180 protein-coding genes (1 of these 180 running past the window's edge) are annotated in these 230,686 nt (G+C 38.4%); 84 read left to right on the top strand and 96 right to left on the bottom strand.

All coding sequences use genetic code 11. From position 1 onward, the window contains the following. The first annotated feature begins 87 nt into the window (after window positions 1-87). The 3 genes from GJU39_RS01140 (at window position 88) to ettA (ending at window position 4,023) form a co-directional block, all read left to right on the top strand. The gene (locus GJU39_RS01140; protein WP_154278842.1) at window positions 88-408 is read left to right on the top strand and encodes a hypothetical protein; all 321 of its coding nucleotides are present in this window, start codon (window positions 88-90) and stop codon (window positions 406-408) included. A 54-nt stretch (window positions 409-462) separates the two neighbouring features. After that, the gene (locus GJU39_RS01135; protein ID WP_154278841.1) at window positions 463-1,986 is read left to right on the top strand and encodes a DUF4394 domain-containing protein; all 1,524 of its coding nucleotides are present in this window, start codon (window positions 463-465) and stop codon (window positions 1,984-1,986) included. A gap of 357 nt (window positions 1,987-2,343) precedes the next feature. Then, entirely contained in the window at window positions 2,344-4,023 is a 1,680-nt protein-coding gene (gene ettA, locus GJU39_RS01130; protein WP_154278840.1) for an energy-dependent translational throttle protein EttA, read from the top strand. 147 nt (window positions 4,024-4,170) lie between these two features. Here the strand turns inward: ettA and GJU39_RS01125 are convergent, their stop codons facing one another. The 6 genes from GJU39_RS01125 to GJU39_RS01100 all read right to left on the bottom strand — a co-directional run bounded on the left by GJU39_RS01125 (window position 4,171) and on the right by GJU39_RS01100 (window position 7,814). Continuing rightward, window positions 4,171-4,566, bottom strand: coding sequence for a hypothetical protein (locus tag GJU39_RS01125; RefSeq protein ID WP_154278839.1), 396 nt, complete (start codon window positions 4,564-4,566; stop codon window positions 4,171-4,173). 18 nt (window positions 4,567-4,584) lie between these two features. Next, the gene (locus tag GJU39_RS01120; RefSeq protein WP_154278838.1) at window positions 4,585-4,932 is read right to left on the bottom strand and encodes a hypothetical protein; all 348 of its coding nucleotides are present in this window, start codon (window positions 4,930-4,932) and stop codon (window positions 4,585-4,587) included. A gap of 203 nt (window positions 4,933-5,135) precedes the next feature. Then, window positions 5,136-5,870 carry a GDSL-type esterase/lipase family protein gene (locus GJU39_RS01115; protein ID WP_245227642.1) on the bottom strand — a complete coding sequence of 245 codons (735 nt, stop codon included), beginning with the start codon at window positions 5,868-5,870 and terminating at the stop codon, window positions 5,136-5,138. A gap of 9 nt (window positions 5,871-5,879) precedes the next feature. Beyond that, window positions 5,880-6,110, bottom strand: coding sequence for a DUF1456 family protein (locus tag GJU39_RS01110; RefSeq protein ID WP_121948305.1), 231 nt, complete (start codon window positions 6,108-6,110; stop codon window positions 5,880-5,882). 136 nt (window positions 6,111-6,246) lie between these two features. Then, complete coding sequence (locus tag GJU39_RS01105) at window positions 6,247-7,551, bottom strand: DEAD/DEAH box helicase (protein WP_154278837.1); 1,305 nt, start codon at window positions 7,549-7,551, stop codon at window positions 6,247-6,249. Between the two features lie 47 nt (window positions 7,552-7,598). Beyond that, complete coding sequence (locus tag GJU39_RS01100; RefSeq protein ID WP_154278836.1) at window positions 7,599-7,814, bottom strand: hypothetical protein; 216 nt, start codon at window positions 7,812-7,814, stop codon at window positions 7,599-7,601. Between the two features lie 213 nt (window positions 7,815-8,027). Here GJU39_RS01100 and GJU39_RS01095 point away from each other — a divergent pair, with 213 nt between their 5' ends. Together GJU39_RS01095 and GJU39_RS01090 are read left to right on the top strand one after the other, a co-directional pair. After that, window positions 8,028-8,501 (top strand): ribonuclease H-like YkuK family protein, encoded by a 474-nt coding sequence (locus GJU39_RS01095; RefSeq protein WP_154278835.1) that lies wholly within the window; start codon window positions 8,028-8,030, stop codon window positions 8,499-8,501. A gap of 239 nt (window positions 8,502-8,740) precedes the next feature. Next, window positions 8,741-9,208 (top strand): SRPBCC family protein, encoded by a 468-nt coding sequence (locus GJU39_RS01090; protein WP_154278834.1) that lies wholly within the window; start codon window positions 8,741-8,743, stop codon window positions 9,206-9,208. Between the two features lie 8 nt (window positions 9,209-9,216). On the opposite strand, the gene GJU39_RS01085 is transcribed toward GJU39_RS01090, so the two are convergent. The 5 genes from GJU39_RS01085 to GJU39_RS01065 all read right to left on the bottom strand — a co-directional run bounded on the left by GJU39_RS01085 (window position 9,217) and on the right by GJU39_RS01065 (window position 15,617). Next, window positions 9,217-9,795: a DUF4468 domain-containing protein gene (locus GJU39_RS01085; protein ID WP_154278833.1), complete on the bottom strand. Its 579-nt coding sequence runs from the start codon at window positions 9,793-9,795 to the stop codon at window positions 9,217-9,219. Window positions 9,796-9,882: 87 nt separating this feature from the next. Continuing rightward, on the bottom strand, window positions 9,883-10,899 hold the full coding sequence (locus GJU39_RS01080; RefSeq protein ID WP_154278832.1) for a porin: 1,017 nt from the start codon (window positions 10,897-10,899) through the stop codon (window positions 9,883-9,885). A 37-nt stretch (window positions 10,900-10,936) separates the two neighbouring features. Continuing rightward, window positions 10,937-12,343, bottom strand: a complete 1,407-nt coding sequence (locus GJU39_RS01075; RefSeq protein ID WP_154278867.1) for an ammonium transporter — start codon at window positions 12,341-12,343, stop codon at window positions 10,937-10,939. A gap of 341 nt (window positions 12,344-12,684) precedes the next feature. Then, window positions 12,685-13,635 (bottom strand): TIGR01212 family radical SAM protein, encoded by a 951-nt coding sequence (locus GJU39_RS01070; protein WP_154278831.1) that lies wholly within the window; start codon window positions 13,633-13,635, stop codon window positions 12,685-12,687. A gap of 530 nt (window positions 13,636-14,165) precedes the next feature. Beyond that, on the bottom strand, window positions 14,166-15,617 hold the full coding sequence (locus GJU39_RS01065; RefSeq protein ID WP_154278830.1) for an APC family permease: 1,452 nt from the start codon (window positions 15,615-15,617) through the stop codon (window positions 14,166-14,168). A gap of 251 nt (window positions 15,618-15,868) precedes the next feature. On the opposite strand from GJU39_RS01065, the gene GJU39_RS01060 reads away from it, so the two are divergent. The 4 genes from GJU39_RS01060 (at window position 15,869) to GJU39_RS01045 (ending at window position 21,781) form a co-directional block, all read left to right on the top strand. Continuing rightward, a complete protein-coding gene (locus GJU39_RS01060) occupies window positions 15,869-18,115 on the top strand; it encodes a sodium-translocating pyrophosphatase (RefSeq protein WP_154278829.1) in 2,247 nt (748 codons plus the stop codon). 113 nt (window positions 18,116-18,228) lie between these two features. Next, a complete protein-coding gene (locus tag GJU39_RS01055) occupies window positions 18,229-19,701 on the top strand; it encodes an amino acid permease (RefSeq protein WP_154278828.1) in 1,473 nt (490 codons plus the stop codon). Between the two features lie 109 nt (window positions 19,702-19,810). Further along, window positions 19,811-21,136 (top strand): porin, encoded by a 1,326-nt coding sequence (locus tag GJU39_RS01050; protein ID WP_154278827.1) that lies wholly within the window; start codon window positions 19,811-19,813, stop codon window positions 21,134-21,136. A gap of 78 nt (window positions 21,137-21,214) precedes the next feature. After that, window positions 21,215-21,781 (top strand): MarC family protein, encoded by a 567-nt coding sequence (locus tag GJU39_RS01045; RefSeq protein WP_154278866.1) that lies wholly within the window; start codon window positions 21,215-21,217, stop codon window positions 21,779-21,781. A gap of 285 nt (window positions 21,782-22,066) precedes the next feature. On the opposite strand, the gene GJU39_RS01040 is transcribed toward GJU39_RS01045, so the two are convergent. From GJU39_RS01040 to GJU39_RS01010, 7 genes are all read right to left on the bottom strand, one after another. Further along, the gene (locus tag GJU39_RS01040; RefSeq protein ID WP_154278826.1) at window positions 22,067-23,230 is read right to left on the bottom strand and encodes an RsmB/NOP family class I SAM-dependent RNA methyltransferase; all 1,164 of its coding nucleotides are present in this window, start codon (window positions 23,228-23,230) and stop codon (window positions 22,067-22,069) included. Window positions 23,231-23,245: 15 nt separating this feature from the next. After that, window positions 23,246-24,457, bottom strand: coding sequence for an ABC transporter substrate-binding protein (locus GJU39_RS01035; protein WP_154278825.1), 1,212 nt, complete (start codon window positions 24,455-24,457; stop codon window positions 23,246-23,248). A gap of 107 nt (window positions 24,458-24,564) precedes the next feature. Continuing rightward, window positions 24,565-26,094 (bottom strand): glutamine-hydrolyzing GMP synthase, encoded by a 1,530-nt coding sequence (gene guaA / locus GJU39_RS01030; RefSeq protein ID WP_154278824.1) that lies wholly within the window; start codon window positions 26,092-26,094, stop codon window positions 24,565-24,567. Between the two features lie 304 nt (window positions 26,095-26,398). Then, window positions 26,399-26,701: a helix-turn-helix transcriptional regulator gene (locus GJU39_RS01025; RefSeq protein WP_154278823.1), complete on the bottom strand. Its 303-nt coding sequence runs from the start codon at window positions 26,699-26,701 to the stop codon at window positions 26,399-26,401. 1 nt (window position 26,702) lies between these two features. Continuing rightward, window positions 26,703-27,047 (bottom strand): type II toxin-antitoxin system RelE/ParE family toxin, encoded by a 345-nt coding sequence (locus tag GJU39_RS01020; protein ID WP_342448160.1) that lies wholly within the window; start codon window positions 27,045-27,047, stop codon window positions 26,703-26,705. A gap of 138 nt (window positions 27,048-27,185) precedes the next feature. Next, entirely contained in the window at window positions 27,186-27,644 is a 459-nt protein-coding gene (locus tag GJU39_RS01015) for a deoxycytidylate deaminase (protein WP_154278822.1), read from the bottom strand. Window positions 27,645-27,707: 63 nt separating this feature from the next. Continuing rightward, entirely contained in the window at window positions 27,708-29,144 is a 1,437-nt protein-coding gene (locus GJU39_RS01010) for an MFS transporter (protein WP_154278821.1), read from the bottom strand. A gap of 143 nt (window positions 29,145-29,287) precedes the next feature. Between GJU39_RS01010 and GJU39_RS01005 the strand changes: the two genes are divergently transcribed. Next, entirely contained in the window at window positions 29,288-29,914 is a 627-nt protein-coding gene (locus tag GJU39_RS01005) for a LysE family translocator (protein WP_154278820.1), read from the top strand. Between the two features lie 178 nt (window positions 29,915-30,092). On the opposite strand, the gene GJU39_RS01000 is transcribed toward GJU39_RS01005, so the two are convergent. The 14 genes from GJU39_RS01000 to ubiE form a co-directional block, all read right to left on the bottom strand. After that, window positions 30,093-31,994 (bottom strand): amidophosphoribosyltransferase, encoded by a 1,902-nt coding sequence (locus tag GJU39_RS01000; RefSeq protein ID WP_154278819.1) that lies wholly within the window; start codon window positions 31,992-31,994, stop codon window positions 30,093-30,095. Between the two features lie 186 nt (window positions 31,995-32,180). Next, complete coding sequence (murI, locus tag GJU39_RS00995) at window positions 32,181-32,999, bottom strand: glutamate racemase (RefSeq protein WP_154278865.1); 819 nt, start codon at window positions 32,997-32,999, stop codon at window positions 32,181-32,183. Window positions 33,000-33,230: 231 nt separating this feature from the next. Beyond that, entirely contained in the window at window positions 33,231-33,809 is a 579-nt protein-coding gene (locus GJU39_RS00990; protein WP_154278818.1) for an OmpH family outer membrane protein, read from the bottom strand. Window positions 33,810-33,870: 61 nt separating this feature from the next. Next, complete coding sequence (locus tag GJU39_RS00985; RefSeq protein ID WP_154278817.1) at window positions 33,871-34,401, bottom strand: OmpH family outer membrane protein; 531 nt, start codon at window positions 34,399-34,401, stop codon at window positions 33,871-33,873. 305 nt (window positions 34,402-34,706) lie between these two features. Further along, window positions 34,707-37,250 carry an outer membrane protein assembly factor BamA gene (gene bamA / locus GJU39_RS00980; protein WP_154278816.1) on the bottom strand — a complete coding sequence of 848 codons (2,544 nt, stop codon included), beginning with the start codon at window positions 37,248-37,250 and terminating at the stop codon, window positions 34,707-34,709. 149 nt (window positions 37,251-37,399) lie between these two features. Further along, the gene (locus GJU39_RS00975; RefSeq protein WP_154278815.1) at window positions 37,400-38,140 is read right to left on the bottom strand and encodes an isoprenyl transferase; all 741 of its coding nucleotides are present in this window, start codon (window positions 38,138-38,140) and stop codon (window positions 37,400-37,402) included. A gap of 19 nt (window positions 38,141-38,159) precedes the next feature. Then, complete coding sequence (gene porG / locus GJU39_RS00970) at window positions 38,160-38,966, bottom strand: type IX secretion system protein PorG (RefSeq protein WP_154278814.1); 807 nt, start codon at window positions 38,964-38,966, stop codon at window positions 38,160-38,162. A gap of 2 nt (window positions 38,967-38,968) precedes the next feature. Then, window positions 38,969-39,850, bottom strand: coding sequence for an NAD kinase (locus tag GJU39_RS00965; protein WP_154278813.1), 882 nt, complete (start codon window positions 39,848-39,850; stop codon window positions 38,969-38,971). A gap of 8 nt (window positions 39,851-39,858) precedes the next feature. Beyond that, the gene (locus GJU39_RS00960) at window positions 39,859-40,524 is read right to left on the bottom strand and encodes a CBS domain-containing protein (protein ID WP_154278812.1); all 666 of its coding nucleotides are present in this window, start codon (window positions 40,522-40,524) and stop codon (window positions 39,859-39,861) included. Beyond that, complete coding sequence (locus tag GJU39_RS00955) at window positions 40,524-41,288, bottom strand: alpha/beta fold hydrolase (protein WP_154278811.1); 765 nt, start codon at window positions 41,286-41,288, stop codon at window positions 40,524-40,526. The genes GJU39_RS00960 and GJU39_RS00955 overlap by 1 nt, the downstream gene beginning before the upstream one ends. A gap of 279 nt (window positions 41,289-41,567) precedes the next feature. After that, window positions 41,568-42,014 (bottom strand): GatB/YqeY domain-containing protein, encoded by a 447-nt coding sequence (locus tag GJU39_RS00950; RefSeq protein WP_154278810.1) that lies wholly within the window; start codon window positions 42,012-42,014, stop codon window positions 41,568-41,570. 71 nt (window positions 42,015-42,085) lie between these two features. Next, window positions 42,086-42,847 carry an SDR family oxidoreductase gene (locus tag GJU39_RS00945; protein ID WP_154278809.1) on the bottom strand — a complete coding sequence of 254 codons (762 nt, stop codon included), beginning with the start codon at window positions 42,845-42,847 and terminating at the stop codon, window positions 42,086-42,088. Between the two features lie 97 nt (window positions 42,848-42,944). Next, a complete protein-coding gene (porT, locus tag GJU39_RS00940; RefSeq protein WP_154278808.1) occupies window positions 42,945-43,742 on the bottom strand; it encodes a type IX secretion/gliding motility protein PorT/SprT in 798 nt (265 codons plus the stop codon). Continuing rightward, on the bottom strand, window positions 43,739-44,470 hold the full coding sequence (gene ubiE / locus GJU39_RS00935) for a bifunctional demethylmenaquinone methyltransferase/2-methoxy-6-polyprenyl-1,4-benzoquinol methylase UbiE (RefSeq protein WP_154278807.1): 732 nt from the start codon (window positions 44,468-44,470) through the stop codon (window positions 43,739-43,741). Before ubiE ends, porT begins: the two co-directional genes overlap by 4 nt. 188 nt (window positions 44,471-44,658) lie before the next feature. On the opposite strand from ubiE, the gene yihA reads away from it, so the two are divergent. From yihA to GJU39_RS00910, 5 genes are all read left to right on the top strand, one after another. Beyond that, entirely contained in the window at window positions 44,659-45,282 is a 624-nt protein-coding gene (yihA, locus tag GJU39_RS00930; protein ID WP_154278806.1) for a ribosome biogenesis GTP-binding protein YihA/YsxC, read from the top strand. A 63-nt stretch (window positions 45,283-45,345) separates the two neighbouring features. After that, window positions 45,346-46,206 carry a UbiA-like polyprenyltransferase gene (locus tag GJU39_RS00925; protein WP_154278805.1) on the top strand — a complete coding sequence of 287 codons (861 nt, stop codon included), beginning with the start codon at window positions 45,346-45,348 and terminating at the stop codon, window positions 46,204-46,206. Window positions 46,207-46,271: 65 nt separating this feature from the next. Continuing rightward, on the top strand, window positions 46,272-47,978 hold the full coding sequence (locus GJU39_RS00920; protein ID WP_154278804.1) for a M3 family oligoendopeptidase: 1,707 nt from the start codon (window positions 46,272-46,274) through the stop codon (window positions 47,976-47,978). Window positions 47,979-48,140: 162 nt separating this feature from the next. Then, a complete protein-coding gene (locus GJU39_RS00915) occupies window positions 48,141-48,878 on the top strand; it encodes a hypothetical protein (RefSeq protein ID WP_154278803.1) in 738 nt (245 codons plus the stop codon). A 177-nt stretch (window positions 48,879-49,055) separates the two neighbouring features. Continuing rightward, entirely contained in the window at window positions 49,056-51,482 is a 2,427-nt protein-coding gene (locus tag GJU39_RS00910) for a TonB-dependent receptor (RefSeq protein ID WP_154278802.1), read from the top strand. 153 nt (window positions 51,483-51,635) lie between these two features. Here GJU39_RS00910 and GJU39_RS00905 read toward each other — a convergent pair whose 3' ends face one another. Continuing rightward, window positions 51,636-52,856, bottom strand: a complete 1,221-nt coding sequence (locus GJU39_RS00905; RefSeq protein WP_154278801.1) for an MFS transporter — start codon at window positions 52,854-52,856, stop codon at window positions 51,636-51,638. A 263-nt stretch (window positions 52,857-53,119) separates the two neighbouring features. Here GJU39_RS00905 and GJU39_RS00900 point away from each other — a divergent pair, with 263 nt between their 5' ends. After that, a complete protein-coding gene (locus tag GJU39_RS00900; protein ID WP_154278800.1) occupies window positions 53,120-55,069 on the top strand; it encodes an amino acid permease in 1,950 nt (649 codons plus the stop codon). Between the two features lie 327 nt (window positions 55,070-55,396). Here the strand turns inward: GJU39_RS00900 and GJU39_RS00895 are convergent, their stop codons facing one another. Next, the gene (locus GJU39_RS00895; RefSeq protein ID WP_342448159.1) at window positions 55,397-57,376 is read right to left on the bottom strand and encodes a KUP/HAK/KT family potassium transporter; all 1,980 of its coding nucleotides are present in this window, start codon (window positions 57,374-57,376) and stop codon (window positions 55,397-55,399) included. A 199-nt stretch (window positions 57,377-57,575) separates the two neighbouring features. Here GJU39_RS00895 and GJU39_RS00890 point away from each other — a divergent pair, with 199 nt between their 5' ends. The 9 genes from GJU39_RS00890 (at window position 57,576) to GJU39_RS00850 (ending at window position 64,937) form a co-directional block, all read left to right on the top strand. Beyond that, window positions 57,576-58,088, top strand: coding sequence for a T9SS type A sorting domain-containing protein (locus GJU39_RS00890; RefSeq protein ID WP_154278799.1), 513 nt, complete (start codon window positions 57,576-57,578; stop codon window positions 58,086-58,088). Between the two features lie 72 nt (window positions 58,089-58,160). Then, window positions 58,161-58,772, top strand: a complete 612-nt coding sequence (locus GJU39_RS00885) for a fumarylacetoacetate hydrolase family protein (protein WP_154278798.1) — start codon at window positions 58,161-58,163, stop codon at window positions 58,770-58,772. Window positions 58,773-58,775: 3 nt separating this feature from the next. Then, a complete protein-coding gene (locus GJU39_RS00880) occupies window positions 58,776-60,509 on the top strand; it encodes a M23 family metallopeptidase (protein WP_154278797.1) in 1,734 nt (577 codons plus the stop codon). A gap of 127 nt (window positions 60,510-60,636) precedes the next feature. Beyond that, window positions 60,637-61,101 carry a thioredoxin-dependent thiol peroxidase gene (gene bcp / locus GJU39_RS00875; protein ID WP_154278796.1) on the top strand — a complete coding sequence of 155 codons (465 nt, stop codon included), beginning with the start codon at window positions 60,637-60,639 and terminating at the stop codon, window positions 61,099-61,101. Between the two features lie 56 nt (window positions 61,102-61,157). Further along, on the top strand, window positions 61,158-62,003 hold the full coding sequence (locus tag GJU39_RS00870; RefSeq protein WP_154278795.1) for a transketolase: 846 nt from the start codon (window positions 61,158-61,160) through the stop codon (window positions 62,001-62,003). A gap of 124 nt (window positions 62,004-62,127) precedes the next feature. Then, entirely contained in the window at window positions 62,128-63,087 is a 960-nt protein-coding gene (locus GJU39_RS00865) for a transketolase family protein (RefSeq protein ID WP_342448158.1), read from the top strand. 96 nt (window positions 63,088-63,183) lie between these two features. Beyond that, window positions 63,184-63,735, top strand: coding sequence for an RNA polymerase sigma factor (locus tag GJU39_RS00860; RefSeq protein WP_449305166.1), 552 nt, complete (start codon window positions 63,184-63,186; stop codon window positions 63,733-63,735). A gap of 33 nt (window positions 63,736-63,768) precedes the next feature. Further along, window positions 63,769-64,425 carry a hypothetical protein gene (locus GJU39_RS00855; RefSeq protein ID WP_154278793.1) on the top strand — a complete coding sequence of 219 codons (657 nt, stop codon included), beginning with the start codon at window positions 63,769-63,771 and terminating at the stop codon, window positions 64,423-64,425. 71 nt (window positions 64,426-64,496) lie between these two features. Beyond that, window positions 64,497-64,937: a hypothetical protein gene (locus GJU39_RS00850; protein ID WP_154278792.1), complete on the top strand. Its 441-nt coding sequence runs from the start codon at window positions 64,497-64,499 to the stop codon at window positions 64,935-64,937. A gap of 47 nt (window positions 64,938-64,984) precedes the next feature. Here GJU39_RS00850 and GJU39_RS00845 read toward each other — a convergent pair whose 3' ends face one another. From GJU39_RS00845 to GJU39_RS00835, 3 genes are all read right to left on the bottom strand, one after another. Beyond that, window positions 64,985-67,618 (bottom strand): carboxypeptidase-like regulatory domain-containing protein, encoded by a 2,634-nt coding sequence (locus GJU39_RS00845; protein ID WP_154278791.1) that lies wholly within the window; start codon window positions 67,616-67,618, stop codon window positions 64,985-64,987. Between the two features lie 10 nt (window positions 67,619-67,628). Further along, the gene (locus tag GJU39_RS00840; RefSeq protein WP_154278790.1) at window positions 67,629-68,351 is read right to left on the bottom strand and encodes a GLPGLI family protein; all 723 of its coding nucleotides are present in this window, start codon (window positions 68,349-68,351) and stop codon (window positions 67,629-67,631) included. 65 nt (window positions 68,352-68,416) lie between these two features. Next, on the bottom strand, window positions 68,417-68,650 hold the full coding sequence (locus GJU39_RS00835) for a hypothetical protein (RefSeq protein WP_154278789.1): 234 nt from the start codon (window positions 68,648-68,650) through the stop codon (window positions 68,417-68,419). A gap of 239 nt (window positions 68,651-68,889) precedes the next feature. On the opposite strand from GJU39_RS00835, the gene GJU39_RS00830 reads away from it, so the two are divergent. The 9 genes from GJU39_RS00830 to GJU39_RS00790 all read left to right on the top strand — a co-directional run bounded on the left by GJU39_RS00830 (window position 68,890) and on the right by GJU39_RS00790 (window position 82,030). After that, window positions 68,890-69,597: a LytR/AlgR family response regulator transcription factor gene (locus GJU39_RS00830; RefSeq protein WP_154278788.1), complete on the top strand. Its 708-nt coding sequence runs from the start codon at window positions 68,890-68,892 to the stop codon at window positions 69,595-69,597. A gap of 30 nt (window positions 69,598-69,627) precedes the next feature. Continuing rightward, window positions 69,628-70,827: an aspartate aminotransferase family protein gene (locus GJU39_RS00825; RefSeq protein WP_167515626.1), complete on the top strand. Its 1,200-nt coding sequence runs from the start codon at window positions 69,628-69,630 to the stop codon at window positions 70,825-70,827. A 99-nt stretch (window positions 70,828-70,926) separates the two neighbouring features. Further along, window positions 70,927-71,604 carry a response regulator transcription factor gene (locus GJU39_RS00820; protein WP_154278787.1) on the top strand — a complete coding sequence of 226 codons (678 nt, stop codon included), beginning with the start codon at window positions 70,927-70,929 and terminating at the stop codon, window positions 71,602-71,604. A 282-nt stretch (window positions 71,605-71,886) separates the two neighbouring features. Further along, complete coding sequence (locus tag GJU39_RS00815; protein ID WP_154278786.1) at window positions 71,887-73,191, top strand: sensor histidine kinase; 1,305 nt, start codon at window positions 71,887-71,889, stop codon at window positions 73,189-73,191. A 67-nt stretch (window positions 73,192-73,258) separates the two neighbouring features. Further along, complete coding sequence (locus GJU39_RS00810; protein ID WP_154278785.1) at window positions 73,259-75,157, top strand: 7TM diverse intracellular signaling domain-containing protein; 1,899 nt, start codon at window positions 73,259-73,261, stop codon at window positions 75,155-75,157. A 289-nt stretch (window positions 75,158-75,446) separates the two neighbouring features. Continuing rightward, the gene (locus GJU39_RS00805) at window positions 75,447-78,359 is read left to right on the top strand and encodes a SusC/RagA family TonB-linked outer membrane protein (RefSeq protein ID WP_154278784.1); all 2,913 of its coding nucleotides are present in this window, start codon (window positions 75,447-75,449) and stop codon (window positions 78,357-78,359) included. Window positions 78,360-78,370: 11 nt separating this feature from the next. Beyond that, window positions 78,371-79,795 (top strand): RagB/SusD family nutrient uptake outer membrane protein, encoded by a 1,425-nt coding sequence (locus GJU39_RS00800; protein ID WP_154278783.1) that lies wholly within the window; start codon window positions 78,371-78,373, stop codon window positions 79,793-79,795. Window positions 79,796-79,983: 188 nt separating this feature from the next. After that, window positions 79,984-81,426 (top strand): glycoside hydrolase family 30 protein, encoded by a 1,443-nt coding sequence (locus GJU39_RS00795; protein WP_154278782.1) that lies wholly within the window; start codon window positions 79,984-79,986, stop codon window positions 81,424-81,426. A gap of 145 nt (window positions 81,427-81,571) precedes the next feature. Then, window positions 81,572-82,030 (top strand): hypothetical protein, encoded by a 459-nt coding sequence (locus GJU39_RS00790; RefSeq protein ID WP_154278781.1) that lies wholly within the window; start codon window positions 81,572-81,574, stop codon window positions 82,028-82,030. A 29-nt stretch (window positions 82,031-82,059) separates the two neighbouring features. On the opposite strand, the gene GJU39_RS00785 is transcribed toward GJU39_RS00790, so the two are convergent. Then, window positions 82,060-82,746, bottom strand: coding sequence for an RluA family pseudouridine synthase (locus GJU39_RS00785; RefSeq protein ID WP_154278780.1), 687 nt, complete (start codon window positions 82,744-82,746; stop codon window positions 82,060-82,062). Window positions 82,747-82,862: 116 nt separating this feature from the next. Further along, window positions 82,863-83,678, bottom strand: coding sequence for a 3-methyl-2-oxobutanoate hydroxymethyltransferase (gene panB / locus GJU39_RS00780; protein WP_154278779.1), 816 nt, complete (start codon window positions 83,676-83,678; stop codon window positions 82,863-82,865). Between the two features lie 312 nt (window positions 83,679-83,990). On the opposite strand from panB, the gene carA reads away from it, so the two are divergent. The 4 genes from carA to GJU39_RS00760 all read left to right on the top strand — a co-directional run bounded on the left by carA (window position 83,991) and on the right by GJU39_RS00760 (window position 88,240). Next, on the top strand, window positions 83,991-85,103 hold the full coding sequence (carA, locus tag GJU39_RS00775) for a glutamine-hydrolyzing carbamoyl-phosphate synthase small subunit (protein ID WP_154278778.1): 1,113 nt from the start codon (window positions 83,991-83,993) through the stop codon (window positions 85,101-85,103). Between the two features lie 258 nt (window positions 85,104-85,361). Further along, window positions 85,362-86,126, top strand: a complete 765-nt coding sequence (locus GJU39_RS00770) for an ABC transporter ATP-binding protein (protein WP_154278777.1) — start codon at window positions 85,362-85,364, stop codon at window positions 86,124-86,126. A gap of 194 nt (window positions 86,127-86,320) precedes the next feature. Then, complete coding sequence (locus tag GJU39_RS00765; RefSeq protein WP_154278776.1) at window positions 86,321-87,457, top strand: ABC transporter permease; 1,137 nt, start codon at window positions 86,321-86,323, stop codon at window positions 87,455-87,457. A 96-nt stretch (window positions 87,458-87,553) separates the two neighbouring features. Then, window positions 87,554-88,240: an XAC2610-related protein gene (locus GJU39_RS00760; RefSeq protein ID WP_154278775.1), complete on the top strand. Its 687-nt coding sequence runs from the start codon at window positions 87,554-87,556 to the stop codon at window positions 88,238-88,240. A 3-nt stretch (window positions 88,241-88,243) separates the two neighbouring features. Here the strand turns inward: GJU39_RS00760 and GJU39_RS00755 are convergent, their stop codons facing one another. The 5 genes from GJU39_RS00755 to kbl all read right to left on the bottom strand — a co-directional run bounded on the left by GJU39_RS00755 (window position 88,244) and on the right by kbl (window position 93,547). Next, complete coding sequence (locus GJU39_RS00755; RefSeq protein WP_154278774.1) at window positions 88,244-88,819, bottom strand: TetR/AcrR family transcriptional regulator; 576 nt, start codon at window positions 88,817-88,819, stop codon at window positions 88,244-88,246. Next, a complete protein-coding gene (locus GJU39_RS00750) occupies window positions 88,819-89,229 on the bottom strand; it encodes a Rieske (2Fe-2S) protein (RefSeq protein WP_154278773.1) in 411 nt (136 codons plus the stop codon). Before GJU39_RS00750 ends, GJU39_RS00755 begins: the two co-directional genes overlap by 1 nt. Further along, window positions 89,229-90,269 (bottom strand): phenylalanine--tRNA ligase subunit alpha, encoded by a 1,041-nt coding sequence (gene pheS / locus GJU39_RS00745; RefSeq protein ID WP_154278772.1) that lies wholly within the window; start codon window positions 90,267-90,269, stop codon window positions 89,229-89,231. Before pheS ends, GJU39_RS00750 begins: the two co-directional genes overlap by 1 nt. 204 nt (window positions 90,270-90,473) lie before the next feature. Beyond that, the gene (locus GJU39_RS00740; RefSeq protein WP_154278771.1) at window positions 90,474-92,279 is read right to left on the bottom strand and encodes a WG repeat-containing protein; all 1,806 of its coding nucleotides are present in this window, start codon (window positions 92,277-92,279) and stop codon (window positions 90,474-90,476) included. An 80-nt stretch (window positions 92,280-92,359) separates the two neighbouring features. After that, window positions 92,360-93,547 carry a glycine C-acetyltransferase gene (kbl, locus tag GJU39_RS00735; protein WP_154278770.1) on the bottom strand — a complete coding sequence of 396 codons (1,188 nt, stop codon included), beginning with the start codon at window positions 93,545-93,547 and terminating at the stop codon, window positions 92,360-92,362. Between the two features lie 504 nt (window positions 93,548-94,051). Here kbl and GJU39_RS00730 point away from each other — a divergent pair. The 12 genes from GJU39_RS00730 (at window position 94,052) to GJU39_RS00675 (ending at window position 115,602) form a co-directional block, all read left to right on the top strand. After that, window positions 94,052-96,499 (top strand): DUF5686 and carboxypeptidase regulatory-like domain-containing protein, encoded by a 2,448-nt coding sequence (locus GJU39_RS00730; RefSeq protein ID WP_154278769.1) that lies wholly within the window; start codon window positions 94,052-94,054, stop codon window positions 96,497-96,499. Window positions 96,500-96,636: 137 nt separating this feature from the next. After that, entirely contained in the window at window positions 96,637-99,096 is a 2,460-nt protein-coding gene (locus tag GJU39_RS00725; RefSeq protein WP_154278768.1) for a DUF5686 and carboxypeptidase regulatory-like domain-containing protein, read from the top strand. A 158-nt stretch (window positions 99,097-99,254) separates the two neighbouring features. Beyond that, window positions 99,255-100,202, top strand: a complete 948-nt coding sequence (gene trhO / locus GJU39_RS00720; RefSeq protein WP_154278767.1) for an oxygen-dependent tRNA uridine(34) hydroxylase TrhO — start codon at window positions 99,255-99,257, stop codon at window positions 100,200-100,202. 169 nt (window positions 100,203-100,371) lie between these two features. Continuing rightward, window positions 100,372-103,239 carry a ligand-binding sensor domain-containing protein gene (locus GJU39_RS00715; RefSeq protein WP_154278766.1) on the top strand — a complete coding sequence of 956 codons (2,868 nt, stop codon included), beginning with the start codon at window positions 100,372-100,374 and terminating at the stop codon, window positions 103,237-103,239. A 335-nt stretch (window positions 103,240-103,574) separates the two neighbouring features. Next, window positions 103,575-106,586, top strand: a complete 3,012-nt coding sequence (locus GJU39_RS00710; protein WP_154278765.1) for a SusC/RagA family TonB-linked outer membrane protein — start codon at window positions 103,575-103,577, stop codon at window positions 106,584-106,586. An 11-nt stretch (window positions 106,587-106,597) separates the two neighbouring features. Further along, complete coding sequence (locus GJU39_RS00705) at window positions 106,598-108,070, top strand: RagB/SusD family nutrient uptake outer membrane protein (RefSeq protein ID WP_154278764.1); 1,473 nt, start codon at window positions 106,598-106,600, stop codon at window positions 108,068-108,070. Between the two features lie 60 nt (window positions 108,071-108,130). Next, on the top strand, window positions 108,131-109,489 hold the full coding sequence (locus tag GJU39_RS00700) for a glucoamylase family protein (protein ID WP_154278763.1): 1,359 nt from the start codon (window positions 108,131-108,133) through the stop codon (window positions 109,487-109,489). A gap of 67 nt (window positions 109,490-109,556) precedes the next feature. After that, window positions 109,557-109,955, top strand: coding sequence for a hypothetical protein (locus tag GJU39_RS00695; protein WP_154278762.1), 399 nt, complete (start codon window positions 109,557-109,559; stop codon window positions 109,953-109,955). 16 nt (window positions 109,956-109,971) lie between these two features. Continuing rightward, window positions 109,972-111,726, top strand: coding sequence for a family 43 glycosylhydrolase (locus tag GJU39_RS00690; RefSeq protein WP_245227640.1), 1,755 nt, complete (start codon window positions 109,972-109,974; stop codon window positions 111,724-111,726). A 26-nt stretch (window positions 111,727-111,752) separates the two neighbouring features. Then, the gene (bglX, locus tag GJU39_RS00685) at window positions 111,753-114,050 is read left to right on the top strand and encodes a beta-glucosidase BglX (RefSeq protein ID WP_154278761.1); all 2,298 of its coding nucleotides are present in this window, start codon (window positions 111,753-111,755) and stop codon (window positions 114,048-114,050) included. 68 nt (window positions 114,051-114,118) lie between these two features. Continuing rightward, a complete protein-coding gene (locus GJU39_RS00680) occupies window positions 114,119-114,901 on the top strand; it encodes a carboxylesterase family protein (protein WP_154278760.1) in 783 nt (260 codons plus the stop codon). Window positions 114,902-115,014: 113 nt separating this feature from the next. Beyond that, complete coding sequence (locus tag GJU39_RS00675) at window positions 115,015-115,602, top strand: transposase (RefSeq protein ID WP_154278759.1); 588 nt, start codon at window positions 115,015-115,017, stop codon at window positions 115,600-115,602. 78 nt (window positions 115,603-115,680) lie between these two features. Here GJU39_RS00675 and GJU39_RS00670 read toward each other — a convergent pair whose 3' ends face one another. Continuing rightward, on the bottom strand, window positions 115,681-116,409 hold the full coding sequence (locus GJU39_RS00670; RefSeq protein ID WP_154278758.1) for a YebC/PmpR family DNA-binding transcriptional regulator: 729 nt from the start codon (window positions 116,407-116,409) through the stop codon (window positions 115,681-115,683). A 78-nt stretch (window positions 116,410-116,487) separates the two neighbouring features. After that, on the bottom strand, window positions 116,488-117,432 hold the full coding sequence (locus tag GJU39_RS00665; RefSeq protein WP_154278757.1) for an NAD-dependent epimerase/dehydratase family protein: 945 nt from the start codon (window positions 117,430-117,432) through the stop codon (window positions 116,488-116,490). Window positions 117,433-117,967: 535 nt separating this feature from the next. Here GJU39_RS00665 and GJU39_RS00660 point away from each other — a divergent pair. The 10 genes from GJU39_RS00660 to GJU39_RS00615 all read left to right on the top strand — a co-directional run bounded on the left by GJU39_RS00660 (window position 117,968) and on the right by GJU39_RS00615 (window position 128,422). Next, entirely contained in the window at window positions 117,968-118,552 is a 585-nt protein-coding gene (locus tag GJU39_RS00660) for a gluconate 2-dehydrogenase subunit 3 family protein (protein ID WP_154278756.1), read from the top strand. 26 nt (window positions 118,553-118,578) lie between these two features. After that, window positions 118,579-120,279, top strand: a complete 1,701-nt coding sequence (locus GJU39_RS00655) for a GMC oxidoreductase (protein WP_154278755.1) — start codon at window positions 118,579-118,581, stop codon at window positions 120,277-120,279. Between the two features lie 81 nt (window positions 120,280-120,360). Then, the gene (locus GJU39_RS00650) at window positions 120,361-121,518 is read left to right on the top strand and encodes a Gfo/Idh/MocA family protein (RefSeq protein ID WP_154278754.1); all 1,158 of its coding nucleotides are present in this window, start codon (window positions 120,361-120,363) and stop codon (window positions 121,516-121,518) included. A gap of 7 nt (window positions 121,519-121,525) precedes the next feature. Continuing rightward, the gene (locus tag GJU39_RS00645; RefSeq protein WP_154278753.1) at window positions 121,526-122,578 is read left to right on the top strand and encodes a sugar phosphate isomerase/epimerase family protein; all 1,053 of its coding nucleotides are present in this window, start codon (window positions 121,526-121,528) and stop codon (window positions 122,576-122,578) included. Between the two features lie 77 nt (window positions 122,579-122,655). Continuing rightward, complete coding sequence (locus GJU39_RS00640) at window positions 122,656-123,039, top strand: c-type cytochrome (RefSeq protein WP_154278752.1); 384 nt, start codon at window positions 122,656-122,658, stop codon at window positions 123,037-123,039. A 31-nt stretch (window positions 123,040-123,070) separates the two neighbouring features. Then, window positions 123,071-124,528, top strand: coding sequence for a Gfo/Idh/MocA family protein (locus GJU39_RS00635; RefSeq protein ID WP_154278751.1), 1,458 nt, complete (start codon window positions 123,071-123,073; stop codon window positions 124,526-124,528). Between the two features lie 54 nt (window positions 124,529-124,582). Further along, complete coding sequence (locus GJU39_RS00630) at window positions 124,583-125,263, top strand: 3-keto-disaccharide hydrolase (RefSeq protein WP_154278750.1); 681 nt, start codon at window positions 124,583-124,585, stop codon at window positions 125,261-125,263. A gap of 143 nt (window positions 125,264-125,406) precedes the next feature. After that, window positions 125,407-126,648, top strand: a complete 1,242-nt coding sequence (locus tag GJU39_RS00625; protein ID WP_154278749.1) for a nucleoside permease — start codon at window positions 125,407-125,409, stop codon at window positions 126,646-126,648. Window positions 126,649-126,651: 3 nt separating this feature from the next. After that, window positions 126,652-127,536: a hydroxypyruvate isomerase family protein gene (locus tag GJU39_RS00620; protein WP_154278748.1), complete on the top strand. Its 885-nt coding sequence runs from the start codon at window positions 126,652-126,654 to the stop codon at window positions 127,534-127,536. 10 nt (window positions 127,537-127,546) lie between these two features. Beyond that, window positions 127,547-128,422 carry a sugar phosphate isomerase/epimerase family protein gene (locus GJU39_RS00615; RefSeq protein ID WP_154278747.1) on the top strand — a complete coding sequence of 292 codons (876 nt, stop codon included), beginning with the start codon at window positions 127,547-127,549 and terminating at the stop codon, window positions 128,420-128,422. Between the two features lie 59 nt (window positions 128,423-128,481). On the opposite strand, the gene GJU39_RS00610 is transcribed toward GJU39_RS00615, so the two are convergent. Then, window positions 128,482-129,417, bottom strand: coding sequence for a lamin tail domain-containing protein (locus GJU39_RS00610; RefSeq protein WP_167515625.1), 936 nt, complete (start codon window positions 129,415-129,417; stop codon window positions 128,482-128,484). Window positions 129,418-129,550: 133 nt separating this feature from the next. Here GJU39_RS00610 and GJU39_RS00605 point away from each other — a divergent pair, with 133 nt between their 5' ends. From GJU39_RS00605 to GJU39_RS00575, 7 genes are all read left to right on the top strand, one after another. Continuing rightward, window positions 129,551-130,543 carry an aspartate-semialdehyde dehydrogenase gene (locus GJU39_RS00605; RefSeq protein WP_154278745.1) on the top strand — a complete coding sequence of 331 codons (993 nt, stop codon included), beginning with the start codon at window positions 129,551-129,553 and terminating at the stop codon, window positions 130,541-130,543. Window positions 130,544-130,934: 391 nt separating this feature from the next. Next, on the top strand, window positions 130,935-132,341 hold the full coding sequence (gene dacB / locus GJU39_RS00600) for a D-alanyl-D-alanine carboxypeptidase/D-alanyl-D-alanine endopeptidase (protein ID WP_154278744.1): 1,407 nt from the start codon (window positions 130,935-130,937) through the stop codon (window positions 132,339-132,341). Window positions 132,342-132,364: 23 nt separating this feature from the next. Continuing rightward, window positions 132,365-132,724: a hypothetical protein gene (locus GJU39_RS00595; RefSeq protein WP_154278742.1), complete on the top strand. Its 360-nt coding sequence runs from the start codon at window positions 132,365-132,367 to the stop codon at window positions 132,722-132,724. A 189-nt stretch (window positions 132,725-132,913) separates the two neighbouring features. After that, on the top strand, window positions 132,914-133,720 hold the full coding sequence (locus tag GJU39_RS00590; protein WP_154278740.1) for an alpha/beta hydrolase: 807 nt from the start codon (window positions 132,914-132,916) through the stop codon (window positions 133,718-133,720). A gap of 413 nt (window positions 133,721-134,133) precedes the next feature. Beyond that, window positions 134,134-135,429, top strand: coding sequence for a phosphopyruvate hydratase (gene eno, locus GJU39_RS00585; RefSeq protein WP_154278738.1), 1,296 nt, complete (start codon window positions 134,134-134,136; stop codon window positions 135,427-135,429). Window positions 135,430-135,645: 216 nt separating this feature from the next. After that, window positions 135,646-135,945 carry an FtsB family cell division protein gene (locus GJU39_RS00580; RefSeq protein ID WP_154278736.1) on the top strand — a complete coding sequence of 100 codons (300 nt, stop codon included), beginning with the start codon at window positions 135,646-135,648 and terminating at the stop codon, window positions 135,943-135,945. Window positions 135,946-136,033: 88 nt separating this feature from the next. After that, window positions 136,034-136,648, top strand: a complete 615-nt coding sequence (locus GJU39_RS00575) for a trimeric intracellular cation channel family protein (RefSeq protein ID WP_154278734.1) — start codon at window positions 136,034-136,036, stop codon at window positions 136,646-136,648. 237 nt (window positions 136,649-136,885) lie between these two features. Here the strand turns inward: GJU39_RS00575 and GJU39_RS00570 are convergent, their stop codons facing one another. Continuing rightward, a complete protein-coding gene (locus GJU39_RS00570; protein ID WP_154278733.1) occupies window positions 136,886-138,970 on the bottom strand; it encodes a hypothetical protein in 2,085 nt (694 codons plus the stop codon). 215 nt (window positions 138,971-139,185) lie between these two features. On the opposite strand from GJU39_RS00570, the gene GJU39_RS00565 reads away from it, so the two are divergent. Beyond that, window positions 139,186-139,920, top strand: coding sequence for a L,D-transpeptidase family protein (locus GJU39_RS00565; protein ID WP_154278861.1), 735 nt, complete (start codon window positions 139,186-139,188; stop codon window positions 139,918-139,920). A 457-nt stretch (window positions 139,921-140,377) separates the two neighbouring features. On the opposite strand, the gene fabG is transcribed toward GJU39_RS00565, so the two are convergent. The 5 genes from fabG to GJU39_RS00540 all read right to left on the bottom strand — a co-directional run bounded on the left by fabG (window position 140,378) and on the right by GJU39_RS00540 (window position 146,188). Next, window positions 140,378-141,121 (bottom strand): 3-oxoacyl-[acyl-carrier-protein] reductase, encoded by a 744-nt coding sequence (gene fabG / locus GJU39_RS00560; RefSeq protein ID WP_154278732.1) that lies wholly within the window; start codon window positions 141,119-141,121, stop codon window positions 140,378-140,380. Window positions 141,122-141,213: 92 nt separating this feature from the next. Continuing rightward, window positions 141,214-142,290, bottom strand: coding sequence for an agmatine deiminase family protein (locus GJU39_RS00555; protein WP_154278730.1), 1,077 nt, complete (start codon window positions 142,288-142,290; stop codon window positions 141,214-141,216). 278 nt (window positions 142,291-142,568) lie between these two features. Beyond that, entirely contained in the window at window positions 142,569-142,769 is a 201-nt protein-coding gene (locus GJU39_RS24420; RefSeq protein WP_449305080.1) for a four helix bundle protein, read from the bottom strand. A 104-nt stretch (window positions 142,770-142,873) separates the two neighbouring features. Then, the gene (locus tag GJU39_RS00545; RefSeq protein WP_154278729.1) at window positions 142,874-143,749 is read right to left on the bottom strand and encodes a carbon-nitrogen hydrolase; all 876 of its coding nucleotides are present in this window, start codon (window positions 143,747-143,749) and stop codon (window positions 142,874-142,876) included. Between the two features lie 492 nt (window positions 143,750-144,241). After that, complete coding sequence (locus GJU39_RS00540; RefSeq protein ID WP_154278728.1) at window positions 144,242-146,188, bottom strand: SPFH domain-containing protein; 1,947 nt, start codon at window positions 146,186-146,188, stop codon at window positions 144,242-144,244. 595 nt (window positions 146,189-146,783) lie between these two features. On the opposite strand from GJU39_RS00540, the gene GJU39_RS00535 reads away from it, so the two are divergent. Further along, a complete protein-coding gene (locus tag GJU39_RS00535) occupies window positions 146,784-147,530 on the top strand; it encodes a hypothetical protein (protein ID WP_154278727.1) in 747 nt (248 codons plus the stop codon). Window positions 147,531-148,175: 645 nt separating this feature from the next. On the opposite strand, the gene GJU39_RS00530 is transcribed toward GJU39_RS00535, so the two are convergent. The 7 genes from GJU39_RS00530 to sucD all read right to left on the bottom strand — a co-directional run bounded on the left by GJU39_RS00530 (window position 148,176) and on the right by sucD (window position 155,367). Continuing rightward, window positions 148,176-148,397, bottom strand: a complete 222-nt coding sequence (locus GJU39_RS00530) for a cysteine-rich CWC family protein (RefSeq protein WP_154278726.1) — start codon at window positions 148,395-148,397, stop codon at window positions 148,176-148,178. 158 nt (window positions 148,398-148,555) lie between these two features. Continuing rightward, window positions 148,556-150,940 (bottom strand): ribonucleoside-diphosphate reductase subunit alpha, encoded by a 2,385-nt coding sequence (locus GJU39_RS00525; RefSeq protein ID WP_154278725.1) that lies wholly within the window; start codon window positions 150,938-150,940, stop codon window positions 148,556-148,558. 152 nt (window positions 150,941-151,092) lie between these two features. Further along, window positions 151,093-152,064, bottom strand: coding sequence for a ribonucleoside-diphosphate reductase small subunit (locus GJU39_RS00520; RefSeq protein WP_154278724.1), 972 nt, complete (start codon window positions 152,062-152,064; stop codon window positions 151,093-151,095). A gap of 444 nt (window positions 152,065-152,508) precedes the next feature. After that, window positions 152,509-152,889 (bottom strand): septal ring lytic transglycosylase RlpA family protein, encoded by a 381-nt coding sequence (locus tag GJU39_RS00515; protein ID WP_154278723.1) that lies wholly within the window; start codon window positions 152,887-152,889, stop codon window positions 152,509-152,511. Window positions 152,890-153,123: 234 nt separating this feature from the next. Beyond that, window positions 153,124-153,627 carry a methionine-R-sulfoxide reductase gene (locus GJU39_RS00510; RefSeq protein ID WP_154278722.1) on the bottom strand — a complete coding sequence of 168 codons (504 nt, stop codon included), beginning with the start codon at window positions 153,625-153,627 and terminating at the stop codon, window positions 153,124-153,126. A 317-nt stretch (window positions 153,628-153,944) separates the two neighbouring features. Then, entirely contained in the window at window positions 153,945-154,337 is a 393-nt protein-coding gene (locus GJU39_RS00505; protein WP_154278721.1) for a GxxExxY protein, read from the bottom strand. 157 nt (window positions 154,338-154,494) lie between these two features. Next, on the bottom strand, window positions 154,495-155,367 hold the full coding sequence (gene sucD, locus GJU39_RS00500) for a succinate--CoA ligase subunit alpha (protein ID WP_154278720.1): 873 nt from the start codon (window positions 155,365-155,367) through the stop codon (window positions 154,495-154,497). 298 nt (window positions 155,368-155,665) lie between these two features. Here sucD and GJU39_RS00495 point away from each other — a divergent pair, with 298 nt between their 5' ends. Further along, a complete protein-coding gene (locus GJU39_RS00495) occupies window positions 155,666-156,088 on the top strand; it encodes a cupin domain-containing protein (protein WP_154278719.1) in 423 nt (140 codons plus the stop codon). Between the two features lie 51 nt (window positions 156,089-156,139). Here the strand turns inward: GJU39_RS00495 and rlmF are convergent, their stop codons facing one another. The 6 genes from rlmF to truA form a co-directional block, all read right to left on the bottom strand. Beyond that, window positions 156,140-157,153, bottom strand: coding sequence for a 23S rRNA (adenine(1618)-N(6))-methyltransferase RlmF (rlmF, locus tag GJU39_RS00490; protein WP_154278718.1), 1,014 nt, complete (start codon window positions 157,151-157,153; stop codon window positions 156,140-156,142). A gap of 189 nt (window positions 157,154-157,342) precedes the next feature. Then, window positions 157,343-157,579 (bottom strand): cation:dicarboxylate symporter family transporter, encoded by a 237-nt coding sequence (locus GJU39_RS00485; protein ID WP_280790401.1) that lies wholly within the window; start codon window positions 157,577-157,579, stop codon window positions 157,343-157,345. Between the two features lie 64 nt (window positions 157,580-157,643). Beyond that, complete coding sequence (locus GJU39_RS00480; RefSeq protein ID WP_154278717.1) at window positions 157,644-158,477, bottom strand: cyanophycinase; 834 nt, start codon at window positions 158,475-158,477, stop codon at window positions 157,644-157,646. Beyond that, window positions 158,477-159,502, bottom strand: a complete 1,026-nt coding sequence (locus GJU39_RS00475) for an isoaspartyl peptidase/L-asparaginase family protein (protein WP_154278716.1) — start codon at window positions 159,500-159,502, stop codon at window positions 158,477-158,479. Before GJU39_RS00475 ends, GJU39_RS00480 begins: the two co-directional genes overlap by 1 nt. A gap of 52 nt (window positions 159,503-159,554) precedes the next feature. After that, complete coding sequence (locus GJU39_RS00470; protein ID WP_154278715.1) at window positions 159,555-161,324, bottom strand: ABC transporter ATP-binding protein; 1,770 nt, start codon at window positions 161,322-161,324, stop codon at window positions 159,555-159,557. A 119-nt stretch (window positions 161,325-161,443) separates the two neighbouring features. After that, window positions 161,444-162,196, bottom strand: coding sequence for a tRNA pseudouridine(38-40) synthase TruA (gene truA / locus GJU39_RS00465; protein WP_154278714.1), 753 nt, complete (start codon window positions 162,194-162,196; stop codon window positions 161,444-161,446). Between the two features lie 183 nt (window positions 162,197-162,379). Between truA and GJU39_RS00460 the strand changes: the two genes are divergently transcribed. From GJU39_RS00460 to GJU39_RS00410, 11 genes are all read left to right on the top strand, one after another. Beyond that, window positions 162,380-162,850 carry a hypothetical protein gene (locus tag GJU39_RS00460; RefSeq protein WP_154278713.1) on the top strand — a complete coding sequence of 157 codons (471 nt, stop codon included), beginning with the start codon at window positions 162,380-162,382 and terminating at the stop codon, window positions 162,848-162,850. Between the two features lie 84 nt (window positions 162,851-162,934). Next, window positions 162,935-163,402: a DUF4293 domain-containing protein gene (locus GJU39_RS00455; RefSeq protein ID WP_154278712.1), complete on the top strand. Its 468-nt coding sequence runs from the start codon at window positions 162,935-162,937 to the stop codon at window positions 163,400-163,402. 21 nt (window positions 163,403-163,423) lie between these two features. Further along, complete coding sequence (locus GJU39_RS00450) at window positions 163,424-164,293, top strand: carboxylesterase family protein (protein ID WP_154278711.1); 870 nt, start codon at window positions 163,424-163,426, stop codon at window positions 164,291-164,293. Between the two features lie 12 nt (window positions 164,294-164,305). Beyond that, a complete protein-coding gene (locus tag GJU39_RS00445) occupies window positions 164,306-165,094 on the top strand; it encodes a pseudouridylate synthase (RefSeq protein WP_154278710.1) in 789 nt (262 codons plus the stop codon). 146 nt (window positions 165,095-165,240) lie between these two features. After that, window positions 165,241-167,166, top strand: a complete 1,926-nt coding sequence (locus tag GJU39_RS00440) for a DEAD/DEAH box helicase (RefSeq protein WP_154278709.1) — start codon at window positions 165,241-165,243, stop codon at window positions 167,164-167,166. Window positions 167,167-167,382: 216 nt separating this feature from the next. Further along, a complete protein-coding gene (locus tag GJU39_RS00435; RefSeq protein WP_154278708.1) occupies window positions 167,383-168,522 on the top strand; it encodes a hypothetical protein in 1,140 nt (379 codons plus the stop codon). A 477-nt stretch (window positions 168,523-168,999) separates the two neighbouring features. Further along, a complete protein-coding gene (locus GJU39_RS00430) occupies window positions 169,000-169,533 on the top strand; it encodes a hypothetical protein (protein ID WP_154278707.1) in 534 nt (177 codons plus the stop codon). Window positions 169,534-169,547: 14 nt separating this feature from the next. Then, on the top strand, window positions 169,548-169,703 hold the full coding sequence (locus tag GJU39_RS00425; protein WP_154278706.1) for a hypothetical protein: 156 nt from the start codon (window positions 169,548-169,550) through the stop codon (window positions 169,701-169,703). A gap of 160 nt (window positions 169,704-169,863) precedes the next feature. Further along, entirely contained in the window at window positions 169,864-170,577 is a 714-nt protein-coding gene (locus GJU39_RS00420) for a restriction endonuclease (protein WP_154278705.1), read from the top strand. Window positions 170,578-171,011: 434 nt separating this feature from the next. Beyond that, entirely contained in the window at window positions 171,012-172,598 is a 1,587-nt protein-coding gene (bshC, locus tag GJU39_RS00415; protein WP_154278704.1) for a bacillithiol biosynthesis cysteine-adding enzyme BshC, read from the top strand. A gap of 165 nt (window positions 172,599-172,763) precedes the next feature. After that, the gene (locus GJU39_RS00410) at window positions 172,764-173,849 is read left to right on the top strand and encodes an Ldh family oxidoreductase (protein WP_154278703.1); all 1,086 of its coding nucleotides are present in this window, start codon (window positions 172,764-172,766) and stop codon (window positions 173,847-173,849) included. An 87-nt stretch (window positions 173,850-173,936) separates the two neighbouring features. On the opposite strand, the gene GJU39_RS00405 is transcribed toward GJU39_RS00410, so the two are convergent. From GJU39_RS00405 to GJU39_RS00355, 11 genes are all read right to left on the bottom strand, one after another. Beyond that, the gene (locus GJU39_RS00405) at window positions 173,937-176,642 is read right to left on the bottom strand and encodes a glycoside hydrolase family 3 N-terminal domain-containing protein (RefSeq protein ID WP_154278702.1); all 2,706 of its coding nucleotides are present in this window, start codon (window positions 176,640-176,642) and stop codon (window positions 173,937-173,939) included. Between the two features lie 11 nt (window positions 176,643-176,653). Then, window positions 176,654-178,081, bottom strand: a complete 1,428-nt coding sequence (locus GJU39_RS00400; protein ID WP_154278701.1) for an alpha-L-fucosidase — start codon at window positions 178,079-178,081, stop codon at window positions 176,654-176,656. 57 nt (window positions 178,082-178,138) lie between these two features. Continuing rightward, window positions 178,139-179,734 carry a SusD/RagB family nutrient-binding outer membrane lipoprotein gene (locus GJU39_RS00395; protein ID WP_154278700.1) on the bottom strand — a complete coding sequence of 532 codons (1,596 nt, stop codon included), beginning with the start codon at window positions 179,732-179,734 and terminating at the stop codon, window positions 178,139-178,141. A gap of 20 nt (window positions 179,735-179,754) precedes the next feature. Beyond that, on the bottom strand, window positions 179,755-183,021 hold the full coding sequence (locus tag GJU39_RS00390; protein WP_154278699.1) for a SusC/RagA family TonB-linked outer membrane protein: 3,267 nt from the start codon (window positions 183,019-183,021) through the stop codon (window positions 179,755-179,757). Between the two features lie 76 nt (window positions 183,022-183,097). After that, window positions 183,098-184,288, bottom strand: a complete 1,191-nt coding sequence (locus GJU39_RS00385; protein ID WP_154278698.1) for an ROK family protein — start codon at window positions 184,286-184,288, stop codon at window positions 183,098-183,100. A 140-nt stretch (window positions 184,289-184,428) separates the two neighbouring features. After that, window positions 184,429-185,616 (bottom strand): signal peptidase I, encoded by a 1,188-nt coding sequence (lepB, locus tag GJU39_RS00380; RefSeq protein WP_154278697.1) that lies wholly within the window; start codon window positions 185,614-185,616, stop codon window positions 184,429-184,431. Between the two features lie 580 nt (window positions 185,617-186,196). Then, window positions 186,197-187,390, bottom strand: a complete 1,194-nt coding sequence (gene lepB, locus GJU39_RS00375) for a signal peptidase I (RefSeq protein ID WP_154278696.1) — start codon at window positions 187,388-187,390, stop codon at window positions 186,197-186,199. 268 nt (window positions 187,391-187,658) lie between these two features. Then, the gene (gene dapB, locus GJU39_RS00370) at window positions 187,659-188,393 is read right to left on the bottom strand and encodes a 4-hydroxy-tetrahydrodipicolinate reductase (RefSeq protein WP_154278695.1); all 735 of its coding nucleotides are present in this window, start codon (window positions 188,391-188,393) and stop codon (window positions 187,659-187,661) included. A 92-nt stretch (window positions 188,394-188,485) separates the two neighbouring features. Continuing rightward, window positions 188,486-189,220, bottom strand: coding sequence for a DUF5683 domain-containing protein (locus GJU39_RS00365; RefSeq protein ID WP_154278694.1), 735 nt, complete (start codon window positions 189,218-189,220; stop codon window positions 188,486-188,488). Further along, the gene (locus GJU39_RS00360) at window positions 189,220-190,128 is read right to left on the bottom strand and encodes a ParB/RepB/Spo0J family partition protein (RefSeq protein WP_154278693.1); all 909 of its coding nucleotides are present in this window, start codon (window positions 190,126-190,128) and stop codon (window positions 189,220-189,222) included. Before GJU39_RS00360 ends, GJU39_RS00365 begins: the two co-directional genes overlap by 1 nt. Before the next feature lie 7 nt (window positions 190,129-190,135). Beyond that, entirely contained in the window at window positions 190,136-190,939 is an 804-nt protein-coding gene (locus GJU39_RS00355; protein ID WP_154278692.1) for a ParA family protein, read from the bottom strand. Window positions 190,940-191,123: 184 nt separating this feature from the next. Between GJU39_RS00355 and GJU39_RS00350 the strand changes: the two genes are divergently transcribed. After that, window positions 191,124-191,645, top strand: coding sequence for an NADPH-dependent FMN reductase (locus GJU39_RS00350; protein ID WP_154278691.1), 522 nt, complete (start codon window positions 191,124-191,126; stop codon window positions 191,643-191,645). A 261-nt stretch (window positions 191,646-191,906) separates the two neighbouring features. Continuing rightward, window positions 191,907-192,494 carry a hypothetical protein gene (locus GJU39_RS00345; protein ID WP_154278690.1) on the top strand — a complete coding sequence of 196 codons (588 nt, stop codon included), beginning with the start codon at window positions 191,907-191,909 and terminating at the stop codon, window positions 192,492-192,494. Between the two features lie 96 nt (window positions 192,495-192,590). On the opposite strand, the gene GJU39_RS00340 is transcribed toward GJU39_RS00345, so the two are convergent. Both GJU39_RS00340 and GJU39_RS00335 read right to left on the bottom strand, forming a co-directional pair. After that, complete coding sequence (locus GJU39_RS00340) at window positions 192,591-193,664, bottom strand: DUF2891 domain-containing protein (protein WP_154278689.1); 1,074 nt, start codon at window positions 193,662-193,664, stop codon at window positions 192,591-192,593. A 116-nt stretch (window positions 193,665-193,780) separates the two neighbouring features. Beyond that, on the bottom strand, window positions 193,781-194,233 hold the full coding sequence (locus GJU39_RS00335; RefSeq protein WP_154278688.1) for a substrate-binding domain-containing protein: 453 nt from the start codon (window positions 194,231-194,233) through the stop codon (window positions 193,781-193,783). A 46-nt stretch (window positions 194,234-194,279) separates the two neighbouring features. On the opposite strand from GJU39_RS00335, the gene GJU39_RS00330 reads away from it, so the two are divergent. Beyond that, window positions 194,280-195,914: an ABC transporter substrate-binding protein gene (locus GJU39_RS00330; protein WP_154278687.1), complete on the top strand. Its 1,635-nt coding sequence runs from the start codon at window positions 194,280-194,282 to the stop codon at window positions 195,912-195,914. Here GJU39_RS00330 and GJU39_RS00325 read toward each other — a convergent pair. The 17 genes from GJU39_RS00325 to GJU39_RS00245 form a co-directional block, all read right to left on the bottom strand. After that, window positions 195,911-197,989, bottom strand: a complete 2,079-nt coding sequence (locus GJU39_RS00325) for a S9 family peptidase (RefSeq protein WP_154278686.1) — start codon at window positions 197,987-197,989, stop codon at window positions 195,911-195,913. The two genes, GJU39_RS00330 and GJU39_RS00325, sit on opposite strands and share 4 nt — an antisense overlap. Before the next feature lie 283 nt (window positions 197,990-198,272). Then, the gene (locus tag GJU39_RS00320; RefSeq protein WP_154278685.1) at window positions 198,273-199,709 is read right to left on the bottom strand and encodes a SusD/RagB family nutrient-binding outer membrane lipoprotein; all 1,437 of its coding nucleotides are present in this window, start codon (window positions 199,707-199,709) and stop codon (window positions 198,273-198,275) included. A gap of 12 nt (window positions 199,710-199,721) precedes the next feature. Next, complete coding sequence (locus GJU39_RS00315; RefSeq protein ID WP_154278684.1) at window positions 199,722-202,853, bottom strand: SusC/RagA family TonB-linked outer membrane protein; 3,132 nt, start codon at window positions 202,851-202,853, stop codon at window positions 199,722-199,724. 266 nt (window positions 202,854-203,119) lie between these two features. Continuing rightward, complete coding sequence (locus GJU39_RS00310; protein ID WP_154278683.1) at window positions 203,120-205,561, bottom strand: outer membrane beta-barrel family protein; 2,442 nt, start codon at window positions 205,559-205,561, stop codon at window positions 203,120-203,122. Window positions 205,562-205,965: 404 nt separating this feature from the next. Then, window positions 205,966-206,694, bottom strand: coding sequence for an acyl-CoA desaturase (locus GJU39_RS00305; RefSeq protein ID WP_154278682.1), 729 nt, complete (start codon window positions 206,692-206,694; stop codon window positions 205,966-205,968). Between the two features lie 160 nt (window positions 206,695-206,854). Beyond that, entirely contained in the window at window positions 206,855-207,352 is a 498-nt protein-coding gene (locus GJU39_RS00300) for a cupin domain-containing protein (protein WP_154278681.1), read from the bottom strand. Window positions 207,353-207,617: 265 nt separating this feature from the next. Beyond that, the gene (locus GJU39_RS00295) at window positions 207,618-209,963 is read right to left on the bottom strand and encodes a glycoside hydrolase family 127 protein (RefSeq protein ID WP_154278680.1); all 2,346 of its coding nucleotides are present in this window, start codon (window positions 209,961-209,963) and stop codon (window positions 207,618-207,620) included. Between the two features lie 136 nt (window positions 209,964-210,099). After that, on the bottom strand, window positions 210,100-210,960 hold the full coding sequence (locus GJU39_RS00290; RefSeq protein ID WP_245227639.1) for a glycoside hydrolase family 16 protein: 861 nt from the start codon (window positions 210,958-210,960) through the stop codon (window positions 210,100-210,102). Next, the gene (locus GJU39_RS00285; RefSeq protein ID WP_154278679.1) at window positions 210,950-214,096 is read right to left on the bottom strand and encodes a glycoside hydrolase family 2 TIM barrel-domain containing protein; all 3,147 of its coding nucleotides are present in this window, start codon (window positions 214,094-214,096) and stop codon (window positions 210,950-210,952) included. The genes GJU39_RS00290 and GJU39_RS00285 overlap by 11 nt, the downstream gene beginning before the upstream one ends. Window positions 214,097-214,160: 64 nt before the next feature. Continuing rightward, window positions 214,161-216,155 (bottom strand): RagB/SusD family nutrient uptake outer membrane protein, encoded by a 1,995-nt coding sequence (locus tag GJU39_RS00280; RefSeq protein ID WP_154278678.1) that lies wholly within the window; start codon window positions 216,153-216,155, stop codon window positions 214,161-214,163. A 10-nt stretch (window positions 216,156-216,165) separates the two neighbouring features. Then, window positions 216,166-219,369, bottom strand: a complete 3,204-nt coding sequence (locus GJU39_RS00275; RefSeq protein WP_209437569.1) for a SusC/RagA family TonB-linked outer membrane protein — start codon at window positions 219,367-219,369, stop codon at window positions 216,166-216,168. 2,198 nt (window positions 219,370-221,567) lie between these two features. Beyond that, window positions 221,568-222,686 carry a glycoside hydrolase family 43 protein gene (locus GJU39_RS00270; protein ID WP_154278677.1) on the bottom strand — a complete coding sequence of 373 codons (1,119 nt, stop codon included), beginning with the start codon at window positions 222,684-222,686 and terminating at the stop codon, window positions 221,568-221,570. Window positions 222,687-222,734: 48 nt separating this feature from the next. After that, entirely contained in the window at window positions 222,735-223,979 is a 1,245-nt protein-coding gene (locus GJU39_RS00265; protein WP_209437568.1) for a DUF2264 domain-containing protein, read from the bottom strand. Window positions 223,980-223,989: 10 nt separating this feature from the next. After that, on the bottom strand, window positions 223,990-225,123 hold the full coding sequence (locus tag GJU39_RS00260) for a glycoside hydrolase family 88/105 protein (RefSeq protein ID WP_154278676.1): 1,134 nt from the start codon (window positions 225,121-225,123) through the stop codon (window positions 223,990-223,992). Further along, complete coding sequence (locus GJU39_RS00255) at window positions 225,123-227,288, bottom strand: family 43 glycosylhydrolase (RefSeq protein ID WP_154278675.1); 2,166 nt, start codon at window positions 227,286-227,288, stop codon at window positions 225,123-225,125. Before GJU39_RS00255 ends, GJU39_RS00260 begins: the two co-directional genes overlap by 1 nt. 14 nt (window positions 227,289-227,302) lie before the next feature. After that, window positions 227,303-228,652: a BNR repeat-containing protein gene (locus GJU39_RS00250; RefSeq protein ID WP_245227638.1), complete on the bottom strand. Its 1,350-nt coding sequence runs from the start codon at window positions 228,650-228,652 to the stop codon at window positions 227,303-227,305. 87 nt (window positions 228,653-228,739) lie between these two features. Further along, window positions 228,740-230,686: the 3' end of a hybrid sensor histidine kinase/response regulator transcription factor gene (locus tag GJU39_RS00245; RefSeq protein WP_167515623.1), read on the bottom strand. 2,100 nt of this gene lie beyond the right edge of the window; only the last 1,947 of its 4,047 coding nucleotides appear in the window; its start codon lies off the right edge, out of view; the stop codon is at window positions 228,740-228,742.

Raw genomic sequence — 230,686 nt, 5'->3', positions numbered from 1 at the left:
ATTTGTTCGCCAACCAAAGAAAGCAAAGAATCTATTCGGATTTTTTTTACGTATGTGTTTTCGAATCGAAAGAATTTAACTTTTAATATGCCAGCACTTTACCAAAGGTTTTTCATTGTATTAATTCTGCTTACTGTTTTTACAGGCAGGATTTTTATTTATGCAATGCCTTTGCCAAAAGCGACTAAGGAAGTTCTTAAAACACAAAACAGCGATTTATCAGAAAAATCTGAATCCAACGAAAAACAAAATCAACTGGAAGAGAAAGACAAACCGTCAGACTTGCTGTTCACTCCAATGAGCGATCTTGATTTTGATGGTTTTTATTATTCCGGAAACAGCCGGTTCCCAGGCACATTCAACCTGACACACTGTTATTTACAAATACCAGAACAACCCCCAAAATAGAAGTTTCACACTTCTATGTTAAAAATCCTTACCCATTAATTAAACAATAAAAACATGATTAAAATTAAACATTTAATCATAGTAGCCTTATGCGCTATTATGACCCCTATCTTATTTTCTGCGTGCAAAAAAGACAGAAACATCGACCAGGAAGTACTTACTCCCGGTCCGGATCTTAATTTCTATGCATTAACGTCTGACAGTAAATTGCATCTAATTAATGCTAAAAACCCAACTACGGTGACTTCTACAGTAACCATTAGCGGATTACAAACCGGCGAAACCATTTTAGGAATCGATTTTCGTCCTGCTACAGGCCAGCTTTATGGTCTGGGAAGCTCTAGCCGATTATATGTTATCGACCAGAAAACCGGTGTAGCAAGATCAATTTCTTCTGCTCCCTTTACTCCGGCTTTGAGTGGTACGGCTGCAGGTTTCGATTTTAATCCGACAGTGGATCGCATTCGTGTGGTAACCAATACGGGCCAGAATTTACGTCTGAATCCAGAAACCGGAACTGTTGCAGCTACGGATGGTGCGATTAACGGCGTAACCAATGCAAAAGTTTCTTCAGTAGCTTATACTCAAAACAAAGCTGGTGCTACGGCAACAGTGCTGTTTGATATTGATGCAGCAACAGATAAATTATATAAGCAAGACCCACCTAATGATGGGAAATTGGTAGAAGTTGGAAACCTTGGTTTTGATGTAGAAGAGATGGGAGGTTTTGATATTAATCCGGATGGTAGCGCTGCAATTGCAGCATTAACCGTTGGTGGCGTTTCTGGTTTGTATACGGTTAATACAAGCAGTGGTCAGGCAACAAAAGTTGGGAATCTACCACTTAACATTACGGGCTTAGCTATTCCGACAGAAACAGTAGCGTATGCTATATCTAATAACAATGAATTATTAATTTTCAATCCGTTAGCAACAACACCAACTGTTAGCGTGAAAACAATTACGGGCATTCAGGCAGGCGAAAGCATTCTGGGCATAGACCTTCGTCCCTTAAATGGACAGCTTTATGCGTTGGGTAGTTCAAGTCGTATTTATACCATTAATATGTCTTCTGGTGCTTCTGTAGCAGTTGGCAGTGCACCTTTCAGCACTTTATTAAATGGTACGCAATTCGGTTTCGACTTCAACCCTACTGTAGATAGAATTCGTATTGTGAGCAATTTGGGCCAGAATTTACGTTTCAATCCATTGGATGGAACCATAACACCTGATGGAAATATTTCACTTGCAACTGCAGCAATTTCCGGAGCAGCATATACTAATAATTTTCAAGGAGCCACCACAACTGTATTATTTGATATCGACGCGACAGGCGACAGATTATATAAACAAGATCCACCTAACATAGGAACTTTAGTAGATGTGGGTGCACTAGGCATTAATGTAGAATCAAATAATGGTTTTGATATCGGCGGAACGAGTGGCATGGCTTATGGCCTATTTACTGTTGCCGGTACACAAAAAATTTACAGTGTAAATCTATCAACCGGTGTTGCAACCGCTGGTGCAACTATTGCAAATGCTTCCAGAGGTTTTGCATTAGGTTTAGGTTTTTAATAAGAATTCTTTGGAGTGAAAATGGCTACAGCTTAATTGTTGTAGCCTTTTTTTTGATTTCATATTACCTATTTAATAACTTTTCCCGCATTTTGTTGATTCTATTGAGATCAATGTAGTTATAACAATCGCTATTCTCCTTTCGGGAAGTTTGGACGCTAACATCAAAAGTTATGAGATACTTTACAATCCACTTTTTTATCGCCATGTTGTTTCTATCTTTGCATTCGGATTTGTACATCTGTCTATTTACATTATTATGCATATGGCTTGCAGGTCCGGCTGTAACTTTCGAAGTAAAATTCTTCAAAATCTTAGGGCAATAACTATTACCATTAAATAACATAACCGATTAATATGTCTGACGAAAAAATAATCTTTTCAATGGCTGGTGTAAATAAAATTTACCCACCACAAAAACAGGTTTTAAAAAATATTTACCTTTCTTTCTTTTACGGTGCTAAAATTGGCGTAATTGGTTTAAACGGCTCTGGTAAATCATCACTATTAAAAATTATTGCAGGTTTAGATAAAACCTATCAGGGAGAAGTGGTTTTTTCACCAGGTTATTCTGTAGGTTATTTAGCCCAGGAGCCAATTCTTGATCCCGAAAAAACAGTTCGTGAGATTGTAGAAGAAGGAGTTGCTGATGTAATTGCAACTTTAAAAGAATACGAAGAAGTGAATGAAGCCTTCGGACTGGAAGAAAATTATTCAGATCCTGATGCCATGGATAAATTAATGGCCAGACAAGGTGAGTTACAAGATAAAATTGATGCCCTGGGTGCCTGGGAACTCGACTCCAAATTGGAGAGAGCGATGGACGCCTTGCGTTGTCCTGATCCTGAAACTAAAATCGGTGTACTTTCCGGAGGTGAACGTCGCCGTGTAGCCATGTGCCGCTTACTATTGCAAAAACCAGATGTATTATTGCTGGATGAGCCTACCAACCACCTGGATGCAGAAAGTATCGATTGGTTAGAACAATTCTTACAAAACTACGAAGGAACAGTAATTGCCGTTACTCACGATAGGTATTTCCTGGATAACGTAGCCGGATGGATTTTAGAATTAGATCGTGGTGAGGGAATTCCCTGGAAAGGAAATTACAGCAGTTGGTTAGAGCAAAAAGCTAAACGTTTATCTCAGGAGGAAAAAACAGAAAGCAAACGCCAGAAAACACTTGAGCGCGAATTGGAATGGGTACGTATGGCTCCAAAAGCGCGTCATGCCAAATCCAAAGCCCGCTTAGCCAACTATGATAAGTTAGCTTCAGAAGATGGAAGAGAAAGAGAAGACAAACTGGAGCTTTTCATTCCTGCAGGCCCTCGTTTAGGTAATGTGGTGATTGAAGCAACAAATGTGACCAAGGCTTATGGTGATAAAATTTTGTTTGATAACTTAAACTTCTCGCTTCCACCAGCAGGGATTGTAGGGATTATTGGCCCAAATGGTGCGGGTAAAACCACGCTATTCCGTTTAATTACCGGACAGGAAGAACCTGATAATGGTACTTTCCGTGTTGGAGATACTGTAGAATTGGGTTATGTAGATCAAATGCACAATGATTTAGACGCAGACAAAACTGTTTATGAAAACATTACAGATGGGCTAGATAATATTCAGTTAGGAACGAAGGCCGTAAACGGACGTGCTTATGTTTCCAAATTCAACTTTAATGGCGGCGATCAACAGAAAAAAGTAGGCATCTTATCTGGCGGTGAACGGAACCGGGTTCACCTGGCCATTACCTTAAAAAAAGGTGCTAACGTACTTCTACTCGATGAGCCAACCAATGATATTGATGTAAATACACTGCGTGCTTTGGAAGAGGCATTGGAAAACTTTGGAGGCTGCGCCGTAGTGATTAGTCACGATAGGTGGTTCTTAGATAGGATTTGTACTCACATCCTGGCATTTGAAGGAAACTCAGAAGTTTATTTCTTCGAAGGAAATTATTCTGATTACGAAGAAAACCGCAAGAAACGTTTAGGTGATGTAACACCGAAGAGAATCAGATATAAAAAATTAGATTAATCCTGATCAATTTTCGGGAATTGAAATTTAGCTTTGACAACTTTAATATGCGCTTTGCCCAAAAGTTGTCAAAGCTTTTCCATTTCTGAAGATTTAGCTTTGACAACTTTAATATGCGCTTTGCCTAAAGGATGTCTAAGTTTTCACTTACTGACCAACAAATGTTGGAGGGAAAGAGGTAGGTTTTGGAACTTCATTTGCTTTTCTTTTACCTCTAAAAAAGAAAAAAAGATTGATAAATAACATGAGGCCGAGGTAGATCGCAAAACCACCTATTTTTGAACCTAGGGCCTCCACCAAACTTTGGTAGCTGTTTGAAGAAATATTAATCTTCATAATTAATAATGCAAAGCCAATATTTAATAAATAGAAGCCTGTTTCGAAAAGTTTATTTGTAGCATTTGCAATTTCTTCCCTGCCTTTAAAAATATCAAGCATATAAATCTTACTATTTTTAAATAATGTTCTTGAAACATAAAGTGTCAAAATTAGGGCTATTGGTAAATAGATAGCATAACCGATTAAAATTTTGGTAGTTTCCATGACTAAATTTTTAGATTGTTATTTTATTAATTTATGAATGGTGTTGGTAAGCAAGAAAATATTCAAATAATGCAGAACAGATAAAATGCAGATAATCACAGCCAATTTTATTGCCAGTATCTCTACCAATTGCAAGGGCGAACTAACGGCATCCCAACTCACCAGTGTCATGGTACAATACCCGATGTTAACAAGGTAATAACAAACGAGAAGCGTTTTATTAATCTGCTGACATAAATCTAAATGATCAGGAATAAGCGCAACGACAAAAATATTGCCATTCCGATAGCAAATTCTGCCAACGATAACGATGATCAAAACAATAATGGCGATGAAAATGCTATATCCTATTAAATTGTAATTCATCTTGATTCATTTTACAATAGCTGAATATTATCGAAGGAATAACTCCGCTTAAGTCAATTTTAAAATTTAATTTTTATCCTCTTCCCTAATAACCTTAATTTCTTTGACGATATAAAGATAAACACAAGTTTCTGTATTTTCAAATATTATTGAAAGTTTTAAATAAAAAATAACCTGCAAGTAGTTTGTGGGTTATTTTTTATTTATTTTCTTTTTTCCAATGCCTGGTCGATGGCCTTCTCAGTTACTTCCTGCATTATCTTATATCCTGCCAGATTAGGATGTACACCATCTATTGTGAGTTCTTTTTTCTGGCCTTTCCGCTGATTAACTAAAGGCGTCCAGTAATCAAGTACAGTGAAATTATTTTCTTTTGCGTAAGTCGCGATCATATTGTTGAGGTCAACAATTTTTTCGGCAGGTTTAATGCTTTTATTCCATGGATATTCATAAACAGGTAAGTATTTACACAGAATAACTTTAATATTATGAAGCCTGGCTAATTCTGACATCGATTTGATGTGATCCATAATGCCTTCATTGGTTACATGCCCTTTATCGTTTGAAATATCATTACTGCCAGCTAAGATGATCACCGCTGCAGGTTTTAAATCAATTACGTCTTGTCTGAATCGGATGAGCAATTGTGGAGAGATTTGTCCACTTATTCCCCTATCTATATAAGGATGACTGCTGAAGTATTTCGGATCTTTTTGTTTCCAAAATTCAAATATGGAACTTCCTAAAAATACAACCCTTTTTTCGCCGACTGCAGGAGCTGGCAAAGCAGCATTCTCGTTTTTATACTTAGATAAAGCAGCCCAGTCATCAGAGAAATCTTCTTTTTGAGCATGCGCTGGTTGTTGTGCAAAGTTATTGTCTGAGCATAAAGCCAATAATGCGATGATGAGGCAATATTTCATGGAAAACGTTCTCATTAAATAATATTATTTTTTCTCTTCTCTCGGACCTCTTTTATAAATCACTAAGCCATTCAAAAAGTTCCGCAGAATCTGATCGCCACAAGGTTTAAAATTCTCGTGATCTTCATTTCTGAAAATATCTCCCAGTTCAGCTTTGGTTACCTTGAACCCAACCAGATCGCAGATCGTAATAATATCATCTGTTTTAAGTGACAGTGCCACCCTTAATTTTTTAAGTATATCGTTATTGCTCATCTTTTAATATGTGAATTTTGAATTAGAGAGTAAGTGAATTTTGAATTAGCGAGTGAGTGAATGTTAATTTAAATGCTAATTATTTTAACCAATCGAACGAAAAACGACCGACGATTAGCCGAAAACAGCCCCAAATCTAACTTGCTATTTCCAGTTTAAGTTTCTTGCCTTTAATCTTTTCATCACGTAAAACCTTTAAAAGTTTTTCAACTTTGCTTCGCTTCACCGCAACGTAACTTGCAGAATCTTTTACCTCAATTAATCCCAGGTCATCTTTTTCAAGTTCACCTTTTTTAAGGAAAACACCTACAATGTCTACTTTGTTGATTTTATCTTTTTTGCCGTTTGGAATATATAATGTTACCCAGTCGCTTGCCTCAGGCAATTTATAGTTTTTAGATAAATCTTCTTCCTGAATATCTTCCGGCAGGTATTTATAATGTTCTTCTGGCGTAAGCACAACGTAAGCAGTACCTTTTGCATTCATCCTCGCGGTTCTGCCATTTCTATGAATGTAAGAATCTTCTGTATAAGGCAATTGGTAATGTACAATGTATTCAACTTCGGGAATGTCTAGTCCTCTGGCTGCTAAATCTGTCGTGATTAAGATTTTATGGCTCCCGTTCCGGAATTTAAGCAGTGCTTTTTCCCGGTCAAACTGCTCCATTCCGCCATGAAAAACATCATGTGCCAAACCATGTTCGAAAAGTAAATCGCTGATTCGATCAACCGTTTCCCGGTGATTACAAAATACCAACGTATTTTTCGAACCGATTTTACTTAACAATTTAAAGACTGCATCCAGCTTATCGGCAGCGGGTACCGTAATTTTCTTGAGTTTTAAATCAGGTTTTACCTGCACATTTTTAGAAAAATCTATAGCTACGGGTGTATTCAGTTTAACAAAAGCCGGAATCTCTTCCATTTTAGTGGCAGAAGTTAAGATTCGCTGTCTTAATGAGTAGAGTGAGCCAATGATGTACGACATGTCTTTTTCAAAACCAAACTCCAGCGATTTATCAAACTCATCCAAAACAAGTGTTTCAATAAATGATTCATCAAAGTTCCGATGATCCAGGTGATAGGCAATACGCCCCGGCGTTCCAATCAGTACAGCTGGTGGATGCGCCAGATTATTTTTCTCCACGCGTACAGCATGACCACCATAACAGCAATTTACTTTGAAAGGCGTACCCATTTGTTTAAAAACCTGCTCAATTTGTAAGGCAAGCTCTCTCGAGGGCACTAAAATCAATGCCTGCACCCCTTTAACATCTGCCTTTAAGCTAGTCAGTAAGGGAAGTAAAAATGCCAGCGTTTTGCCTGAACCTGTTGGCGCAATCAGCAAGATATCGTGGCCCAGTTTTCCTTGCTCAACAGCGGTTTCCTGCATTTCATTAAGCGCAGTAATGTTTAATCTTTTTAAGGCATTTTCTATCATTATGCCAAAGATAAACATTTAAATAGCCTGTAGGAAGTTACGTTAGCTTAGATCTTAAAAAAGTTGTTTTTGAATTTTTTGAGCAAAGAGAAATTTAGCCTTTTTTCCAGAAGCATCAGCATCTTTCCCCTATGCGAAATCGAAGACTGTACCTGCTCTGTCATCTGGTCTACAGACGACCTGAACCGATCGGTTAAATCATCAAATTTGTTAGCTCTACTATTTTGTAACAACTGAAGTTCTTGAATTAGTTCTGCGCTCATAATATTTTATGTATTAGGTTAACAATATAATAGTAACGACAGGTAGAAAAATTTGTTTCATAAACCTGCAATCAAATCACCATAATTAATTAACTTGTTGATAACTAAATATTTGTTAGCAAATAAACAACTTAACATTAACATACATTTAATTTATAGCGCTTATTTTTATAAAAACCTGATTACCATTTATTAACCCCAATAAAATTGTGTATGACCTGGAAAAAATTTAGTGGTGAAATTATTCAATCTTCTATCCACGAGGAAATCGAAAAATCTATTATCAGAGAGACCCAAAACGGCTTCAAACTTAAAGTCTGCATCGGAACGGACTCGCAGGTAAAAGGTGCCATCACCGACTTCGCTACCGTAATTGTGCTTTTAAGAGAACATCATGGTGGTTTCATGTACATCCATCAGGAGAAAAGCACACAGCAGGTAAGTATCAAAGAAAGAATGCTGGTAGAAGTTCAAAAATCTATCGAAGCTGCGTACTCCATCTGCGATCTGCTGGATGTTTATGATGTAGCGCTTGAAGTGCATGCCGATATCAATACCAATCCGCTATTTAAATCGAACAAAGCACTTAATGATGCCATGGGATACATCATGAGCATGGGTTTTATTTTCAAAGCCAAGCCAGAAGCCTTTGCCAGCTCTACTTGTGCTGATAAAATGGTGCATTAAAAATATTAATACAATTAGCTTTGACAACTTTGATAAACCATTAATTAAAAGTTGTCAAAGCTGAAAAAGTAAATTCTCAGACCGCTTTAGACTTCACAATGTAAGAACATTAGTGATATGGAGATATGCCAATTTGTGGTCTTTACGCTTCCCTTTAAGGCCTTTGTAGTTAAACCTCAGAATTAATCTTAAGATCACCAACAAATTACCTGATTAGCTGTTAGACATAAAAGCAGAAATTGAAAACATACCGAATAGAGTTTACTCAAGAAATACCAGTTGATTTAAATACTGCCTGGGACTTTTTTTCATCGCCATTAAATTTAACAGAAATTACCCCGAAAGACATGACTTTCGACGTCACCACGCCTGATATGGCTAACATCAAAATGTATCCCGGCCTGATCATTACCTATAAAGTTTCGCCTCTCCTTGGCATTAAGCTAAATTGGATGACAGAAATTACCCATGTAAAAGACAGGGAATATTTCATCGATGAGCAACGATTTGGTCCGTTTTCGTTCTGGCACCATCAGCATCACTTTCAAGAAACTGAAAAAGGTATATTAATGAAAGATTTGCTTCATTATGGCATTGGCTGGGGCCCGATTGGACTGTTAGCTAATGGTTTAATCGTAGAAAAGAAAATTAAAGGGATTTTTGATTTCAGAAATAAAAAAGTTGAGGAAATCTTTGGCAAAATTTAGTCTATTTCTTACCAGTTCTTAGTAGAAATGGTTCCGGCTGGTTTAACTGGCAATTTTACAGCCGCATCGCTAGCAAGAAATACTTTTAAACTTTCCCCTAACTTTTCCACTTTAGCGTAAGCAGTTGCCTGAATATCTTTCCATTGACCGGCAGTAAGCTTATCTACTTTCGTTTCTAATGGGGTGCCGATGTTAGTTGTGGCTACAAAATTGCCATATCGATTTCTTTGATAAGGAATAAATTCGAAATCAGTCAGCCAGAATCTGTATTTTCCGTTTCTGGCTTCAACCACCAGATTATAGTTTAACTCACCACTTGGATGACCTACCACTAACACCGTTTTATCAATAACCAATGTTCCTTTTGCAGAAACTGAAGAATCCGTATCACTTACAATTTTAATGCTTTTTTTCTGAGCAGTTACAAAATCTTTAGTACGCTGAACAATTATATCTCTGCTTACCTTCTGCGAATCAACAACTTTATAATAAATAAACTTACCATTATCACCGGTAGCAAATTGTTTCTCCTGCGCAAACAGGATGGTTGAAAGTAACGTGATAATTAGAAGGAAGAAGTATCTCATGGATTGATTAGTGAGGGATTGTAATATTTAAAGTTAACAAAAAGCCGCCAGTTTGATGCTGGCGGCCTGATATTAAAAACAACTAAATTAAAAAGCGTAAACTGCAGCTAATGAGAACTGGCCAGCGTTTGGTACTGCCAATCCGTTATCTTTTACAAATGGTTTATTGCCATTGTGATCCAACCTTACCTCCGGAATAAATGTTAATCCTCCGGATTTAATATTTGCAGTGAAAGTAACGGCTGTATATTTATCACCTGCTACTCCAGCCACTTCTTTATATTTAAAGTATTCACCTCTTAAACCCAGGGTTACTGCATCAGCAACGGCAAACTGAGGATAAAGTGCCACCCCTGCATAGCCACCGCCATCATTATCGATATCATAATTAGCTGCATTTAAGCCTAACTTAAATGTTTTGGAAATTTGATACGAGGTTGTTAAGTCTTCAATGGTTCCATAACCGCCAGCTCCCGCGCCAGATAGTACGTTCAGGTAAGCTGTCCATCCTTCAACCGGAGATACCATTAACTGACCACCAATGCTTGATACTCCACGGGTCGCCGTATAAACATTCCAGTCATTGAATAAACCGGCCATTAAGCTCACTTTATCTGAGAATTTATAGGTTGCTTTAATCCCTGCATTTTGGAAAGGACCATTTGTAAATAAATATGAAGTTGAGTAGTTAAAATTACCTACCGGAGAAATTACTTCATATCCAATAAATGTTCCCATGTAACCTGCAGTCATTGAAAACTTATCTGTAAAATCATAATTTACATACAGATTTTGAATATGGAAAGAAGATACATCTTCAGCTGCATTGGGCAGTGATTGTGCCTGACCACGAGGACCGAAAGATAGCTCTCCAACGAATGAAGCTTTACCTGTTCTCTTTTTAAGCACCAAATCTATCATTCCTAACGATACAGAGTTGTGATCTGAAGCGAAAGAGGTTTTAATATTTGGCTGCTTTGCAAAATCATACTTAAAATAAGTATCTACTGATCCTGAAATTTCAAGTGGTGACGTTGGTGCCTCTTGAGCGAGGGCACACGTAGTGCTGGCCATAGTAAATACAGCAGTTAAAAATTTCTTCATGTTTGAGCTATGAGGGTTTAGATATAAGTTTTTGGGGTTAAGAAATAGATTCTGTTAACGGGCTATTTTTTTCAATATAGATAGCCCTCTCTTCAACCAATAAGGTTCCCTGAGAATATTTCTCATTGTGTTGCGACTCATCAAGTCCAATTTCTTCTTCTTCTTCAGATACGCGAATTGGCTGAATCAGGTTGATAAATTTGAAGATGATAAATGATACCACAAAGCTAAACACAATCACAATTCCGGCACCCTTAACCTGCGTAAAGAAAAACTCCGCATTACCATAGAATAAACCATCGGCACCCAGGCTGTTTACAGTTTTAGTGGCAAACACTCCGGTTAAAATCATCCCTACTATACCACCAACACCGTGACATGGAAACACATCTAAAGTATCATCTAAACTTGTTTTTTGTTTCCATGAAACCACAAGGTTTGAAATTACAGCTGCAATTACCCCAATAAATATACTGGATGGAATACTGACGAAACCTGCACCTGGCGTAATGGCAACTAAACCTACAACCGCACCGATACAGAAACCTAAAACAGAAGGTTTTTTACCTCTGGCAACATCAAAGAACATCCATGATAAACCTGCAGCACCAGCAGCCGTATTGGTAGTTAAGAAAGCAGAAACGGCTAAGCTATTTGCACCTAATGCAGAACCTGCGTTAAAACCAAACCAACCGAACCATAATAAACCTGTACCAATTAATACATAAGGAATATTTGCAGGTGGAACTTCTTTATGTTCTAAGTGAGATTTTCTACGTTTTAAAACTAAAGCACCAGCCAATGCAGCCATACCAGCAGAGATATGCACTACGGTACCACCAGCAAAATCTAACACGCCCATTTTCAATAGGAAACCTTCCGGGTGCCATGTCCAGTGTGCCAGTGGCGAATAAACAAACACCGCGAATAAAACAATAAATAAAATATAAGATGTAAAACGAATCCGTTCGGCCACCGCTCCAACGACTAAGCCTGGTGTAATGATGGCAAACATCAATTGAAATACGGCAAATAGTGAAAGTGGAATGGTTAAATCTGATCCACCTTGTAAATGCGGCGCACCTGAATTAACATTTTTGAAAAACAAGAAGGTTGATGGGTTTCCAATAAAACCACCAATAGTATCTCCAAATGCCAGGCTAAAGCCTACCACAACCCATAGCACAGTAATCACACCCGCAGCCACCACGCTTTTAATCATAGTGGAAAGGATGTTCTTTCTGTGAACCATACCCCCATAGAAAAATGCCAGGCCTGGCGTCATTAAAAACACTAATGCCGCAGCAATTAAAATAAACGCCATATCTGGTCCACTATATTTTCCTTCGTCGAAATTTGGAAGGAGCGGAATAAATAAGGCGAAAATCGCGACCAGCATTAAAATTGCGAATGGCGCGTACTGTTTTAAGGAAAGTTTAATCATCATTTTTAGTTTAATTTGTTTGTCCGATACAAATAGCTGAATTATTTTCAATTATTTTCATAAAAATACAACATATTGTAATTTTCACACCATAAAATGGAAATTTTATAAACAAAACACTAAATTTTTATAAAACACAGCAAATTATACGCTAATAAATAAAAATTCTAGAAAAATGAAGCAATTTTGATATGTGTTTTTGATAAAAATAAAATCAAGATATTACTATAGCCGGTTCAGATACGGTTACTTTTTAAGGAAATTTGCAATATAAATCCACTAAAAACAGAAAAACCTATGATAAATCACAGGTTCTTATAAAATTTTTATGTAAAATTAAATTATTTGAGCAAATACTGTGATCCCTGCACTACTCCTCTTTTTTCTATTTCTTTATCCATATAAGTTTGAATTGCAGATTTGTTAAGCCCCCAATTTGGTGCTATTAATAAATCCCAATCAGAAATGCCAAAAAGTCGTTGAATCACGATATCCGGACGCAACATTGGAATTAGCTCACATAACAAATCAGTGTATTCCTCTAAAGTAAATAGCTTAAAGGGTTCTTTCTTATATTTAGCACCCATAATAGATCCTTCTACCACATGAAGATGGTGGAATTTTACAAACTTAATCTGTGGAAACCGGTTGATCTCATGGATATAGCCATGCATTTGTTCTTTAGTTTCCCAGGGGAAACCAAAAATAGTATGTACACAAAGGTCTAGTTTACTGTTTTCTAACAGTTTTACCGCCGCAACAAATTCTCCATGACTGCAGCCTCTGTTAATCTGATCTAGTGTTTCATCGTAAATAGATTCCATCCCCATTTCTAAATCAACATCGAACCGATCAGCATAGCTTTCTAACAGCGCAACCTTTTCAGCATCTATACAATCTGGTCGGGTACCTACAGAGAAACCTACAATATCTTCGGTATTTACCGATAAAGCCTCATCATACATCATTTTCAAATAATGTACCGGGGCGTAAGTATTGGTATTGGGCTGAAAGTAGACGATATATTTATCTGCACGGTAAGAGGTTTTTGCCCTCGACATTCCTTCTAACAACTGATCTTTGATATTTGGATTCTGACGAGATGGTTCTGGCGTAAAAGAATCTACATTACAATAAGTACAGCCGCCAAAGCCTTTGCTCCCATCGCGATTAGGACAGGTAAAACCACCATCTACAATTACTTTAAACACCCGCTGCCCTTTATATTTTTCGCGCAAATGTGTGCCGTAATTTTTATATCCCTTTATGCCTAAATCTACCAGTGTTCCCATTGCTGCAAAAATACTGTTTTTGTTTGAGATAACCTGATTCTACAGGCTCTCTTGAAGGGGAGCGTAAAATTGCGGTGTTTGCAAGCTTTGCGAAGCAATCTCATTTCAGATTCCATTTGCCAAGCTACAAACTATAAAATTTAGTTTTTTTCATTCAATTCAGGTTTACACATAACAGCTTGCAACTGGTAAGTGAAAAGGGGACGTTATTACGTGATGATTCGGCAAACAGTGACGAACTACTGATTTTGCAAGGAAATGCAAAAGTTTAAATGCATTATCCTTATAAATCCTCATAGCCGGTTATTAAACTGCGGGAGATTGCTTCGTTTCCCGCAATAACGAAATTTAACCAAACCCAAATGGCGCGAAAATACTTTTACCTGACATCCTTTAGGGGAAAATTGTAGCGAAGGTGGGCTGTAACAACGGGCTAGTATATTTATTATCCTCCTTTTCTAAAGAACTATAAAAAACAAAAGGAGCAAATAAATCTGCTCCCTTAATAAATTGTAATCTTATAATTCAAGCTAATCCTTAAATCCTGGCTCCTTTTCTCTGTTAATGAAAAAGTAAACAGGAACACCCAATAAAACGATGACAAGCCCTGGCCAGGTATATTGTTGTTTATATACGAGCAATAAGATGCAAAATGTAGCACCAATTAACAGGTAAATAATTGGTGTAACCGGATATAGCAATGTTTTATAAGGCCTTTCCAAATCAGGTTTTTTAAACCTTAAATAAATCACACCAAATACAGTAATCATATAAAAGAGTACAATAACGAAAGAGATCATATCTAAAAGATTACCATATTGACCGCTTAAGCATAAGACTGAAGCCCAAACTCCCTGCATCCAAAGAGATTTTTCCGGAACGCCGTTTTTATTGTTTTGAAGGGCAGCTTTAAAAAACATACCATCTTTTGCCATGGTTTGAAAAACCCTTGCACCTGCCATTACCAATCCGTTTACGCAGCCAAAAGTAGAAATCATCACCAGCACGGCCATTATAATGGTACCTATTCCACTACCAAAAATTTGCGCTGACGCTACAACAGCAACCCGGTCATTGGTGGCAAATGCAATGCTATCCCTGTTTAAGGTATTGAGGTAAATAAAATTGACCAACAAATACAAGATCATCACTGCTGAAGTGCCTAAAACCATAGAACGCACTACATTTTTTTTAGGGTTTTCGATTTCTCCGGAAACAAAAGTTACGTTTTCCCAGGCCACGCTCGAAAATACCGAACCCACCATTGCGGCTGCAATTCCACCCATAATGGTCATCCCAGAAATGGATTCCCAGCCAGATTTCAGGAAATTTCCACTTAAATCAGTTTTGAGGTTATTGAAAGCGCTCCATCCAAACTTCATATTCTCAACCCAGAAACTATTCTTTACTAAAAAGAACCCTAAAATGATTAGGCCAATTAAAGCAATAATTTTAGATCCTGTAAAAACATTCTGCAATACCTTACCACTTTCAACACCTTTGGTATTAATATAAGTAAGAAGCAGAATAACAGCAATGGCCATTAGCTGTATCCAGGTAATTTTATAACCTCCACTTTGAAAAATTGGGGCGGCATCATTTAAAGCCGGTATTAAATAGGCCGTAAATTTACCAAAGGCAACTGCAACAGCCGCAATTGTACCCGTTTGAATAACGGTAAACAGCCCCCAGCCATAAAGAAACCCCATCATTTTACCGAAAATCTCTTTCAGGTACGTGTATTGTCCACCTGCTTTAGGAAACATCGCAGAAAGTTCTCCATAAGAAATTGCGGCGGCAACTGTCATTACCCCGGTAATTAGCCAAACTACAATTAACCAATAACCAGAACCTAAATTCCTCATAATATCGGCACTTACAATAAAAATACCGCTACCGATCATTGAACCCATAACCAGCATCGCAGCATCGAAAAGGCCTAATTTTCTTTTAAGAGATCCTTGTTCCTGTAGTTTTTCCATTTTTTAGTTTAGTTTGGTTTCCAGCTTTAGTTGCGGCTAATTTATCCAAAAAAAAGAAAAACCTTCTGGTTAAGTTGTATTATTTTAATCGCATATAAAATATGTTTGACGACTGCATTAAATTTTTAACCACTAGGAAATAAAATTATTATATTGCTAATGATAACCAAATTTCTTAAATCAGTGTTCTGTTTCGGATGAGCGTAACGATAAACAGCTGATAGCTATGAACCAATAACCAAATATTAACTATGAATTTTTTACAAGACAATTTAATTTACAGTATTCCACTGCTTGGCCTGATTGGAATTATTGTTATGATGATCAAAAGTGCCTGGGTAAATAAACAGGATGCAGGTGATCAAAACATGCAGGAACTTGCCGGCTACATTGCCGATGGTGCGATGGCATTTCTAAAAGCAGAGTGGCGGGTGTTAAGTATTTTCGCTGTTTTCACCGCAGCACTTTTAGCTTATTCAGGAACAATTACAGAAATTAATGGAGTCCCGATGCATTCCAGCTGGATTATTTCCATCTCCTTTATTATTGGCGCTGTGCTTTCGGCAACTGCCGGATACATTGGAATGAAATCGGCAACGAAGGCTAATGTGCGAACCACTCAAGCAGCCAGAACCAGTTTAAAACAAGCACTTAAAGTTTCATTTACCGGCGGAACAGTAATGGGTTTAGGCGTAGCCGGATTAGCCGTTTTGGGGCTTGGCGGTTTATTTATTGTTTTTCTACAACTTTTTCATGTGACCAGTGCAAACAGTGTAGAAATGAGAACAGCTATTGAAGTGTTAACAGGTTTCTCATTAGGTGCTGAATCTATTGCTTTATTTGCCCGTGTTGGCGGAGGTATTTATACTAAAGCAGCAGATGTAGGCGCAGATTTAGTGGGCAAAGTAGAGGCAGGAATTCCGGAAGATGATGTAAGAAACCCTGCTACCATTGCTGATAACGTAGGCGATAATGTTGGCGATGTAGCAGGTATGGGTGCCGATTTATTCGGATCTTATGTGGCCACTATTCTGGCAACAATGGTTTTAGGACAGGAAATTACAGTAGAAGATAAATTCGGCGGCATGTCTCCAATTTTGTTACCGATGGTGATCTGTGGTTTAGGAATTATATTCTCTATCATCGGAACCTGGTTTGTAACCATTAAAGATGATAAATCGAATGTACAAACGGCATTGAATCTCGGAAACTGGTCGTCTATTATCATCACCGCTGTTGCTTCTTTCTTCATTGTGAAATGGATGTTACCAGAAAACTTGAGCCTTCGTGGCTATGCGTTTACCAGCATAAATGTTTTTTACGCCATTATTGTTGGACTGGTTGTAGGTACCATCATGAGTGTGGTAACAGAATATTTCACGGCCATGGGTAAAGGACCGGTAAACTCCATTATTCAACAATCATCCACCGGGCATGCCACAAACATTATCGCCGGTTTATCTGTCGGAATGAAATCAACTGTTATTCCGATTTTAGTTTTAGCCGGAGGGATTATGGCATCTTACCATTTCGCAGGTTTATATGGCGTTGCCATTGCAGCTGCAGGTATGATGGCTACAACCGCCATGCAGCTGGCTATTGATGCTTTTGGTCCTATTGCAGATAATGCAGGGGGAATTGCGGAAATGAGTCAGTTACCACCAGAAGTGAGGGAACGCACCGATAACCTCGATGCCGTAGGAAATACCACCGCAGCTACGGGAAAAGGCTTTGCCATTGCCTCTGCTGCCTTAACATCATTGGCCTTATTTGCTGCGTTTGTCGGCATTGCCGGAATTACAGCAATTGATATTTACAAAGCACCGGTTTTAGCTGGTTTATTTGTCGGCGGAATGATTCCGTTTATTTTCTCGGCACTTTGCATTCAGGCAGTAGGTAAGGCGGCTATGGATATGGTACAGGAAGTTCGCCGCCAGTTTCGTGAAATTCCGGGCATTATGGAATACAAAGCAAAACCTGAATACGATAAATGTGTTGCCATTTCTACCAAGGCATCTATCCGCGAAATGATGATGCCTGGCGCAATCGCATTGATTTCGCCAATTATAGTTGGATTTACTTTTGGTCCTGAGGTTTTAGGCGGACTACTGGCCGGGGTTACTGTAACGGGTGTGCTGATGGGGATTTTTCAGAGCAATGCAGGAGGTGCATGGGATAATGCAAAAAAATCTTTCGAACAGGGCGTGATGATTAACGGTGAGATGTTCTATAAAAAATCAGAACCACATAAGGCATCTGTTACTGGCGATACCGTTGGAGATCCTTTTAAAGACACTTCAGGTCCATCCATGAACATTTTAATCAAACTAATGTCGATCGTATCCCTGGTTATTGCGCCATATATCGCTGTAAAGGCGGCAACAGGTAAACATCAGGTAGAAGTTCGCAAAGAAATCAGCATTCAACAGAAAACGGACGGCCTTGGCAATAGAATTACAGACACTTTAATCAATACCACTGACACTTTGGGCAATTAACTGTAAAAACATAGATATAATTCACTCAAAGGGGATTTTTCGTTTAATCTCTTTTAAAATTCCGTAATTTTTAACTAGGTTTGGAACTGAATTAATCTAAACAAAACTATAATATGGGTTTATTTACTAAAAAGCCAATGCATTTATTGCTTGAAGAAGCAGGCGATTCAGGCAAAGGCCTAAAGCGAACGCTTAGTGCAGGTGCATTAGTAGCACTAGGTGTTGGAGCTATTATCGGTGCCGGTCTTTTTGTTCGTACAGCTGCTGCTGCTGCACAGAATGCTGGTCCTTCTGTTACCATTGGATTTATTGTAGCTGCAATCGGCTGTGCATTGGCCGGTTTGTGCTATGCTGAATTATCTTCTTCTATTCCGATTTCGGGAAGTGCCTACACTTATACTTACGCCACAATGGGCGAGTTAATGGCCTGGGTAATTGGATGGGATTTAGTCTTAGAATATGCTGTAGGAGCAGCAACAGTAGGAATAGCATGGAGTGAATACCTAAATAAGCTTTTGGTTGAGGTTTTACATATTTCCCCTATCCCGTATGAATGGTGCCATTCTCCGTTTCAATCGCACCCTGATGGTACGGTAAATGGAATTATGAATCTTCCAGCCTTATTTATTGTGGGTGTATTAAGTTTACTTTTAATTAAAGGTACTTCAGAATCAGCTTTTGTTAACGGTGTTATTGTGATCACCAAAGTTGCAATTGTAATTTTAATTATTGTATTAGGCTGGAACTTTATTCACGAAGCTAACCATCACCCCTACATTCCTGTTGCAACTACATATGTTGATCATGCAGGTATCAGCCATAATTTCGGTGGATTCTGGGGCGTAATTGGGGCTGCCGGAACTGTTTTCTTTGCGTTTATCGGCTTTGATGCGGTAAGTACAGCAGCTCAGGAAACTAAAAATCCTAAAACGGCTATGCCAATAGGTATATTAGGTTCATTAGCAGTTTGTACTATTCTTTATATCTTATTTGCTCACGTTTTGACAGGTATAGCGCCTGTTGAGTTTTTTAGAACTAAAGGTGGTGAAGCATCTGTTGTAGCCGCGATTAGCGAATATATGACTGGATACGATTGGTTAGCAAAATTAGTAACGGTTGCCATTTTAGCCGGTTTCTCTTCGGTAATTCTAGTGATGCTTTTAGGACAAAGCAGAGTTTTTTATTCCATGAGTAAAGATGGTTTATTACCTAAAATGTTCAGTGATTTACACCCTAAATTCAAAACTCCTTATAAAGCGAACTTAGTAATCCTGGTAATTGTGGGTTTATTCGCAGCATTCATCCCTGGTGATGTTGTAGGTGACATGACCAGTATCGGAACTTTATTCGCATTTATGCTAGTTTGTATCGCTGTAATTATTTTAAGAAAAACTGATCCGGATCTACCTCGTCAGTTTAAAACGCCTTGGGTACCTTTGATTCCTATTTTAGGCGTTGCAGCCTGCGGATTAATGATCCTTGGATTAGGCTGGACCAATTGGTTAAGATTATTTGGTTGGTTAGCTCTAGGGTTTATCATCTATTTTGGCTACAGCAAAAAACATTCCCACTTAAAGGATAAATAATCTTTATTAAATAAATTTTCAAGCCCCGACCTAAATCGGGGCTTTTTTTGTGTTAAATAATTGTTAATAAATTTAACTTTGCAGAAAAATCAAATCAGATACATTACTAATGGTGCCACCTATAAACAAGCATATTGCGATTGTTGCGCTCTTGTTATTCTTATCCTTCCAAACTTACGCTCAACGTACCATTAATGATATAATGGATTCTACCACCGTAAACCATTTATTAATCATTTCAAAAAAGTATGGCTCACTGTCTTTCAGTGGCTATTTACAACCACAATATCAGGTTGCACAATCGAATGGTACATTGGCAGAATATCAAGGTGGCAATTTCGGTGAATACACTAACAATAGATTTCGCTTAAGACGTGGACGATTGCGTGCTGATTATATGTTATTAGATGATAACGGTAATCCCTCCACCTACTTTGTGCTTCAGTTTGACGGGACTGAACAAGGTGTAAACGTAAGGGATTTCTGGGGCCGTTATTATGAAAATAAGTGGAAATTAATTCATGTTACCCTAGGCTTATCCGGTCGCCCTTTTGGAAACGAATTACAACTTTCTTCAGCTGGCAGAGAAGCCCCGGAACGGGGACGGATGTCGCAAATTTTAATGAGGACAGAGCGTGATTTAGGTGCAACTTTTACCTTTAATCCCCGCTGGAAAAATGCAAAGCTTAAAAATTTCGTTTTAGATGCCGGGGTTTATAACGGGCAAGGTTTAGCAGGCCCCGCAGAATTTGATAACAGTAAAGACTTCATCTTCAGACTAAGCCATAAGCCATACGTAATTAAAAGCATCCCTTTATCAATAGCCGGTGGAATCAGCACACTACAGGGTGGTTTAAACCATCGCCTGCCAGTGAGCTATAAGATGGAACAAAGTAATCAAACCTGGAGAATGGCGAAGGATTCTTCTGCAAATACCATCAACACAGTAGCACCAAGAAGGTATTACGGTGCAGATGTTCAGTTTGCCACCACCTCTAAAAGCTGGAAAACGGAATTACGGGCGGAAGTGATCTCCGGACTTCAAACTTCAACGGCAACCACTTCTGCTACGCCAGGCTCCTACCCTATAGACAGTAAATCAGTGCCTCTACCTTATTATACCAGAAATTTTAGTGGTGCATATGTAACGTTTGTGCAAACCTTAAACAGCACGGATAATCAGCTCATTTTTAAGTACGATTGCTATGATCCAAATACCAAGGTAAGAGGCATGGCTATAAATTCGAATCAGGGATTAACAGCTGCTGATGTTCGTTTCGATACTTTTGGCTTTGGTTTTCTTCATCATTTCAATCCACATTTTAAAGCCGTAATTTATTACGACATGATTAAAAATGAATCGACCGAAATTTCCGGATACGAGACCGATAGAAAAGATAATGTGTTTACACTACGTACCCAATTTTACTTTTAATAATAATTTCCAAAATGAGGTTTTAGCACAAATTGCGCTACCTTTGCGTAAAATGGTGCTGCTATGAAACTTGATTTTATGAAATTCGATTTAAATCAGATCCTGACGACAACGATGGTTATTTTTGCCATTATCGATATCCTGGGATCTATTCCAGTTGTTATTCAGTTGAGGAGAAAAGCAGGCCACATTGAGTCAGAAAAAGCCTCAATTGTAGCAACGGGCTTAATGATTTTATTCCTTTTCCTCGGCGAGTCTTTATTAAAGGTAATCGGACTGGATGTAGAATCTTTCGCAATTGCAGGTTCAATTGTAATTTTTTGCATTGCGATGGAAATGGTTTTAGGCTTAACTATTTTTAAAGAAGAAGCACCGGAAACGGTTTCAATTGTTCCTTTAGCCTTCCCATTAATAGCAGGCGCAGGTACAATGACCACACTTCTTTCGCTTAAAACAGAATATCAAACTCAAAATATTTTAGTCGGAATCGTACTGAATATGCTCTTTGTTTATTTCGTATTGAAGAACACGGAAAGGTTGGAAAGACTGTTCGGTAAAACTGGCTTGAATATTCTTCGTAAAGCATTTGGCGTAATCTTATTGGCCATTGCGATTAAACTTTTCAGAAATAACACAGGTTTATAGCGGCACCTGGGAGTGAAGGACGCTAAATAACAACAGAATAAATTTCAGCACTCCGAAGTCACTTGTAACAAAAAAGAAGTAAATTAGTCATAAGAATAAATCTAACCAAAGATGAACAGCTTTGAAGAATATACATTGGTAATAGGCATAATTGCTGTTTTGATCGAGGCGGTAAAGTATGTTAGAAAAAATCTGAAGTCGCGGTTTGAACACCCTTAGCCTATTTGCAAAATATCACAAAGCTTAAACAGCTTTGAACATTTGCATAAAACCCTTATTTTTCCCTTAAGCTTTCTTAATTAACCGCGCCACAAACATGCTGTCTGCCTGATTTTTATAGCCTTTAATCAGCTCCATTTTCTCCAGTTCTAAAGGCAGATTGGTGGTTAAATGATTTACCACTTCTTCATTTTCTTCAGCAAAAGCAGAACAGGTAATATAGATTAACGGCTTGCCTGGCTTAAGGTATTTAATAACGTTCTGCGCTATATATTTTTGCATATTGGAAAAGAAACTGATCTTTTGTTCACTAAAAAAAGTAAGCATTTCCGGCGTTCTACCCCAGGTTCCGGACCCGGTACAAGGTGCATCTAAAATAATTCCGTCAAACTGGTAGTGATGAAGTACCTGATCATTATTCTTTAAAAGATCCAGTTCTTTTTTATGGTATTTTTTTATCCCTGCTAAGCGGAAGCGTTCATCAAGATTAAGCAAAATGCTTTCCCTCAAATCACTCACTAATAATTCTATTACTGGCTCCAAACTATGCAGAAGCAGCGTTTTTCCGCCAGATGCGGCGCAGCAATCCCACCATTTATCCCATTTATTTGGTCCGAAATAGGTACCCGTGTATTGCGATGAAAGATCCTGAACCTGATAAGTTCCTTCCTTTAAAACCGCTTCCAATTTAGTTCCATTCGCCAGCGCTAAGGCTGTTTCATTCACCACTTCTACAGAAATTTCTAATTTTCTGAGTTGGCTAAGAATTTCCGGCTGATCTTGAGCCGCAACCCTGATAAATAAATCTGGTTGTTTAAAAAATGATGTAAAAAACTCCGCCTGGTTAATATCTTCGGATAGATGGGCATGAAACGGGTAAACATCTTCCAGATTAAATTCCGGATACGCGGCTTTTACCAAGTCTAACTTTTCTATTAATGGAGCAGTAATCTGAGCGCTCCAATCTGGAAATCGCTGTTCCATAACAGGGCTCAACGTTTCATGACAAAGAAAATCAGCTATGCTTAACCGTTCTTCATTATTTAGTTTGTTTAGCGCTTTGCCCAGCCTAAAAAAACTATAAATGTGGCGAGTTGCCCATCTCCTGTCTGAAGAACCCATTTGCTTATTTTGCTTAAAGTATGCAGGCAAAAAACGGTGCAAAGGCAAAGTTCCATCATAACTATTTAAAATCTGCTCAAAGGCTCTTAGCTGGTGAATGGCTTTCATAAAAGAGGGAATAATTTAGTTTACAATTTCCAATGCAAAGTTTTTGTATTTCAATAGCATTAAACTGGTGTTAATGTACCCTAATTTTTCATCATGAATGAAAGAAAATGTATTGTGCAGGCCTTTATATTTTTCCTTAGTGAGGTATTCGCGGTATTCTTCGCCATGATTGCTCAATAACTTTCCAAAATAATAGCCAACATCGAAGCCTTTAAAAGCATATTCTCCAGGCTCAAAACCATATTTATAACGATATTTTTTAATGAAACTGATTACCGCAGCATTTTTATAATCGATTTTGTAAGACGAAGTGATGATGGTATTTAAGGCTTGAATTTTATCCGTTGGATAATTTTGTTTTACCCAATTCGGATGACCAAACAAGTCGATATTATAACCGCCGGATGGCAAGTTTTTAAGTTTATATAACTTTTCTATGGTTGGCAAAACAAAAGCACGATCTGCAGATGCAACCACAATAGCATATCGTTTACCTTTTTGCATTTTGGTTTCAAAGGTAAAAGCAGATGCATATTCCTGAACCAGAAACTTACCATTATTCTTCAAATATTCCCGAACAGGCGCTGCAAAGGCTTCATCTTCGGTTTTTTTAGGATTAATAATAACCACAATGGTACTCGCCGGATTGAAGTTCTTAGAAATGTATTCCCCGATACGCTCGCCATGTATTTCAATATTATTTACAATAGATACGAGATTCGGGTTATTAAATTCTGCGGGATTAGATGCCGCAAGTGGGGATACAATTGTACTGTTATTTTCTTTTGAATAATTAGAAATATACTTCAAACCAGCTGGAAATACAGGGCCTATAATTAAATTGCTTTGCCTGAAGCGTTCATTTTTATATAGCATGGAGATATGGGCATTATCATCCTGTGTATCGAAAACGTTTAATTTAAAATTAAGCCCCCCTGCTGCTGCTGAATCCAATCCTAACCTGAATCCCTGATAAAAATCGATCGGCATAGCAAACTTTTCGATCTGGGATTTAGTGGCCGTTTTCAGGTTTAACTCATCCAATTTAAAAGGAACTAAAAGAGAAACGTTTGCCTGTGAGAACTTTTTAGCCGACTTTTTCTCTTCCGGTTTTTCTTTCTCATTCGGTTCAGCAGTTTCTTTTTTTGTTGTTCTGACTTTTGGTGAACAGGCAGCTAAAATCAATACCGACAGCATCAAAACCCAATAATTCCTTTTTAAATTCATATGTGTTCTTTTAACAAAATATGCCGGCAAATGTTTAATCTGCCAGCATAATCATATTATTCTTTAAAATGACTCCCGACTTAGGACTCAAGACTCTGAACTAATTTTTATTCCCACTCGATTGTTGCAGGTGGTTTAGAGCTGATATCGTATACAACCCTGTTAATACCTTTAACTTTATTGATAATTTCGTTAGAGATTTTAGCCAATACCGGATAAGGTAAATGGCACCAGTCTGCAGTCATACCATCAAGTGATTCTACTGCTCTTAAGGCAATAACATTTTCATAGGTGCGCTCATCGCCCATTACCCCTACAGATCGCACAGGCAGAAAGATTGCACCGGCTTGCCAAACCTGATCGTAAAGACCAGCTTCCTTTAAATTATCAATGTAGATCTTATCAGCATCTTGGAGTATCGCTACTTTTTCTGGCGTAACCTCTCCAATAATACGAATGCCTAAACCTGGTCCCGGGAACGGGTGTCTGCCTAAAATAAAAGTTTCCAAACCCAAAGCTTTACCCACTCTTCTCACTTCGTCTTTAAACAAAGTTTTAAGCGGCTCTACCACTTTAAGTTTCATGAAGTCAGGTAATCCACCCACATTATGATGCGATTTGATGGTAGCTGATGGTCCATTTACAGATACAGACTCGATAATATCAGGATAAATTGTTCCCTGAGCTAACCATTTCACATCTTGAATTAAATGCGATTCTTCATCAAAAACTTCGATAAATACACGTCCGATAATTTTACGTTTCTGCTCCGGATCTTCTACTCCTGCCAATTGGCCCAGGAATTTATCTTTAGCATTTACACCTTTAATATTAAGGCCAAAGTCTTTGTATTGTTCCAGAACACTTTCATATTCGTTTTTGCGCAGTAAACCATTATCTACAAATATACAATGCAAGTTTGTGCCGATGGCTTTATGCAATAAAACTGCAGCAACACTGCTATCTACACCACCAGAAAGGGCTAAAACAACTTTATCATTCCCTACCGTAGCCTTGATATCAGCAATTGTGGTATCAACAAAAGCTGCTGAAGTCCAATCCTGACTACATCCGCAAATGTCAACCAGGAAATTTTCTAAAAGAACCTTTCCATCAATACTGTGGGTTACTTCAGGGTGAAACTGAATGGCGTAAGTATTTGAATCCTTAATGTGATAAGCTGCAACTTTGACGCTGTCGGTACTGGCAATTAATTCAAAATTATCTGGAATACTGGTAATGGTATCGCCGTGGCTCATCCAAACCTGAGAATCGATATTGATTCCTTTAAATAATTTATTTTCCTGGTTAACGAAACTTAAGTTTGCACGGCCATACTCACGAGAGGATGATGGCTGTACATCTCCGCCAGAAAGCTGGGCAATATATTGGGCACCGTAACAAACGGCTAATAAAGGATATTTTGTATGGTATTTTGATAAGTCTATTTGAGGTGCATCATCCTGACGAACAGAGTACGGGCTACCTGAAAAGATAACGCCTTTTACATCTTCGGTAATCTCGGGAAGATTGTTGAATGGATATATTTCACAGTAAATATTTAGTTCGCGAACTCTACGGGCGATGAGTTGTGTAAATTGCGAACCAAAATCGACGATAATGATTTTTTCTAGCATCCGCAAAGTTACCAATTAGATACGAGATTTGGGAGATAGATTTTAGATTTTAAAGAAATTCTACCAAACGATTTTTAATCCACTTGATTGGTATTGCAGATATTTTTTTTACCACCAGCAAATGATTTGAATCACTTGCTGATTATTTAAATTTTTATATAAACTTAAATGCTGTAGCCGGGTAACAATACCAAGTACCTCTAATTAAGAAACTTAAAAGTGAATTGCCAGAGCTTATAAAAGCCAGGTAGATTTTATAAGAGAATACGGATAGAGTCATCGTTGTTATAATAGATTATCATTCTTATCCAAACAATAAACTTACGCGCTTGCCAAGTCCAAATTCAAAAATTCTATAAAGCGTTGAAAGTTGGATATCACATTTCCCATTTTCAAGTCGAGAAATATAACTTTTCTTCGTTCCTACTTTTTCAGCAAGCTGCTCCTGGGTCATATTCGCCTCTTTACGTGCTTCCTTTAACATTTCACTGATCACAAAATACTGTGCCTTTTCTTCAAACTGATCTCTTTTCTCAGCGCCGATTTTTCCGTATTTTAGATCCAATAACTCGTCAAAGTTTTTAGCGTTTGTTATTTCTTTATTCATTTCATTTGTTTTTAGATTTAAAATAACTGTCTTTTAATTTCAATGCCAATTCAATCTCCATTCTGGGTGTTTTTTGAGATTTCTTTTGAAAGCAGTTAAACAGCACTACCAAATTTCCTTTATCAAAACAACAAAATATCCGGTAGATATTACTTTCAACCTCAATTCTTATTTCATAAAGCCCATCGGTTCCTGTCATGTGCTGAAGAAATTTTTTCGGAACATTTTGAACGGTTTTTAGAAGCTTGAAAACATATTCAATTTTTTCTTGCACCTTTCCACTTTGCTCTGTAAAGAACTTTATAAAATAATGTTCATGAAAAATAATTTGTCGTTGGCTATCCACCCATCAAAGTTAACTTAAAAGTTATCAATATACAAGTTTTTTCAGTGGTCTCTTAAAAACCTATTAATATCTAAAAACTAAAGAACCTAGGATAAGTCATATATCATGAAGAAAAAGAACAGTCAACAAATAATCTGGTTAAGAACCAAACAACTTCACTTCAACGCCAAATTTTCTCAAAAAATCCACTCCTTCATCACTGGGTAAGCCTTTATAAGCCGCATAAGATTTTGAATAATAAACCAGCTTAATGCCAGAAGACAAAATTAACCTTGCGCAGGCAATACAAGGAGATAAGGTGGTATATAATGTACAGCCTTCAATTCTAGATCCATTCTTTGATGCATAGAGAATGGCATTTTCTTCTGCATGTAATGCAAGTGAGCAACTTCCTTTACTATCTCTCGCGCAACCCTGCCCCGGCCATTCTTCGTCACAATTATGTGTTCCTGCCGGAGGACCATTGTAACCAATAGAAATAATCCGTGTGTCTTTAGTGAGCACGGCGCCAACGTGAGCACGAACACAATGAGAACGGGCAGCCAGATCAGTAGCCAGATTCATAAAAATGGTATCGAAACTTAATTTATCCGTCATTTCCTATCAATAAAAAAGCCACAGCGAATGATCACTGTGGCTGCAAAATTACTTTAATTAATATTAATGTCCGCCAGAAAGTTTTTTATCAAAACTAATTCCTTGAGATCTTAATATGCCGCTCACTCTCCAGGCATAAAATGCAAGGTAAGCGAAGCAAATAATACCAACTACATAACTGTATTGAATACCCGTAAATTCAGATACGGCTCCTTGAAGCCAACTAATGATACCACCACCCATGATCATCATAATTAAGAAACTACTACCCTGACTAGTGTGCTTACCTAGCCCGCTGACAGCCAAAGTAAAAATACAAGGCCATAATGTGCTACAGAACAAACCAACACTTGTAATGGCATAAACACTCACCATACCTTTTGTAAACATCCCTATTAATAATGCTAGGATACCAATGACAGAAAAAATTAATAACATCCTGGCAGGATTACCTTTACTCGCCATATCAGCAGCAATCAAAACCAAAATAATTAATCCATACACATAAAACGGAGCTAAGTCATGATCAGCAATTGCATTAACGGCTAAGAAAATACCAAATGCTAAATATGGCGCTACAAATCTTAAAATCTTTTGAATACCTACGTTATCGGTAAAAGCTTCTACAGCACCAGTCCAGCGGCCAATCATCATACTTGCCCAATAAAGGGAGATGTAAGGGGCAATATCGTGAAGTGCAAAACCTAAATCTTTCTCCATATAGGCAGGCAAATTACTCGCTGTCGAAACTTCAACCCCTACATAAACAAATATTGCAATCATTCCCAAAACCAATTGTGGATATTTTAAAGCAGATCCCTTAATCGATTTACTATCATCTAACGAAGCTTCAACCAAAGCTGGTCTATCAGGCAAGGAAGATAATTTCAGGAAAATAGCCACTGCAATAAATGCAACACCTAGAATTAAATAAGGAATTTTAACACTTTCAATACTAATATCTGACGTTGCATTAGCTGCTGAACCAAAAATTGCGAAACTAACCACCAAAGGTCCAATTGTAGTACCAAAGTTGTTGATACCACCTGCCAGGGTTAAACGTTGAGAACCCGTCCTTATCGGCCCCAAAGCAATTGCTAATGGATTTGCAACGGTTTGTTGCAATGAAAAACCTAACGCCACAATAAATAAACCTGAAAGCATTAATGGGAATGAGTGAAGATTTGCTGCTGGATAAAACAATAAAGTACCTACTGCAGAAATAACCAAACCAAGCGCTAAAGAATTTTTATAGCCCAACTTATTTACAATATCTTGTTTCATTAAAACAGATATACCATTATAAATTAAAGCACCAACAGTGTATGCAATGTAAAATGCTAAGGAAACCAGCTGACTTTCAGCCTGCGAAAGATCAAAAGCTTTTTTAAATACCGGAATTAAGATATCATTACTTGCAGCAACAAAGCCCCAAAAAAAGAATACCGTGACTAGAGGAATAAACTGGCCCCATTTGGTCTGTGTTTGTTCTGAACTCATTTTTAAAATTAGTTTTAGTGGGGCTAAACATAATTAAAAAAAAACAATAAACGGATAACTTTTATGCAACTTATGCAACAAAAATAAATGTTACATGTTTAGGTATAAAGTTGCATATTCGCATATTATAAACAATACAATACATGTTTGAAGCCATATTATTAGGTATTGGGGCAGGGATTATTTCGTCGTTTTTAACAGGTCCGGTATTCTTTGCAATGATAAAAACCAGTATAGAAAGAGGCTTTATGGCAGGGTTTTCTTTGGCTATTGGGGTTATAATTAGCGATATAATATTAATTGCACTGGTTGTTTTTGGAAGCCAGTTCGTCGATTACAAAGCAAGTTTTGATAAATATGTTGGTGCTATTGGCGGCGTTTTTTTGCTGGCAGTCGGAATCTATTATCTGGTTTCAAAAATAAAGGTTCATTATGATAGTTCAACACTTCAAAAAGTTAGCAAACGAAGTTACGTATTGAAAGGATTTTTGATGTGTATCCTTACTCCTTCCACATTGATGTTCTGGATTATCGTAAGTGGAATCATATCCGTAAAACTTAATAACATGCTGAATGAGAAACTTGTATGCTTTTTCATCGCCATGGTGACTCAATTAAGCATCGATGCAACGAAGAGTTTTTATTCAAGCAAACTTCGGTACAAGATTAAAGAGGATGCGCTTAAAACATTGAATAAGATTGCAGGAGTTATCATTATATTTTTCGCCTTCTGGCTGATCTACAAAACTTATATTCAGTTTTACGCTTAAGATTTTTCAATGGTCGCCTTCCTGAACTTGTTTCAGGATCTTAACACAGAAAGGTGCTGAACTAAATTCAGCATGACGATTCGTTGGATAATGACTATGCAAGCCTGCCATCAACAAAAATGGCCCATATCTTCATATGAGCCATTTGATATTTTATTCTCCTAAAGAGATTTGGTGTTTAATAAGCCCTTTGATTATTTCCCTCTTTCCAGTTTACAAAAGCTTTGTTTACTACTTTGTTACCGCCGGGAGTTGGATAGTTACCAGAGAAATACCAATCTCCTTTGTTCTTCGGACAAGCTTCATGAAGATTTTCTAAACTTTGGTAAATCACTTCAACCTCAGCTACAGTGCCTTTAGGCGTAATAATCTGTGCAATTTTCGCCGAAATTTCTTCAGGTGTAAACGGTTTATAGATCTCTTTTACGTGATTTACAATTTGCTCTTTCGGAAGCAATAATGAAGCTTTACATTTCGTGTAAACATCTTCAATTACTTGCCACATCCCTCTTTCGGTAAGCAATTGTATTGCAGCATCGAACGCCACAAACTGGCCCATTCTACTCATATCAATCCCATAACAATCCGGATAACGGATCTGAGGTGCAGAAGAAACAATAATGATCTTCTTGGGATGTAAACGATCTACGATCTTAATAATACTTTGCTTCAACGTCGTTCCGCGCACAATCGAATCATCAAGCGCTACTAATGTATCTTTGTGGTTATTGATAATTCCGTAAGTAGTATCGTAAACGTGCGCAACCATTTCACTCCGGTCTGCATCCTGGGTGATGAAGGTTCTCAGCTTCACATCCTTAACTGCTAATTTCTCAACCCTTGGCGCCATTGAAAGCAAATCATCCAGTTGTTCATCTGTTAACTGCTCCTTACGGTGTAAAAGCGTATCCTTTTGATGTTTCCGTACATACTGCTGAACGCCTTCTACCATTCCGAAAAAGGCAACCTCAGCGGTATTTGGAATGAAAGAGAATACTGTATTTTTCAAATCGTAATTAACAGACTGAAGAATTTTTTCGCTTAATAAACGACCTAACTGTTTACGTTCGCGATAAATTTCTACATCACTTCCTTTAGAGAAATAAATGCGTTCGAAAGAACAGGATAATCGCTCGGTAGGTTCGCGGAATTGCTCCATGCTCACCTCCCCGTTTTTCTTAATGATCAAGGCATGCCCCGGATCAATCTCTTTCACATCTTTAAACTGGATATTAAATGCAGTTTGCAATGCCGGTCTTTCTGATGCCGCTACAACTATTTCATCATCATAATAGTAGTAAGCCGGGCGAATACCTGCCGGATCACGCATAATGAACGAATCACCGTTACCAACCATTCCACATATAGAGTAACCACCATCCCAGGTTTTAGCCGAGCGGCGAAGAATATTCGCAATGTCGAGGTGGTCAGAAATTTTGTGCGTAATGGCTACGTTATCATGTCCTTCTTTTTTGTACTGATCAAAAAGTTCCTGATTTTCATCGTCTAAGAAGTGACCGATTTTTTCCAGAACGGTTACCGTATCTGCTTTTTCTTTCGGATGCTGACCCAACTCATATAACTGTTCCAATAACTCATCAACATTGGTCATGTTGAAGTTACCGGCAATTACCAGGTTACGCGTCATCCAGTTGTTTTGCCTTAAAAAAGGATGGCAATTTTCGATGCTGTTTTTACCATGCGTACCATAACGCAAATGACCCATTAACACTTCGCCGATAAAGCTTACGTTGTCTTTGAGCCATTCTGTATCCTGCATTAATTCAGGTGTGTTTTCTTGAATATCTACGAACTTATTCTGAACGTATTCGAAGATATCTGCTACCGCATTCGAAGCCATGCTCCGGTACCGGCTGATGTACCTACTGCCTGGTTTCATATCCAGTTTAATGGTTGCAATACCTGCGCCATCCTGGCCCCGGTTATGCTGTTTTTCCATTAAAAGATATAATTTGTTAAGGCCGTAAAGTGCTGTACCGTACTTTTGCTGGTAGTAAGAAAGTGGTTTTAACAGGCGAATAAAAGCGATTCCGCATTCGTGTTTTATCTGATCACTCATTGTGTGGGTTATGAAGGCGCAAATTTATCCTTTTATATACTCACAACCTAAACAAAAGTATTTTCTTTTGTCACGAAGAGGTTAATTTGATTTTAGCTTTGCCGTAGATTACAAGCCCGGTAAATCGCAATGCGTTTCTGTTTAGTAAATCGTTTAATTAGAGCACCTTAATCGCGACAAGCCCAGCTACATTTGTTTAGATACCAACTCTTCGCCAAAAAAAATAGATGCATGTGAATCAAAAGTTGCCGTGTCACCACTCGTATAAAACAATTTTTTGCCCTGTTTACCCAATTTTTCTTCCATTTCAGGATGCCTCCTGAGGTAATCAACCAGGCTATTGGCTACAATTTCACCTTGTGTCAAAATGTTAATATAATCTGGAAATACAGTTTTTAATCTAGGTAACAATAAAGGATAATGTGTACAGGCCAGCAACACACAATCGATATCTGCACATTGCTCCATTAAACTGTTGCAATACTCATTAATGAAGAAATCAGCCCCAGGTTGCAAATGTTCATTGTTTTCAATTAATGGCACCCACATTGGGCAACTTTGCTGGTGAACTTTAATATCAGGGGAAAACTTATTAATTTCTATAAGATAGGATTCAGAATTGATGGTGCCTCTCGTCCCCATTACCCCAACTTGTTTAGATAGGGTAAAATCACCTATTACCTCGGCAGTGGGCCTGATTACACCGAGTACCCTCCGATCAGGATACTTCACTGGCAAGTCTTTTTGCTGGATGCTTCTGAGTGCTTTCGCAGAAGCTGTGTTACAAGCGAGGATTACCAACCGGCACCCTTGTTCAAATAACCATTCTACACATTCCAGCGTATACTTATAAATGGTTTCGAAAGAATGATCACCATACGGAGAACGGGCATTGTCGCCAAGATAAATATAATTGTAGTCAGGCAATTGATCCGCAATAGACCTAAAAACTGTTAATCCACCATAACCTGAATCAAAAATACCTATGGGCGAAGAGTTTTGCATGCGTGCCATTGAAAATTGTAAAGTGATAAAGTTAAGTTTTAATGTTCATTGTAAAGTTGAATTGTTGTAAAGTTGGAATATTTTAACACACCATAATCAAACTTTTAAACCTTAAAAACCCTTAACTTTTAAATGCTGCTGCAAAAAAAAGCGGAACTAAGTTTAACTTAATTCCGCAATATCTTTTGAATTTATCAAGAGTCTTTCGACCCCGAACTGATTGACTCAAGACTATTTTTTAGGTGCCGCTGGTTTTGCAGCAGTAGCTGAAATACCTAACTTCGTTTTAACTGAAGCAGTAATATCATCGCCACCTTCCCAGAAAACAAGGTTATTACCGCCCTGGCCGTTCGCGATATCGAAAACGTAAGCTAAACCTTTTTCTTTCGCTACTGCTGAAATTGCAGTTGCAACTTTAGCCTGAATTGGCTGAAACAATTCACCTTGTTTAGCACCGATATCTTGCGAAGCTTTTGTACGGGCATCAGTGATTCGTTTTTCTAAATCCTGCAATTCCTGACCAACAGTTTGTAATTGTTTACCTACTGCTTCTTTGTTTGCCTCACTAAGGGTTTTTTCCAAAGCTTGAGCACTTGTCATTTTTGTCTGATATTCTTTGATCATAGCATCAATATCAGCTTGTTTTTGTTTACCTAATGTTTCTAGAGTACTTTGAGCCGTCTTAGCTTCAGGAAGGTTTGCGAAAACTTCTTCAGAATTAATGTGACCCAATTTTTGTTGCGCACTTGCCATATTCACTGTAAACACTAATCCTGCTGCTACAAAGAATACGTTAATTAACTTTCTCATCTTTCTATTTTACTTTTTTATTTTTCTAATTGTTTTCTCGAATTTTCAACGGGCGAATATACTAATTATTTGCAGTTCCTGGTTTGTAACCTAACTTTACAACAACATCATTACTAAGATCGTAACTACTGCTTGCATAAATCATCATGGTTGCTTCACTACTTTTGTCAAAAATGAAGTCAAGATACTTTACTTTTGCAATTTGTTTAATTGCATCAGAAACTTTCTCCTGAATGGGTTTAATTAATTTCGTTCTGCTTTGAAAAAGATCGCCATCCGGACCAAACTTCTGACGTTGAAATTCTTTTGCTTGTTTTTCTTTTTCAATAATTTCATTTTCCCTGCGCTTACGCATATCATCTGTTAGCAAAACCTGGTCTGCCTGGTAAGCTTTGTACATCCTGTCTATCTCAGAAAAATTCTGATCAACCTGCTGCTGCCATTGTTTCGAAGCAACCTCTAATTGACTCAATGCCGATTTATATTCTGGCATTTGTTTTAAAATGTACTCTGTATCTACATAAGCAAACTTTTGCGCAAATGCGCCAAAAGACGTACAAATTAGAAATGCGATTAAAAGATACTTTTTCATTTGTGTGTATTAATGACTTGTTTTAATAACCTAACGCTGTTTAAATTCTGCCAGCCTACTTTACCTACTGAACATAATTTACACAAAGATACTATCAAATAACTAAAGCCCAAGGAAACTTAATCATTTAACTTTTTTTAACAATTGAGATAATGCTACTTAATTAATTCGAACAGTTGATCTTAGTTCGCTACAACTTTATGCGCTTTTACCTCAAAAAGACAGCATGTTACTTAAAAATTCAGCTCATAAAAAAAGGGATGTTCAAACCGAACATCCCTTTTTTTTAATAATTAGCTTATATTTTAGAATCCGCCAAGTTGTTGGGCAATACTGAAGGTAAAGTTTTGTTTACCGCCTTCGCTCACACCCGGTATGGTATCAAATCCATGTCCGTAATCGATACCAAGTAAACCAAATATCGGTAAGAAAATTCTGGCACCGATACCGGCAGACCTTCTTACGTTAAAGGGATTAAAGTCACCAAATTTGTTCCAGGTGTTACCGCCCTCTGCAAAAGCCAGTACGAATGCCGTTGCCTGCTGACTTGAAATAACCGGATAGCGAAGCTCTAAAACATATTTAGTATAGATTGGGCTACCTGACTGTTGCGCAATCCGAGGATCGGCTCCGTTTGGTATAACCGCATTATTTGCATAACCACGCATTGCGATCAATTCAGAACCTTGTAAGAAGTCAAATCCCTGCATACCGTCACCACCTAATTTAAAACGCTCAAACGCCGATTGTCCTACTGCTTTATTGTACTGACCTAAGAAACCGAATTGTGCTTGTGCTTTAACCACCAAGTTCCCGGCAATCCGCTGATACCATTGTGAATCAAACTTCCATTTGTGGTATTCTGTAAAGCGATATTTCTCCCTATCAGATGCGGTAGCATAATTAGTTTTGTTAAGCAACGAATATGGAGGTGTTGCCTGAATGGTAAAACGGATAAATGAACCAGATTTCGGGAAGATCGGTGAATCTCTCGAGTCACGGCTAATCTCCTGAGATAAATTGATATTATAAGATGTTCCGTTTCTGAACAAGTATCCATCGTAATTATTTAGGATATATTGCTGGATACTCACTGCATGGCTTAACTGGAAATAGTTATCCGGCCAGTTTAATCTTCTGCCCAAACTAACAGTAACCCCATTTAAACGAATTTTTTGAAGTCTTCCATCATCCGAGTTTAAACCATTAGACTGTAATGAGGTAAATGCACTCACACCAAAACTTACTGGTTTCTCGCCACCAAACCAAGGCTGAGAGAAAGAGAAACTATATGATTGATAGTATTTACCATTTGTCTGTCCACGCAAGCTTAATTTCTGACCATCTCCTTTTGGAAGTGGTTTATAAGCTTTAAGGTTAAATAAATTACGTAAAGAGAAGTTATTGAAGGTTAAGCCTAAAGTACCAATGATACGGCCACCACCAAAACCACCTGATAGTTCAATCTGATCTGAAGGTTTTTCTTCAACAGCATATTCAATATCTACTGTACCATCGGCCGGATTAGGGCGAGGTGTAGGCACCGTTTTAGATTCATCAAAATTACCTAACTGACCGATCTCGCGAATGGTCCGAATCAAATCACTTTTATTAAATTTCTGACCTGGCTTAGTACGAATTTCCCTTAAAACCACTTTATCATTGGTAATGGTATTACCTTTTAAAGTGATTCTGTTATTTACATATTGAGGACCTTCATACATGCGCATTTCTACGTCAACCGTATCGCCATAAATTTTAGTTTGAACAGGATCGATATTAAAAGTTAAGTAACCGTTATCAGTATACATACTGTTGATATCGCCACCGTTCTCGCCACCGCCATTTAATTTTTTATTCAGTCTTTCTTCACTGAAAACGTCGCCTTTTTCAATTGTTAATACTTTTTTTAATATACTGTCAGGATAAATTGCGTTACCTGCCCAGCTAATATTTCCGAAGTAATATTTCTTTCCTTCGTAAATATCCATATTGATATTAACCTTCTTTTTATTGTATTGATAAATGCTGTCTTTTAAAAGCGTTGCATCACGATAACCTTTTTCCTGTAGCTTGGCCATCATTTTCACTTTGTTCTCTTCATATTTCTCTTTTGAGAATTTTCCAGAACCCCAAAAACGCCACCACGCAAATTGCTTAGGGCTTTTCAAAAACTTTCTAAGTTTTGCTGCCTTAAAATCTTTATTTCCGGTAATGTTAATGCGTTGTACCTTAACACGGCTTCCTTTATCGATGTTGGCTTCTAAAACCACACTGTTTTCGGCATTTGGATCTTTACGGGTACTGTAAGCTATTTTAGTGAAAAAATAACCTTTATCTAACATATACTTCTTTACAATTGCGGAAGTGGTATTGTATAAGTTATCGTTGACAATTTTACCTGTTTTATCGTTTAATTTCTCCTGAATAGCTGTTCTCTGAGATTTACTGATTCCTTTTAAGTCGATCGAACTTAAGCGGGGGCGCTCCACTACCTCAATTTCAAAATAAACTGAGTCCTGAACAAATTTTTCGATATTAATTTGAACATCGTCAAACAATCCCTGTGCCCAAAGGGTTTTAATAGCATCGGAAGTTGCTTCACCTGGAAGAACAATCTTATCTCCTTTTGTTAATTTGGATAAGGTAATGAGTACATCTTTATCCAGATATTGCGTGCCGGTTACCGTAGTACCACCGATAATGTATTCTTTCGGACTGAAATAATCCAGGTCTAAGCCCCCAACCTTTAAGGATGGAGTTACCGGTGCCTGACCTTGTGGACGTATTTGAGCAAAGGCCGGAGTGGCTAAAACTAATAGGATTAAAACTTGAAATATTCTTTTCATTAAAATAATTTGTTCAGTAATGGCCACGAAGGTACGTGTTTTATAGAGCAAAAAATGCTTTATTAATATTCCCTTCTGATGGTTACATTTATCGTATAAAGTGGCGCTAAGTTAGTTTAAACGCTTGTTAAAAAGTGTTAAAAGAAAAATTAGTTTAATTGTTCACTAATTTTTCCGAAACGGCGTTCGCGTTTTTGATAGTCAACTATCGCCTCAAAAAGATCTTCACGTCTGAAATCAGGCCAAAGAACATCGGTAAAATAAAACTCCGTGTAAGCCATTTGCCAAAGCAAATAATTGCTAATCCGGTGTTCTCCGCTAGTCCTGATCATTAGTTCCGGATCTGGCATATTTACCGTTGTTAATTTAGAGGAGAATAAATGTTCATCAATCTCCTCAATTGAGATGGTGTTGTCTTTCACAGCCGCAGCAATTTGTTTAGCTGCATCTAAAATCTCCCATTTGGCACTATAACTTAATGCCAGGGTAAGGGTGCATTTTTCGTTATGTGCTGTTTTCGCCATCGCTTCATGCAAATCATTAATACATTGCTGAGGCAAAGACGAAATATTACCGATCGCATTTAGCTTAATATTGTTTTTATTAAGCGTTTCAGTTTCGTTGTTGATGGTAGAAATGAGGATTTGCATCAATGCATCCACCTCTTCTTTCGGCCTGTTCCAGTTTTCAGTAGAAAATGCATAGAGTGTTAAGTATTCAATACCTACATCTACACAACCTTCTACAATGTCTTTTACAGAAAATACGCCTTGTTCGTGACCGAAAACGCGTACTTTACCCTGGCCTTTGGCCCATCTGCCATTACCATCCATGATTACGGCAATGTGCTTTGGCAGGCGGCTATAGTCTATTTGTTCTTTAAATCCCATTAATTATGTCAAAATCAACTTAAAACGAGTAGCATTTTGAGGATACAAAGGTAAAAGATATGCCAACACTAACAAATAGATAAGTGTCCCTTTTTCTAAAATCTCCTCTTTGGGTTCCGGGAACTCCAATCTGCCCTATAGATGGATCAGATAAATTTAAGCCCGGGTTGCCCACTATGGTATTACTTTGAAGGGTTAAACTTGGATATTTTCCACTCACATCATCAATATAATCTGTAAGAGGGGTTCGATAGCCAATTTCTGAAAAAACGCTCCAGGTATCTTTATAATTATACTTTAAACCTAAACCGTATGGAACGGTTAAGGCCACATTATTATAGGCATTATCCTGCCCCTCGGTTGCTTTTCTGTCTAAACGAAACGTTTCACCATTGTATTTAAATGTTGGCTTAAATACTACGCCACCTACCCCGGTAAAAAGATAAGGGGTAAACTGCCTCGTGCCCCCACCCAGTTTAAAATTAAATAAATTAAAATCAACTATTGCAGTGAACTCGCTTAAGCTGGTTTTAAAACTCAAATTTCTATCTCTGAACTGTTGATTGCCTGATTCTGAATCTTTAGCCTCAATTTGTCCGTAATTATAGTTGAGCCGAATGCCTAAATATTGATTGAAATTTTTCTTCCCGAAGATACCGGCAGAGAAACCACTGATTTTTAAGGGGTTATTCTGATTTAAATCGCCCATATATCCAGCGCCGCCGGCCATAATCCCTAATTCCCAATTCCCACCTTCCTGAGCCCGCGATACTTCGGCACTGCAGGCAAATAAAAGGAAAAGAAAAAGGAATTTGTTTGGCGCCATACTTAGTAGTTACGGGTATCTATTCCCCATAATAATTTATTTCTTAACGTACTTAAATAAGTTTCATTATTTAAACGGATAAGATTTAAGCAAAAGTCGGCTTTTTTTATGCTAATTTTTACGGATCTTTCTACAGTTACTGTTCTGCTGTCGCAAGAGACCAAAAATTTAGATTCTCTTGCCTCTACTTCAAAAGATAATTTACGGTCATCTGGCAACACTACCGGCCTTACGTTGAGGTTATGTGGTGCAATTGGCGTAACTACAAAATTTCTGGAATCAGGGTAAATAATCGGTCCACCGCAACTTAAGGAATAAGCGGTAGAACCAGTAGGAGTTGCAATGATTAGTCCGTCAGCCCAATAAGAATTGATATATTCGTCGTTCATCTTCGCATGGATAATCATCATGGCAGAGTTATCTCTCCGGTGCATGGTGATATCATTAAGCGCAAAGTTCTCTGCGCCAAACAGGCCATTATCAGATTCTAAAACCAAAAGCGAACGGCAATCTAAACTGTATTCGCCATTAATTACGGCTTTTAGTGCTGATTCCATTACATTTTTATTGATGCTGGCTAAAAATCCTAAGCGACCGAAATTTATGCCGATCACCGGAATACCCGAATTTCTGATGAGCGATACCGTATCTAAAAGTGTACCATCGCCTCCTAAACTGATTAGAACATCAGCACGTTCTTTAAGCTCAACATGGTTATGAAAGATGATGGTATTTTTTGGTAAACTGATCTTACCATGAAGTGATGTTTTGAACTTAGAGTATAAAACCGGCTGTACGTTGTGGCTGGCTAAGTGGTTAAAAACTTCCTGAACATATGGTAAAACTGTATCATTGAAGTCTCTCCCGTAAATTGCTATCCTCATAATCGGCTTTAAACATTTAAATAGTTCATGAAAGAATCGTATCGTTCCTGCGATCCATCATCAACCTGCGTATTGTTATATACTTCTTTTACCTGATAATCATAGCGTTCGAATGATGCTATCAATGAGGTAATTTCCGTTTTATTCACTTTTAAGGTGACTTCCAAACGGGTAGAATCCTTGAAAGAATTCACGTAAGAAGATAAAATCTGGGTATTGTCTGCTTCCACAATCTGTGCAATATGTGCCAGCGAATTGTCTCGGTTACCAATTTCAAGTACAATTATCCCTCCGGGTTCCTGTACGGCATATTGTTCTGCCACCGCATCAACCATCTCATTAATAGAAATTAACCCCAGGTAATTTTTCTGCTGATCAACAACCGGTATTGCGGTAAGGTGCAATTGACTTAGCAACCTGATCACATCATAAGTATGTGCATCATTGGGAACGAAAACGCTGAGCAAATGAACGGATGTATTGTCACTCAAAAGCGTATCATGGTCATGCACGTTTAGTAAATCATCTTCTGAAACCAAGCCAACAAGCACCCCTTCATTAACGATCGGTAAATGCTTCAGTTTAAAATCGCTGAGGCGATCCAAAGCCTTCTGAACTGAATCGTCAGCTTTGAGTGTTGGAATTTCGTTCGATATGATTTCTTCTGCAAACATTATTTAAGTAATATTCTATCTAGAAATTTTTCCAAATAATTGTTAAATATTTCCGGTTGTTCCATCATTGGCGCATGTCCGCACTGATCAACCCAATTCAGTTCAGAGTTCGGCAGTAATTCATGGAATTCCTGTGCTACTTCCGGCGGCGTAACTTTATCATTTTTACCCCAGATTAAAGAAATAGGGATGGTGATTTTCGATAATTCTTTACTCATATTATGGCGGATTGCAGATTTAGCCATCGTTAAAATCCTGATCACACGAGACCTGTCATTAACGGTTTTAAAAACATCATCAACCAGCTCTTTAGTTGCTGTTGCCGGATCATAAAATGTAAATTCTACCTTTTCCTTAATGTAATCATAACTTTCGCGACGTGGAAAAGACCCGCCGAAAGCATTTTCGTAAAGGCCTGAACTCCCGGTGAGCACCAAAGCTTTAACAAATTCCTGGTGCGCTACGGTAAACACTAAGCCAACATGCCCACCCAATGAATTACCAATTAATACCACCTGATTAAGTGATTTAAATTTTAAAAAGCGGTGTAAATATCTGGATAAAGCTTTAACACCTAATGTTAAAATGGGTAAATCGTAAATTGGAAGAATTGGAATAACTACGTGATAACGGTCTTTGAAACGCTCAATAACCTGCTCCCAGTTGCTCAATTCGCCCATCAGACCGTGTAGCAATACCAGTGTTTCGCCTTTTCCGGCCTCAATGTATTTAAATCCGTCTTCTTCTATTACCTGGTATGTCATATGTATTCTTGTGGTATTGTGCACTAAGTTAGTAGAGTAAAATTAAATTTTCGCATTTCTATGCCATTTTTCTGAAATAAAACATAAAACGGTACAAAAACTTGGTTCAGAGTATCTGGATGCATATTTTGTAACAGTAGTGATAGTAAGAACGAAGGTTTGGATATTAAATATCCAGACTTGAGTATCAAGATGCATAATCCTCAAACCAAACTTAACAATTTTGTACTCAAAACTAATCCCTTAAGACTAAGGCTCAAAACTGCAAACCCAAAACCCCTACCCTAACTTTTCTTTAACGATTTCAGCAATTAATTTTCCATCGGCCTTGCCAGCAAGTGCTTTGTTTGCCAAACCCATTATCTTACCCATATCTTTAACCGATGTTGCGCCAGATTGTTTGATTACATCTTCAATAATGGTTGCCACTTCGGCCCGATCTAACTGTTGTGGCAAAAACTTGTTGATCACATTAATCTCTTCTTCCTCAACCTGGTATAAATCTGCACGATTTTGTGATTTATAAATATCGGCCGATTCACGACGTTGTTTAATTAACTTCTGAAGAATCTTTAATTCTGTTTCCTCTGTAACTTCTTCTGTTGACCCTTTTTCTGTTTTAGCCAAAAGAAGGGCCGCTTTGATGGCTCTTAAACCGCGTAACTGTGCGCTGTCTTTTGCCAGCATGGCTTTCTTAATTTCCTGATCTATTGTATTTGATATCATATCGTTGTGGGTTGTGAGTTATGGGCTATAGGTACTGACATTCAACTTTTAACCTTCAACTCGTAATTTAATTACTTATCTCTTTTTATAATCGTTGCCGTTGCCTGAACCGTTGGCATAATTAACATATCATTGATATTTACATGTTTTGGCCGACTTACTACATACGAAATGGCATCTGCAATGTCATCAGCAATAAGTGGTTCCAGGTTTTCATAAACTTTCTTAGCGCGATCTTCGTCGCCCTTAAAACGAACCACAGAAAACTCAGTTTCTACCATACCAGGATTGATTTCTGTTACTTTAATGCCATGAGGCAACAGGTCTATTCTCATGGCCTTGCTCAAAGCATCAACCGCATGTTTAGTGGCGCAATATACATTTCCGTTGGGATAAACTTCTTTTCCGGCGATGGAACCAATATTTACAATGTGGCCGGATTGCTGTGGAATCATCCAGTTCGAAACGACTTTCGTAACATATAATAACCCTTTAACGTTAGTATCAATCATGGTATCCCAATCATCTGTACTGCCCTGATCAATAGGATCTAAGCCCTGGCTTAAACCTGCATTATTAACCAGGATATCCACTTTTTTCCAATCAGCAGGTAATTCTTCCAGCGCAGCTGATAAACTTTCTTTATTCCGGACATCTGCCAAAACCTGCTTAATTTCTACACCATATTGATTGTTAAGTTCTTGTGCAATTTTTAATAAACGATCTTCCCGGCGGGCGAGCAGAATTAACTGATAACCTTGTTGAGCAAAAGTACGTGCACAAGCCTCGCCAATGCCAGATGTTGCGCCTGTAATTAAAACAATTTTAGACATGTATGTGATTTTTTAAGTCTTGATAAACCCTGGAACTTAAAACTAAGGCCGATGATTTACCTCCGCAGGCAAAGGTAAGTTTTTTTGAATGGTGCGGCTATTGAAAAATTAAACTGAACGTTAATTGACGTAATTTCAACTTATCTATTGGATTTGCAAATGCGGTGTTATCGTGTTGAAGAATATCGTTTGTAGAATACGACAACTTAATTTCTGGCGACATTTTAAAATATTCGAAATACAAATCAAATCCAATCCCTGTTTCATAAGAAAGATAATTCTGCTGATTTTTTAATAGTTTGTTTACCGCGGTTTCACCTTCATCGGAGGTTTTCTTCTTCGATGCAATATCAATAGAGTATTTTGCGCCACCTAGCCAGTAAGCACGGAAGTTATTTAAGCGATTTGATTTTATTTTCAGTCCGAGTGGAAATTCAAACATGGTTGCCTGCACTTTCTTATCAACCAGGGTTTGGAAATTTTTAACTTGTCCGTTGCCTACATTGATCGGCTCCATTGGCTCATATTCATAACTTACGATCCGATCACTAAAAATCAAAGACGGCGTTGCACGAAGGTCAAAGTTTTCAGAAATCCGTCTGTTCATGACAAAGCCCAAACCAAAGCCTTGAGATGGTTTACTTGAAATGGAATTGAGTCGGGCTGTTACCGGCGCACCAGAGTTCGGATCATAAGAAACGCCAAAAGAATTTAACTCCTCAAAAAATGGACTCTGCCAGTTTTGCTTTTTCAGAATTTTATATTCTGCAGAAATATATTGAAAGTTAAACCCAAAACTCCAGTCTTCATCGTCTATGCCTCCACCCCAATTTTGGGCAAATGCCGAACTCGATATCATAAACAAGGAGATAATGAGGCTTAATTTTCTTATCATTTAGTTCCGACGTAAATTGAACTAATTCCAAACGTTAAAGTTCTCTGTTTGGTACTTTTAAAACCAACTTTCTCCATCAGGTGAGTAAATTCTTTTCCATCCGGAAAGGCGGCAACTGATTCTGGTAAATAAGTATAAGCCCTTGCGTCTTTAGAAAACAGTTTCCCAAAAAATGGCGTAACCTTTGAGAAATAAAAATTATAGAGCTGTTTAACCGGAAACACCCTTGGTTTTGAAAACTCAAGAATCACCATTTTTCCATTAGGTTTCAATACCCGGTACATATCTCTTAATCCTTGTTCGAGGTTTTCAAAGTTACGAACACCATATGCACAGGTAATGGCATCAAAAGTATGTTCTTCAAAATGCAAGCCTTCAGAATCACCCAGTTGAACAGTGAAAGTCTCATTTAAGCTTCTTTCATTGATTTTCTTTTTAGCTACATCCAACATCCCTTCAGAAATATCTACACCTATTACTTTCTCGGGATGAAGTTTTTTAATGGCTTCGAAGGCAAAGTCTCCAGTTCCGGTAGCCACATCGAGCATATTCCTTGGCTGAATAGAGACTAACTCCTTAATGGCCATTTTGCGCCAAATCACATCAATCCCCAAGGAAAGAAAATGATTTAAAAAATCGTAAGTGCCCGAAATGTTATTAAACATGGTTGCAACCTGCTCTTTTTTAGTTGCATCTTCTACTTGATATGGAGTAATATTCTGATTCATGATGTAGGGCAAAGATAGGGAAAAAGTCCAAAGTCTTTAGTCGATAGTCCGGAGTCTTGAAGATCAAGAGTTCGTAAAAGGACAAAGGCATGTATTTTATTTTAAACTTTACATTTCTTGTAGATTTGTGGTTTCGACTAATGACTTGAGGCTTCGGACTTCCGACTCAAAAGCCTACCTTTGCAGCTATGGTTATCAAAACGGCAACATTTGTTTGCAGCAACACCCAGATTTCGGCTTTACCGGCACCATTAATGCCCGAATATGCATTTATTGGCCGCTCCAATGTGGGGAAATCCTCTCTAATTAATATGTTGGTTAATCAGCACGGATTAGCGAAGACTTCACAACGCCCGGGCAAAACGCAGTTAATTAATCACTTTCTCATTAACGAAAAGTGGTATATTGTAGATTTACCGGGTTATGGCTACGCCAAGGTTTCTAAAACCAGCAGAGAGAAATGGGAAAAGTTCATTCGTGCGTACATCACTAAGAGAGAAAGTTTACAGTGTATTTTTGTGCTCATAGACAGCCGTTTAGAGCCTCAGCAAATCGATATCGAATTCTGCTATTGGTTAGGTGAAAAACAAATTCCTTTTTCATTACTTTTTACCAAGGCTGATAAACAAGGCATGACCACTACGCAAAAAAACGTAGCAGCATTTAAGAAAAAGCTGGGCGAGTTTTTTGAAGAAATTCCGGCTACTTTTATCACTTCAGCAGAAAAAGGAAATGGCAAAGATGATGTACTTCAATTTATTGGAGAGGTCAATCAGGATTTTGTTGTTCCAACAGAATATAAAAAGTTTTAGACAGTTAGCCATTTTCATTTTACTATAGAAAATCTAATCCATAAAATATTCGTATATCAATCAATGAAAAAATACTTTTCACTCGTATTATTCGCCCACTCGGTTTTTGCATTACCATTTGCCATGATTGGCTTTTTTCTGGGTGTAACCACTACCGAAAATCCGTTCTCCTGGTATAAACTTATCTTAGTATTGCTTTGCATGGTATTTGCCAGAAATTCTGCCATGGCATTTAACCGGTATCTTGACCGAAACATCGATGCAAAAAATCCAAGAACCAAAATGCGGGATATCCCTGCCGGGAAAGTTTCAGCCAATGAAGCACTGATTTTTGTCATTGCCAATTGCGTGCTGTTTGCGGTTACCACCTATTTCATTAATCCGCTCTGCTTCTACTTATCTCCGGTTGCCTTGTTCGTAGTTTTGTTTTATAGCTACACCAAAAGGTTTACAGCACTTTGCCACCTGGTACTGGGTCTTGGCCTCGCCCTCGCCCCTATTGGCGCCTACATTGCAGTAACTGGCCACTTTGCGTTGGTACCTGTTTTATATTCATTTACCGTATTATTTTGGGTAAGCGGCTTCGACATTATTTACGCTTTACAGGATGAAGATTTCGATCGCGAAGAAAAATTGCACTCCATTCCATCGGCTCTTGGCATTAAAAATGCTTTGAACGTATCGGTTTTACTGCATGTGCTTTCTGCAACCTGCGTTATTTTACCCGTGTTCTTTACCGAATTTAGCTGGGTCTATTATGTGGGAGTTGTATTTTTCTGCTCCATGCTTGTTTATCAACATATGCTGGTAAAACCAAACGATATTAGTAAAGTAAACAGGGCATTTCAAACCTTAAATGGATATGCATCTGTTGTGTTTGCCATTTGCTTTTTAATTGACGCGTACATTAGATATAAAGGATAGCATTTTGAATGTACATTTTGCATTCACTCCCTCAAGATTCTGTCATTCAATAATTATAAAATATTATGATAATTAATAAGAAACCTAGAACATATATTCCCCGGGATTTAACCATTACCTGGGAAAGCCTTGAACCACTTTTTACAGAATTGCAAAACAGAGAAATTAATAGTGTGGAAGAATTGGAGCAATGGTTAAAAGACCGTTCTGAACTAGAAGCTGCGCTTGAAGAAGATTTTGCATGGCGCTACATTAAAATGAGTTGCGATACAGCTAACGAAGAATTGGTTAAAAACTTCCAGTATTTTGCTGAAGAAATTGAACCAAAAATCTCTCCCCTATCCAATGCGCTAAACAAAAAATTTGTAGAAAGTCCTTTTATGGACGACCTGGATAAAGAGAAATTCTTTGTTTACAGCAGGGCAATAAAAAAAGCTTTAGAAATTTACCGCGAAGAAAACATTGAATTGTTTACCCAGTTACAAGTAAAGCAACAAAAATATCAGGGCATTACCGGCGCCATGAGTGTGGAAATTAACGGCCAGGAATACACACTTGAACAGGCTTCTGTTTTTATTAAAGATTTAAACCGTGAGGTTCGCGAAAATGCCTGGAAAACCATTCAGCAACGTCGCCTAATTGATAAAGATGATTTGAATATCCTGTTCGATGAACTCATTCAATTGCGCAATCATGTTGCCTTAAATGCAGGTTTTGAGAACTACCGTGATTACATGTTCCAGGCACTTGGTCGTTTTGATTATACACCTCAGGATTGTTATGATTTTGCCAATGCAATTGAAAAAGAGATCGTTCCTATCTTAAAAGAACAGGCAGAAAAGCGCCGGGAAGCTTTAGGTCTGGAGGTTTTAAAACCCTGGGATCTGGAAGTAAGTGTAAGCGGAAAAGCGGCTTTAAAGCCATTCAATAACGGAGAGGAGTTAATTGACAAAAGCATTGCGTGTTTTAATGCCATTGATGAGAAACTAGGTGTTAAATTGGCGAGTATGAAAGCCAATAACCTTTTCGATGTGGAAAGTAGAAAAGGTAAAGCACCAGGCGGGTATAACTATCCCTTAGCAGAAACAGGTGCGCCTTTCATCTTTATGAATTCTGCAAACTCGCTTCGCGATTTAACGACCATGGTGCACGAAGGCGGACATGCCATTCATACCTTTTTAACAGCAAACCTGGAATTAAACGATTTTAAACACTGCCCGTCAGAAGTTGCTGAATTAGCTTCTATGAGTATGGAATTAATTTCTATGGATAAATGGGATGTTTATTTTGACAATGAGGAAGATCTTATCCGTGCAAAGAGAGAACAACTTGCTGATGTTTTAAAAACTTTGCCCTGGGTTGCCGTAATTGATCAGTTTCAACATTGGATTTATACCAATCCAGACCACACTGCAGCTGATCGCGAAGAAACTTTTAAACAAATTTTTAATCGTTTTGGTGCAGGTTTCGCTAACTGGGATGATTTACAGCAACAATTTGGTAACGGCTGGCAAAAACAACTGCATTTATTCGAAGTTCCTTTTTATTATATCGAATATGCCATTGCGCAGTTAGGCGCTATTGCCGTTTGGAAAAATTACAAAGAAAATCCAGGCCAGGCTTTAGATCAATACCTTGCGGCACTATCTTTAGGTTATACCAAACCAATTAATGAAATTTACGAAACGGCAGGAATTAAATTCGATTTCAGTGCAGATTACGTGAAAGAACTGGCGCAATTTGTGAAAGAAGAGTTAGAAAAGTTAGGCTAATTCTTAAGTAACCATTTAAAAAGATTTATAGATTTTAGATAAAGTTCGTGTCTCCACGTTCCATAAAATTATCTGAATTAAAACTTAAAAAGTTCCTAAATTTATATTGATAAAGTCACGGCAATTAACCGTGACTTTTCTATTTTTAAAAAAAAAATATCGATGCGTATTCTAAAAACCATAATTATTGTTCTTGGCCTCTGTATTGGCGTTTGCCATGCCCGGCAAAGTAATCGCATACCTAATTATACTTTAACCGGATTTATTAATAAAAAAATTCCTGTCGAATTAAATATTTCCATTTCAAACAACATCATTTTAGGTCACATCAGGTATTTAAATACCAAGGCAAAAACACCAATAAAAATTATTGGTGAGGTGAGTGATCAAAATCAATATTCGCTGCACGAATTTGAGAAAAACGGAAATGTAAGCGGAAGCATTTATGCTACACTCAAAGGCAATCAGTTGAAAGGGAACTGGTCGGCTACCAAATCTGACACCAGTTATTCTGCTACGTTAACCATTAAAAACAATCAAGCTCTTAAACCCGAATTTTTTTCACCAGCCCAACCCAATCAGCTGGCAGGAAAATATCATTATCAGTATGGAGAAAAAGGTTATCAGGGGAGCATTACCATCCGCAAATTAACAGGCAGTTCCTATGCTTATGATATTGGCTCGGTTACCCATGATCCAGGGAGAAATATTGCAGATGCCTCCGGAACGGCTATTTTAAAAAACAATCAATTCGTTATTGAAGTTAACAAATCCTGTAAATTTGAGGTCCGCTTTTATAATGGTTTTCTGATCATTAGTGATGGCAACCCGAATCAGTTGAGCGAATGTGAATTCGGATTCAATGCAACCTTAGCGGGCACCTATCTTAAAATAAAATAATGCCCACCCAGCCTGTATTTACATTTCTATTTGGGCTATTGATGTAATCTATTGGTAACTGTGAAAATTTGTTAATTACCGTTAAACAGTGTTAAAAAGAAATTAGCGGAGATCTATTCCATTAGTTTTGCCAGGGTAACCTACTGGTCAATAGCTAATCATCTCTCAAATTTCACTATGAAATCTATTTTAACGCTTTTCGTTTACATCTCTTTATTTCATATTTCTACTGCCTGGGCGCAAAACAAAGCAGGCATCATTTCGGGTACGATTCTAAATGATTTGCAGAATCCGGTTGCTGCTTCCGTGAAACTATCTACAATAAACGATTCTTCTTTTTTAAAAATTACCCTAACTGATGAGTATGGGAAATTTCATTTTGATGAGCTCAAATCGGGTCAGTACACTTTACAGATCACTTCATTAGGTTATCGCCCCGCGGAAGCAAAGTTTCAAATCAGCGATAGCATACAACACGTGGTAAGGAACATTATTATTCAAACGATTCACAACGATTTAGGTAGTGTAACTATTGCCAGAAAAAAACCGGTGATTGAAAGATTTAACGATCGAACGGTGATGAACGTAGAGAATAGCCTGGTTTCCACAGGTAGCAATGCACTCGAGATTTTAGCAAAAATGCCCGGGGTTTCGGTAAACCAGGAAGGAACAATCAGTGTGCGTGGTAAATCTGGTGTCAACGTTCTGATAAATGGAAAATCTACCTTTCTTTCCAGCGAACAATTGGCAACGTTGTTGAAATCATTAAATGGGAATGAAATAAAAGCCATTTCTTTAATTACCAACCCATCATCCAAATACGATGCAGCAGGCAGCGCCGGAATAATTGATATCCGTTTAAAGAAAAACGCCAGCTTCGGCACCAATGGAAACCTGGATGGAGGTTTTGGTTATGGAAAACAGGCAAAAAGTAATATTGGAATTTCGCTAAACCACAGGAATAAAAACGTAAACATTTTTGGCAGCCTGAATAATAACAATAATAAAGCACCTGAAAATTTAGAGATCGAAAGAATTGTAAATGACGGTATATCAAATACGTTCTTTCAACAGTTTAGTACACAAAACCAATCAACCCACAACAACAGTTATAAAGCTGGAATTGACTATTTTTTGAATGATAAAAATACCATAGGCATGCTTACCAGTGGTTATTTTAATAATGGCCATGATCATTCAGATGGTTTAACTAATATCGGTTCAAGCTTTACAAAGGCTGATTCGAGCATCATCGCTGAAAGTCCCTCCGCTAATAAATATAGAAACCAGGCTTATAACCTGAATTATAAATCTGTAATTGATACACTCGGACAGGAACTCTCCGCTGATGTTGATTATGCGCACTATCGAAGTGAAGAAAATACGGTATACAACAATTATTTTTCCACCGGAAACGGAAGTTCCTACAGAGCGCCCTTAACCTTTCGGAATTCGACCCCGTCATCAGTTAAAATTAAAGCTGCAAAACTCGACTATTCACTCCCCTTAACACCTAAAACTAAACTTGATTTAGGTTTAAAAACCAGTTGGGTAAGTACAGATAATGATTTTAAATTTGAAAACTTTGCAGACTCGCGATGGCAAAATGACCCAACCAGAAGTAATCGTTTTATTTATAAAGAGAATATCAATGCGGCCTATGCTAATTTTAAACAGGAGTTCAAGTCTACCGGTATTGAAATTGGCTTAAGGGCTGAGCAAACCAACTCGGAAGGCAATTCCATCAGCGAGCAAAAAATAGTTAAACGGAGCTACCTGAATTTTTTTCCGAACCTTATTGTGAGTCAAAAATTATCAGCGCTTCATACCATCGGCTTTTCTTATAGCAGAAGGATAGACCGGCCAGATTACAAATCACTTAATCCATTCGTTTACTTCGTAGACCTTTATACCTTTGCGCAAGGAAATCCCTTTTTAAATCCACAATACACTCACGCGTTCGAGCTCTCTTACAACCACAATAAAACGCTGAATATTACACTGGGCTATAGCCATACTGATAATCTAATCCTTGATGTATTTCTTCCAGACAACGAGGAGAAAACATTGTATCAAACTGTTCAAAACCTGGATGAACGCTCCTCTTACAATCTAACCATTGGCTATCCCACTACAATTTCCAAATTCTGGACCATGGATAACACCGTTACCAGCAATTACAATCTAACGCGATCTGCAAGTTTAGCGGGCCTGGCTTATGATCGGAAAAAGGTAACCTTTTCCATAAATAGCAACCAGAACTTTATCATCACTCCAACATTGTCGGCAGAAATTTCTGCCGATTTTATCTCTGCTCAGATCTACGGAACATATGCCATCAAACCTTATTATGGAATCGATTTTGGAATAAAAAAGACCTTCCCTGATACAAGGCTGAATTTAAAATTTGCATTGAACGATGTGTTAAACAGTCGAAAGGCCAACATCAGCAGCGCATTATCGAACTTAAATTATAACCTAATCCAGAAACAGGAAACCAGAATTTTCAGAATAAGCCTGGGTTACGCTTTCGGTAGCAGTGCGATTAAAGCCACTCGTAACCGAAATACAAGTGTAACTGATGAAGAGAATAGAATCAAGTAATTTCAGGGATTGAAAATCCTTAGTTAAATCAAACGGGATTAAAAATACCGACTAACCGTTAAAACTAAAAGTTGGTCGAGATTTTTGATCTCATACCCTGATTGCTGCGGATTTTTAATCCGCCTAAAAACATCCAATGTGCTTCCTCAGCAGTTAAGCCAGCTTTTCGTCAGTCTTTTTCGTTTTCATAATCAAAAACATAATCAGGCCGGAAAGTAAAATCATCACCAGGTAGCTGTAACTCAAATTGCGTTCATCCTTTGCGGGGAAAAAATTCACAATTCCATAACTTAAAAAAGAAACAATAACATAAGTAATTCCACCAGTTAAACCGCCCGCTATGCCAGCATTTTTTGGAAATTGACTCAAACAGAAGGTAAAGTAATTATTGAAAGTATATCCGGCTCCGATATGAATGATAAAAGCAAAGAAAATTAGGGAATATAAATTGCTGATAAAATTCAGACTCAAAATCATTAAGATTACAAAAACGAGTTGCAAGGCTGAATTAATAGCCAGGCGGTTAAAGAACGGACGATTAATAGTCGCTTTGCCAATAAAGCCACCCACCATCCAGGCGAAACCCAAAACAAGGGAACTATAACCCGCTATTACCGGAGAGAATTTCAATTCGTGCTCAATAATAAAAGGCCCGGTCATGTTATAAACCATCACCATACAGTAAGCCAGCCCCAGCATTACGATTCCTAACGTAAAACTGGTTGTTTTAATCATCGTGAGGTAGATATTAGTAATTTTTTTCACTTGGAAATCTGTAAAATGTTTTAATGTTTCCCCGCTAAAAAGGAATTCGAGCAAGGCAAAAACAAGAGCGAAACCTGCTAAAAAATAGAAGTTGGATTCCCAGCCGAAGGCCGCTTGCAAATACCCGCCGACGAAAGGTGCAATGATGGGTCCGGTTGACCAGATTATAGAAAACAAACTCAAATAATGCTTCAGCTGATCGCCTTCAAACAAGTCGACGAAATAAGCACGTTTCGCAACCACAATTCCACCAACTGTTAAACCATGAATTACACGCATTAAATAAATCAGGTATATATTATGGGTAGTTGCGATAACAAGGCTTGCCGCAGCAAAAATCAACAGTGCATAAACTCCGATTTTATACCTTCCGAAACTATCTAAAATACTTCCTATAAATAGTTGAGATACGCCGTAACTGATGAGAAAAATGCTAAGGGTGAGCTGAACCTGAATACTGCTCACATGCATTTCTCCAGCCATTGTAGGTAGTGACGGGATATAAATATCTGTTGCAAAGCCCGATAATGGAATTAAAGCGAAGGCTAAGATCGTCGCAATTTTTTGATTCTTTTCTTTGATGTAGGTGACTTGACCAGCGTTATTCATTACAAAATTTTAAAAAATAGAAACAGGCTGTATAGGGTAGCCTGATGATAAGGACGGCAAAAATAAACTTTTTAGAAGAGCTAATAAAACCTGACAATGAAACAAACACTTTCCCTTGACATTTTTTGTTTTTTGTGACAATCCAGCTATTATTTAGTATGAGATGGAAGGCCAAGTTTATGCTGTATCGAAATTTATATGTTGCTTTAAACGTTTTTAACTGATATTTTTTTAAGTTTGAGGAATACTACAAGCAAACTAAGATGTTCGAAAAGCTATTCAGGAAGAAATCTATTTCAAAGATATTAAAAGATGCGGCAGGCGGCTATGGAGATCATGAAAATACACTTCACAAAACACTTGGCGTACGCGATTTAACTGCTTTCGGTATTGCGGCCATTATCGGCGCCGGAATTTTTAGCACAATTGGTAAAGCCAGTGCAGACGGCGGACCAGCCGTAATTTTCCTTTTTATATTTACAGCAGTGGCTTGTAGTTTTGCCGCTTTTGCCTACGCAGAGTTCGCCTCTATGGTTCCGGTTTCGGGAAGCGCATATACTTACTCTTATGTTGCTTTTGGCGAATTGGTGGCCTGGATTATTGGCTGGTCGCTAATTATGGAGTATTCTATCGGGAACATTACGGTGGCCATTTCCTGGTCTGATTATTTTACGGGGCTAATGTCTTCCATAAAAATTCCTTTTCTCGGCATCAATGGAATTCATATTCCGGATTGGGCCACTATGGATTACCTAAGTGCTTATAATGGCAACAAACATGCAGAAGCTTTACTTGCAGCCGGTAAAAACCTTAACGACCTCGATTCTGCCACTGCTTTAGCAAATAATGCCTGGCTAACTGCTCCAAAAATTGGTAGTTTCCATATTGTAGCAGATATTCCTGCACTCGGCATTATTACCTTAATTACCTGGTTAATTTACCGTGGAATGAAAGAAAGTAGAAATGCCAGCAATGCCATGGTAGTTGTTAAGCTTGCGGTTATTATGCTGGTTTTAGCGGTTGGAATATTTTATGTGGATACCAGAAACTGGAATCCATTTGCGCCGAATGGTGTATCTGGCATTTTAAAAGGGGTTTCAGCGGTATTCTTCGCTTACATTGGCTTCGATGCAATTTCTACTACCGCAGAAGAATGTAAAAATCCTCAGCGTGATTTACCTCGCGGGATGATGTGGGCAATTATTATTTGTACTGTTTTATATGTTGCAATTGCCCTGGTTTTAACCGGAATTGTAAAATCTGATACTCTAGCCGTTGGCGATCCTTTAGCCTTTGTTTTTGATCAGATTGATTTAAAGTTAATGAGCGGAATTATCGCAGTTAGTGCGGTTTTCGCCATGGCCAGTGTATTGTTGGTTTTCCAAATGGGCCAGCCCCGTATCTGGATGAGCATGAGCCGGGATGGCTTACTGCCAAAATCATTTTCAAAGATTCATCCGAAATACAAAACTCCTTCATTTGCAACCATTGTAGTTGGTTTCGTGGTGGCGATTCCTTCGCTTTTCATGAACCTTACCATTGTAACCGACCTTTGCTCCATCGGTACTTTGTTCGCTTTTGTTTTGGTTTGCGCAGGTGTATTGGTATTACAGAACCGTCCGGATGTACAACGTGGAAAATTCAAAATCCCTTACGCAAACAGCAAATTCATCGTACCAATCGCATTTATCGCTGCCCTGGCTTTTGCTTTTACACAATATGAAAAAGAAACAAAAGCATTCTTTTTTAATTCACCGAGAATAGTGACGACCGTAAATTTTGTTACGTCATTAAATGGTGAAGAGCTAAAAATAGTTAAAGAGGAAATTGTTAAAAATGCTACGCCACAGATTATGCTTGCAGAGAAAGTAGATGCAGAATCTTACTTAAGTGCTTTGCCAGGCGATCGTTATGAACAATTTATTTCAGCGTCAAAAGTTTCTTTTGAAAAGAAATATGAAAGTGGCTGGAGCCTGTTTAAACACAAAATACCCATGTGGATTTTTCTGATTATCTGTGTGATGATCTCCTATTACTGCGTAACTAAAAACCTATCCCTAATTCCTGTTTTAGGCTTAATCAGTTGTTTATACATGATGTGTGAGCTCGGGATTTCCAATTGGATTGGTTTCGGAATCTGGCTGGTAATTGGTTTGGTGGTGTATTTCGCCTATGGCTACAGACACAGTAAACTGGCCCACCCAGAAGGTTAAATGACTAGCGGCCGGGTGTGGGCTCAAACAATAGTATTATGTTCCCGTTATCGCCTGATCAACACATCCACTAATAAATAAGATAAGTGCTGGCATAAAGTAAAATCCACTATATAAAAAAACCTCAGTTCTATTAAACATGAACTGAGGTTTTTTTTATGTATTTGCTGTATTCTTATCGCTTCTTAAATGCGAAGACAGTCAGGATAACCAATCCGATTCCGGAAAGGATAAGATAGTATTCACTATGTGCCAAACCGTTTATCTTTGCCGCCGGCCCGGCAATGAACAATAAGATAGCAAATACAATTAATAGGTTTCTAAGCATTACACCGCTAATCTATTCAGTTCAATATCATCTGGTGTTACGAAAATTAATGGCACCTTTTCTACATCTACATAACTGCTATCCAGGCCAAAACTTCTTTCTTCAGATAAACTCAATTTTTTCAAAATGAAGTAGTAATCCATAATCTGACGCTCGTAGAAACTCAGTTTGGTAAATTTAGACAAGTGTTTTTCTAACAACACAAACCTGAAGTCGCCTGCAATTTTATGTTTATTTAGCGAGGTGTATTGACTGGTAATATCTATTTCTCCATTTTTTACCAATTCTTCAACTACTTTACGGTAAAGCAAATTAACGCGTTGTTCAATTCTGAAACCTAACCTGAAATCAATTCTAATCAACTTACCAGGAATTAAGAATTCTACTTTATAATCCAGTGTGTAAGGTTCATCCATTACATCAACATGAACCAACCAATACACATCAGCGCGCTTCGGTTCTTTTTGTATAATGGAATAAATTATTTTAGATTCTATCTCCGTTTTGAAGTTGGCACTGGTTAAATAAACCAGCTGTGAAGAGTACTTTGGAACGGATTCATCACTACTTAACTCACTTAAAATTTGATAGTAGTCTTCGATCTCTACGTATTTAACGAAGCGATTTTTAATCTTCCTGGCCACAAACCAGCTCCACATAATGGTAAATAACAGCGAACCAATTAATACCGTAACCCAACCGCCATGAACAAATTTGGTTAAATTACTCACCAGGAATGTTCCTTCAATAATAATATAGGTAACAAAGAAAATTAAAATCGAATATTTCGGGAACCTTCTGCTGCGCAGATAAAAACTCACTAAAATTGTGGTCATTAACATCGCTATGGTAATTGATAACCCATAGGCAGCATCCATTCTCTCTGACTCTTTAAACAAGAGCACAATACCGCAGCAGCCTATCCACAACATCCAGTTGATAGATGGCACGTATAACTGGCCTTTAGAAACTGTTGGATAAACAATTCTGATTTTCGGCCAAAGGTTTAGCCTTACAGCCTCTGAAATTAATGTAAATGAACCACTGATCAATGCCTGTGAAGCGATAATAGCTGCCATTGTTGCCAGGATAACCATTCCAATCTGGAATTGATCTGGTACAATCATAAAAAACGGATTCATTTTCGCACCTGGCAAAAAGTGACCAGAGTTTTGAAGAATCCATACCCCCTGACCTAAATAATTCAGGATTAGAGTCAGTTTTACAAAGATCCAGCTGATCCGGATGTTGTTCCTTCCACAGTGCCCTAAATCTGAATACAAAGCTTCGGCACCCGTGGTACAAAGAAAAACACCACCAAGAATGTAAAATGCATTGTGATTGGTAACCAACAAGTGAATGGCATAATATGGATTTAATGCCCTTAAAATACTTAAATCCTTTACGATAAACAGGATTCCGAGAATCCCCAGAATACCAAACCAAACGAACATTACAGGCCCAAAAAGTTTCCCTACCAGGTTGGTTCCAAATTGCTGTATGATAAACAGCATGGTTAAAATGGTTAATACGATAGGGATAACAGGAACATCAAACTTACTTGTTAACCCTTCAATTGCCGAAGTAACGGTAATGCTGGGGGTAATAATTCCATCGGCAAGGAGGGCACAGCCGCCAATAATAGCAGGTACAACCAGCCATTTGGCTTTTTTTCTAACTAAAGAGAACAGTGAAAAAATTCCACCCTCCCCTTTATTATCGGCCCTTAAAGTGATAATAACGTATTTAATGGTGGTTTGGAGCGTCAGTGTCCATATAATACAGGAAAGTACGCCTAAAACAACATCGGGTGTTATTGCGCCTGGATTGGTGATTATGCCTTTTTTTACACCTAAAATAATTTTGAAGATCGCGTTCAGTGTATAGAGTGGTGATGTACCAATATCTCCAAACACGATTCCTAAACTAATCAGTACCCCACCGGCGGTTAATGCATTAACATTTTTATGATTTGACACTTTATATTTTTTTAGTGCGGCAAAAGTAAACTATGTATAACAAATTAACAACCAAATTATTGTGTATTTTTAACACGATGAAAAACAATTATTATTGTTAAATTGTGTTAAATTATGGCTTTTAAACAAAATCTTTAATTTCTTTGTTTAAAATTAATACATTTGCTTTACCAATTTGATGAAACTCTACACTAGGATAATGCTACTCACAAAATTTCTATGCGCATTGTGCATAGTGTTATTGTGTGGTCTAAATTCCTGGTCGCAAGAAGCTGATAGTGTTCACATTAGCTTAAAGAATAGAACTAAAAAAACAACTAAAATTCCGGAGATTAAGGCAAATATCGAACCCTACAAACCCATGTTTGGTACACTCGGATATTCTGGAACGTTTAATACTTATTCTACTGTTACCAAATCGCCAAACATTGCGGCAAGTAAAGATAAATTGCTTACCATTTTAAAAATTTATCCTAATCCGGTCGAAGATCAGTTGAACATTATCTTGTCGATTGCTAAAGATGGCACTCAAACCACAATCAAAATTATCGATTTACTCGGAAACGAGGTGGTAACACTTTCAAACGAACGCCTCAATGCAGGTGAGCAAACCAAAAGCTTCACTATTCCAAGCCGCTTAAATGCCGGCATCTATTTTTTACGCGTAATGGCTGGTTCAGAAAGCCAGGTAAAGCGAATCTCAGTTTTATAAAATCATTTTCTTTTCTATTTTTGGAGAGGTTTGAGCGATCTTCATCCCTTCTTTTACTTAGATATTTAAAAAATGAAAATTATAGCAATAGGCAGAAATTATGCCGAACACGCAAAAGAACTAAACAATCCGGTGCCAACCACACCAGTGATCTTCATGAAACCTGATACAGCGTTGTTGAAGGACAACAAACCTTTCTACCTTCCAGATTTTTCTGATGATGTACATTACGAACTTGAAGTTGTTTTAAAGGTTTGCAAAGAAGGAAAACACATTGCTGAAAAATTTGCCGCAAATTATTACGATGAGATCGGACTTGGAATCGACTTTACCGCCCGCGATATTCAAACTAAACACAAAGAAAAAGGTTTACCCTGGGAACTTGCAAAAGGATTTGACAGTTCTGCGCCAGTAAGTTTATTTTCACCTAAAAGCGACTTCGAAGATTTATACAAGTTAAATTTCGAGCTTAAAATCAATAACGAATTGCGCCAAAAAGGAAACACCAATGATTTGCTGTTCTCCTTTGAAAAGATTATCAGTTTCGTTTCTCAATATATTACCTTAAAAAAAGGCGACTTAATTTTCACCGGTACGCCTGCCGGCGTTGGTAAGGTGAATCAGGGAGACAAATTAGAAGCCTGGTTAGAAGGCAAACAACTTTTAAATTTTGATGTTAAATAACGAATGATTAAAAAACCGATCCTGTACCTATTTAAAGTTTCTCTCGTCGTTTGTTTTTCCATTACCGCTCATTTCGTTCAGGCGCAACAGATTTTTAGCACAAACAAATATCCCATTACAGATTTCAGGCAGCCGCTGGATATTACTCCTCCTGCCCTGGCGGGATCATTTGGAGAAATTCGGGGCAACCACTTTCACTCCGGAATAGATTTTAGGACCAACCAGCGCGAAGGCTATCCTGTTTACGCGGTTGCAGATGGGTATATATCCAGGCTAAGGGTTCAGAACAGTGGCTTCGGGCAAGCGCTTTACATTAACCATCCCAACGGATTTACCACTGTTTACGGTCACTTACAACGCTTTTCGCCGAAAATAGCAACAATCGTAAAGAATTTAGAATATGAAAAGAAAACTTTTGAAATTGACGAGTTCCCTGATGCAACTTTAATTCCTGTTCGCAAAGGCGAGGTAATTGCCTGGTCGGGTAACCGCGGTAGTTCGGGCGGACCGCATTTACACTTTGAAATCAGGGATACAAAAACCGAAGAAACAATCAACCCACAATTTTTCGGCATTAATATCCCGGATAACATTCCTCCAATTATTCATGGTTTATATGTTTATCGCTTAAATGGGAAAACCTTTAATGAGTCTACGTCAAAACAGGCAATAGGCATTTCAGGAGCAAGTGGAAATTATAAAGCAACGGCACCTGTAAGTTTAACCGGTGAAGTTGGTTTCGGAATTGTAGTTACCGATCGCCATAATGGTTTATCAGGAACAAATGGTGTCTATTCTATTCAGCTGGAGCTAGATGGTAAAATAATTTACACCTCTGCTTTAGAACGTTTCGCCTTTGAAAACAGCAAAGCGATCAATTCTCATATTGATTATCCAACCTACGTAAATACAAAAAGAAGCATTCAGAAAAGCTTTGTAGACCCTGGCAATCCGTTAAAAATCTACAGTGGGTTAGTGAATAACGGCAAAATCAACTTTAATGATGGTGCATCTCATCAGCTTCGCTACATCATTACCGATTCTAAGGGAAATTCATCGACATTACCATTCACCGTTAACGCCGGAACAGCACCTGTTTTGTTAACAACAATTCCATCGGGAAGCATTTACCCTTATGGGAAGGTGAATGAATTCAATAACGAAGACCTCAAAGTTATCTTCCCGCAAGGCACCTTATATAACGATTTGAATTTCGTTTATAAAAAACTACCTCAACCTGCAGGCAATGCCTATTCTGCTATGCACCAGATCCATAACCGGTATACCCCGCTGCATATTGGGTTTAATTTATGGATCAAGGCGGATGAACTTCCGGAGCACCTAAGAAATAAGGCTTTAATTGTGAGCCTCGGAGGATCTTCTCAAGGTGGTATTTATGAAAATGGCTACGTTAAAGCCACGCCAAAAAACTTCGGCACTTTTTATATTGCTACCGATACCGTTGCGCCAAGAATTACACCCGTAAATATTACAAACGGTAAAAGTATGGCAGGCTTATCGAAAATGACCTTTAGAATTAGCGATAACCTATCGGGAATAAAAAGCTTTAACGGCTATATGGATGGTAAATGGATTTTAATGGAATTCGATGCTAAAACAGCTACGCTTTGGCACAGTTTCGATGAGCGGACATCAGCAGGAAAGCACAATTTTGAATTGGTCGTAACAGACCTAAAAGAAAATACCAGGCATTATAACATTTCATTTTCAAGATAAATGTGATATTTTGTCATAAAATATTGCTAAAACAAATCAAAGTCATATTTAATAAGAGATAAACACGATAATAACATAAACTGTTTAACTTGCAAAAACAAAGAATTGAATCAATCATTTTTAATATATGGCAACATTAACAGAAGGTGATCAGGCACCTGCAATTATAGCTAAAGATCAAAGCGGAAACGAAGTATCCTTAAACGATTTTAAGGGCAAAACAGTGGTTCTCTATTTTTATCCGAAAGATGATACCCCGGGTTGCACGGCAGAAGCTTGTGATTTCAGAGACAATTATCAGGGTTTACAGGCGAAGGATATAGTGGTTTTAGGTGTAAGTGTTGATGACGAAAAATCTCACCAGAAATTTGTAACCAAGCACAGTCTGCCTTTTACCTTGCTGGCAGATACTGATCAGAAAATTGTAAATGATTATGGTGTTTGGGCCGAAAAAAATATGTACGGAAAGAAATATATGGGTACTGTCCGTACTACTTTTATCATTGATGGAGAAGGAAAAATCGCTCACATCATTAATAAAGTTGATACCAAAAATGCAACACAACAAGTACTCGATTTAATCAATAACTAATTATGATATGGCAAGTAAAATATTAACTTTGCTATATAACAACAACCTCGTATTTAATGAAACATACAATTAAAGAGCTAGAAGATATTGCCTCGCAAGTCAGACGAGATATCGTAAGAATGGTTCACGGATGTCAATCTGGCCACCCAGGCGCTTCGCTTGGATGTACAGATTTTTTTACGGCCTTATATTTTGAAGTATTGAACCACAAAACAGATTTCACAATGGAAGGTGCCGGAGAAGATTTATTTTTCTTATCGAACGGACACATTTCTCCTGTGTGGTATAGCACATTGGCACACGCCGGCTATTTCGACAAAAGTGAATTGGCAACCTTCCGTAAGTTGGGTTCCAGGTTACAAGGTCACCCAACCACACATGAGCATTTACCAGGAATAAGAATTGCATCTGGCTCATTAGGACAAGGACTATCCGTTGCCATTGGTGCAGCTTTAGCGAAAAAACTAAATGGTGATCATTCTCATATTTTTGCTTTATTAGGTGATGGGGAATTACAGGAAGGCCAAAACTGGGAAGCAGCAATGTTTGCTCCGTTTAACAAAGTGGATCATTTAATTGCTTCTGTTGATTATAACGGACAACAAATTGATGGCCCTACCAATAAAGTATTGGCCTTGGATGATTTACAGGCAAAATTCGAAGCTTTCGGATGGCATGTAATTAATACTGATGGTAATGATATGCAAGCCATTGTTGAAGGCTTACATTATGCTAAAACTTTAACTGGAAAAGGCAAACCGATCTTAAACTTAATGAGCACGCAAATGGGTGCCGGTGTAGATTATATGGTGGGCAGTCACAAATGGCACGGTACAGCACCGAACGATGAGCAGTTAGCTTTAGCATTGGCACAATTACCAGAAACTCTGGGAGATTACTAAACTAGATTGGAGACATGAGATTGGAGACAAATTCGCGCTCAGTCTCACATCTGAAATCTCATATCTAAAAACAATGAACACCTGCGAAGCAAGCATGAACGCAGTTAATTAAAAATATAAAAACGTGAAAAAATACACATATACAGAGAAAAAAGATACACGATCGGGATTTGGAGCTGGCTTACATGAGGCAGGAAAGAAAAACGAAAATGTGGTTGCCTTATGTGCCGATTTAGTTGGATCGCTTAAGATGGATGCTTTTATTAAAGATTTTCCTGAGCGTTTTACACAGGTAGGTATTGCAGAGGCCAACATGATTGGTATTGCCGCAGGTATGACAATCGGTGGTAAAATTCCTTTCACCGGAACTTTTGCTAACTTTTCTACAGGTCGCGTTTACGATCAAATCCGCCAGTCGGTAGCCTACTCTAATAAAAACGTTAAAATCTGTGCTTCACACGCGGGTTTAACTTTAGGTGAAGATGGTGCAACGCACCAGATTCTGGAAGATTTAGGCTTAATGAAAATGTTGCCAGGTATGGTGGTAATTAATCCATGTGATTATAACCAAACTAAAGCTGCAACCATGGCCATTGCAGAGTATGAAGGCCCGGTTTACCTGCGTTTTGGTCGCCCGGTAATTCCAGTATTTACAGATCCTGATCAAAAATTTGAAATTGGTAAAGCATGGATGGTGAATGAAGGAACTGATGTAACCATTATTGCAACAGGCCACATGGTTTGGAAAGCAATTGAGGCTGGAGAAAAATTGGCTGAATTGGGTATTGATGCTGAAATTATCAACATCCACACCATTAAACCATTAGACGATGAAGCAATTTTAACATCTGTAAAGAAAACAGGTTGCGTGGTTACTTGCGAAGAGCATAATAAATTCGGCGGTTTAGGTGAAAGTGTTGCACGGTTACTAACTACTGAATTACCAACACCACAAGAATTTGTAGCCACCAATGATACTTTTGGCGAAAGCGGAACACCAGATCAATTAATGTCTAAATACGGCTTAGATGCAGTAAACATTGTTGAAGCCGTTCAAAAAGTTATTGGCAGAAAAAAAGCTTAAAATTTAACAAAAATAAAAGGCACAGAGCACACGAAGTATACCTTGGTGATCTCCGTGCCTTTGTTGTAAATAGACAAATCCCCTTTAATGAAACCAATTGAAGATTCGCACATTCTGGAAATGTTTGCCGTTGAAAAAACCCGCAATGAAGCCTTCAATTTGCTTTTAAAAAAATATCAGCAGAAAATTTACTGGCACATCAGGCGCATGGTGCTTAACCACGATGATTGTGATGACCTCTTGCAGGAAGTTTTTGTAAAGGTTTGGAAAAATCTGGATAAATTTAGAAACGATTCTCAGCTCTACACCTGGATTTACCGTATTGCGACAAATGAATCCATCACCTTCCTGAATAAGCAGAAACTGAAAAATAATACCTCTTTAGACGATGTATCGTCTGAATTGGCCGAAAACCTTGTGGCTTCTTCTTATTTTAATGGGGATAAACTGGAGTTAAAACTGCAGAAAGCAATTCTCACGCTTCCCGAAAAGCAACGATTGATCTTCAATATGAAATATTTTGACGACCTGAAATATGAAGAGATTTCTCAGATCCTGGGAACTTCTGTGGGCGCCTTAAAAGCGTCATTTCATATAGCCGCAAAAAAAATTGAAGCTTTTATTACAAATGATGAAATTGATTATTAAACCTTTTCACACTAATTGTATCATATAACTGTGATGAATGAGAATATAGAAAATAACGATTGGAAAAAGGATGCTCCTGCCCTGGCAGCAAGGCAAAAGCGCAATCCTTTTACAGTTCCAAATGGATATTTCGATAGTGTTGAAGCGCATGTGGCGGCGGCTATTTTTATAGACAGCCTAAACAAAAAAATGAATGACAATGTTTTTGAAGTTCCGCAGGATTATTTTGAAAACCTAACGGAACGCATTGAAACCAATATTAAGTTAGCCGCACGGCCAAAAGCTGAAGATGCTTTCGCCGTTCCAGCAGGTTATTTTGAGACACTAGAGAATAAGATTAATCATAAAATTGCATTTGAAGAACCGAAGAAAGAGGCTAAAATTATCCCGCTTTGGAGCAGAAACGTCGTTAAGTACGCCAGCGCAGCTTGTTTCGTTTTGATGGCATCATATGGTGCGTATTTTTATCAGAATAATTCAACTCCTATTCCTGTAACGCAACTACAAACTGCAGAATTGGCTAATGAACAACTTCTATACGATATTGATGAAAGCACAATTATTGAGCATTTAGAGGCTCAGAATAACACAACAGTAACCAATACTTCTGCCTCAGATACAGAAATGGAAAACTACCTTTTGAGTAATTACTCTCCGAGTGATTTATCTCATGAGTTAAACAATTTATAAGCACTTGATGATTAAACATTAATTGGTAATCATTATCGCTTTATCACCTGGAAATCAGCATAAAATATAAAATGAGAAATTTACTTTTCGCTACTTTGATGTTTTTATTACCAACAACACTCTTGGCCCAAAAGCCAAAAAGTGAAGAAATAGAATCTTTAAAAATTGCCTTTTTTACCCAAAAATTAGATCTTTCACCTGAAGAGGCCAAGGTTTTCTGGCCGATTTATAACGACATGCAAAGGGAGCAAAATGCACTACGAAAAGAGCGCATGCAAAAAATGATCTCTTACAGAAAAACGACTGAGATAGATAACCTTACAGATGCACAAGTTCAAAGTTTAATTACCAGTGAGTTTGACTTTAAACAGCGAGACCTCAATCTTGATAAAAAATATTATAACAAACTTAAATCTAAGTTGCCAATTAAAGTGGTTGGTAAATTTTACCGTGCACAGGAAGGATTTAAACGGGAGTTGTTGAATAAGTTTAGGGGCGGAAAGCGAGATTAAGCGGTCTCTAATCGCTATTTTTTAGCTTACTTATATAAGCAAGATATTTAAAATTGATAGGATAAGCCAAATCCTACATATCCTGATAGTCTGCTTATGACATCAACCGAAAACGTATTGTTGTTTGAAGAAATTTCAATAATCTCAGGGTTATTCATATTCAAGATATTAACACCTTCCATCCAGTATTTAAATTTAGAACCATCCTTATTATATATTAACTTAACGCCCAAATCATAAAAATACCTTTTGGAACCATTTGCTTTAAAAATTTCATAAGCATTATTGATATAGTATCTAAACTTATTGTCTATGCGCCCATTAAAATTTAATAGTGGCGTTAACCGCTTAATTTCATTATCGCTATTAAACAAAGTGTAAATTGATTTCTGAAGAGAATAAAACAGCCCTGCTTCGTAATTAAATAAGGGGCTTTTAAAATTACTATTCAAGCTGCCTTTTATCGTATAGATATTTGTTTTACTCCTATTTTGCAAATTGTTGATGTGATTATAATTATCCGAATAGATATGATTAGCATTTAATTTAAACTTACTGTTCAAACTGCTTATTCTCTGTTCAAAACCTATACTCGAGTTCCAAGTGAAATATTTTGGAGAGATCATATTCTGAATTTCATTAAAATACAAGCGGTTATTTGTATTCGTGGTAAAAGATTGATCTGCTTCGGTTATTGAGCTGTTAGCCATTAGAACTGTTCCGCTATATAAATCAAACTTAAAATAATTGACCGAAAATATATCCTGATTAAATACCTCGCTATACGACAATTGACTTGGTAAAACCAGGTTTCTGAAATCACTCGCATAAGAGAATTCGTTCAATTGCTCAATCTTTGGAAAATCAAGTGTTCTGTTGTAAGAAAGTGTTAAATTATGCGTTTGGGAAAAGGCCATTTTGAACTGAGCCGTAGGCAAAAATTGAAATATTTCTTTTCTTTCACCCCCACTACTGATTATTGAATTTCGAAATTCAGCTTTGAAACGATATTGAAATAAACCTATTTTTCGCATTATCGAAGCATCAAAGAAGCTGTAATCTAAATTGGTTTTAATCTGGTTTGCAAAAGAATTATTTAAGCTATTTTCTATAGAAAACCGATTGTTTATCGTAAAAAAGCCAGAATTTAACCGCAATATATGATTCTTAATTTTTTGAGTATATTTTGCAAAAAGACCTGTTTCGAATTTAAAAATATTTTTATTTTGGGATAGGTTTGTGAATGATTGACCATAAACGCCCTCGCTACTTTGCAAGGTATAATCATCATCTTGCTGCTTAAATTCCTGAAAGGCATTAAATGACAGCAATTTATTTTTGGCAATACGAATAATATAACTTAATTGATGCCCCAAAGTATAATTAAACCGATCATTTATTTCTGAATTTGAAATAGAATCACTAATCATTTCAGTATTTGTATTTCGGCCTCGTTCTGCTTCACTCGGATCAAAAATAATGGAGTAATTTAAGAGTGTATTCTGGTTTGGTTTATAATCGATATTTACTTTGGTTTGGTTAAAGAAAAAATGATTAATTGCTGATTGACTATCTGTTGTAGTGATTGGCTGACCGAGCCTAAATATGCTTTTATTGGAAAGAATTTTCTCGTTAGATTTTGTAAAATCAAAAATACTAAATCCGTTAACGGCAATCTTACTTGTTGCATTATAGGCAAAATCGAAAGAGGCAAATTCTGATCTTTTAGTCTCCACATTATTATTCTGGACTAAAAAATCGGGAATGGATGGCAAGTTTATAAAGCTTGATAGCGCAGCATCATTGTTTTTAAGGTCCTCTTTGATACTTTTACTCATGCTGATGTAATCCTTTAAAGATAGCGCCTGTTCTCCCGTATTATTCAAATCAACAATGGCCGTAACATTGGCTTTTGTTCCAAATCGGAACAGATTACTGTGTGCCTTATATCTTTCTTTATGAGCGCCATAACCATCGGCATTTCCGGTAATTTTACCGAGGTACTCTTTTTTGATTTTGATATTTAAAGCGGTCTTATCACTACCCTCAATTTCTTTAATTGCAGAAAAACTCTCATAATTATTTAACAGGTCAATACCCTCTAACATTTCAGCATTTATGTTTTCGGTTGCCATTTGATGGTTATCGCCAAAAATCTTTTTACCGTTAACCATTAAATCATTAATCACCTTTCCATTAGTAGTAATCTTTCCATCATCATTTATTTCAAGACCAGGAAGCCGTTTAATAACATCCTTTAGTTTCTGTTCATTCCCGGTGGTAAGGGCTTTTAAATTATAACTAATGGTATCACCACTTTGCTTTGCTGTAGCGGTTGACTTTACAATCACCTCATCCAGAAGCGCATAAGACTCTCTGAGCATGATCTTCAGGTCAATATTTATTTCAGGTTTTAATTGCACATCTCGCTTATACCTTTGGAAAGATAAGTGATTAACTTCCAGAAGATAATTTCCTGAATTTTTGAAAGGAAGTTCGAATTTACCTTTGCTATCTGTACTGGTGTATGATATTACTTTACCTGAATTAGATTCAGTTATTTGTACACTTGCGGCAAATACTGGGCTATTCAAACTATCTTGAACAACACCACGGATAAAATTTTGAGATAAACATAAGTTTGGAGCCAGGAATAAAAATGCACAAAAGATGTACTTCACAGTTAAGTTTTTAATTTCCTAAGGAATTACCTATCCCTTGCTTAAGCTCATTTATTTTTTCATTTAAAATTTTATTGTACTTCTCTTTATTTACCTTTTCCCCTTTTGAAGGTTTGTTGATGGTAAGTCCAGATTTATTATTAATAACCTTAACAGCCTGGTATGTTTTTTTCTCTCCAATTACTTCAATAATTAGTCCCGGTAATCCATAGTAATCCTTTGGGCCATCCTGTATTGGTAAATCTGTAGTGTACCACGCTGTGATATTTTCTCCATTTATCTTAGCCGTAGCTTTTTTCACTTTATATGTACCAATACTCTTTCCCTCTGTCGTAATGGTCCAGTTATATTTTACTAGTTGATCAATCACCAAAAATTTCTTTCCTAAAATATCCGCTTCATGCAAATATTCATTTGTTTTTTGATTTTTATAAAGTCCGCCACTGTTTTTTCCAATTTCAACTTTTTTAGCCTGATCATTGTCTTTTAGGCTGAGTTCTTCATTTTTATCTGACTCAGGCTCTGCAATGTAAAATGACACCCCATTATCATAGTACAACAAGTAGTTGGTTGGCTTTGACAGGTGTGCCGAAACTCTTTTCCTAGTCTCGGGATCAGTTACATTTTTTAATTGATTCTCTATATTCGCTCTTTCTTCATAACGGATTATAACAGATTGGGCATTAGCATTAAAACAAATCATTGCTGCCAGTATAAAAAAATAGTTCTTCATAAATAGGAAATAAAATAACGCAGAAGAATACTTCTGATTTTTCTGCGCTATCAGTTTTTTTGAGGTTAATTAGTTATCAGATACACGTGATAGGTGCCTATGTAAACCCCATCCACATATACGTCATAAACCCCTAAATAAATAACATCTTTTGCTATTGCTTCAGAAGCGGAAAGTACACTTTCAAAAACAACCATATTGCTGGTTAAGTCAATAGTATTGTTAGCAGTAGGTGTTGTGCTTGCCTGAGCAAAAAATCCAAAAGTTGCCAAAGCCAATGTAAATAATAATTTTTTCATCTTTTAATGTTTAAAGGTTTAATATTTAATTAATTACCTCAAAACTCATTGATAAAAATCCAAAATAAAAATTTTGGAATGAATAACCAAGCAAAAGGCATGAACGACAATCGAGGCTACCCCAACGACATTTTTTTTTATTTATGTAAATTTCGATTTTGCAAAACTTAAGTTTAAATATTATATTGTGACTAATTAAACTGACACACCCTAAATTAACCTCTCCAATACTAATAAATATGTACACCTGCCTGGCCATTGATGATGAATTTTCTGCTCTTGAGATTTTAACCAGTTACATTGCTGAACAAACCAATCTTAAACTTATTAAAGCTTACAGCAATCCACTTATTGCGCTTTCAGAAATAACGAAGCGGACAAAGCCTGTGGATATTATCTTTCTTGATATTGAAATGCCTGGAATAAATGGACTGGAACTGGCAGAATTAATCAAACATCAAACAAAAAAGCTGATTTTTACAACCGCACATGCCAATTATGCCATTAATTCTTATGAGTTGAATGCTGATGATTTTTTATTAAAACCGATATCACAATCAAAATTTGAGAGGGCTACTACAAATTTATTTTCCAACGATGAAATAGTTCATCCTCCTGAAAATGAATTTATCCTGATTAAAAGTAAGATGCAGAGAAATCAATTGATTAAACTTAAAATAGCTGATGCGATAGCAATAGAGGCACAAGAAAAGGGCACTAAAATATATACTAAAAATGAAGTTATTTTCTCCAACTCCAGTTTATCTGAAATAGCCATCTTTTTATTGAAAGTAAAAGCGTTTTCTCAAATCCATCGCTCCTTTATCATTTCTGAAAATAAAATAAAAATTCTAGAACGTTCGCATGTAGTGCTTAGTAATGATCTGAAAATTTCTATAGGAAGAAAGTATGCAGATTTTTATCATAAGATGACTAATAAAAATTAGATTCATCCCGTTTTCGCGTACTTTTGTGCCATGCTTACCCAACGTCAGTTATTTTTACAACACAACGCACAAACTTCTCCTGAACCTTTAATGCTCGAATTTGTCAGGGCAAAAGGTGTTTACATCTACGATTCATCAGATAAAAAACATTTGGATCTGATTGCTGGTATCGGCGTAAGTAATGTTGGCCATTGCCATCCTGCAGTAGTAAAAGCCATTCAAAAGCAGGCCGAAACCTATATGCATTTAATGGTTTATGGGGAATATGTACAAACGCCACAAGTAAACTTTGCAAAAGCCCTGACTGATATTTTACCGGAAACTTTAAGTTGCACTTACTTCTTAAATTCTGGTACTGAAGCAGTAGAAGGAGCCATGAAACTGGCAAAACGTTATACAGGAAGAAAAGGTTTCATTGCCTGTAAAAATGCCTATCATGGGAGTACTCAAGGTGCAGAAAGTTTAATGGAAAGCGACTTCTATTCTTCTGGCTATGGTCCGTTTTTACCTCATGTCAGTTTTATTCAACATAATAGCCTAGCTGATTTAGCTGAAATAACGGAAGATATTGCGGCAGTTTTTATCGAACCTATTCAGGGTGAAGCAGGAATCAGGGTTGCAGATCTGGCCTATATGCAAGCATTGAGGGCGAAATGCAGCGAAACAAAAACCCTTCTAATTTTCGACGAAATACAATCTGGTTTCGGTAGAAGCGGAAAAATGTTTGCTTTTGAGCATTACAATATCGTTCCGGATGTATTACTTCTTGCAAAAGGAATTGGCGGCGGAATGCCCATTGGAGCTTTCATTAGTTCACTCGAAATCATGTCTGTATTATCACATACGCCTATTTTAGGTCACATGACTACCTTTGGCGGTCACCCGGTTTGTTGTGCGGCAGGTTTAGCTACCTTAAGAACTTTGGTCGACAATAAAATTGTAGATGAAGTGGAGAATAAAGGACAGCTATTTAAATCACTTTTAAAACACCCAGCCATTAAAGAAATCAGGGGTAAAGGCCTGATGCTGGCTGTTGAATTTGAAAGCTTTGAGATTAATAAAAAGATTATTGATGCCTGTATTCTCGACGGGGTGCTATCGGATTGGTTTTTACATTGCAGCAATTCAATGCGCATCGCTCCACCCCTCATCATTACGAAAGGTGAAATCGAAGAAGCGTGTGCGATCATCTTAAAAAACATTAACTTAGTTGTGGAGCGGAAAGGATAAAGATGAAAGGCGAAAGCTTAAAGCCTAAAGCAGGCTCCAAACCATAAACGTACAACAGCAAACGAAATACGAACCCCAAAACACGATTATCCACATAATATGAACGTACTCATAGTAGAAGATGAAAAAAGCCTGGCGCTCGAGATGGATGAATTTCTGAGCAAGGAGGGTTTTATAGTAGAACATGCCTGGAAAAAATCGTCTGCCGAAGAAAAGATTTTCGTAAATAACTATGACTTTATTTTACTGGATTTAGGTTTACCGGATGGGGATGGTTTTGAAGTTTTAAAACAGCTGAAAGCGATGAAAGATCGTGATGACGCTGTCATTATTTTAACCGCCAGAAGTGCAGTAGACGACCGTATAAAAGGTTTAGACGAGGGTGCCGATGATTATCTGCCAAAACCTTTTTCTTTAAATGAACTACTCGCCAGGATGCACGCCATCACCAGAAGAAAACATAAACTCGAAAAGAACGAGGTGAACATTCATGAGTTCCTGTTAAATATTCAAAACAGAACGGTCTCCTTTGGCGAGGAACGCCTGAATCTCACGAAAAAGGAATTTGAGATTTTCAATTACCTGGTGTTGAATAAAAACCGCGTTGTCTCCAGAATGAGCCTAACTGAACATGTTTGGGGAGATATTTTAGAAGTAAACTCTGATTCTAACTTTGTTGATGTACATGTAAAAAACCTTCGTAAAAAATTAGCCGCTACTGCTCCAATTGAGTGGTTTGAAACCGTTAGAAGTATTGGTTACAGAATTAATTGTTAGACAATCCGATTGGCAGTTTTCAATAGGCAGTTTACAGTTCTAACTCCCGAACCAGTTTGCAATTGACAATTTACAGTTCTAACCTACTAACCCATACTAAACCAATAATCAGTTTTCAGTTACCAATTTACAGTTTCAACCCACTAACCAGTTTTCAATTACCAATTTACAGTTCTAACCCCTTAACCCATACTAAATCCATAACCAGTTTTCAATTACCAATTTACAGTTTCAACCCACTAACCCAAATCTTACTTTTAATTTAATTACTGACTATCAAAAATGAAACTCCAGGTTAAGTTTTCCTTATACAACGCCGTTACTAAAATTGCTATTATATTGCTTTTGGGTGCCGCTATTTTATTCTCCCTGGAAAAACTGGCCTATAACCAATTGGATAATCGCCTGATTAAAAAAAAGAATAAAATCATAAAAAACCTGACCAACAGGGAGATTGATACCTTAATGAACAAACAGGATTCTTTTACCGATTACAACATTTTAAAAGAGGAATTTATCATTTTAACGGATATTCCTGACAATCAAAAAGAATCTCCAGCCAAAGCTTATACCGAAAGAAGAGAAATCGAGGGCGATGTTGAGGTGTATCGCATCTTGAATTATAAATTTTCTTACCAAAACAACTGGTATAACCTGGAAATAGGCGAAACGATGACCACATTGCAGTCGATTAAAAATTCGATTCGCTTTTATACGTTAATTGTACTGGTGATTGCACTTTCTATTACTTTGGTGGCTGATTATACCTTTTCGAACTTCTTACTGAAACCTTTCTACCTCATTATTGATAAAAAGATCAATAAAGTGGATGATCCGCTGCACTATAATTATCAGAATATCCCGACCAGTACTGATGATTTTAAAATTCTGGATAATAGCGTGAATACCCTGATGCGAAAAATCAACACTCTTTTTGCACTCGAGAAACAGTTTATTGCCAATGTTTCTCATGAATTGCTTACCCCTATTTCTATCCTGAGTACTCGTTTTGAAAACATGTTGAATACGCAAGATATTCCGGTGGAGCATGAAAACAAAATTTATGCCTCGATTAAAACGTTAAACCGTTTGAAAGTCATTATTAATAGTTTATTGCTGATTTCTAAAGTAGAAAACAACCAATTTTTAAAAACGGAAGAAATAAGTTTGCAACAGGAACTTAGTGACATTTACGAAGATCTGGAAGATAGAATTGCAGATAAAAACATCAATTACAACATTAATTTAAAGGAAGATCATCAGTTTACCGGCAACAAAGCGCTCATGCATACACTTTTGATGAATGTGATTAACAATGCTATTAAATACAATCGTGATGGCGGGAAAATATCAATCCACGGATCGGTCAAAGATCAAAAGTATATACTCACAATTTCCGATAGTGGACTGGGAATGAATGCTGAACTGGTAGAAAATGCTTTTGACCGTTTCAAAAGAGGAAATACAGAGGAAAATGGCTTTGGATTGGGCTTAGCTATTGTACAAAGTATCGCCAGTTTTCATAAAATTGAAATCGAAATCAACTCAGTTGAAAAAGAAGGAACCAGTGTTTCGTTAACCTTTTAAATTCAACCTCCCGATCACAAAATATTCGCTTACCTTCCACAAATTTGTACCTTTGCAACAGATACTAATGCAAACGTTTTTTAGAAAAACACTTCTGATCATTTCCTTTTTATTGCTGCTGCTGAATTCCAAAGGTAGTGCACAAAAAGTGGTGCAAATTCGGGATGCGGTTCCTCAGCATATTTTCACCTTCAAAGAAATAGAAGTATTGGAAGATCCTGCGGATCAGTTCTCTTTTGAAGAGATTAAAAGTAATGCATTTGATCAGGCTTTTAAGGCAAGTACGTCAAGTACACCACAGACTAAAAAGTTGAATAAAACGTATTGGTTTCGGATCAAAATCAAACACAACCAAAATGCAGGGAAACCATTCCTGCTCGAATTTTTTGATCAGACCATAGACCATATCACCGCTTACATTCCGCAAGAAAATCAAACTTATCAGGCTGAATCACTCGGTGATGCCCGCTCCTTTAACAAAAGACTGATCAATCATAAAAACTTTGAGATTCCCATTAAAAATAGCGGGAATGAAATGCAAACCTATTATTTTAAGGTAAAGTCATCTCAGATTTCTGATATTATCATCGTGCTGCGAACGGCTGAATGGTTTATTTCTTACGCGCTGGATGAATATTTCTATTTCGGAATTTTCTATGGAATGATTTTGGTTTTCAGCTTCTACAACCTGATCATGTTTGTCGCCATCAGGCAAAAGCAATACCTATACTATGTGCTGTATAATTTAAGTGTAGGCTTTTTCGAAATGAGCACTGATGGGATTGCCTACCAATACCTCTGGCCCAATGCACCCGGATGGAACCAGTTGGCTTATGCATTTGCGCTATGCGCCACCAGTATTTTTGCCCTACTCTTTACCCGGGAACTACTTTTAGTTAAAGTTAAGGCTCCAACAATAAACCGGCTTATTATCGGCGTAATCATTTTAAGATTAATCTTCTTCATCTACTGCTATTTATTTGATCAAACGCTATTCAGCTTTAAATTCCTCGAAGCGATTCCATTGGCTGTGGCATTCTTTACGGGCATTTACATCTATAAAAACGGTTATAAACCTGCCCGTTTCTTCGTGCTGGGCTACAGTTTTCTTTTTACCGGTTTTATGCTTAAGTTTCTGATTATGCTTGGCATAAGCTGGCTTAACTTCGGGGTAATCAGTTATTATAGTCTGAGTTTTTGCTTCATCATGGAAATGATTTTCTTATCCTTTGCTATTGGAGACAAGGTGAGGATTTTGAAACTGAATAAAGATAAAGCACAACAAAAAATTATCCGCCAGATGGCTGTTAATGCCAAATTAAAGGATACGATTAATCGTGAACTCGAAACTAAAGTAGAAGAACGGACGAGAGATGTTTTCCACAAATCTTTGATTATTGAGAGCAAAAATCAGGCGCTGGAAGAAGCAAACATTTTACTTCAAAAGCAAGCGGAAGAAATATCCAGGATGAATGTTTTGCTCGAACATGATAATGTAGCGCTTCAAACTAATGTAGAGAAAGTAAGCAAAGACCGGGTGATGAACACGGAAGTTGATTTCGAAGAATTCAGCAAAATTTATCCTGATAAAGAATCTTGCTACGCATTTCTGGCTGAATTGAAATGGAAGAATGGTTACCATTGCCGGAAATGCAATAACGATCATTTTTTTAGCGGCCATATCCTAAATAGCCGCCGGTGTAGCAAATGTGGCTACGAAGAATCAGTAACTACTTATACCATTTTTCACAATACAAGGATTCCGATTAACAAAGCGTTTTATATGATTTTCCTGATTTATTCATCCAAAGGAAAAATCTCTTCACATAAACTTTCAGAACTCCTTTCGATCAGACAGAGTACCTGCTGGACATTCGGATCGAGGATAAAAAAGGTGATGGAAGACCGTAAAAAAACACTTAAAAAAACGGGCAAGAACGGCTGGAGCCAACTCGTAATTGAATAATCAGTCGTTCTAATCAGTCACATTTTTGTTATTTGCTGAAATCGGCAAAAATTATTTTGATGGTATTTAAGCGTATCAAAATCATTCCGAACCCCTACCTAATTTCACAATTTAACCCCTGATTATCAGTGGTTAAAACCTTACACAAACCGCGGTATCAAAGCGTATCAAAACAAATTCAAAACACTAATAATCAATACTTTACGTAAAATTTAACGTTAAGAAAACTTGCTTTTAACATAAAATGAGTATTAACTTTACTTCATATAATATTAACAAAGCAAAAATTATGAGAAAAAAATTTACATTGCTTATGGTATTTTTCCTTTGCGCTGTATCAATCAGTATGGCGCAGAATGTTACCGTAACGGGGCGGGTAAAAGACCAAAAAGGGTTACCGCTTCCGGGTGTATCTGTCAAGGTAAAAGGCACTAATCAGGGTGCATCTACCGCAGACAATGGAACGTTTACCATTTCAGCACCAAACAATTCTACTTTAGAATTTTCTTTTATTGGGTATAAGACGATAGAAGAGGCTGTAAATAATCGTACCGCAATCAACATCATCATGTCTGATGACAATCAACAACTCAACGAGGTAGTGGTAATTGGTTATGGTACGACGACGAAAAAAGATTTAACTACTTCCGTTGTCTCGGTATCATCAAAAGACCTGGAAAACCAGCCCATTACCAATCCTTTGCAAGCTATCCAGGGTCGCGCAGCAGGTGTTCAGGTGAGTTCTCAATCTGGTAAGCCAGGTGCAGGAATTTCTATCAGTATCAGGGGTAATACTTCAATTACGGCTTCTAATAGTCCGTTGTATGTAATTGATGGTGTAACGTCTAGAGATGCAGGTTTCTTAAATGCCAACGACATTGAATCGATGACTATTCTAAAAGATGCATCTGCAGCAGCTATTTATGGCTCCAGCGGCGCAAATGGTGTCGTTTTAATTACAACTAAGAAAGGATCAGCTGGAAAACTTAAAGTAGCTTTCAATGCTTTTACTGGTTTTTCTAACTTCTGGCAAAAACAAGATGTGCTTAACAATGATCAGTATATCGGCTTAATGAGGGAATTGGGTTATACTACTTTTGGTGGCAATAACAATACCGACTGGCAAAAAGAAACTTTCGGTACGGGAACTCAAAACCAGTATCAGACTTCTATTTCTGGTGGTGTTAAAGGTGGTCAGTATTACTTTTCTACAGGTTACCAACAAGATAAAGGTGTTGTTGCACCCGCAAAATTAGATCGCTTAACGGCAAACTTTAACGGATCGCAAAACATTACACCCTGGTTAAAATTAACTGGAAACGCGGTGATAACCTCAAGCAATTCTATTGATGTCGGCGATAACAGCAGCGTCTCCCGCGGAGGTGTGATCCTGGGTGCATTAACTACGCCTCCTACCATTGGTATTTTTGAACCAAATGGTCAATATACCACTATTCCAAATGCCGGCGGCTGGGATAACCCGCTGGCTTTGGCTTTTGGATCGAATAACAAAAACCGGAATGTAAGATTTATCGGTGCTTTTGGTGCACAGGTAAACTTCACTAAAGATTTATTCTTTAAATCAACCATCAGTACCAATTCGAATAAAAATTTCTACCGTTATTTTACTGATAATTTTTTAACCACTTATGGTCGCCAGGAAAGAGGTGTTTACAGAGATAATACCACCAACGATCATGTTTGGCTAAACGAAAATATTTTAAATTACACCAAAAATGCAGGTAAGAATGCTTTTACTGCAACAGGGGGCTACACGATACAATCTTCAGATTATCAATACAAAAACAATGAGCTAACCCGTTTCTACGATGTATCCGGTAATCCAACCGCACCATCGGTTGCTTTAACAATACCTCAACGGGCACAGTGGAGTAAGCAATCTTATCTTGCGCGGATCACTTATGCCTATGATAGCAAATATTTATTTAGCTCGAACTTCAGGGCCGATGGATCATCCAGATTTGCAAAAGAAAATCGTTTTGGTTATTTCCCGTCCTTCTCTGCAGGATGGAGAATTTCCGGCGAAAACTTTATGAAGGACAGTAAAACCATCAATGATTTAAAACTTCGTGGTAGCTGGGGTAAAGTGGGTAACGATGAAGGGATTGGAGATTATGCTTACCTAAAACTCTATAATGTGAATGCGCAGGGCGAATATAACCTCCAAAATCCTGCTAACGATAATCTTTCCTGGGAAAAGACTACGCAAACCAATATCGGTTTAGATTTATCGATGTTCAACAGTCGCATTACCTTCACGGCAGATGCTTATTTAAAGAAAACGAACGATCTTTTAATTAACGTTCAATTGCCGCCTTCATCAGGTTTTGGAAGTCAGGCGTATAACGTTGGATCAATGGAAAACAAAGGTCTGGAATTTGTGCTGTCTACAAAAAATTATGACCGCGAAAAATTCAAATGGACTACTGACTTAAACTTCTCTATTAACCGCAATAAGGTTACCGATCTGGGTGCAACTACGCAATCGTTAAATTTCGCAGGTATATATGAGCGTGATGATGCTGTACGGGTTGTTTCAGGGAAGCCACTGGGTAGTTTCTATGGCTATGTGTATACTGGTGTGAATCCGGCAAACGGAGCGGCACAATATGCAGACACAAATGGGAATGGCGTTACTGGTTCTGCAGATCCGGGCGACAGAACTTTCATCGGGTCGGCACAGCCTAAATTCATTTACGGTATAACCAACAATTTGAACTATGGCAACTGGGGATTAAACTTCTTCTTTCAGGGGGTTCAGGGTAGTGAATTGTTCAATGCTTCCAGAATTGATATTGAAGGCATGTTCGATTCAAAAAACCAATCGGCCGCCGTATTAAACCGGTGGACAACTCCAGGACAAATCACAAACATACCGAAAGCACTGAGAAGCAGCTCAGAAAACTCACTTACTTCGAGCCGTTTTGTAGAAGATGCCTCGTACCTGAGGTTAAAAACGACTACGCTCTCTTATAGCTTTGGCCAATCTGTATTGGAAAAACTGAAGATGAGCAAGCTGACGATTTTTGCTACGGGTTATAACTTATTGACCTTTACAAAATATTCAGGTTTAGATCCGGAGGTGAATATGAATTCAGCTAACGGACCATCCATGGGTGTAGATTATGGTACTTATCCACAATCCAGAAGTTTATTATTTGGAATCAATGTTGGATTTTAACAATTAAGAAAATGAAACTAAAAATATATTCATTAGTAGCTGCCGCAGCATTAACCATCACTTTGCAAAGCGGATGCAAGAAAGATTTCCTGGAGAAACAGCCTTTTAACCAGGTAACTGCCGACGTCGCCTTTACTACAGCTGCGGGAGCAGAAAAGTTAATGGCAGGCGCTTATGGTGGCATGTATAACGATTATCATATTTGGGATTATATGGTTAACGGCGATGTAATGGCAGATAATGCCTATGCTGGCGGTGATAACCCGGCCAATATCCAGATTGATTTATTTACCACCAACTCTACCAACGGAAATGTTGGCCGCGATTGGAGCGGACTTTATTCTAATATCAAAAATGCGAATGAAGTCTTAGAGAATGTGCCGAATATTCAAGACCCGGCTTTAGATGCGAGCGGCAGAAGAAATCAGATTTTAGGCGAAGCCTCTACCCTAAGAGCATACTTTTACTTTCACCTTGTGCGGTTATACGGCGGTGTTCCGTTGGTTTTGAAATCGCCAACCTCTTTAGAAGAAATGCAAAAATCGCGTTCTTCTGTAGATGAAGTTTATGCACAGATTATTAAAGATCTGGAATTTGCGCTACCAAACGTGCGTGCTACTGCAGCAAATAAAGGCATTATTACCAAAGGAATTGTGAATGCATTATTGGCAAAAGTTTATGCGTCTAAGCCGAATGTGGACTGGACTAAAGTACAACAATACGCAGATGCAACGATTAATGGTGGTTATAGTCTGATGGGATCATTTGATCAGTTATTTGATGGCGCGCATAAAAATAACAGCGAATCCATCTGGGAAATGCAGTATGATGGTTGGGGTGGCCCGAATGGTCGTGGAAACTGGATGACTGGCGTAATTGTGGGTACTGGCTGGAAACGCTTTTGTACCCCAACAAATGATCTGATTGCCGCATTTGACGCAGAAGGTGATGCCATTCGTAAAAACTCAAGCGTAAGCTTTAAAAATATTAGTACCGAAGGATGGTCTGATGATTATTGGACGAAATCAAACTATCCTTTCATCAATAAATACCGTAACGATGATTTGGCTAACTCGTATATTATCCGTTTGGCCGATATTAAATTGTTAAAAGCAGAAGCATTGAACGAATTAAGCGCTTCGGGATGGTCTGCTGCTGCCGCTGTTGTGAATGAGATTCGCCGTCGTGTAAACCTTGGTGTTACACCAGCAGGCGATCAGGCTTCGATGCGTTTAGCCATTGAGAAAGAACGGAGATTAGAATTAGCTTTTGAAGGTCACCGCTGGTTTGATTTATTAAGAACCAACAGGGCTATACCGGTAATGAATGCGCAAAAGAATGGCAGTGGCACAAACTTAAATTATAACATTAGTGCTGCAAAACTGCTGTTCCCAATTCCGCAAGCTGAATTAGACAGAAATCCAAACATTCGTTAAAAAAGGGAGTGTATAAAGCGTTGATGAATGACCAGGTATCTGGCAAATGGGCAACTCTTCTATGCATTCTCTTAAAAAAGCATACTGCCTTGAGCACGCTCAAGGCAGCTTTACACCAAAATCATGCTCGGAAAAGTATAGATACTTACATCTTTCGAAATGATTTTTGATTTAAAATTCAACTCCCTATGAAATTAATTTACCGTTTATGTCTGGCCACCAGTGTGCTTTTTTCTGCCTGTGCTTCTAAAAAGGAAGTAATCGGCGAGGCAGAAAAAATCGCTTCAGCTAAAACCCCTATCCAAACTGAGGTGGGATTTTGGCTCACCAAAGGTGATCAGTCACAACTCCTGACAAAGCAGAACATTGCATTAAACTTTTCAAATGCTACAAATTCAAATGCCACGATAGAAGTAGATCCAGCTACAAAATTTCAAACCATTGATGGATTTGGCTATACCTTAACTGGTGGAAGTGCATCCTTAATTAATGCATTGCCGGCGGCTGAAAAAGGCAAATTACTAAATGAGCTTTTTGCAAATCAAGAAGATGCAATTCGCGTAAACTATATCAGAATTAGTATTGGAGGTTCTGATTTAAGTGCAATGCCATTCACGTACAATGATTTAGCTGAAGGACAAACGGATGAAACCCTGGCAAAATTTTCTATTGAAAAAGAACAGGCAGATTTAATCCCGATCCTCAAAAAAATTGTAGCGATCAATCCATCGATTAAAATTTTAGGCTCCCCATGGACGGCTCCAACCTGGATGAAAACCAATAAAAGTTTCATCGGCGGCAGCTTAAAACCAGAATATTATCAAACCTATGCGAAATACCTGGTTAAATATATTCAAGCCATGAAGGCGGAGGGGATCACAATTGATGCCATCACTCCGCAAAATGAACCATTACATCCGGGTAATAACCCAAGTATGTATATGCCTGCCTTAGATCAGGCTAATTTTATTAAAACTGCTTTAGGGCCCATCTTCAAAAGCAATGGTATAAACATTAAAATTATCATTTACGATCATAATGCTGATAAACCTGAATATCCAATTACAATTTTGAACGATGCGGAAGCAAAGAAATACATAGACGGCTCTGCTTTTCACTTGTATGCCGGGCCAATTTCAGCCCTTACGAAAGTACATGAGGCACATCCGGATAAAAACATCTATTTCACTGAACAGTGGGTTGGTGGGCCAAGCAACTTCGCAGAGGATTTGAAGTGGCATGTTTCTACCTTAATCATTGGCGCAACCAGAAACTGGAGCAAAAATGTCTTGGAATGGAATTTGGCGGCAGATGAAAAATATAATCCTCATACCGATAAAGGTGGTTGTACCTCTTGTTTGGGTGCCATCACCATATCACCGGCAATCAGCCGCAATGTTGCTTATTATGTAATCGGTCATGCTTCGAAGTTTGTTCCTGCAGGCTCAGTAAGAATCGCATCTAACGTTATAGAAAACCTGGAGAATGTGGCTTTCCTGACCCCTGAAGGCAAACATGTTCTGATTGTTTGCAATAACAACAACAGTGAAACAACTTTCAATATTAAATACAACGGGAAGTTGATTAACAGTAAGCTCGAAAAAGGTGCTGTAGCCACTTATGTTTGGTAAAAACTTAGTTTAATTGTCAGGACTGGCCCCGCAAATGCGGGGCCTTTCCATTTAAGGTAGTTGAGTTGAGATTTTAAGCCATTAGCCTGACACATGGAATATTCTGGCAGGGGCTTTGTAGTTCAGACTAATTAAAACTTACACCATGAAAAACATCATTCCGGCATTTGTTATTTTTACAACCTTTATCATCGCCTGCCAGGGCAACAGCACAAAAACCAATACACCCGATTCCAATGTTGCTAAACAGGAAGCAGGCATAAAACAATGTTTCCAATACATTAGCAAAAAAGATACAGCTTCGTTAAGCCTGACAACTAATAAGGATAAAGTGACTGGTGTGTTGACTTATCGTATTTTTGAAAAGGATAAAAATAATGGCACCCTATCTGGAATTGTTAAGGGTGATACGATTGTTGCTGATTATACCTTCCAATCAGAAGGAACGACCTCTACACGCGAAGTGGTATGGTTAAGAAAAAATGATCAACTGCTTGAGGCTACTGGCGATATTGACGAAGTAAATGGAAAAACGAAATTCAAAAACCTTTCCGCGCTAAGCTTTGGCAAGTCAATAGTTTTTAACAAAACAGCTTGCAAATAGATAACGTGTAAGGCTTTGAGATCAGGAAGCTATATATTCTCGAACCGCTCCCAAAAGCCATCTACAGGCAATTTGGCGAAAATATTTACAGGTTCTTTCTTTACCGGATGGAGAAACTGAAGTCTTCTGGCATGTAAACAGATACTTCCTTTTCTGCTTCCACGAGGATAGCCATATTTATTATCACCCACAATCGGGCATCCCATAGAAGATAACTGTACCCTGATTTGATGTGAGCGACCCGTAAGCGGGTCTACTTCAATCAGGTAATATTCACCTACTTTGGCCAGTAACCGGTAAGATAATTCTGCCCGCTGAGAACCCTGAACTTCTGATGAATAATAGGTTACTACATTCTTTTGAGGATTCTTGATCAACCAGTGAATCAATGTTCCGGATTCATTTTCGGGTTTATTTTTCACCACCGCCCAATACGTTTTTTTAACTTCACGGTTTTTAAAAGCGGCGTTCATCCGCTCTAAAGCTTTGCTCGTTTTAGCGAATAATATCACGCCACTCACCGGTCGATCCAAACGATGCACTACGCCAAGAAATGCACCATTTGGCTTATTATATTTATTGGCAATATACTTCTTTACCTGTTCATCTAAAGGTTCATCGCCGGTTTCATCAACCTGCACAATATCCCCTGCCCTCTTGTTAATGGCAATTAAATGGTTGTCTTCAAAAAGAATATCTTTATCGGTAATGGGCATTTGGAGAGTTGAAGGGGTTAGTGGGTGAGGCGTTTAGCGGGATTAGTTAGCTATTGATAACATAGATTGTCGACTTTAGACTTCGGACTCAGGACTCCAGACTAAAAACTCCATACTCAATACTGTTCCTTTTCGCTCGGAAAATCGTTGCTTTTTACATCACGAATATAAGATTGTGCTGCGCCTAAAATATCATCATATAAGTTGATGTACTGACGTAAAAACCTTGGTTTAAAACCTTTGGTTAATCCGATCATGTCATTTACCACTAAAACCTGTCCGTCGCAACCATTACCGGCACCAATACCAATAGTTGGTATATGCAAACTTTTAGTAACTTCTGTCCCTAATTTCGCCGGAATTTTCTCCAATACAATGGCAAAGCAACCTGCGGCCTGTAAGGCTAAAACATCAGTCTTTAATTTATTGGCTTCCTCTTCTTCTTTTGCACGAACCGTATAGGTGCCAAATTTATAAATAGATTGCGGAGTTAATCCCAGGTGACCCATTACCGGAATGCCAGCAGTAATAATGCGCTGAACAGACTCGATAATTTCCTCACCACCTTCTAATTTCACACCATGCGCACCAGATTCTTTCATAATTCTGATGGCCGAATTTAAAGCTTCTTTAGAATTCCCCTGGTAAGAACCGAAAGGCAAATCAACTACCACAAAAGCACGTTTAACCGCTCTGATTACAGATGCAGCATGGTAAATCATCTGATCGAGGGTAATAGGCAAAGTCGTTTCGTGACCAGCCATTACATTAGAGGCAGAATCGCCAACGAGTAAAACATCCAATCCGGCATCATCTAAAATGGTTGCCATTGAATAATCGTAAGCCGTTAGCATGGATATTTTTTCACCACGTTGTTTCATCTCTTGCAAAATGTGTGTGGTTATTCTTTTGATTTCTTTATGTACCGACATGGGTTTTCTTTTGTTGAGCCAAAAGTATTGTTTTTTCTTTAAAATATAGCCAAAAGGCAAAAGCTGAAAGACTAAAGCCAAAAACACAAATGGTATTGCTCGCAATTTAAGTTTTCGCTTTAAGCTTTAGCCTTTACGCTTCCTATCTTATTTTACATTTTTCTTTACATTTCAATTCATAAACCCTATCTTTGTACCCCGAAATGGAAGGGATATATTCATCTTTTTTTGCACCCTGCAAAAACAGCTTAATTGCTGAGAGAAACCCTTTTTTCAAGTCTTTTTCAACTCAAAATCCATATTGTAATTACCATGACTAACTACACCAAGTTACCTGCGATTTTATTACTGGCCGATGGCACTGTTTTTCACGGCAAAGCTGCCGGAAAAATCGGCACCACTACTGGCGAAATTTGTTTTAATACCGGGATGACAGGTTACCAGGAAATCTTTACCGACCCAAGTTATTTTGGACAAATCATGGTTACAACCAATTCGCATGTTGGCAATTATGGCATCCAGAAAGAAGAAATCGAATCTGATTCGATTAAAATTGCCGGCCTGGTTTGTAAGAATTACAACATTGTTTATAGCCGTAAGCAAGCCACAGAATCTATTCAGGATTATTTCCAGAATGATAATTTGGTTGCTATTTCTGATATTGATACCCGTGCCCTTGTGCGTCATATCAGAGATAAAGGCGCAATGAATGCCATCATCTCTTCCGAAATTACTGATCTTGATGAACTGAAACAAAAACTTGCTGAAGTTCCGTCAATGGAAGGTTTGGAGCTTTCATCGAAAGTAAGTACTACCGAACCATATTTTTATGGAAATCCGGAAGCAAGCTTAAAAGTTGCAGCGCTGGATTTAGGAATCAAGAAAAACATTTTGCGCAGCTTCGAGAACCGCGATATTTATGTTCAGGTTTTCCCTGCAAAAACAAAGTTTGCTGAAATGGAAAAATTCAGTCCTGATGGTTATTTTATTTCAAACGGCCCCGGCGATCCATCGGTAATGCCATACGCCGTTGAAACGATTAAAGAAATTCTGGAAGAAGATAAACCGTTATTCGGAATTTGCTTAGGTCACCAGTTATTGGCTGAAGCAAATGGCATTGGTACCATGAAAATGTTTAATGGCCACCGCGGTTTAAATCATCCGGTAAAAAATATCATCAAAAACCATTGCGAAGTTACTTCCCAAAATCATGGTTTCGGAGTCGTTCCAGATGAGGTTAGAAACTCTGATAAAGTAGAGATTACTCACGTAAACTTAAATGATAAATCTATTGAAGGGATTCGTGTAAAAGGTAAAAAAGCATTTTCGGTTCAATATCACCCGGAATCTTCTCCTGGCCCACATGATTCCCGTTATTTATTCGATGATTTTGTTGATGTAATGACCGGTAAACTGGCCTGGTAATCGGGTTGCGGGTTGTGGGTTACAAGTTGCGAGTTACAGGTTGTGGGTTACAGGCCTAATGTCATACCATAAATCGTATAATTACTGAGTAACTTTTCGCCTCATGCTTCAGCACCCAGACTTTTAACCTGTAACTTTTTAACCTTCAACTTTAATAAAAATGCGAATCCAACCTGATTCGCATTTTTATTTGATCATATTTCCCTTTTACTGATCAAATTCACGCTCAATTCATTTAAAGCTCCTTATCTTCGTTATATGGAAATAAACAAAGCCATTATCAGCGTTAAAAACCTGGTAAAAAAGTACGATGATTTCATTGCTGTTCAGGATTTAAGTTTTGAAGTTTATGAAAATGAAATCTTCGGTCTTTTAGGTCCAAATGGCGCAGGCAAAACCACTACCCTGGAAATTATCGAAACCTTACGTGATAAAACCTCTGGCGAAATTATTGTAGATGGTTTGTCTGTTGATAAACATGCAAATGCAATCAAGCAAATTATCGGAGTGCAATTGCAGGCTGCAGGTTACTATCCAAATTTAAATCTGATTGAGCTGATTGAACTTTTTGCAGGTTTATACGGCGCTGATATTAAGCCAATGGAAATGCTGGAAAAAGTCAATCTTCAGGATAAAGCCAAAGCAAAATATAAGGCGCTTTCCGGAGGACAAAAACAACGGTTTTCCATCGCGACCACGCTGATTAATCAACCAAAAATTATCTTTCTTGATGAGCCAACCACTGGCTTAGATCCACAGGCAAGGAGAAATTTATGGGATTTAATTGTTCAAATCAGAGATGCCGGAACTACCGTTGTAATCACCACACATTACATGGATGAGGCAGAACAACTTTGCGACCGTGTAGCATTTGTAGAACGCGGGAAAATCATTGCTATAGACACGCCTGATAACCTGATCGACCAATTGGTAAACAGCGGCTTCGAACGAAAAAAGGAAGTTAAAAAAGCGAACCTGGAAGATGTGTTTATCAACCTGACAGGAAAAGAATGGCGGGAGTAACCCCCCGGAGGGGAATTAAAAATCCGGGAGGAGATATAAAAAGTAAACTATTGTGCTTCAATAACTCCTGTCTCCCTGAAGAAGAGCCGAAAGCAAGGGAAATAAAAGGATTAACAAAATAAATAACCAGATTCGCCAATCAACCGGCAGATAATACGCTATTAAACAAGGCGACTAAAATATTAAGACTAGATATGAACGATGGACATTCAAGTTCCCCTTTGGGGGCTGAGGGGGCTAACTCCCCAACCAGAACCGTGCGCTATAGCAACACCAAGGCAACATTAGCACTGGCAAAGGCAAGTTTCCGTTCCATTATGCGAAGCCCTTCTGCAGTGGTTTTTACATTGGCTTTCCCGCTAATCTTTATTTTAGTTTTCGGCTTTCTTGGCAACGGCGGAACACGCATTGATGTGGGAATTACCCCCGGATCGGACATAAACAATCCGGTAGTAAGCATGCTGGGAAAAACAGGCATGATCCGTCTGGTAAAAGACAAATCAAAAGAAGAGTTTGATAAATTACTTGAAAAAGGCAATGTAGATGCTATGGTAGATGTGCACAGAAAGGTAAACACCGCAGCATATTCCGTTAATGTGGTCTACACTTCTGCATCCAGAGATAAAGGAGGTATTTTAAAATCGGTTTTGAATAATCTCTTTTACGATAAAACACTCAAACCCACTGTTGCTGAAATAAAAGAAAGTACCGTTACCGGAAGGGAATATAAAACGATCGATTTTATTTTGCCGGGTCAGCTGGGGTTTTCTTTATTAAGCACCGGTGTTTTTGGTACAGCCTTCGTTTTTCTAAGTTTACGCCAAACACTGGTCATTAAACGTTTCTTCGCTACACCGGTAAAGCGCTCCAGCATTGTAATCGGCGAAGGAATTGCCAGGATAGGTTTCGCCCTGATCGGCGCTTTGTTTATCATCCTCATCGGACATTTTTTCTTTAGCTTTACACTCGTTCATGGTGTCGTCACGGTGATTAACATGCTGCTGCTGGCCACTATGGGAATAATTGTTTTTATGGGTTTTGGCTTTATCATTTCAGGTATTGCAAAAAGCGAAAGCATGGTTCCTCCTATTTCCAACATCGTCACTTTACCACAGTTTCTATTGTCGGGAACGTTCTTCTCTATCGAAGCTTTTCCAACATGGCTGCAACCCATTAGCAGGGCATTACCGTTAACTTACCTAAATGATGCAATGCGAAAAGTAGCTTTTGAGGGAATGGGCCTATGGGATGTGAAATTTCAGATTATGATTTTGCTTATCTGGGGAATTGTGATCTACGCAGTTGCAGTAAAGGTTTTTAAATGGGAATAATGGCTCAGTAATTTTATTATAGCCCGGCCAAATGCCGGCTCAAATCATTAACTTTTTTTAACTTTTTACTTGGACCGAATCAGGTACTTTTGTCTAATGAAAAAACTGTTGATCATTTGTGCGGCCTTATTTGTTTCTTTCAACACATTTGCACAATTCAAATTTCTGTCGAATAACACCTCCAACGAATACAATGCAAAGCTATTTGTTGCCGATTGTAATGATGGACATTGTGAAGGGAAAGCTACGGTGATCCTTTATGACAAAATCTCAGGAGACGACATTCAAACCTTTCATTCCGCCGATCTTGATTTTAACTTAACAGCCAAACAAGATGCAAGAATTGGTTGGATAGATCTTGGCAAATACCAAAGTCCACTAATCCTTGGCGACTTTAATTTTGATGGCTTTGAAGACGTTGCAATTAGAAATGGCAACAATGGAGCCTATGCCAGTCCATCTTATGATGTTTACCTGGCGGGCAAAGACAGAAAATTTATATTGGATAAAAACTTGACTAAACTGGCAGGTGAAAACCTGGGCATGTTCGGTATTGACCGCAAAAAGAAAGAAATAAGTACAGAACAAAAAAGCGGATGCTGCTACCATCAAACAACCAGTTATGCTTTTGATGCTAAGAAAGGCTTAATAGAGGTAGGTTCCGTAATTGAAGATTCTAGTATAGGTGACGATGTAACCGTGATTACTCAACGGTTAATTGGAGGCAAAATGCAGAAGAACGTAAAAAAGTTTAAGGCCAAAGATTATTATGCAGAGCAATAAAGTTTAAAGCGCTGCTTTCACCAAAAACGGCAAAATCTCTTTCTGAAAACTTACAAAATTCTTCCTTACATCTGAATCACTTACAGAAGTAAATGCGAATGAAAATACGATGCTTTTACTTGCTTTCAATAAGAATGCTAAACCTTCTCTTCTGGCCGGGTTATTCTTAAAATTATCCAGTTCCAGGTAGGCAGCAAGCAATAAAGCCTCCAGCTGATCAGATAAATGTTTTAGAAACTCTTGCGAGTTGGCGTTTTCACGAACGAAATCCCATCCGATAAATTCATTGCAGGCAGTGAAAGAAAGTCGGCTGGTTTTCATTACCAAAGCTTTTAAATGTTCTTCTTCAGAACCGTAACTCACTTTATTATTAATGATTTCATGCAGGTTTTGATCCAGATAATCCATTAATATACTATCCAAAACCTGTTCCTTGCTTTCGAAATATTTATATATGGTCGCTTTGGCTATCCGCGCCTTTTTAGCAATCTCGTTTACACTGGTTTTGTGGTAGCCGTATTTTCTAAAAAGCTCTTTGGCAGCTTTTTTTACTGTTTCTTTTATTTTTTCAGCTTCCATTAGTTAGTCACATTTAAGAGCACATTCCCTTGTAAGGAAATATTGTAAATTTTTAGATTTTTCTCTGCAGGGGCTTTTTGTGGAGTGCCATCAAGCAGTAAGAACTTTGCGCCTGAACATGGATCAGTAGCAGTTATACTACCCTCATCAGGAACAATGGCACATTTTTTTTCAGGATTAACAGTACTGCAACGATCGAAAGCTACAAAACCACCTGAGGGTGTTCTGACAATCATCAATCCAGCTACACCCTGATTAGGTACCAAAAGTATCCCGTTTTTTGCCTGCAAACTAAACTGCGTCAGGGTAACATTATAATTAACCACTACTTCTGGCACATAGTTTTCCTGCTTCCCGCAACCGGAAAATAATACAAATACAAATAACAGACTATATAGGTACCGCATCATTAAATTAAGGCCGACTTGAACTGTTTTAAGAAACGTGCGTCGTTTTCAGAGAACAAACGTAAATCCTTAATTACATATTTCAGGTTGGCAATACGCTCAATCCCCATACCGAAAGCAAAACCGCTGTATCTTTTAGCATCAATCCCACAGTTTTCTAAAACATTTGGATCTACCATTCCACAACCTAAAATTTCTACCCAACCGCTGTACTTACATAACTGGCAACCTGCACCTTTACAAATGGTACAAGAAATATCCATTTCTGCTGATGGTTCTGTAAACGGGAAATAAGAAGGACGGAAACGTACTTTTGTGCCTTCGCCATAAAGCTCCTGAACGAAATAAAATAAGGTTTGTTTCAGGTCTGCAAAGGAAACATTTTCATCAACATATAAGCCCTCAATCTGGTGGAAAAAACAATGCGCTCTGGCAGAAATGGCTTCGTTACGGTAAACCCGGCCCGGCATAATGGCCCTGAATGGGGGCTGGCCTTGCTCCATCATGCGCACCTGAACAGATGAGGTATGCGTTCTTAATGCGATATCACCTTTTTCTCCGCCTTTTTTAATGAAGAAAGTATCTTGCATATCTCTTGCAGGATGCTCTTCCGGGAAGTTTAAAGCCGAGAAGTTGTGCCAGTCATCTTCAATTTCTGGCCCTTCTGCAACGGTAAACCCAAGCTTTGCAAAAATTTCTACAATCTCGCGGCGAACGAGTGCCAATGGGTGGCGGGAACCAATCTCAAAACCTTCTCCAGGTAGCGTCAGATCCTGTTCATTCACTGTAGCTTGCGACTGATTGTTCTCGGCAATTTCTTTTAAGGTATTATATTTTGATTCGGCAAGTTGTTTAAATTCATTTAAAACCTTACCCAAAGATTTTTTTTCTTCAATAGAAACAGACTTAAATTCGTCAAAAATTTCTTTTATAACGCCTTTACTTCCTAAGTATTTGATACGAAACTGCTCTAATTCATCTGCTTTTTCAGTTACAAAAGCATTAATTTTCTCGGTGTATTGTGTGATTTTATCCTGCAACATGGGTTCAAATATACGGCAAAATATCGTGAAAATTTACACCTGTCGGGTTCAAAAATTCTGTTTACAATATCACCACAAAAGAAAATGAACTCAAAACAAAAAAAAGCCACATAGATGAGCTTTTGAAAAAAAATTAGAGAAAATGGGAGTATAACTTTATTTAGCAAGATAACTATAGCGAACACTCAAGGCTATGATTAAACCTTAATGCCGATTAAGGTAAGCCTCCATCCTGAACTGAATCTGACGATCAAAAAAAGAATATCCTTCCTGGATATTAACATCCATGTATTGTTGCAAATTAGTTTTACCTGCAGGCAAAACATCAAACTCCCTTATAACATAAATCTCATCATCCTTTAACGCGTAAGCAATTTCACCATCAACAATTGTTTCCAGAATTTCATCGTATTCAATTGCGGTTTCAATTTTTCCGGATAGCGAGATCATGCCCCATTTTCCATTAAGTTTTACAGCAAAAAATCCGGAGTAAATCGGCTTAATATCTTCATAAACAGGCTTTAACAACCAGGCTTCAAAATTCGCAATACTGAAATACAAACCCGCAGCTTTATCTTTTATAACCTTAAAAAAAACATACGGTTCAAATTGAATATCAGCCGGTATTGCCGGTATATAGGATTTCAGTGAACCGGTTAAATAAAGTTTTAAATCGATAATTTGATGATATAAAAATTCTAAAACCAGGTGTTTGCCGTATTTAAACAGTCCATACCTTTTCGCTTTATAAATAAGGATACCGCCCGGATAGGCCTGAACTACCTTCTCATATTCCGTTAACAGAACCTCGTTATTGGTAGTGACCAGTTTATTAACTTCCTGATACTGATGTTTACGAATTTGATATACAAAATTTTCAGCCCCGAAAAGCTGCCACGGGTCGATAAACGCAGGATCAAGATTCCCTAAAAACTTAAAAGTATCACTAAAAATCTGTGGACAATTTTTTCCGTTTTCTTCTACCTGGTAAAACCACCCGGTGCCATTATCCGCAATTTCATGATCAAACTGAAAAGGCAAAATAACAATGCCATCAACATTAATAATTCCGTGTTTCCCGTTTATTTCTGCAGAACAAAACTGATCGTATGGCTGTAAGAGTTTGATGTTATCATAATTGCCAAGAAACTTGATCTGCCCGTTTAATGTAATCAAACCTATCTTTCCACCCTTCTGAACCACTGCATAATCACCCTCGAAATCAAATGCATCATCAAATGAAAGGGCAATCGCCACTTCTCCCGCTTTATTTACATAGCCGAATTGATTATTTTTTACCACAACTGCGAGATCGGTGTTGTAATCAAATTCATAGAAATCATCGTATCCAGGCGAAATTAGTACGTCTCCATTTACAGCCTTTAATCCATATAATCCGTTTTCCTCAAATATTTCTACCTGGCCTGGCGCTTTATGTTCTTGATAGATTACCGCCCAGCCAAAATCAAAAGCACTAAAATTTAACAAGGCGGCAAAGTTGTCAAAGCCTCCTGCCGCACCATTGGTAAAAAGTTTAAAATCGAGCAGGGAGATATCATCTGCCTGGATCACATTATTAATTGCCTGATTGTTTTGTTGCAGGCTGGCCAATAATTGTGATGCCTGATATTTATGGGGTGTATCATCCATATTGAAAACGTCCCAGGCATCAATATGAAGGTAGCGGTTTGGTAAGTTTTCAAGATAATTGAACAATTTTGTTTTGGCTTCAAGAAACTTTCCAGTATCAAGAGCCAATTCTAACGGATGCTTTTCAATGAAATGATAAAACCTTCGGAGGTTTTCAATGCCAGGTTTCAGCTCGTAATATAAACCCCAATAATCCGGATCAGTATGCGTGTTGTAAATATTTTTTCCAACCTCACCTCCTTCGATAAATAAAGCTTGCAGGAGCAAGGGAATTTCGTAATTCCACTCCATCACCATTACATCGCTATCTTCAATTTTAGAAGGTGTGGTAATGTTGTAAATGTTAATGCGGTGTGACATTAATTAGAACTTTTGTGGCATGGGCTATATCGGGAGTATAAAAAAGGAAGCACCAATTTAATACTTCCTTCTGGTATAGTTTAAATTACACCCAATTCTTTACCCACTTGGGTAAAGGCGGCAATAGCTTTATCCAAGTGATGTTGCTCATGTGCGGCGGAAAGCTGAACACGGATCCGGGCTTTACCTTGTGGCACAACCGGATAGAAAAATCCAATCACATAAATTCCTTCTTCCAGCATTTTAGCCGCAAAATTCTGCGCTACCTTTGCATCGTATAACATTACCGGAACAATCGGGTGAAAACCAGGTTTAATATCAAAACCTGCTTCCGTCATTTTCTCGCGGAAGTATTTTGTATTGCTTTCCAGTTTATCTCTAAGCGAAGTAGTTTCACTCAACATATCCAACACCGCAATAGATGCGCCTGCAATAGCCGGAGCCAGGGTATTAGAAAATAAGTACGGACGAGACCGTTGACGTAACATATCGATAATTTCTTTTCTGCCAGATGTAAAACCTCCGGATGCACCACCTAAAGCCTTACCTAAAGTACCTGTGATGATATCAATACGATCCATTACGTTGAAGTGTTCGTGTGTTCCGCGACCGGTTTTACCGATAAAACCAGAACAGTGAGATTCATCAATCATAATCAATGCTTCATATTTATCAGCTAAATCTGCTATTTTATCAAGAGGAGCAACTGATCCATCCATTGAAAAAGCACCATCGGTTACAATGATTCTATGGCGACAATCTTTAGCTGCAATCAGCTGTTTTTCTAAATCTTCCATATCCGCATTTTTATAACGGAACCGCTGTGCTTTGCATAAACGAACGCCATCTATAATGGAGGCGTGGTTTAATTCATCAGATATAATGCCATCTTCAGCATTGAACAAAGGCTCAAAAACACCACCATTCGCATCAAATGCAGCGGCATATAAAATGGTATCTTCTGTACCTAAAAATTTAGATATTTTTGCTTCCAGTTCTTTGTGAACATCTTGTGTGCCACAGATAAACCGTACAGATGACATGCCATAACCGTGATCATCAATTGCTTTTTTTGCAGCTTCAATCACCTTTGGATGAGAAGAAAGACCTAAATAATTATTTGCACAAAAGTTGATCACCTCTGCGCCCCCGCTCACTTTAATATCAGCACCCTGAGGCGTAATAATGATGCGTTCGCGTTTAAACAATCCAGCGTTTTCAATTTCTTCAAGTTCTTTTTGAAGAACAGGTTGTAATGTTTTGTACATGGCTATTTTAATAGTTTAATATGGCTTCAAAGTTATGAAAAAAACGATAGTGTGTGCTTTTTCACTAACGCATATTACAATACTAACAGAACTGTTGCCGAACAGAAAATGCCACTTAAAATCTCTTGGGATTAGACGGTGACAGTAAAGCGCATCGGCTGAAACAACTGTTCATCATAAATTTAAATAAACAAAATGAATCACTTATACTTCTGGTTATCAACCTAACTTAGGTTAAATTGACGGCTGACTTACTGTAATTCTGTTACCTCTTGTAATGGGGCAGTCTGGTCGCCATTAGAAACCGAAGATCAGGTTGATCATTTTCCAGGAGTAAATTACCAAAGTTCCCTTTACGCTATCACCACTTACCGAATTTTATGCTTCCACATTGACTGTTGAAATAATTATCGCTAATTTTTTTCCCATCTTAACAAACTTTAACATTGGAAATCTGTATAGTCTTAAAACTTATTCGATATTTATAGCTTACTAATCATTAATATGTTAAAAATCTACGCACTCATTCTGTTTTGCGGTTTTACTAATTTTGCAGTTGCTCAGCAATATACCATTTCAGGCATAATTCGGGATACGGGCGGACAACCGGTACCTTTTGCGTCTGTTTATCTAAAGAATACCACAAACGGTACATCTGCAAATGTTGAGGGTAAATATTCCATTAAGTTAAAGAAAGGTCAATACACGCTTCGTTTTAGGGCAGTTGGTTATAAACAACAGGAGAGCATCATAAATTTAATTACAGATTTATCTCTGGATGTTAAGCTGTCTTCGGAAAGTTATACATTGGATAACGTAACAATCACAGCCCATGCAGAGGATCCGGCTTATGATTTTATCAGGCAAGCCATCAAAAAAAGGAAGGAACACCTTAATGAAGTAAATGAATTTGCTTGCGATGTTTATATCAAAGGGGTACAAAGATTAAAAGGTGCGCCGAAAAAATTCATGGGAAGAGACATCAAAAAGGTGATGGAATTAGATACCAACAGAAAGGGAATTATCTATCTTTCAGAATCTCAAAGCCAATTTAATTTCCGTCGTCCGAATGATGTTCATGAAGAAATGATTTCCTCCAAAATTGCAGGTAATAACAGTGCATTCAGTTTTAATAAAGCTTCGGATTTAATAATTAACTTTTATGACAATTATCTTCTGGAAAATAAGCTGAGTACCCGGGGATTCATCTCACCAATTGCTGATAATGCATTATTTTACTACAAATATAAACTGCTTGGCGAATCAACAGAAAATGGTGTACTCATTCACAAGATTGAAGTAATCCCGCGTCGCAAGTACGACCCTGTTTTTAGGGGAATAATCTACATCACTGATGAAAGCTGGAGAATTTACAATACCGATTTATACTTAACTAAAAATGCTGGTATTAACTTCATCGATACCTTAAATATTAATCAGCAGTTTACTAAAGTTAAAGATGTTTACATGCCAACCAGTGTGAACTTTCAGTTTAACGGCAATGTTTTAGGCTTTAAATTTGCAGGTTATTTTATTGGTATTTACAGCAATTACAACCTGGAGCCAAAATTCCCTAAAAACTTTTTTAATGGAGAAATCCTGAAGGTTACACAAATGGTTAACAAAAAGGATTCCATGTACTGGAGCAACAATCGCCCCATCCCCTTAACGCCGGATGAAAAGCTGAATTATGTTAAAAAAGATAGCATAGCGAAGCTTAAAGAATCCAAAAAATATCTCGATTCGCTTGAACGAGACAATAACAACTTTAGCGTAGGAAAGTTATTAATGCGGGGCCACACGATTAACGACCGTTACGACAAAGAATATTATTCGTTTGATGCCATCCGAAGATCTATTTTCTATAATACTGTTGAAGGCCTTGTGCTCCGGTATGGTGTAACCTATCGAAAAGAGCTGAAAAACAATGTTTCTTATAACATCAGACCAGAAGTGAGGTACGGGTTTGCTAATAAAAAATTAACAGGTAGTTTAACCGGAAATTACTTTTATAATCCAATAAAAAGGGCCAGCATAGGTGCTTCATTTGGAAATGGTATTTTCGACCTTAATAATCTAGGTTCGATGACTGCTATTGGCAACACCATCAACTCACTCCTGTATGAAAAGAACTTTGCAAAGTATTATGAGAAGAGTTTTGTGAACATTAACAGCAGCAGAGAACTTGCTACAGGTTTACAGGCGAGTGTGGCAGTTGACTACAGTAGAAATCATTATTTAACGAATAGTACGGATTTTAAATTCTTTGATAATAAAGAACGTGAATTTACATCGAATAACCCGTTCAGCCCGAACGTGGAAACCCCTTTATTTCCAACATATACATCGGTAAGCGCAACCGCAAGTTTAACTTACGCCATCGGACAACAGTACATTACCCGGCCTGATGGTAAATTTTATACCGAATCGAAATTCCCAAAAATCACTGTACTTTATAAAAAAGGTTTCAATGGTGTGTTGGGAAGTGATATCGATTACGACTTTGTAAAAGCAGAAGTTCAGCAAGAGAGAATTGGATCTGGCCTATGGGGTTATACCTCGTTTATGGCCGGTGCGGGTATGTTTTTAAACAACAGTAAAATGTATTTCCCGGAGTACAAACATTTCTCGGGTAACATTTCAACCATTTTCCCACCTAACATCAGAAAATTTCAATTCCTGGATTTTTATCAGTTCAGCACCAATAAAGAATATTTCGAGGCACACCTTGAGCATAATTTTGCCGGCTTCTTCACCAATAAAATTCCATTATTGCGTAAATTAAAGTTACAGGAATTTGTGGGCGGGAACTACCTTACCCAACCTGATAAGAAAAATTATAAGGAGTTCTATTTCGGATTGGAACGTTTGATTTTAAGAGCAAGCTATGGCTTTTCATATGATGGAAGCCACAAAATTAATCAAGGTTTCAGAATAAGCTACGGTTTTTAAATAGCATCAGCTTGTTGCAATGATCATTACCAAAAGCATTCTTCATAAAATTTAACCATTAATCTGAATACTAAAATTTAAGCGCTTATTAAAGTAAAATTCTTACTATATTTCCTGACAAAGATTTGACATACGGGATGAAGTTATTTTTAAAGCTGCTCTTACTGGCTTTTTTAGGGGGATTTAATGCGCAGGGACAACAATTATTTACATTAACAGGTAAAGTTACGGATGGCAAAGGTATACCGGTTCCCTTTGTTACCATATATGTTAACACCACAACAAAAGGTACTTCCTCCAATATAGAAGGAAATTATAAGTTAAACCTTCCGCCCGGTAAAACGGATTTACTTTTTACCGCTGTGGGTTTTGAGTCTAAACTATTAAGCACTACTTTATTTGATAACAAATCCCTAAACATCGAACTCACATCAAAGGTATTCACTTTAAATGACGTGGTTATTGGACGCAATAATAAAGAACAGAATACTGCAGACGAAATTATTAGAAAAGCCATTAAAAACAGAGAAATTTATCTGAATGAAGTTGAAGCTTTTACCTGTGATGTTTATACCAAGGGCGTGCAGAAATTGCTTTCCTCACCTAAGAAATTTTTTGGCCGTGATGTTAGTAAGATTTTAGACTTAGATGATAAAGGACAGGGTATCATTTACCTTTCTGAAACGGTATCTAAACTGGATTTTCAGCGGGAAAATAAGATTAAAGAAGTGATGGTCTCTTCAAAAGTGGCCGGTAATGATAACGGATTCAGTTTTAATAAAGCATCAGACTTAACCATTAACTTTTATCAAAATGTAGTATTAGAAGATAAGCTGAATGTGAGGGGCTTTATTTCGCCCATTGCTGATAATGCTTTTTCATATTACCGTTTTAAATTACTGGGCACCAACCAGGATGAAGATGGGCAAACCATTAGTAAAATAGAGGTTAAACCCAAGAGGATCAACGACCCGGCATTTACGGGAGAAATTTATATCTCAAACGGCAGCTGGCGGTTAAATTCAGTAAATTTATACCTGACTAAAAAATCAGGAATTGAATTTATAGATACCTTAAACATTAAGCAACAACTTGTTTTAATCAATAAAATAGCTGTTCCATCCTCTGTTCAATTCGATTTGAAGGGTAAAGTGATGGGCTTTAAATTTTCTGGTTATGCAGTGGGTGTTTACAAAAACTATAATGTAGAACCTGCCTTTAACAAACATTTTTTCAGCAATGAAATTTTGCGGATAAATGCCTCATCCAATAAAAAAGATTCCTTATACTGGGTCAAATCCAGACCTGTACCCCTTACCTTTGAAGAAACCGAAAATTACACAAAAAAAGATAGTGTAAGCCGGCTAAAATCTTCTAAAAAATATCTGGATTCTGTTGATAACGTCAAAAACAAATTCAATCTTACCCAAATACTCATTACGCCTTACGTATATTATAACCGTTATAATAAAAAAAGTATCACTTACGATCCTCTTTACAAAAGTATAATGTACAATACCATCGAAGGGATAGCCCTGCGATATGCGGTTTCACTTCGACAGGGCTTTAACGACGGACGCTATTATTCGGTTAGGCCGGAGGTGCGCTATGGCTTTGGTAACAAACATTTTAATGGCAATGTACAGGCAAAATATTTTTACGACCCAATTAAAAATGGGATGATCAGCTTTGGTTTTGGAACAGAGGTAGCCAACCTAAATTCACTAAAACAAGCCAATCTTTTCCGCAACAGCATTAATGCACTGGTATTTGGAAGGAATATTTCGAAGTTTTACGAAAGGCGTTACCTGAACATCCAGGCCAGTCGCGAATTTGCACCAAGTTTTGAGCTTAAAATTACGGCAGACTATGCTGAACGGGAAGCGCTGTTAAATTCAAATTATCTATCTTTCCGTAAAACAAATGATTTTACAGCAAACGATCCGTTTCATCCTACAGATAACGAAAGTCTTCTTTTCCCGAAACATACTGGCTTTATCATAAGCGGAACGCTTGCTTATACTATTGCGCAAAAATACATTACCCGCCCTGACGGACGATTTTATATAGAAAGTAAATATCCCCGACTTGAAATCACCTACAAAAAAGGAATTCCCAATTTTTTTAATTCCGACGTAAATTATGATTTCTTATCTGCAGAAATTTTTCAGAAAGATTTCCATTTTTTACTGCTCGGAAAATCTTCTTTGCTCATCGGCGCCGGAAAATTCTTAAATGCCAAGCAATTGTATTATCCAGACTGGAAACACTTCAGGGCAAACCGTTCATTAATCTTTGATGCAGATGTAAGGAATTTTCACTTTTTAGATTTTTATCTTTTCAGTACCACTAAACAATATTTCGAAGCGCATTATCAACATAATTTTGGTTCGTTCTTTATTAGTAAAATACCACTTCTGCGGAGATTAAAAGTGGAGGAAATTATTGGCGGCGCCTACCTTACCTCACCTGAAAAAAGAAACTACAGTGAATTTTATTTTGGCATTAAAAGATTAAATTTCAGAATTGATTATGGCTATGCTTTCGATTCGAATAAAAGAATAGAAAAAGGTTTTAAATTATCTTATGAGTTTTAAAGATTAATTTAATCAGTAGATTTCAATAACATTTTTGTAAATCCCTGCTTGTCTCAAAACTTGATGTGGAACTAAATATTTAAGGTGTTTTAAGCTTCGGGATTATTTTTTATCTTTGCCACGCTTTAAACGCCGTTTGCAACGGTATCAACAGCGTTATGAAAAGATATCAAACTATACTTTACTACTGCTATAGTCACATAGCAGATGCAGAACAATTTGCTGCAGATCACCTTAAATTTTGTAAATCATTAGATTTAGTTGGCCGTATCATTGTAGCCGATGAGGGTTTAAACGGAACCGTTTCCGGCGTTCCTGAATCTTGTGAGGCCTATATGAAAGCCCTACATACAGATGAGCGTTTTGCAAAAACAGAATTTAAAATTGATGAGGTAGAAGAACCATCTTTCCTGAAAATGCATTGCCGTTACAAGTCTGAAATTGTACATTCTGGCTTGAGAGATACATCGATCATCAATCCAAATGAAAAAACAGGGAAACACCTGGAGCCTGCAGATTTTATGGCCATGAAAGATGATGAAGATGTTGTGATTTTGGATGTTCGTTCAAACTATGAACACAATTTAGGTAAATTTAAAAATGCCATCACTTTAGATATCGAAAATTTCCGCGATTTTCCTGAGCAGATTAATCAGCTTGCCCAATATAAAGACAAAAAGATTTTAACCTACTGTACCGGCGGCATCAAATGCGAAAAGGCATCAGCATTGCTTTTACATCATGGCTTTAATGATGTTTATCAGTTGCACGGTGGAATTATAAAATACGGAAAAGAAGCCGGCGGAAAAGATTTCGAAGGCAAGTGTTATGTTTTCGATAACCGGATCGCGGTTGATGTGAACCAGATAAACCCAACCATTGTATCAGTTTGTTACAACTGTGGCAAAACCACGCCGAAAATGATTAATTGTGCCAATCCGGAATGTAATGAGCACATTACACAATGTGATGATTGTGGCGAAGAATTACAGGGTTGCTGCTCAACTGCATGCACTACAAACCCCAGGAAACGCCAGTATGACGGAACAGGATATTATGTTAAAGTTCCTCAGCCTGTAGCTAAAAAAGTAGCAATAGTGGGCTAATTTCAATTTCAACTATATTAGGGCCTTTTGTAAATGCATGCACATTACAAAAGGCTTTTTACATTTAATTAAATCAGCCAATTGGCAAAGCATAGTTAAATCTATGTTCTGCATCTTCACCTAATTTTGTTTACTTTGTAAGGCAATGGCTTAATCAGAAATCCCTTATATGTTTAGCATATTACGTCTGTTTTTATTACTTTTCCTCCTATCTCACTATACTTTTGCATCCGATATCAAAAGCATTGGGGTTCCTTATATAGAAAATTATTCGAAATCTGTTTACGGGGCCGGTAACCAAAACTGGAGCATAGCGAAAGATAATCAGGGCGTAATGTATTACGGCAATGCCGAAGGTTTACTCACCTTTGATGGAAAGTATTGGCAAAAATATAAAATGCCGAACGGACAGATTGTTAGATCCGTTGCGACAGATAACAAGGGTAAAATTTATACCGGCTGCTTTGGCGAATTTGGCTACTGGGCAATTAAAGAAAATAAACTAACCTATCACTCCCTTACATCATTATTGCCCAAAGGTTCAAAAATTACTGATGAGGTATGGAAAATTTATGTCGATCGTGATCGCGTAATTTTCCAGTCGTTTTCCAGAATATTCGTCTATCAAAACAATAAGGTTTCAATCGTATCTTCCCCGAAATCTTTACTTTTTCTTCATAAGGTAAATAACCGGTTCTTCGTAGAAATTTTAGAAAATGGCTTACACGAACTGATTGGAAATAAATTGGTTTATTTGCCTCAAAGTGATCAATTGGGCAAGCAAGGGATTCTATCTATTCTCCCCTATAAAAATGGAGGCCTTTTAATCGGTACCAGTAAAAATGGCTTGTTTATATATGATGGAAAAACTTTCAGTCCGTTCAATACACCTGCTAATGATTTCTTAAAAACCTATCAGCTCAATAACGGCGTTAAACTGCTTGGAAAGTATTATGCCTTCGGAACCATCCTCAATGGATTAATTATTATTGATGAAAATGGGAACGTCGTCCAGAAAATCAATAAATCCAGCGGACTCCAAAACAATACCGTATTGAGTTTATATGCTGATAATGAACAAAATCTTTGGGCAGGTTTAGATAATGGAATCGACCGGATAGAGTTGAACTCGCCGCTTTATTTCTATTTCGATAAAACCGGCCAGTTTGGAACGGTATATTCAAGCATCATTTTCGGTAATAAAATTTATCTGGGCACCAACCAGGGTTTGTTTTATAGCGATTGGTCTCAAAATACAGCACCAAACTTTAACTTTAAACTTATTCAGGGTTCTGAAGGGCAGGTATGGGAATTAAACATTGTTGATCATGAACTAATCTGCGGTCACAACAGCGGTACATTTAAAGTGCTTGGTGACAAAATAGAATGGATCTCCAGAACAAGTGGTGGCTGGACGATTAAGCAACTGAATTCTAACCCGAATTATTTAATTCAAGGCACTTACGTCGGCCTATCGCTCTATCAAAAAGTTCCGGGATCGGGTTTGAAATTCGTGACACAAATATCGGGTTTTAATGCCCCATCTCGATTTATCGAACAAGATACTAAAGGCGATATATGGATTGGCCACGCCTATAAAGGCCTTTATAAAGTAACATTAAATTCAAACTATACCAAAGTTATCAGTACCAAATATTTCGATGAGCGAAATGGGTTGCCGAGCAATTACAACATCAATATCTTCAATCTGGAAAACAGAATTGTCTTTTCATCAGATAAGGGATTTTATACTTACGATGAGCTAAGTAATAAATTCACCAATTATGAGGTGCTGAATAAAAAATTAGGTTCATTCGCTACTTCAAATAACATCATCAAGGCAGGCGAGAAAAAATATTGGTTCATCAATCATGGAAAAACATCACTGGTTAACTTCTCAGAGCCTGGTAAAATTGAAATAGACTCTAATCAATTTAGTTTGCTCGATGGACGAATGGTTCAATATTATGAAAATATTAATAAGATTAGCAACTCGATTTATTTAATCAGCGTAGATGATGGATTCGTTATTTATAATACTCAGCAAAATCAATCATTATCAAGCAAGCTTCCGTCGGTACTTATCAGGAGGATAGATGATATCACAGATAAATACTATACGCTTAGTGAAACAGGAAATGATACTGAACTCCCTTACAGTAGAAATAACATCCGGATTTCTTTTGCGCTCCCCTATTACAGGCAGGCCAAAGTGAAGTACCAGTATTTTTTGGAAGGTTATTCGAAAGATTGGTCAGACTGGAGTGATGCCGCCGAGAAAGATTTTACAAATCTAAGCAGTGGAAGCTATAAATTTAAATTAAGGGCCAAGTTAAATGATTCATCTGTTACCGATATCACCATATTTAAATTTACCATTCTTCGCCCCTGGTATCTCAATAATTGGTCACTCTTGGTTTATTCTATCCTTTTTGCCGTGGTTTTAATTATGGGTAAGAAAATTTATGAGCAAAAATTAAAAAGGGATAGTCTGAAAATAAGCAACCGTTTAAAAGCGGAACAGGACGAAATTCTGAGGCAAGAGACTGAAGCGAACGAGAAACAGATTATCAAACTCCAAACCGATAAATTGCAGGCTGAACTGGCTTCGAAAAACAGAGAGTTGGCCAACTCTGCCATGACGCTAGTCTATAAAAATGAATTGCTGCAAAAGCTAAGTGATGAAATCATGAAGCTTAAAGATGAAAACGGCAAAAAACTTTCAGATGATCAAACCCGTAAGATTCAAAAAGTAATTAACGACGGCATGAATGATGAGCGGGATTGGCATTTGTTTGAAAACAGTTTTAATGAAGCACATGAAAGTTTCTTCAAAAAGCTAAAAGCCCAGCATCCGGATTTGGTGCCAAATGACCTGAAACTCTGTGCCTACTTAAGGATGAATATGAGCAGTAAGGAAATGTCTTCTTTACTTAATATCAGCCTGAGAGGTGTCGAAATCCGCAGGTACCGGTTACGTAAAAAACTGGAGGTTCCGCATGATAAAAACCTCACCGAATTCTTGATGGAATTGTAAGTTATGCCCTACAAAATGAACCAGGAACGATTGTGTGAAATGGCAATTTCTATTCAAAAGCACTACACACCTCGTTTTTCGACTACATCATTACCTCTCACCAGCTAAAATTAGATCGCACAATAAGCTTCGTGTATTTTTTACACTTAGCCTAATGTTAAAATAATGTTAAAAAGCCAAAAACTGTGTTTTTGGGCTGAATATGCATTTGGTTCTATGCTTCTACGAAACGATCTTCTTCTGGTGATGTAATGATGTTGAGGTAAATTCACTTGCACAAGCGAATAAACAACCTCACATTTATACTAACAATTAAACTAAATATTAATAAAAGCATGAAAAGAATTTTTACAAGAATTTCTGTTCTCGCTGCATTTTGCTTGCTAACCATTAACGTAGCATTTGCGCAAAACATTACCATAAAAGGTAAGGTAACTGATGGAGGTGATAAAACATCTTTGCCTGGCGTAACTATCGTAATCAAAGGTGCACAAGGTGGAACGCAGACCGATACAGACGGAAATTACTCGATCAGCGCACCTGCTGATGCGACCTTGGTATTCAACTTTATTGGATACACTGCACAAGAGCAGCCAATCGCAAATCGTACAACAATTAATGTGGCTTTAGCATCCTCTACACAACAACTCGAGCAGGTTGTGGTAGTGGGTTATGGTACGCAAAGAAAAATTGATGTAACGGGTTCGGTAGCCAATGTTAAAGGAGAAGATATTTCAAAACAAATCTCAACCAATCCGGTTGGCGCATTGCAGGGTAAAGTTGCTGGTGTTTCGATTACCAATACAGGTACACCTGGTGGTTCACCTCAAATCACGATCAGAGGAAGCGGAACCATTTATGGAAAAGCTGGTCCTTTATACGTTGTTGATGGCGTTTGGTATGATGACATCAACTTTTTAAATCCTGCTGATATTGCGAGCATCAGTATTTTAAAAGATGCTTCAAGTCAATCTATTTACGGGATCAGAGCGGCTAATGGTGTGGTTTTGGTAACCACAAATAAAGGAAAAAAAGGTGATGCGGTAATTAACTATAATGGTACTGTCGGTATTCAGACGGTAACCAATATGGTAGAAATGGCCAATGCGACAGAATATGCGACAGCGGTAAATGAGGCTTATGCGCTCCAAAATCCTCCTGTTGCACCATTATTTGCAAATACGAATTTAGGCGAAGGCACTAATTGGTATGATGTGGCACTCAGACAGGCGTTAATTACTAACCATCAACTTTCTATTAGCGGCGGTACCGAGAAATCTACTTACAATCTTTCCTTAGGTTATTTAAATCAGGATGGTATTGTAAAGAACAACAATTATACAAGATACACGGCTCGCTTGTCGAATGATTTTCAGGTTTTTGAACCATTAAAAATCGGCTATAACGTTACGGCAACTTCAAGCAAATCTAAAGATCCGGCCAACGGAATTTTCAGGGCTTTATATGCTGCATCTCCTGTAGTACCAATATTTAATGCGGATGGAAGTTATGGTGATCCGAATGCTTTTAATTTAGGTAACGGAAGTAACATGAATCCTCAGGCAACCCTGGATTTCTTCAACCAGCAAACTACAAATTATAAAATTACAGGAAATGTATTTGCAGAATTAAAATTCCTTAAAAACTTCACTTTCAGAACCAGTTTAGGTGGCGATTTCGGTCAGCAGGAAGTGAGAGGATATATTCCAGTTTACAAAGTAAGTAATACCCAGCAAAATACAAACAGTAAGTTGGATATTGATCGCATTGAAAACAGAAACTGGATCATTGAAAACACTTTAACGTACGATAAAAAGTGGGCAGATCATAGCTTGACGTTATTGGTCGGACAAACTGCTCAAAGAAACAAAATGTACACCCTTAATGCTGATGCATTAAATGTTCCGTTTAATTCGGAAAGTGATTTATATCTCGCACTTGGCGATGCAGCAAGCAGAAGCATTATTGATAAAGGTGAATTGTCTACATTCTCTTCCTACTTTGCAAGAGCAAATTATAGTTACAAAAATAGGTACCTATTAAATGCCTCAATCAGAAGAGATGGAGCATCTCAATTCTTTGGTTCTGATAACGTTTGGGGTAATTTCCCTTCTATCGGAGCTGGCTGGGTAATCAGTAATGAAGAATTTATGAAAGACCAGAAAATCTTCAGCAACTTAAAGTTAAGAGGTAGCTGGGGTAAAGTAGGTAATGCTGGCGTTCCTTTTAATCCGTCTACCCAAACTGTTGATCAGACAGCTGGTTTGATCGCGTTCTTTGGAGGAATCCCTTATACAGGTGCCAGTATTAGATCATTGGTTCCACCAACTTTATTCTGGGAAAGAAGTGCCGGTACCGATGTTGGTTTAGAAATGGGCTTCTTTAAAAATAAACTATCTGTTGAGTTAGATTATTATACCAGAAAAACGGAACAAGCAATCTTTGATATCCCTGTGCTAGGAAGTTTAGGAACTGTTAACAGCTCTATCATTGCAAATCAGGCAGATATCCAGAACAGTGGATTTGAATTCTCAGCAACATGGGCTGATAAAGCCGATAACGGATTTAGTTACTCCATTAGTGGTAACGTAGGTATCAATAATAACAAAGTTCTTAACGTTACCTCTGGAGCAAATCCTATCTATAAAGGTGGTGCAGGCCTTACCAGTGGATACCTTTCTACCAGAACAGTTAACAACCGCCCTATTGGTGAGTTTTTCGGTTACCAGGTTGAAGGAGTTTTCCAAACAACTGATGAAGCAGCTGCCTGGCCAGGTTTCAAAAGAGGTGATTTCAAATATGCTGACATCAATGGTGATGGGGTAATTGATTTAAAGGATAGAGTAGTACTTGGAAATCCGAATCCTAAGTTTACTTATGGTTTAAATACCAATTTTGCTTACAAAAGCTTTGACCTAACCTTAGATATTCAGGGCGTTGCGGATGTTGATGTTTACAATGCAAACTTAAGTAGCCGTTTTGGTAACGAGAACTTCACAAAAGATTTCATTAACAATCGCTGGACAGGTGCAGGAACATCTAATTCTTATCCGTCTGCCGATTTAGCTGGTGGCTTAAATAATGCGCCTAATTCATTCTATGTAGAAAAGGGCGACTATATCAGGTTAAGAAATATTCAATTGGGATATACGCTTCCTCAGGCAATCAGCAGCAAAATGAAAATGCAACGCTTAAGGGTATTCTTAAATGCGCAGAATGCAGTAAATATTTTTGGTTACAAAGGTTTCAGTCCTGAAGTTGGTGGAACACCAACAAATGCGGGAATAGATACCAACGTTTATCCATTATTTGCTACCTATAATTTCGGAGTTAACGTAACTTTCTAATCGAGATCAAAATGAAAAAAAATATAAATATACGGTCTTGTGTTACCGCTGCAGTTTTAGGCATGATACTCTTTACGTCATCATGTAAAAAAGACTTTTTAAATGTACCACCTCAGGCACAACAGCCTTCTGTAACTTTCTGGCAAAACCAGGATGATGCGCTGAAAGGCGTAAACGCAATTTATGCAAACTTACGCAGTTGGAATAATGTAGGGTTTAATACCATTGCTATTGAAAGTACAGGGTCTGATGAGGCTGATAAAGGTAGTACACCTACAGATGCAACTTTCTTTAACCTGTATGACCAATTTACAGTAACATCTACACATGGAACCCTGCAAGATTTCTGGACAGGTCAGTATCAGAATATCAATCTTTGCAATCAGGTATTGGATAATGTGCCAAACATTACGATGGATGAATCATTAAAAGCGAGATACCTGGCCGAAGCAAAATTCATCCGTGCATATTCTTATTTTAGATTAGTTAGGGCATACGGAAGAGTTCCACTTAGATTAAATATACCTAAAGACAATACCGAGTACAATATTCCACAAGCTGAACGATCTGCTGTTTATGCTCAGATAGAAAAAGATTTGACTGAAGCTGCTGCTGCATTGCCCCAATCTTATGGCGGTGCAGATTTAGGTAGAGCAACTAAGGGCGCAGCATTAGGTATGAAGGCGAAAGTTGCCATGTATCAAAATAAGTGGGCAGATGTACTTGCACTTACCAATCAGGTAATGGGCTTAGGCTATGATTTATTTCCTGATTTTGAAAAAGGATTTAGAACACAGAATGAAAACAGTGTAGAGTCACTTTTCGAAGTTCAGGCTGAATTATTACAGAGTAATGCAGATGCATCAAATTCGCAATACAGCCAAATTCAAGGCGTTGCAGGTGTAATGGGGTGGGGGTTTAATACGCCGTCAGCGGAATTGGCCTCAGCTTTTGAAACGGGTGATCCAAGAAGAGATGCAACGATTTTATTTAGAGGCGAAACTACTCCACAAGGTGATCTTGTTCCAACTTCCGTTCCAAACGAACACTATAATCAAAAATCATATGTGCCTTTCAATACCAGAGTTTCAGGCTTTAATGAAGGTGCGCAACAAAACTTCAGGGTTTTAAGATTTGCAGATGTATTGTTAATGAATGCGGAAGCAGCTAATGAATTGGGAAATCCATCGCAAGCATTAACCTCTTTAAACAGAGTGCGTAGAAGGGCCAGAGGCACCAATACGGCAATTCTGCCAGATGTTACTACTACAGACCAAACCGCATTGAGAAATGCTATATGGAAAGAAAGACAGGTAGAATTAGCCATGGAAAATGATCGTTATTTCGATGTGATCCGTCAAGGAAGAGCAGCTCAGGTTTTCGGTCCTAAGGGATGGAAAGCGAACAAAAATGAAGTTTGGCCAATTCCCCAAACCGAAATTGATTTAAGTGGAGGTTTGCTTACGCAAAATCCTGGTTACTAAAAATAATAAATTTGCTAAAGGTTGCCAGTCCATCTGGCAGCCTTTTTTCTTTTCTTAGCTATGTTAAAAATCAATCACATTCTCTTTTCTACGCTGCTTTTAATTTCTCTTTCGTCTTGTGCGCAAAAAGAAAAACCAGCCCAAACAACCAGTCTTTCCATAAAAAAAGGCTTGTCTGACGATGAGTTACTTGATGTTGTTCAAAAACAAACCTTTCAGTATTTTTGGGATGGTGCAGAACCCACATCAGGCGCCGGAAGAGAGCGCTTTCATGTGGATAACGTTTATCCGGAAAATGATAAAAGTACTGTAGCAACTGGTGCAACCGGCTTTGGTTTAATGGCACTATTGAGTGGAATTGACAGAGGTTATGTAACTAAAAAAGATGGTTTAGCCCGTTTAAATAAGATTCTTGATTTTCTTGCCAGGGCTGATCGCTTTCATGGGGCATGGCCACACTGGATTTATGGAGAAACAGGCAAAGTTCGTCCCTTCGGACAAAAAGATAACGGCGGAGATTTAGTGGAAACCTCATTCGTTGCACAGGCGCTAATCTGTATTGATGCCTATTATAAAAACGGTTCAACAGCAGAAAAGGCCTTAGCTAAAAAAGCAGATAGTCTTTGGAGAGGAATTGATTTTAACTGGTATAGAAATGGAAACCAAAATGTACTCTACTGGCACTGGTCGCCGGAATATAAATGGGAAATGAACTTTCCGGTTAAAGGCTATAACGAATGTTTGATTATGTATGTTTTAGCAGCCTCGTCTCCTACCCATACTGTTCCTGCTGAAGTTTACCATGAAGGTTGGGCAAACAACGGTGCAATAAAAACCAATTTCGAAGTTTATGGCCATCCGTTTACCATGAAATATCAAGGCCAGGAAAATGGTGTAGGTCCTTTATTCTGGGCACATTATTCTTATTTAGGCTTAAATCCGAAGGGTTTAAAAGACCGATACGCCAACTACTGGGAAAATAATGTAAATCACACATTGGCCATCCACGATTATTGCGTGGCTAACCCAAAAAAATTTAAAGGTTACAGTGAAAATAGCTGGGGATTAACGGCAAGTTATTCAGTAAAGGGATACGCAGCACACAATCCACAAGAAGATTTCGGCGTCATCTCCCCTACCGCAGCAATTTCTTCCATTCCATACACACCAAAAGAATCAATGAAAGTGATCCGTCATCTTTATGAAGATTTAGGAGATAAAGTTTGGGGAAAATATGGTTTTTATGATGCTTTTTCTGAAACAGACAACTGGTATCCTCAAAGATACTTAGGGATTGATCAGGGACCAATGGTGGTCATGATTGAAAATTATAGATCTGGTTTATTGTGGAAATTATTCATGAGCAATACCGATGTACAAATGGGCTTGAAGAAATTAGACTTTCAGATTACCCAATAATTTTAAGTTGCTTATAAATGTTTAGCCATTATATATTTTAATCATTTCAAATTAAATCTAAAGAACCATGAAAAGAGCAATTTTAATATTAACAGCAGTCATCGGAATCACATTACTAAATTCCAGTTTCACAACCATTTCGATAAATAAGCCACTTGTAAAAAAAAATAAGTTTACCAACATAAATGTAACCGCTACCAACTCAACTAATGATGGGGTATATGTAAGCTTAGAAAACAATACCAGTGGTGGCTCCTACAGCTTTTTTATTCAGCCTAATACCCCGGACGGAGCCGTTATTGGCCAAATACCAGAAAGTAGCGATAGCTATACCGTAAAACTAACTTCAACCGGGGGTGCACATAATATGTGGGTGTACTGGGAACATCAATCGAATGTTACCAGATTAAGTGTAAGTGGAATGTCTATCGCTTGCCAAAGCTGCGCCAGAATCCAAATTTTTTAATCAAAAATAACACCTAATGGCTAAGCATTTATTCAAAATATTTTTCTTTTCATTCATGTTGTTGTGCACAAATCGCTCATTTGCACAACAGAAAACCTACTGCAATCCCATCAATGTAGATTACGGTTATACGCCTATAGAATCTTTTACCGAATGGGGTAAACACCGTGCAACTGCCGATCCGGTAATTGTAAACTACAAAGGCGATTTTTACCTGTTCAGCACTAATCAATGGGGATACTGGCATAGTCCGGATATGCTGAACTGGAAATTCGAGGAACGCAAATTTCTTCGCCCATGGAATAAAACGAAAGATGAACTTTGTGCACCGGGGGTTGGTATTATAGGTGATACCATGGTGGTTTTCGGCAGTACTTATACTAAAAATTTCACCTTGTGGGGAAGTACGGATCCAAAAGGCAATAAATGGTTTCCGCTGGTTGATTCACTTGAAATTGGAGGCTGGGATCCTTCATTCTTTACTGATGATGATGGCAAATTTTATATGTACAATGGCAGCAGCAACAATTATCCCATGTATGGGGTAGAGTTAGACCGTAAAACTTTTAAACCAAAAGGCACAAGAATGCCAATGTATTTACTCGAAAGCTGGCGTTATGGCTGGCAACGTTTTGGAGAATACATGGATAATACTTTTCTTGATCCTTTTGCAGAAGGTGCCTGGATGACCAAGCATAATGGCAAGTATTACTTTCAATATGGTGCACCCGGTACCGAATTTAGCGGCTATTCTGATGGTGTGGTAGTAGGGACAAAACCTTTATTTTATGATACACAATTTACACCGCAATCTGATCCGCTCAGTTATAAAGGCGGTGGATTTTCCAGAGGTGCAGGTCATGGGGCTACCTTTCAGGATAATTCAAAAAATTACTGGCACATTTCTACCAGCATCATTTGTGTAAAAAACACCTGGGAACGGAGAATGGGCATCTGGCCAACTGGCTTTGATCAAGATGATGTAATGTGGACCAACACGGCCTTTGGCGATTACCCGCTTTATCTTCCTGCGGAAAGAAAAGAAAACGGACCTGCCGGACCAGGATGGATGCTGATCAATTATAAAAAGCCCGTTACGGTTTCCTCAACACTTGGTGGTTTCTATGCCAACAATGCGGTTGATGAAAGCATTAAAACTTATTGGAGCGCAAAAACCGGAAACAGTGGAGAGTGGATTCAAACCGACCTCGGAAGTTTAGCTACGGTGAATGCGATTCAGATTAATTATGCTGATCAGGATGCTGAATTTTTAGGTAAGCAAACCGGAATTTATCACCAGTATCAAATTCTGTCTTCAGCAGATGGGAAGAAATGGACAATCTTGGTTGATAAAAGCAAAAACAAAACTGATGTTCCTCACGATTATATTGAACTGGAAAAGCCAGTGAAAACGAGATTTATCAAGATGATTAACCTGCACATGCCAACCGGAAAATTTGCCATTAGCGGCTTACGGGTTTTTGGGAATGGAAATGGGGATAAACCATCAGCAGTTAAAAACCTGATTGTACTCAGAACAGAGAAAGATAAGCGCAGCGCCTACATCAAATGGCAACCTGTTGATAATGCTTTCGCTTACAATTTATATTACGGCACAGCGCCCGGTAAATTATATAACTGCATCATGATTCACGATTTCAACGAACACTGGTTTAAGGCGATGGACAGTCAAAAACCTTACTATTTCGCCATTGAAGCAATAAACGAAAACGGTGTCTCCGCGAAAACCGCAGTTAAAAAAGTAGATTAAATTTTAAAGAATAAAACACACAAATAATGAATAGAGCGAAAATCCTGATTATCTTATTAACATCCTTTGCGCTGAACGCATCAGCACAAACCAAAAAAACAGTCTCTCCGGAAGAGGCCAAGATGAATACCTTCATTGATAAACTGATGGCCAGAATGACTGTCGATGAGAAAATCGGCCAGTTAAATTTGCCAAGTTCTGGTGATATCACCACCGGACAAGCAAACAGCAGCGATATCGGTAAAAAAATCGAAGCCGGACAGGTTGGTGGTTTATTCAACATTAAAGGTGTAGAGAAAATTAAGGCCGTACAGAAGGTTGCAGTAGAGCAAAGCAGATTGAAAATTCCTTTGCTTTTTGGAATGGATGTTATCCATGGCTACAATACTGTTTTCCCAATTCCATTAGGGGTAAGTTGTATCTGGGACATGAGCCTGGTACAAAAAACAGCCAGAGTTGCAGCCATAGAGGCAAGTGCAAGCGGCATCAACTGGACCTTTTCTCCTATGGTTGATATCTCCCGCGATCCACGTTGGGGAAGAATTTCTGAAGGAAGCGGCGAAGACACCTACCTCGGCTCGCAAATTGCTGCTGCCATGGTTAAAGGTTACCAGGGTAAACTGCAGGCTAACAACGAAATTTTGGCCTGTGTTAAACACTACGCTTTATATGGTGCAGCCGAAGCTGGCAGAGATTACAATACAACAGATATGAGCAAGGTGCGGATGTATAATGAATATTTCCCGCCCTATAAAGCGGCTGTAGATGCAGGTGCGGCAAGTATTATGGCTTCTTTTAATGAAGTGGATGGCATCCCGGCAACCGGAAGTAAATGGTTAATGACTGATGTTTTAAGAAATCAATGGGGTTTCAAAGGTTTCGTAGTAACAGATTATACAGGGATTCCTGAAATGATTGCGCATGGAATGGGCGATTTGCAAACCGTTTCTGCTTTGGCAATGAATGCAGGTATCGACATGGATATGGTTGGTGAAGGTTTTCTTGGTAATTTAAAAAAATCATTGGCAGAGAAAAAAGTAAGTATCAATGAAATCAACAGGGCTTGTCGCTTAATTCTGCAGGCAAAATATAAATTGGGTTTGTTTACAGATCCTTATAAATTCTTAAGTACCGAAAGAGCTGAAAAAGAAGTTTTCAATGCAGAAAATCGTCAGGTAGCACGTGAAATTTCAGCAGAGAGTTTTGTACTACTTAAAAATAAAAACAATATTCTTCCACTAAAAAAATCAGGAACGATCGGTTTGATCGGTCCGTTGGCAGATAATACCGCTAATATGTATGGCACCTGGAGCGTTGCAGCCTTGTTTGATAAATCGGTTACGGTTTTACAAGGTTTAAAAAACGCTTTAGGAAACGACGCTAAAATTTTAACGGCACGTGGCGCTAACTTCCTGGCAGATTCTGCAATGGAACAACGTTATGTAAATGTTCACAACCCAACTTACAAACGTAATCCGCGCAGTGAAGAGGAAATGATAAAAGAGGCTTTGAAAGTTGCCGAAAAATCGGATGTGATTGTAGCCACGGTAGGTGAAGGTTCTGAATTTACGGGAGAAAGCAGCAGTGTTACTGATATTCAAATTCCGGAAACACAGAAAAATCTGCTAAAAGCTTTGGCTAAAACTGGCAAACCGGTTGTTTTAGTATTATTTACGGGTCGCCCGTTGGCTTTGAAATGGGAAGAAGAAAATATTCCAGCCATTTTAAATGTATGGTTTCCTGGTAGTGAAGCAGGAAATTCAATTGCCGATGTATTATTTGGCAAGGTTAATCCATCAGGAAAACTGAGTACAACTTTTCCTCAAAATGTGGGTCAGGTACCAATTTACTATGCACATAAAAATACTGGCCGTCCGCTGGCTGAAGGAAAATGGTTTGAGAAATTTCGCTCAAATTATTTAGATGTAAGTAATGATCCATTATATCCATTTGGTTTCGGCTTAAGCTATACTTCGTTCAGTTATAGCGATATCAAATTAAGCTCGAACACTTTAACCAAAGGAAAAACAATTACTGCATCCGTTACCTTAAGTAATACAGGCAAATACGACGGTAAAGAAGTAGTTCAATTATACACCAGGGACTTGGCAGGAAGCATTACCCGCCCGGTTAAAGAACTGAAAGGTTTCCAAAAAGTGAGTTTAAAGGCTGGCGAAAGTAAAACAATTACCTTCGCCATCTCAGAAAATGACCTTAAGTTTTATAACTCAGATTTAAAGTTTGTGGCTGAACCTGGAGATTTTCAGGTATTTATCGGAACAAATTCAAGAGATGTAAAAGAAGCATCATTCTCATTGAAATAACACAACACACATACAGTAACCCTACCCTGATCTATTGCAAAATGGTCAGGGTTTTTTATTTTTGTGCCATGAATAAGATATTCTTCACGCTTGTTTTCCTTTTTTCCGGATTGATAATAAATGCTCAGGATTTAAAAAAATATGATCGCGGAAGCTTTATTAAAGGTCAAGATTCCATTTATTACAGAATTCTTTTTCCGGAAAACTTTGATCCAAATCAAAAATATCCTATTGTATTCGTTCTGCATGGCCGCGGAGAAAGTGGGAGTGATAACGAGAAGCAGTTAACACATGGTGCTAAGTTATTTTTGAAAGATGAAGTCCGAAAAAACTTCCCTGCGATAATAGTATTTCCACAATGCCCCCTTGAAAGTTATTGGGCAAATGTAAACATCACCACAAATGACAAAGGCAAGCGGCACTTTAGCTTTACAGAAGGCGGGAAACCAACCAAAGCGATGCATGCGTTGAAAAATATGGTAAAAAATTTCCTTAAAAAACCATTTGTAGATAAAAAACAAGTCTATGTTGGCGGCCTTTCCATGGGCGGAATGGGTACTTATGAATTACTAAGAAGAAAACGTAAAACTTTTGCTGCAGCATTTGCCATTTGTGGTGGCGATAACACCAATAACATTAAAAAATACCAAACCGTTCCGCTTTGGATTTTTCATGGTGGCAAGGATGATATTGTTGATCCGGCATTTTCAATGGCTATCGCTGAAAGACTAAAAACCGTAGGCAGCGAAGTGAAATTTACACTTTATCCTGACGCCAATCATAACAGCTGGGATAGTGCTTTTGCAGAACCGGCGTTATTGCCCTGGTTGTTCGGGCATAAAAGGGACTAATTGCAATTTCTAAACCTTGTAGGTTTTAAAAACCTACGAGGTCTGTTAAGAGAAAAAACCTACGAGGTTTATTAAAATGAAAAAAAGATAAAATCATCACCAACTTTTAAAAGATGAAAATATCAAACACACTGGAAGAAGGTTGCTTTTATCACATTTACAATCGTGGTAATAACAGCGAAATTCTGTTTAAAGAAGATGGAAATTATTTTTATTTCTTAAAGTTAATGCGCAAGTATATTCTACCCGTTGCCGATGTTTACACCTATTGCCTGCTCAACAATCATTTTCATATTTTAATCAGAATTAAAGAAAATGTACTTCATGCAAATGAAATCAATCAGAAAACGGCAGAACAAATGTTTTCCAATTTATTTAATTCTTACGCGAAAGCATTTAACAAAAAATATGGCAGAACTGGTAAATTGTTTGAAGAAAGGTTTAAAAAGAAAAAAGTTAAAGATGAATTCTATTTAACAGAACTAATCTATTACATACATGCGAACCCACAAAACCATGGTTTTCTAGCAGATTTTAGAACCTATCGATATTCTTCCTATCTGAGTTTAATATCGGATAAAGCAACGGATTTAAAACGACCAGAAGTTTGGGATTGGTTCGGTGGAAAAAAGTATTTTGAAAAATATCACGCAGACAAGCATCATCAGTTAAACGATACAGAAGAATTTGGTGCATTCTAATTTAATGGCAAAAACGCACAAATTTTCAAAATTTTAAACCTCGTTGGTTTTAAAAACCAACGAGGTTTGTTAGCTGCCTTATTCAGCCATATTGTGATAAACCGCTTGCACGTCATCGTCCTCTTCTAACTTATCAATCAGTTTCAATACGTCAGCAGCCTGCTCTTCAGTAACTTCGTGATGTGATAAAGCGATGCGTTCTAATTTTGAGCTTTTTAATTCAATTCCTTTTTCTTCCAATGCTTTTTGCAACGGACCAAAATTCTCGAAGGCACCTTGTGCAACGGCAACATCATTGCCATCTTCATCAGCCTCTACATAAAGTTCCTCTAAACCAGCGTCAATTAATTCGAATTCCAGCTCTTCCAAATCCAGGCCTTCTGCAGGTGTAAAACGAAAAACAGATTTACGGTTGAAAACGAAGTCTAATGATCCGGTTTTACCTAAAGATCCATCCGTTTTGTTAAAATAACTACGAACATTGGCAACAGTACGGTTAGTATTATCAGTAGCCGTCTCAATTAAAACAGCTACACCATGAGGCGCGTAACCTTCATATACAATTTCCTCATAATTAGCCATAGATTTATCAGAAGCACGTTTAATCGCAGCTTCTACCCTATCTTTTGGCATATTTACGGCTTTTGCATTCTGCATTGCCGTTCGCAAACGGGAGTTGGTTTCCGGATGAGGCCCTGCATCCTTAACTGCCATTACAATGTCTTTTCCAATACGCGTAAACTGAACCGCCATTTTGGCCCAGCGCTTAAATTTTCTTTCTTTTCTAAATTCGAATGCTCTTCCCATTTTGTAGTATCAAGTATTTGGTATCAAGTATCCAGATTAGGCGCTATACCCTAAGCCTTTTACCTTCTACCCTACACCTTATTTTTTTAAATTATTTAACATATCTGTCGTCATTTTAGCCAAGTCAAACTCGGGTTTCCATCCCCAGTCATTAGTCGCAAAACGATCATCTATAGACCGGGGCCAGCTATTTGCAATTTGCTGACGCGGATCATTATCTGCGTAAGTTAAGGTAAAATCCGGAATATGTTTCCTGATTTCAGCCGCCAATACTTCAGGAGTGAAACTCATTCCTCCAAAGTTGTAACTGCTGCGAACAGAGATCTGATCTGCAGGTGCATCCATCAATTCAATTGTACCCCTAATGGCATCGTCCATATACATCATAGGAAGTTCTGTTTCTGCGTTTAAGAAACTCTGATAACTTCCTTTTTTCAGCGCCTCATGAAAAATATGAATCGCGTAATCTGTTGTTCCACCACCTGGAGCAGCTTTCCAGCTAATTAAACCTGGATAACGGATACTGCGAACGTCCAATCCATATTTCTGATGATAATATTCGCACCAACGCTCACCAGCCAATTTACTGATCCCATAAACCGTGTTTGGATCCATTACGCAAAATTGCGAAGTATTATCTTTTGGTGAATTTGGTCCGAAAACAGCAATCGAACTCGGCCAGTAAACTTTCGCCACCTTATACTCCAGCGCTAAATCTAAAACATTCAAAAGCCCGTTCATGTTTAGATCCCAGGCCAGCTTTGGATTTTGTTCTCCTGTTGCCGATAGTAAAGCAGCCAGGAGATAAACCTGAGTGGGTTTGTATTTTTTGAAGATACCATTGATCATCTCCTTATCTAGAACATTTACAAATTCAAAAGGCGCAGAATTCTTAATGTCGTAATCAGGTCGGCGAATGTCGCAGGCAACCACATGATCATCACCATATATTTTACGTAACATGGTTACCAACTCAGTACCAATCTGCCCATTTGAGCCCAGCACAATAATTTTTTCCTGCATATTTTTTTTCGAGAATGTGCAAAGGTAAAAAAATGAGACAAAAAGGGCTACAAAAATTTAACGTAACTCGAAGTAAAGGCTTACGATTATTGAAGCAAGCCTGAGGTTATCAAACCACTCTTTACATCTTCCTTTACCTTCAATATTTTTTATCCAAAATCATATATAAATGGTTGTAACTGAAAAGATAAACCTGTAAGTTTGATACTCATCATCCATAAAGTGTTTAAAATGACACAAAGTAAAAGTAATCAAAATTAAAAAAAAGCTTTCAAAACGTTCTGGACTTTACATTTATTAGCAAAAGTTCAATTTACAGATGGTTAATGTAAATAGTACACGAAGTAATCAGCAGGTAAAAACAAATAATAAACGTATTTAAGACGATAATTCACGTATTATTTAGAATTATTCTACTTAGTAACAATCGCGTTGCGAATGCTTATTTAAAGCTTTCATATTTGATTAATATGCCAATTATTTCTAATATTACTTATTCAACGCATAAATAACCAATATATAAAATACAAAAACGATGCACAGAAGAGAAGCACTCAAAAACGTTGCATTTTTACTGGGAGGAGCAATCTCAGCGAGCACAATGGGCGTTCTATTTGAAAGTTTTACACTCCCTGAAAATGAAAAGAATTTTGTTTCATTTTCGGTTCAGGATCAAAAAATTTTCGCCGAATTTGCTGACATTATTGTCCCGACAACCAAATCATCAGCTGGCGCTAAAGCCGCAGGTTTAGGCAAATTCATTCCAATGATGATGCAGGATTGTTATCCGAAGGAAATGCAAACCTCGTTTGCGAGAGGTTTCAAACAACTTCAGGACAAGTCTATGCAAGATTTCAAAAAAAATTATGTAGCCTTAACTGTTCCTGAACGAACCAAATTGATGGTCGATTTAAGGCTAATGTCTATCGCAGACAAAGAAACTAAATCAGAAGAAAACAAAGATCTGATTTACTTTTTCACTACAGCAAGGGATTTAACCTTACTAGGCTACTACTCTTCGGAAATTGGATGCACAAAAGCACGTGAATATGTTCTTGTTCCGGGACGATTCGACGGAAACACCAAGCTTAAACCTGGACAAAAATCCTGGGCTACCTAATTTCTAAACTACAACTACAAAACATCATGAATTTAAATACAAATTTAAAAGAAGAAAATACTTACGATGCTATTGTAATAGGATCGGGGATTAGTGGCGGCTGGGCTGCAAAAGAACTTACAGAGAAGGGTTTACGTGTTTTAATGCTCGAGAGAGGAATGAACATCGAGCACATTACCGGCTATGAAACGGCAATGAAAAGCCCCTGGGAGTTTGAACACGCAGGTAGATTAACTGAAGAACAAAAAAGGACCCACCCTGTTCAAAAAAGAGATTACCCTTATCAGGAAGCCAATGAAAAATGGTGGGTAAATGATTTGGATTGTCCTTATACGGAAGATAAAAGATTCGATTGGTACCGTGGTTTCCATGTTGGTGGTAAATCCTTAATGTGGGGCCGTCAGAGCTACCGGTTTAGTGACCATAATTTTGAAGACAATAAAAAAGATGGTCATGGAAGTGATTGGCCAATTCGCTATGCTGATCTTACAAAATGGTACGATCACGCAGAGCGATTTGCTGGTATCAGTGGTTCTAAAGAAAATTGGGATCTATGCCCTGACGGAGAATTTTTGCCTCCTATGGATTTAAATATCGTAGAAAAATCTGTTAAGGCCCGCATAGAAGAACATTATAAACGAGAACGGATCATGATGATTGGCCGGGTTGCAAATCTAACCGTTCCTCACAAGGGACGTGGGAATTGCCAATACCGTAACCTATGTAGCCGTGGTTGCCCGTTTGGAGCATATTTTAGCACACAATCATCTACCCTACCTGCTGCGATGGCTACAAAAAGATTAACCGTTAGGCCATACTCTATCGTTAACCATATCATTTATGATAAAGACACCAAAAAAGCAAAAGGTGTAATGGTTATTGATGCCGAAACAAACAAAACAATGGAGTTCTATGCAAAGATTGTATTTGTTAATGGATCAACGCTGGGTACTACCTTCGTTTTGTTGAACTCTACTTCGGAAGCGCATCCAAATGGATTAGGAAATGGAAGCGGACAATTAGGACATAACCTAATGGATCACCATTTCCGTTGCGGTGCATCTGGAGAAGCAGAAGGCTTTGATGATAGATACACTTACGGACGTCGTGCAAATGGAATTTACATTCCTAGATATCAGAATGTTAGGAATGACAAACGTGATTACCTACGCGGTTTCGGTTATCAGGGTGGTGCAAGCCGCGCAAACTGGCAGGATGATGTTGCAGAACTTTCATTTGGTTCTGGACTTAAAGAAAAAATGACCAAACCAGGTAAATGGAGCATGGGTTTAGGTGGTTTCGGAGAAATGTTACCTTATTACGAAAACAGGGTTTATATTGATAAAACCAAAAAAGATAAATGGGGTCAACCTGTATTGGCAATAGATTGCGAATACAAAGAGAACGAGAAGAAAATGCGTGTAGATATGATGAATGATGCAGCTGAAATGTTAGAAGCATCGGGTATGAAAAACGTTAAGACCTATGATGGTGGCTGCTATCCGGGTATGGCCATTCATGAACAGGGAACAGCTAGAATGGGTAATGATCCTAAAACTTCTGTTCTTAACAAATGGAACCAGATGCATGAGGTAAGCAATGTATTTGTTACCGATGGTGCCTGTATGCCTTCAATCGCATGTCAGAATCCTTCACTTACCTTTATGGCTTTAACCGCACGTGCTGCTGATTATGCCGTAAAAGAATTAAAGAAAAACAACATTTAAATAGATAGGTTAAAGGTGTAAGGGTTAAGGTATAGGGTGAGTCCAAAGCCTTAAACCTCACACCTTACACCCTAAACCTTTATGAAAAGAAAACTAAGAATGGGCATGATAGGAGGCGGTAAAGACGCCTTTATCGGTGCCGTACATCGCCTTGCGGCAAACATGGATGGTTTAATAGAACTATCTGCGGGTGCTTTAAGTGTAAATCCTGAAGTGGGATATGAATCTGGTAAATTATTATTCCTGCCAGATGATAGAATTTACAAAACTTACGAAGAAATGCTAAAGGCAGAAAGTGAATTGCCGGCAGATCAAAAAATAGACTTCGTTACTATTGTTACGCCTAATTTTGCTCACTTTGCTCCTGCAATGATGGCGCTTGAACTGGGTTTTAACGTGGTAATTGAAAAACCAATGACCCTTACCTTAGACGAGGCTAAGCAGCTGCATGCTAAAGTAGAAGAAACCGGTTTAACACTTTGTTTAACCCATACTTATTCGGGTTATCCAATGGTTAAACAAGCTAAACAAATGATTAGTGAAGGTGCAATCGGAGCGGTTAGAAAAATTATAGTAGAATATCCGCAAGGTTGGTTAAGTACCTTATCCGAACGTGAAGGAAACGCACAGGCGGCATGGCGCACCGATCCATCTAAAACCGGCAAAAGCGGAAGCATGGGGGATATTGGTACGCACGCAGCGCACTTAGCTGAATATATTTCGGGATTAAAAATTTCCAAAATATGTGCTGATTTAAATATTGTTGTTCCTGGAAGAGCAATTGATGATGATGGAAACGTACTATTAAAATTTGATAACGGGTCTAACGGTGTACTCATTGCATCGCAAATTGCAGCTGGTGAAGAAAATGCCTTAAAAATAAAAGTTTATGGTGAAAAAGGTGGTTTAGAATGGCATCAAATGGAACCAAACACCCTGTTGGTAAAATGGAGTAATGCACCTGCGCAAATTTATAGAACTGGAAATGGTTACATGGGTAGTTTTGCAAAACACAATACCCGTACCCCGGGAGGTCATCCCGAAGGCTATTTAGAAGCTTTTGCAAATATTTACAAAAACTTCGCCCTTACAGTAAACGCTAAGTTAAATAACGAGGAACCTACTGCAGAAATGCTGGATTTTCCAACAACTGAAGACGGTGTTCGTGGAATGGCCTTTATAGAAAACGTGGTGAGCTCCAGCCAATCAGACCAGAAATGGTGGGATTATAAAATTTAAAATCAGCATGACAACAATAAAAGGACCAGCAGTATTTTTAGCGCAGTTTATTAGTGATGAAGCACCATTTAATTCTTTAGAGAACATTTGTAAATGGGCAGCAGATTTAGGATTCAAAGGCATTCAAATGCCAACTTTGGATAATCGGTTTATCGATTTACAAAAGGCTGCAGAGAGTAAAACCTATGCAGATGAGTTAAAAGGCACCATCGCTTCTTACGGACTTGAAATCACTGAACTTTCCACACATTTACAAGGTCAGCTGGTTGCTGTTCATCCGGCTTATGATGATTTATTTGATGCATTTGCACCAAAGGAATTACACAAAAATCCAAAAGCCAGAACAGAATGGGCGGTACAGCAAATGAAATATGCGGCAAAAGCATCGCAAAACTTAGGTTTAAATGCACATGCCACTTTCAGTGGCTCTTTGCTTTGGCAATATTTTCATCCATGGCCTCAGCGCCCTGCAGGTTTGGTGGAAGAAGGTTTCGCTGAACTTGGAAAACGCTGGATGCCTATTTTAGATGAATTTGACAGTTGTGGTGTGGATGTTTGCTATGAAATCCATCCGGGCGAAGATTTATTTGATGGAGAAACTTATGAAATGTTCCTGGCCGCGGTGAATAATCACAACAGGGCATGCTTATTGTATGATCCATCACACTTTGTGTTACAGCAATTGGATTATATTCAATACATCGATATTTACCATGAGCGAATTAAAGCGTTCCACGTAAAGGATGCAGAGTTTAATCCGACTGGTAAGCAAGGTACTTTTGGTGGTTACCAGAGCTGGGCAAATCGTGCAGGCAGATACCGTTCGCCGGGAGATGGCCAGGTAGATTTTAAAACCATTTTTAGCAAACTTGCACAATACGACTTTAAAGGTTGGGCCGTAATGGAATGGGAATGTTGTATTAAAAACCAGGAAGACGGTGCCCGTGAAGGCGCTGAATTTATAAAAAATCACATTATTAAAGTAACCGATAAAGCATTTGATGATTTTGCAGCATCGGGTAGTGATAGCGCTTTCAATAAAAAAATATTAGGATTATAAGACTAACACACAAGCATGATAACCATATTTTAATCATTTGAAAATAAGGTTGCATGCGAGTAAAACAACACACACACATGAAAAAAACATTATTAGGTTTAGGCGCTGTAGTAATTTTTATGGCCTCTTTTACCAAAGCAGATCTAGAGAAAGAGAAAACGGTAGTGGCAACGGCAACATTATCGAACCATGCTATGCAAATGAGTGCAGGCGAAAAATTAATTAACAAATCAGATTGTATCGGTTGCCATAATAAGGTGAATAAAATCATCGGCCCTGCATACGTGGATATTGCTAAAAAATATCCTGCAACAGAAAAAAACATCAACTACCTGGCAGATAAAATTATTAAGGGTGGTACAGGCGTTTGGGGTACAATGCCAATGTCTGCACATGCATCCTTAAAACCTGCTGATGCTAAATTGATGGTGAAATATATTTTATCCCTAAAAAAGAAGTAATAAAACCGGAATCAAACTTCAAAACATCCCAATGAAAACAGAGCAAGAAAATAAAAACACGAGTAACCGCCGTGACTTTATTAAAACCAGCGCCATCGCCGCAGCTGCATTTATGATCGTTCCACGCCATGTATTGGGTGGGCCAGGCTTTATAGCCCCTAGCGATCGTTTACTTATTGCAGGTATCGGTGTTGGCGGAAAAGGACAAAGTGATATTGCCGGGTTCGCAAAAAGTGGCAAAGCAGATATTGCCTTCCTGTGCGACGTAGATGATCGCCGTGCAGCTGGTAGTGTAAAGGCATTTCCAAAAGCGAAATACTACAAAGATTATCGTGAAATGCTTGATAAAGAGCACAAAAATTTTGATGCTGTTTCCATTTCAACACCAGATCATAACCATGCCATCCAAGCACTTGCTGCCATGCAGTTGGGTAAACATGTTTATGTACAAAAGCCACTTACGCACGATATTCACGAAGCCCGTATTCTAACCGCTGCCGCAAAAAAATACAAAGTAGTAACGCAGATGGGTAACCAGGGTGCCTCAAATAACGGTCCACGCCAAATGAAAGAATGGTATGAAGCAGGATTAATTGGCGATGTACATACAGTTTATGCCTGGACTAACCGTCCGGTTTGGCCTCAGGGGATTCCATGGCCTGATAAGAAATCAGAAATTCCAAAAGAATTAGACTGGAACCTTTGGTTAGGTACCGCCCCCGAAAAAGATTATGTAGATAAATTAGTGCCATTTAACTGGCGCGGCTGGTGGGATTATGGAACCGGTGCATTAGGAGATATGGGTTGCCACCTGATTGAAGCTCCATTTAGTGTATTAAACCTGAAATATGCCAAAGAAGTGGAAGCCAGTGTTGGCTCTGTTTATGTAGATGAATTTAAACGCGGATATTTCCCGGAAAGTTGTCCTCCATCAAGTCATGTAACCTTGAAATTCCCTAAAACGGAGAAAACTAAAGGTGATGTAACTTTACACTGGATGGATGGTGGTATTCAGCCGGAGCGCCCTGCTGAGTTAGAAGCCAATGAAACTTTTGGTGATGGTGGTAACGGTACATTGTTTGTTGGAACAAAAGGTAAAATGATGTCTGAAACCTATAGTGCCAATCCGAAATTATTGCCTTTAAGTAGAAACAAAGACCTCAACGTAAAAGAAAAATATGCCCGTGTAAAAGGTGGTGCAGATGGTCACTATGCCCAATGGGTTGAAGCTTCAATTGCTGGTTACGGCAAGCAGGAAGTAAGTTCTCCATTCGAAATCGCCGGCCCTTTGACTGAAGCTTTATTAATGGCAAATCTGGCAATCAGAAGCTTTGATATTCAAAAAAATGTGAATGGAAAGGTAACTTATCCAGGCAGATACATGAAAATGCTTTGGGATAATGATAATATGAAAATTACCAATTTTGACGAAGCCAACCAATTCGTGAAACGCGAATACCGTAAAGGCTGGAATGATTTAACTCTTTAATGAATAACAGAACCTCGTAGATTTAAAACCTACGGGGTTTATTTATAAAACACAATGAAAAAACTTATTCTTTCTGCCTGTATCTTATTGGCAGTAACGCAAATAACAAAAGCCCAAAAAGGTTTTAAACCTTTGTTTGATGGAAAGACCACTACAGGCTGGCATACTTATAACAAAACAAATGTAGGTAGCGGCTGGCAAGTTCAGGATGGGACCTTACACCTTGATCCAAAAACTAAAGGTACTGATGGTGGTGGTGATCTGGTTACCAACAAAGAATACAAAGATTTTCACTTAAAGTACGACTGGAAAGTAGCACCAAAAGCAAACAGTGGCTTGATTTTCTATGTACATGAAGAGCCAAAATATCATGCTACCTACTCCACCGGATTAGAGCAACAGGTATTGGATAATGATGGTCACCCGGATGGAAAGATTACCAAACACCGTTCTGGCGATCTTTATGATTTAATTAAAAGCTCATCAGAGCCCGTTAAGCCGGTTGGCGAATGGAACAAAGCAGAAATTATTAGCAAAAAAGGAAATTTAACCTTAATTTTAAATGGTGTTGAAGTAGTGAAAACTACCTTATGGGATGAGAACTGGAAAAAAGTGGTTGCAGGAAGTAAGTTTGCAAACTGGGAGAATTGGGGAACATACAAGTCTGGAAAAATTGCATTGCAAGATCATGGTGACGAAGTTTGGTACAAAAACATCACGATAAAAGAACTATAAATTGATAGAAATGTAGGAAGAGAAATATAATGTGAATATTTTTTTCTCTCCTCACATTTCTTTTTTACCCATTTAAATAATAAATGTGTAGGTTGGATATAGATTTTATTATCCACTTCACACGCCATATAACTACTGACCAAATGAATAGCACTACCCGCTTTAAACTCTCCACAATGATGTTCCTCGAATTTTTTATCTGGGGATCATGGTTTGTAACGCTAGGAACATTTTTAGGCAATAACTTAAAAGCAACAGGATCTGAATCTGCATCCGTTTTCGGCACACAATCCTGGGGAGCAATTATTGCCCCGTTTATCGTTGGTTTAATCGCCGATAGATATTTCAATGCCGAAAAAATATTGGGTGTATTACACCTTGTTGGCGCAATATTAATGTATCAAATGTATAACGCCACTGATGTAAGCGTATTTTACCCTTACGTTCTCGGTTATATGATCTTATTTATGCCAACACTCGCTTTGGTAAATTCTGTTTCCTTTAACCAAATGCAAGATCCTGAAAAAGAATTTTCAAAAATCCGGGTTTGGGGAACCATTGGTTGGATTATCGCTGGGTTACTAATTAGCTTTGTTTTCCACTGGGATTCTCCGGAAGGTATTCAATCAGGCTTATTAAAAAGCACATTTTTAATGGCAGGTATAGTCTCCTTAGCCCTTGGACTTTTCAGTTTTACCCTTCCTAAAACACCGCCGAAAGTTTCTTCAACAGAAAAAATTAAAGTAGGTGATTTAATTGGTTTAGATGCACTTAAGCTTTTAAAAGATAAAAACTTCGCGATTTTCTTTATTTCCGCGATCTTAATCTGTATTCCACTTGCTTTTTATTATCAGAATGCTGGCTTATTCCTGGCAGATATTAAAGTGTCAAACCCTACAGGGAAAATGGCTATTGGCCAAATTTCTGAGGCATTATTCTTATTGGCTATTCCCGTTTTCTTTTCTAAATATGGTTTTAAGAAAACGATATTAGTAGGAATGCTCGCCTGGGCCTTAAGATATGTATTATTTGCCTTCGGTAATGCTGGCGACCTAAGTTTTATGCTCATTATTGGTATTGCATTACATGGTGTTTGCTATGACTTCTTTTTCGTATCAGGACAAATTTATACCAACTCAAAAGCTGGTGAGAAATATAAAAGTTCTGCACAAGGTTTAATTACGCTAGCCACTTATGGGGTAGGAATGCTAATCGGCTTTGAAGTTGCAGGGATGATTACTGATACTTATAAAGCCGCTAACGGCGCTGTTGATTGGAAAATGGTTTGGATTATTCCTGCAGGTATTGCTGCGGCAGTCTTTTTACTTTTCGCCGTGCTCTTTAATGATAAAACAAAATCTGAAATAGAAGCTAAAGCCCTTTAAAAAATGTCTTCAAAATTAAATAGAAGAAATGCATTAAAAAACATCATTGCCGGCACTGCTGCAATTGGTGTATCATCAGGCATTTCATCATTTGCAATGGATAAACCAGAACAACCTAACAGGCTTAAAGGCAACATTAATCATTCGGTTTGCCGATGGTGTTTCAGCACGCTTGATGTAGATACGTTATGTGTAGAGGCCAAAAAAATCGGCATTAAAGGCATTGACCTTGTTGGCCCGAAAGACTGGCCAGTTTTGAAAAAACATGGGCTGCAATCGACCATGTGTAATGGCGCAGAAATTAATTTAGTTGATGGTTTTAATGATAAAAAGTTTCATGAAACACTAATCAAAAATTACTCCGCTATGATCCCTCTGGTTGCTGCTGCAGGTTATAAAAACTTAATTTGCTTTAGCGGAAACAGACGTGGAAAAGATGATGAAACCGGATGGAATAATTGCGTTGAAGGATTAAAACAACTGATACCACTGGCAGAAAAACATGGGGTGGTACTGGTGATGGAGTTACTTAACAGTAAAATAAACCATGCCGATTATCAATGTGATAAAACAGCATGGGGTGCAGAACTTTGCAAGCGTTTGGGATCAGAAAACTTCAAATTGCTTTATGATATTTACCACATGCAAATTGATGAAGGTGATGTGATCCGCACAATAAAAGATAATCATCAATACATTGCGCACTACCATACCGCTGGTGTTCCCGGCCGTAATGAAATTGATGAAACACAGGAATTATACTATCCTGCAATTATGAAGGCCATTTTAGAAACCGGCTTTAAAGGTTTCGTTGCTCAAGAATTTATACCAAAAAATGCAGATAAAATTGGCTCGTTGAAAAAGGCTGTTGAAATCTGCGATATTTAAATCTACCATTATGTTATCAAGAAAAAGTTTTATCATCAACGGTTGCTTAGCTATAGCAACCTTACTTTTGGCTCCGTCGTTTGCTTGCGTAGCTCAGAAAAAAGCAGTTGGCCTACAACTCTATTCACTTAGAACTGATTTGCCTAAAGATTTAAAAGGCACTATTGAAAAGGTTGCAAAAGCAGGCTTTACAGAAGTTGAAACTTATGGCTTTTCTGTTAAAGATCAATTTTGGGGATTAACACCAGTTGAATTTAAGAAATTACTGAGTTCAAACGGATTAAAAGCAGTTAGTGGTCACTATGGTTTAGGTTCTTATCTTGTAGATGGGAATACCGATGAGTTGAAAGCCGCTATCGCTGCCGCAAAAGTTTTAGGCAGTGAGTATATTACTATTCCCTATTTAGATGCCAGCATCAGAAAAAATGCTGAAGACTACAAAAAACTTGCTGCGAAAATAAACATCGCTGGCAAAATGTGTAAAGATGCAGGTTTGAGATTAGCTTATCACAACCATGATTTTGAGTTTCAAAAACAAGGAGAGACTACAGGTTATCAAATTCTATTAAATGAAACGGATAAAAAATTAGTTGATTTTGAATTAGATTTATACTGGGTAGTTCGCTCCGGAAATGATCCGATTAAATTATTTACAGATAACCCTGGACGTTTCACAATGTGGCATGTAAAAGACATGGACAAAGCAAACCCTGCGCTAAATGCAGAAGTTGGAACGGGAAGTATCGATTGGAAACCTATTTTTGCTGATGCCAAATTATCAGGAATGAAACATTTCTTTGTTGAGCATGAAACCAACTATAAGCCTAATCCGATTGAGTCAGTGGCAGCAAGTTGTGCATACATTAAGGCAAATATTTTGAAATAAATCTCTTTATCAATCATCTGATGAATAGGTCAACTCGCCATATTCATCAGATGATTTCATCAGTTTAACTTCCCAGCCAAAGCACAAGTGTTTTTAAAACGCTTTGTATTTCCCTGCAAATCGAAAATATCAAACAGAATAACATAGATACCTATAGCAGAAATGCTTCCATTATCATCTAAGCCATCCCAGGTTAAAACGCCCTTTGCTCCGATCGTTTGATTTTTAACCAGCTTTCGCACTAATTTTCCTTTATCCGAATAAATATTCACAGTTGCCAAACTAGAATTTTGAGCAACCTGATAATTCAAACTAAGGAGGTCTTCAAAATTATCTCCATCTGGCGAAAAAGTTTTAGACAGTAAAATAACATCGTCTTCACCACTGATCTCCCGTTGAGAATTTTGATAGGTTGGAGTAGCAAATCCAGCTAAAGCAGCAGCAGATTTGAAATTGCCCGGTTCATTTGTAGCTACCGTGAAGGAAACCCTTTCAATTGAAATTCCATCTTCATCCCGAATTAAAGGATGATGAATTTTCGCATCGTAATTGAGCCGATCCAATACCTGACCATTACTTCGCAGAATTACGGTGCCTTTATCATTATTAAATGCAGGCAAGCTACTGATCTGGACAAAATGGGTTGGAAATGTAGTCTGATAATATTGTTTAACATTGTTGTGGTTCGTGGTAATTACCCAGTATGAGCCCGGAGCAATCATCAGCTGTTTTGTTGAAACGTTTTTAACATTAGCAATAGTCCCGGCAGCATTTACATTGGCCAGTTGCAACTCCTTTAAATCAACCTCGTGATTAGAATTGTTGTAAATCTCTACAAAATCTACTCCTCCTGTTCGGGGATTAAATAATACCTCGGATATCAACAGATCGCCCTGGCTAATAATTGAATTTGCATCACAAGGCTTTCCCTTATTTCTATGAGATTCAGCAGTGATATCTTTTGTTGGGATGGATACAGTTTGATTTTTAATCAACTTATCTTTTATTAGATAAGGATTAAAAATAAACACTGCAAATTTTATGGGTAGCAATAGGGATATAAGCTTAATTTTTAGCATATTTGGACTTATATCAAATGTTTTATAAATATAATAATTAAAATCTAAAATGAAAGTAGCAGTTGTAGGTGCAACCGGATTGGTTGGAACCGTAATGTTAAAAGTATTGGAGGAAAGAAATTTCCCTTTAACAGAGTTAATTCCCGTAGCATCAGAAAAGAGTGTTGGTAAGGAAATTACTTTTAAGGGTAAGAAGTTTCCAATCGTTAGCATGGACACTGCAATTGGCATGAGACCAGATATTGCGCTGTTTTCTGCTGGTGGAAATACTTCATTAGAGCATGCGCCACGTTTTAAAGAAGCCGGAACTACAGTAATTGATAACTCATCAGCCTGGAGAATGGACCCTGCGATTAAATTGATCGTACCTGAAGTTAATGCCCATGAGCTTTCTATCGATAACAAAATCATTGCTAACCCCAATTGCTCTACCATTCAAATGGTAGTGGTATTGAAACCATTGCATGATAAATATAAAATTAAACGGGTTGTTGTTTCTACTTACCAATCAGTTACTGGTACAGGTGTTAAAGCTGTAGAACAATTGATGAATGAGCGTAAAGGTATCTTTGATGGACCAAAAGCTTATCCTTACGAAATTGATTTAAATGTTCTTCCTCATATTGATGTGTTCATGGACAATGGATACACGAAAGAAGAGATGAAAATGGTTAAGGAAACCAATAAAATTATGAGCGATGATACCATCAAAGTTACGGCGACTACTGTTCGTATTCCGGTAATGGGTGGCCATTCAGAATCGGTAAATATTGAGTTTGAAAACGATTTTGATTTAGCTGAAGTTCGCAGTATTTTAGAAAAATCGCCAGGCATTATAGTTGTAGATGATGTAGCAAACTTAAAGTACCCAATGCCTAAAGATGCACACGAAAAAGACGAGGTTTTTGTTGGTCGTATTCGTAGAGATGAATCAGCACCTAAAGCTTTAAACCTTTGGATTGTTGCTGATAACTTACGCAAAGGTGCCGCTACAAATGCTGTTCAGATTGCAGAATACCTTATTCGAAAAGAATTAGTTTAAAAATAATTTAAGCCCGTGCAAAAAACACGGGCTTTTTTATGCGCACTCCGTAACAAATTTTTCTCTTGCCTTAATCTACTCACGCTATTCATCTTAAATGGTTTTCGGGTTGATTATATTCTTTTTTAGCGACTATCTCTTATATGTTTTTGACCGGAATGTAATCACGATACTAAATTATGCAAGAACAGCAGTTTAAATGTGCTAAATCTTTAACAGCTATCTCATCCGCCAAAAGCTCCTAATCACCAAATTATATATTAACATATGAAAGTAAGTGGAACGAAAACCAGAAAGTTAAATTTCCAACAACGTTTATCAATCTGTACAAACAAACGTGATCAATAAAAAAATTATATCGATTTTTTAATTAAGACCGACTAACCTTTATATGAAAAAGCATTTACTAATCTTTTCCTTTCTCCTGTGTTGCATCAATAGTTTTGGTCAAAATAAAATACAAAATCTCGAGAAAGCGTTTAATATTCTCCTGGCGGATGAACAGGCGAAACATGCCATTATCTCACTTTGTGTCCTCGATGCGAATACTGGCAAAGTACTCTTCGCAAAAAATGATCAGATTGGATTGTCAACAGCCTCTACGCTAAAAACCATTACGGCGGCATCGGCATTTAGCATTTTAGGTAAAGATTTTCAGTTTCAGACTACACTGGGATATTCGGGAAATATTACGGCTGACGGAACGCTGAAAGGAAACATCATTATTACTGGCAGTGGCGATCCAACTCTAGGATCGTGGCGTTATCAGAATAAAGAAAATGTAATTTTATCACAATGGGTAGCGGCAATAAAAACAGCGGGAATTAAAAAAATTGAAGGCTCGATTATCGGTGACGATCGTATTTTTGGCACGCAAACTACACCAGAGGGTTGGGTGTGGCAAGATATCGGTAATTACTATGGTGCCGGAACTTCTGGATTAGCCTGGAGAGAGAATCAGTTCGATATCCATTTACGTCCTGGATCCAGTACATCAGCAGATGTAGCAGTGGTAAAAACTGTGCCGTTTACCCCCTATATTCAAATTAAAAATGAACTAAAAACTGGTGCATCAGGCACCGGCGACAGAACTTATGCCTTCCTCCCACCCTTTTCAAATCTTGCTTATTTGCGGGGCAGCTGGGGTATGGGCATAGGTAAATCAAGTATTTCTGTGGCTTTGCCAGATCCAGCTTTCGACTGCGCCTACCGTTTACAGGATACACTCAAAAGATTAGGAATAGAGACCAGTCAGCAAGTTACAACCGCAAGGTTAATGGAGTTAAATAATTCCTTAATTCCAGCCATTTCGCAAAAAATCAGTACAATCACTTCGCCAACTTTAAGCGAGATAACCTATTGGTTTCTTAAAAAAAGCGTGAATCTATATGGCGAAACTTTATTAAAAACGATGGCTTTAAAGTCTGGCAAACCAGCCACCACCGCTCAGGGTGCGGAAACCGAAATTAATTTGTGGGCGGGTAAAGGCATTGATAAATCAGCATTAAATATTATTGACGGTAGCGGGCTTTCGCCCGGAAATAGAATTACCACTTCGGCAATGGCAGACATTCTGTTTCAGATCCAAAAAGAGAACTGGTTCGAAGATTTCTCTAAGGCCTTGCCAGACTACAATGGAATGAAAATAAAAAGTGGCACTATAAATGATGTTTCAGCATTTGCCGGATACCACGCTGATACTGCAGGAAATAAATACGTAATTGTGATTAATATTAACAACTACAGCGGAGGTGGAATTAATAAAAAATTATTCAGGGTACTCGATGAACTAAAATAAACACAATCTAAAAATTAAACGCTATGCCACATTTTGTTAAAAACCTCCAAACGGTTGATGGTTTGATCTCTAATTTGTATCAGGATGTTTCTATTGCTGAAATGACTGAACAAATCAAGCAGTTATTTGAACAACAAGGTTATAAAGTTACCGATCAACAATTCGGAAATTTACTTTTAGAACATGGAAACAGAGTTATGAGAATTTTATTTGGTGCTTTTGTAAAGTATTATAAATTCAGTGTAACTATGGTTCAATCTGCAGAAAATGAGCTTACAGTAAACGTCTTTCAGCAATCAAGCGGCATGTCTGGCGGTTTAATTGGTATGAAACAGATCAAAACAGAACTCACCAGATTGAATTTTCTCTTCTCCAATATTTAAAATCAGGGGATCAGGTGATGATTAATTTGCAGATTTATATCTGCATTTTTTTTGATGAGTTTATCAGGATTTAAAAAAACATTTTCAAAATCCTTTTCCCATCTTAATTTCAAAAATCCGGAACGGTTTGAATTATAAATGAATGTCTTTTCCTTAAAACCGGACATTCATTTGTAATGTTAATTTAGCATGGATATAAGAATTGAAAACTGGAACGATACCCTTAAAGAACCAAAGCCAGACTACCAGTTCGGCGACCATGTTCATATAGTCGACAAGGAGTTTTACCTGCCACAGTTAGATAAACATCGGCAGGTTTGGATTTATCTTCCGAAAAGCTATAAAGATTCAGAAAAGAAATATCCTGTTTTATATATGCAGGATGGCCAAAATTTATTTCATGCGAAACCTGCCAGAAATAATGAGTGGGCTGTTGATACAACCGTAGATAATCTAATCCGTGAGGGTTCGCAAGAAATGATTATTGTTGGGATTGATCACGGCGAAGATGAGCGATTAAAAGAATATAATCCTTATGATAGTGAAAATGGAAAAGGGGAAGGAAAAGCTTATGCAAAATTCCTTGCGGAAACGCTAAAACCATTTATTGACCAGCACTACCGTACCTTACCCGATGTTAACAATACTGCTATTGCTGGCAGTTCAATGGGTGGTTTAATTACGCTTTTTGCCATAGCAGCATACGCAGATACCTTCGGATCAGCAGGCGTATTTAGTCCGGCCTTATGGTTGGCACCACAGATATACGATCATATTGCTGAACGACTATCGGGATTGCAAAACCATAAATTATTTTTCGTTGCCGGAGATAAAGAAGGCAATGAAATGATTAATAACATTAAAAAAGTTTATTCGCTGTTAAATCCCGATGGTAAAAATGAGCGTATTGTTTTCTTCGAAAGAGAAGACGGGAAACATACAGAATGGTTCTGGCATCGAGAATTTGAACCCTTTTATAAGTTTATAGCTGGATAATTATAAGTGCGTTTGATTAAAGTCAAACGCAATAAAATGCAAGTGTTCGTTCTTTCATTGCCATCAGTTTCAACTCACGGGATATAATTTTAGAAGAAGCCATGTCGCAATCGCTATTCCTAAGGATTCCGGACCGGCGTAAATTAAACCCGATTGAAATGGAAACCAAAAGCTTTTTCTGCTTTTGTTGGAATGTAAAGCGGGACTGATTTATCCGAAGAACCACCGAATTTGCTTTTCGAAAACCAGATATTAATACGAATTTAACATGAGAAATTCATCGCAATGATGATCGTAACATTAACCCTGAAAACACTTTATTTATTTAAAAAATATACTAACTTTGATTTAAGCTTAGTAATTGTACTTTATACACTAAGCAGGTAAAAAAATCAACAAAAAATCAAATAAAAATGAGCATAATCGTTAATGTCCATGCCAGACAAATCCTCGATTCGAGAGGCAATCCAACAGTAGAAGTTGAAGTAGTTACAGAAGCAGGCGCTTTTGGCCGTGCAGCTGTACCAAGTGGTGCATCTACCGGACAATATGAGGCTGTTGAATTACGTGACGGTGATAAATCTACATACTTAGGTAAAGGCGTTTTAAAAGCGGTAGAAAATGTAAATACTAAAATTGCTGATGCATTAAGAGGTATTGATGTTTTTGAGCAAAATGCTATTGATAAATTAATGTTAGCGCTTGATGGTACGGAGAACAAAGGTAACTTAGGTGCTAATGCAATTTTAGGTGTTTCTTTGGCTGTTGCCAAAGCTGCTGCCGACGAAATTGGACAGCCTTTATACCGTTACATTGGTGGTGTTAACGCGAATACTTTACCCATTCCAATGATGAACATCATCAATGGCGGTTCTCATTCTGATGCGCCAATCGCTTTCCAGGAGTTTATGATCATGCCGGTTGGTGCACCATCTTTCTCTGAGGCTTTACGTTGGGGAACTGAAGTTTTCCATAGCTTGAAAAAAATTCTTCATGATAGAGGTTTATCTACTGCTGTAGGTGATGAAGGTGGTTTTGCGCCAACTTTCGACGGTACTGAAGATGCAATTGAAACCGTATTAAAAGCAATTGAAACTGCTGGTTACCAACCTGGTTCTCAAATCTGTTTAGCATTAGATTGTGCTTCTTCTGAGTTCTACAAAGATGGAAAGTATGACTATACTAAATTTGAAGGTGCTACTGGCGTGATTCGCTCCAGCGAAGAGCAAGCTCAATATCTAGCTGACCTTTCTGCAAAATATCCAATTATCTCAATTGAAGATGGTATGGATGAAAACGATTGGACCGGCTGGAAAAGCTTAACAGATAAAATCGGCGACCATGTTCAATTGGTTGGTGATGATTTATTTGTAACAAACGTTACGCGTTTACAACGTGGTATCGACGAAGATACAGCTAACTCTATCCTGGTAAAAGTTAACCAGATTGGTTCTTTAACAGAAACAATTAACGCGGTAACTTTAGCTCAAAACAGTGGCTATACTTCGGTAATGAGTCACCGTTCTGGTGAAACTGAAGATGTTACGATCGCAGATTTAGCTGTTGCGTTAAACTGTGGCCAGATTAAAACCGGTTCTGCATCTCGTTCAGACAGAATTGCGAAATACAATCAACTATTACGTATTGAGGAAGAATTGGGTGAGAATGCCCGTTTCATTGGTTCAAAATTCAAATACGCTAAAAAATAATTTATTGTGATGGGTTTAAAAAAATCCCTGGCATTGGGTTTAAACCCAATGCTAACAAACAATCCCTTGCATTGGGTTTAAACCCAATGCAAATATTCACCCATTGCAAAAACATCCGGAGATTTAAATCTTCGGATGTTTTTATTTTAATACTATATTTGTAAGCAAGGAGATGATTTTGCTTCAAATCAAATCTCCATACTCATATCTCAAACTATGAAACGTTTAATAGACCTTTTCCGCAATAAATATTTCCTGGCAACTGTTGCATTTGCCATGTGGATGCTGTTTTTCGATAAAAATGATATGATGTCGCAATACGAATACCGCAGTCAGGCGAATAAATTACAGGAAGAAAAGGAGTATTTTGAAAAAGAGACTGCCCAGGTTAAAAAGGATTTGAACGAATTAAATACCAATCTGAGTACTGCCGAGAAGTTTGCACGAGAAAAATACTTCATGAAAAAAGACAATGAAGATGTTTTTGTAATTATCCACGAAGAGAAAAAAGATTAGTTTTCAATGCGGAACTGACAAAATGGAGTTCGAAAATAACTAAACATTTTTCTTGGTATAAAGCTCAGAAATTTATCTAAGTTCATCCATGCTTCATATTTTATACATCATCGCTATTACTGCAGAAGCCATGACTGCTGCCCTGTCTGCCGGCCGCAGAGATATGGATTGGGTTGGCGTATGTATCATTGCATGGGTTACAGCCCTTGGTGGTGGAACCGTTCGGAATTTATTATTTGGTCATTATCCAATGAGCTGGGTTGAACATCCTGAATATTTAGTGATTACCGCTGTTGCTGCGCTACTAGCTGCATTTATCGCTTCCATCATGACCAAACTTAAGCGACTCTTTCTCTATCTGGATGCTTTAGGTTTAGTCGTTTTCACCATTATTGGTTGCCAGGTTGCACAACAAATGCACCTTTCTCCTTTGATTGTTTTGTTTAGCGGAATGATTACAGGTTGTGCTGGCGGTGTACTGCGTGATGTGCTTTGCAATGAAGTTCCATTCCTGTTTCGTAAGGAGATTTATGCCAGTGCTTCTATTGTAACGGGTATGGTTTACATTGGAATTGAACATTTTCAGGGCTCAGAAATGCTGGCGACTCTTTTTGCTGCTATTGTTGGTTTAACCTTGAGATTGCTTTCTATAAAATACGAATGGCATATGCCAAAATTTGTTTATAGAGATGAATGGCACTAATTAAGTTCGGAGTTTAGTTTAGAGTTTTCAGTTAACCGCAAAGACTGCTAAGTTTAGTTAGCAGTATTCAATTGGCAATTTTCAATTTACCGCAAAGGCCGCTAAGTTTTTCGCAAAGCAAAAGAAGTGATAGCAAATTAAGGCAGTTACTTGGTGTACTCTGCGCCTTTTCTCTGCGTACGCTGTGGTTAAACCGACACCCAATACTCTCCAAGCTAGAAAGACTCAACTCGCAGCTTATAACTCTCCATTTCTCTTCCTTAAAAACCACTCTACACTCAGTAAAGCCAAAATCAATCCGAATAACCATTTCATGTTAATCAGCTCGTTGTATTTACGGTCTTCGTAACTGATGGTTTTAATATTATCATTTTTAAGAATCTCATCAGCAATTTTTAGCAAATCAACAGGCATGAAAAGTTTTCCGTTGCTCTGTTTCGCAATTGTATTCAGCAATTGATGATTGGCCGTGGTTTGTTGATATTCTGCAATCAAGCTATTCACATAAAAACTTCCAGAAGCAGTGAATTTCTTTCCACCCACTGTAGTGTTGGCGACATAAGAATAATTGCCTGCAACCATGTTTCCTGCATCTAGCTGATAAGCATTATCCGTTTTTGAAAAAGTATAATTGAATATTTTTCCAGCTTCATTTTTGATCTGCAAATTCACTTCAGGTTCATTTATAGCCTGATAACTATCATTGTAAAGGGTTGCATTAAATTGAATGGACTCATTCTCATCGTATGCTGATTTAGAAGTAAATACCCTGAATTTTCTTTTATCATCTTTAACAGAAAGATATTGAACCGTTTTTGAGATTAAATCATTCAGGCTAGACTGACCAATTTCATTCTTAGCTTCAGATAATTTCCAGCGCCATAGCCCTTCGCCCATTAAATAACCATTTTTTAAACCATTCTCATTGGTAAAAAACAATAGCGGTTGTTGTGTACTCACCTTTCCGATACGTTGATTAAAAACAGGTAATACACTGGCATTTACAGTTAATCTGCCAAAAGGAGCCAATAGAGGATCAAATGAAGAAAAGTTTTTTTTATCCTCTTCTGTTAAGTTAAAACTTGTAAAACCATTGGCTATGTCGGGATAAGCCTCTTGCAGGGAACCATCAGATGAACTTATGTTAACCTGACTCTGGATTTTATTAAAGGCATTTACTCCACTTTGAGCACCTAAGATATACCAAATCGGTTTCTTCAATGCAGAAACCTTTTGTAAGAATGAACTCGATATATTTTGTGCATCCGGCAACTGGTACAAAACAACAAGATCATATTTTGAAGGGTCTGTAGTACTTAAATCGTCAGCTAACGCCAGCTTGACTTCATAATGTTTGTTGTTGGATATAGCTTCTTTTAAAACGCTTAAATCCGGATGCGGCGAAACAGCCGCAAGTAATACCTTCTGCCGGCCATCAATTACCTCTACATAGAATGTTTGAAAATTATTTCTGGTTGTGATTTCATTTGTGAGCGCAGCAACCTGAACCGTATATTTTTGAAGCCCGGTCTTACCCGCGTGTAACTTAACCGGAATAGTTTTAATAAAAGATGGTCCATTAATAGCAATAGCTTGTTGCGAAACTTTAGCGCCGTTCTGACTCACTGTTAAAGTGGTATTCTCATTATCGCTTTGAAAAGCCTCAATCTGAACTTCTACAGTAAAATCATCATCGAGGTAAACGATGTTATTATAGTTTACATTGCCAATCAATACATCCCTCTTCGGAATGCTATCCCCTAACGCAATGGTATAAACCGGTGCATTAATCTGGTTGATGTTATACAACGGATTGCCCCCATGATTGAAGATCCCATCAGTTGCCAGAATAACGGCGCCAATATTTCTGTTGGTATATTCATCTTTGACCTTTTGGAAAAAACCTGATGCGTCAGTTAATTTTCCCTGATTTTTAAAATTGAAGCCGTTTGCTATTGAATCTGCAAAATTATAAACTTTCACCTCGAACTTCTCCGATAACTTATCCTGTAACGTTTTGAGGTGTTCTTCGTATAGCTTTTGATTAAAACCAGCTGCTTTGATTTGTCCAACGGAAAGAGAATTATCTTGTCCGATGATGATAACCGGTTTATCGAGTGTATAATTTAGCGTTTTAATTAATGGAGCAAATAATAGCCATGCGATAGCTGTAACAACGATTATTCTAATTACTGTTAAGCCAAATTGTAGTTTTTTGTCGAGATTTTTATTCCCCCTGTATAACAACCAGGCATATAAAAAACCTAATGCAAGGCAACCAAGGAAATATAAAATAGGAGTACCGGCAAAAAAACTATTCATATTTTATAAAGATGCTAATTTTGTTATTAACCGCAAAGGAAGCGGAGAATTAACCAAACCAAAGGAGAACTAATTCTACCAGAGAAACGAAACCTATGCATAGAGATTTTCGATGTCAGGTATAAGTATAAATTATCTGGTGTTCTCAGTGCCTGATGTTATTAATTCCCGATATTCCTGTGGTTAAATTACTAGCTTTGATGAAATCTAATTTTATGAAATTAACCTGTTTAATGTTTTTATTGATTATCAGCACAATGGTTAATGCGCAGACCAATTTCAAGACAAACCAACTAACATTTGAGAGGGTTAAACAGGCATACAACGAAAAGTGGGAGCCCCTAAATAAATCTTTGAAAGCAAAGGGCTATGGTGGTAGTTACACAATGTTAATTAATGCTTATAAAGCTGAGGGAAAACTGGAAATCTGGTTAAAAAACAATTCAGATAAAAAATATAAACTATTTAGAACTTACGATTTCTGTTCAAATTCTGGAGTATTAGGGCCAAAAGTAATGGAAGGCGACAAACAAACTCCTGAAGGCTTTTATTACATCAATGTTTTCAATCCGATGAGTAACTTCCATTTGTCGTTGGGAGTAAATTATCCAAATGCCGTCGATTTAGCCCGGACCGGTAAAGATAAAAAACCAGGTAGTGATATTTACATCCATGGCAATTGCGTAACCGTTGGCTGCATTCCGCTAACTGATGAAAAGATTAAAGAGGTTTACATTTTAGGTGTCGAGGCCAAAAATTCAGGGCAAGAGAAAATCCCTGTTAACATTTACCCGTTCAAAATGACGGATGAGAATATGAAAAAGTATGCAACTCAATTTTCATTACAAGTGAATTTCTGGAAAACACTACAACCAGGTTATCTGGCTTTTGAGAAGAATAAAAACTTAGCAGATATTAAGGAAATCAAGGGGAAATATGTTATGAAGTAGTTGTGAGGTTGAAGGTTAGAATGTTGTAAAGTTCTGAGCGCAAAACCTTTCAACATTCCAACTTTATAAAATCAAAACCTCATTTATTTTTTTTACGCCGAATAAAAGATGTTATGGCAAATGTACTCCCAAATACTATTAATATATCTATTATAAGAGCTAAAACAATAAAAGAATGTCTATTTTCTGGCTCTGGATATTTCCTTCCACCTGAATAACTGTAAAAAGCGAATGGGAAACCCATTGAATTATTTCCATCAGATGCACTGTTAAAACTAAACGATATAAAAAAAATGAGTATTGTAACACCAATGCAAATTATAATTTTTTTTCTCATGGCGATCTTGTAAATTAAAAAGGTGGAAATAAGAACTTTCCACCTTTCAACTTTTAGTATTTCTTAGTTTACAGAAAGGAAATCCTCTACCCTCGACCTTTAAAAACCCTCAACCTTACTTTAAAGCATTCCGCCACAAACAGAAAGCGTTTGCCCGGTTACGTAAGCACTCATATCTGACGCCAAGAACACGCAAACATTGGCAATATCTTCTGTTTCGCCAGCACGTTTCAGGGGAATATCTTTTTCCCAACCCGCAACAACCGCAGGGTCTAAAACTTCTGTCATTTCAGTACGGATAAAACCTGGTGCAACCACGTTAGCACGAATATTTCTAGAACCCAATTCTTTAGCAACAGATTTTGTAAAGCCGATAATACCTGCTTTTGATGCAGCATAATTTGCTTGTCCGGCGTTACCCGTAACACCAACAACCGAACTCATATTGATAAAAACACCTTTACGTGCTTTCATCATTACTTTAGATGCCGCTTTAGTCACGTTGAAGATTGATTTTAAGTTAATGTTGATCACATCATCCCAATTTTCTTCGCTCATCCGCATCAACAAACCATCTTTCGTAATACCAGCATTATTAACAACGATATCAATCGTTCCAAATTCAGCTACAACATCAGTAATCAATTGCTCAGCCTGATCAAACTTTGACGCATCAGACCTATAACCCTTAACTTTTGTGCCGAAGCTTTGTAATTCCTGCTCTAAAGCTTCCCCTTTTTCTACTGATGATAAGTATGTAAAAGCAACATTAGCACCTTGCTCAGCAAATTTTTCAGCTATTTTACGACCGATACCTTTCGATGCGCCTGTAATTAATGCTGTTTTTCCTTCTAGTAATTTCATTATGAAATGTTGTAAAGTTGAAATATTTTAATGTTGTAAAGTTAATACTTAAAACCAAATTGACTAATGACTTTCGACTCCAGACTATTTACTTAAACAGCCGGTTCCTGCTGGCTTAAACAGTGAAAACTTCCTAATCCCCAGATAATATCAACTGAGTTGATCCCAATAACTTTCCTATCGGGGAAACAACTTTGAATAATATCTAAAGCTTTTTGGTCATTTACATCATTAAAAACCGGAACAATTACCGCTGAATTAGCGATATAAAAATTGGCATAAGATGCCGGTAAACGGGTGTCTTCATGAATCACGGGAGATGGCATAGGCAATTGAACAATATTCAATGATCTACCATCTTTCAGCTTCATAGCTTTTAAGGCCTCCAGATTCTCTTGTAACAAGATATAATTTTCATCCAGCGGATTGCTTTCTACAACCGTCAAAACAGTATCTTCATTCACAAATCGGGTAATATCATCGATGTGGCCATCGGTATCATCGCCAACAATTCCATCACCTAACCACAAAACCTGCTCTTGTCCATAGTATTCAAGCAAATATTTTTCGATTTGTTCTTTAGTTAAATGTGGATTACGGTTTTCATTTAATAAACAAGCAGTAGTGGTTAAAACCGTCCCGGCACCATTAAATTCAACAGAACCACCTTCCATCACGATATCAGGATTAAATAAGGGTAAGTCAAAGTGTTTTGCAATTTTAGTGGGAACCACATCGTCCAAATCAAACGGAGGATATTTTCCACCCCATGCATTGTAACCCCAATCTATGACTGCTTTTTCATTTTCTTTCAACACAAAAGCCGGACCGTGGTCGCGGCACCAGGCATCGTTCGTTTCATTAAAATAAAATTCAACCTGATTTAAATCTGCATCAATTTTTCTAAGTTCAGCAAGCGCAAAAGCCTTCATTTCTTCATCTTTTACATTGATGCGAACTTTTTCTCCCTCAGCAACCACTTTTATAAATTGGCAATATGGCTTATAAATTGAGTCTATTTTCCCTGGCCAACTTGCCTCTTTATGTGGCCAGCTTAACCAGGTGGCTTCATGTTTTTCCCATTCAGCAGGAAAAGAATATCCTTGCTGCTTTGGTGAATAATCGAATTGATTTAAATTCAGTTCTTTTCTTGGAGGAAAATTTGACATATATTTTTAGTCCGAAAGTCGGGTGTCCGAAGTCCGATGATTTAGTTTTATAATTAGTCCGAAAGTCGGGTGCCCGAAGTCGGATGATAAATTGTTTTTATATTTTAACTGCCAAAATAACATTCGACTAGTTTAATGACTTGATTAAAGCAGAAATCATGATCAAAATTTCTTCGCAAGATTGATAATGTTTCTGAAAATTTCTTTTGAGATATAGCCACGTCTAATAGATAAATGCAGGCAATTCACCACTTCAATATTAGACCTTAAAGCATAACTTAAAAACCCTTAAACTCTGGATTACTTTGCCCTGTACTTCCTTCGGCAATATTCATCGAAATAGAATCTGCTGCTCTTTTAACTTGAGAGGTAAGAACATACATTTCCTCTCTTGGAAAAGCCTTAGTCATTTTATCAATTTCATCTGCAAGGTCTAAAGCCTTTTGCCAAACTTTAAGTTTTTCGAATTTGAAAGCCATTTTTAGTCGAAGATTAAATTTATTAAGTATGAAGATACTAATTTTCGAACTCCTCCTTAACCATCCAAACCTCCGACTTCGGTCTCCTGACTTCCGACTAAATTTTAATCTTCGTCAATATATCTTTTCGTAATTGGCTGGTAAGAATCGATTCTTCTATCCCTCAAAAACGGCCAGTGTTTACGCATAAAATCACTTTGATCAAGGTCTAACTCCACTACGTGGGTCTCCTCCTGATCATGCGAAGCTAAATAAAGCAACTTACCTTGAGCATTCGTTGCGAAACTTCCACCCCAGAATTTCATGGCACCATCCTGCTCAAAACCAACGCGGTTAACACTCACTACCGGAACCCCATTGGCTACCGAATGCGAACGCTGGATAGTTTGCCAGGCATTGTATTGATCTTGATTCGTTTCCTCATCTTGCGTAGTATCCCAACCGATAGCCGTTGGATAGAACATAATATCAGCACCCATTAAAGCAGTAATTCTTGAAGCTTCCGGATACCATTGATCCCAGCAAATTAAGATCCCGATTTTGGCGAATTTCGTTTCAAAAACCTTATAGCCTAAATCGCCCGGCGTGAAATAGAACTTTTCGTAATAAGCCGGATCATCAGGAATGTGCATTTTACGATACTTACCTAAGTAAGCACCATCCGCATCTAAAACAGCAGTGGTATTGTGGTAAATCCCGGCAGCACGCTTCTCAAATAAAGAAGCAATAATCACCACACCCAATTCTTTAGCAACCAATTGCAAAGCATCAGTAGATGGGCCAGGAATAGCCTCTGCTAAATCGAAGTTGGCATAATCCTCTACATCGCAGAAATACAACGAAGTAAAAAGCTCTTGCAAACACACAATTTGTGCGCCTTTTGCTGCTGCCTCTCTAACCTTAGCGATCGCTTTGTCTAAATTTTCTTGTTTATCTTTAGTACAACTCATCTGTACCAAGCCAACGTTTACTTTCTTCATCTTATAAATTATTGGATGAGAGAATGATAAAATGAGTGATTTGCACACCATTCAATCAGTCAAAATTCATTCATTCAAAATTAGGTTGCAAAGTTACTATTTTGTTTAAAAGTAGAACGGCATAATGATGTAATTGTTTTTTAGAAAAGCAAATGCAGCAGTCAAGTTCGTGTTAGCTGGGCTTTCCGTTAAATCTTTAATTTATAACTTTGACACCTTTCTGAACAACCTGGTTAGTAAAGTTGTCAAAGCTGACAATAAACTAAACGAATGTTACTTCAATCCCATTTAAAAACCTTGGAAATTGTGGCTATTTAAGGTTGTAACATGTATAAACTAATTGCTCCTAAAAAAGGAGCAAAACTACAATCCTAATTATAGCGAAATCTTTTATAAGTCTGAGCCTTTTGAAGACCTTTTTATGGTCGAAAACAAAAGAAGCCCCGATTTTCATCGAGGCTTACTTTAAAAAAATTAAATTAAGGGCTTATATTATCCCCTTTTAGTTTGAGTTTCAATAATCTCTGCGACTGCTACAACCTCTTTTCGCTGTTGAGGATCCATTAACTCCATCAATTTCAAACCTAGCAAACCATCCATTGCCGAGCCTCCGTTATTCCCATTTCCACCAATCAACACATCAGGAATCAACTTTACATTACCTTTCGATAATTCTTCGGTAATTTTATAACGGGTAAAGTTTTCGCCACCCAATGCTTTAACGGCGAGTTCATAAGCTTCGGCAGTAGATTTACCAATAGCTAAAATTTTACCAGCTTCAGCACCACCTGTTAGCGAAATTTGTTCAGCTTCTGCTGAGGCTCTCAATTTAATTGCTTCCGAATCTGCCTGCGCTCTCGCTTTAGTTGCTTCAGCTTCTGCATGGGCCCTCATTTTTGTTGCTTCAGCCTCTGCACCAACCGCTAATTTTACACCTGCTGCATCACCTTCCGATTTTTTAACTGTTGCACTTGCTGTGCGCTCGGCAATCTCTACACTTTGTTGGGCTTTCACAATATCCTTTTGCATATCGGCAATGGCTGTTTCTTTTTCCATCCCCTGACGTGTTTCCTGCGCCTGCTTTTGTGTTTCGTAAGTCACCTTTTGCTCTTCCGCAATTTTACGGTCTGTTAGGGTTTTCATTAAACTTTCTGGCGGAACAATGTCACCAATCAAAGTATCAACGGCGTTTACGTTATATTCATCAAGCACTTTGCGAATATGCTCTTTAGCCGATTCCTGACGTTCTTTACGCGTGCTTAAGAAAGCAATTACATCACTTCCTTGTGCGGAGTTACGGAAATAGTTACCAATGGTTGGCTCCAAAACCTGCGAAACCAGGTTAACCATATTACCGAAACGGGCAATTACTTTTGGTGCTTCAGTTGTAGGCACATGAATAATTTGTGCCACATCCAGATTGAAAGGAAAACCATCTTTAGAACGCACGGTAATGGTTGACAGGTTTTTATCCAAATTATGGGCTTCACTACGTGCCGATGCCCAATTCAGAACTAAATTGGTTGTTGGCACCAATTCCACTTTCATAATATATTTGTTAATGGGGTATTTACCCGGGCCAAGCGGCTCTAACCAAACACCTTTCGAACCCTTGCCAACAATGTTACCATGTTTAAAGTCAGCACCTGTTAAATCGTTTCCATCTGTACCAATAAAAGAAATCACAACCCCAACGTAGCCAATGGCAATTTCTGTCATTGGGATTTCTTCCAATTGAATGGCCCAGGGATTTAAATTGTAAGACCCCGCCAGAATAACCTGCGGCTGCAAACCACGATTACCACCTTGTTTAATAAAGGCATCGAAATTCTGAAAGTTATTGTGTCCCTCTACCAGTTTACCGGCAATCTGATTGGCTTCAATTGGCAAACCATCCAGCGTAGTTACAATACCAACCATGCTTTCCTGAATCCGGATCATATCGGTTACCGAAACCTGAAATAGCATCGTGTTGATCCGATAGGAACCAGAAGTAATGTACGACGTTTGCCGACCACGCTGCCCACCGTTATCAAGAAACTTTACCGCATCCTGGTAGTTGTCTGATTCTACTCTTTGCCCTAAAATGTTTCCGGTTGGAATCTCTGAGCCATCTTTGGCCATAATCAATCCGATTTTACCTTCGGGGATGATGGTAAATTGCTCCATATTAACACTGTATTGCCAAAACCACATACCAAAATACAACCCTGGCGCAAGTGTTTTTCCCTGGAAACCAGCTTCGCCTTTTACGGCAATAATTCGTCCATCGGGCAATTCCCTATCAGAGCCAAAGAGCACGAATTTTTTGGTAATTAAGCCAATTCTGTCTTCGGGAACGATAACCATCCCGAATAAGAAACGCAAAATATATTTGTATAAAACTGCACACAACAGTGCCACTAAAACCCACCAATAATTAGAAATGAGCGCTTCCATAATAATATGTATTTTCTATTTTTTTAGCCTGATAAACCATTTACCAAGCGCTATATTGACAGTAAATTAAATGCTTTGTTACGACATTTAACACCTATTTCGCACATATATTTTCATCGATTTTAAGACCTGAAATATCATTTAAGGACGATTATCGTAGAAATACCATCTGCACTTGACATTTCCCGAAATCGCTTAACCGGTGTCAGAAAAAGACTTAAAACGGCTATTTTAGTTAAAGCACATTCGTAAAGAAATAAAAAAAACGTTTTTTGTTAATAACTCTATAGAAGTCCGCTTTAGTGATACCGGATTTTCAGGGAGAAGTGTGGCTAAGTAAATGCCTTTTCTTTAATTAATCAGGCAGCCATTTTTGTTGTATTTATACCATGTATATCGTGATCAAATACTAAGGGAGATTATTTAATATTTATAAACTGAATAATACAAATAATCATTATTTTCTGACAAATAACAGTTCAGTTTGTGCAAATATTAATTAAAAGGTAAATGTTCAGTAAACAAACGTATTTTAATAAAATAATTTAGCTGTTGTTTTTTGGTTAATTAATTTGATTTAAACCAAGCTCACATTATGAAAATAAAAACTGCATTATCCATTTCCCTATTATTTATATTTTTTTCAATTGCCTTGCTTATTGTTTCTTGTAATCAATCTACCTTAACCAATAAAGATTTACAAGACATCAACGTAATTAGCGCCGTAATAGATATTCACCAAAGTTTAGAAAAGCAAAATGAAAATAATGCAACGGTAGAATTATACGATAGTGAACGCCATGAAATAAGGAACGATACTATTAAAGTTTTTATTAACGGGAGTAAATTTGATTATACCGTAGAAAATGGGCTTTATTACACAAAAGATTATTACTACTACAACCAAAATTTTGAACCCATTGATAATAAATACAAATTGGAGATAGAATTACCAAACGGAAAAAGATTCTTTTTAGCTGAAATAATGGTACTAAAACCTGTAAAAGCACAAGATGTTCTATGTGCTAAAAATGGTAATTTAGACAAAGATTTTGCTTTTAGCTGGAAAAACATGGGCGATGTTAACCAATTAATTATTGAAAAATCAATTAAAACTACTAACCCTAAAGAACCTACTGTAACAACTTATAATAGTGATATGGATACCCTAAAAATAAGCAATGCGGGAAGTTTTGTGATACCAAAAGCTGGTAAAAATGAACAAGTAAGTATCTTGAATTTTATTGCAAATCAAATAGGTACATTAAACCCCAAGTTATTAAAGAATAGTCAAATAGCCATAACCGGAGAACTTGAAATACGATTGGAAACTGGATTATAATCATATTTTTTTTTGAAAAAACCTTGCACACATACTTAAGACATCGCGTGATTGCTATAACCGTTAACATTGCAATGAAAAATATAATCCTGTTTTTTTTGTTATATAAATTTATTAAGGTGCTTGGAAATACGTATCCCGGCTGTTGCCATAGAATATGGTACCCAAACGCCACATCATTAATTACAAATCGACATTTGAACAGTTTCTAAATTTATTTGGATTTTTTAAGAAAATTAGGTTAAATCCGATGTCCTTTCCTTTAATTATTCAGGTAGCTAAACCGGCCCGCAATAAATAGCGAACTGCATAAACATATCGCATTTTATCGCCATTTGGCTCCAACCAGCGGAATAATGTAAACTCAGGAGGGATTTTTACTTTCCTAAAAACATCGAAAGAAGTTTTCCAAACCCGACAGTAATGGAAATACTTTAATTGCAGCAACCCTAAATATACTGTAATGCTGAGGAAAGAAGAACCTGCAACCGATGGAACCGATTCTTCGTTCCTCCGAATTACAGGAGTTGTTTAAAGATTGAAATGAATGGCGGGGCTGCAGCAACCGAAAGGCACAGAAACTTGCTTTTCAGGTTATTTTAAAAGACTTGTAGCATGTTATCTGAGCAATAAAACACCTTAGTTTCAAACCCCAATTTCCTCCCGATATTCTTGTTGCAATTCGAACAGACACTTCGCACAGAGGCAACCATCATACAATTCTGAAATATATTGCACTTCGTTAATGCTTAACTGAACCACACTACATTGACATTTGGTATAAGAATTCGCCTTGCACTCAATAGCCGTTCCACATCTTTCGCAAGGAATGATTTCGTGTTTGCTATGTTTTAAGGTTGAAGGCATAAGATGAAAGGTTTAAGGTAAACCTATGTATTACAAAAGTATAAACAAAAAATAAGGTTTTGAGCGTTTGCCCAAAACCTTATCTATATTATTGCTTTATGATGAACTAATGCTTTCCGCTTTAGTCTTTCAGCTTTGCTCCTTAATCTTTGTTCCTGCTAACCCGAACAGCTAATGCAACCTTCTTCCATAGAACAAACTGGTCCGTCTACGATTTCTTCTGCAACCTGGTCTTGCGGAATATTTGCAGGAATTACAGCTTCGATTGCTTTGCCGCCCTGGTTTTCTACTGTAAATTTAACGGCTTGAGATGCTGCTTGGGTACGTAAGTAATACATACCGGTTTTCAATCCTTTCTCCCATGCGTAGAAGTGCATTGAAGTTAATTTTGAAGTATTTGGTGCATTTACGAACAAGTTTAACGATTGCGATTGGCAGATATAAGCACCACGATCGGCAGCCATATCGATGATGTTACGCATTTTAATTTCCCAAACCGTTTTGTACAATTCTTTGATATAATCTGGAATTGATGGAATAGCCTGGATGGAACCATTAGCCAATATGATTTGGTTTTTCATATCGTTATTCCATAAACCTAGGGCTACCAAGTCTTTTAATAAGTGTTTATTTACCACTACAAACTCTCCACTTAATACACGACGGGTGTAGATATTGGAAGTATATGGCTCGAAACATTCGTTATTACCCAAGATTTGAGAAGTAGATGCAGTTGGCATTGGTGCAACCAATAAAGAGTTATAAACCCCATCTTTCACTACTTTCGTACGTAATACATCCCAATCCCATCTTCCGCTATCTGGCGTTACATTCCATAAATCAAACTGGAACTGGCCTTTAGATAATGGAGAACCTTTGAAAGTTTGGTAAGGACCATTTTTCACTGCTAAATCGTGAGATGCAGTCATCGATGCGAAATAAATCGTTTCGAAAATATCTTTATTTAAACGTTTTGCTTCATCACTTTCGAACGGTAAACGCAATAAAATAAAGGCATCAGCTAAACCTTGCACACCTAATCCAACCGGACGGTGACGCATGTTTGAATTTTCAGCTTCCTGAACCGGATAATAGTTATGATCGATGATTTTATTCAGGTTTAAAGTAGCCTGATAGGTTACATCATATAATTTATCATGGTCAAATTTTCCATTAATGACAAATCGAGGTAATGCTAATGAAGCTAAGTTACAAACCGCAACTTCATCTTTCGACGTATATTCAATAATCTCAGTACACAGGTTAGAACTCTTAATTGTACCTAAATTTTGTTGATTAGATTTGCTGTTCGCAGCATCTTTAAACAACATGTAAGGTGTACCGGTTTCAATTTGCGAATCTAAAATAGCAAACCAAAGTTCTTGTGCTTTAATTGTTCTTCTGCCACGTCCTTCTGCTTCATATTTAGCATACAAAGCTTCGAACTCAGCACCAAAACAATCTGCTAAACCTGGTGCTTCATGTGGACAGAATAATGTCCATTCGCCATTGTCTTTAACCCGTTGCATAAACAAATCGTTTATCCAAAGTGCATAAAACAAATCACGTGCACGCATTTCCTCTTTACCATGATTTTTACGTAAATCAAGGAATTCGAAAACATCGGCATGCCAAGGCTCTAAATAAATTGCAAAAGCACCTTTACGCTTACCTCCACCCTGATCTACATAACGTGCAGTATCATTAAATACGCGTAACATCGGGATAATCCCGTTACTTGTACCATTCGTTCCACCAATATAAGAACCTGTTGCGCGGATGTTGTGGATGCTTAATCCAATCCCACCAGCACTTTGAGAAATTTTTGCAGTTTGCTTCAAGGTATCATAAATACCATCAATGCTATCATCCTGCATGGTTAACAGGAAACATGATGACATTTGTGGTTTTGGTGTAGCTGCGTTGAATAAAGTTGGTGTAGCATGAGTAAACCAACGCTCACTCATGAGGTTATAGGTTTTGATTGCACTCTCAATATCCTCTTTGTGAATACCCACAGATACACGCATAAACAAATGCTGAGGACGTTCCACAATCTGGCCGTTTACTTTCAGCAAATAAGATTTTTCTAAAGTTTTGAAACCGAAATAGTCGAAACCAAAATCGCGATCGTAAATGATTGAACTATCTAAAATGTCTTTATTTTTTTCAATAATTTCAAAAACATCATCAGCGATAAGCGGTGCCGCTTTTTGTGCTTTCGGGTCGTAATATTCGTACAACATTTTCATTGTACCTGAGAATGATTTTATGGTGTTTTTGTGCAAGTTAGAAACCGCGATACGCGATGCCAGCAATGCATAATCAGGGTGTTTTGTAGTTAACGATGCAGCCGTTTCAGCAGCAAGGTTATCTAACTCTGATGTGGTTACGCCATCATATAAACCTTCAATTACCTTTTTTGCAACATCAATTGGATCTACAAGGTCTGAGTTTAGACTGTAGCACAACTTTTGAATACGAGCTGTGATTTTATCAAATTGCACCGGCTCTTTGCGGCCATCTCTTTTTAGTACGAACATATGTGATGAGATTTTAATTTTGTATCAAGTAGCGAGTATCAAGTATCAAGACTTGTTTATCGCGTTAAAAATTTTATTGTTGTATCTGTTGAATTAAGATTGCTTCGTGCCTCGCAATGACGACAAGGGCAAACTTTCTGCTTTAAGCACCCTTAAAAGTCTTCGTCTAACGAAAATGCCTGTTTGTTATTATCAGCAGATGTTAATACACCACTTTTTTGATAATCACCTACACGTTTCTCGAAGAAATTGGTTTTACCCTGCAATGAAATCATTTCCATAAAATCGAAAGGATTAGTTGCATTGTAGATTTTTGTATAACCTAATTCCTGTAACCACCTGTCGGCTACGAACTCAATATACTGGCTCATTAGTTTTGCATTCATGCCAATTAACGCAACAGGCAATGCCTCAGTAATAAATTCTTTTTCGATTTCTACTGCATCGCTGATGATGCCATGAACTTGCTCTTCACTCAGTCTGTTGCTTAACATACCGTACAATAAACAGGCAAACTCACAGTGCGAACCTTCATCTCTCGAAATTAACTCATTACTGAAAGTTAATCCCGGCATCAAACCACGTTTTTTTAACCAGAAGATCGAGCAGAAACTTCCGCTAAAGAAAATACCTTCAACCGCAGCAAATGCAACTAATCTTTCTGCAAACGTTCCGTTTTCTATCCAGCGAAGTGCCCATTCTGCTTTTCTCTTTACTGCAGGAACAGTATCGATAGCATGGAACAAACGATCTTTTTCTTCCGGATCTTTAATGTAAGTATCAATCAACAACGCATAGGTTTCAGCATGAATATTTTCCATCATAATCTGGAAACCATAAAAGCAACGCGCTTCTGGCAGCTGAACCTCACTCATGAAGTTTACCGCAAGGTTTTCATTTACAATACCATCACTAGCAGAAAAGAAAGCAAGGATATGAGAAATGAAGTGTCTTTCCCCGTCATTTAAATTATCCCAGTGTTTTTGGTCGTCAGAAAGATCAATCTCCTCTGCAGTCCAAAAACTAGCTTCGGTTTTTTTATACATTTCCCAAATTGCCGGATATTTAATCGGCAAAAGCACAAACCTATCTTTGTTTTCTTGTAGCAATAATTCCTGTTCCATAGCTGATACTTTATTTTTTACTATTTTAATCAGAGCCGACAAAAGCACGCATCCGCCAATTTTAAATGGTGGTTGTAATGTCTTTTATCAAAACGCTGTTGTGAAAGTGCTAACCCTTTTACCTGACGAACAACTAAGGTTTTAGCTAGGAAAATTTAAATTTGTAATCAGAGAGATATACCTATAAATTACTAAAAACTAAGCTTTTATATTTGTTTTCAAGTGCAAGAAGTTAAAGAACTTTGTAGCAACAAATATAGATACGGACGGCCTGTTTAGTGAATCAAAGTTGTTAACATCACTTTGATTTTAGTTGATAAACGCATCAGCTAAATATCATTTTCGGGCGAAAAAAAAGCTAATTGTTTAATTTTAAGGGTTTAGTAAACAAAAATGAGTGTTAATAACTTAAATTTATACTAGATTTTGAGGTAAAAAGAGGGGTTATTCGAGGGTGTAATTCAGGTTTACGGAAGCGATGCCTTTATGGTAGATACCAATCTGTTTAGCAGCACTTTCTGAAAGGTCTATGGCTAATTTTTTGGAGAATGGGCCACGATCATTAACCTTTACAATGACTGATTTTCCATTGTCGGGATTGGTTACCGTGATTAAGGTTCCCATGGGTAAGGTGCGGTGTGCGGCGGTTAATTGCTTGGCCCTGTATTTTACACCGCTACTGGTGCGCCGACCTTCGAATTTTCTGTGATAATAAGTTGCGAGAACTGTTTTTTCGATGTTATCCGGATCATTTGAGGGTCCGGATCGCTGTGCTTTAACTTGTGTAAAAACGAGACAAAAACTTAATAACAGAAAATACTTCATAGGCTAAAATTTCTTTATCGAGTCTGCAAATATAAGCATTTAGTTTATAATCAGCAATTTGTGGAAAACTTGATGGGTTAACCGAGTGAAAACCATCAAGATACAACCCGCAAAAAATACAACTTTTGCCGCTCTTTCAGGCTGAAACGCAAGAAAACAGTTACGAAATGAAACGCATAAAAAAAAGCGTACAACTTTCGCTATACGCCTTTACCTAACCCTACTATACCCACCTTATTTTTGATCTGGCACGAAGTTCATAGAGATAGAATTTACACAATGACGGGTGTCTTTATTGGTAAATCCTTCGCCTACGAAAACGTGACCTAGATGTGCTTTACAATTTGTACAAACAATTTCTGTACGTGATCCATCTGCATCAGGAATACGGGTTACAGCGCCTTTGATTTCATCATCAAATGCCGGCCAGCCACAGTGTGCATCAAATTTTGCTTCAGACCTGTAAAGGGCAGCATTACAACGTTTACAAGTATATGTACCCTTATCCGTGGTGTGTTCGTACTTACCTGTACCAGGATATTCCGTTCCTTTATTTACAATTACTCTCTCTTCTTCGGGTGTTAATGGATTCCAGTTCATTTTCTTTTTCGGTATAATATTTTCTGATTGCTGTACCTGCTTCTTTTCTTTCTTTTCCTGCTTCTGAGCACATGCAGAAAGACCTGTTATTAAAACAACAGCAGAGATCAAAAATAGTTTATTTAACATCGTTTTCATGTATCAATATACGCTATAGATTTGATTTTGGTTTGATGGTTTAGGGGTTTGCGATAGTGTTTACAAAGTGATGATAAATGAACTTAAATCTTTATTTTCCTCTTAAACACCGAAGACATGGAATGTAGCGATGAAGTTGATTTGCAAAAAAAGCTTTTGCCACGGAAATAAAGAAAACACGGAATGTAGCGCTGAAGTTGATTTGCTAAAAAAATCTTTTGCCACGGAAACACGGAAGGCACGGAATGTAGGTACTAAATGCGATTTGCTAAAGACATATTTTCCCACTGAAACACTAAATACTTGGGATTAATTTCTTACAGAATAACACGTCGAATTTCTAAAGTTGGTTTACCGAAATTTAAAATTAACCCTACTTTACATTCAGAACATTTCAAATAATTAATGGTCTGAGCCAAATCCTCATTTGCAATTCCACTTTTAGATTTAATTTCTAATATAACCGAATCAAAAATCACGAAATCAGCATAAAAACTATGCGGTAATAAAATTTCTTTATAATAAACAGCATAACGCTTCTCTCGTTCGTAATGATGACCTCTGCTTTCTAATTCGATACAAAGTGCATCTTTATAAACAATCTCCAGAAAACCACAACCTAAATCTTTGTGAACATCTATCGCCGCATTAATAATTAAATCAGTTTCATTTTTATAGGGAAAATTATCTTGTTTTATTCTATAATCCATATTGATAATTTTGAAACTAATCTAATCAAAATTCTAAAATTCTTTCCCTTTTCTTTACCATAATTTCTATATTTACCTGGCAATTTATTTTCAGTTATTACAAAAAAAGCGTCCCGAACTTAATCGAGACGCTTTTCTATATTGAGATTTTTAAATCTTATTTTGCTAATTCTTCTGCCATTGCAGCACCAATTTCAGCAGGACTCTCTACCACACGAATACCACACTCACGCATGATTTTCATTTTAGCAGCAGCTGTATCGTCAGCACCACCTACAATTGCACCAGCATGACCCATTCTACGTCCCGGAGGCGCAGTTTGACCAGCGATGAAACCAACAACCGGTTTAGTACCATGTTCTTTAATCCAAAGCGCAGCTTCAGCTTCCATTCCACCACCAATTTCACCAATCATGATGATACCGTGAGTTTCAGGATCGTTCATTAATAATTTTACCGCTTCAACAGTTGGCGTACCAATAATTGGGTCACCACCGATTCCGATCGCTGTAGTGATACCCAAACCGGCTTTAACAACCTGATCTACCGCTTCGTAAGTTAAAGTTCCTGATTTAGAAACTACACCTACATTACCTTTTTTGAAGATAAATCCTGGCATGATACCAATTTTAGCTTCATCAGCAGTGATAATACCCGGGCAGTTAGGGCCAATCAAAGTAACATCACGGTCAGAAATATATTCTTTTACCTGAATCATATCCTTAGTTGGAATACCTTCAGTAATACAAACAATTACTTTAATACCACCTTCGGCAGCTTCCATAATTGCGTCAGCAGCAAAAGCCGGTGGCACAAAAATGATAGATACATTCGCTCCTGTTTGATCAACAGCATCTTTAACAGTATTAAAAACAGGCTTCTCTAAATGTAATTGCCCACCTTTGCCAGGAGTTACACCACCAACTACGTTTGTACCATAGGCCAGCATCTGCTCAGCATGGTAAGTTCCTTCGTTTCCGGTAAAACCCTGAACGATAACCTTAGAATCTTTATTTACTAAAACGCTCATGTATCAATTTTTTTTGTGCAAATCTAATATTTTGGAGTGGAAAGTCCAACCCAAAACCATATTATTTGCCGCGTTTTTTCAGTAAAATGTAAGGAACTGCATTATGACCACTGCAATCTGTCTTATCCCTTATCTTTTTCATACCAAAGTTACCAGCACTGTAATCCTGGTATGCTAATGCGATATGATTAGGTTTGTAATCCGAAATCATTACATTGATTAAAAATTGAAGTCCGTTCCTCAAAGAGTGAACTGGACAAAAGAGTTTGTAACTTTAATCCAAACCATTAATCAGCCCATGAAAGTTAAACTTATAACAGCTTCAGTTTTGATGATTCTATCGACAATCTGTGTAAAGGCACAAGATGTTGATACGAGTAAATACATTTTACAGAATGACGTAGACGTTACTAAGAAAGAACCTGGAACCCATCAGGGCGGCGGGGAAACGGTTGGATTCAATTTTTTCAGCGGAGCTAAAAACCTCAAAACTGTATTTAAAAAGCGAATTTTAAAACCGGGATCTTCCATCGGCTACCACCTGCAGCAAGAAGATGAAATATATTATGTAGTTAGCGGTAGCGGAAAAATGCAAATGAATGGTAAGACCTTTCCTGTTAAACCTGGAGATGCCATATTAACCCGCCCCGGAAGTTCGCATGGCATTGCGCCAAGTGCTGACGATGATTTAGTAATTATAATCGTTTACGAAAAGAAATAAAAAAGCCGGACTAACTTTACGTTAATCCGGCTTTGCTTTCTAATCATTTGTTTATTTAGCTTCTGATTTTTCCGTTTTTTCAACTTTAGGTTTCGGCTCAGTTCTCCATCCCTTTGCCCATTCAGCCTGTGCTTCATCATCCTTAAAAGTCCAGGCTACAAAACGACTGATTTTTTGGCCCTGGCTCATTTGTACGGTGCGTACTTCGAAAGCATCTGATTTTACCAATGCATTATAAATACTTTTCAAATTTGCACTTTTAGACACCAATGAAGTAAACCACAACACCTGGTCTTTTATTTGAGCACTTTGGATAATCATTTGCTCTACAAATGCACGTTCACCGCCAGGGCACCAAAGTTCTGCTTTGTTACCACCAAAATTTAATACGTGTTTTACTTCTTTTTCATTGCCTCCCAGGTTGCGCCATTTCTGACGGGTTCCCTGCTCAGCTTCTTTTAACGAGGAATGGAATGGTGGGTTACAAACCACGGCATCAAACCGTTCTCTTGCGCCAACAATACCTCTAAAAATACCTAGTTTTGATGATTGCTGGCGAATTTCTACTGCACCCTGCAGTTCTTTGTTCGCTTCTACAATACGTTTGGCAGAATCTACCGAAAGCGGATCAATCTCAGAACCAACAAAGGTCCATCCGTATTCCTGGTGACCAACAATTGGATAGATGCAATTTGCGCCAACACCAATATCAAGCACGTTTATTTTGTTTCCTTTTGGGATTTTGCCCTTTGCGCTTGAACCTAAAAGATCGGCAACGTAATGGATGTAATCAGCCCTGCCCGGAATAGGCGGACAAAGGAAATCCTGGGGAATATCCCACTGGGAAATGTTGTAAAAATATTTTAATAACGCCCTATTTAATGCTTTAACTGCATTTTGATCTGCAAAATCGATAGAATCATCGTTGTGTTCATTTTTGAAAACGAAACGTTTTAATTCTTTGGAGGTGGAGATAAGTTGTTTGAAATTGTAACGCGAACGGTGTTTGTTGCGTGGGTGTAACTCGCTTTTTTCTTTGCGGTTGTTTTGTTCTTCTTGAGCCAATGTGATCTGGTTTTAATTAAACAAGCTGTGTGCATGTTTCTGGTACAAAGGTAGGTAAAAGAGTTGGGTTATGGGTTATGGGTTATGGGTTATGGGTTATGGGTTATGGGTTATGGGTTTAGAAGTTGTTTTGAGGAAAGGTTTAATAATAGGATCTTTTTTTCGCAAATCGTTGCGGAAAAACAATACTTACCCTTTAACTTCCTTTATTGCCTGCTGATACTTTGTCTCATCAAACTGATTTTCACTTTTGGCAATTACAAGTGTTGCAATTCCATTGCCGATTACATTGGTAATGGCCCTGGCTTCACTCATAAACCGATCTACCCCAATTAAAATAGAAATGTGCTCAACCGGCATAATCTTTAGTGCTGTTAACGTAGAAACTAAAACAATAAAGCCACTTCCGGTAATGCCAGCAGCCATAGTAACACGGGTTAAAACTATGCATTTAAATAACTGCGGGCTGAAGAATTAAGTTTAATAATTTCTAGGGCTTAATATCAATCACATCTCCAGAAGTAAAAACACCAAATTCAGCTTGTTTAAATTTCAGCAATCCGCGCTCAGTTTTCATCAGGTATTTTGGATCAGCAATTCGAATCACCTGGCTCTCGCCTGCAACGGTTGCTTTATTGCCATGTACAATAATTGCCGTACCCTCATCTATACCAACACCCACCAAATCCGGATGCGCAGCCAATGCAGAGATTAAACGGTTATAACGATTGCGCTTCAAAAAATGCTGATCGATAATTGTATTTTCGAGCAAGCCCAGGCCTTCGGCAAATTCTATGTTTTTATCCCAGAGTTTGTTGAATGTTTCTTTATAGACCGTATCTAAAAGCTGCGTACCGGTAATCATAAATTTACTCATTACCGCAGCCCCGGCACTGGTACCGGCGATGGTTGAACCGTCTTTATAAGCTTTATGAATGGCTGCATAAACTGGTGTGTTCAGTACAGCTTTCATAAATCTACTCTGGTCGCCACCTAATATGTAGATGAGTTTAGCGCCAGCAAGCGAATCAATCCATTGTTTATCGTTTACATCATGCTTACTAAAATTGAAGTTTCTAATTAAACGATGATCCAACTTTTGTATTTGTGTAAGAAATGTTTTAAAGCCAACATCTGGAATTTCACTCGCCATCGGCAAAACAACAATATAATCACTGGCCTTGAGACTGGCAGTAGTCAGCAGTTGTTTCATCAGTTCATCTGAACGATTCCCACCTCCAATGATGAATAAATTGCCTTTGCTTTGTGCATTTAACCAAAACGAGAAGCAAACAAAAGCGATAACCAGATTTAGCTTCTTCATTATTTATAGATGTTCACTTCAATCTTGCCATCGGCCGTAATTGCGCCCCTATACATGCCCTCAGTGTTGAATGGCATAGTCATATTTCCTTTCCTGTCTAAAGCAATTAAACCACCATCACCCCCCATTTTACCCACTTTATCTAAGGCTGCTTTAGCCGCTTCGGCAACTGATAAACCTTTATATTCCATTAAATCGGAAATGGTTTTGGCCACTACATTGCGGATATAAAACTCTCCCCACCCCGTGCAGGAAATGCCGGCAGTTTCGTTGTTACAATAAGTTCCGGAGCCAATAATCGGCGCATCTCCTACGCGACCATATTTTTTATTGGTCATGCCACCGGTAGAAGTTCCGGCAGCCAGGTTTCCGGCCTTATCCAGTGCAACGCAACCAACCGTACCAAACTTATAATCATGATTTTTAGCTCCTAAAAGTTCAGATTTTTTACTGCCATGATCTAAAACTGCCTTTGTAGAATCGTCTTTAATGGCTTGTTGCAAACCATCCCAACGCTCTTTTGTCCAGAAATATTTAGGATCTACGATTTCTAAACCTGCATCTTTTGCAAACTGATCTGCACCGGCGCCAACCATCATTACATGCTCAGATTTTTCCATCACCGCACGAGCTGCGGAAATTGGATTTTTGACGGTTGTTACCCCTGCAACAGCCCCAGCCATTAGATTTTTTCCATCCATAATGGCTGCATCGAGTTCATTTTTACCTTCGTGAGTAAAAACAGCACCTTTACCGGCATTAAAATGCGGATCATTCTCTAACACATTAATGGTGGCCTCTACAGCATCCAAACTGGTTTTTCCATCCTTAATTTTTGCGTATCCAGCTTTTAATGCCTGGGTTAAAACGGCAATGTAGGCGGCTTCCTTTTCAGGCGTCATGTTCTTTTTTAAAATGGTTCCGGCACCGCCGTGAATCACCATAACATATTTTTTCTGCTGTGCAGAAACGTTTAAAGCGATTAACGAGATCAGCATGATCGCAGATAACTTAAGTAATTTCATCTTTCAGGTTTGAAGATGTTAAATTAAGAAATTCTATGGGAAAATGGTAAAATTAAGCTTTAGCTATCCCGCCGGATGAGAATTGCAAGTCGTAAAGTTTTTTGTAATAGCCGTTTAATTTTAACAACTGCTGATGCGTTCCCTTTTCCTTGATCTCGCCTTTATCCAATACAATAATCTGATTGGCCTTTTGAATGGTAGACAAACGATGGGCAATAACAATCGAAGTTCTGCCCTCCATTAAGTTATCAATAGCTTTTTGAATCAGCAGTTCTGTTTCTGTATCAACTGATGAGGTGGCTTCATCCAAAACCAGGATAGCCGGATTGTGAACCAAAGCACGGATAAAAGAAATCAATTGCGCCTGGCCGGCAGAAAGTGTTGCGCCCCTTTCCATCACATTATACTGATAACCTCCAGGTAAACGTTCGATAAATTCATGTGCACCTACTTTTTTAGCTGCGTCAACCACTTCCTCTATTGTAATTTCCGGGTTATTTAAGGTAATGTTATTTAATATTGTATCCGAAAACAGAAAAACATCTTGTAAAACGGTTGCAATATGGCTCCTCAGATAGTCTAAATCAAAATCCTCAATTTCGATCCCATCTACCGTAACTTTACCTTTTCCTATTTCATAAAAGCGATTTAAAATATTAATGGTTGATGATTTCCCCGCGCCGGTTGCACCCACAAGGGCTACAGTTTCGCCGGCTTTCACTTCAAAAGAGAGGTCTTTTAAAACATAGTTGTCTTCATTGTAGGCAAACCAAACATTTTTGAATTCGATATCCCCTGCCAATTTCCCTGGTTTGAATTGCCCGTTATTCGGGGTTGTTTCTTTGGTATCGAGCACTTTAAATACACGTTCTGCGCCTACCATTCCCATTTGCAGGGTGTTAAATTTATCCGCCAGTTGGCGAATGGGCGTAAAAACCATTCCCAGATAAATAATGAATTGGGTAATTGTTCCAGGAGTTACGTCCATCGGTTTGGCTAAAATACTTTTGGCACCATACCAAACCAGCAGACCTAAAGACATTGCAGAGATTAATTCCACCACCGGAAAGAAAATAGAATAATACCAGTTTGAGCGGATGTTTGCATCGCGATAGCGTTTATTTATGGCATAGAACTTTTTATATTCTTGTCTTTCTCTGGCAAAATATTGCACAATGGAAACGCCTGTAATATGCTCCTGAAGGAAAGTATTAAGATTCGAAACTTCATTTCTGATCTCCTGAAAAGACACCTTAATGGCTTTTTGAAACTTCCTGGTGGCGATAATCAATAACGGGATCGGTAAAAGTACCACCAGGCTTAATTCCCAGTCGGTATAAAGCATTACTCCAATTATTACCACTACTTGCAATGAATCTCCGATCATGGAAATCAGCCCTTCGGAGAAAATATCGGCGATGGTTTCCAAATCTGATACCGTTCTGGTGATTAATTGGCCAATAGGTGTCTGATCAAAAAACTTTAGCCGAAGTTTGGTAATGTGGTTAAACACATTGATTCTTAAATCGCGAATAACCGATTGCCCAAGTGTATTGGTTAAAAGCGTGTGGTTATATTGTATAAGGGTTTGCAGTAGCAGCATAAAAATCATCAGCATAGTCATATTGACCAGACCGCTGTATTCACCTGCAAGAATATAATGATCAAGCGTATATTTAATTAAAAAAGGCCTGACAGGAGAAATCGCAGCTAGTAAAACAGTCAAAATTACCGACCAAACAAAAATAGCACGGTAAGGCTTTACGTATTGAAAAATACGTTTCAGCAATCCTGTGTTATATACTTCGCCTGTTACTGCCATTTTTAGGGTTTAGGGTGTAAGGTAGAAGGTTTAAGGCGCTTCTCAGGTTACACAAAATTTCAAAAATCAAATTCTTAATTAAGGCGATTGTCAACCTTTTAGCTTACGCCTTTTACCCTCTACCTTAAATAAGGGTATTCTACTTTAACTAAATATAAACCGCAAGCAGCTACTGACTGTCCGGCGCTGCTTCGATTTTTACTTTCTATAATGGCTTCAAAATCCGTTAAACTGATTTCATTTTTTCCGATGCGGACCAAAGTACCCATAATTGCCCTCACCATATTCCGCAAAAAACGATCGGCCTCAATAGTAAAAACTAAACCACCATCAATTTCTTCGAAGATGGCTTGAACAACTTTGCAGTTATTGGTGAATGTTTGGGTATTAGACTTACTGAAACAGGAGAAATCTGTATAATTTAACAACAATGCTGCTGCCTCATTCATCGCCACTACATTCAGTTTATCTTTAAGCAACCAGGACCGGTTAAGCTTGAAAGGATCTTTTTCAAAATGAACATAATACTGATAAGCACGGGCCGTGGCATCAAACCGGGCATGGGCATCATCGTGAACCGGAATAATTTGTTTTGCTGCAATTTGATACGGTAAAAGTGCATTGATCCCTGCAATGGAATTTAACACTTTCTTTTCCTCAGCATCTACGAGATCGAAATGTGCATAAAAGTCTTTAGCATGCACACCTGCATCGGTTCTACCACAACCCAAAGTTTCTACAGGCTGCCTCAAAACCGTCGACATGGCCCGGTCTAACAATTCTTGTACAGTAATTGCATTGGGTTGAATTTGCCAGCCATGATATAAGCTGCCATCGTAAGCGATTTGGATGAAGTACCTTTTTTTGTTCAAAACGCTGCAAAAATACTTTTTTCCTTTTAATTAGCAGGAATAGTATAGCGCAATTAAATATATTTCAACTGTAACGATTTTATTTGCAAGTTAATTTATAATATTAGCAGATCTAAGGACTATGCAAAAAAACTCATGAAATTTCACCCCCTCTTCGCGATCTTATTTCTAACCGTTTTTTCAATGATGCTAGCTTGCTCCTCACGAAAGCTTTATTTGACTAATAACCGGCTTTCTGGCACTTTCACACGGGGCAAGGCGGATAGTATCAGAAATTATCTTACCCAAATATCAAATGAAAAGATACAGGACACCGTATTTATAAAATATGAATTTAATGGAGAGACGTGCTGGAGTATACTTGATGGAGAAAGCGATAAATATATAGCGGGAGTAATTCAAAGTGCAAATGATTACACGCAGCGATATAAAAATGCCCATCCAAATGTTACCGTGTTACGAATTAAAGAAAGTGGAAAAAACTTTAATAAACTGGTGCTTCGCAATCCTAAAATGATTGTCGACAGTGGCTATTTACGCCAAAATGTGTTTTTAAACACCGCAACGTGCGGAACATCGATGAAATTGTACCCTAACGGTAATTATGAATTCATGCTTTCTGATGCTCATTTCAAAATACTTGATTCAAAATAAAAAATGGCTTCAAGGTGATTTGCAAAACCTTACTTTGCAAGCAAATGCATTTTTAGGTAAGTTTGTGAAAATTTTATTTTCAGCATGATACAACGCATACAATCTATCTGGCTTTTCTTAGCAACCCTTTCTTTAATACTGATGCTATTTTTACCCCTTGCTACGAAGGTAGCTAATGGCTCAGAATCGGAAATTTATACCAATGGACTACATCATATTTTTGAAGGAAAAAATGGAAAAGCACTTAAGGCTGAGGTATTTCTACCCCTAATTATTGCGAATGTTATTGTTATTCTAATGTGCTTCATCAATATTTTCAACTTCAAAAGACGAACCTTACAAAAACGCGTGGCAATTTTTACCATCATCGCCATTATCGGCTTTGCTTTTTGGTGCAGTATCTATGCAAAAGAACTTCCTGGCGGTATAGAAGGTGCAAGTTTTGGTATTGGCGCTTATTTACCAGCTTTAGCCATCTTGTTTATTGTATTGGCTATATTCGGCATTAATAAAGATGAACGTTTAATTCGTTCGGCTGAAAGATTAAGATAGCTATATACTAAGCCTGACCTAATGCCACATAAATTTAACCATTGCTTTTATCTTCTGATGATGGCCTGGCTTTTGTTTGCTTCTTCATGTAGCAGCAGAATCTCAACCTTCGGAAGGGTAAAAATTGCGAAACGTTCAGATTCGCTTCGGCTTAAAGAAAGAATAGCAACCATAAAAAGTATTAAAAATGAGCGTTTTGAAAAGGGTTTATTTAAAGGCACTTCTGACACAACAATTGTTTATCGCCTATTTAAACCCTTAAATTCCAGGAACCAGAAACTGCCATTAATTGTCTTCTTTCATGGCTCCAACGCCGTCGGTACAGACAACGTTAGTCAGCTTGGAATTTTAGCTAAGCTGTTTGCAATGGATAAGACGCAGGCAAAGTATCCGGCCTACGTGTTGGCACCGCAGTTTCCTTCCAGGTCATCAAATTATTCATTAGATCAGCAAAGAAATCTGCTCACTTCAAGTCCTCAACCTTGTTTAACAGTTGCATTACAGTTAGTAGACAGCTTGAAAACAGCTCTAAATATTGATCAGAATAGAATTTATGTTGTTGGATTTTCAATGGGTGCATCAACAGCAATCAATGCGCTGGCATTAAGACCTGATTTATTTGCGGCAGGAATTAGTGTTTCCGGCATCCCTCAATTTAATCAGATAGCTATGCTATCGAAGATTCCCTTGTGGATTATCCATGGAAATGCGGACACTGAAAATCCCTTTGCCAGCGATGAACAATTCTATAAGGAAGTGAGCCATGAACATAAAATCCGTTTTTGGGAAATGGATAATTTGTCGCATAATGATATTTTTTCTACTCCTTTTTTAGGCAACGAACTTCCAAACTGGCTGTTCAAAAACACAATAAGTAAAGCGAATAATTAAATTGAGTAGTTCATGGCCGAAATTTCTATAGATCCATATTTCACACCTTTCGATGAAGTGATCTCAACGGAAATTGTTTCTGCAAAATTTAGTTTGATGATTACCAAACCGCATCCACTTTGTTTGCTGGCGGCCAAACAACTGCAAGCTTATTTATCAAACCAAACCGATTGGATTCACAATTTCGGATTATCTGATCAGAATGAAGGCACAGTGATTGGCAAAATGTTCGGCGTTTTGGTGGTTCAAAACCCACTCGGCGAAATCGGGTATCTTTCTGCCTTCTCAGGAAAGTTAGCAGGCAGTAATCAACATGCCAAATTCGTACCACCGGTGTTCGATTTACTTACCGAGAATAGTTTTCTTAATATAGGAATGGAAGAGCTCACCGTGATGAATCAAATGATCAGCGCGCTGGAAGACCAGAATCATCCCGCACAAAAAAATGAAATTATCCGGTTAAAAGAAAAACGAAAAGCCCATTCTGTCGCATTGCAGGATCAGATTTTTGAACATTATCATTTTTTTAATCTGGCTGGTGAGGAAAAAAGCCTGACGGAGATTTTCGCCAATGCAGGCTACAAAAAACCCCCTGCAGGCGCAGGTGAATGTGCCGCACCGAAACTTTTACAGTACGCTTTTCAACATAAAATGAGGCCAATTGCCCTGGCAGAATTCTGGTGGGGACAATCGCCAAAGTCAAATTTCTGGAAACATGGTCATTTTTATGCATGCTGCAAAGAAAAATGTGAACCTATTTTCGGGCACACCTTAACTGGTATTGAGATCGAAAAACACTAATTAAACCTTCGAATCGAAGTTATCCGTCTGCTAAAACGCTTATCGCCTTATTCTCAATTCATTACAACAAAAACTATTTAACCTTCTACCCGTAAAATACCAATAATTAAGCTTACCTTTGCGGCTCAATTAAAAATAAAAGACGAATGACAAACCCATTTCAATTATTGGGGATAAGTGATGACGTCGTTAATGCCGTAAAGGACCTTGGATTTGAAACTCCAACGCCTATTCAGGAGCAAAGTATTCCTGTACTGTTAGAAGGCACTAATGATTTTGTTGGTTTGGCCCAAACAGGAACAGGAAAAACAGCCGCATTTGGTTTGCCGCTGTTAGAACTAATCGATTTCAAAGTTAATAAACCACAGGCATTGATTTTATGCCCTACCCGTGAGTTATGCTTGCAGATCGCTAACGACCTTAAAAACTTTTCTAAAAACGTTGCTAATGCCCACGTTGTTGCCGTTTACGGTGGCGCGAACATTATGCAACAGCTACGTGAAATACGCCAAGGCGTTCAAATCGTAGTGGCCACGCCCGGCCGTATGTTGGATATCATTGGCCGTAAGGCGATTGATTTTTCTTCAGTTAAATATGTTGTGCTTGATGAAGCTGACGAAATGTTAAACATGGGTTTCCAGGATGACATTAACGACATTTTATCAACTACTCCTGATGACAAAAAAACCTGGTTATTCTCGGCTACCATGCCGGCAGAAGTTCGCCGTATTGCTAAAAAATACATGAACGAGCCTGTTGAATTAACCATGGGCACCAAAAACACTGGTAACGTAAACATCGAACACGAATATTATATTGTTCGTGCCCGTGATAAATACGCTGCCTTAAAACGTATTGTAGATTTCAACCCTGAAATTTTTGCTGTAGTATTTTGTAAAACCAAACTGGATACACAAGATGTTGCTGAGCATTTAATCAAAGATGGTTACAATGCCGACGCTTTACACGGCGATTTATCGCAACAACAACGTGATAAAGTAATGCAACGTTTCCGTGAGCGTAACATGCAGTTGTTAATTGCTACTGATGTTGCTGCCCGTGGTATCGATGTAAGTGGTGTTACTCACGTAATTAACTACTCTTTACCTGACGAAATTGAAAGTTATACCCACCGTTCAGGCCGTACCGGCCGTGCTGGTAAAACCGGTATTTCCATCTGTATCATCAACTCTAAAGAGGTTGGAAAAATCCGTTCATTGGAGCGCATCATTGGTAAACAATTTACCAAAGCTGAGTTACCAACAGGATTTGATGTTTGTGAAAAACAATTGTTCTCTTTAGTACATAAAGTACATAACGTAGAAGTTAATGTAGAGCAAATTGATCAATACATTCCTCGTATTATGGATGAATTTAAAGATTTATCTAAAGAGGATGTAATCAAACGTTTTGCTTCATTAGAATTTAACCGTTTCTTAGATTACTATTCTAAAGCGCCGGATTTAAATGCTGCAGCTGGCGAAGATCGTGGCGAAAGAGGCGAACGTAGTGCTGGTCGCGGACGTGGTAGCGAAGGTTACACCCGTTTGTTCATCAACTTAGGTTCTGTAGATGAATTTACCCGTGGCGATATGTTATCATTTATCTGTAACAACGGTAAAATTGGTGGTAAGAGCGTTGGTAAAATTGATTTAAAAGGTGTTTTCTCTTTCTTTGAAGTAGAAGATGCTGTTGCTGATACGGTGTTTGAAGGCTTTAAATCTGTTGAATTTAATGGTCGCCAGGTTCGCATTGAAAAAAGCGGAGATGGTGGTCGTGGTGAAGGTGCAGGCGAAAGACGCGGTGGCGGTGAAAGACGTAGCGGTGGTTTCGGTGGCGGCGGAGAACGCAGAAGTGGCGGAGGCGGTGGTTTCCGTGGCGGTAGCGGCGGCGGTGAGCGTAGAAGTTCTGGCGGTAGCGGCAGACGTGAAGGTGGAAGTCGTGAAGGCGGTGGTTTCAAAGATTTCTCGGGACGTAGTCGCGATGAAAAAGGTGGAAACACTGGCGGAAGCGGACGCAGAGAAGGTGGAAGTCGTGAAGGTGGAAGCGGCGAACGCAAAAAAAAATGGTAAATCATTAACACAAAATATTTACAAGCCCTCCCGAAAAATCGGGAGGGCTTTTTTGTTTAGAAATCCTTAAGTTTATTGAGTTCTTAGTTTTATACCAGCCCAAAATAATTTTAATTTATCTAAAAGATTTTAAACGTTTATATTCGTTTTAAGTGTTTAAAAACGAAACTTGGTTGCGTATATTTGGGAGTTAGCTGTATTTTTTAGAAACCAAGTATGCTGTCAAACTTCTTAATTAAGCACATTTTTAGACAAGAACCAGAAATTGGAATATTTTTAGGTACTGTAAAACAAAAAGGTTCAACAATTGCTTATGTAAACTCTGCTAATATTTGGAGAAAGGAAACTTTAAATACTAAGATTAAAAGTATTTTCACTTTTAATTGGATACCATCGGAAGATTTAATTCAAACGGCAAGTAAAGAAACTCTTAATCAAGCAATATATGGTTATGAAACAGATTATAATGAAGGTCTTTTTAAAATAAATTCTTGGCACAATTCTCAACATTGGAATTTAGAAGATTTGACAGAATTTGATAAGAAAAAATCAGAAAGCCTTGATGCACTTACTATATTAATTAGGACAAGTCACAGAAGACTAACTTCAAATTCACTTCATATAAGTATTGCAAAAAGGGCCGAATTTATATGTGTTTTATTACATCCAATGGTTGTAAAAATACCTGTAACTTCAGTTATACATTACGTGGATATTCATTCTGCATTTGCTTTTAATGAAATTAGAAAAGCAAATTTTCCTAATGCTGACGATTTGATTTCATACATATATGAGCTTCAATTTATTCAACAAAAAATTGCACTATCTCTTCACGAACTCGTATATCTAATTGATTATGCAGAAAAGAACAAGTCAAATTCTTTATTAATTAAAGCAGAACTTTCATCAATAAGTGAAGTAGAAACAATATTTGCATATTTAAAAGCCTCAATTGAAAAAACTATTGTAATAATTGGCTTGACCTTTGGAATTAAAAATCTAGAAACAAAAAAAACTCACAAATCAAAAATTGATGCATTAATAAAAGATATTCCGCAACGAGTAAAGGAGTTATTTTATTACGAATTTGTGTTTAACTTTATTAGCTCAGAGAGTTTGGATAGTTTAAATAACCATAGAACAGGAATTTTACACAAGAAAGGAATTTCAGATTTGCAACCGCACTCATATCTTGGAAAAAAATCAGAGGAAAATCCTCTAAAGAAAATGTTTTCAGTTATTATGCAACAACACGCTATTAATAGTGCTGTTTTAATTGGAACTTACGCTATGTTGACTGACGAATTAGTGAGATTAGTACCACCTGACATTTCGCCGTTTGATATACCATATTAAAAATAAAACTATAGCTAACAACAGCTTGGCAAAATGGCGGTTTTAGTGCTAAATTCAACGGCAGTTCTTCGATTGAACTTTTGTGCAAAACTGAACGATTTCCGCCACATCGCCAAGCCGTAAACTGTTAGCAGATATAATATGACGACACAAAACGACATAATTAAAATTGGAAAATATTTACCTTGCTTTGACCATTCTGACCAACTAAAGTGTTTTAACTTTTGTTCAAGACGTGTTGTAGATGACAGTAGAATCGAAGAGAATTACAGCTGCTAACAGCACATTTGCAATAGGCGGGGTTTCGTGCTACGCAGACAGTTTGTGGTTAAAGAAAGCGTAGTGCTCCGAATGAACATTTAGCCCAGTAACAAACCGTTAGCGATCATGTTTCACATACACTCACCAAAGTGTATACCCTATTAGCAAAAGACAAATAGCACTTGATTAAACCTTAATTTTTCGTAAATTAGTGTATTGAAAGAGCAGCAGACAACGGAATTCGATTTTGTAATTGACAAGCTTACAAATTCTATTGAAAATGCAATTTCAGGTGAAGTGTTTGATACGTCAATTATGAAATTGACGGCATCTGATACCAAGATTATTAAGAAGAGCGAGTGGGCATTTGACTGGCAGAATGAGTTAAAGAATGAAGCTAAGCAGGTTTCTAAATTGACAACAGTTAACAATTTAGCCATCATCCAGGGACTTATAAGCTTTACCGACACTGGCGACCATATTTTTATGAACCTAATTGAGAGTGCAAAGTTCAACAAAGGAAAGAACAAGCTTTATAAAGGGGTTGCCGGAAATCTAATTGCCTTTTGCTGTAAAACCGCATTCGAACTAAATTACGACGGAGTTGTTTCCTTTGTAGCCAAAACCCAACTCGTTTCCCATTACCAGGAGACATTGGGTGCCAAGATTTATGGTGGGAACAGAATGTTTATCGATACTAAAGAAGCATTTATTTTGGCTACTAGATATTTTAAAGATTTTAAGTTATGATAAATTTCAAAAAGATGGACGACAAAGACTTTGTATTCGTAAACAAAACTTTGACAGAAAAAGAAGAAAAAGAATTCAGCGATTTTCTAAAAATACGTAAGAAAAAATCTGTGACACCTAATGTAAGGACAAATCCTAAGCCTTATATGGGTAATAGCACGAACCGCTAAAAGGAGGTTTGTCAAAAATCTTCTATGACTTACCAAATTGCATAAAGGTTTATCCCGGGCTGCCACCATCGCTAAGCTCCGGAGCATTGGGGGTCACTTTTATTGGCCTTATATTAGAAAATTTTAAAATCAAAGATAAGTATTAAACCTTAAATGCAACATGAATATTGGAAAGGAATTTGAGGAATACATAAGATATATTTTTTTTCATATTTTAAACATAAAAGATGAAGGCATTGAAATCAAGGAAAGACATAAACTACAAGGACTCAGTGGAGAAATGCACGAATTTGACTTATTTTACGAATTTGACAAATCTGGCATTAAACATCAGGTAGGAATAGAGTGTAAAAATACTAACCGCCCCATTGAAAGAGCAGAAATACAAATTTTTGTCGATACGCTTAATAATTTTAGAAATATTGTAGGTATTTTTATTTCTAAAAGCGGGTTTCAATCGGGGGCAAAAGAGTATGGTAAAAAACACGGACTTATCTTAATGGATAATGACGACTTGCCAACATTTTCTCAAATGTTTGCTGATAGAATAAAAATGGTTTCTATACCCGAAGAATCCTATATAGGAGAACCATTTTGGGCAATTATGGAAATAAATGATAAAAATAGGGCTACCGGCTCTTACTATGGCACAAGCAAACCATTCCCACACATCCCTATTTATTTCTCAAAACGTCATGCGGAATCAATGCTTGAAGTTTTAAATAAAAATGGCACAGCAAAATATGCGGTTAGAGGGCTACCTCAATATGCATTAAGAGCATTTATTATTACAACCAAACTTATGAATATTCGCATTATGATTTGCCTAAAAGACAGAAATACGATTAAGGCGACAGACTTTTTTGCTTTTTAAATTTCAAATGATGAACTTCAGAAACAATATTATTATGGAGAGCAAATAGACTTTTCTCTGTAATTTTATCCAAAGAAAAGCGAACGTCCAACATCGGTTTTGTGCAAGTTGGCGGTGCCTGAAGAAATAATTGAGCATTTGTAATTCTACCCTGCTTTTGTACGAAATTTCAATTGACGCGATTCTAATCCCAACAAGCACAAAGCCGTTCTCCATTGCCGTCAATCTTCACTGATATCTACTAAGACAGTCACAATATTTGTTCCCCAATTGAGATCTTATATCTTTAACCAAATCGTTAATGAAGCCAAACTTCGACATCGAATTATTGCCCGAAAACTAGAACCATAGAATGTGACTATTAATTATTTAACAATTGTAAAATAGTTATTCAGCTTTATGAATATCCCTAAATTGCAGTACTTTCGCTAATTATGCAGGCAAAATACATTTCCTATCAGGAAACCGGTTCTTTCTCCAAATTGGTTTTAGATTATATCAATAACGAAGAAGCGCTACAGCCTTTTTATAGTTATCGCCCGGACATGGAAGGCCTCGCAGAAGCAATCAAAAACAGGAACTTTTCTGGTGATCGAAAAGTACTTGTTGACGTTTTAAAATCACAGTATGAACCCCTCAAAACCAATAAGTCGGTAACCAAAAATATTGAATTATTAGGCGATCAAAATACTTTCACAGTCACCACAGGGCATCAGCTGAATCTTTTTACCGGTCCGCTTTATTTTATTTATAAGATTGTAACGGCAATAAACCTGGCAATAGAGCTGAAGATTGCCCATCCCGATCAAAATTTTGTTCCGGTATATTGGATGGCCACAGAAGACCATGATTTTGAAGAAATCAACCATGTCAGTGTTGATGAAAAAAACATCAGCTGGATTCAAAAAACCAATGGCGCAACAGGCAGGTTAAGCACCAAAACAGTTGCAGCCGCTGTTACTGCTTACAAAGGTTACCTAGGTATCTCCAGGAATGGTAAACACCTTGCAAAACTCGTTGAAAAGGCCTATCTCGAACATGATAACCTGGCAGATGCTACGCGGTATTTAGTCAATAAATTATTTGAAAAATATGGGTTAGTTATTGTTAATGCTGATGATGCAGCTTTAAAAAATCACTTTAAAAACATCATCACGGCTGATATCATTGAACACAACAGTGCGAAGAACATTGATAAAAGTTCAAAGGAACTGGAAGATTTAGGCTATAAAACGCAGGTAAATGGTCGGGATATCAACTTTTTTTATTTAAAGGATGATCTGCGTGAACGTTTACTTTTTGAAAAAGGAAAGTATACGGTCAACAATACAGATCTTCATTTTTCAGAAGAAGCCCTCCGTGCAGAGATTAATGCTCACCCCGAAAGATTCAGTCCAAATGTAGTGATGCGGCCTATGTACCAGGAAGTTATCTTGCCAAACATTGCCTACATTGGCGGTGGTGCTGAAGTAGCCTACTGGATGCAGCTAAAAGCTAATTTTGATTATTACCAGATAGATTTTCCAGTGCTATTACTTCGTAACTCGGCTTTATTAATTGATAAAAGAAGTGCTGAAAATATTTATAAACTGGGTTTCTCGCTGGAAGATGTTTTTCTTCCGATCGAAGAACTAAAAAATCTTTGGGTAAGAAAAAATTCGACAGCTCAACTGAGTTTAGCTGATGAAACCCGGGCGATAAACAGCATCTTCGATCAGATTAAACTTAACGCCTACAAAATAGATAAGACACTTTCGGTATCTACAGATACGGCCAAGCAAAAAACCAACCACCTGCTGGCAAACCTCGAAAAGAAACTATTCAGGGCCGAAAAACGCAAGCATGAAATGGCTTTGATCCAAATTGAAAACGTTAAGAAGAGGCTTTTCCCCAACGGAACTATGCAGGAAAGAACTTTAAACATTGCGCCCATGTATGTAAATTACGGAGAAGATTTTCTTTCTACGTGCATTGAAAATTTTGAACCTTTAGGTGGAGATTTTACTTTGTTGCTTCCATAAAGAGCAAGGATAAAAGAGCAAAGACCAAAGAATAAAAACCAAAGAGCAAGGAATAAAGACTAAAGGGCAAAAGAATCGATAGATAGCAAAAAATAAAAAATGGAAACCGGTTTAAAGGAATAAATCATTGTTCTTTGCTCCTTATTCCTTAATCAGATTTAAAAAATGAACTTCATCACTTTCACAGAATCTCACCTCAGAACTTTCACTTTCAATGTTTTTAAGAAAATGGGCTGTTCTGATGAGCATGCAACTTTGGCTACAGATGTTCTCCTTCGTTCCGACTTACGTGGAATCGATTCTCACGGAGTAGCGAGATTAAGCGGCTATGTTCGTTTGTGGGAGAAGAAAAGAATCAATGCTACGCCAAATATCAAAATCGTACACGAAACGCCTACTACGGCAACTATCGATGGTGATGCTGGCTTAGGTTTGGTGGTAGCCCCTTTCGCCATGCAGGTAGCGATAGAAAAAGCAGAGAAATATGGTACGGGATGGGTTTCGGTAAAAAACTCTAATCACTTCGGTATTGCAGGCTACCACGCGTTAATGGCAGTAGAAAAAGACATGATCGGAATTAGCATGACCAATGCGAGCCCATTGGTAGCGCCAACCTATGCAAATGAAAGATTATTGGGTACCAACCCGATGTGTTACGCTTTTCCGGCAGGGAAATATCCACCAGTAATTGTAGATATGGCTACCGCAGCAGCAGCAAATGGAAAGTTAGAAATCGCACAACGTGCAAATAAAAGCATTCCAGACGGCTGGGTTCAGGATAAAAACGGAGATAGTTCTACTGATCCAAATGAATTAAAAAACGGTGGCTCTTTGTTACCGCTTGGGAGCGATAAAGATCATGGAAGTCATAAAGGATACGGCTTAAGTGCTACAGTTGATATTTTATCAGCTGTGCTTTCTGGTGCAAACTACGGCCCTTGGGTTCCGCCTTTTGTGGCTTTCCTCGAGCCCTCAGCAAACCCTGTAGGGGAAGGCCTGGGTCACTTTCTCGGCGCTATGCGGGTAGATGGATTTCGTCCGGCGGCAGACTTTAAAAATCACCTCGACAATTGGGTAGAGCGCTTTAAAAGTGCAAAAACAATTGATCCTAATAAGAAAGTCATTATTCCAGGCGAACCTGAGTACGAATTTGAGCAGGAACGAAAAGTTTCGGGAATCCCTTTGATTGATGTCGTAGTAAAAGACTTAAATGAGCTTGCCGAAAAGCTGGGAATAGCTACCTTAAATTAAGGTGAAATAAAAGCCGTGAGTGTAACTAGCACTCACGGCACAACTAATTGAGTACATATGGTTAACCTACCATAAAAAAGGAAAAATCTATTTTACTTCGCCCAGCACCTCCAATGTATCTTTTAATAAAAGTTCTTTACTGGATGAACCAATCATAATTCTAAAGTCTCCGGGTTCGATTACAGTTTTCATATCTGCATTAAGCATTTTTAGCATGTCTGGTGTAATGGTGAAACTAATCTCTTTTGTTTCGCCGGCTTTTAGTGCGATACGTTTAAAGTTTTTCAACTCCAGAAGAGGCCTTGCAACCGTTGCCAACAAATCTCTGATGTATAATTGCACCACTTCTTCGCCTGCAACTTTACCCGTATTTTTCAACTTAAATGTAGCCGTTATACTTTCATTAGCTTTAATTTGCTTTTTACTTAACTGAAGATTGCTATAATCAAAATTGGTGTAGCTGAGACCATAACCAAAAGGAAATAATGGTTCTCCACTTAAATTGTTGTAATCATCGCCCCTGCCTGTTGGTTTATGGTTGTATACCAGGGGAAGTTGAGACTCATGCACCGGATAGGTAATTGGGAGTCTTCCGGCAGGGTTATAATCACCAAAAAGCGTTTCTGCAACTGCATTTCCGCCTTCTTCGCCAGGATACCAGACATTCAAAACTGCCGGAACCTGATCAATCCAGTTATTCATGGTGATGGCACTTCCACCTACCAATAAAACCACAACAGGCTTTCCGGTTTTAGCCACTTCATTAATCAGCTTTTCCTGGTTTCCCGGAAGCGTAAGCATCGCCCGGTCCAAAAACTCACCCTCTTTAATCCCTGCTGCAATAACGACCACATCTGCCTGTTTTGCTAATGCCAATGCTTTTTCTATTTCATTCGCGCTATCATCAACTACATCAAGGCTGGAAACCAACTTGATGTAGGCATTGCCCTTTGTTTCATGAAATTCTACCCGGATGGCATAGGATTGATCTTTAACGAAATTGAAGGGAACTAATCTTTGGTGATAGGAAACTTTCTCCCATTGATCGATAAGTAATTTATCATTAACGAACAATCTGAATCCATCATTCCCTTCCAAACCGATCTGAAATTCACCTGTTTTCTGAGCGGTCAATTTGCCTGTCCACCTTGCAGAATAATTATCTTTATTGAGCTTCCGGTCCGGTGCATAAAGTGTCCACATGAAATTGATCTGTTCATCAACTCTCGTTACCAATGGCGTACCGGATAAATCCAGGTTATCAAAGTATTCTGCCTTTAACCCACTGGCCGTATCGGTTTTTAAAAACTGCTTTGCAATGGGTTTAACCAGATTTAATTCGCGACTACTTCCCTTAGTATAAGTTACATTAACTGCAGAACCTGCTCTTTTTTTAATCCCATCTACAATATTTACCTTTCCATTTCCCGATCCGCTATACCCCCCAAGGCGGGCATCAACAGCGTCTTCACCTAAAACGAGGATATTTTTAACATTCTTAACCGGCAAAGTAGCATTTGAATTTTTAAGCAATACGAACGATTTTTCTGCTGCCTCTTTCGCAATCAATTTATTGCGCTTATCACTAACCGCTTTTTGGGCATCTTTTTCTGACACATATGGATTTTCAAATAAACCCAATTCAAACTTAGCCCTCAGCACACGCGAAACTGCATCATCTATACGTTCCTGTGAAATTGAACCATCCAAAAATGGAGGGATAAACAATTTATAATGATCAAATTCGGTTTGGAAGATGACATCAAGTCCGCCATCCATAGCCTGTTTTGTAGATTGTGCATAACCTTTGGCGGTGTGATGTAATACACTTGCACCGCCAACAGCACCTGCATCAGAGATAACAAAACCTTTAAAACCCCAGTCTCTTTTTAATTTCTGTGTCAACAATTGATAGTTTGACGTTGCCGGTGTTCCATCAACAGAGTTGTAGGCAGTCATTAAAGACCGGGCCTTACCTTGTTTGATTGTTGTTTCAAACGGTGGGAAATAAATTTCTTCCATTAACCGCTGGTTATAATGAATGGGATAACTGTCGCGCCCGCCATCACCAACATTTGCAATAAAGTGTTTAGGTGTGGTTACAATATTTTGTCGTTCAAACGCACCAACGAAGGCAAGGCCCATTTGCGAGGATAAGTAAGGATCTTCTCCATAAGTTTCCTCAGTTCTTCCCCACCTTACATCAGCCGCAATATTAACCACAGGGGTTAGAATATCCCTGATTCCCCGAAGTTTGGTTTCTCTGGCAATTGCATTTGCAACCTTTGCCATATTAGTTGTATCGAAACTAGCTGCCAAACCAATAGCCTGCGGAAAGGCCGTGGCACCTTGCCTTACCAAACCATGAAGGGCTTCATCAAAGGCAATAATCGGGATGCCTAACCGCGTTTCGTTAACGAAGTATTTTTGAATGGCATTAATCTTTTTCGCCAGTGTGAATGCGTTTTCTGAAGTATTATAAGTCATCATCTGGTTTGCGCCACCACCGCCCTGCGATACGGCACTTACCTGTAATCCAAAAATTCCATTTTGATAACGATTCTTATCCACGCCATCTAAATCGCCGGGAATCATAAACAACTGCCAGAATTTTTCTTCAGGCGTCATTCTAACCAACAGGTCTTTTACCCGATCATCAATGTTCGCGTGGGCATCTTTATAAAGGATTCCTTTCGCATTTTTTAACACCGGCTTATTTTGAGCAAATGTATTTTGGTAGGTAAAGACTTGTATGCCTATCCCAATGCAAACTATAATTGTTTTAAATCTCATGCTTTATGTTTTTATTGAGGGATAAATGCAAAAGCCAAAGCGGCAGTTTTACCTATTCCCGCTGGCAGCGTCAGGGTTGTTTCGCCATTTACATTTTGCCATCTAACCTTTTTCCCGGTAGATAAAATGACGATATCTGTCCCTTTTTTGGGCACGTTATTATTCCATTTTATTGTTTTTGGATTGGTTTCATCCGTGGCCAGGCAATAGATTGCAAATCTTTTTTTACCATCTTTGCTTTGCGTAAACCATGTTTGCCCGTCGTGGTAGTTTTTGGTGATGCGGGTATTGTAAATCGCCTGACCATTTTTAGAAGTCCATTTACCGATTTCATTTAACTTTTGAGTTACCTCATCAGGCAGCGTTCCATCAGGCTTTGGCCCCACACCTAGTAATAAACTTCCGCCCTTGGCTACTATTTCTACCAGTTTGTGAACTACTTCTGCAACTGGTTTATACTGATCATTCGGAACAAAACCCCATGCGCCACCTAAAGTCATGCAGCTTTCCCATGGATGGTCTAACTGTGTCTCAGGGATTTTTTGTTCCGGCGTTTGATAATTTTCATAAGGACCATGTACGGTACGGTCTACCATTAGCAATCCAGGTTGCGCTTTTCTGGCCATTGCGGCAATTTTAGGCATGTCGATGTCCTGGCTCCACTTCGGAATTGGCGCTCCCCAGGATAGTACTTCTTCGTTTACACTCTCCAACGGCCGTACCCAACCACCATCAAGCCACAAAATATCTACACTTCCATAATTGGTCATTAACTCGCCGATTTGGTTTTGTACAAAGTTTTTGAACATGTTCCAACGCCATGGATATTTTTTGATATCGTAGTTATTATTTCGATCAGCAGTCGCATATTTTTGCCACCAATAGTATTGCGAGTGCCAGTCTGGTTTAGAAAAGTAGGCGCCAATCATAAAGCCATCTTTTCTAAATGCATCAAATACATACTTGGCAACATCGGCTTTTGGATTATTGGCAAAAGGACCTTTTGCAATACTGAAATCGCTCTGTTTGGTATCAAACATGGCAAAGCCATCGTGGTGTTTAGTAGTGAAAACGAGGTATTTCATCCCGGCATTTTTCCCTGCCGCCGACCATTGTTCGGGGTTAAATTTTGTAGGATTGAACTTCTTGCTGAAATCCCAATACCATTTTTTATAATCGTCGTAAGAAATGGTAGAGTCTCTTTCTATCCAATCTTCCGAACAAATTGACCATGATTCGATAATTCCTGGCACGGCATACAGGCCCCAGTGGATGATCATTCCAAACTTTTTATCCTGCCAGGTATCTAATTTCTCTTTAACCAGCGGATCAGTTGGCCATTCATATTTAGTAGATTCTTTTACGATATCATTCCGTTGGGCGTAGCTAAGATTGGCTAAGCAAACGAAAACAAGAGCTATAAGTAATTTTCTATTCATGTGTAAATATAAAAATCCCAGCCATTTTTGATGGCTGGGATCGGTAAGTTATTTGGGTTATGGCATCCAGAAAATTTTCGTTTTCCTGGTATCTTTGGAAACGACAGCCTGATAATTTTCGCTGTTAAGTGTTTTTTCTTTCGCAGGATAGATTAATCTTGTTGGAGGTGTATCAAAGCCAGATAACTTTCCGGTAGTTGGAAAAGTTAAAGCCGGGAAGCCTGTTCTTCTATATTCAGACCATGCTTCTGTTGATTGCAATACGCCATAGTGTAACCACTTCTGCGTATAAATTTGTGCCAGCTTCGCTGCTGACGATCCAGCATAAGTTGCAGTTGAGGAGTTAACCCAGGCCTCAACTACTGAAGGTGCCGGGGCCGCTACATTTTTGAAACCACCACCCTGGTTTAAGTTGTTCAGGTAATGGTAGAAAGTTACCGATTGTCTCAATGCATTATCATAAGCAGTTTTTGCATCTGTAGAACTTCCCCATCTTTCAAAAGCTTCTGCTTTAATGAAGTTTACTTCAGAAGCTGTAATCAGGATTCCTGGCAGTTTTTGATTATAAACAAAAGTTGCAGAGTCTAATACTGAATAATCTGCGAAGCTTGCCTCTTGTTGTGCTGTAGTAAAAGTGATCGGCATAGCTTTATAACCTGTATTCTGCACAAATTTCCCATTTACCGTGCGACCGAATTTGTCATAAATTACATCGATACGAGGATCGTTGGCAGGCAACATTACCGTATTAAGGGCGTAATCAGTTGCGTACCAGCTTCCTTCAAAAAATGCATCATGTAAATCACTGGTGCTGTTGGTTAAAGGTTGTAATAAAATATCCGAAGTTCCTGGATTATAAGTTCCGCTATTGCCACCATCTACCAATGGATAAGTGGTTTGATTGGCTAACATCGCTAGAATCGTAGTTCTTGCAGTAGTTTCATCTGTTCTGGAAATGCGCATCAGCAAACGTAAACGCAATGAGTTTGCGTAACGCGCCCACATATTCATATTTCCTTTCAATAAAATATCGGATTTCGAAAATGCTGCAGTGGTGGTATTTGTATTAAAGTAGGTACCTAATGCATCTAAGTCAGAAATAAATGAGGTATATAATGCTTTTTGTTCATCATATTTTGGATTACCAATCACATCTGTTGATGTTAAACTACCGGCAGCAGAGTATGGAATATCGCCCCATAAATCAACCATTTTTGCTGCCTGTTCAATCAATACAACTTTAGCTGCTTGAAAAATAACTTTTTGATTTGCCTGATCAGCAGCAGACAGACTATTGAACTTTCTTTCCATTACCCTAAAAAGTGCCAATGGACCACTTCCATTCCCGCCTGTACTATAGAAATCATCCCAATATTGTTGAGAGTAACCTTCGTTTTGTTGGTAGACAGTATTACCATTAGAAACATAGCTAGTTTGTGCATATACACCAGGCATCTGCGTTAAAAACGTACGTACATTCCAGTATTTTGCTGAAACTCTATCGTTATTTAACATACCTGTAAACAAGCCTGCAACATTTGCTTCAAGAACTTTTTCTTGATTATTGAATTTTTCATCAAGCTCCTTCTTGCAACCAACGATACTAGTCATTGCAATCAAAAGAAAGCTTGTTTTTATGATTAACTTTTTCATAATTCTTTTTCTTAAGCGGATTAAAAGTTTGCGTTTAAAGAGAAACCAAAGTTTCTTGATGCTGCTGTAGAACCAACATCAACACCTTGCGACCACCATTTATTACCTAGTGGCGCTTCAGGATCTAAATCTTTTAACGTACGGTGGATATAAAATAAGTTACGTCCAATTAATGAGAACCTCATATTACTAATACCAATCTTTTTTGTTAAAGTTGAAGGTATTTTATAACCCAAAGTAATTTCTCTCATCTTAATGAAATTATTTTTGAAGATCTCCGCTTCAGTCAACGATCCTTCACCCCAATTATAAGTAGTGATATAATAATCAGCTGCTGATAAAACCTTTGTATTTGGCAATCCAGTGGTTTCATTCACCCCTTGTAACAATACACCATCGTTGTAAGTCTTTCCGTTGCTGGTATAAGAAATTCCACCGTTTTCAGCATCTCTGAATTCCATTGAATTTTCTAACATACCCGCTCCACGCATGAATTTTAAGTTTGGTGCGATCATTTTACCGCCGAAACGATAGTCAATCGTAAAATCTAAAGAGAAGTTGCCGTAGCTGAATGTATTTGAAAACCCACCAACTGCTTTAGGCATAATATTGCCAACTTTAACATAAACAGAATTATCCATCACATAAAAACCATCGTCGTTGATTACATAGTTGCCATTTGCATCAGTCTTACGTGGACGGATGTAGATATTTCCAAGATCCTCACCTGCTCTTGCTACAATTTTAGCAGTCGCCTGATCTGAATTATAGAAATTGATTTCTGAATTAGCATCTTTTAATGAGTTTACTTTAGATTTGTTAGTAGAGAAATTTAAACGGGTATCCCATCTGAATTTACCAGTTACGGGTGTTCCATTCAAAGCTATTTCCCAACCTTTATTTCCAATTTCTCCAACATTCACGATTTGACTTTGCGCGCCGTTAGTTGAGGAAACATCTAAAGGTAAGATCTGATTTTTAATTTTATTATCGTAATAGCTTATATCTAATCCCAATCGCCCTTTCAGAAAACGAGTTTCTAAACCAAATTCGGCCTCATGCTTCTTTTCTGGCATTAACCCTCTATTTCCATATGCACGTGAAGAAACTATGGATGGAACAGAACCATTAATGGTTTGTAATGAATTTTGAGTATAGGAAATATTAGCTTCATACATTGGAGGCGCATTACCTACTATACCATAGGAAGCTCTTAATTTACCATAATCCCAGAAAGATGGTAATTTAACCACATCACTAAATACGAAACCACTATTTACTGAAAAGTATGAATATTGATTATTACCTGGAGGCAAAGTTGAAACATATTCTCTTCTACCGGTTGCTTCTACGAAAAGGAAATCTTTATAGCTAAAATTTGCGATTCCTAAATAAGCATATTTCAATTGTTCTTTTCTTGCTTCAACAGTTTCTGCAACATTAAATGAATTTGATAAGGCAAAAAAGTTTTCCGTTACCAATCCATCTCTGGTATTTGATCTTAAATCTTTATAAGTTTCCTTTCTACCTTGGTAACCACCGCTTAGTGACAAACCAAAATCTTCACCGATTTTATTAGTATATGTTACCAATGCATCGCCATATAGGATGGCATATTGACCTTGATTTGTAGTGTAAGCCCCTGTACTGGTATTGCCGTTTAAGGCACTTGGAATTTCAGTAAACTGTCTGTTCTCCGCTTTAACACTAGTATAATCATTACCAACACGACCTCTAAATTTAAGGTTCTTAGCAAAATCGTAGTTTAATGTAAAGCTTGATAATAACCTGTTTTCATTCTCTGTATATTGATTTTTTAATTGTTGCCAGTAAAAATCTAATAAGTTCGTCGCCCTGATGTTATAAACAAATGGCTCGGGACGATTAGGTTGATCGAATGTTGAATATTTATAGCCATTACTGGTCTGATATTTCTCTTTCATCAAATTCATATCCTCTGCACGACTAAAAAAGCCTGCAAAAGATCCTAAAACCTGACCAAGCTGATACGGTCTATTGATAGTCTTTGTATTTACATAACTTACAATAACATCTGCAGAAACCTTTGGTGCAAGTTTAATTGTAGAATTTAAATTGAAGGTATTTCTTGAACCTGTATTGCCTGGCTGTGTACCTTTATAATCTAATCTTGATGCTGAAAAACGATAGTTTAAAGCATCAGTTTGATTGGAAATAGCAACGTTGGCATTCGATGTGTAGCCATCCTGATAAACGTCTTTATAGTTATTTGGCTGCGGAGAGTAAGAACGAATTGATCCGTCCCACCATCTCACTTGCTGGCCTTCCATTTTAGGACCAAAGTTAGCATAAGCCCTGAAATATGGTCTTAAACCAGTTGGCGAAAGTGGATCTGCGATCCAGCCTTCTTCTGTTGCACCATTTGCTACGTTAGTTTCTCTATCGTAACCCGGACCATAAGTGTTTTGAAAGTTAGGTAAAAATGCAACCTGATCGATTGATCCCTGGTAGTTGAAATCAACTCCTAAGCCACGGCTTTTAGAACCTTTTTTAGTCGTAATCACCACCACACCACTCGCTGCATCTGATCCATACAATGCAGATGCACTCGCACCTTTTAATACGGTTAAGCTTTCAATATCTGCCGGGTTAATATCTAAAATACCGTTACCACGCACACGCTGATCATCCCAATAGTTATTGTTATTTGCTCCGGCAGCACCATTTTGTCCATCATTTCTAATCATCACACCATCTACAACATATAACGGCTGTTGATTGTAATTGATAGAGTTGATACCACGAATCTGTACATTCACTGCGCTACCAGCACCACCAGGCGCAGTGGTAATTTTAACGCCTGCAGCTTTACCATATAATGCTGATGCAAAATTGGTATTACCTGCTTCAGTCAGTTGCTTTGCAGTTACAGTACTTACCGCATAACCAAGAGATTTTTCTTGTCTCTTAATCCCTAATGCCGTAGTTACTACACTTACTTCATCCAGTTGATTTGAGCTTTCTTTTAGGGTTACACTCACCGTACTTTGATCGCCATATACCAACTCTTGTCTGGCATACCCAATCGCAGTAAAAACCAGCGTTTCTTTGGCGTTTACCGCAATTGAAAACTGACCATTGCCATCTGTCTGGGTAACTTTTGAGGTGCCTTTAATAGACACACTTACCCCAGGAAGCGGTCCTGAGGCGTCTTTCACCGTTCCGGTGATGCTTTTTTGTGCGTAAGATGTTATTGATAACAGGGTTAACAATAATATACTTAAGCACCTTAAGTACACTTTTTTCATAATTTTGCTTTGTTTAGGTTATAGTTGACTTTGATACTTCTTGGTTTTGTTTTTTATTTATCCATTGGTTATTTAATTATTCGAACTGACTATTTTCTACCATGATACTGGCTGCTGCCAAAAGCTCTGCCTCATCCGTAAGAGTTGATAATTTAATGGTTGTGAATTCTGCAATACGTGGCATACAGAACTGATTAATGGCCTGCTGAATCGAGGGGAGAAACATATTCCCCACTTTCGCACCCCTCCCACTGAGCACAATGCATTCGGGATTTAAAATATGCATCAATGTGGAAATCCCTTTACCAATCTGAAATGCAGCTTTAGATAAAATAGAGATTGCGAGCGGATCCTGGGCCCCAACAGCATCTAAAAAATGATCTCTCGGATGTTTGGTTTTATCTTTAAAAAGTTGTTTCATGCTAGATTCTGCACCTTCTTCCAGCGCACGCTCTGCTTTTTCAGCCATCACCAGTAACGAGGTATCGACTTCCAAACAACCTCTTTTGCCACATGCGCATAAATTATTACTATCAGAAAGGGGAATGTGACTAAACTCTCCGGCATAACCGCGACTACCCCGATAAAGTTGTCCGTTTACAATCATACCTAATCCAGTGCCCCAGCCAATGTTCACCACCATCACATCCTTTAAATCTATCGCTTCGCCAAAATTAAGTTCTGCAAGGGCGATTAGACTTGAATCGTTATCTATTGATATGGGTAGATTGATTCTCTCTGACAAATAATCCTGAAGCGTTTCGCCGTTTTTTATTGATAAAAATGACGAATTAATTCCCAATTCTGCATTTACAAATCCCGGCATACCAATTCCAACGCCTATAATGTCTGTTTGATCAATTTTAGATTTCTCAATGCTGTCGCGAATAAAATCAGCAAGGGTATCTACGTCTTCAAATGAATCAGACATGTGCAAATCCAGGTATTGAACAGGCAAAACTACCTTTCTGGATAAATCGTAAATGGTAAGCCTGGTAATGAGCTGATCCATTGCCACAGCAACAATATATTTGTGATGATCCGGATTTAAAAGATATATGGATGGTCTTCTCCCTCCTGTTGAAGGTGCTAAACCCTGCTCAATAATATAGCCTTCTGAAATTAAACCGTTTACAATGGAAGTGACCAAAGGCAAGCTCTTTTTGGTGAGTTTGCTTAAATCCGTTAAGGATAAAGCCTTTTTGTAATAAAGATGCTTGATAATATCAGCGCGTAATCGCTGACCTTTCTCAATGATAACTGACATTTTTATTTGGTTTATAAAACAAACTTAATAAATATTTTTAAAACAATAACCGACTTATTAATTTTTTTTAAAAGTATTTTTCCAAACAAAAAAAGGCATGAAGAAATTCATACCTTTTTTTGTTTGGTTTGGAATCCTGATTAATGTATTCCCCGTAACAGCCTATTCCAGCGAATCTTATTGAAGAAAGAACCTTCACTATCAAAACTCATCCAGATAAACAACGCCTTTCCAACTACGTGATCTTCGGGAACGAAACCCCAATAGCGCGAATCTGTAGAATTATGGCGGTTATCACCCATCATCCAGTAGTAATTCATTTTGAAAGTATAATTGGCAGCCACCCGGTTATTAATATACCAAATACCATCCTTTTGTTCTACATTATTACCTTCGTAAGTTCTGATGGCCCTGTAATAAAGTGGCATCGTAGTACTATCTATTTTTACGGTCCAGCCTTTTGCCGGGATTTTGACCGGCCCGAAATTATCTACATTCCATTTGCGGTTAGGATCAAGAGGGAAGAGATCGCCATCATCAGCTGAAGATGGCTTCACAAATAAATCAACTGATTTTACGAAGTCGAAGGTTTTTAATTTATGAACCATTTCCGGCGTGGCGTTTGCAACATAAGTATTCGCATCAAGCTGTTGCATCTCTCCAACCTTAAATCCGAGATTATTAAACACATCGAAGTTAATATTGGTAGTGGATAACTGGATTTTGTAAGGCATCTGACCGGTATTTTTCAGGGGTTCTGCTTTTCCGTTTACACTCACCACGCCACCGCTCATCCTGATAACATCGCCAGGAATTCCGATACACCTTTTAATAATGTTTTCCCGTTTATCCACCGGCCTGCTGCTCACAGTATATTGGCTATTCACCGTTTTCCAATCAGACTGACGAACCAAGTTATAATAACTTGGCTCCTGATTTTCAAGCGCGACGGTATCTCCGACTGGCAGATTAAAAACAACGATATCATTCCTTTTAATTTCTGACAGGCCAGGTAAACGGCGATACTTCCATTGAATACCATCCCAATATGATTTTGTTCCGGTGATGGGCATGGTGTGGTGTGCAAAAGGAAAGGCGACAGGCGTCATCGGAATCCGGGCACCATAATTCACTTTACTGACAAAAAGAAAATCGCCGATTAGGAGCGACTTTTCCATTGAGCCTGATGGAATGGTATAAGCTTCTATAAAGAAAACGCGGATAATTGTTGCCGCAATCACCGCGAAAACAACTGCGTCTATCCATTCGCGGGTTTTTGTTTTTTTCTTTTTAAGATCGCTTTTCTTTTTCCAGATTTTCCAGTTCATAATGAAGATTGATAATATTGGATTTTAGATTGAGAGAAAGTTTGATTGTTACATATCGGGTTATAATAATGGTTTTTTCCTACTTCACTGGCTCTCCTCGGCTGGCCGCCGAAGGACTTTCTTCTTTTCCTTAGATGAAAAGAAGCAAAAATCAAGGCTTGGAACTGATCTCGGATAAATTCGTGAAAGCTTTATTTCGGCAGCGCAAGCACCCGATGAAAAATCGGGCAATACGCGCTGCCTTGTGTTGTGGGGGTATGAAAAATTGTGGTTGAAGCTTTAACGTTTTCTCCTTCCATCATTTGCTAGGCCGGAGAGCAGGGCGGCAATAGCAAAGTTCAAAATACATGATGTTATAATAGGTGTGTTAAAACGGTCGTTATCTTGAGGCATGATGGATCCTTACATTTTATAGTTGTCTTTAGAACCAAATTTTTAAATCGCTTGCCACAAAAAATCTTTATTACACGCCCTTTCTCCTCCCGGGGGAAAGGTGTCGATAGGCAGATAGGGGCTGTTTTGCAACAAAAAAAGCGCCCTGATTAGATCAGCGCGCTTCATATATGTTTTATATTTATTGCTAGTGTATTCCTCTAAATAATCTGTTCCAACGAATCTTATTGAAGAAAGAACCTTCCCCGTCGAAACTCATCCAGATAAATAAGGCTTTCCCCACTACATGGTCTTCCGGAACAAAACCCCAGTAACGTGAATCTGCAGAGTTATGGCGGTTATCACCCATCATCCAATAATAATTCATTTTAAAGGTGTAATTGGTAGCCACTTTATCGTTGATATACCAAACACCACCCTTTTGCTCTACCTTATTACCTTCGTAAGTTCTGATTGCCCTATAGTAAAGCGGCATGGTGTTGCTATCGATATTTACCGTCCAGCCTTTAGCAGGGATTTTGATTGGCCCGAAGTTATCTCTGTTCCATACTCTTTTCGGGTCGTGTGGAAACATGCCTCCTGCTTCTTCGCCTGCAGGATCAGGATTCATCACCACTGATTTCACGAAATCCAGTGTTTTAAGTTTTTCTACAATTTCCGGCGAAGCATTCACCACATAAGTGTTTGCTGCAACCGCAGGACTATTTCCTAAATCCAGCTTGTATTCATCAAGCGCAGCATAGTTGAAATCCATCGTTTTAAATTCAATACGATAAGGCATCATACCTGTGCTTTTTATGGGCTCAGGTTTGCCATTTACACTTACCACTCCGGCAGACATAGAAACTACGTCTCCGGCAATACCGATACATCTTTTAATGTAATTTTCCCGCTTATCAACAGGTCTGTCGATGATGGTATAAGTATTTCTCACTTGCTCCCTGCCGCTCATTCTCACCAGGTCATAATAACTTGCCGCTTGATTTTCAACAGCAACAGTGTCTCCCTCGGGAAAGTTAAACACTACTACATCGTTTCTTTTAATATCTGATAAACCCGGTAAACGATGATATTTCCATTGTACGCCATCCCAATATGCTTTTGTGGAGGTTGTTAATGGCATGGTATGATGAGCGAAAGGAAAGGCAACAGGAGTCATCGGGATCCTCGCACCGTAATTCACCTTACTCACAAAAAGAAAATCGCCAATTAATAACGAACGCTCCATCGAACCAGATGGAATGGTATAAGCCTCAATAAAGAAAACGCGAATAATGGTTGCTGCTACTACCGCGAAGACGATTGCATCAACCCATTCGCGGGTTTTTGTCTTTTTCTTTTTAGTGGCATCGGTTTTCTTCTGCCAAAATTTATAATTCATATTTTTATTTTCGTTGGTCTTTTATGGATCGTTTTTCGTTGGTCGTCTTGCGTTTTTCGTTGGTCGTTTTAAGTCGATTAGCTTTAATCTTTCGCCTTTCAGCTTTTCACTCTTTTCCTTCTGGTTGATTTCACAGATCAAAGTGGCTTAACCGTTGGTCGTCTTGCGTTATCGTTTTTCGTTGGTCGTTTTTCGTTTTAAGTCGATTAGCTTTCAGCTTTCCGCTTTTGGCTTTCAGGTTTCTGCTTTTAAGCACTGTCCTTTCTGCTTACTCAAAGATATCAGTAATACTGAAGAATCCTTTTTTATCTTTCACCCATTCTGCAGCGACAACAGCGCCTAATGCAAAACCTGCGCGACTATGAGCGGTATGCTTAATTTCAATTTCATCTACTTCACTGCTGTAAATCACCGTGTGCGTACCTGGAATATTTTCAATCCGATGTGATTCAATTAATAGCTGCTCCGCTTTTGGAAATAATTCTACTTCGCTTCCTACAACTTCATTTAGCCACTCTGATTTTCTTTCCAAATTATCTACAATTCCTTCCGCAATCGTAATGGCTGTACCACTTGGTGCATCCAGTTTTTGTGTATGGTGAATTTCTTCTACCTGTACCTCATAAGCCGGGTAATTGTTCATCAGCTTTGCTAACGTTTGGTTAAGCTTAAAGAATAAATTTACGCCAATACTGAAGTTAGAACCGTAAAGTAAGGTATTGTTACTGCTATCGCAATCATTTTTAACTTCCTGCAGCTTACCATACCAACCTGTTGTACCCACTACAATAGGAACATTGGCATCAAAACATGCATCAATATTGCTCAATACAGAATCTGGGGTACTGAAATCAATCGCCACATCAGCAGCCTTTAAATTCTGTCTGGTTAAATCTTCCAGGTTATTTACTGATATTTTTAAAACGATTTCGTGACCACGTTCCAGTGCAAATTTTTCTATAATCTGCCCCATTTTGCCATAACCTAAAAGCGCAATTTTCATCTTTATAATTTTATTGTTAAAGTTGATGAAGCGATCATGATCTTAATTATTATATTGTATAATTTTGAAAGATCCTGATGGTTTCTTATCTATTAAAATGTTAGCGATAATTTTAAAGCAGGAGCTGCATTAAAACCATACATGGTGTTTGAACTAATTACTGTTGGATGGATCTGAAAAGCCAGATCATCATCTATATTAAAGAAGTGTAACCGCGCTGCAACGTAAGCATCTACAATGTTCGCCGCGTAAAGCAAACCGTAAGAAAAAATTACAATTTGACTGTTTCGCTTAAAAACACTTTTATTATCAAGTACACCCTGATCAGAATAGCGGGTAAGGTCTGGATTTGGCGCAAATTCGTCAACCCTTCGGGCCACCGGCAGTTGACGGGATTGACCTTCTTTCAGGAAAATTTTATAATTCTTCCTGCTCTCAATATAAGATAGTGTAAGTGCTGTAAACCCACCATAAATTGCCACGATTTTACCGGTGGTATAAATTTTCTGAAGCGTTTGGCTTTTACCCGCCCTGGTGCCATAGCCATCATTAAGCAACTGCATGTTATACAACTGCCCCCAGCCAGGGATTAACATTGATCTGAAAACCGCTTTTCTTCCTGCAACCTTTCCGGGGTTCATGTACTTCGCTTTTGCAGAATCCCGCCTCGACATTACTTTCGGCGAATCTACCTTTATTGGTGCGTAGTTCCGGCTTTTTAGCGTATCGGCTTGTTTCAATACAGTATCCCATACCTGGGCGAATGCCAGGTTTACCAGAAAAAATGTAAATAAAGAAACCAGTAATAAAACTTTCTTAATGCGCATTACCAGTCTAATAATTCTAAGATTCTGTTTAAGTCGTCATCGCTCATAAACGGGATTTCGATAGCCCCTTTACCATTCTGACTTACTTTTAATTTTACACGGGTAGCGAATTTAGATGCCAAATCATCCTGCAGTTTCTGATACTGAAAAGAAACACCTTTTGCTTTCGGTTTTTCTTCTGCTTTTAATGGTGCATGATGAAGGTTTCTCACCAATTCTTCCACCTTACGAACAGAAAGACCTTTGTCTAAAATTTCCTGGTGGATAAACAATTGCCTGTCTACGCCATCTACATTTATTAATGCCCTGGCATGACCCATTGAAATCTTTTGATCGCGTATAGATGCCTGAATAGCTGGCGGAAGTTTTAACAGACGGAGGTAATTGGTTACAGTGGTCCGGTTTTTACCAACACGTTCACCCAGCTGTTCCTGTTTCAAACCCACTTCATCGATCATTCGTTGAAAACTCAATGCAACCTCAATTGCGTTTAAATTTTCCCGCTGAATGTTTTCGATCAATGCCATTTCCAGCATCTGCTGATCGTTGGCGCTCCGGATATAAGCCGGGATCTGAGTTAATCCGGCTAATTTAGATGCCCTGAATCTTCGTTCACCCGAGATTAACTGGTATTTATTTGCACCCAGTTTCCTTACCGTAATGGGCTGAATCAGTCCCTGCGTTTTGATCGAGTCTGCCAGCTCATTTAAAGCTACCTGATCAAACTCGGTGCGTGGCTGGTATGGATTAGTTTCAACTTCAGTTAAACTTACGTGACTGATATTGCCAATCTGCTCGGTTTCGCTCACCGCATTTACCTGCTGCTTCGGCGGATGTGCAGACTCGCTATCATCTAAAAGCGCACTTAACCCTCTTCCTAAACCTGTTTTTCGCTGAAAAGATGTCATCTATAATTTATAAAGTTGCTGAGTCTATGTTTTCTTCCTCTTTTAACAAGCCGTTTTTCTTCACTATTTCTCTGGCAAGGTTAAGGTAATTGATGGCACCTTTACAATTTGCATCGTGCATAATTACCGAAACGCCATAACTTGGTGCCTCACTTAAACGCGTATTCCGCTGAATAATGGTATCAAAAACCAATTCGTGGAAGTGCGTTCTCACTTCTTCTACTACCTGGTTAGACAAACGTAAACGTACATCGTACATGGTTAATAAAATTCCTTCTATCTCCAGATCAGGATTTAAACGGTTTTGTACGATCTTAATTGTATTTAATAACTTCCCTAAACCTTCCAAAGCGAAATACTCACACTGTACCGGAATAATCACCGAATCTGCCGCCGTTAGCGCATTAATGGTGATTAATCCCAATGATGGTGAACAATCGATTATGATGAAATCATACTGATCTTTGATTTTCTGCAGAACCGCTTTCATTTTATACTCGCGGTTATTCAGGTTAATCATCTCAATTTCAGCACCTACCAAGTCGATATGCGCCGGTAATAAATCTAAATTCGGGGTATCAGTTTTCTGAATGGCCTGACTTGGATCGATATCGTTGATGATACATTCGTAGATGCTATCTTTAATATTCCGGGGATCGAAACCGATACCAGATGTTGAATTTGCCTGAGGATCAGCATCTACCAATAAAGTTTTATATTCTAATACGGCTAAACTGGCAGCCAGGTTTATGGATGAAGTTGTTTTACCAACGCCACCTTTTTGATTTGCTAATGCAATAATTTTGCTCATCTATCTATCCGAAATTTACTTAACGTTTATTTGGGCTGTGTATATTTTATGCCGTTTAATTGGCAAAAAAGTTCTATTTTTGCGTTGTTTACGCCCTTTTTCTCAATCAGCTAAGATACAAACTATATGGCAATTTTAGCAATAAGGGCTTTCGGGTTTTGAACATCTTATTAACAATTCATCCATGATTACAATAATAGCAGGAACCAACAGACCCAATAGCAATACGTTAAAAATTGCCAATTATTACCAGGCTCAATTAAAACTGAGAGGTGAAGATGCAAAGCTATTTAGTCTGGAGCAACTGCCGGCTGATGTATTGAACACAGATATGTTTGGTAAACGCTCATCTGCCTTTGAGGAAATACAGGATTTAATCACAAAAACCAGTAAGTTTATTTTCGTTATACCTGAATATAACGGCAGTTTCCCGGGTGCGCTAAAAGTGTTAATTGATGCCTGCGATTTCCCAAATAGCTTCTACGATAAAAAAGCCGCGTTAGTTGGCATCTCCTCCGGCAAATATGGAAACATTCGCGGTATCGATCATTTCACTGGGGTTTGCCACTATATTCACCTCAACGTACTACCTTTACGCATTCACATACCGAACATTAAACAGGAGTTAGATTCATTGGGAAACTTATTTCAGGAGGATACAGTTAAATTTACGAATGAGCAGATTGATAAGTTTGTTCGTTATTAAATCAGGATTAAAGAATTTACCGGATTTATAGATCTTGGAATTAGGACGGATCGAAAGACCGAACAACTGAATCGGGAATGTTAATACTTATTAGATAATAAGTCAGGGTTTGATACACTGAAGAGGTGCTTAAATTCCATAACACGGATAAAGACATCCTTTTAGCCGATCTTTTTAACATAAATTAAGTTAATTATTGTAAACCGGGTTAAAAGAGGTTAATAAATCCGAATGTGTTTTTATCGATCATATTTTAGTGATATGAAAACTAAAAACATACTTCTCATGATGCTGTTATTGGCAGTTAGCATCAACAAAATCAAAGCGCAGGATTCTCTGATTAGACACTCAGTTCATTTATCACCATTTGTTGGCTACAATTCCACCCTGAAAGCTCCGGTTTATGGCGCCGAAGTAGGCTATGAATATCGCCTGAACAAACACTGGGGTTTTACAGCTGGAATCAACATTGCCTACACACAAAGGAATGGCGAGGACTCATTCGGCTTAAATAGTGCGAGTCTTACTCAAATTAAAAACTGGAAACTTCTGCAAAATGCTATCTATGCCGGGGCGAAGTACTACATAGGCAACTTCTATTTATCTGCTGATTTTGGCTATCAAGAAGCTTATGAAACAACTAACTATAAATATATAGGTTCGGGATCAAGTTATAATGACGGTACTTACGCCAGAAATGATTTCTACCAGGCATACGGACTTGGCTATCAAATCCCACTTAAAAAAGGAGATAATATAGAATTTTTCTCCAAAGGCTCTAATGGCAATGGCTATACAAACTATGTTGCTGGCTTTAGGTATAACTTTGGCTTATTTAGAAGGAAATAGAAATTAAAAAATTACCAAACGCAATCTCAACTTACATTTGGCTGGCGGCTTGTGAATAATACAAGCCGCTTAGTTAGCTATCAAACTCAGTATCTATCACTTCTCCAACGCGTAAACTGCAAAAGACGCCAACCAATGATCGCCCCCATAGTTACCTGCAAAAATAAGGGGTAAGGCATTCGCCAGAAAGCGATCAGCCGTAACTTCGAACTGCTTTTTTAATTTATGATTTTTAGGTAACTCTTTTGCAATTCCCCTCATACACCAGGCTCGGGTAAAGGACAAGCCCACCAAATGGACGCCCTGATAATCATTAATATCGCTAATAATGGGCATCTCACTGATGCGTTTAATGCTTTTCTCTTCATAAAATTTATTCAGCCACTTTACAAATTCTTTATTCGGCAACACCCGTCTCATCAGGTCGGCTATTTCCAAACTTGGCGAAAAGAAATCTGATCCATCAGGTTCCAGATAGGCCGGTGTGGCTGTATTGTCTAAATAGAATGCTTTTGCTTTTTCATCAATCTGCTTTTCAAATTCGGCATCTTTAAAAGTCCTGGCCCAATCTAAGGCAAAAACTAACCCAAAGGCTGTATTTGGATGCACGCCTGTCCGGTTGGGATAGGTCTGTTTAGGTAAATAAGTTTTCCAAAGTTTTAGAATTTGTTGCGTGAGGGGCTGCAAAGCAGTATACCATTTTTTCGCCTCCGGATTATCCCAGGTATACAATTCCTGATCAAGTTTCAACAACCATGCCCAGCCGTAAGTGCGTTCGTAGGTATTTGCTACCTGGTATCTGGTAAAATATTCCGCCTCTGCCCTCATCTTTTCCGGTGTTAGCGTGGCGTTTAACTGAGCAATAATTTCGGCTTTATTTTTTAAATCAGGTATTGTTTTGAGCAAACGTAATAACATCCAATGGCCGTGAACAGAACTGTGCCAATCTAAACAGCCATAAAAAGCAGGGTGTAGTTCACTTGGCAATAACCGCCCATCAACAGCTGTGTTAGCTACATGAGATGTTTTATTTGGAAACTCCTGACCAATACACCCTAAAGGCATTTTCGAAAGCTTCTCTGCCACCTCGGCCGTTAAAGTGGGCACAACCTGCGCATTTGCGAGTAGCGATAAAAATGCCAGAACACTAATTATAAGGATTTTTCTCATTGTTAATTTAAATGTAAAACTTACTGCTCCAATCCAGTTCATTTTCGCTATTTCCCATTTGCTATTCCCTACGCCTCTTTTCTATTTCCCCTTATTTCCTATTTTCCACTTCACTATTAAACTCCAAACCGGATCCATTTATCGCCTTCATGGCCAAAAATAAACGAACCGGGGTGAAGCATTTCGGCCAGATCTTCGATTAATGAAACTACATTTTCTGCTGTTCTTTCCCTTGTAGTATCATCATTGAGCAAAATAACGCGATTGTTTTTCACAGCTTGCCAGTCTTCACCTAATGCCGATGGCACTTCGCGCATTAAATCGGTCAGGGTTTTGCCGGGTTGATAATAGATAATGAAAACGGCACTTAAAATATCCGTCTCCAGCATACCACCGGCAAACGTTATTTCTTCAGAAAGCAAGTAGCCTGGTGTGTTGCTCGCATCAAGCAAAGCGACCGGAACTTTATCCATAAATTTAATCTTATGTTCTACAATATCCAAACGTTCCTGTAAATCTTCGCGTATTGCGGCATCTAGGCCGATAAATAAATCGTTTAAAAAAGACATCTGCATTAAATTTATTAATTTGTGCAAAAATAACAATCCTTATTTCATGCAGGCCTCATTTAAGTATATATTTTGGATTTTCTTTGCCTTACTTTTCACTTCCTGTAATCAGGATTCTCAAAACAGCGACAAAAAGACTTTCAATATCAACCTGGATCAGGGTTTAACCTCCATAGACCCTGCTTTTGCCCGCAATCAGAATGCCATCTGGATGACTAACCAGATTTTTAACGGTTTAGTGCAGATCGATTCGAGTTTAAAAACCGTTCCCTGCATTGCCAAAAGCTGGCAGGTATCAGAAGATGCGTTAACTTATACCTTCAATCTCCGGAATGATGTTTACTTTCACGATGACCCGATTTTCAAAAACGGGAAAGGCCGGAAAGTTGTTGCAAGTGATTTTGCCTACAGCTTTTATCGGTTAATCGATCCTAAAGTTGCCTCTTCGGGTGGATGGATTTTCAGCGATAAGGTTAAAGATCAACATAATTTCATTGCGGTAAACGACTCGACTTTCCAGATTAAACTGGTTAAGCCCTTCCCTCCATTTATGAATTTGCTTACCACGCAATATTGTTCTGTGGTGCCAAAGGAAGTTGTATCCCATTATGGAAAGGATTTTAGAAGTCACCCGATCGGTACCGGCCCTTTCAAATTTAAATACTGGAAAGAGGGCGAAATTTTAGTACTGCTTAAAAATGAAAAATATTGGGAAAAAGACAAAGCTGGGAAAAAACTTCCCTATCTGGATGCTGTAAAAGCAACATTTATTACGGATAAGCAAAGTGGTTTTATGAGTTTCTTAAAGAAGGACCTGGATTTTTACTATAATGTAGATGGCAGCTACCGCGATGATATCCTTACTAAAAGCGGCCAAATGGTGTCCAAGTACAAGGGAAAATTCACGTTGAAGAAAAGCCCATACATCTGTACAGAATATGTTGGGATTTTGGTAGATACCAACCTGGCTATTGTAAAAAAATCACCTTTAAAAGTTAAAAAAATCCGTCAGGCGATTAACTATGCCATTGACCGTGATAAGCTGATCCGTTACCTGAGAAACGGAATTGGCATTGCGGCAACCTCGGGCTTTATCCCGAAAGGAATGCCGGGTTTTGATAGTCTGGCAGTAAAGGGCTATACTTATAATCCCGTTTTATCTTCCCGGTTGCTAAAAGAAGCTGGCTTCCCCGGGGGGAAAGGCTTACCGGAAATTACCCTGAACACCACCACCACTTATAAAGATTTGATCGAATTTATTCAGGGCGAACTCACTAATATTGGCATGAAGGTGAAGATTGATGTGAGCCCAAGTTCGAGCTTAAGGGATTTGATGTCTAAAAATAATGTGAATTTCTTTCGTGGTTCCTGGCTTGCAGATTATGCTGATGGCGAGAACTTTCTTTCGATGTTTTACTCCAAAAACAAAGTACCAAACGGGCCCAATTACTTTGCCTATTACAACCGCGAATTCGACAAATTATTTGAGCAAAGTTATTATGAAGCTGATGACCAAAAGCGTTTCGCACTTTACCGGAAAATGGACCAAATGGTGATGGACTATTCGCCGGTGGTACCGCTATTTTATGATCAATCTGTGGTAATGCTTCAAAATAACATTAGCGGATATGCCTTCAATGCCCTGAGTTTAATGATCTTGAAAAACATTAAGAAAAACTAATCTTTCATAAGTTTTCGTTTCAGAAACTCAGCCGTAGCTTCACTTACCTTTACACCATTAGAAAACTTCATCCAATGATGGGTATCATCAGGAATGACCAAAGATTCGAATTCGAAATTCTTATCTTCAAAACGCCTGGCTAAATCTACGCTTTGACTAAATGCCACGTTTCGATCGTCATCTGCATGAATGATTAATGTTGGAGAAGTCCAGGTGCTGATATAGGTTACTGGCGAAGATTCTACTGAAATTTTCTCTGCCAGGTCCGCATCCGGAGCAGGCGCTTTTCCTGCTGCTGCATTGCTACTGAATCTATCATTTACGCCATGAATATCAACACCGGCAGCGAATAATTTTGAATCTTTTCCTAAGGCCAGGGCCGTCAAATAACCACCATAAGAACCTCCGTAAATGCCGATTTTATCGGGGTTAATATTCGGTTGTTTAGCCAGCCATTCGCCTGCAGCTTTAATATCCTGATATTCTGAAGCACCCTGCGCCCCTGCTTTTAACGGTTTATGAAAGTCATATCCATAACCCAAACCCAACCGGTAATTGACTGAAAGCACCGTAAAGCCCATGTTAACCAGGTATTGGTTTAGTGCATAATCAATTGAATAATAATCCATCGGACTCCACCCTAAAAACATTTGCCTTTGCGGGCCGCCATGTACATATACAATAGCTGGATGATTTTTAACAATTTTTTTCGGTGAAAAAAGCTGACCATAAACCGTGTTTCCATCTGCTGCCTTAAATCTTACGTGTGCCGGCGTAACCATGGCATTCAATGGAAAATCTTTCGGAATCAATTCTTCTCCTATTAATTTAAGCTTGCCGGGATTAATCTGCGCAGGCAAAAGCGGACGCTGGGCGGTAGAACTTAAACAAAAGACATTTTTATTATCGCCAGAAATTACCGGATAAGCCTCTATTCCCTTTCCAGTGCTAAGTAATTCCATATTTGCCTGATTAACAGGAACGCGATAGATATGCCTCCTATCGAGGTCATCTTTTTCCTTACCTGTGTTGGCGGCGAAAACGAGGGTTTTCTTGTCGTTACTCAGCTTGATGTTTTCTACAGTGAAATTTCCGGGTGTGAGGATTTTTTGATCAGATCCATCCGTGTTCATTGAATACAAATGTGGCCATCCATCCTGATAAGAAGTAAATACTATTCTTTCATTCGCCCACATTAAATTCGCTCCGCCTTCCATTAATGGGAATGAAGCCCTGATTGTTTCGGGTGCTTTATAGATTTGTTTACCTTTACCGGTATTCACGTTTACCTTCCATATTGCCCAGGGCTGATGCTTTCTGCCCAAAATAGAATCGGTTTCACTCCCTAATCCGGGTAATCTGACGAAAGCAATCTCCGTTCCATCTGGCGACCAGGAAGGCGTAACATCTCTGGAAAACGATGGCAATAACCACTGAATTGGGGTTTTCTGATCTGCGAAAATACCGATATAGGAATGATCCGTTCGGTTACCGACAAAAACGATCTTTTTACCATCTGGCGACCATTTGTAACTGCCATTTGTGCCTTTGGCATAAAATAAGCTGCTTGCTGTTGCAGATCCATCGAGCGGCACACTTTTAATTTGCCCCGCATTGTCAAAAATAACCGTTTTGCTATCTGGCGAAATCAATGGGTGATCGCCCTCGCCCAAAACCTTCATGTTTCTATCTTTAAGGTTCAAAGCCAGTACCTGCATTTTCGGTGCAACTGTTGCGGAAGCTGCATTTACCGGCCCACCATCTCTCCCGCCATGATCACCTCCCCTTACAAAAACAATCCAGTTTCCATCCGTAGAAATAGAGAGACTGGTAAGTTCCTGACCATCATCTTCGTTATACCCTGTCACTTTTACGGCTTCATATTTCGGCGCTTCTGCGATGTAGATATTTCTTTTTCCCTGCTCATTTGCAGCCCATGCAATTGTTGATCCGGAAGGAGCGGCAACCAGTTGCGTAGGAAATGGATAGCTTAACGCCGACTGGATAGAAAACGATTGTGCAAAAATGCAGGATGATAAGCTTAAGAACAAAATAGCGAAAAGTAACGACTTCATATTTAGGCATTTGATGATCATACAAAAAGAGGACGTAGCACAAAAGATGTTCAAAGCAATATTTCTGCACTTCAACAAGCTCAATGTAACAAGGAATGATAAACGGGGATTTTCAAAATTTGCTTACTCCGGTCATTGCATCAATCATTCTATAATTCTATAATTTAATTATTAATTCTATCATTCAATTATTAATCATTCTATCATTCACCCGTATCATGCTGAGCCTGCCGAAGCACTTTCTAAAGCATTTCGATGGGCTCAATTTGATAATTTGGACGATCTACTGATCCCACCACAACTTCGCTGTCCGGAGTACATCAGCTGGCACATTTGCGCCATTTTTGCTTCTCTCCCGTTGTGGGTAATCTAACCTGCGAATAAATGTAGGCAATGCGGCATTCACTGGTAGGGTAAAATCCTTATATTGATAGTCAAAACGGCGGGCATCATTCCAGGCTTCCGGGTTTAAATAGGTGGCAATGTATTTCTCTTTGAAGATCAGGTTTTTAGTTAGGGCCGCAGCACCTACAGCAACTGTCGGCTGAGCGAGATAAGCCTCTTTATCAGTGGCTAAAACCTGAAACTTATCCATATTTGCACGAATTGCAGCTATATAGGCATTGTATGACCGGGTTTTATCAACATTAAAAGCTGCTTCTGCTTCTATAAATTTTAGCTCTGCGTAGGTGATGATAAAAATCGGCGAAGTGTTACCACTCCATGGCGAATTACGCGAAATGTAATTCTCATCCTTCCTTGTATTTGCACCAGGCAATCTGTTTCCGGCGCCGTTAACCGTACCAATATATTTCCCATCAACGGTTAAATCGGTAATTTTCGGTAAACGCGGATCAAATACGCCTGGATAAGTAGTGCCGTTTAGTGCATCGATTAATTGCTCTGACAGCCAGCCACCTAATGATTGATTTTCATTATCTAAGGCAACTGTTGCCCAGGGGCTCCGTTCTTTATAGGTCTGCATTCTCGCATCCTCATCATTAGTAGCGAAGGATTTACTTACGGCATCTAACACAGCGGCTGGATTGTAATTACTTTTTTTACTCACTTTATTCAACAACCGGGCTTTTAACCCATAAGCCATTTTTAACCAGTTGGCCCTTTCTGTAGCCACTGTAGTTCCGTAAATTAAATCGCTGGCTGCAGCAAGTTTTACAGTTGAATTGGTTTTCGCTAATTCTACAATTGCTTCATCTAAAAGCATTATGGTTGATGCATATACATCTTCCTGCTTATCGTATTTAGGAACGAGGTTATTGATGTTGAAAGCCTCAGAAAATGGTGCATCACCCCAAAGATCATTCACCATTATTAAGTTGTAGGCAATTAATACATCGGCTACGCCTTTATACTCGCTCGAGTTTTGGGTGATGGCGAGTTTTTTCATTTCATTGGCATCTGCCATGGCAAAATAAAGCAGATCCCAGGTAGACCCATAGTCTATAGCCTGAAAAGTATCTCCTGCACCATTTGCCGATGGACTGGCGGTATACTGCACGTAAGGCAATATAACACTTGCCACACTATAATTATTGAACCCTGCTTTAAATGTAGAGGTGGCCAATAAAGTATTTAAAGTTGGGGTGGAAACCTGATTTGGATTATCGGATAATTTATCAAAGTAACTATCCTTGCAGCCCTGCAAACCCAGGGTTGCAATCATGGCCGAAAACAGTGTATATTTTATAATCTTTTGCATCTTAATTCTTTTTTAAAAACCAACATTAAGGGTAAACATAATTGTGCGTGCAGATGGATAGGTAAATCCTGCTGAACCATCATTGTTGCTGCCAGAGTCGTAAGAACTTGATTCCGGATCTACACCATAATATTTAGTCCACAACCATAAATTATTCCCGGTTACTGATAATGAAGCAGCCTTTATAGCTTTGGCTGGCAACCATTCTGCCGGCAAACGGTAGCTTAAACTGGCCGAACGTAAACGAACCCAGCTTGCATCACTCACAAATGGCTCTGATACATTCCGGTATAAAATCCGGTAATAACCTTCGCCGTAATTTACGCCATCTACGGTTCCCTGCCCCATGTAAACCGGCTTTGTATTGGGTTGACCATTCGCCAACACGCCATCAAAAACCCTAGTGGTTCTTCTGTCTGCGGTATAATCCGGCAAGCCGAAAGCCGAATAGAAATCTTCAAGCCAGTTGTATTTTTCAAAACCTAAACGGGCATCGAACAATACATTTAAGCTGAAATTTTTGTAGCTAAAGTTATTGCCGAAACCGATAATATAATCGGGCTGAGAGTTACCCAATAACTTTTGCTTACCACCTGAAATACTTGGGAAGCCATTTGCACCAATCAGCAACGGAAGGTTTTTATCTAAGTAAACCGGATCTTCTGCCTGCGTGCCGTAATATCTGTTAAAATAACTACCATAAATATTGCCATAAGGCTGACCTTCTATCAGTTTCATCGTTACCCCGGCATTACCATAACCTCTGGCTGCGCCGTAAACAATTTCAGAAATTCCGTTTGGCATGGAGAGCACTTTATTCCGGTTTGCAGAAAGGTTCAGATTGGTACTCCAGTTGAAATCCTTTCCTACGATTGGCTTACCGTTAATTACTAATTCTACCCCGCGGTTTCTGATATCACCCGCATTGATTGATTTGGTTACGTAACCCACCGCAGAAGAAATCTGCGTCTGGATAATCTGATCTGTACTCAAAGAATAATAATAGGTAAAATCAAATCCGACACGGTTTTTGAAGAATGACATTTCCAAACCAGCCTCATAAGTATTCGTAAACTCTGGCAGTAAATCCGGATTACCAAGATTAGGCGCAATGGTTAAACCACCTGTTCCGGTAGGTAAAGAAGTGTTTGGCGTGTAGCCTGTGAAGGTAGAATATTCTGAGGCATCCTTGCCAATACGGGCATATGAAAGTCTTAGTTTCGCCTGACTGATTACCGCTGGCAATTTAAACTGATCAGAGAATACATAACTTAAACTGGCGGATGGATAAAAGAAAGACCTGTTTTCTTTAGGAAGTGTTGAAGTGATATCATTTCTTCCTGTTAAGGTTAAGAACAAATAATTTTTATAGTCAAAAGTTGCTTCACCAAAATAACCGATCAGGCGTTTTTCCCTAAGCGCCTGGCTTGGTGTAAGCACACCAGCATTGGCCATATTAAAGAAATCATAAATTCCTAAAATACTTCCCAATGTTCCGGTTTCTTTAATTCTGCGATCGAAAAGCTCCTGGCCTAACCGTAGTGTACCTGTAATATCTTCCCCTAATTTAGTTGAGGCAGTTGCTACGAAAGTGCTGTTAAGTGTTCTAAACTTCGTGTTATACTCTCCATAGTATCCCTGATCATTATCATACATTGCTTCGCCGGTATACATTGGGCCGCGGGCCGTTCTCACACGATTTTCATTGTAAGTATCTACGCCGAAACGGTAAGAAAAGTTTAACCATTTCAATGGATCATACGTTAAGCTTGCGCCTGCAATGTATCGGTTCACATCACTTTTAAGCTTATTATTTGCCGTACCCCAAATCGGGTTATTGGTGCCAAGATATTTCTGCGAACCGTCAGCATTTTGGTAGTCTGCCACGTCATATCGCGGAGAAAAGTATGCCAAACCTTCCCCGAAGCGATCGGCGCTATAGGTATAACCACCAGAATTGGTGAAGTTCATATTTACAGAAGCCTTTAACTTCGGACTGATAATAAAGTCGGTATTTAATCTTCCGGAGAAGTTTTTATTATCTGTATTGGGCATCATTCCCTTTTGATATAGCTGAGAAATAGAAGAGAAAAACTTCACTACCTCACTGCCACCGGTTAGGGAAAGAGAATTTTTAATTTGCTGTCCGGTACCAAATGCCTGGTCGTAATTATTATAAAGTTGATCTGGATGAGTTGGATCAATCAATTTGGCTTCTGCAATTGTTGGCCCCCATGCCGGGCCAATTCCCCCGGGAGGATTCAGGTATACGCCCAATACGCCTTGCGTAAATTCCGTTTGCACCTTCGGACTAATCAATACCTCATCAAAACCATAGCTGCTGTTGAGGTTAATCTGAATTCCATTTTGTTTACCTCTCTTTGTGGTGATTACGACTACGCCATTTGCGCCTCTTAAGCCATAGAGTGCTGTTGCTGCTCCACCTTTTAAAATGTTAATGGTTTCGATATCATCCGGATTAACATCAGATGCCCTGTTCGTTACTCCTCTTGATCCGTAAGCATTACCACCTGGATTTGCCCCCTGCGTTGAAGTAGAGTTATCAATCTGTACTCCGTCTATAACGTAAAGCGGGTCGCCGGAAATTTTTGGATCTATGGAGTTCACACCCCTAATCCGGATGCTCGCGCCCTGACCCGGCCCGCCGCCTGTACTGGAAATGGTAGCACCCGCAACCTTGCCTTGTAATGCGTTAAGCAGATTAGGTTGATGATTAAAATTTAGATCTTTATCATTAACTGTCTGCGCAGCATAACCCAGGGATTTTGCCTGCCGGGTAATTCCCAGCGCTGTTGAAACTGTTACTTCCTGAAGCTGTTGTGAATCCGAAGCAAGTGCCAGGCTAACAGTTGCTCTGTCGCCCACAGTAACTTCTTGTGCTTTATAACCTAGCAAACTGATGACCAGTACTGCATTTGATGAAGGGACCTGGATGGTGAAGTTTCCATTTCCATCTGTTGATGTTCCGGTGGTACTCCCCTTAATTTTGATGCTTGCTCCAGGCAGTGCTCCTCCATCATCTGTAGAAGTAATTTTTCCTGTAATTGTTTTTACCTGGGCAAAGGAAGATAGCCCGGTAAGTAAAATACACAGAAAAAAAAGTGAGGTAAAGACTTTTTTCATATTCAAGAATTTAGGGTTGATAGTTGTTAGCTGATGCAATATAACGTTTTAGTGTAAAAACACCGCACAAAGCAGAATGAAATTCCGCATTAAACCGCAAAACACATTAAAATAATACCTTAAACCAGCTAAAGCATGCAGGCAAAAATTATTTTACATTAAATTAAAGCAGCAGCTTAGTGTAATTTTTACACTCAAAATTGATTTTATAAAAAAAGAGCCTTCGAACGAATCCGAAAGCTCTTGAATATCATAGCTTCGTGCTTTTACTGCTGTAAACCGCCCCCCATTCCGCCGCCTTGTTGCTGATCTTGCTTTACATCGTCGTTTTTAATCTTTTTCTTCTCGGTAAATTTCAACTTACCAAAAGAGTAACTGAAATTTACACCAAAGGAGCGTAAAGGATAGTAAACATTACTGCTCTGATAAACTGTTCCTAACGGATTGATAGAGTTGTTTTCCGTTTTTATATGCAGATTTTTAGTAAACGGATTTAATGTATTAATACCAATACTTCCTTTTTTGTTCAAAATATCCTTTTTAATTGAGGCCCCATAAAAGTAGAATGGATCTGTTTTACCTTGATAGGTTCTACGGGCTGATGTAGCTACTCCAAAAAGTTCGAAATTGTAGCCTTTACCAAAACCATAAGCAGAGCGCCCAAAGACACTATAGTTTAGAAACGTACCAGTACTAATGTTAGTTGCATCATTAGTTACCTCATAAGTATTAGCAGAAATATTACTCATTAAAGTCCATTTTGGCTTTGGATTGTATGACCCAAAAAGATTTACACCATATGTTTGCGCAGTACCCACATTGATAAAAGATGACAAAACTTTAGTTACATTGTTTTCGGTTAAAGGTGATATAGAGCTTTCTATAACTCCGCCTGTACGTCGATAAAAAACAGAGGCGTTAAGTACTGAACCTTTAACAAAAGTTGAATAACCAAGTTCGAAATTTTGACTTAATTCAGGACTTAACTGTGGATTTCCTTGTTGAATATTAAATTGATCACTTTCATTTCTAAATGGATTTAAAAAGTTCTCGCTTGGTCTTTGCACCCTACGATTATAACTAAATTTAACAGTTCCACCTTTCTTCAAAGTTTGAGATAAAATAAAGCTTGGGAATAAGTTAAAATAATCGTTTTTCGTTGTACCGCTCGTCAATGTATTAAAATCTATTTTAGTGTATTCGGCCCTTACCCCACCTTTAAATTTAATTTTTTTGGTGATATCGAAACTAATCACACCATAAGCAGCAGCAACATCCTGGTTATAATCAAAATCCCTCTCCGATGATCCATATTGACTCTTTACATTACGGAATATACCTTTAGCGCCAACTTCTAAGATAGTTGATTTTGTAAATGGATAGGTATAGTCTGTTTGTCCGGTATATTCATTATTTTTTACTGTATTATCGCTTGCCGTTAGCACTCCATTAGGAAACGTTGCTGAAGTTAGCAAATTGCTAAAGCTTGTAGGCGAACTTCCGGTAGAAAGCTGACCAGAAATTGAAAATTCTTCACCTTCCTTTTTACTTGTTTTTTTATAATCCACGTTCCAATCAATATTATTACGTGTCATATCCATATTGCTAATATTAGTGGCAGGGAAGCTATTTATAATATAGTTAGCAGAACCAGGGCCACCGTTAGAAAAACGATTAAATTTAACATTAGTACTAATGTTGTTATATGCGTTAAAATCATAATCTAAACCTAAACTTCCGTTAAGTCCGTCTCTGCTCCATTTTGATATCCCATCTTGTGAAACATTATTGAAACCTCCGTTATTTAATTGAGTATTATTTACAATGACCACTCTAGAATCCTGAGCGTAAGCAAAATTAGATCCTAAGCTGGTATTTACACTTAAACGGCCTGTTTTCGCTGTTAAGTTAAAAGCACCATTATTTTGTCTGGTACCTGCAGAAGCATTAATACTTCCACTTACACCCTGCGCATTGGATTTTTTTGTGATGATATTGATGATACCACCCGAACCTTCTGCATCATATTTAGCCGACGGACTGGTAATCACCTCAACGCTTTTAATCTGTTCAGCCGGAATCATCTTTAAAGCATCGGCCACGCTTGCAGCCATTGTGCCGGAAGGTTTTCCATTGATCAAAACTCTAACGGCTGCTCCACGTAACTGAACATCGCCATTCGCGTCAACAGAAAGCATTGGTACTTTACGCATCACATCAGTTGCATCGCCGCCGGCATTGGTACCATCAGCTTCTGCATTATAAACCATTCTGTCGATTTTATTTTCAATAACCGCTTTTGTTCCCTGTACCTGAACATCCTCCAGTTTATTCTCTGTAGAGGATATATAGATGGTTCCTAAATTCTGATCAGGTTTTGCAGGAGTAGTCGTAATGGCGATCGATTTCGTTTTATAGCCCATAAATCCAATCATTAGCTTGTAGGTATCTGGCGCGATGTTTTGCAAAGATAATTTACCTTTAGGATCGGTTACGCCACCATTTACAGATTTATTGTCTTTAGCATTAAGTAAAGATACTGTAGCATAATCAATTGGTTGTTTGGTAACAGAATCTAAAATGGTTGCTGTGATCCGGCCGAATACCGTAGCTTTCTTTGCTCCTCCACCGAACCCGCCAGCAGGGAACTGTGCCTGTGCGTTTATAAATGTTCCAAGAATGAGGATTGAGAGTAAAATTCGTTTCATCTTTTAGTTAGTCTTTGTTTCTTAGTCTGCGCAGGTTGTAATTTGTTACAACCGGAAAGAATTGTTTTTTTACGCAACTTGGTTATTTGGTCGGCAAAGGTGCGACTTTTATCTGTAAAAAACAGATAAACAGGAAGAAAGACGAATAATAAGTATAAAAAAAGCGAAACTGATGCTTAATTTGAGGAGGTGTTGATGTTTTCGCCTAAAATATACAAGACAGATTTTTACGCTATGGATATTTAAAGTAAAACAGATGGCAATCAGTATTATCTACCACCTAAGTAATGTAAGTTTAACATAAGCTCACGGTGTAAAGAACAAGATAATTTCTATATGGCGCATGAGCTTATATTTCCTCAAATAACTTATATGGCGAAGATATTTTTAAGAAAAAGAGAGTATTAAACCTTTCTAATTTTGATAATCTTCATCCAATGCAGTACTTTCATCACTGGATAAGTTGGATCAAATTCCCACCATTTGGTCGCAAAGTTTGGACTATTTGGTTTTTTGTGGTGATTATTCTGAAACAATTCTCCCATTAAAAGAAAATCCCATGGTAAAGAGTTTTTACTGTGATCATCATTATCATGGTTCGAGTAACCATATTTATGTCCGCACCAGTTTACAATAGCACCATGGAGCGGGCCCATTAAGAAGTGAATTGGCATTAAAATGAATAACCACCAATGGTTAGCAAAAGCGATATAAAAACCAATATAAAACAAACCACATCCAATTCTCCATAACCAGGAATTGCCAATGCGATCTATCAAAGGCCACTCGGGATAATTCCCCTGAAAAGCCGGTTCTGGTTGTACCTTAAAATGAAGATAATCCATGTACATGTTCTTGGTTGCAATCATCATTCCGAAAACATCTTTAAAGAAATGAGGTGAATGCGGATCTTTCTCTGTATCGCTATAGGCATGGTGCATGCGGTGCAAAATGGCGTAAGCCCTTGGATTTAAAAATGATGAACCCTGGGAAATTAATAAAATCAGGTAGAAAAATCTTTCCCAAAAGAGCTCCATTTTAAACATTTTATGTGATGAATAACGGTGGAGGAAAAAGGTTTGGCTAAAAAGTGATAAAAACCAATGGCAAAGAAAGAATATAAGGATAATCATGTATGATGTGTATGCTATATAAACGGCATTTATTAACTTTTAGTTTTTATAAAGTCGCCGTTGGGAAATATTCGTGGTTTAAACGAAGATTAGAAATGTGTTAAAAAGACACGAGAGATCACTCAACGTGCCTTTTTGATTTATTTTTAATGAATTAATACTATCTGCCGAAATCGTCTTGTACCCGTATGATGTCGCTTTCATCTGATGGATTTGAAGCATCAGTGTGTTGCCAGATTTCTGCAACTACACCCCAATCTTCTAAACCAATTAAGCGGTGACGCTCGCCCTGCTGCAATTTGATCTGATCTTTAGGTGCATATTTTTTCACTTCACCTTCTTCATCTGTTTCGCTGGTTTTGATACCAACTGTTCCGGTTACCACTTGCCAGATTTCTGCTCTGCGGTGATGATATTGCCAGGATAAACGTGTATTTGGTGCTACTATTAATATTTTCGGACTTAATTTACCACCTATTTTTAAACCCTCTACATCTAATCCGTCAAAATAAGTATCTGCAAACTGCTGAGCCTGGGCTTCATCAATTACGAAGAAACCACCCCAAGGACGGGTTTCATCGCGGTTTACTACATTAAAACCTTCAATTTTTAAACGTTGCGCAACGCTATCGAATATTTCTCTTTTGTCGTTTTCCATAATTGGCGTAAAAATAATGCTTTGAAATTAAAAAAGCCCTTTCAGGCTTTTATTTTTTTCATGGTTGTTTTATTTGTACCCGGAGTTGATTAGCCTTAGATTTTCTGTAGATCGGGAAAGTGGCTGGCGAACTAAAAGCTTTAACGAATTTATCAGACATCAGATCCTAGCCTTGAGTTATTTAGCCGTTGTTTATGTTTTTAATTGTATTCATGAGCTCACTAAAAAGCCCGGTTTTATCACTTTTGGGCCACGCCTTTAAATACTACTTCACCAATCTTATTTCATAAATATTAGCAATAGAAGATCCTGCCTGAGCTGCTAACTTCAATTCCATTTGCTTAGCCAACAACTGTTCCGGAATTTCGAAATCCTGTGTGTAAAAAGTATTTCCCTTGCTCCCGTCTAAACCCACATGAGCAATGACCTTATTGTTAATCAAGAGCGAAAATGTTTTATTTTCTTCTTTACCATATAGCGTAAGCCGAATTCTTTTAGCCGTTAAATACTCATTTTTCAAATTATAGCTAAACCATCCGTTTCCGTTTCTAAAGTGCCGATCCTGAAAAATGCCATTATCTGTTTTCTCCCCTTTAAAACCATGATCAGATTCCGGCTGCTGTTCTCCGGTATTGACCAGATCAACGGTTTCCTGTTCAAGTTTACTTTTTTCAATTTCAGCCAGTTTTATGCCTTTAGCCCGTTCTTCCAGGTTTTCAGGGCTTGAATAAGGAAAGTACACGATGTAACGTTTTTCTGCCAGGCGATAGAATGGAACCAGTTTAAGCTTTTGATATTTCGGCTGATAAATGGCGTTTGTGGCGCTAAAAGAAAGCGACTCATCCTTCATGGCTACAAGTTTTTTAGCAAGGTCTGCCTTATTGCCAGAAACCAGTGGCGCCTCGCTAATGGGAAATAATGCGCCAGAGGCAATGTGCCCCATTCTGCTGCCATCTGCTGTTAGATTAGGCTGCTGAAGCGTATCCAGTTCTGCGGCCATTACGATTGGCCCGTGGAGAAAAGCCACCCAGTCTGATCCATCTGGCATAAATTCGGTGGTATTGTGCATTGGGAGCGCTATTTTAATTACATCGCCTGATGACCATACCCGATCGATACTGGAATAACCGTTTCCCATATCTTTCGCTAATACTTTCTTCCCATTAATCACAATGGTCATTTGCCCTTTTGCTAACCAGGATGGATGCCTTAAATTAATGGAAAAATGTTCTTTATCAGCCAATTTAAGTTTAAGCTGGGTGAACTCTTTTTCAGGAAAATCAGTTTCCTGCGTAACGCTAATGCCCTTTTCTTTCCAGTTTAAGGTAGAAGGAATAAAGAGATTGACATAAATATTCTGGCCATCATGCGCATAAATTAATTCGCCATATTTGCCATGATTTTCTAAACCTGAGCCTACGCAGCACCAAAAACTTTCCTGAGGTTCTGAATAGGTACGGTAATGACCCGGACGCATTGGCGTGAAGTACACAAAGCCACCTTTATCCCGCTGGGAAGTTAAAATATGATTGTAGAGCGTTCGCTCGTAATAATCCAGGTATTTTATAGAAGGTGCATCCAGAAACAGTTGTTTAGTCAGTTTCAGCATGTTGTAAGAGTTACAGGTTTCTGGCCCTTCTCTTGACTCGAGCATAGAAGAAAAATCATTTGAGGGATGAAAGTGTTCCCTTACACTGTTTCCGCCAATGGCAACAGTTCTGTTATTGACCACCGTTTGCCAGAAGAACGCTGCGGCTTTACCCCAATTCTGATCATCATCTACCAGCGCGATTTGTTCAAAACCAATCACTTTCGGAATTTGTGTATTGGCATGCAGGCCGTTTAACGCATCCTTTTGTGCCAATAAGGGTTTCAGAATCGACTGATCAGAAAATTGCCTGGCCAGTTTCAGGTATTTTTTATCGCCGGTGATGGCATAAACATCTGCAAATATTTCATTCAACCCGCCGTGTTCACTTTTTAATAATTCCTGAATCTGATTATCTGACAAACCAGAAACCAGGTCTATGCACCAATCGGTAAGCTTAATAAGCATTTGCTTGGCTTTTTCGCTCCCTGCAACGGCATAGGCATCATGCAAACCTGCAAAAATTTTATGAATGTTATAAAGGGGGACCCACTTTCCATTGAGGGAAAAGCTGGAAGATTTGATATTGCCGAGTTTGATTTGCGCCCAGATTTCTTTTCCGCCAGGTACGCCGGATAAGTAACCATTTCCGTTTTTCAACTGACATTTTTCGAGTTCATCGAGCATGTAATCAAGTCTTGACTTAACCTTTTCATCGCCCGTTGAGGCATACATTAAAGAAAGTGCTGAAACGTAATGACCACCAATGTGCCCGTCTAAACCTGTATCTTCCCAGTTTCCATAAGCATCGGCTTTGGGCTTTAAACCTGCCTCTTTTAAGTACGGCGCTAATAACCGATCGGGATTTAGCGAAAGCATGTACGTCTGATCAGTTTTTTCGGCTTTTAAAAACCGGCTTTCCAGCAGCCGAACATCCTTTAAATCAAAAGCCTGCAGCTTAGTTTGCGCAATAATCGGAACAGAAAAAGTAGAAATAATTAAGAAAAAAATAATTCGCTTCATGAGGGTAAGTTGTCTTCCCGAAAGGGGAATAAAAATGCATTTGGCATTGGATAAAAATATTTGGTTGACTAAACCAAAGATACAAATTCTATCTGCAGATGTTCCACTAAAGGCCATTTTACCTTTTCGAATCAATCTATTTTTGATAAACGCGAACGTAATCGATTTCAAAGCGATTCGGGAATTTAGTGCCTTTCGGATCACCTCCATTCATCCCGCCAATAGCCAGATCAAGTAAAATGTAATGTTTCTGTTTAAACGGGTGAATGCCTTTTCGATCGTCGTTATCAAGATCAGAGCATGAGGTTTTATTCAACAGCACATTATCCATAAATAAACTGATAGATTGCTCATCCCAATCCATTCGCCATATATGGAATTTTTTGGCCCATGCTTTACCGCCCAGTTCATCAACTGCTTTGGTTTGGCTGAACCATTTTGTTTTTCCATCTCTCGCCGTACTCGCAATGTTTGCCAGGATTTTGCCACGGTAGTATTCCATAATATCGATTTCACCATTGGCAGGCCATGCACCCTCAACGCCTAAAGTCCAGAAAGCGGGCCATAAACCTTTGCTGATATCAATTTTGGCACGCATTTCAAAGCGGCCGTACTGCCAGCTTTTCAAACCTTTGGTAATTAAACAAGCTGAAGTATAGTGGATACTTTTTCGGTTTTTGCGCCAGTTTTTACTTTCCGGAACATAATCAGGATTGGGTTTTTCAGTTTTCCTGGCTTCAATAACTAAAGATCCGTTTTTGCAAAAAGCATTTTCCGGCTGGTACCATTGCAGTTCTTCATTTCGAACAAAGCCCTGTTCGTAAGTCCAGTTTTCTGGATTGGGAGAACCATCTTTATTAAATTCATCAGCCCATACCAGCTGATATCCATCTCCGAAATATTGTGAATGCGCAACATTTTGCGCCCTTAAAGGGGCGCAAAATGTAGTGATAAAAACCAATAGTGAACAAGGGATATATTGCATTTTATCGCGCATCAGGATTAAAGTTACCCAAAAGTTTTATGGTGTAACTGTATGAATATTTCTGATCGGTTAGTCGGTATTGCGCATGCGGATAGGCACCCCAGCTGTCGTCTCCGCCAACGCCACGCTGCTTTAAATCTATATTTAAGTATACATTATTCCGTACTGGTAAATTTGTTGGGTGTTGTTGCTTTTTGGTTAAACCCGGATCTAAATCTTCTGTAGAATGATTGATGGCCGTAAATGAAATAGGCTGCGCACCCTCAATTAAGAGCCCGCTACCATCATTTGCGGTTAAACTCAACCAGCGAACGTCAGTTTTATTACCACTTTCCTGTGGACGGATATATCCTTTATAAAACTGATTTTCTACCTGATCTTCGTACAGGCCAACCAGGGAGGCAAAATTACGGTCACTGTAGTTTTCGTACGGGCCTCTCCCATAATATTTCAGATTTTGATAAGACTGCGGCAGTTCTGTACGCATTCCAAATCTCGGCAATTCAGGCAAATCTCTGGCACCCAGATCCATTGTGGCTGTAACTTTTACCGATCCGTCATTTTGAATCAGGTAATTTACCACATAAGGAACAGCAACACTATTCAGCATGTAGTTTACATTAATCAGCAAACCACTATCTGTTTGTTTCGCTACATTTACGGCAATAAGTTTTCTACTTTCATGGGCAGAACGCCAGATGCCTAAACGTTGCGGCATGTTGTTTCCGAAATCGTTATCAGTTGGTGCCCTCCAGAAATATGGCTCTGGAAAACGGTTAAAATTGTTTCCATCTTTTTTACTGTATCGGATAAACCTGCCATATTTGGTGTCGAATTCTCCACTTACATCACCCGCGGTGAAAGAAAGCTTATTTCCATCGGTAGTTACTGATAACCTGCTCGTATTTTGGTATGCCTTTGCAAAGAAATTACCGCCATAAAAGAATTGTTCATTGGCTACTTCAAATCCGGCTGGTAACATGGCGCTGGCATTTTTACGGTAAGCATAAACATTTAAGAAATATTCTGTTCCGGCAACGGATTTAAACGCCGGAAGGTTTAGCTTGATGTCTTTTTTAGTATGCGGGTTAAGGTTTACCTCAAATGCACCCTCTTTAACCATCTTTCCATTGCTCATCAATACCCATTTAAAATGGTACTGATCGAGGTTGGTAAAATCAAAAAGGTTCTCTATTGTTAAGTTTCCTTTAGCGATAGCTGTTGATGTAAATAAAATATTCTGATATACTTTTTTCACTTCTGATAAACCAGGGTGTGGAGTCCGATCTGCAGATACCAGCCCATTGGCACAAAAATTCTCATCGTTTTGCCAGTAAAAGCCTCCTAAATCACCACCGTAAGCCCAGAATGTTTTGCCATTGGCGTCTTTCGTTTTAATGCCCTGATCTACCCAATCCCAGATAAAACCACCCTGCATGTGTTTGCTACTGCGAATAATATCGAAATATTCCTGAAAATTGCCACTGCTATTTCCCATCGCGTGGGCATACTCGCACATAATATACGGACGCGTTTTGGTTTGATCATTGGCATACTTTTTCATGGAGCCAATGCCCGGATACATCGGACAAACAATATCGGTGTTCCAGTCTTCTCCGGCTTGCTCAAACTGAACCGGACGGGTATTGTCGCGTTGCTTAATCCATTTATAATTGTCATGAAATACGGGGCCATTGCCACATTCATTTCCAAGCGACCAGATGATGATGGAAGCATGATTTTTATCGCGCTCTACCATACGAACGGTACGGTCTACATGTGCCGCAGCCCATTCTGGCAGGTATGCAGGATGTTTAGACTTATCGAAAGCACTCTGCCACTCTGCCCCCATTCCATGCGTTTCTATATTCGCCTCATCAACAAGATAAAGGCCGTATTCATCGCACAGTTTATACCAAAGCGGATCGTTAGGATAATGAGATAAACGCACGGCGTTGATGTTAAATTCCTTCATCAAACGGATATCCTTCAACATTAATGCTTTGGTAGTGGTATGGCCGGTTACATCATCATGCTCGTGGCGGTTAACGCCGTGAACGTAAGTGGCGACACCGTTTACCAGAAGCTGTGCATTTTTGATTTCTACTTTTCTAAAGCCCACCTTAGCGCCTGTTACGGCTGTTTGTTTACCTTTTGCATCGGCAAGCGCAATTACGCAATCGTATAAATCTGGCTGCTCTGCGTTCCATTTCAACGGGTTTTTAATTGTTCCGCTGAATTTAATAGTCTGAATAGAATCTGCATTAGCATTGAAGGCTTGTTTTCTTGTAAAAACTGTTTTACCACTTTTATCCAGAAGCGATACGGTAATTGATCCGCCAGCCGGGTTTTGCTTTGCAAATTTGCGCACATCAACGTCGGCCGTGAATAATCCGTCAGTATAATTTTGATCCAAATCACCTTTCAGGAAGAAATCCCAAACGGTTTGTTTCGGCATTGCATAGAGGTAAACATTTCGCTCTATGCCGCTCAGTCGCCAGAAATCCTGATCCTCCAGGTAACTTCCATCCGACCAGCGAAAAACCTGAACAGCCAAAATATTGGTTCCCGTTTTCAGGAACGGCGTAATGTCAAACTCCGCAGGCGTTTTAGAAGCTTTGGTCATGCCCACCTTTTTACCATTCAGGTAAATGAAAGCACAGCCAGAGATGGAACCAAAATGGATAATTGTTTCTTTCCCTTCCCAGTTTTCTGGAACGGTAAAAGTTTTTCTATAGGTACCAACCGGATTATTCCCGCCGATAAAAGGCGGGTTTTTTGGGTAAGGATAGGTGATATTGGTGTAAATAGGAATGCCGAAACCATTCAATTCCCAGTTGGAGGGTACAGGAATATTTGCCCAACCGCTATCATCGAGATTGGTGTTAAAAAAATCTGCCCGGCGATTCTCGTGTTTATCAACATAATTAAACTTCCAGCTGCCATTTAAAGATTTATAATAAGGCGATTTTGAGTAATCATCCTCGATCACATCTTTCTGGTTATCAAATAACATGAAAGTCACATGGGCTTTTTCCTTCCCCTGATCCACTAATCCGGGATTTTCCCAATCGTTGTTTTGCGCATGAACCTGGTGCGAAAATAAAACTGCCAGCGAAACTGCCGCTATTTTTGTTCTTAAACTCATAAAGTAAATTTAAATTATTCATTTAGAGATTCCTCTTTCAAGGACGCTGTAAATGAAAGTATTTTTATATTCCGGTTGGCGTTGAGCCACCAGCTGTAAGCCAACCTGGGTTTTGGTAAATGGGTGAACTGGCTATGTTTCCATCTGTAGCGGTAATGTTAAAATGTTGTGTGGCAATCGGGCTTAAATAATGTGCCATTGTCCACCTTGCACCTTTATAAGAATCGGCATTTGCACGGATCTCCTGCGGACGGAGATAGATACTCAAAGCCGGGTCAGAAACAACAGCGCCGGAATTTCCGGAACCGTAAACAATTTGCGAAGCTGTAAACCAGCTCTTCATCGGCCCCCAGAGTTTAAATCCTTCAAAGTGGTATGGCGTGCTGATCATTTGATCCATCGCTCTCCATCTTTTTAAATCCATATACCTCAAGCCTTCTGCCATCAATTCATTTCTTCTTTCGCGGCGAATGTTATAAAGTGTAGGGGAAACCAACGTATTGGCAGAATATGCACCCCAATCCTGCGTTTCTTTAGCCATTTCAGTTGCCGCAATGGTTTGTTGAAAATCGGTATTTACTTTGGCTCTTGCCCTTAATTGTTGCCAGTATTTAGTTGCATCAGCATCAAGTGTTCCATTTCTTTCATAGCTAGCCTCCATATAATTTAAGTAAGCCTCACTTGCCCTATATGTAATACTTCCTGTATACCCCTGACCATTATTCGCCTGAGCGCCATCATAACTAATCCCTTTTCTGATGGCGTAACCAGTGGTATATTTCTGATCATAGCTAGATTCCCAGATTCTCGGGGTAGGCTCTATTTGGGTGGCATGAGTTCCCTGGCCAACGTTAACCAGTACGTTTTTCTGACCAGGTTCCTTTAAAAATAAGTTTAATCTTCCATCCCTGTTTTTTCTCACATCAGCGATGTAATCATCTCCCTGATAGTTGCTTCCCGCAGCATAAATTGGTAACCCATTTTCCATTAAGAAGCTTTCCACCATACTTTTTGATAAACCCACGGCATAGTTTCCGGCCTGGGTATACACCGGAATGTTGTGGGTAACCAAACCAGCGCCATATTGCCTCCACAACAAAACCTCGCTATAGCCAGACATATCTACCGCTCCGAACATTTTAAAATAAGGGTTTTCATTGTTTGGAGCTTCTATAATTCCGGTATTAGCCACCAGAGGAACGGCATCTGCCACACTTTTCGCTGCAGACATTGCCTCGCCTAAAAAGTACTGGATTTCTGAATCAATGCTTCCTGTTGGATATTGATAGCTGGCATTATAATCTTTCGCTTTACCAGGCCAGTTTGGTCCGTTAGGCACAAATGCGGTTCCTTTAAAATATTTAAGCCACGTTCCTTCATATAGTGCTACTCTGGATTTAATCAGCTGTGCACAAAGTTTAGAAATTCTGTTTTTGGTTCCATCCGGTGATGTTTTTAATAACAGCGCAGCAGAATCCAGATCAGAAAGAATAAACCTTGCCACTTCGTTGCGTGGCTGTCTTTTACTCACCTGGGTTAAAATCTCCTTTTCATCAGGATAAACGGTTTTGATGATCGGAAAATCGCCTAATGATTGTAATTTCTTGAAATATTCTACTGCTCTGATAAAATACATCTCGCCGATGTATTGCTTAATATTATCTGCATTACCCACAATGCCCCCTGCTTTCCATCTTGGGATTACAGTACTCAGGAAATAATTTGCCTGATAGATGTTTCCAAAGCTCCATTCGCCACCAGAAGCCTCTACCCGCCATAAGCCTGGAATATACTTGTTATCCAGAACAGGCAAAATCATGTTATCGGTATTGCCATCAATACCGAAGGTGCCGAAAGAATAGTTTCCGTGTGAAGGAAGCGCATCCGGATACCTTGCAATGGCATAGGCTGCCAGCTGCCCTTCTTCTTTTAGGTAGCTTTCTGGGGTAATATCTGAAAGTGGCGCTTTGTCTAAAGCCTTTTGGCAGGCTCCGGATACGAGCACGAAAACTGCTAATGTTGCAAGGCAACTATATTTTTTATATTTTGAAAAATTCATTTCTATCTTATTAAAAAGTTACACTTAAACCCAATGACATTACTTTAGAAAGTGGGTAAACGCTTCCGTTAGAACCACCATCAATGGTCTCCGGGTCAAACATTTCTGCCAGTTTAGTCCAGGTTACCAGGTTCTCGCCAGAGGCAAAAACCCTTAACTTCTGCGCACCAAACTTCTTGGTTAATCGCTGAGGAATGGTATAACCCAACTGAATGTTTTTTAACCTGATGTAAGAGGCATCCTGAAGATAGCCGGTTTGGGTTTGTTGGTTTTTACCTGTTCCGAAAGTTGGTCTGGGATAGTATGAATCTAAGTTTAAGCCGAGCGGGCTATTCGGATCATTCCTAAAATAATCGGTATGTTGTACTAAACCTGTAGACCACCACTTATCTGATGTAGCACCCCAGAAGAAATAACTTCCTTGCCAGAAATCTCTTTTCAATACCCCCTGGAAAAATGCCCGGAAATCAAAGCCTTTATAATCCATATTAATATCTAAACCCACGCGGTAACGTGGGGTGCTGTTTCCAATCAGGTGTGCATCACCAGAATCTCCCTGTCTCCAGCTTCCCCAGTCCAGTTTACCGTCTTTATTGTAATCAGCGTACATAATATCTCCCGCAGACCATTGCGAACCAAATGCCGATTGGCCGTTACTTAATGTTGCCAAATGGGCATTCATCTCCTCCTGGGTTTTGGCAATTCCTATTGTCGTGTATCCCCAGATATCGCCCAGTTGCTGCCCGGTTCTATAAATATCTAAAGACATAGTCGCGTTTGGATAACGGGTAACCGTAGTTTTCAAATCAGACAATAAAAACTTCACACCATAACCCAGGCCGCTTTTGGTAAGGTCATTCCAGCCAATTTCAAACTCAAAACCTACCGATTTTAAATCTGTATTGTTGGTTGATGGAACACCTGTTCCTAAGGTAACGGGAAGTTCTGGTGCCGGCCCAACCATGTTTAAGGTTTTACGGTTAAACCAATCGAAAGATCCGGTTAACCTGTTTTTCAAAAATCCAAAATCCAATCCTGCGTTATAACTCTCTACAGTTTCCCAGGTTAAGGTAGAACTTACAATCCCTGGCGCACTTGCGGTGTTCGGTCTGCCGCCGTTAATTAACCACGTTCCGCTGGCCGTACCGATTGGCATGGTTAAGTAGGTTGGATACCAGACTTTGGTATTCTGATTCCCTAAACTACCGTAAGAAGCCCGAAACTTAAAGGTATTTACAAACGAAAATTTGTCTTTAAAAAACTCCTCTCTCGCCATATTCCACCCTGCAGAAACTGATGGAAACCACCCCCATCGTTTATCAGAACGGAAACGAGATGATCCGTCATAGCGAAGGTTAGCTTCTAACAAATAAATCCCGTCGTAATCATAATTTAAACGGCTAAACAATCCTTGCGTTGCCCAGTTCTGATATTGACCTGAAACTGTTGGCGCAAGCACTTTACCATCAGCATCCAGACCGGATGTGGTGTTCAACGTTGGGATATCAGCTACGATAACGCCATTTCTTTGCGCATTTAAATCACGATAGCGGGTGTCTTCATACTGAAAACCAGCCATGATCTTAAGGTTGTGTTTACCGTAACTTTTCGAATATTCTGAGTAAATATTGGTATTAAAATAGTTTTCCTTATAACCATATTCGTTTACATTCGAACTCCTTCTGTAGAGATACGGAACTCCATTTACATCGTGGTTAAATGTTTGCTGCGAATCCCAGTGACGGAACTGCGTTTGCGTACGATAATTTGCTTCTCCAAATGTTTTCCAACCTTTAATCGGCTCAAAAACCAATTGGATTTGCTGATACATCCAATCTTTAACTTCATTATCATCGCCTCCTTCTGCCATTTCTAAAGCAGGAGACGGAGAACTATACAAATAACCGTTCGGATCATACAGGGGCAAAGTTGGCCAACCCTGGCGGCCAATTCCTTCATAAAAACCAGTGGTTAATGCCGCAGGGCGATGGTAGGTTTCTCTTAAAAAACGGTTGCTGTAATTTGCAGTTAAAAATTCTGAAATCTTAGTATTGATTTTCGCTGTAGCACCATACCTGGCATAGCCATCCTGATTGAAGCGCATCATCCCGGTTTGATCCATGAAATTCCCCGACAGATAATATGAAGTGGCTTCTGTTCCGCCGGTTAAACTCACATTGTGTTCTTGCGAAAAGCTATGGTCGCGGTACATCACCTTGTACCAATCATTATTGTCGTTACCAAATGCATAACCATCTGCCCAAACCAGATTATTGTTGGGACTTGGAATAATGGTGCTTTTTAATGTTCCGTCTTGAAAATCTTTAATTCTTTTTAAACTTGCTGCATCAAAATGAGGTGCACTGCCACCATTTATGCCAGCATCGTTAAAATATAGCGCGAAAGTATAGGAGTCCATCATTTCTGGTAATAAAACCGGACTGGTTTGACGGAAACTGTTGTTATAGTTTACCTGCACTCTCCCGGCCTTGCCTCTTTTGGTAGTAACCAAAATCACCCCGAATGCAGCCCTCGAACCATATATCGACGATGCTGAGGCATCCTTTAATACAGAAATACTTTCTACATCCTGTGGGTTTAATGCATTTAGTGATCCCTCCATACCATCAATTAAAACCAGAGGATCTGAAGAAGAACTACCAATTGTACCTACCCCCCTGATATTAATAGTTGGCCTGCTTTCCAGTGATCCATTATTTTGTGAAATATTTAACCCTGGCACCAAGCCCTGCAATGCCTGAGACAGGTTCTGAACCGGACGGTTTTCCAGAGATTTAGCATCTACTACCCCTACTGAACCCGTTAGATTTACTTTTTTTTGCTTTCCGAATCCAACAACCACCACATCTTCCAGTGCTTGTTCTGCATCATCAACTAATGTGATGTTAATTTGCGGTTGATCACCAACAGTAACACTTTTGGTTGCATAGCCGATAAAGGCAAATGCTAAAGTTGAGCCTTTTGCGGCAGTGATTTTGTAACTTCCATCGTTGTTACTCATCGTTACATTGGTAGTTCCGTTTTCTTTTACCGTTACACTAGGTATCGGAATTCCTTTATTATCCGATACCCGACCAGTTACGGCGACTTTAGGGGTTTGGGCATTTAAGTTTCCACCGTAAATTCCCGTGAGAATTGCGGTAACCAGAAACATAAAAATGCATTTTCGCATGTTTAGTAATTTTTTAGCCATTCTTATTTTTTTTATTTAGGATGAATTTGGGCTGCTGATTGCAGCGTAAAAGAGTTCGGTAAATTCTTAAAATTTGCCTGGTTAAGACATGATTTTAAAAATTTTTGATTGTTCGTGCGAAGACACAAAAAGCGGGACTTTTAGTTTTGAAATTTCCATAGGTTGATGATCTGATTACTCAAATAACCATGAAAAATTTAACTCTTAGAAGGGGTAATATGGTAAAATATAGGTGGTAAATTGTGAAGTTTTGGGCAATTGGAGACTTAAATCACCATTTTTACGAATTTTAATCGTCAGATTGACGTTTAATATTTGCTTATGAATAATGAACCATGAAATTTTATATTAATTATTAAGACTAAAACAATTCTAAATTGTGGTTTCAAATTAAACTTGATTAAGTATCCTTAAGGAAAACCCGTCGGTGGGAAGCAGATTCTTCCTCTGCTAAAGCAGTTTCCATTGAAGAATCCCTGCGTTTCTAGTCACTACCATCATTTAAAACCGAACCGTTTGATCAATAGCTAAGAGGTGCTTTTTTCTCTTTCTGGGGAAAGGTGCCGATAGGGAGATTGGGGCTTTTCCAACTACGCTTGGCTTGCCCCGGCTGGCCGCCGAAGGGCTATCTTCTTTTTCTTGATAATAAAGAAGCGAACAATCAAGGCTTGGAACTGATGTTGGATAAATTCGTTAAAGCTTTGTTTCGGCAGCACAAGCACCCGATGAAGGATCGGGCAAAACGCGCTGCCTTGGGTTGTGGTGGGTTAAAAGATTGTGGTTTAAGCTTTAAACGTTTTCTCCTTCCATCATTCCCCAGGCCGGACAGCAGGGTGGTGATAGCAAGATGTTAATAGCAGGTGCTTAGATGGGTTTCTTTACACTATAGGTTTTTTTGCCATTGCATGAGCGGTGGTTAAAACGCTCGTCTTCCTGAACTTGATTCAGGACCTGTTCCTTATGCGAAAAATCGCCCTTGCGAACTGAAGTTGGGGTTGAGGGAGGGCGTGAAGCAATCTATCTTGTTGTGGCTTATCAATCATTTGGCTGCTGCGCTGGCTTGCCTCGGCTGGCCGCCGAATGGCTGTCTTCTTTTTCTTGACAAAAAGAAGCAAAACTCAAGGCTTGAAACTGATGTCGGATAAATTCGTTAAAGCTTTGTTTCGGCAGCACAAGCACCCGATGAAAAATCGGGCAAAACGCGCTGCCTCGGGTTGTGAGGTAATGAAAGATTGTGGTTTAAGCTTTAAACGTTTTCTCCTTCCATCATTTCCTAGGCTAGGTAGCAGGGTGGTGATAGCAAGATGTTAATAGCAGGTGCTTAGATGGGTTTCTTTACACTATAAGTTTTTTTGCCATTGCATGAACGGTGGGTTAAAGTGGTCGTCATTCTGAACTTGATTCAGGACCTGTTCCTTATGCGAAAAATCATCCTTGCGAACTGAAGTGGAGGTTGAGTGAAAGCGTGAAGTAATCTATTTTGTTGTGGCTTATCAATCATTTGGCTGCTGCGCTGGCTTGCCTCGGCTGGCCGCTGAAGGGCTATCTTCTTTATTCTTGATAATAAAGAAGCAAACAATCAAGGCTTGGAACTGATGTCGGATAAAATCGTTAAGCTTTGTTTCGGCAGCACAAGCACCCGATGAAGGATCGGGCAAAACGCGCTGCCTTGGGTTGTGGTGGGTTGAAAGATTGTGGTTTAAGCTTTAAACGTTTTCTCCTTCCATCATTTCCCAGGCCGGACAGCAGGGTGGTGATAGCAAGATGGAAATAGTGAGGTGCTTCATCAGATCTATGAGGTTATTGAATGTAAATATGGTTTTTCGCGATTGCATGAGCGGTGGGTTAAAACGGTCGTCTTCCTGAACTTGATTCAGGACCTGTTCATTATGCGAAAAATCGTCATTGCGAAGCAGATTCTTCATCTGCTGAAGCAATCTCCATTGAAGAATCTTGAAATTAGATTGCTTCGTCGTACCTCCTCGCAATGAGGAGCTTTTGAGTTTAAAGTATACAAGAATTTATTATTCAGAGTGCAGCGAAGAATCCCTGCGTTTCTATCCGCCGCCTTCATTCCTCGCTGAACTATTTTAACTCTCTAGCTGTAATCAATGCTTTTCTCTATAGCCTGTCCCTTTCAAAGGAAAGGCGCCGATTAGGCTGATTAGGACCTAGCACCTTCATAAACCGTAGTTGAATTACTTATCAAACGTATTTAAATCCCACTCATCCTGCCAGTTGATTTTGATTTTCTCTCCTTCAAACTTAATCGGTAGCCACAGGTAACGACCATCAATGGCATTTTTCGGCTCCCATTTATCGGCCATGAAAATAAATTCACCTTTTTTTCCAGGCGCTGGAAGAACATGCGTACTCTGTCCGCCGTAAGTGATATTTGCACCTGGTCCCTCGCAAGGGTTGCCCATAAAAGTCCATGGCCCCCAGATGGACGTGGCTTTGAACCACCTTGCAGGGTTAGGTGCCCAGCCTGTACAACCAGAACCCACCATATAATAAATGCCATTTTTCTTAAACAAAGCAGGTGCTTCGGTTTGCTGACCAACATAAATCCTGATGAATTTACCCGTATGGCTTAAATAATCAGGTGATAACTCGGCCAGGTGAAGCGTAAAGTTTTCTTCAGAGGAAAATACATGATAAGCTTTTCCATCGTCATCCACAAAAACCGTCATGTCTCTCGCCATTTGTCCGCCTGGCAAATCTCTGCAAAAGAAACCATCACTTTTATTTGCAGGCTTTTCACAATTCACTTTTTCAGCATCCGGGGTACCTTCAGCATAAAAAGGCATTTTGCCTGCGTTTGGCCGGTAGCTTTTAATAAAAGTATACGGTCCGGTAGGTTTATCTGCTACGGCAACACCAGCTCTGGCGGCTTCATAACTTTTGCCCAGCAATTCCAGGTGGAACCACATGACAAATTTTTTGGTTTTTTTATTATAAACTACTTTAGGTCTTTCCAGGATACATCCTTTTGCAATGTCGCTTTTTAAATCATCCGAAACAGCTAAAGAGATCCCCTCATCTTTCCAGTTGTAAAGGTCTTTTGAGGAGTAGCAGTGCACGCCAACCTGCGCTGTATTTCCTTTTCCACCTTCAACTTTATGTTCGCCAAACCAATAATAAGTTCCTTTATATTCCACTATGCCACCGCCGTGGGCATTAATATGAACGCCTTTATCATCTTTCCAGATTTTGCCTGGCGTAAAAGAAGTATATTTTTGCTGCGCTAAAACAAGCTGCTGTGCTGACAGTAAAGTCACTAATAAACAGAAGAAAAAACTGAACTTTCTTTTCATATTTTTTGTAGGTTAGGTTAAAGGACGATTAAATATGATCGCAGGATTTTATTTTAAGTTAACGCTATGGTCGTTTTGGAAATTTTCGCTACCCCATATTTTTTGTGCGCTCCACTTTGCCGGTGGATTTGCCCAAAAAGGGTCAGTGGCTGGCAAACCTAAAGGTAAAAAAATATTAGAAGCGATATAAGGACTACCCTGATTATTATAAAAATCTCCTAACTCCGGCTGGTCTCCATATAAACCGATTGTTAACCAGCCATTTTTATACGTACCCGGGCTTTCCAAAGTTTTTCTGATCACAGCTGTTAATGCACCCCGAACTTGCTCCGGGCTCAACTGCTTTGGCAATGCTTTTCTTAAAGCCATGTCTGCTAAATGGTGAAATGCCGCACCGCGATAGATGATTGACCGGCCCGTTGCAGGATAAGTTCCATCAGTATTGATTAGTCTTTCCTGAATGATTGCATAACGCTCGTTCCGTTTTTTAATCTTTTCGAACATGTCTTTATAGGCATTCGTTTTCTTGCCGATAATCTCAGATAACGCGGCCAGATATGGATGAATCACATAACTATTGTAATAATCGTAAGCAAATGAGGTACCGTCGCTATACATGCCATCTCCCACATACCATTGCTCCATTTGCTGAAGCGCATAATCTACACGCATCGGATCCCAATCGTAACCAAACCTGGCCAGAAAAGCTTCATTCACTGCCGAAAACAACAGCCAGTTAGAAAATACAGGTTTGAATCTTCTAGTGGTTACGATAGATTTCATCAGTAAAGTTTGATTCTTCTGATCCAGATTTTCCCATAACCAGGGGGCCCGGATTACGGCAAGGGCCACGTAAGAGGCATCCACCAGTTGTTGCCCGCCGATATCGAAAGTCATAAAATCTTTGGCATTAGAATCAAGCGCATTTTTTAACCCGCTCAATGCCCATTCACGATATTGTTTCCGCAAAGCCACCTCTTCCGGAGCGCCACCTTCCAGCTGTAACCAGGGTGCAATGCCACTTAAAACGCGACCTAAAACCTCCACATATTGCACTTTAATCCGGTGGTCTTTATTATCTACATGGATAGAGGTTACTTTGGGCATTGCAAGCCTAAGGCTGTCTTTCGCCAGGTTATATATCACCGGACGAACCATTTTATCCATCTGCTGAAGCCAGAATTGCCTGTCGCCCAGCACCACATTCTTTTTACTTTTAGTCTTTTGTGCAACTGCTGTACCAGCAAAGCAAATCAGCATCATCACGGCTGCTGCTATATTTTTAATTCTCATTTGAAAACGTTTATTTTTGATCAGATAAATAACGATACATTTCACAGCCTGCCAATAAGAAGGCACCGACACCAAAATTCGATGTGGAGCTGGCATTAACCACTTGACCCGGAATGGCTTTTTCACCAATCGGCTGTACATAACCTATTTTACCATCTGGCTGCAAGGCAGTTTCTGATAAATATTTCCATGCTTTTTTTGCCGTTGGAAGATATGTTTTTGCCTTTAAATGGCCATTATTAATGCCCCAAAGTAACCCATAAGTAAAAAAAGCAGTTCCACTGGTTTCTGCTCCAGGCGCATGTTCAGGGTCGAGCATGCTCCGCGTCCAGTAACCTTCCTTCTGCTGCGATTTAGCAATCGCCTTCGCCATATTTTTATACTTGGTTAAATACTCTTTTCTATGCGGATCATTTTCAGGAAGATCTTTTAACACCTTCGCTAAACCGGCAAAAACCCAGCCATCACCCCTCGCCCAGAAATCCTTTTTACCGTTAGTACTTTTATGTTTCGGATAGATATATTTGGCGTCGCGGTAATATAATTTCTCTTCCTGATCATACATAATGCTGTTGGCATACATAAAATACTCGAATAATTTCTCCGAATATTTCTGATCGCCGGTTAACTTGTAAAGCTTCGTCATTACCGGCATCACCATGTAAAGTCCATCGGCCCACCACCAGTAGTCATTCTTCGCAGTACTTATTTCAAATTGCATCACTTCCTTTGCACGGGCAATTTTATATGCCGCAGGCTGCAAATTGTAAAGATCAATGTAGGTTTGAAAACAGATTTGCCAATCGCCGAAGAGCACGTAATCATCCGTTTCGCCATAAGAATATTTCCATTTTGACTGATCTGAGGACTTCGCTCCCATCCACTGGTTGTGTTCTGCCCAGTCTTCCGCATATTTACGGTAAGCCTCATTTTTGCCCAAGGCATACAGTTCCATGTTTCCCGTTTGATAAGCTGCATGATCCCAGAAAGCACGAACCTGCGGTTTATTGGTAGCCTGCCAATAATTATTGGCCAAATTAAGTTGCGAGAGAATAGTTTCTTTTGTTTGTGCAGTGGTTTCTTTCACCACAGCGAGCAGCAAAATAAGAGCCGTAACAACTTGAAGTAATTTTATCTTTCTCATTATTTGATCGGTTTAATGCCTTCCAGCGTTGGTACTACTTTTTTAATACCACCATTTTCATCAAATTCCATTTTATCGATGCAAACCTCGCGGTTGTATCCTGCAGATTCGCCCATGGTAATGCCTTTTGGTCTGGTGAAACGGTGATAAACAATATACCACTCATCTTTTCCGGGGATCTGAATAACGCTGTTATGCCCGGTTCCGTAAATGGCCTGGTCAGGTAATTGGGTTAAAATTAAGTTATCCTCCGGAATGGTGATTTTTCCGGTAGGTGAATCAGAATAGCCGTACCTCACACCGTAATCCGGACTTCTGGTATCATTCTCAGACCATAGAAAATAGTATTTTCCATTTCTAAAGAAAACTTCTGTCCCCTCTCTAAAGGTTTTATCAGGCGTAATTACCTTAATGCTGTTCGTATCTATGGAAACCAGATCAGCGTTCAGCTCGGCAACAGCCATGTGGCCATTTCCCCAATACAAATAGGTTTTGCCCGTTTTCGGATCAGTGAACACATCAGGATCTATTTCCTGTCCGCCTTTTGTGCCTGCCGGCCGTTTAGAAATCAGCGCTTTTCCACTGTCTTTAAAAGGGCCTGCCGGATGATCTGCAACCGCTACGCCAATTTTTTGCGCAGCAGTAAAGTAATAGAAATATTTATATGCGCCATTTACCTTCTTTTCGATGGCTGTTGGTGCCCAGGCATTCTTTTTGGCCCAGGAAACATCTTTATTCAAATCTACAATTACCCCTTCATCTTTCCAGTTAACTAAATCCGGTGATGAAAATGTTTTAAAATAAGTACCGCTCCAGCCTGTAAATCCGTCGCTGGTTGGGTATAAATAGTATTTTGAAGTTTGATTGGAATATAGAATTTCCGGATCTGCATAATAGCCGTTTAAAACCGGATTGTTGTTCACGGCCGCAGCTATTGCATAGGTTTCTGCCGCCTGATCGCCAATTTTAACGGTATAAGTTACCGTCCCTTTAGAAAAATCTACCTTTCCGGCTGGCTTGATGTTTACCCCGGCAAACTTTGAAAACTGTGGATCAAATGCCTTTAAATCTGTACCAGAGTTAACCGGTAAAAAAGCTGTTTTACCAACAGAATCAATCACGATATTATAGTGTTTAATGGATGGATTTTGTGCGCCTGACAACACTGACTTTGCAGAGTACCACTTGCTTAATAAACGGTTTTCTTCTTGTACAGTAATAGACATTACCGTGCCATGGCGGGGATGAAAATCCATGCTAATCTCTTCATCAATTACCTTGAAAGTATTTAAATCTTTAGATTTGGTAAACTGGTAACGGCCTTTGGTGTACACATCATACATCAAGATATACTCATCAGCATTGTTTAATTTAAAAACACCTGCACCTTCAACAGCATCGGTAGTTTGCTGTAGATATTTATCAACGAGCACATAACCCTTGGTTAGTTCATTGGAAACCGCTTTTTTAATGCCATTGCCGTTCCCTTCCGTTTTAAAGAAAAGGTTATATTTTCCTTTATCATAAATGATGTCACCATCAATACAAGAGCCGTTTGTCGGGCTAAAAAACAACTGCTTTGGCGTTCCTTCCAAATCTGTAAAATCGGCATTCGCATACGCGTAGTAGATCTTATCAGGATCATCGCCATGTTTCATAGACCAGTAAACCATATATTTTTTAACTGCAGGATCGTAAATGGTTTGTGGTGCCCATACCCTTTTCAAATGTTCCTGATTGGGATATTTTTTCTGAACATCAATGATACTGGAGGTCCATTTAAGAAGGTCGTTTGATTTTAAAAGCACCATGGCGCGATTTGAATCCCAGCCTTTTGCTGAAACCATATCGGTAACCACCATATAAAATGTCTTTCCATCGGCACCACGTAAAATATGCGGATCGCGAACACCACCTGTAGAACTTATTTCTGCTGAAGAAATAACCGGCTCGTTATTGTTCAATGCTTTATAACGGTAACCATCTTCACTCACTGCAAAGCGAATAGATTCTTCTGCTTTGGTATTTCCTGTAAAATAAGCAAACAAATACGCACTGTTTCCAGGTTGTTTTTTACTTTGTGCAAATGCGCCTGTACCCACCGTAAAAGCATAGAAAAACGCAAATACAAACGTTGCATTGGCTTTTATATTCAATCTTCTCATATTTTATAGTTTACTTATTTATTTGGTTTCCAATTTAATACCTGTACAGGGGTGGGTGGCTGATTTGCCTTTCCTTCGCCATCAATTTGCTTAACTTCCTGCAAAAACAAACTTAATACTTTTCTATTTTTCCAGAGCTCCGTATCATAGCTCGGCTCCCAGTCGCCAACACTTTTTTCTGTCAAATCTTCAATGATCCAGTTATTCAATGCTATATTATTGCTCCGCGCTATCGAACCTTTTCCGCCTCGTTCCTCATCCCTAAAAACTAAGCCGGCAGCATAATTTCCAGATTTTTTCCACACCATTATTTGCGGGCGCGAAATTGGGATTCGCTTCGTACCACCACCGCTTAAGCTGAATGCTGTTTTTCTGAAATTTAAATTATTTACCTGCCAGTTACCATTCGTTTTATAAACCAGGTGGTATTGTGGAATTTTATCATTTTCTTCCCGCCAGTAACCGGCAATAAATACCCGCCCACTGGCATCTGCAAACATAGATGTCTGGTTGATGAGCTCGCTTTTTTGAGGAATCCGGAGTGCATATTCTGCATTACCCGCGTTGATGGGAAGCTCATACTTTTGCCCGTCAGACTTTTGCCAGGTTACCCCGCCATCGGCAGATTTCGCATAACATAAATCGTGGTTACTGGCCACATCCGGGCTTTCTCTCCACACCCAGGAAATGTGAATGACACCTGCCAGATCGATCGCCACCTGCCAGTAAGCATTTCGCTTTCCTTCGCCATCAATCAGGTTATTTTGAATTCTGCTCCATTTTTGTGTATTCAGCGCATAGCGATTGATCACCAGGTTGCCATTGCCAGATCCGCCATCGCGGTAAAGAAATAACAAATCGCCGTCGGCCAACTTGTAAAATTCAGGATAGCTCACTTTATTCTCCCGCCCGGCCAACATGGATTTTTTTTCACTTAAAATTAAACTCCCGGCTGCAACAGCGTGTGCATAATTTAAATTATTGTTATGCTGGCTCCAGGCCACATGCAAAATCCCTTTTCCATCAACCATAATACTGATTGATTTATGGGCATCTGCAGCCTCACCTTTATAATTGCTTTTTAAAGTTTCCCATGTATCAGCGTTGATTTTTCTTTTGGCCAGCACCAGGTATTCATTGCTGTCATAATAAGCAGCATACTGAATACCTTTAAAGGTAACCAATGAATTTTTCCTGAAAATTACGGTATTTACGGAGTTGTTCGACCAGCCATTCTGGGCAATGGTACTTAAGCCGCTTTTTTGGGCCGTACAACTTAACGTAAGCAAACCGAATATTGCGCTGAAAAGTATACTCTTAATATGGAAATGCATTTGGGATTTAAGCTGCTCGATTTTTATCATTTGGTTATGTTCGAAGTACCGGAATTTTAAACTTTTAAACAGGGGGTTAAATCATACTTTAAAGGGGGCATATTAATATTACCCCTTTTAAACTGTAGCATTGATGTTATAATACTTGTGAAAGCTTTTCCGGTGTTTCTTGATAAACTCTGATGGTGTAAGCTTAAAAAGCTTCTGAAATTGCTCCCTGAAATATTTAATATCATTTATGCCTACCCGGAATGCGGCTTCATTAATGTTCAGATTGGTATTGATCAGTAACTCTGCGGCCTTACGCAACCTGATGAAACGGATAAAACCATTAACAGACTGACCGGAGGTAGATTTAATTTTTTTATACAAATTTGAGTGGCTCATTCCCAAATCAGAAGCCAGTATTTTCACATTGAAACTGTTTTCCATCAGGTTCTCTTCAATGATGGTAATGCACTTTTGCAGAAAGCCTTTATCATCTTGCGATACCTTGTGGGCATCAGACTTTAACGTAATTTCATTATAAAAATAAGATTGCAGATTGGTTCTGTTTTTAATGATACCATTAATTTTGGCGGTAAAAAGTTCCTTATCAAAAGGTTTGCTGATAAAATCGTAAGCACCTACTTCAATACCTTTCAACTTCACCTCCGGACTTGGATCGCCGGTAAGCAAAATCACGGGAATGTGGCTCAAAGCTGAATCTTCTTTAACCGTTCTGCACAGTTCTATCCCGTTCAGGCCATCCATATTGACATCAGAAATTACAATATCCGGTAAATATTCCCTACAAAGTCTAAGGCCTTCCAAACCATTATCCGCCGTATAAATTTTAAAGTTTTCTTTAAATATTTTGCCTATATAATCGATGATTTCCTGGTTATCATCAACAATTAAAATGGTATGCAGATCGGAAATCAGCAGTTCCAGGTTCCCAATACTTTCACCTGTATTTTTACCGGAATCTTCCTGTTCTTGTGCAATCAGCTCATTTACATAAGTTAACTCATTTTGAAAAGCAACCGCTTCTTCGTTTTCATTGGCTTCCCCTGCCGGAAGTTCGATTGAAAAAACGGTGCCAGCGCCCGGATTTGATACAAAAGAAATTTTACCCCGATGCAGTTCTACAAAGTTTTTGGCGAGATAAAGGCCGATTCCAAAACCCATTTTAAGGGATTCGTTAGACATTACCTTATAAAATTTATCGAATAATTTCTCGCCTATACCTGCCGGAATCCCCGGGCCACTGTCGCTCACTTCAATGTTCACACCGCGATGGGTACTTTGAATTGCAAGCGTTACAAAACCACCTTTTGGTGTAAATTTAAGGGCGTTGGATAATAAATTGAACAGCACAATTTCTATTTTATCCTTATCGCCATAGATAATCAGTTCCGTTTCTTCACACTCAAAGGTATAATCGATATCGTTATTTTTTGCAAGGTAATTAAAGCATAAAAAGATTTCTTTAGCGAAGCTGTACAGATTTATCCGCACAATTTTTAATGCATCATTTTCGCTCTCCGTTTTCCTGAAAAGCAGTAACTGATCTACCAGGCTCAATAACCGCCGCGAATTCCGGTATACCACATTAAGGTTATCCTTCTCTGCGCCCGACTCTTTTTTATTTAAAATATCTTTAATCGGATTTACAATTAACGTTAACGGCGTTCTCAGCTCATGCGAAATATTGGTAAAGAAATTCAGTTTTTTCTCATTCAAATCCTTTTCACGCTCCATTTTCAGGTTCGTGATTTCTATTTCATGCTTTAACCTGCGCTGACGGTTTCTATAGGTTTGGAAAACATAAAATAGTGATGAGCCGATGATTAAATAAATAGCATATGCCCACCAGGTGCGGTACCAGGGCGGTAAAATAATAATGGTAACTACCTTTTCGTTAGTACTCCAAACGCCTTCCGTATCGGTGCTTTTAATGTGGAGCTTATAGGTACCTTCATCCAGGCGGGAATAATATGCCGTACTTAATTTGTTTACATAATTCCAGTTCCGGTCCCAGCCTTCCAGGTAATAAGCATAAGAAATCTGATCCTGAAAAGA

The sequence above is a fragment of the Pedobacter petrophilus genome, assembly GCF_009674725.1.
Classification (GTDB): domain Bacteria; phylum Bacteroidota; class Bacteroidia; order Sphingobacteriales; family Sphingobacteriaceae; genus Pedobacter; species Pedobacter petrophilus.
This window is presented reverse-complemented; position numbering and strand designations above follow the sequence as displayed.

Excerpts from the sequence above, each read along its gene's own strand:
- GJU39_RS01140 (WP_154278842.1), top strand. The coding sequence starts at position 88 with ATGCCAGCACTTTACCAAAGGTTTTTCATTGTATTAATTCTGCTTACT.
- GJU39_RS01135 (WP_154278841.1), top strand. The coding sequence starts at position 463 with ATGATTAAAATTAAACATTTAATCATAGTAGCCTTATGCGCTATTATG.
- ettA (WP_154278840.1), top strand. The coding sequence starts at position 2,344 with ATGTCTGACGAAAAAATAATCTTTTCAATGGCTGGTGTAAATAAAATT.
- GJU39_RS01125 (WP_154278839.1), bottom strand. The coding sequence starts at position 4,566 with ATGGAAACTACCAAAATTTTAATCGGTTATGCTATCTATTTACCAATA.
- GJU39_RS01120 (WP_154278838.1), bottom strand. The coding sequence starts at position 4,932 with ATGAATTACAATTTAATAGGATATAGCATTTTCATCGCCATTATTGTT.
- GJU39_RS01115 (WP_245227642.1), bottom strand. The coding sequence starts at position 5,870 with ATGAGAACGTTTTCCATGAAATATTGCCTCATCATCGCATTATTGGCT.
- GJU39_RS01110 (WP_121948305.1), bottom strand. The coding sequence starts at position 6,110 with ATGAGCAATAACGATATACTTAAAAAATTAAGGGTGGCACTGTCACTT.
- GJU39_RS01105 (WP_154278837.1), bottom strand. The coding sequence starts at position 7,551 with ATGATAGAAAATGCCTTAAAAAGATTAAACATTACTGCGCTTAATGAA.
- GJU39_RS01100 (WP_154278836.1), bottom strand. The coding sequence starts at position 7,814 with ATGAGCGCAGAACTAATTCAAGAACTTCAGTTGTTACAAAATAGTAGA.
- GJU39_RS01095 (WP_154278835.1), top strand. The coding sequence starts at position 8,028 with ATGACCTGGAAAAAATTTAGTGGTGAAATTATTCAATCTTCTATCCAC.
- GJU39_RS01085 (WP_154278833.1), bottom strand. The coding sequence starts at position 9,795 with ATGAGATACTTCTTCCTTCTAATTATCACGTTACTTTCAACCATCCTG.
- GJU39_RS01080 (WP_154278832.1), bottom strand. The coding sequence starts at position 10,899 with ATGAAGAAATTTTTAACTGCTGTATTTACTATGGCCAGCACTACGTGT.
- GJU39_RS01075 (WP_154278867.1), bottom strand. The coding sequence starts at position 12,343 with ATGATTAAACTTTCCTTAAAACAGTACGCGCCATTCGCAATTTTAATG.
- GJU39_RS01070 (WP_154278831.1), bottom strand. The coding sequence starts at position 13,635 with ATGGGAACACTGGTAGATTTAGGCATAAAGGGATATAAAAATTACGGC.
- GJU39_RS01065 (WP_154278830.1), bottom strand. The coding sequence starts at position 15,617 with ATGGAAAAACTACAGGAACAAGGATCTCTTAAAAGAAAATTAGGCCTT.
- GJU39_RS01060 (WP_154278829.1), top strand. The coding sequence starts at position 15,869 with ATGAATTTTTTACAAGACAATTTAATTTACAGTATTCCACTGCTTGGC.
- GJU39_RS01055 (WP_154278828.1), top strand. The coding sequence starts at position 18,229 with ATGGGTTTATTTACTAAAAAGCCAATGCATTTATTGCTTGAAGAAGCA.
- GJU39_RS01050 (WP_154278827.1), top strand. The coding sequence starts at position 19,811 with ATGGTGCCACCTATAAACAAGCATATTGCGATTGTTGCGCTCTTGTTA.
- GJU39_RS01045 (WP_154278866.1), top strand. The coding sequence starts at position 21,215 with ATGAAATTCGATTTAAATCAGATCCTGACGACAACGATGGTTATTTTT.
- GJU39_RS01040 (WP_154278826.1), bottom strand. The coding sequence starts at position 23,230 with ATGAAAGCCATTCACCAGCTAAGAGCCTTTGAGCAGATTTTAAATAGT.
- GJU39_RS01035 (WP_154278825.1), bottom strand. The coding sequence starts at position 24,457 with ATGAATTTAAAAAGGAATTATTGGGTTTTGATGCTGTCGGTATTGATT.
- guaA (WP_154278824.1), bottom strand. The coding sequence starts at position 26,094 with ATGCTAGAAAAAATCATTATCGTCGATTTTGGTTCGCAATTTACACAA.
- GJU39_RS01025 (WP_154278823.1), bottom strand. The coding sequence starts at position 26,701 with ATGAATAAAGAAATAACAAACGCTAAAAACTTTGACGAGTTATTGGAT.
- GJU39_RS01015 (WP_154278822.1), bottom strand. The coding sequence starts at position 27,644 with ATGACGGATAAATTAAGTTTCGATACCATTTTTATGAATCTGGCTACT.
- GJU39_RS01010 (WP_154278821.1), bottom strand. The coding sequence starts at position 29,144 with ATGAGTTCAGAACAAACACAGACCAAATGGGGCCAGTTTATTCCTCTA.
- GJU39_RS01005 (WP_154278820.1), top strand. The coding sequence starts at position 29,288 with ATGTTTGAAGCCATATTATTAGGTATTGGGGCAGGGATTATTTCGTCG.
- GJU39_RS01000 (WP_154278819.1), bottom strand. The coding sequence starts at position 31,994 with ATGAGTGATCAGATAAAACACGAATGCGGAATCGCTTTTATTCGCCTG.
- murI (WP_154278865.1), bottom strand. The coding sequence starts at position 32,999 with ATGCAAAACTCTTCGCCCATAGGTATTTTTGATTCAGGTTATGGTGGA.
- GJU39_RS00990 (WP_154278818.1), bottom strand. The coding sequence starts at position 33,809 with ATGAGAAAGTTAATTAACGTATTCTTTGTAGCAGCAGGATTAGTGTTT.
- GJU39_RS00985 (WP_154278817.1), bottom strand. The coding sequence starts at position 34,401 with ATGAAAAAGTATCTTTTAATCGCATTTCTAATTTGTACGTCTTTTGGC.
- bamA (WP_154278816.1), bottom strand. The coding sequence starts at position 37,250 with ATGAAAAGAATATTTCAAGTTTTAATCCTATTAGTTTTAGCCACTCCG.
- GJU39_RS00975 (WP_154278815.1), bottom strand. The coding sequence starts at position 38,140 with ATGGGATTTAAAGAACAAATAGACTATAGCCGCCTGCCAAAGCACATT.
- porG (WP_154278814.1), bottom strand. The coding sequence starts at position 38,966 with ATGGCGCCAAACAAATTCCTTTTTCTTTTCCTTTTATTTGCCTGCAGT.
- GJU39_RS00965 (WP_154278813.1), bottom strand. The coding sequence starts at position 39,850 with ATGAGGATAGCAATTTACGGGAGAGACTTCAATGATACAGTTTTACCA.
- GJU39_RS00960 (WP_154278812.1), bottom strand. The coding sequence starts at position 40,524 with ATGTTTGCAGAAGAAATCATATCGAACGAAATTCCAACACTCAAAGCT.
- GJU39_RS00955 (WP_154278811.1), bottom strand. The coding sequence starts at position 41,288 with ATGACATACCAGGTAATAGAAGAAGACGGATTTAAATACATTGAGGCC.
- GJU39_RS00950 (WP_154278810.1), bottom strand. The coding sequence starts at position 42,014 with ATGATATCAAATACAATAGATCAGGAAATTAAGAAAGCCATGCTGGCA.
- GJU39_RS00945 (WP_154278809.1), bottom strand. The coding sequence starts at position 42,847 with ATGTCTAAAATTGTTTTAATTACAGGCGCAACATCTGGCATTGGCGAG.
- porT (WP_154278808.1), bottom strand. The coding sequence starts at position 43,742 with ATGATAAGAAAATTAAGCCTCATTATCTCCTTGTTTATGATATCGAGT.
- ubiE (WP_154278807.1), bottom strand. The coding sequence starts at position 44,470 with ATGAATCAGAATATTACTCCATATCAAGTAGAAGATGCAACTAAAAAA.
- yihA (WP_154278806.1), top strand. The coding sequence starts at position 44,659 with ATGGTTATCAAAACGGCAACATTTGTTTGCAGCAACACCCAGATTTCG.
- GJU39_RS00925 (WP_154278805.1), top strand. The coding sequence starts at position 45,346 with ATGAAAAAATACTTTTCACTCGTATTATTCGCCCACTCGGTTTTTGCA.
- GJU39_RS00920 (WP_154278804.1), top strand. The coding sequence starts at position 46,272 with ATGATAATTAATAAGAAACCTAGAACATATATTCCCCGGGATTTAACC.
- GJU39_RS00915 (WP_154278803.1), top strand. The coding sequence starts at position 48,141 with ATGCGTATTCTAAAAACCATAATTATTGTTCTTGGCCTCTGTATTGGC.
- GJU39_RS00910 (WP_154278802.1), top strand. The coding sequence starts at position 49,056 with ATGAAATCTATTTTAACGCTTTTCGTTTACATCTCTTTATTTCATATT.
- GJU39_RS00905 (WP_154278801.1), bottom strand. The coding sequence starts at position 52,856 with ATGAATAACGCTGGTCAAGTCACCTACATCAAAGAAAAGAATCAAAAA.
- GJU39_RS00900 (WP_154278800.1), top strand. The coding sequence starts at position 53,120 with ATGTTCGAAAAGCTATTCAGGAAGAAATCTATTTCAAAGATATTAAAA.
- GJU39_RS00890 (WP_154278799.1), top strand. The coding sequence starts at position 57,576 with ATGCTACTCACAAAATTTCTATGCGCATTGTGCATAGTGTTATTGTGT.
- GJU39_RS00885 (WP_154278798.1), top strand. The coding sequence starts at position 58,161 with ATGAAAATTATAGCAATAGGCAGAAATTATGCCGAACACGCAAAAGAA.
- GJU39_RS00880 (WP_154278797.1), top strand. The coding sequence starts at position 58,776 with ATGATTAAAAAACCGATCCTGTACCTATTTAAAGTTTCTCTCGTCGTT.
- bcp (WP_154278796.1), top strand. The coding sequence starts at position 60,637 with ATGGCAACATTAACAGAAGGTGATCAGGCACCTGCAATTATAGCTAAA.
- GJU39_RS00870 (WP_154278795.1), top strand. The coding sequence starts at position 61,158 with ATGAAACATACAATTAAAGAGCTAGAAGATATTGCCTCGCAAGTCAGA.
- GJU39_RS00855 (WP_154278793.1), top strand. The coding sequence starts at position 63,769 with ATGAATGAGAATATAGAAAATAACGATTGGAAAAAGGATGCTCCTGCC.
- GJU39_RS00850 (WP_154278792.1), top strand. The coding sequence starts at position 64,497 with ATGAGAAATTTACTTTTCGCTACTTTGATGTTTTTATTACCAACAACA.
- GJU39_RS00840 (WP_154278790.1), bottom strand. The coding sequence starts at position 68,351 with ATGAAGAACTATTTTTTTATACTGGCAGCAATGATTTGTTTTAATGCT.
- GJU39_RS00835 (WP_154278789.1), bottom strand. The coding sequence starts at position 68,650 with ATGAAAAAATTATTATTTACATTGGCTTTGGCAACTTTTGGATTTTTT.
- GJU39_RS00830 (WP_154278788.1), top strand. The coding sequence starts at position 68,890 with ATGTACACCTGCCTGGCCATTGATGATGAATTTTCTGCTCTTGAGATT.
- GJU39_RS00825 (WP_167515626.1), top strand. The coding sequence starts at position 69,628 with ATGCTTACCCAACGTCAGTTATTTTTACAACACAACGCACAAACTTCT.
- GJU39_RS00820 (WP_154278787.1), top strand. The coding sequence starts at position 70,927 with ATGAACGTACTCATAGTAGAAGATGAAAAAAGCCTGGCGCTCGAGATG.
- GJU39_RS00815 (WP_154278786.1), top strand. The coding sequence starts at position 71,887 with ATGAAACTCCAGGTTAAGTTTTCCTTATACAACGCCGTTACTAAAATT.
- GJU39_RS00810 (WP_154278785.1), top strand. The coding sequence starts at position 73,259 with ATGCAAACGTTTTTTAGAAAAACACTTCTGATCATTTCCTTTTTATTG.
- GJU39_RS00805 (WP_154278784.1), top strand. The coding sequence starts at position 75,447 with ATGAGAAAAAAATTTACATTGCTTATGGTATTTTTCCTTTGCGCTGTA.
- GJU39_RS00800 (WP_154278783.1), top strand. The coding sequence starts at position 78,371 with ATGAAACTAAAAATATATTCATTAGTAGCTGCCGCAGCATTAACCATC.
- GJU39_RS00795 (WP_154278782.1), top strand. The coding sequence starts at position 79,984 with ATGAAATTAATTTACCGTTTATGTCTGGCCACCAGTGTGCTTTTTTCT.
- GJU39_RS00790 (WP_154278781.1), top strand. The coding sequence starts at position 81,572 with ATGAAAAACATCATTCCGGCATTTGTTATTTTTACAACCTTTATCATC.
- GJU39_RS00785 (WP_154278780.1), bottom strand. The coding sequence starts at position 82,746 with ATGCCCATTACCGATAAAGATATTCTTTTTGAAGACAACCATTTAATT.
- panB (WP_154278779.1), bottom strand. The coding sequence starts at position 83,678 with ATGTCGGTACATAAAGAAATCAAAAGAATAACCACACACATTTTGCAA.
- carA (WP_154278778.1), top strand. The coding sequence starts at position 83,991 with ATGACTAACTACACCAAGTTACCTGCGATTTTATTACTGGCCGATGGC.
- GJU39_RS00770 (WP_154278777.1), top strand. The coding sequence starts at position 85,362 with ATGGAAATAAACAAAGCCATTATCAGCGTTAAAAACCTGGTAAAAAAG.
- GJU39_RS00765 (WP_154278776.1), top strand. The coding sequence starts at position 86,321 with ATGAACGATGGACATTCAAGTTCCCCTTTGGGGGCTGAGGGGGCTAAC.
- GJU39_RS00760 (WP_154278775.1), top strand. The coding sequence starts at position 87,554 with ATGAAAAAACTGTTGATCATTTGTGCGGCCTTATTTGTTTCTTTCAAC.
- GJU39_RS00755 (WP_154278774.1), bottom strand. The coding sequence starts at position 88,819 with ATGGAAGCTGAAAAAATAAAAGAAACAGTAAAAAAAGCTGCCAAAGAG.
- GJU39_RS00750 (WP_154278773.1), bottom strand. The coding sequence starts at position 89,229 with ATGATGCGGTACCTATATAGTCTGTTATTTGTATTTGTATTATTTTCC.
- pheS (WP_154278772.1), bottom strand. The coding sequence starts at position 90,269 with ATGTTGCAGGATAAAATCACACAATACACCGAGAAAATTAATGCTTTT.
- GJU39_RS00740 (WP_154278771.1), bottom strand. The coding sequence starts at position 92,279 with ATGTCACACCGCATTAACATTTACAACATTACCACACCTTCTAAAATT.
- kbl (WP_154278770.1), bottom strand. The coding sequence starts at position 93,547 with ATGTACAAAACATTACAACCTGTTCTTCAAAAAGAACTTGAAGAAATT.
- GJU39_RS00730 (WP_154278769.1), top strand. The coding sequence starts at position 94,052 with ATGTTAAAAATCTACGCACTCATTCTGTTTTGCGGTTTTACTAATTTT.
- GJU39_RS00725 (WP_154278768.1), top strand. The coding sequence starts at position 96,637 with ATGAAGTTATTTTTAAAGCTGCTCTTACTGGCTTTTTTAGGGGGATTT.
- trhO (WP_154278767.1), top strand. The coding sequence starts at position 99,255 with ATGAAAAGATATCAAACTATACTTTACTACTGCTATAGTCACATAGCA.
- GJU39_RS00715 (WP_154278766.1), top strand. The coding sequence starts at position 100,372 with ATGTTTAGCATATTACGTCTGTTTTTATTACTTTTCCTCCTATCTCAC.
- GJU39_RS00710 (WP_154278765.1), top strand. The coding sequence starts at position 103,575 with ATGAAAAGAATTTTTACAAGAATTTCTGTTCTCGCTGCATTTTGCTTG.
- GJU39_RS00705 (WP_154278764.1), top strand. The coding sequence starts at position 106,598 with ATGAAAAAAAATATAAATATACGGTCTTGTGTTACCGCTGCAGTTTTA.
- GJU39_RS00700 (WP_154278763.1), top strand. The coding sequence starts at position 108,131 with ATGTTAAAAATCAATCACATTCTCTTTTCTACGCTGCTTTTAATTTCT.
- GJU39_RS00695 (WP_154278762.1), top strand. The coding sequence starts at position 109,557 with ATGAAAAGAGCAATTTTAATATTAACAGCAGTCATCGGAATCACATTA.
- GJU39_RS00690 (WP_245227640.1), top strand. The coding sequence starts at position 109,972 with ATGGCTAAGCATTTATTCAAAATATTTTTCTTTTCATTCATGTTGTTG.
- bglX (WP_154278761.1), top strand. The coding sequence starts at position 111,753 with ATGAATAGAGCGAAAATCCTGATTATCTTATTAACATCCTTTGCGCTG.
- GJU39_RS00680 (WP_154278760.1), top strand. The coding sequence starts at position 114,119 with ATGAATAAGATATTCTTCACGCTTGTTTTCCTTTTTTCCGGATTGATA.
- GJU39_RS00675 (WP_154278759.1), top strand. The coding sequence starts at position 115,015 with ATGAAAATATCAAACACACTGGAAGAAGGTTGCTTTTATCACATTTAC.
- GJU39_RS00670 (WP_154278758.1), bottom strand. The coding sequence starts at position 116,409 with ATGGGAAGAGCATTCGAATTTAGAAAAGAAAGAAAATTTAAGCGCTGG.
- GJU39_RS00665 (WP_154278757.1), bottom strand. The coding sequence starts at position 117,432 with ATGCAGGAAAAAATTATTGTGCTGGGCTCAAATGGGCAGATTGGTACT.
- GJU39_RS00660 (WP_154278756.1), top strand. The coding sequence starts at position 117,968 with ATGCACAGAAGAGAAGCACTCAAAAACGTTGCATTTTTACTGGGAGGA.
- GJU39_RS00655 (WP_154278755.1), top strand. The coding sequence starts at position 118,579 with ATGAATTTAAATACAAATTTAAAAGAAGAAAATACTTACGATGCTATT.
- GJU39_RS00650 (WP_154278754.1), top strand. The coding sequence starts at position 120,361 with ATGAAAAGAAAACTAAGAATGGGCATGATAGGAGGCGGTAAAGACGCC.
- GJU39_RS00645 (WP_154278753.1), top strand. The coding sequence starts at position 121,526 with ATGACAACAATAAAAGGACCAGCAGTATTTTTAGCGCAGTTTATTAGT.
- GJU39_RS00640 (WP_154278752.1), top strand. The coding sequence starts at position 122,656 with ATGAAAAAAACATTATTAGGTTTAGGCGCTGTAGTAATTTTTATGGCC.
- GJU39_RS00635 (WP_154278751.1), top strand. The coding sequence starts at position 123,071 with ATGAAAACAGAGCAAGAAAATAAAAACACGAGTAACCGCCGTGACTTT.
- GJU39_RS00630 (WP_154278750.1), top strand. The coding sequence starts at position 124,583 with ATGAAAAAACTTATTCTTTCTGCCTGTATCTTATTGGCAGTAACGCAA.
- GJU39_RS00625 (WP_154278749.1), top strand. The coding sequence starts at position 125,407 with ATGAATAGCACTACCCGCTTTAAACTCTCCACAATGATGTTCCTCGAA.
- GJU39_RS00620 (WP_154278748.1), top strand. The coding sequence starts at position 126,652 with ATGTCTTCAAAATTAAATAGAAGAAATGCATTAAAAAACATCATTGCC.
- GJU39_RS00615 (WP_154278747.1), top strand. The coding sequence starts at position 127,547 with ATGTTATCAAGAAAAAGTTTTATCATCAACGGTTGCTTAGCTATAGCA.
- GJU39_RS00605 (WP_154278745.1), top strand. The coding sequence starts at position 129,551 with ATGAAAGTAGCAGTTGTAGGTGCAACCGGATTGGTTGGAACCGTAATG.
- dacB (WP_154278744.1), top strand. The coding sequence starts at position 130,935 with ATGAAAAAGCATTTACTAATCTTTTCCTTTCTCCTGTGTTGCATCAAT.
- GJU39_RS00595 (WP_154278742.1), top strand. The coding sequence starts at position 132,365 with ATGCCACATTTTGTTAAAAACCTCCAAACGGTTGATGGTTTGATCTCT.
- GJU39_RS00590 (WP_154278740.1), top strand. The coding sequence starts at position 132,914 with ATGGATATAAGAATTGAAAACTGGAACGATACCCTTAAAGAACCAAAG.
- eno (WP_154278738.1), top strand. The coding sequence starts at position 134,134 with ATGAGCATAATCGTTAATGTCCATGCCAGACAAATCCTCGATTCGAGA.
- GJU39_RS00580 (WP_154278736.1), top strand. The coding sequence starts at position 135,646 with ATGAAACGTTTAATAGACCTTTTCCGCAATAAATATTTCCTGGCAACT.
- GJU39_RS00575 (WP_154278734.1), top strand. The coding sequence starts at position 136,034 with ATGCTTCATATTTTATACATCATCGCTATTACTGCAGAAGCCATGACT.
- GJU39_RS00570 (WP_154278733.1), bottom strand. The coding sequence starts at position 138,970 with ATGAATAGTTTTTTTGCCGGTACTCCTATTTTATATTTCCTTGGTTGC.
- GJU39_RS00565 (WP_154278861.1), top strand. The coding sequence starts at position 139,186 with ATGAAATTAACCTGTTTAATGTTTTTATTGATTATCAGCACAATGGTT.
- fabG (WP_154278732.1), bottom strand. The coding sequence starts at position 141,121 with ATGAAATTACTAGAAGGAAAAACAGCATTAATTACAGGCGCATCGAAA.
- GJU39_RS00555 (WP_154278730.1), bottom strand. The coding sequence starts at position 142,290 with ATGTCAAATTTTCCTCCAAGAAAAGAACTGAATTTAAATCAATTCGAT.
- GJU39_RS24420 (WP_449305080.1), bottom strand. The coding sequence starts at position 142,769 with ATGGCTTTCAAATTCGAAAAACTTAAAGTTTGGCAAAAGGCTTTAGAC.
- GJU39_RS00545 (WP_154278729.1), bottom strand. The coding sequence starts at position 143,749 with ATGAAGAAAGTAAACGTTGGCTTGGTACAGATGAGTTGTACTAAAGAT.
- GJU39_RS00540 (WP_154278728.1), bottom strand. The coding sequence starts at position 146,188 with ATGGAAGCGCTCATTTCTAATTATTGGTGGGTTTTAGTGGCACTGTTG.
- GJU39_RS00535 (WP_154278727.1), top strand. The coding sequence starts at position 146,784 with ATGAAAATAAAAACTGCATTATCCATTTCCCTATTATTTATATTTTTT.
- GJU39_RS00530 (WP_154278726.1), bottom strand. The coding sequence starts at position 148,397 with ATGCCTTCAACCTTAAAACATAGCAAACACGAAATCATTCCTTGCGAA.
- GJU39_RS00525 (WP_154278725.1), bottom strand. The coding sequence starts at position 150,940 with ATGTTCGTACTAAAAAGAGATGGCCGCAAAGAGCCGGTGCAATTTGAT.
- GJU39_RS00520 (WP_154278724.1), bottom strand. The coding sequence starts at position 152,064 with ATGGAACAGGAATTATTGCTACAAGAAAACAAAGATAGGTTTGTGCTT.
- GJU39_RS00515 (WP_154278723.1), bottom strand. The coding sequence starts at position 152,889 with ATGAAGTATTTTCTGTTATTAAGTTTTTGTCTCGTTTTTACACAAGTT.
- GJU39_RS00510 (WP_154278722.1), bottom strand. The coding sequence starts at position 153,627 with ATGAAAACGATGTTAAATAAACTATTTTTGATCTCTGCTGTTGTTTTA.
- GJU39_RS00505 (WP_154278721.1), bottom strand. The coding sequence starts at position 154,337 with ATGGATTATAGAATAAAACAAGATAATTTTCCCTATAAAAATGAAACT.
- sucD (WP_154278720.1), bottom strand. The coding sequence starts at position 155,367 with ATGAGCGTTTTAGTAAATAAAGATTCTAAGGTTATCGTTCAGGGTTTT.
- GJU39_RS00495 (WP_154278719.1), top strand. The coding sequence starts at position 155,666 with ATGAAAGTTAAACTTATAACAGCTTCAGTTTTGATGATTCTATCGACA.
- GJU39_RS00485 (WP_280790401.1), bottom strand. The coding sequence starts at position 157,579 with ATGGCTGCTGGCATTACCGGAAGTGGCTTTATTGTTTTAGTTTCTACG.
- GJU39_RS00480 (WP_154278717.1), bottom strand. The coding sequence starts at position 158,477 with ATGAAGAAGCTAAATCTGGTTATCGCTTTTGTTTGCTTCTCGTTTTGG.
- GJU39_RS00475 (WP_154278716.1), bottom strand. The coding sequence starts at position 159,502 with ATGAAATTACTTAAGTTATCTGCGATCATGCTGATCTCGTTAATCGCT.
- GJU39_RS00470 (WP_154278715.1), bottom strand. The coding sequence starts at position 161,324 with ATGGCAGTAACAGGCGAAGTATATAACACAGGATTGCTGAAACGTATT.
- GJU39_RS00460 (WP_154278713.1), top strand. The coding sequence starts at position 162,380 with ATGATGCTAGCTTGCTCCTCACGAAAGCTTTATTTGACTAATAACCGG.
- GJU39_RS00455 (WP_154278712.1), top strand. The coding sequence starts at position 162,935 with ATGATACAACGCATACAATCTATCTGGCTTTTCTTAGCAACCCTTTCT.
- GJU39_RS00450 (WP_154278711.1), top strand. The coding sequence starts at position 163,424 with ATGCCACATAAATTTAACCATTGCTTTTATCTTCTGATGATGGCCTGG.
- GJU39_RS00445 (WP_154278710.1), top strand. The coding sequence starts at position 164,306 with ATGGCCGAAATTTCTATAGATCCATATTTCACACCTTTCGATGAAGTG.
- GJU39_RS00440 (WP_154278709.1), top strand. The coding sequence starts at position 165,241 with ATGACAAACCCATTTCAATTATTGGGGATAAGTGATGACGTCGTTAAT.
- GJU39_RS00435 (WP_154278708.1), top strand. The coding sequence starts at position 167,383 with ATGCTGTCAAACTTCTTAATTAAGCACATTTTTAGACAAGAACCAGAA.
- GJU39_RS00425 (WP_154278706.1), top strand. The coding sequence starts at position 169,548 with ATGGACGACAAAGACTTTGTATTCGTAAACAAAACTTTGACAGAAAAA.
- GJU39_RS00420 (WP_154278705.1), top strand. The coding sequence starts at position 169,864 with ATGAATATTGGAAAGGAATTTGAGGAATACATAAGATATATTTTTTTT.
- bshC (WP_154278704.1), top strand. The coding sequence starts at position 171,012 with ATGCAGGCAAAATACATTTCCTATCAGGAAACCGGTTCTTTCTCCAAA.
- GJU39_RS00410 (WP_154278703.1), top strand. The coding sequence starts at position 172,764 with ATGAACTTCATCACTTTCACAGAATCTCACCTCAGAACTTTCACTTTC.
- GJU39_RS00405 (WP_154278702.1), bottom strand. The coding sequence starts at position 176,642 with ATGAGATTTAAAACAATTATAGTTTGCATTGGGATAGGCATACAAGTC.
- GJU39_RS00400 (WP_154278701.1), bottom strand. The coding sequence starts at position 178,081 with ATGAATAGAAAATTACTTATAGCTCTTGTTTTCGTTTGCTTAGCCAAT.
- GJU39_RS00395 (WP_154278700.1), bottom strand. The coding sequence starts at position 179,734 with ATGAAAAAGTTAATCATAAAAACAAGCTTTCTTTTGATTGCAATGACT.
- GJU39_RS00390 (WP_154278699.1), bottom strand. The coding sequence starts at position 183,021 with ATGAAAAAAGTGTACTTAAGGTGCTTAAGTATATTATTGTTAACCCTG.
- GJU39_RS00385 (WP_154278698.1), bottom strand. The coding sequence starts at position 184,288 with ATGTCAGTTATCATTGAGAAAGGTCAGCGATTACGCGCTGATATTATC.
- lepB (WP_154278697.1), bottom strand. The coding sequence starts at position 185,616 with ATGAACTGGAAAATCTGGAAAAAGAAAAGCGATCTTAAAAAGAAAAAA.
- lepB (WP_154278696.1), bottom strand. The coding sequence starts at position 187,390 with ATGAATTATAAATTTTGGCAGAAGAAAACCGATGCCACTAAAAAGAAA.
- dapB (WP_154278695.1), bottom strand. The coding sequence starts at position 188,393 with ATGAAAATTGCGCTTTTAGGTTATGGCAAAATGGGGCAGATTATAGAA.
- GJU39_RS00365 (WP_154278694.1), bottom strand. The coding sequence starts at position 189,220 with ATGCGCATTAAGAAAGTTTTATTACTGGTTTCTTTATTTACATTTTTT.
- GJU39_RS00360 (WP_154278693.1), bottom strand. The coding sequence starts at position 190,128 with ATGACATCTTTTCAGCGAAAAACAGGTTTAGGAAGAGGGTTAAGTGCG.
- GJU39_RS00355 (WP_154278692.1), bottom strand. The coding sequence starts at position 190,939 with ATGAGCAAAATTATTGCATTAGCAAATCAAAAAGGTGGCGTTGGTAAA.
- GJU39_RS00350 (WP_154278691.1), top strand. The coding sequence starts at position 191,124 with ATGATTACAATAATAGCAGGAACCAACAGACCCAATAGCAATACGTTA.
- GJU39_RS00345 (WP_154278690.1), top strand. The coding sequence starts at position 191,907 with ATGAAAACTAAAAACATACTTCTCATGATGCTGTTATTGGCAGTTAGC.
- GJU39_RS00340 (WP_154278689.1), bottom strand. The coding sequence starts at position 193,664 with ATGAGAAAAATCCTTATAATTAGTGTTCTGGCATTTTTATCGCTACTC.
- GJU39_RS00335 (WP_154278688.1), bottom strand. The coding sequence starts at position 194,233 with ATGTCTTTTTTAAACGATTTATTTATCGGCCTAGATGCCGCAATACGC.
- GJU39_RS00330 (WP_154278687.1), top strand. The coding sequence starts at position 194,280 with ATGCAGGCCTCATTTAAGTATATATTTTGGATTTTCTTTGCCTTACTT.
- GJU39_RS00325 (WP_154278686.1), bottom strand. The coding sequence starts at position 197,989 with ATGAAGTCGTTACTTTTCGCTATTTTGTTCTTAAGCTTATCATCCTGC.
- GJU39_RS00320 (WP_154278685.1), bottom strand. The coding sequence starts at position 199,709 with ATGCAAAAGATTATAAAATATACACTGTTTTCGGCCATGATTGCAACC.
- GJU39_RS00315 (WP_154278684.1), bottom strand. The coding sequence starts at position 202,853 with ATGAAAAAAGTCTTTACCTCACTTTTTTTTCTGTGTATTTTACTTACC.
- GJU39_RS00310 (WP_154278683.1), bottom strand. The coding sequence starts at position 205,561 with ATGAAACGAATTTTACTCTCAATCCTCATTCTTGGAACATTTATAAAC.
- GJU39_RS00305 (WP_154278682.1), bottom strand. The coding sequence starts at position 206,694 with ATGATTATCCTTATATTCTTTCTTTGCCATTGGTTTTTATCACTTTTT.
- GJU39_RS00300 (WP_154278681.1), bottom strand. The coding sequence starts at position 207,352 with ATGGAAAACGACAAAAGAGAAATATTCGATAGCGTTGCGCAACGTTTA.
- GJU39_RS00295 (WP_154278680.1), bottom strand. The coding sequence starts at position 209,963 with ATGAAGCGAATTATTTTTTTCTTAATTATTTCTACTTTTTCTGTTCCG.
- GJU39_RS00290 (WP_245227639.1), bottom strand. The coding sequence starts at position 210,960 with ATGCGCGATAAAATGCAATATATCCCTTGTTCACTATTGGTTTTTATC.
- GJU39_RS00285 (WP_154278679.1), bottom strand. The coding sequence starts at position 214,096 with ATGAGTTTAAGAACAAAAATAGCGGCAGTTTCGCTGGCAGTTTTATTT.
- GJU39_RS00280 (WP_154278678.1), bottom strand. The coding sequence starts at position 216,155 with ATGAATTTTTCAAAATATAAAAAATATAGTTGCCTTGCAACATTAGCA.
- GJU39_RS00275 (WP_209437569.1), bottom strand. The coding sequence starts at position 219,369 with ATGGCTAAAAAATTACTAAACATGCGAAAATGCATTTTTATGTTTCTG.
- GJU39_RS00270 (WP_154278677.1), bottom strand. The coding sequence starts at position 222,686 with ATGAAAAGAAAGTTCAGTTTTTTCTTCTGTTTATTAGTGACTTTACTG.
- GJU39_RS00265 (WP_209437568.1), bottom strand. The coding sequence starts at position 223,979 with ATGAGAATTAAAAATATAGCAGCAGCCGTGATGATGCTGATTTGCTTT.
- GJU39_RS00260 (WP_154278676.1), bottom strand. The coding sequence starts at position 225,123 with ATGAGAAAGATAAAATTACTTCAAGTTGTTACGGCTCTTATTTTGCTG.
- GJU39_RS00255 (WP_154278675.1), bottom strand. The coding sequence starts at position 227,288 with ATGAGAAGATTGAATATAAAAGCCAATGCAACGTTTGTATTTGCGTTT.
- GJU39_RS00250 (WP_245227638.1), bottom strand. The coding sequence starts at position 228,652 with ATGATAAAAATCGAGCAGCTTAAATCCCAAATGCATTTCCATATTAAG.